Annotated in this window: 229 protein-coding genes, 3 tRNA genes and 2 pseudogenes (1 of these 234 cut by a window edge); 157 read left to right on the plus strand and 77 right to left on the minus strand. The window is 62.5% G+C overall.

What is annotated here, in order from left to right:
• Window positions 1-122: the end of a tyrosine-type recombinase/integrase gene (locus VHN57_RS01905; RefSeq protein WP_423282489.1), read on the plus strand. The gene continues 1156 nt to the left of window position 1, outside the view; 122 of the gene's 1278 nt are visible here — the last part of the coding sequence; its start codon lies off the left edge, out of view; it ends in the stop codon at window positions 120-122.
• Here the strand turns inward: VHN57_RS01905 and VHN57_RS01910 are convergent.
• From VHN57_RS01910 to VHN57_RS01935, 6 genes are all read right to left on the minus strand, one after another.
• Complete coding sequence (locus VHN57_RS01910; RefSeq protein ID WP_423282491.1) at window positions 82-339, minus strand: helix-turn-helix transcriptional regulator; 258 nt, start codon at window positions 337-339, stop codon at window positions 82-84. The genes VHN57_RS01905 and VHN57_RS01910 overlap by 41 nt on opposite strands.
• Before the next feature lie 124 nt (window positions 340-463).
• Window positions 464-829, minus strand: a complete 366-nt coding sequence (locus tag VHN57_RS01915) for a hypothetical protein (protein ID WP_423282493.1) — start codon at window positions 827-829, stop codon at window positions 464-466.
• Window positions 826-1026 carry a hypothetical protein gene (locus VHN57_RS01920; protein ID WP_423282495.1) on the minus strand — a complete coding sequence of 67 codons (201 nt, stop codon included), beginning with the start codon at window positions 1024-1026 and terminating at the stop codon, window positions 826-828. The genes VHN57_RS01915 and VHN57_RS01920 overlap by 4 nt, the downstream gene beginning before the upstream one ends.
• Window positions 1023-1292, minus strand: coding sequence for a hypothetical protein (locus VHN57_RS01925; RefSeq protein WP_423282497.1), 270 nt, complete (start codon window positions 1290-1292; stop codon window positions 1023-1025). Before VHN57_RS01925 ends, VHN57_RS01920 begins: the two co-directional genes overlap by 4 nt.
• 17 nt (window positions 1293-1309) lie before the next feature.
• Window positions 1310-1696, minus strand: a complete 387-nt coding sequence (locus VHN57_RS01930) for an NUMOD4 motif-containing HNH endonuclease (RefSeq protein WP_423282499.1) — start codon at window positions 1694-1696, stop codon at window positions 1310-1312.
• Window positions 1697-1860: 164 nt separating this feature from the next.
• Window positions 1861-3330, minus strand: coding sequence for a hypothetical protein (locus VHN57_RS01935; protein ID WP_423282501.1), 1470 nt, complete (start codon window positions 3328-3330; stop codon window positions 1861-1863).
• 160 nt (window positions 3331-3490) lie between these two features.
• On the opposite strand from VHN57_RS01935, the gene VHN57_RS01940 reads away from it, so the two are divergent.
• Window positions 3491-3700, plus strand: coding sequence for a hypothetical protein (locus tag VHN57_RS01940; protein ID WP_423282503.1), 210 nt, complete (start codon window positions 3491-3493; stop codon window positions 3698-3700).
• Between the two features lie 165 nt (window positions 3701-3865).
• On the opposite strand, the gene VHN57_RS01945 is transcribed toward VHN57_RS01940, so the two are convergent.
• The 4 genes from VHN57_RS01945 to VHN57_RS01960 all read right to left on the minus strand — a co-directional run bounded on the left by VHN57_RS01945 (window position 3866) and on the right by VHN57_RS01960 (window position 6032).
• The gene (locus VHN57_RS01945; protein WP_423282505.1) at window positions 3866-4087 is read right to left on the minus strand and encodes a hypothetical protein; all 222 of its coding nucleotides are present in this window, start codon (window positions 4085-4087) and stop codon (window positions 3866-3868) included.
• Window positions 4080-4442 carry a hypothetical protein gene (locus tag VHN57_RS01950; protein ID WP_423282507.1) on the minus strand — a complete coding sequence of 121 codons (363 nt, stop codon included), beginning with the start codon at window positions 4440-4442 and terminating at the stop codon, window positions 4080-4082. Before VHN57_RS01950 ends, VHN57_RS01945 begins: the two co-directional genes overlap by 8 nt.
• Window positions 4443-4541: 99 nt before the next feature.
• A complete protein-coding gene (locus VHN57_RS01955; RefSeq protein WP_423282509.1) occupies window positions 4542-5111 on the minus strand; it encodes a hypothetical protein in 570 nt (189 codons plus the stop codon).
• Window positions 5112-5564: 453 nt separating this feature from the next.
• Window positions 5565-6032 carry a hypothetical protein gene (locus VHN57_RS01960; RefSeq protein WP_137405487.1) on the minus strand — a complete coding sequence of 156 codons (468 nt, stop codon included), beginning with the start codon at window positions 6030-6032 and terminating at the stop codon, window positions 5565-5567.
• A 357-nt stretch (window positions 6033-6389) separates the two neighbouring features.
• Between VHN57_RS01960 and VHN57_RS01965 the strand changes: the two genes are divergently transcribed.
• From VHN57_RS01965 to VHN57_RS01985, 5 genes are all read left to right on the plus strand, one after another.
• Entirely contained in the window at window positions 6390-7220 is an 831-nt protein-coding gene (locus VHN57_RS01965; RefSeq protein WP_423282511.1) for a hypothetical protein, read from the plus strand.
• 538 nt (window positions 7221-7758) lie between these two features.
• Window positions 7759-8472 carry a Mom family adenine methylcarbamoylation protein gene (locus tag VHN57_RS01970; RefSeq protein WP_423282513.1) on the plus strand — a complete coding sequence of 238 codons (714 nt, stop codon included), beginning with the start codon at window positions 7759-7761 and terminating at the stop codon, window positions 8470-8472.
• A gap of 149 nt (window positions 8473-8621) precedes the next feature.
• Window positions 8622-8951, plus strand: a complete 330-nt coding sequence (locus VHN57_RS01975) for a type II toxin-antitoxin system RelE/ParE family toxin (protein WP_137405484.1) — start codon at window positions 8622-8624, stop codon at window positions 8949-8951.
• Window positions 8952-8953: 2 nt separating this feature from the next.
• The gene (locus tag VHN57_RS01980) at window positions 8954-9253 is read left to right on the plus strand and encodes a helix-turn-helix domain-containing protein (RefSeq protein WP_423282515.1); all 300 of its coding nucleotides are present in this window, start codon (window positions 8954-8956) and stop codon (window positions 9251-9253) included.
• A gap of 402 nt (window positions 9254-9655) precedes the next feature.
• Complete coding sequence (locus tag VHN57_RS01985) at window positions 9656-10027, plus strand: HNH endonuclease signature motif containing protein (protein WP_423282517.1); 372 nt, start codon at window positions 9656-9658, stop codon at window positions 10025-10027.
• On the opposite strand, the gene VHN57_RS01990 is transcribed toward VHN57_RS01985, so the two are convergent.
• Both VHN57_RS01990 and VHN57_RS01995 read right to left on the minus strand, forming a co-directional pair.
• Window positions 9996-10385, minus strand: a complete 390-nt coding sequence (locus VHN57_RS01990) for a hypothetical protein (protein WP_423282519.1) — start codon at window positions 10383-10385, stop codon at window positions 9996-9998. The genes VHN57_RS01985 and VHN57_RS01990 overlap by 32 nt on opposite strands.
• A 229-nt stretch (window positions 10386-10614) precedes the next feature.
• On the minus strand, window positions 10615-11229 hold the full coding sequence (locus VHN57_RS01995) for a trypsin-like peptidase domain-containing protein (RefSeq protein WP_423282521.1): 615 nt from the start codon (window positions 11227-11229) through the stop codon (window positions 10615-10617).
• A gap of 63 nt (window positions 11230-11292) precedes the next feature.
• Here VHN57_RS01995 and VHN57_RS02000 point away from each other — a divergent pair, with 63 nt between their 5' ends.
• Complete coding sequence (locus VHN57_RS02000) at window positions 11293-11691, plus strand: hypothetical protein (protein WP_423282523.1); 399 nt, start codon at window positions 11293-11295, stop codon at window positions 11689-11691.
• On the opposite strand, the gene VHN57_RS02005 is transcribed toward VHN57_RS02000, so the two are convergent.
• Window positions 11675-12049 (minus strand): hypothetical protein, encoded by a 375-nt coding sequence (locus tag VHN57_RS02005; RefSeq protein ID WP_423282525.1) that lies wholly within the window; start codon window positions 12047-12049, stop codon window positions 11675-11677. The two genes, VHN57_RS02000 and VHN57_RS02005, sit on opposite strands and share 17 nt — an antisense overlap.
• 18 nt (window positions 12050-12067) lie before the next feature.
• Between VHN57_RS02005 and VHN57_RS02010 the strand changes: the two genes are divergently transcribed.
• The 19 genes from VHN57_RS02010 to VHN57_RS02100 all read left to right on the plus strand — a co-directional run bounded on the left by VHN57_RS02010 (window position 12068) and on the right by VHN57_RS02100 (window position 31735).
• The gene (locus tag VHN57_RS02010; RefSeq protein ID WP_423282527.1) at window positions 12068-13747 is read left to right on the plus strand and encodes a terminase large subunit; all 1680 of its coding nucleotides are present in this window, start codon (window positions 12068-12070) and stop codon (window positions 13745-13747) included.
• Between the two features lie 11 nt (window positions 13748-13758).
• Window positions 13759-14994, plus strand: a complete 1236-nt coding sequence (locus VHN57_RS02015; RefSeq protein WP_423282529.1) for a phage portal protein — start codon at window positions 13759-13761, stop codon at window positions 14992-14994.
• 8 nt (window positions 14995-15002) lie between these two features.
• Window positions 15003-15728 carry an HK97 family phage prohead protease gene (locus tag VHN57_RS02020; protein WP_423282531.1) on the plus strand — a complete coding sequence of 242 codons (726 nt, stop codon included), beginning with the start codon at window positions 15003-15005 and terminating at the stop codon, window positions 15726-15728.
• A 7-nt stretch (window positions 15729-15735) separates the two neighbouring features.
• Window positions 15736-16872, plus strand: coding sequence for a phage major capsid protein (locus tag VHN57_RS02025; RefSeq protein WP_423282533.1), 1137 nt, complete (start codon window positions 15736-15738; stop codon window positions 16870-16872).
• Window positions 16873-16946: 74 nt separating this feature from the next.
• Window positions 16947-17456: a head-tail connector protein gene (locus VHN57_RS02030; protein ID WP_423282535.1), complete on the plus strand. Its 510-nt coding sequence runs from the start codon at window positions 16947-16949 to the stop codon at window positions 17454-17456.
• Window position 17457: 1 nt separating this feature from the next.
• Entirely contained in the window at window positions 17458-17781 is a 324-nt protein-coding gene (locus VHN57_RS02035) for a phage head closure protein (RefSeq protein ID WP_423282536.1), read from the plus strand.
• On the plus strand, window positions 17778-18227 hold the full coding sequence (locus tag VHN57_RS02040; RefSeq protein ID WP_423282538.1) for an HK97-gp10 family putative phage morphogenesis protein: 450 nt from the start codon (window positions 17778-17780) through the stop codon (window positions 18225-18227). Before VHN57_RS02035 ends, VHN57_RS02040 begins: the two co-directional genes overlap by 4 nt.
• Window positions 18227-18586 (plus strand): tail completion protein gp17, encoded by a 360-nt coding sequence (gene gp17, locus VHN57_RS02045; protein ID WP_423282540.1) that lies wholly within the window; start codon window positions 18227-18229, stop codon window positions 18584-18586. Before VHN57_RS02040 ends, gp17 (VHN57_RS02045) begins: the two co-directional genes overlap by 1 nt.
• An 82-nt stretch (window positions 18587-18668) precedes the next feature.
• On the plus strand, window positions 18669-19085 hold the full coding sequence (locus VHN57_RS02050; protein WP_423282542.1) for a phage tail tube protein: 417 nt from the start codon (window positions 18669-18671) through the stop codon (window positions 19083-19085).
• Complete coding sequence (locus VHN57_RS02055) at window positions 19085-19492, plus strand: hypothetical protein (RefSeq protein ID WP_423282544.1); 408 nt, start codon at window positions 19085-19087, stop codon at window positions 19490-19492. Before VHN57_RS02050 ends, VHN57_RS02055 begins: the two co-directional genes overlap by 1 nt.
• Before the next feature lie 38 nt (window positions 19493-19530).
• The gene (locus tag VHN57_RS02060) at window positions 19531-19821 is read left to right on the plus strand and encodes a phage tail assembly protein T (protein WP_423282546.1); all 291 of its coding nucleotides are present in this window, start codon (window positions 19531-19533) and stop codon (window positions 19819-19821) included.
• Between the two features lie 7 nt (window positions 19822-19828).
• Complete coding sequence (locus VHN57_RS02065; protein ID WP_423282548.1) at window positions 19829-22189, plus strand: phage tail tape measure protein; 2361 nt, start codon at window positions 19829-19831, stop codon at window positions 22187-22189.
• 40 nt (window positions 22190-22229) lie between these two features.
• Complete coding sequence (locus tag VHN57_RS02070) at window positions 22230-22835, plus strand: hypothetical protein (RefSeq protein WP_423282550.1); 606 nt, start codon at window positions 22230-22232, stop codon at window positions 22833-22835.
• Window positions 22832-23485, plus strand: a complete 654-nt coding sequence (locus VHN57_RS02075) for a hypothetical protein (protein WP_423282552.1) — start codon at window positions 22832-22834, stop codon at window positions 23483-23485. Before VHN57_RS02070 ends, VHN57_RS02075 begins: the two co-directional genes overlap by 4 nt.
• Before the next feature lie 27 nt (window positions 23486-23512).
• The gene (locus VHN57_RS02080) at window positions 23513-23965 is read left to right on the plus strand and encodes a DUF6950 family protein (protein ID WP_423282554.1); all 453 of its coding nucleotides are present in this window, start codon (window positions 23513-23515) and stop codon (window positions 23963-23965) included.
• On the plus strand, window positions 23958-30893 hold the full coding sequence (locus tag VHN57_RS02085; RefSeq protein ID WP_423282556.1) for a phage tail protein: 6936 nt from the start codon (window positions 23958-23960) through the stop codon (window positions 30891-30893). Before VHN57_RS02080 ends, VHN57_RS02085 begins: the two co-directional genes overlap by 8 nt.
• Before the next feature lie 11 nt (window positions 30894-30904).
• On the plus strand, window positions 30905-31201 hold the full coding sequence (locus VHN57_RS02090; RefSeq protein WP_423282558.1) for a hypothetical protein: 297 nt from the start codon (window positions 30905-30907) through the stop codon (window positions 31199-31201).
• Entirely contained in the window at window positions 31198-31371 is a 174-nt protein-coding gene (locus VHN57_RS02095; RefSeq protein WP_423282560.1) for a hypothetical protein, read from the plus strand. Before VHN57_RS02090 ends, VHN57_RS02095 begins: the two co-directional genes overlap by 4 nt.
• Entirely contained in the window at window positions 31364-31735 is a 372-nt protein-coding gene (locus VHN57_RS02100; RefSeq protein ID WP_423282562.1) for a hypothetical protein, read from the plus strand. The genes VHN57_RS02095 and VHN57_RS02100 overlap by 8 nt, the downstream gene beginning before the upstream one ends.
• 201 nt (window positions 31736-31936) lie before the next feature.
• On the opposite strand, the gene VHN57_RS02105 is transcribed toward VHN57_RS02100, so the two are convergent.
• Together VHN57_RS02105 and VHN57_RS02110 are read right to left on the minus strand one after the other, a co-directional pair.
• The gene (locus tag VHN57_RS02105; RefSeq protein WP_017502136.1) at window positions 31937-32329 is read right to left on the minus strand and encodes a hypothetical protein; all 393 of its coding nucleotides are present in this window, start codon (window positions 32327-32329) and stop codon (window positions 31937-31939) included.
• Between the two features lie 292 nt (window positions 32330-32621).
• Complete coding sequence (locus tag VHN57_RS02110; protein ID WP_423282564.1) at window positions 32622-33002, minus strand: excalibur calcium-binding domain-containing protein; 381 nt, start codon at window positions 33000-33002, stop codon at window positions 32622-32624.
• Window positions 33003-33099: 97 nt separating this feature from the next.
• Here VHN57_RS02110 and VHN57_RS02115 point away from each other — a divergent pair.
• Window positions 33100-33582: pseudogene (locus tag VHN57_RS02115) on the plus strand (TIGR02594 family protein); the annotation flags it as partial.
• Window positions 33572-33913: a PDDEXK family nuclease gene (locus tag VHN57_RS02120; protein ID WP_423282566.1), complete on the plus strand. Its 342-nt coding sequence runs from the start codon at window positions 33572-33574 to the stop codon at window positions 33911-33913. The pseudogene VHN57_RS02115 and the gene VHN57_RS02120, both read left to right, overlap by 11 nt.
• Before the next feature lie 504 nt (window positions 33914-34417).
• On the opposite strand, the gene VHN57_RS02125 is transcribed toward VHN57_RS02120, so the two are convergent.
• A complete protein-coding gene (locus VHN57_RS02125; protein ID WP_164522422.1) occupies window positions 34418-34570 on the minus strand; it encodes a hypothetical protein in 153 nt (50 codons plus the stop codon).
• A gap of 268 nt (window positions 34571-34838) precedes the next feature.
• Window positions 34839-34915: transfer RNA gene (locus VHN57_RS02130), tRNA-Arg, on the minus strand.
• 87 nt (window positions 34916-35002) lie between these two features.
• Here VHN57_RS02130 and VHN57_RS02135 point away from each other — a divergent pair.
• Both VHN57_RS02135 and VHN57_RS02140 read left to right on the plus strand, forming a co-directional pair.
• Window positions 35003-35722 carry a queuosine precursor transporter gene (locus VHN57_RS02135; protein WP_037510686.1) on the plus strand — a complete coding sequence of 240 codons (720 nt, stop codon included), beginning with the start codon at window positions 35003-35005 and terminating at the stop codon, window positions 35720-35722.
• Between the two features lie 288 nt (window positions 35723-36010).
• Window positions 36011-36955, plus strand: a complete 945-nt coding sequence (locus tag VHN57_RS02140) for a GGDEF domain-containing protein (RefSeq protein WP_278988071.1) — start codon at window positions 36011-36013, stop codon at window positions 36953-36955.
• Here VHN57_RS02140 and truA read toward each other — a convergent pair.
• On the minus strand, window positions 36928-37686 hold the full coding sequence (truA, locus tag VHN57_RS02145) for a tRNA pseudouridine(38-40) synthase TruA (protein WP_278988069.1): 759 nt from the start codon (window positions 37684-37686) through the stop codon (window positions 36928-36930). The two genes, VHN57_RS02140 and truA, sit on opposite strands and share 28 nt — an antisense overlap.
• A 4-nt stretch (window positions 37687-37690) precedes the next feature.
• Window positions 37691-38599, minus strand: a complete 909-nt coding sequence (fmt, locus tag VHN57_RS02150; RefSeq protein WP_278988067.1) for a methionyl-tRNA formyltransferase — start codon at window positions 38597-38599, stop codon at window positions 37691-37693.
• A gap of 180 nt (window positions 38600-38779) precedes the next feature.
• On the opposite strand from fmt, the gene recR reads away from it, so the two are divergent.
• Window positions 38780-39376 carry a recombination mediator RecR gene (gene recR / locus VHN57_RS02155; RefSeq protein ID WP_278988065.1) on the plus strand — a complete coding sequence of 199 codons (597 nt, stop codon included), beginning with the start codon at window positions 38780-38782 and terminating at the stop codon, window positions 39374-39376.
• 445 nt (window positions 39377-39821) lie between these two features.
• Here recR and VHN57_RS02160 read toward each other — a convergent pair whose 3' ends face one another.
• Complete coding sequence (locus VHN57_RS02160; protein WP_423282569.1) at window positions 39822-40826, minus strand: IS30 family transposase; 1005 nt, start codon at window positions 40824-40826, stop codon at window positions 39822-39824.
• 12 nt (window positions 40827-40838) lie between these two features.
• A pseudogene (locus VHN57_RS02165) lies at window positions 40839-41620 on the minus strand (IS5 family transposase).
• A gap of 148 nt (window positions 41621-41768) precedes the next feature.
• Between VHN57_RS02165 and VHN57_RS02170 the strand changes: the two are divergent.
• Both VHN57_RS02170 and VHN57_RS02175 read left to right on the plus strand, forming a co-directional pair.
• Window positions 41769-42929 carry an IS30 family transposase gene (locus tag VHN57_RS02170; protein ID WP_423282571.1) on the plus strand — a complete coding sequence of 387 codons (1161 nt, stop codon included), beginning with the start codon at window positions 41769-41771 and terminating at the stop codon, window positions 42927-42929.
• Between the two features lie 96 nt (window positions 42930-43025).
• The gene (locus VHN57_RS02175; protein WP_423282573.1) at window positions 43026-43217 is read left to right on the plus strand and encodes a hypothetical protein; all 192 of its coding nucleotides are present in this window, start codon (window positions 43026-43028) and stop codon (window positions 43215-43217) included.
• Window positions 43218-43755: 538 nt separating this feature from the next.
• On the opposite strand, the gene VHN57_RS02180 is transcribed toward VHN57_RS02175, so the two are convergent.
• Both VHN57_RS02180 and VHN57_RS02185 read right to left on the minus strand, forming a co-directional pair.
• Window positions 43756-44652 carry a bestrophin family protein gene (locus tag VHN57_RS02180; RefSeq protein ID WP_125985258.1) on the minus strand — a complete coding sequence of 299 codons (897 nt, stop codon included), beginning with the start codon at window positions 44650-44652 and terminating at the stop codon, window positions 43756-43758.
• Between the two features lie 23 nt (window positions 44653-44675).
• On the minus strand, window positions 44676-44930 hold the full coding sequence (locus tag VHN57_RS02185; RefSeq protein ID WP_004211015.1) for a hypothetical protein: 255 nt from the start codon (window positions 44928-44930) through the stop codon (window positions 44676-44678).
• A 231-nt stretch (window positions 44931-45161) separates the two neighbouring features.
• On the opposite strand from VHN57_RS02185, the gene VHN57_RS02190 reads away from it, so the two are divergent.
• From VHN57_RS02190 to VHN57_RS02200, 3 genes are all read left to right on the plus strand, one after another.
• A complete protein-coding gene (locus tag VHN57_RS02190; protein ID WP_010335886.1) occupies window positions 45162-46067 on the plus strand; it encodes a LysR family transcriptional regulator in 906 nt (301 codons plus the stop codon).
• Between the two features lie 329 nt (window positions 46068-46396).
• Window positions 46397-48625, plus strand: a complete 2229-nt coding sequence (locus tag VHN57_RS02195) for a TonB-dependent receptor (RefSeq protein ID WP_278987817.1) — start codon at window positions 46397-46399, stop codon at window positions 48623-48625.
• Window positions 48622-49437 carry a sialate O-acetylesterase gene (locus VHN57_RS02200; protein ID WP_278987815.1) on the plus strand — a complete coding sequence of 272 codons (816 nt, stop codon included), beginning with the start codon at window positions 48622-48624 and terminating at the stop codon, window positions 49435-49437. The genes VHN57_RS02195 and VHN57_RS02200 overlap by 4 nt, the downstream gene beginning before the upstream one ends.
• Before the next feature lie 15 nt (window positions 49438-49452).
• Here VHN57_RS02200 and VHN57_RS02205 read toward each other — a convergent pair whose 3' ends face one another.
• On the minus strand, window positions 49453-50610 hold the full coding sequence (locus VHN57_RS02205; protein ID WP_004211020.1) for a hypothetical protein: 1158 nt from the start codon (window positions 50608-50610) through the stop codon (window positions 49453-49455).
• Window positions 50611-50809: 199 nt separating this feature from the next.
• Here VHN57_RS02205 and VHN57_RS02210 point away from each other — a divergent pair, with 199 nt between their 5' ends.
• Window positions 50810-51877 carry a fatty acid desaturase family protein gene (locus tag VHN57_RS02210; protein ID WP_037517982.1) on the plus strand — a complete coding sequence of 356 codons (1068 nt, stop codon included), beginning with the start codon at window positions 50810-50812 and terminating at the stop codon, window positions 51875-51877.
• A 331-nt stretch (window positions 51878-52208) separates the two neighbouring features.
• Entirely contained in the window at window positions 52209-52427 is a 219-nt protein-coding gene (locus VHN57_RS02215; protein WP_423282577.1) for a hypothetical protein, read from the plus strand.
• Window positions 52428-52663: 236 nt separating this feature from the next.
• On the opposite strand, the gene lptG is transcribed toward VHN57_RS02215, so the two are convergent.
• Window positions 52664-53764 carry an LPS export ABC transporter permease LptG gene (gene lptG, locus VHN57_RS02220; RefSeq protein ID WP_004211023.1) on the minus strand — a complete coding sequence of 367 codons (1101 nt, stop codon included), beginning with the start codon at window positions 53762-53764 and terminating at the stop codon, window positions 52664-52666.
• Window positions 53765-53768: 4 nt separating this feature from the next.
• Window positions 53769-54980 carry an LPS export ABC transporter permease LptF gene (gene lptF / locus VHN57_RS02225; protein ID WP_004211025.1) on the minus strand — a complete coding sequence of 404 codons (1212 nt, stop codon included), beginning with the start codon at window positions 54978-54980 and terminating at the stop codon, window positions 53769-53771.
• Between the two features lie 137 nt (window positions 54981-55117).
• Here lptF and VHN57_RS02230 point away from each other — a divergent pair, with 137 nt between their 5' ends.
• A complete protein-coding gene (locus VHN57_RS02230; protein WP_010337967.1) occupies window positions 55118-55612 on the plus strand; it encodes a DUF2141 domain-containing protein in 495 nt (164 codons plus the stop codon).
• A gap of 7 nt (window positions 55613-55619) precedes the next feature.
• Window positions 55620-56585: an acylglycerol kinase family protein gene (locus VHN57_RS02235; RefSeq protein WP_004211028.1), complete on the plus strand. Its 966-nt coding sequence runs from the start codon at window positions 55620-55622 to the stop codon at window positions 56583-56585.
• Between the two features lie 247 nt (window positions 56586-56832).
• On the opposite strand, the gene VHN57_RS02240 is transcribed toward VHN57_RS02235, so the two are convergent.
• A complete protein-coding gene (locus tag VHN57_RS02240; protein WP_278986341.1) occupies window positions 56833-57726 on the minus strand; it encodes a diacylglycerol/lipid kinase family protein in 894 nt (297 codons plus the stop codon).
• 69 nt (window positions 57727-57795) lie between these two features.
• Here VHN57_RS02240 and VHN57_RS02245 point away from each other — a divergent pair, with 69 nt between their 5' ends.
• Window positions 57796-58674 (plus strand): metallophosphoesterase family protein, encoded by an 879-nt coding sequence (locus tag VHN57_RS02245; RefSeq protein WP_278986342.1) that lies wholly within the window; start codon window positions 57796-57798, stop codon window positions 58672-58674.
• A gap of 166 nt (window positions 58675-58840) precedes the next feature.
• The gene (locus tag VHN57_RS02250; protein ID WP_423285962.1) at window positions 58841-60622 is read left to right on the plus strand and encodes a diguanylate cyclase; all 1782 of its coding nucleotides are present in this window, start codon (window positions 58841-58843) and stop codon (window positions 60620-60622) included.
• A 185-nt stretch (window positions 60623-60807) separates the two neighbouring features.
• Here the strand turns inward: VHN57_RS02250 and VHN57_RS02255 are convergent, their stop codons facing one another.
• Entirely contained in the window at window positions 60808-61683 is an 876-nt protein-coding gene (locus tag VHN57_RS02255) for a LysR family transcriptional regulator (RefSeq protein ID WP_278986343.1), read from the minus strand.
• A gap of 97 nt (window positions 61684-61780) precedes the next feature.
• Between VHN57_RS02255 and VHN57_RS02260 the strand changes: the two genes are divergently transcribed.
• Window positions 61781-62710: an AEC family transporter gene (locus tag VHN57_RS02260; protein ID WP_423282582.1), complete on the plus strand. Its 930-nt coding sequence runs from the start codon at window positions 61781-61783 to the stop codon at window positions 62708-62710.
• 129 nt (window positions 62711-62839) lie between these two features.
• Window positions 62840-64417 (plus strand): EAL domain-containing protein, encoded by a 1578-nt coding sequence (locus VHN57_RS02265; protein ID WP_423282584.1) that lies wholly within the window; start codon window positions 62840-62842, stop codon window positions 64415-64417.
• A gap of 3 nt (window positions 64418-64420) precedes the next feature.
• Here VHN57_RS02265 and VHN57_RS02270 read toward each other — a convergent pair whose 3' ends face one another.
• Entirely contained in the window at window positions 64421-65281 is an 861-nt protein-coding gene (locus VHN57_RS02270; protein WP_136187902.1) for a class I SAM-dependent methyltransferase, read from the minus strand.
• A 41-nt stretch (window positions 65282-65322) separates the two neighbouring features.
• Here VHN57_RS02270 and VHN57_RS02275 point away from each other — a divergent pair, with 41 nt between their 5' ends.
• From VHN57_RS02275 to VHN57_RS02300, 6 genes are all read left to right on the plus strand, one after another.
• Window positions 65323-66069, plus strand: coding sequence for a ComF family protein (locus VHN57_RS02275; protein WP_278986347.1), 747 nt, complete (start codon window positions 65323-65325; stop codon window positions 66067-66069).
• 50 nt (window positions 66070-66119) lie between these two features.
• The gene (grxC, locus tag VHN57_RS02280; RefSeq protein ID WP_010335902.1) at window positions 66120-66377 is read left to right on the plus strand and encodes a glutaredoxin 3; all 258 of its coding nucleotides are present in this window, start codon (window positions 66120-66122) and stop codon (window positions 66375-66377) included.
• A gap of 5 nt (window positions 66378-66382) precedes the next feature.
• Window positions 66383-67213, plus strand: a complete 831-nt coding sequence (locus VHN57_RS02285) for a carbon-nitrogen hydrolase family protein (protein WP_278986348.1) — start codon at window positions 66383-66385, stop codon at window positions 67211-67213.
• Window positions 67210-67695, plus strand: a complete 486-nt coding sequence (locus VHN57_RS02290; RefSeq protein WP_048938293.1) for a DUF1178 family protein — start codon at window positions 67210-67212, stop codon at window positions 67693-67695. The genes VHN57_RS02285 and VHN57_RS02290 overlap by 4 nt, the downstream gene beginning before the upstream one ends.
• A gap of 36 nt (window positions 67696-67731) precedes the next feature.
• Window positions 67732-67808, plus strand: a tRNA-Arg gene (locus tag VHN57_RS02295).
• Between the two features lie 181 nt (window positions 67809-67989).
• Window positions 67990-69270 carry a tyrosine-type recombinase/integrase gene (locus VHN57_RS02300; protein ID WP_313041697.1) on the plus strand — a complete coding sequence of 427 codons (1281 nt, stop codon included), beginning with the start codon at window positions 67990-67992 and terminating at the stop codon, window positions 69268-69270.
• Window positions 69271-69723: 453 nt separating this feature from the next.
• On the opposite strand, the gene VHN57_RS02305 is transcribed toward VHN57_RS02300, so the two are convergent.
• The 7 genes from VHN57_RS02305 to VHN57_RS02335 all read right to left on the minus strand — a co-directional run bounded on the left by VHN57_RS02305 (window position 69724) and on the right by VHN57_RS02335 (window position 73416).
• Window positions 69724-69903 carry a hypothetical protein gene (locus VHN57_RS02305; protein ID WP_313041696.1) on the minus strand — a complete coding sequence of 60 codons (180 nt, stop codon included), beginning with the start codon at window positions 69901-69903 and terminating at the stop codon, window positions 69724-69726.
• A 188-nt stretch (window positions 69904-70091) separates the two neighbouring features.
• The gene (locus VHN57_RS02310; RefSeq protein WP_313041695.1) at window positions 70092-70628 is read right to left on the minus strand and encodes a hypothetical protein; all 537 of its coding nucleotides are present in this window, start codon (window positions 70626-70628) and stop codon (window positions 70092-70094) included.
• A gap of 76 nt (window positions 70629-70704) precedes the next feature.
• The gene (locus VHN57_RS02315; protein ID WP_423282588.1) at window positions 70705-71085 is read right to left on the minus strand and encodes a hypothetical protein; all 381 of its coding nucleotides are present in this window, start codon (window positions 71083-71085) and stop codon (window positions 70705-70707) included.
• Between the two features lie 101 nt (window positions 71086-71186).
• Window positions 71187-71552 carry a hypothetical protein gene (locus tag VHN57_RS02320; RefSeq protein ID WP_423282590.1) on the minus strand — a complete coding sequence of 122 codons (366 nt, stop codon included), beginning with the start codon at window positions 71550-71552 and terminating at the stop codon, window positions 71187-71189.
• Window positions 71553-71633: 81 nt separating this feature from the next.
• Window positions 71634-71864, minus strand: a complete 231-nt coding sequence (locus tag VHN57_RS02325; protein WP_423282592.1) for a hypothetical protein — start codon at window positions 71862-71864, stop codon at window positions 71634-71636.
• Window positions 71865-72175: 311 nt separating this feature from the next.
• Window positions 72176-73000 carry a hypothetical protein gene (locus tag VHN57_RS02330; RefSeq protein ID WP_423282594.1) on the minus strand — a complete coding sequence of 275 codons (825 nt, stop codon included), beginning with the start codon at window positions 72998-73000 and terminating at the stop codon, window positions 72176-72178.
• 251 nt (window positions 73001-73251) lie between these two features.
• A complete protein-coding gene (locus tag VHN57_RS02335; RefSeq protein WP_423282596.1) occupies window positions 73252-73416 on the minus strand; it encodes a hypothetical protein in 165 nt (54 codons plus the stop codon).
• A gap of 283 nt (window positions 73417-73699) precedes the next feature.
• Here VHN57_RS02335 and VHN57_RS02340 point away from each other — a divergent pair, with 283 nt between their 5' ends.
• Window positions 73700-74734, plus strand: coding sequence for a hypothetical protein (locus tag VHN57_RS02340; protein WP_423282598.1), 1035 nt, complete (start codon window positions 73700-73702; stop codon window positions 74732-74734).
• Window position 74735: 1 nt separating this feature from the next.
• On the plus strand, window positions 74736-76265 hold the full coding sequence (locus tag VHN57_RS02345; protein ID WP_423282599.1) for a DUF5906 domain-containing protein: 1530 nt from the start codon (window positions 74736-74738) through the stop codon (window positions 76263-76265).
• A gap of 233 nt (window positions 76266-76498) precedes the next feature.
• Here the strand turns inward: VHN57_RS02345 and VHN57_RS02350 are convergent, their stop codons facing one another.
• Window positions 76499-77143: a hypothetical protein gene (locus VHN57_RS02350; protein ID WP_423282601.1), complete on the minus strand. Its 645-nt coding sequence runs from the start codon at window positions 77141-77143 to the stop codon at window positions 76499-76501.
• Window positions 77144-77676: 533 nt separating this feature from the next.
• Here VHN57_RS02350 and VHN57_RS02355 point away from each other — a divergent pair.
• A complete protein-coding gene (locus VHN57_RS02355) occupies window positions 77677-78120 on the plus strand; it encodes a hypothetical protein (RefSeq protein ID WP_423282603.1) in 444 nt (147 codons plus the stop codon).
• Between the two features lie 723 nt (window positions 78121-78843).
• Here the strand turns inward: VHN57_RS02355 and VHN57_RS02360 are convergent.
• Window positions 78844-79089: a hypothetical protein gene (locus tag VHN57_RS02360; RefSeq protein WP_423282605.1), complete on the minus strand. Its 246-nt coding sequence runs from the start codon at window positions 79087-79089 to the stop codon at window positions 78844-78846.
• A gap of 216 nt (window positions 79090-79305) precedes the next feature.
• Between VHN57_RS02360 and VHN57_RS02365 the strand changes: the two genes are divergently transcribed.
• Window positions 79306-79641, plus strand: coding sequence for a lysozyme (locus VHN57_RS02365; RefSeq protein WP_313040316.1), 336 nt, complete (start codon window positions 79306-79308; stop codon window positions 79639-79641).
• A gap of 78 nt (window positions 79642-79719) precedes the next feature.
• On the opposite strand, the gene VHN57_RS02370 is transcribed toward VHN57_RS02365, so the two are convergent.
• Window positions 79720-80412, minus strand: a complete 693-nt coding sequence (locus VHN57_RS02370) for an Abi-alpha family protein (protein ID WP_313040300.1) — start codon at window positions 80410-80412, stop codon at window positions 79720-79722.
• 19 nt (window positions 80413-80431) lie between these two features.
• Window positions 80432-80812, minus strand: coding sequence for a DUF6232 family protein (locus tag VHN57_RS02375; protein ID WP_313040298.1), 381 nt, complete (start codon window positions 80810-80812; stop codon window positions 80432-80434).
• A gap of 252 nt (window positions 80813-81064) precedes the next feature.
• Here VHN57_RS02375 and VHN57_RS02380 point away from each other — a divergent pair, with 252 nt between their 5' ends.
• The 3 genes from VHN57_RS02380 (at window position 81065) to VHN57_RS02390 (ending at window position 82321) form a co-directional block, all read left to right on the plus strand.
• Window positions 81065-81190 (plus strand): hypothetical protein, encoded by a 126-nt coding sequence (locus VHN57_RS02380; RefSeq protein ID WP_313040296.1) that lies wholly within the window; start codon window positions 81065-81067, stop codon window positions 81188-81190.
• Between the two features lie 56 nt (window positions 81191-81246).
• A complete protein-coding gene (locus tag VHN57_RS02385; protein WP_313040294.1) occupies window positions 81247-81606 on the plus strand; it encodes an HNH endonuclease in 360 nt (119 codons plus the stop codon).
• A 61-nt stretch (window positions 81607-81667) separates the two neighbouring features.
• The gene (locus tag VHN57_RS02390) at window positions 81668-82321 is read left to right on the plus strand and encodes an HNH endonuclease (RefSeq protein WP_313040292.1); all 654 of its coding nucleotides are present in this window, start codon (window positions 81668-81670) and stop codon (window positions 82319-82321) included.
• A gap of 163 nt (window positions 82322-82484) precedes the next feature.
• Here VHN57_RS02390 and VHN57_RS02395 read toward each other — a convergent pair whose 3' ends face one another.
• Window positions 82485-83960, minus strand: coding sequence for a KAP family P-loop NTPase fold protein (locus VHN57_RS02395; protein ID WP_423282611.1), 1476 nt, complete (start codon window positions 83958-83960; stop codon window positions 82485-82487).
• Window positions 83961-83984: 24 nt separating this feature from the next.
• Here VHN57_RS02395 and VHN57_RS02400 point away from each other — a divergent pair, with 24 nt between their 5' ends.
• The gene (locus VHN57_RS02400; protein WP_423282613.1) at window positions 83985-84392 is read left to right on the plus strand and encodes a hypothetical protein; all 408 of its coding nucleotides are present in this window, start codon (window positions 83985-83987) and stop codon (window positions 84390-84392) included.
• A 14-nt stretch (window positions 84393-84406) separates the two neighbouring features.
• Here VHN57_RS02400 and VHN57_RS02405 read toward each other — a convergent pair whose 3' ends face one another.
• Window positions 84407-84637 (minus strand): hypothetical protein, encoded by a 231-nt coding sequence (locus tag VHN57_RS02405; protein ID WP_423282615.1) that lies wholly within the window; start codon window positions 84635-84637, stop codon window positions 84407-84409.
• A 130-nt stretch (window positions 84638-84767) separates the two neighbouring features.
• Between VHN57_RS02405 and istA the strand changes: the two genes are divergently transcribed.
• Entirely contained in the window at window positions 84768-86291 is a 1524-nt protein-coding gene (istA, locus tag VHN57_RS02410; protein ID WP_086485527.1) for an IS21 family transposase, read from the plus strand.
• Window positions 86281-87087, plus strand: coding sequence for an IS21-like element helper ATPase IstB (istB, locus tag VHN57_RS02415; protein WP_069338825.1), 807 nt, complete (start codon window positions 86281-86283; stop codon window positions 87085-87087). Before istA ends, istB begins: the two co-directional genes overlap by 11 nt.
• A 43-nt stretch (window positions 87088-87130) precedes the next feature.
• On the opposite strand, the gene VHN57_RS02420 is transcribed toward istB, so the two are convergent.
• The gene (locus VHN57_RS02420; protein WP_423282618.1) at window positions 87131-87436 is read right to left on the minus strand and encodes a YajG family lipoprotein; all 306 of its coding nucleotides are present in this window, start codon (window positions 87434-87436) and stop codon (window positions 87131-87133) included.
• 82 nt (window positions 87437-87518) lie between these two features.
• On the opposite strand from VHN57_RS02420, the gene VHN57_RS02425 reads away from it, so the two are divergent.
• Window positions 87519-87752, plus strand: a complete 234-nt coding sequence (locus VHN57_RS02425) for a hypothetical protein (RefSeq protein ID WP_423282620.1) — start codon at window positions 87519-87521, stop codon at window positions 87750-87752.
• A 111-nt stretch (window positions 87753-87863) separates the two neighbouring features.
• Here the strand turns inward: VHN57_RS02425 and VHN57_RS02430 are convergent.
• A protein-coding gene (locus VHN57_RS02430) for an IS3 family transposase (protein ID WP_148564904.1) occupies window positions 87864-88996 on the minus strand; the annotation gives its coding sequence in 2 pieces (ribosomal slippage) (window positions 87864-88735 and window positions 88735-88996; 1134 coding nt in all).
• 126 nt (window positions 88997-89122) lie between these two features.
• On the opposite strand from VHN57_RS02430, the gene VHN57_RS02435 reads away from it, so the two are divergent.
• From VHN57_RS02435 to VHN57_RS02540, 22 genes are all read left to right on the plus strand, one after another.
• Window positions 89123-90562 carry a terminase large subunit gene (locus tag VHN57_RS02435; protein ID WP_423282622.1) on the plus strand — a complete coding sequence of 480 codons (1440 nt, stop codon included), beginning with the start codon at window positions 89123-89125 and terminating at the stop codon, window positions 90560-90562.
• Window positions 90563-90569: 7 nt separating this feature from the next.
• Window positions 90570-91775 (plus strand): phage portal protein, encoded by a 1206-nt coding sequence (locus tag VHN57_RS02440; RefSeq protein WP_313040280.1) that lies wholly within the window; start codon window positions 90570-90572, stop codon window positions 91773-91775.
• A gap of 8 nt (window positions 91776-91783) precedes the next feature.
• The gene (locus tag VHN57_RS02445; protein WP_423282624.1) at window positions 91784-92503 is read left to right on the plus strand and encodes an HK97 family phage prohead protease; all 720 of its coding nucleotides are present in this window, start codon (window positions 91784-91786) and stop codon (window positions 92501-92503) included.
• On the plus strand, window positions 92496-93611 hold the full coding sequence (locus tag VHN57_RS02450; RefSeq protein ID WP_313040275.1) for a phage major capsid protein: 1116 nt from the start codon (window positions 92496-92498) through the stop codon (window positions 93609-93611). The genes VHN57_RS02445 and VHN57_RS02450 overlap by 8 nt, the downstream gene beginning before the upstream one ends.
• Before the next feature lie 79 nt (window positions 93612-93690).
• On the plus strand, window positions 93691-94155 hold the full coding sequence (locus VHN57_RS02455) for a head-tail connector protein (RefSeq protein ID WP_313040273.1): 465 nt from the start codon (window positions 93691-93693) through the stop codon (window positions 94153-94155).
• Window positions 94152-94475: a phage head closure protein gene (locus VHN57_RS02460; RefSeq protein WP_313040271.1), complete on the plus strand. Its 324-nt coding sequence runs from the start codon at window positions 94152-94154 to the stop codon at window positions 94473-94475. The genes VHN57_RS02455 and VHN57_RS02460 overlap by 4 nt, the downstream gene beginning before the upstream one ends.
• On the plus strand, window positions 94472-94921 hold the full coding sequence (locus tag VHN57_RS02465) for an HK97-gp10 family putative phage morphogenesis protein (RefSeq protein WP_423282629.1): 450 nt from the start codon (window positions 94472-94474) through the stop codon (window positions 94919-94921). The genes VHN57_RS02460 and VHN57_RS02465 overlap by 4 nt, the downstream gene beginning before the upstream one ends.
• Window positions 94921-95280 carry a tail completion protein gp17 gene (gp17, locus tag VHN57_RS02470; protein WP_313040268.1) on the plus strand — a complete coding sequence of 120 codons (360 nt, stop codon included), beginning with the start codon at window positions 94921-94923 and terminating at the stop codon, window positions 95278-95280. The genes VHN57_RS02465 and gp17 (VHN57_RS02470) overlap by 1 nt, the downstream gene beginning before the upstream one ends.
• Window positions 95281-95350: 70 nt before the next feature.
• Entirely contained in the window at window positions 95351-95770 is a 420-nt protein-coding gene (locus tag VHN57_RS02475) for a phage tail tube protein (protein WP_313040266.1), read from the plus strand.
• A complete protein-coding gene (locus VHN57_RS02480) occupies window positions 95770-96186 on the plus strand; it encodes a hypothetical protein (RefSeq protein WP_137405417.1) in 417 nt (138 codons plus the stop codon). The genes VHN57_RS02475 and VHN57_RS02480 overlap by 1 nt, the downstream gene beginning before the upstream one ends.
• Before the next feature lie 86 nt (window positions 96187-96272).
• Window positions 96273-96527, plus strand: coding sequence for a phage tail assembly protein T (locus VHN57_RS02485; protein ID WP_423285964.1), 255 nt, complete (start codon window positions 96273-96275; stop codon window positions 96525-96527).
• Between the two features lie 7 nt (window positions 96528-96534).
• Window positions 96535-98904 carry a phage tail tape measure family protein gene (locus tag VHN57_RS02490; protein WP_423282632.1) on the plus strand — a complete coding sequence of 790 codons (2370 nt, stop codon included), beginning with the start codon at window positions 96535-96537 and terminating at the stop codon, window positions 98902-98904.
• 328 nt (window positions 98905-99232) lie between these two features.
• Complete coding sequence (locus VHN57_RS02495; RefSeq protein ID WP_313040261.1) at window positions 99233-99760, plus strand: hypothetical protein; 528 nt, start codon at window positions 99233-99235, stop codon at window positions 99758-99760.
• Window positions 99757-100425, plus strand: a complete 669-nt coding sequence (locus tag VHN57_RS02500) for a hypothetical protein (protein WP_048938322.1) — start codon at window positions 99757-99759, stop codon at window positions 100423-100425. The genes VHN57_RS02495 and VHN57_RS02500 overlap by 4 nt, the downstream gene beginning before the upstream one ends.
• 13 nt (window positions 100426-100438) lie before the next feature.
• Complete coding sequence (locus tag VHN57_RS02505; protein WP_423282635.1) at window positions 100439-100900, plus strand: DUF6950 family protein; 462 nt, start codon at window positions 100439-100441, stop codon at window positions 100898-100900.
• On the plus strand, window positions 100897-105393 hold the full coding sequence (locus VHN57_RS02510; protein ID WP_423282638.1) for a hypothetical protein: 4497 nt from the start codon (window positions 100897-100899) through the stop codon (window positions 105391-105393). Before VHN57_RS02505 ends, VHN57_RS02510 begins: the two co-directional genes overlap by 4 nt.
• Window positions 105329-106552 carry an IS256 family transposase gene (locus VHN57_RS02515; protein WP_423282641.1) on the plus strand — a complete coding sequence of 408 codons (1224 nt, stop codon included), beginning with the start codon at window positions 105329-105331 and terminating at the stop codon, window positions 106550-106552. Before VHN57_RS02510 ends, VHN57_RS02515 begins: the two co-directional genes overlap by 65 nt.
• Before the next feature lie 142 nt (window positions 106553-106694).
• Window positions 106695-109640: a hypothetical protein gene (locus VHN57_RS02520; protein WP_423282644.1), complete on the plus strand. Its 2946-nt coding sequence runs from the start codon at window positions 106695-106697 to the stop codon at window positions 109638-109640.
• 39 nt (window positions 109641-109679) lie between these two features.
• Window positions 109680-109931, plus strand: a complete 252-nt coding sequence (locus VHN57_RS02525; RefSeq protein WP_107917569.1) for a hypothetical protein — start codon at window positions 109680-109682, stop codon at window positions 109929-109931.
• A gap of 56 nt (window positions 109932-109987) precedes the next feature.
• Entirely contained in the window at window positions 109988-110290 is a 303-nt protein-coding gene (locus tag VHN57_RS02530) for a hypothetical protein (RefSeq protein WP_137405423.1), read from the plus strand.
• Window positions 110291-110640: 350 nt separating this feature from the next.
• Window positions 110641-110856 carry a hypothetical protein gene (locus tag VHN57_RS02535; protein ID WP_048938327.1) on the plus strand — a complete coding sequence of 72 codons (216 nt, stop codon included), beginning with the start codon at window positions 110641-110643 and terminating at the stop codon, window positions 110854-110856.
• A gap of 248 nt (window positions 110857-111104) precedes the next feature.
• Window positions 111105-111779 (plus strand): heavy metal-binding domain-containing protein, encoded by a 675-nt coding sequence (locus VHN57_RS02540; RefSeq protein ID WP_169861597.1) that lies wholly within the window; start codon window positions 111105-111107, stop codon window positions 111777-111779.
• Here VHN57_RS02540 and VHN57_RS02545 read toward each other — a convergent pair.
• The gene (locus tag VHN57_RS02545) at window positions 111752-112156 is read right to left on the minus strand and encodes a hypothetical protein (RefSeq protein WP_313040247.1); all 405 of its coding nucleotides are present in this window, start codon (window positions 112154-112156) and stop codon (window positions 111752-111754) included. The genes VHN57_RS02540 and VHN57_RS02545 overlap by 28 nt on opposite strands.
• 197 nt (window positions 112157-112353) lie before the next feature.
• Between VHN57_RS02545 and VHN57_RS02550 the strand changes: the two genes are divergently transcribed.
• A tRNA-Arg gene (locus VHN57_RS02550) sits at window positions 112354-112430 on the plus strand.
• A gap of 14 nt (window positions 112431-112444) precedes the next feature.
• On the opposite strand, the gene VHN57_RS02555 is transcribed toward VHN57_RS02550, so the two are convergent.
• Window positions 112445-112804, minus strand: coding sequence for a YciI family protein (locus tag VHN57_RS02555; RefSeq protein ID WP_278984688.1), 360 nt, complete (start codon window positions 112802-112804; stop codon window positions 112445-112447).
• Window positions 112805-113051: 247 nt separating this feature from the next.
• Between VHN57_RS02555 and VHN57_RS02560 the strand changes: the two genes are divergently transcribed.
• Window positions 113052-114338, plus strand: coding sequence for an HD-GYP domain-containing protein (locus tag VHN57_RS02560; protein WP_278984686.1), 1287 nt, complete (start codon window positions 113052-113054; stop codon window positions 114336-114338).
• Window positions 114339-114356: 18 nt separating this feature from the next.
• On the opposite strand, the gene VHN57_RS02565 is transcribed toward VHN57_RS02560, so the two are convergent.
• Window positions 114357-114692, minus strand: a complete 336-nt coding sequence (locus VHN57_RS02565) for a GIY-YIG nuclease family protein (protein ID WP_278984684.1) — start codon at window positions 114690-114692, stop codon at window positions 114357-114359.
• A gap of 267 nt (window positions 114693-114959) precedes the next feature.
• Between VHN57_RS02565 and VHN57_RS02570 the strand changes: the two genes are divergently transcribed.
• Window positions 114960-116135 (plus strand): glycoside hydrolase family 5 protein, encoded by a 1176-nt coding sequence (locus tag VHN57_RS02570; protein ID WP_278984682.1) that lies wholly within the window; start codon window positions 114960-114962, stop codon window positions 116133-116135.
• Window positions 116136-116143: 8 nt separating this feature from the next.
• Here the strand turns inward: VHN57_RS02570 and VHN57_RS02575 are convergent, their stop codons facing one another.
• From VHN57_RS02575 to VHN57_RS02585, 3 genes are read right to left on the minus strand one after another with little or no spacing between them, the layout of a single operon-like run.
• Window positions 116144-117133 carry a DUF2891 domain-containing protein gene (locus tag VHN57_RS02575; RefSeq protein ID WP_278984681.1) on the minus strand — a complete coding sequence of 330 codons (990 nt, stop codon included), beginning with the start codon at window positions 117131-117133 and terminating at the stop codon, window positions 116144-116146.
• On the minus strand, window positions 117130-118068 hold the full coding sequence (locus tag VHN57_RS02580) for a DUF979 domain-containing protein (RefSeq protein ID WP_278984679.1): 939 nt from the start codon (window positions 118066-118068) through the stop codon (window positions 117130-117132). Before VHN57_RS02580 ends, VHN57_RS02575 begins: the two co-directional genes overlap by 4 nt.
• Window positions 118065-118751: a DUF969 domain-containing protein gene (locus VHN57_RS02585; RefSeq protein ID WP_214866187.1), complete on the minus strand. Its 687-nt coding sequence runs from the start codon at window positions 118749-118751 to the stop codon at window positions 118065-118067. Before VHN57_RS02585 ends, VHN57_RS02580 begins: the two co-directional genes overlap by 4 nt.
• A 262-nt stretch (window positions 118752-119013) precedes the next feature.
• On the opposite strand from VHN57_RS02585, the gene VHN57_RS02590 reads away from it, so the two are divergent.
• The 9 genes from VHN57_RS02590 to epsC all read left to right on the plus strand — a co-directional run bounded on the left by VHN57_RS02590 (window position 119014) and on the right by epsC (window position 127680).
• Window positions 119014-119538, plus strand: a complete 525-nt coding sequence (locus tag VHN57_RS02590) for a hypothetical protein (protein ID WP_278984677.1) — start codon at window positions 119014-119016, stop codon at window positions 119536-119538.
• Between the two features lie 126 nt (window positions 119539-119664).
• A complete protein-coding gene (locus VHN57_RS02595) occupies window positions 119665-120102 on the plus strand; it encodes a hypothetical protein (protein WP_278984675.1) in 438 nt (145 codons plus the stop codon).
• On the plus strand, window positions 120102-120812 hold the full coding sequence (locus tag VHN57_RS02600; RefSeq protein WP_004211073.1) for a winged helix-turn-helix domain-containing protein: 711 nt from the start codon (window positions 120102-120104) through the stop codon (window positions 120810-120812). Before VHN57_RS02595 ends, VHN57_RS02600 begins: the two co-directional genes overlap by 1 nt.
• 183 nt (window positions 120813-120995) lie before the next feature.
• Entirely contained in the window at window positions 120996-121694 is a 699-nt protein-coding gene (locus tag VHN57_RS02605) for a carbonic anhydrase (RefSeq protein WP_004211075.1), read from the plus strand.
• Window positions 121695-121697: 3 nt separating this feature from the next.
• Window positions 121698-123194 (plus strand): SulP family inorganic anion transporter, encoded by a 1497-nt coding sequence (locus VHN57_RS02610; protein WP_004211076.1) that lies wholly within the window; start codon window positions 121698-121700, stop codon window positions 123192-123194.
• Window positions 123195-123478: 284 nt separating this feature from the next.
• Window positions 123479-124327 (plus strand): TorF family putative porin, encoded by an 849-nt coding sequence (locus tag VHN57_RS02615; protein WP_010337000.1) that lies wholly within the window; start codon window positions 123479-123481, stop codon window positions 124325-124327.
• Window positions 124328-124521: 194 nt separating this feature from the next.
• On the plus strand, window positions 124522-125232 hold the full coding sequence (locus VHN57_RS02620; protein WP_004211079.1) for a response regulator: 711 nt from the start codon (window positions 124522-124524) through the stop codon (window positions 125230-125232).
• Window positions 125229-126563, plus strand: coding sequence for an ATP-binding protein (locus tag VHN57_RS02625; RefSeq protein ID WP_278984672.1), 1335 nt, complete (start codon window positions 125229-125231; stop codon window positions 126561-126563). Before VHN57_RS02620 ends, VHN57_RS02625 begins: the two co-directional genes overlap by 4 nt.
• A gap of 115 nt (window positions 126564-126678) precedes the next feature.
• Entirely contained in the window at window positions 126679-127680 is a 1002-nt protein-coding gene (gene epsC / locus VHN57_RS02630; protein ID WP_278392364.1) for a serine O-acetyltransferase EpsC, read from the plus strand.
• Between the two features lie 35 nt (window positions 127681-127715).
• Here epsC and VHN57_RS02635 read toward each other — a convergent pair whose 3' ends face one another.
• Window positions 127716-129395, minus strand: coding sequence for an alkaline phosphatase family protein (locus VHN57_RS02635; protein ID WP_423282657.1), 1680 nt, complete (start codon window positions 129393-129395; stop codon window positions 127716-127718).
• 76 nt (window positions 129396-129471) lie between these two features.
• On the opposite strand from VHN57_RS02635, the gene VHN57_RS02640 reads away from it, so the two are divergent.
• The 10 genes from VHN57_RS02640 (at window position 129472) to VHN57_RS02685 (ending at window position 139713) form a co-directional block, all read left to right on the plus strand.
• A complete protein-coding gene (locus VHN57_RS02640; RefSeq protein ID WP_278984668.1) occupies window positions 129472-131514 on the plus strand; it encodes a protein-disulfide reductase DsbD family protein in 2043 nt (680 codons plus the stop codon).
• Window positions 131514-132251, plus strand: a complete 738-nt coding sequence (locus tag VHN57_RS02645) for a TlyA family RNA methyltransferase (RefSeq protein ID WP_278984666.1) — start codon at window positions 131514-131516, stop codon at window positions 132249-132251. Before VHN57_RS02640 ends, VHN57_RS02645 begins: the two co-directional genes overlap by 1 nt.
• Before the next feature lie 88 nt (window positions 132252-132339).
• Complete coding sequence (locus VHN57_RS02650; protein ID WP_278984664.1) at window positions 132340-133404, plus strand: efflux RND transporter periplasmic adaptor subunit; 1065 nt, start codon at window positions 132340-132342, stop codon at window positions 133402-133404.
• Between the two features lie 4 nt (window positions 133405-133408).
• On the plus strand, window positions 133409-136513 hold the full coding sequence (locus tag VHN57_RS02655) for an efflux RND transporter permease subunit (protein WP_278984662.1): 3105 nt from the start codon (window positions 133409-133411) through the stop codon (window positions 136511-136513).
• A gap of 18 nt (window positions 136514-136531) precedes the next feature.
• Window positions 136532-137080 carry a TspO/MBR family protein gene (locus VHN57_RS02660; protein WP_004211089.1) on the plus strand — a complete coding sequence of 183 codons (549 nt, stop codon included), beginning with the start codon at window positions 136532-136534 and terminating at the stop codon, window positions 137078-137080.
• Window positions 137081-137120: 40 nt separating this feature from the next.
• On the plus strand, window positions 137121-137432 hold the full coding sequence (locus VHN57_RS02665) for an accessory factor UbiK family protein (protein WP_004211090.1): 312 nt from the start codon (window positions 137121-137123) through the stop codon (window positions 137430-137432).
• Window positions 137433-137474: 42 nt separating this feature from the next.
• Window positions 137475-137981, plus strand: a complete 507-nt coding sequence (locus tag VHN57_RS02670; RefSeq protein WP_004211091.1) for a type III secretion system chaperone family protein — start codon at window positions 137475-137477, stop codon at window positions 137979-137981.
• 23 nt (window positions 137982-138004) lie between these two features.
• Window positions 138005-138820, plus strand: a complete 816-nt coding sequence (locus tag VHN57_RS02675) for a pyrroline-5-carboxylate reductase family protein (protein WP_278984659.1) — start codon at window positions 138005-138007, stop codon at window positions 138818-138820.
• Window positions 138821-138882: 62 nt separating this feature from the next.
• Complete coding sequence (locus VHN57_RS02680; RefSeq protein ID WP_278984657.1) at window positions 138883-139386, plus strand: asparaginase domain-containing protein; 504 nt, start codon at window positions 138883-138885, stop codon at window positions 139384-139386.
• A gap of 81 nt (window positions 139387-139467) precedes the next feature.
• The gene (locus VHN57_RS02685; RefSeq protein WP_004211096.1) at window positions 139468-139713 is read left to right on the plus strand and encodes a hypothetical protein; all 246 of its coding nucleotides are present in this window, start codon (window positions 139468-139470) and stop codon (window positions 139711-139713) included.
• A gap of 38 nt (window positions 139714-139751) precedes the next feature.
• On the opposite strand, the gene VHN57_RS02690 is transcribed toward VHN57_RS02685, so the two are convergent.
• The 4 genes from VHN57_RS02690 to VHN57_RS02705 all read right to left on the minus strand — a co-directional run bounded on the left by VHN57_RS02690 (window position 139752) and on the right by VHN57_RS02705 (window position 143008).
• Window positions 139752-140909, minus strand: coding sequence for a pyridoxal phosphate-dependent aminotransferase (locus tag VHN57_RS02690; RefSeq protein WP_125997763.1), 1158 nt, complete (start codon window positions 140907-140909; stop codon window positions 139752-139754).
• A gap of 145 nt (window positions 140910-141054) precedes the next feature.
• Window positions 141055-141582: a CarD family transcriptional regulator gene (locus tag VHN57_RS02695; RefSeq protein ID WP_004211100.1), complete on the minus strand. Its 528-nt coding sequence runs from the start codon at window positions 141580-141582 to the stop codon at window positions 141055-141057.
• A 246-nt stretch (window positions 141583-141828) separates the two neighbouring features.
• Entirely contained in the window at window positions 141829-142167 is a 339-nt protein-coding gene (gene fdxA, locus VHN57_RS02700; RefSeq protein WP_004211101.1) for a ferredoxin FdxA, read from the minus strand.
• 160 nt (window positions 142168-142327) lie between these two features.
• Entirely contained in the window at window positions 142328-143008 is a 681-nt protein-coding gene (locus tag VHN57_RS02705; protein ID WP_026108966.1) for an OmpA family protein, read from the minus strand.
• A 147-nt stretch (window positions 143009-143155) separates the two neighbouring features.
• On the opposite strand from VHN57_RS02705, the gene VHN57_RS02710 reads away from it, so the two are divergent.
• Together VHN57_RS02710 and VHN57_RS02715 are read left to right on the plus strand one after the other, a co-directional pair.
• Window positions 143156-144472 carry a hemolysin family protein gene (locus VHN57_RS02710; RefSeq protein WP_278985796.1) on the plus strand — a complete coding sequence of 439 codons (1317 nt, stop codon included), beginning with the start codon at window positions 143156-143158 and terminating at the stop codon, window positions 144470-144472.
• A gap of 2 nt (window positions 144473-144474) precedes the next feature.
• The gene (locus VHN57_RS02715; protein ID WP_278985795.1) at window positions 144475-145281 is read left to right on the plus strand and encodes a kinase; all 807 of its coding nucleotides are present in this window, start codon (window positions 144475-144477) and stop codon (window positions 145279-145281) included.
• Between the two features lie 40 nt (window positions 145282-145321).
• Here VHN57_RS02715 and VHN57_RS02720 read toward each other — a convergent pair whose 3' ends face one another.
• Complete coding sequence (locus tag VHN57_RS02720; protein WP_037510216.1) at window positions 145322-145945, minus strand: c-type cytochrome; 624 nt, start codon at window positions 145943-145945, stop codon at window positions 145322-145324.
• A 172-nt stretch (window positions 145946-146117) separates the two neighbouring features.
• Here VHN57_RS02720 and VHN57_RS02725 point away from each other — a divergent pair, with 172 nt between their 5' ends.
• The 3 genes from VHN57_RS02725 to VHN57_RS02735 all read left to right on the plus strand — a co-directional run bounded on the left by VHN57_RS02725 (window position 146118) and on the right by VHN57_RS02735 (window position 149059).
• A complete protein-coding gene (locus tag VHN57_RS02725) occupies window positions 146118-147008 on the plus strand; it encodes a prephenate dehydratase (protein ID WP_423282671.1) in 891 nt (296 codons plus the stop codon).
• Between the two features lie 819 nt (window positions 147009-147827).
• Window positions 147828-148652, plus strand: a complete 825-nt coding sequence (locus VHN57_RS02730) for an IS5 family transposase (protein ID WP_125990377.1) — start codon at window positions 147828-147830, stop codon at window positions 148650-148652.
• A gap of 32 nt (window positions 148653-148684) precedes the next feature.
• The gene (locus VHN57_RS02735) at window positions 148685-149059 is read left to right on the plus strand and encodes a hypothetical protein (RefSeq protein ID WP_423282674.1); all 375 of its coding nucleotides are present in this window, start codon (window positions 148685-148687) and stop codon (window positions 149057-149059) included.
• A gap of 103 nt (window positions 149060-149162) precedes the next feature.
• On the opposite strand, the gene VHN57_RS02740 is transcribed toward VHN57_RS02735, so the two are convergent.
• Window positions 149163-150374 (minus strand): IS256 family transposase, encoded by a 1212-nt coding sequence (locus VHN57_RS02740; RefSeq protein ID WP_099231114.1) that lies wholly within the window; start codon window positions 150372-150374, stop codon window positions 149163-149165.
• A gap of 95 nt (window positions 150375-150469) precedes the next feature.
• On the opposite strand from VHN57_RS02740, the gene VHN57_RS02745 reads away from it, so the two are divergent.
• The 6 genes from VHN57_RS02745 to VHN57_RS02770 all read left to right on the plus strand — a co-directional run bounded on the left by VHN57_RS02745 (window position 150470) and on the right by VHN57_RS02770 (window position 155010).
• A complete protein-coding gene (locus VHN57_RS02745; RefSeq protein WP_423282677.1) occupies window positions 150470-151816 on the plus strand; it encodes a reverse transcriptase domain-containing protein in 1347 nt (448 codons plus the stop codon).
• A gap of 190 nt (window positions 151817-152006) precedes the next feature.
• Window positions 152007-152747 (plus strand): sterol desaturase family protein, encoded by a 741-nt coding sequence (locus VHN57_RS02750; protein ID WP_278985792.1) that lies wholly within the window; start codon window positions 152007-152009, stop codon window positions 152745-152747.
• A complete protein-coding gene (locus tag VHN57_RS02755) occupies window positions 152744-153181 on the plus strand; it encodes a DUF2141 domain-containing protein (RefSeq protein ID WP_099233936.1) in 438 nt (145 codons plus the stop codon). The genes VHN57_RS02750 and VHN57_RS02755 overlap by 4 nt, the downstream gene beginning before the upstream one ends.
• A 96-nt stretch (window positions 153182-153277) precedes the next feature.
• Window positions 153278-154189, plus strand: coding sequence for a tetratricopeptide repeat protein (locus VHN57_RS02760; protein ID WP_278985789.1), 912 nt, complete (start codon window positions 153278-153280; stop codon window positions 154187-154189).
• A gap of 15 nt (window positions 154190-154204) precedes the next feature.
• Window positions 154205-154816, plus strand: a complete 612-nt coding sequence (locus VHN57_RS02765; protein ID WP_037510200.1) for an LON peptidase substrate-binding domain-containing protein — start codon at window positions 154205-154207, stop codon at window positions 154814-154816.
• Between the two features lie 8 nt (window positions 154817-154824).
• A complete protein-coding gene (locus VHN57_RS02770; RefSeq protein ID WP_278985787.1) occupies window positions 154825-155010 on the plus strand; it encodes a Trm112 family protein in 186 nt (61 codons plus the stop codon).
• Window positions 155011-155031: 21 nt separating this feature from the next.
• On the opposite strand, the gene VHN57_RS02775 is transcribed toward VHN57_RS02770, so the two are convergent.
• The 4 genes from VHN57_RS02775 to VHN57_RS02790 are packed head-to-tail and all read right to left on the minus strand — an operon-like array spanning window position 155032 to window position 160629.
• Complete coding sequence (locus VHN57_RS02775; protein ID WP_278985799.1) at window positions 155032-156555, minus strand: Ppx/GppA family phosphatase; 1524 nt, start codon at window positions 156553-156555, stop codon at window positions 155032-155034.
• Between the two features lie 7 nt (window positions 156556-156562).
• Window positions 156563-158701, minus strand: a complete 2139-nt coding sequence (locus tag VHN57_RS02780) for an RNA degradosome polyphosphate kinase (protein ID WP_278985786.1) — start codon at window positions 158699-158701, stop codon at window positions 156563-156565.
• Window positions 158702-158704: 3 nt separating this feature from the next.
• Window positions 158705-159337 carry an HdaA/DnaA family protein gene (locus VHN57_RS02785; RefSeq protein WP_004211120.1) on the minus strand — a complete coding sequence of 211 codons (633 nt, stop codon included), beginning with the start codon at window positions 159335-159337 and terminating at the stop codon, window positions 158705-158707.
• The gene (locus VHN57_RS02790) at window positions 159334-160629 is read right to left on the minus strand and encodes a heavy-metal-associated domain-containing protein (protein WP_313230386.1); all 1296 of its coding nucleotides are present in this window, start codon (window positions 160627-160629) and stop codon (window positions 159334-159336) included. Before VHN57_RS02790 ends, VHN57_RS02785 begins: the two co-directional genes overlap by 4 nt.
• 219 nt (window positions 160630-160848) lie before the next feature.
• Here VHN57_RS02790 and purM point away from each other — a divergent pair, with 219 nt between their 5' ends.
• From purM to VHN57_RS02805, 3 genes are all read left to right on the plus strand, one after another.
• Window positions 160849-161943 (plus strand): phosphoribosylformylglycinamidine cyclo-ligase, encoded by a 1095-nt coding sequence (gene purM, locus VHN57_RS02795; protein ID WP_423282686.1) that lies wholly within the window; start codon window positions 160849-160851, stop codon window positions 161941-161943.
• 25 nt (window positions 161944-161968) lie between these two features.
• Window positions 161969-162919 carry a phosphoribosylglycinamide formyltransferase gene (purN, locus tag VHN57_RS02800; protein WP_278987165.1) on the plus strand — a complete coding sequence of 317 codons (951 nt, stop codon included), beginning with the start codon at window positions 161969-161971 and terminating at the stop codon, window positions 162917-162919.
• 201 nt (window positions 162920-163120) lie between these two features.
• A complete protein-coding gene (locus tag VHN57_RS02805) occupies window positions 163121-163912 on the plus strand; it encodes a MipA/OmpV family protein (RefSeq protein ID WP_125985212.1) in 792 nt (263 codons plus the stop codon).
• Window positions 163913-163933: 21 nt separating this feature from the next.
• Here the strand turns inward: VHN57_RS02805 and VHN57_RS02810 are convergent, their stop codons facing one another.
• Together VHN57_RS02810 and VHN57_RS02815 are read right to left on the minus strand one after the other, a co-directional pair.
• Complete coding sequence (locus VHN57_RS02810; RefSeq protein WP_004211129.1) at window positions 163934-164218, minus strand: RNA-binding S4 domain-containing protein; 285 nt, start codon at window positions 164216-164218, stop codon at window positions 163934-163936.
• A 19-nt stretch (window positions 164219-164237) separates the two neighbouring features.
• On the minus strand, window positions 164238-167174 hold the full coding sequence (locus VHN57_RS02815) for a helicase-related protein (protein ID WP_278987169.1): 2937 nt from the start codon (window positions 167172-167174) through the stop codon (window positions 164238-164240).
• Between the two features lie 285 nt (window positions 167175-167459).
• On the opposite strand from VHN57_RS02815, the gene VHN57_RS02820 reads away from it, so the two are divergent.
• The 3 genes from VHN57_RS02820 (at window position 167460) to VHN57_RS02830 (ending at window position 170238) form a co-directional block, all read left to right on the plus strand.
• Window positions 167460-168944, plus strand: coding sequence for a M23 family metallopeptidase (locus tag VHN57_RS02820; protein WP_278987175.1), 1485 nt, complete (start codon window positions 167460-167462; stop codon window positions 168942-168944).
• 40 nt (window positions 168945-168984) lie between these two features.
• Window positions 168985-169776, plus strand: coding sequence for a nucleotidyltransferase family protein (locus tag VHN57_RS02825; RefSeq protein ID WP_017503260.1), 792 nt, complete (start codon window positions 168985-168987; stop codon window positions 169774-169776).
• 105 nt (window positions 169777-169881) lie between these two features.
• Entirely contained in the window at window positions 169882-170238 is a 357-nt protein-coding gene (locus VHN57_RS02830) for a hypothetical protein (protein WP_278987170.1), read from the plus strand.
• A 95-nt stretch (window positions 170239-170333) separates the two neighbouring features.
• Here VHN57_RS02830 and VHN57_RS02835 read toward each other — a convergent pair whose 3' ends face one another.
• Window positions 170334-171680: a lipopolysaccharide biosynthesis protein gene (locus VHN57_RS02835; protein WP_423282693.1), complete on the minus strand. Its 1347-nt coding sequence runs from the start codon at window positions 171678-171680 to the stop codon at window positions 170334-170336.
• Window positions 171681-171806: 126 nt separating this feature from the next.
• Between VHN57_RS02835 and VHN57_RS02840 the strand changes: the two genes are divergently transcribed.
• Window positions 171807-172577 carry a phosphocholine cytidylyltransferase family protein gene (locus VHN57_RS02840; RefSeq protein ID WP_069337757.1) on the plus strand — a complete coding sequence of 257 codons (771 nt, stop codon included), beginning with the start codon at window positions 171807-171809 and terminating at the stop codon, window positions 172575-172577.
• A 104-nt stretch (window positions 172578-172681) separates the two neighbouring features.
• Here the strand turns inward: VHN57_RS02840 and VHN57_RS02845 are convergent, their stop codons facing one another.
• The gene (locus VHN57_RS02845) at window positions 172682-173059 is read right to left on the minus strand and encodes a hypothetical protein (RefSeq protein WP_374551910.1); all 378 of its coding nucleotides are present in this window, start codon (window positions 173057-173059) and stop codon (window positions 172682-172684) included.
• A 72-nt stretch (window positions 173060-173131) separates the two neighbouring features.
• Entirely contained in the window at window positions 173132-174310 is a 1179-nt protein-coding gene (locus tag VHN57_RS02850) for a BamA/TamA family outer membrane protein (protein ID WP_278985954.1), read from the minus strand.
• A 177-nt stretch (window positions 174311-174487) separates the two neighbouring features.
• On the opposite strand from VHN57_RS02850, the gene VHN57_RS02855 reads away from it, so the two are divergent.
• Window positions 174488-175504: an outer membrane beta-barrel protein gene (locus tag VHN57_RS02855; protein WP_278985953.1), complete on the plus strand. Its 1017-nt coding sequence runs from the start codon at window positions 174488-174490 to the stop codon at window positions 175502-175504.
• 9 nt (window positions 175505-175513) lie between these two features.
• Here the strand turns inward: VHN57_RS02855 and VHN57_RS02860 are convergent, their stop codons facing one another.
• From VHN57_RS02860 to VHN57_RS02870, 3 genes are read right to left on the minus strand one after another with little or no spacing between them, the layout of a single operon-like run.
• On the minus strand, window positions 175514-175945 hold the full coding sequence (locus VHN57_RS02860; protein WP_278985952.1) for an HIT family protein: 432 nt from the start codon (window positions 175943-175945) through the stop codon (window positions 175514-175516).
• On the minus strand, window positions 175942-177045 hold the full coding sequence (locus tag VHN57_RS02865) for a CDP-alcohol phosphatidyltransferase family protein (RefSeq protein ID WP_278985951.1): 1104 nt from the start codon (window positions 177043-177045) through the stop codon (window positions 175942-175944). The genes VHN57_RS02860 and VHN57_RS02865 overlap by 4 nt, the downstream gene beginning before the upstream one ends.
• Entirely contained in the window at window positions 177042-178121 is a 1080-nt protein-coding gene (locus VHN57_RS02870; RefSeq protein ID WP_278985949.1) for a glycosyl transferase, read from the minus strand. Before VHN57_RS02870 ends, VHN57_RS02865 begins: the two co-directional genes overlap by 4 nt.
• Before the next feature lie 277 nt (window positions 178122-178398).
• Here VHN57_RS02870 and VHN57_RS02875 point away from each other — a divergent pair, with 277 nt between their 5' ends.
• The 9 genes from VHN57_RS02875 (at window position 178399) to VHN57_RS02915 (ending at window position 189050) form a co-directional block, all read left to right on the plus strand.
• Complete coding sequence (locus VHN57_RS02875; protein WP_004211148.1) at window positions 178399-179187, plus strand: succinate dehydrogenase iron-sulfur subunit; 789 nt, start codon at window positions 178399-178401, stop codon at window positions 179185-179187.
• Between the two features lies 1 nt (window position 179188).
• Window positions 179189-179650 carry a PaaI family thioesterase gene (locus tag VHN57_RS02880; protein ID WP_048937829.1) on the plus strand — a complete coding sequence of 154 codons (462 nt, stop codon included), beginning with the start codon at window positions 179189-179191 and terminating at the stop codon, window positions 179648-179650.
• Window positions 179647-180759: a cell division protein ZapE gene (gene zapE / locus VHN57_RS02885; RefSeq protein WP_004211152.1), complete on the plus strand. Its 1113-nt coding sequence runs from the start codon at window positions 179647-179649 to the stop codon at window positions 180757-180759. The genes VHN57_RS02880 and zapE overlap by 4 nt, the downstream gene beginning before the upstream one ends.
• 316 nt (window positions 180760-181075) lie before the next feature.
• Window positions 181076-182038, plus strand: coding sequence for a malate dehydrogenase (mdh, locus tag VHN57_RS02890; protein WP_010337480.1), 963 nt, complete (start codon window positions 181076-181078; stop codon window positions 182036-182038).
• Window positions 182039-182137: 99 nt separating this feature from the next.
• Entirely contained in the window at window positions 182138-183022 is an 885-nt protein-coding gene (gene sucD, locus VHN57_RS02895) for a succinate--CoA ligase subunit alpha (protein WP_004211155.1), read from the plus strand.
• A gap of 98 nt (window positions 183023-183120) precedes the next feature.
• A complete protein-coding gene (locus tag VHN57_RS02900) occupies window positions 183121-185916 on the plus strand; it encodes a 2-oxoglutarate dehydrogenase E1 component (protein ID WP_004211156.1) in 2796 nt (931 codons plus the stop codon).
• Between the two features lie 8 nt (window positions 185917-185924).
• Window positions 185925-187172 carry a 2-oxoglutarate dehydrogenase complex dihydrolipoyllysine-residue succinyltransferase gene (gene odhB / locus VHN57_RS02905; RefSeq protein ID WP_004211157.1) on the plus strand — a complete coding sequence of 416 codons (1248 nt, stop codon included), beginning with the start codon at window positions 185925-185927 and terminating at the stop codon, window positions 187170-187172.
• A gap of 107 nt (window positions 187173-187279) precedes the next feature.
• Complete coding sequence (lpdA, locus tag VHN57_RS02910; RefSeq protein ID WP_125998727.1) at window positions 187280-188680, plus strand: dihydrolipoyl dehydrogenase; 1401 nt, start codon at window positions 187280-187282, stop codon at window positions 188678-188680.
• Between the two features lie 94 nt (window positions 188681-188774).
• On the plus strand, window positions 188775-189050 hold the full coding sequence (locus VHN57_RS02915; protein WP_004211159.1) for a hypothetical protein: 276 nt from the start codon (window positions 188775-188777) through the stop codon (window positions 189048-189050).
• On the opposite strand, the gene VHN57_RS02920 is transcribed toward VHN57_RS02915, so the two are convergent.
• The 3 genes from VHN57_RS02920 to VHN57_RS02930 all read right to left on the minus strand — a co-directional run bounded on the left by VHN57_RS02920 (window position 189026) and on the right by VHN57_RS02930 (window position 191746).
• Window positions 189026-190177 (minus strand): GGDEF domain-containing protein, encoded by a 1152-nt coding sequence (locus tag VHN57_RS02920; protein WP_313229923.1) that lies wholly within the window; start codon window positions 190175-190177, stop codon window positions 189026-189028. The two genes, VHN57_RS02915 and VHN57_RS02920, sit on opposite strands and share 25 nt — an antisense overlap.
• A 142-nt stretch (window positions 190178-190319) precedes the next feature.
• Window positions 190320-191081, minus strand: coding sequence for an enoyl-CoA hydratase/isomerase family protein (locus VHN57_RS02925; RefSeq protein ID WP_423282707.1), 762 nt, complete (start codon window positions 191079-191081; stop codon window positions 190320-190322).
• A complete protein-coding gene (locus tag VHN57_RS02930) occupies window positions 191078-191746 on the minus strand; it encodes an HAD family hydrolase (RefSeq protein WP_423282710.1) in 669 nt (222 codons plus the stop codon). Before VHN57_RS02930 ends, VHN57_RS02925 begins: the two co-directional genes overlap by 4 nt.
• Window positions 191747-191900: 154 nt before the next feature.
• Here VHN57_RS02930 and glmU point away from each other — a divergent pair, with 154 nt between their 5' ends.
• From glmU to VHN57_RS02950, 4 genes are all read left to right on the plus strand, one after another.
• Window positions 191901-193193 carry a bifunctional UDP-N-acetylglucosamine diphosphorylase/glucosamine-1-phosphate N-acetyltransferase GlmU gene (glmU, locus tag VHN57_RS02935; RefSeq protein WP_278392473.1) on the plus strand — a complete coding sequence of 431 codons (1293 nt, stop codon included), beginning with the start codon at window positions 191901-191903 and terminating at the stop codon, window positions 193191-193193.
• Complete coding sequence (locus VHN57_RS02940) at window positions 193190-194053, plus strand: metallophosphoesterase (protein ID WP_278988515.1); 864 nt, start codon at window positions 193190-193192, stop codon at window positions 194051-194053. The genes glmU and VHN57_RS02940 overlap by 4 nt, the downstream gene beginning before the upstream one ends.
• A gap of 116 nt (window positions 194054-194169) precedes the next feature.
• Entirely contained in the window at window positions 194170-195993 is a 1824-nt protein-coding gene (gene glmS / locus VHN57_RS02945; protein ID WP_423282714.1) for a glutamine--fructose-6-phosphate transaminase (isomerizing), read from the plus strand.
• Window positions 195994-196181: 188 nt separating this feature from the next.
• Complete coding sequence (locus tag VHN57_RS02950) at window positions 196182-197651, plus strand: PQQ-dependent sugar dehydrogenase (protein ID WP_278985440.1); 1470 nt, start codon at window positions 196182-196184, stop codon at window positions 197649-197651.
• Between the two features lie 31 nt (window positions 197652-197682).
• Here the strand turns inward: VHN57_RS02950 and VHN57_RS02955 are convergent, their stop codons facing one another.
• Complete coding sequence (locus tag VHN57_RS02955) at window positions 197683-199296, minus strand: bifunctional GNAT family N-acetyltransferase/carbon-nitrogen hydrolase family protein (RefSeq protein WP_017501588.1); 1614 nt, start codon at window positions 199294-199296, stop codon at window positions 197683-197685.
• A 119-nt stretch (window positions 199297-199415) separates the two neighbouring features.
• Window positions 199416-200636 (minus strand): NADP-dependent isocitrate dehydrogenase, encoded by a 1221-nt coding sequence (locus VHN57_RS02960; protein WP_004211167.1) that lies wholly within the window; start codon window positions 200634-200636, stop codon window positions 199416-199418.
• Window positions 200637-200839: 203 nt separating this feature from the next.
• On the opposite strand from VHN57_RS02960, the gene VHN57_RS02965 reads away from it, so the two are divergent.
• Together VHN57_RS02965 and VHN57_RS02970 are read left to right on the plus strand one after the other, a co-directional pair.
• Window positions 200840-201574 (plus strand): phosphatidylserine decarboxylase, encoded by a 735-nt coding sequence (locus tag VHN57_RS02965; protein ID WP_029547694.1) that lies wholly within the window; start codon window positions 200840-200842, stop codon window positions 201572-201574.
• A 50-nt stretch (window positions 201575-201624) separates the two neighbouring features.
• Complete coding sequence (locus VHN57_RS02970; protein WP_051035757.1) at window positions 201625-202338, plus strand: CDP-alcohol phosphatidyltransferase family protein; 714 nt, start codon at window positions 201625-201627, stop codon at window positions 202336-202338.
• Window positions 202339-202351: 13 nt separating this feature from the next.
• Here VHN57_RS02970 and VHN57_RS02975 read toward each other — a convergent pair whose 3' ends face one another.
• Complete coding sequence (locus VHN57_RS02975; protein ID WP_278985441.1) at window positions 202352-202588, minus strand: hypothetical protein; 237 nt, start codon at window positions 202586-202588, stop codon at window positions 202352-202354.
• 257 nt (window positions 202589-202845) lie between these two features.
• On the opposite strand from VHN57_RS02975, the gene rpsB reads away from it, so the two are divergent.
• The 12 genes from rpsB to rpmE all read left to right on the plus strand — a co-directional run bounded on the left by rpsB (window position 202846) and on the right by rpmE (window position 214217).
• Window positions 202846-203604 (plus strand): 30S ribosomal protein S2, encoded by a 759-nt coding sequence (gene rpsB, locus VHN57_RS02980; protein ID WP_010337471.1) that lies wholly within the window; start codon window positions 202846-202848, stop codon window positions 203602-203604.
• Between the two features lie 105 nt (window positions 203605-203709).
• A complete protein-coding gene (gene tsf, locus VHN57_RS02985; RefSeq protein ID WP_010337470.1) occupies window positions 203710-204636 on the plus strand; it encodes a translation elongation factor Ts in 927 nt (308 codons plus the stop codon).
• 226 nt (window positions 204637-204862) lie between these two features.
• Entirely contained in the window at window positions 204863-205588 is a 726-nt protein-coding gene (gene pyrH / locus VHN57_RS02990; protein ID WP_004211175.1) for a UMP kinase, read from the plus strand.
• A gap of 2 nt (window positions 205589-205590) precedes the next feature.
• Entirely contained in the window at window positions 205591-206148 is a 558-nt protein-coding gene (gene frr, locus VHN57_RS02995) for a ribosome recycling factor (RefSeq protein WP_004211176.1), read from the plus strand.
• A 43-nt stretch (window positions 206149-206191) separates the two neighbouring features.
• Complete coding sequence (locus VHN57_RS03000; RefSeq protein WP_278985442.1) at window positions 206192-206932, plus strand: isoprenyl transferase; 741 nt, start codon at window positions 206192-206194, stop codon at window positions 206930-206932.
• 5 nt (window positions 206933-206937) lie between these two features.
• Complete coding sequence (locus VHN57_RS03005) at window positions 206938-207714, plus strand: phosphatidate cytidylyltransferase (RefSeq protein WP_278985443.1); 777 nt, start codon at window positions 206938-206940, stop codon at window positions 207712-207714.
• On the plus strand, window positions 207714-208871 hold the full coding sequence (locus VHN57_RS03010; protein WP_278985444.1) for a 1-deoxy-D-xylulose-5-phosphate reductoisomerase: 1158 nt from the start codon (window positions 207714-207716) through the stop codon (window positions 208869-208871). The genes VHN57_RS03005 and VHN57_RS03010 overlap by 1 nt, the downstream gene beginning before the upstream one ends.
• Window positions 208868-210001 carry an RIP metalloprotease RseP gene (gene rseP / locus VHN57_RS03015; protein ID WP_423282725.1) on the plus strand — a complete coding sequence of 378 codons (1134 nt, stop codon included), beginning with the start codon at window positions 208868-208870 and terminating at the stop codon, window positions 209999-210001. Before VHN57_RS03010 ends, rseP begins: the two co-directional genes overlap by 4 nt.
• Before the next feature lie 88 nt (window positions 210002-210089).
• On the plus strand, window positions 210090-212726 hold the full coding sequence (bamA, locus tag VHN57_RS03020; RefSeq protein ID WP_017499847.1) for an outer membrane protein assembly factor BamA: 2637 nt from the start codon (window positions 210090-210092) through the stop codon (window positions 212724-212726).
• Entirely contained in the window at window positions 212726-213394 is a 669-nt protein-coding gene (locus tag VHN57_RS03025; RefSeq protein ID WP_185705688.1) for an OmpH/Skp family outer membrane protein, read from the plus strand. The genes bamA and VHN57_RS03025 overlap by 1 nt, the downstream gene beginning before the upstream one ends.
• Before the next feature lie 4 nt (window positions 213395-213398).
• Window positions 213399-213878, plus strand: a complete 480-nt coding sequence (gene fabZ, locus VHN57_RS03030; protein ID WP_004211185.1) for a 3-hydroxyacyl-ACP dehydratase FabZ — start codon at window positions 213399-213401, stop codon at window positions 213876-213878.
• A gap of 114 nt (window positions 213879-213992) precedes the next feature.
• Window positions 213993-214217 (plus strand): 50S ribosomal protein L31, encoded by a 225-nt coding sequence (gene rpmE, locus VHN57_RS03035; RefSeq protein WP_004211187.1) that lies wholly within the window; start codon window positions 213993-213995, stop codon window positions 214215-214217.
• A gap of 317 nt (window positions 214218-214534) precedes the next feature.
• On the opposite strand, the gene aroB is transcribed toward rpmE, so the two are convergent.
• A complete protein-coding gene (gene aroB, locus VHN57_RS03040; protein WP_097382480.1) occupies window positions 214535-215644 on the minus strand; it encodes a 3-dehydroquinate synthase in 1110 nt (369 codons plus the stop codon).
• The gene (locus VHN57_RS03045) at window positions 215635-216183 is read right to left on the minus strand and encodes a shikimate kinase (RefSeq protein ID WP_048937845.1); all 549 of its coding nucleotides are present in this window, start codon (window positions 216181-216183) and stop codon (window positions 215635-215637) included. Before VHN57_RS03045 ends, aroB begins: the two co-directional genes overlap by 10 nt.
• Window positions 216184-216277: 94 nt before the next feature.
• Here VHN57_RS03045 and VHN57_RS03050 point away from each other — a divergent pair, with 94 nt between their 5' ends.
• The 5 genes from VHN57_RS03050 to VHN57_RS03070 all read left to right on the plus strand — a co-directional run bounded on the left by VHN57_RS03050 (window position 216278) and on the right by VHN57_RS03070 (window position 221758).
• Complete coding sequence (locus VHN57_RS03050) at window positions 216278-216463, plus strand: hypothetical protein (RefSeq protein ID WP_278985446.1); 186 nt, start codon at window positions 216278-216280, stop codon at window positions 216461-216463.
• A gap of 5 nt (window positions 216464-216468) precedes the next feature.
• Window positions 216469-218298 (plus strand): hypothetical protein, encoded by a 1830-nt coding sequence (locus tag VHN57_RS03055; RefSeq protein ID WP_423282732.1) that lies wholly within the window; start codon window positions 216469-216471, stop codon window positions 218296-218298.
• Between the two features lie 14 nt (window positions 218299-218312).
• Window positions 218313-219242, plus strand: a complete 930-nt coding sequence (locus VHN57_RS03060; protein WP_278985448.1) for a tyrosine recombinase — start codon at window positions 218313-218315, stop codon at window positions 219240-219242.
• Between the two features lie 11 nt (window positions 219243-219253).
• On the plus strand, window positions 219254-220198 hold the full coding sequence (locus VHN57_RS03065) for an acetyl-CoA carboxylase carboxyltransferase subunit alpha (RefSeq protein ID WP_004211198.1): 945 nt from the start codon (window positions 219254-219256) through the stop codon (window positions 220196-220198).
• Window positions 220199-220279: 81 nt separating this feature from the next.
• The gene (locus VHN57_RS03070) at window positions 220280-221758 is read left to right on the plus strand and encodes a M48 family metalloprotease (RefSeq protein ID WP_423282736.1); all 1479 of its coding nucleotides are present in this window, start codon (window positions 220280-220282) and stop codon (window positions 221756-221758) included.
• The last annotated feature ends 18 nt before the right edge of the window (window positions 221759-221776 follow it).

Consider the following 221776-nt stretch of genomic DNA (forward strand, 5'->3'; position numbering starts at 1 on the left):
TGGCTGGCGTTTATAACCGCCACAAATACTACAAAGAAAAGAAGGCCGCCCTCCAGCATTGGGCGGACCATCTGGAAGCGATTAGAAAATCGGCCGAGGCGCGGGTTGCTCTCGCTGCTTGATCCAATCTCGGACGGCTTCGCGCTGCCAAGCGATCCGCCGGGGCGAGAGGTTGATGGGGCGGGGGAAATCTCCCGCCCGCCTCAATTCGAAAAATGTGGTGCGGCTGATACGCAGGTAGGCGGTAATATCTTTGACGGTAAGCAGATCGGAATTCATGTCGCGGTTGGACTTTAATGTTGAACGCCGAACATAAGCGGCCCTGACCGATCCGGCCATATTTTTGATTTATCGACGGATCGGAATTTTCCGGCTATCGTCATCGCGCCCCGTCATTCCGACCGTTCGACCAGGCCACGATCGGCAGCGTCCGCAAGGGCTATCAGGCGGGCCAGACGGTCGGTCACGCCGACTGTCCCCCAGCATAGCAATGCGCCATACCGATCAGCGATGAATAGGTCACGGCCGCGTAAAGGTGGCGGGGTGTCCATCCAAAGGCTTTGCGAACGGCGGCCATCTGTTCTTCTTCGGCCAATTGTTCGGCCGAGATTGTGTCTCGCCACATAAGGGCGAAAAAGACCGCATCGACTTCATCAGTGAACGTCAGCTTCCGGCCGTCGATGCGATGATCTGCGTGTGCGTTCTCTTCTATCCAAACACCCAAGCGGCCGACCAGGCGTTCGCCACGCTTCCCCTGGGACCATTCACGAAAGGTCAGGTCGCGGGTTTGCAAGAGGGATCGCGGCAGTGTGAAAGTCGTGGTCGTCATCCCTTCACCTCCAGTTTCGGGGTCAGCACGGCCTGGCCGATCGACGACAAGATCGCTTCGAGATCGTGGTGCATCGCCGCGTTGGTGGGACCGTCCGGGTCGAGCATGTCGAGCAGCCGGTCGATTTTTGCGTGAAGCGCTTTGATGTTGGCTTCGACGGATACGAGGCGCTGCGTAATGGTTCGGTCGATGGTCATGCCGCGCCCTCCGCGATCATGTCTCGGTGCGTCTGGACGAAGTGACCAAGGGCACGGCGATGCGGTGACGCTTGCAGAACCAGGCGGCCGTCGATGACCTGGACGGTCGAATAGATGGCGGCGTCGAGGTCAGCGCCGATGCGCTTCGAAGCGCGGGCGATGAAATCGTGGACATCGTCGATGTCATAGTCGGCGCAGAAATCCTCGGCGAATTCGCTGACAATCGACGGGAAGTCGAGCAGGCGGGAAAGGTCAAATGTGATCATTGTCTGTGGTCTCTCTTTTAATGGATGGTGGTCGTGGTGGTGGCGGCGCGACGCTTGTCGGCGGCATTTTCGCGAGGCGTGGCCCAGCGCAGATTTTTCAAGCGATTGTCGGCGCGGTCGGAGTTCGGCCAATGTGCGGCTTGTGCGTTTTCGAAGGGCGGAGGGCCGACGTGGGCCATCAGCACCAGGCGATGGACGTATTGCCGGTGCGGCTTTCCATCACGGTAAAGGATGACCTGGAGATAGCCGGTGCCGTTTGAGGCTGGCGACATCGTGGTTGCGCGCGGGCCTCGAACGGTTCCGAATTCGCTGACGCTATAGCCGGGGAAGCCAGGGATCGGCTTGAAGGTCTCGGTGGAAGTAGTCGGGGTGGCGACGTGGCCAAATGCAGTAACGGATAACATCAGAAACACCTAAAATTAAATTCTGATGTTATTTAGGTTCGAGAATGGATTGTTATATTTGGACTTAATTTCGAAAGGTGATATAAGAGGAATGTCTTTAAGACTGTTTCTTTTCAAACTACGACTTGCCCCGGATCGCGATGGTCCGGGGCAGTTTTGTTTCGTCAGGCGGCCTTTTTCGCCTTCGCTTCTGCCCGCTGCCGGGCTTTTTTCTCGCGCTGATGTTCTCGCTCTTCCTCGGGTGTGCGCTTCGGTTTCGACGGTCGTCCGGCTCGCTTCGCTTCGGCGGTGGCGAAGCCCAGATCGACCAGGACGAGGTTCGTGCGGAAATGGCCGACGTTGTCGAAGTAGGCCTGGAGGGCTTCGGCCTGGACACGGTCGTAAACAGCGATGGTCAGGGGGCGATCGTCGTTGGCGCGGCGGCCGATCCGGTTCGCGAACTGAACGAGGTCTTCCGTCTCGCGTGCCTTGACGACCTGGGCGGGCGAGACGCCCAACGTTTCGAGGATGGCGATTTCCGAAGGCGCGGGCTTGGCGGAATAGATCATCGTTGCCATCGTCAGCGCGCCGAATTTGTCCGTTCCGGCCTGGCGCGGGGAAAGGTGCTGGCCCGGCATGGCGCCCAGCTTTTCGGCTTGGCGCAGATTGGCGGTCCAGATGTGGCTAATGGGATCGACGTTGACGTGACGCCCCTGGTCGTCGGTCTGGCGCATCCACTTGCCGATCGCCCCCAGGCGGGTCTTTCCGTCCGTGCTGTCGAACAGGTAGCCGGTCGCGCCGTGGTTCTCGGCGAAATAACGGATCGTCAGGTCGCGATGGGCAAACGCAGCGGCCGACAGCGGCGGCAGGGGAACGAACCCGATGCGCGGGCAGCGATTGCGCCAGATAAGTGCGGTGACGCTTTCGTCAAACGCATTCGCGACGATCTCGACCCGGTCGAACGCTTCGAGTTCAGTGGGGAGCCACAGGCTATGCCAGGTCCAGGCGCGCTTGCGATTGTCCATTTCCGGCCAGCCCCGAAGATCGACATAAACCCGTGTCCGACCAGACACGACGCGACGGTGGAAAAGGTCCAGCGATCGCATGATGGTGTCGCTGGCCACGTCGGCGGCGGCGGGCGCGTCAGAATAGGCGCGCACTTGCGCGTATGGACGACCATCGTCCGCAGGGATCAGTTCGTATCGTGCCGCGAACCAGGCGCTGCCCAGGGCGTGGGTGACCAGTTCTTCGCGGAAAAACGCGTTCGGCGCTTCGTCGATGCAGCAGGTCCACCCCTCGAATTTCGACAGGTCTGACAGCCGCAGGGCTTCATGGGTTGTGACGACGACCATATGGCCGGTCGTGTAGGTGGTCGGCAGCGCCTCGATATCGACCCGGACGGACGCGGAACCGTCCGGGTGGTTCTGGTCACGGCTATAGACTTCGCGGATGACGGGGCTGGTGCCTGCCTGAACGGCCTGCTCGCGGAGCTTGCGGACGGCTTCGCCGATCATCTCGCGGCGATCGACGGCAAGGAGGTAGAGACCCGGTGTGGTAACGATACGGTCGCGCTGTGCGTGGGATTTGCCAGCGGCGCAGCGCTCGGCAGAGTAGAAAATTGTTGTCATGTTTCCTTTCAAAATATTAATATTCAAGTGTCCCTTCGCGCTAGTATTTGTCCCCAAAAATCCTTAGTATATTAAGAATAAAAAGGGACAAATTTCTTCGAATGAATGAACAATACGAAGTATATACCAGTTCGGCAGGTCCACATATATTTATCTAAACGCGTCGAAATCGAGGCCGTAGGTCTCGATGAAGGCGCCGGTGACGTGGTCGCTCGCGATCACGGCGCCCGATCATCTGGCGCTGGAACGCTACAGCGTCTTCGCGGATGAAAATGCGGATGATCCGGCATGTCGAAATCACCAAGTCATCTGGCTTCGCGAATTTCGAAATTGCGGATTGCCTGGCGGACGGATGATTGCCCGCTTGGGCGGGCCGGGATCATTCGCACGAACATGATACGGCGCGCCCAACGCTGCGCGTCGGTCACGGGTCGGGTCGATCCCCGTCTTCGACGGGAACAACCCGATATCCTGCCTTTCGGCCTCCTCGACGCCCCTGACCCTTATTTTGACCCGGCGAAGCCGGGCGATACTAGCGCCGGGGACACGTCCTAGCGGATCATCAAAGCCACCGAAATTTGAACAGGGCGGCGTCAGCGAAGTCGTCGAAGATAATCGTCGATCGGGTTCCGACGCGCGTTTCCCACCGGCCGGTCGCGTTCTCGCGGAGCCAATCGGCCACGTCGTCTTTGAGCCGCGCTTCGATCACTACGATGTCACCGGTCGGCGCGGTGCGGCACCCTCGACGCACACGGAGGTGGGCGGGAAGATCGTATTCAACCATTGGTCAGCACTCCCGCCAGCGCAGCAGGTCGAAGCGCCAGATAGGCGGCGGGGAATTGCACCAGGTCGAGCCAGTGCGCGGGCGGATCGTCCGACGCATTGGCGTCCAGCAGGAGCGCCCAGGCGACAAAGGCCAGACTGGCGCCGGTAAACATGCGCGTGGCGGCGTGCGGGCCGATCGAGACATGTGTGACGTTGAACGATGGATGGGCGATCGTCTCGACGGTGATCGCGTCCCGTTCCGAGATCGTGATGGTTGCGCCTTCGAGGTGATGGTGTCCGTCCACCCGGCCCCGGAAGATGGAGGCGGCGATGGCGTGAATTTCGACGAGAATGGTCTTTGTCGTGCTGTTCATCAGATATGGCTCCCCCGACGACCGGAGCGCCCCGCGCGCCCCGGAATGTGGTTTTCAACGATGTTGGAAAGGTTCGGTGCGACCCGAAGGGCGGCCTGGTTAGGCGGCTTTAGACGTGCGGCTTTCTACCGTTTTTGCGTTCAGCCGATCGAAACAAGAATCCATGCAGTGCGTGCGATAATTTCGGCCACTGTGCGCTCTGGTTGCCATCATCGTCGAGAGAGCGGTGTCATCGAGCCAAGTGGGTTTCACGATGAAGCAAGCGGAGCCGATCGTGCCGTTGAAACCCATCGTGATGCCCGCCGTTTCCGGGTCCATTTCCAGGACGCGGCGAACCACTTCGCGGGAAGGATTATGAACGAAGAATTTCAATTGCGGGCTGCGGGGATCACCGTGCGTGATCACGTGCTTATGCATGCGCTTCTTTGCTGCGGCCAAATCTTCGGGGTCATACACAAGCATGTTGGCACCGACCCGGTTCAATCGGGGGCCATACTGCTCGCCCCCGCGCTGCAAAGCTTCTTTGCCTGTGGCGTATGAACAATGGCGCCAGCTACCGTTCGTGTAATCCCAATCAACATCACCCCGGAGAGATTTGTTTCGCGGGAGCTTGGCGAGTGCATCGCGCAGCACTGCGGCTGCAATCTCGCCATATGCAAAAGTGGTCATATTACGATTCTCCCTTACGAGTCTTTTTCGCCGGTTGTGTGGGCTGTTTCGGGTTTGCCCGAGGCCAAATCCCTCGGGTTTTCAGGGTGTTCAGAATTTCACGCATCTTGTTCATTCGGCAATATTTCCTTTTCCCCGCCAGAACGTCTGGCGGGTTGCTGTAAGTCAGAATGTCGGGGGTGCCCGCTGCCTGCTGCGCAGGTTTTCAGGGGCGGGATGCGGCTTGTTAGCCGGAAGGGCGGATGATCATGGCGTGGCGCTTTCTGTATGTCGAAAGCGCGGAATTGCGCTGACGGAGACGCCTCTAGCGTCGCCGAATCGATCGCGCAACAGAAATCATTGATTTTGGAGAAAAATCTCCGGGATTGTTCCCGTATACCTCTTTCAATTCAAAAGTCAAAATCGAAAGTGGTATACGCACAAATTAATTCAGCAGGTCAGCGCCGGTGCCGATCAAGGCAAATCGCCTGGCCGTTCCTCCAGTCGCAGAATCCTACCCAGCTTGGTCCCGACCTCCAGCATTTCGTCCTGACCTAAGCGATGCTTATTCCGCAGTCGTTCTATATCGGCCGAGTCCGGCACGATCCCGGCGAGTCGTGATACGTGTTCGTATCCTTTGGCTGCGTCGTCTGCCGCTTTCTGAAGATAGTCCGACATGGCTCGCGCCGTCGGCTCCGGAGTGCAAACGTCATTGACCTGCTGCGCTGTCCACTTGGTCTTCCCGCGAGCAGTCTTGATCGGGCTTCCAGGATGGCGAACGTTATAATCGGTGAGCCACCGCGCGACGGCGCTATCACTATCCCGCGCACCAGCAGTGCGTATCTCTCGACGCGCCTGACGAATGTGGGTCATCATCGTCATCGCAAAATGCAGCTTCGCCTTCTGTTTCGCGTAACTCGATTCTTCTTGTGCGCTGCCCATCTGTGGCCCTGGTCGATCTGGTTCGACGGCCGTCTAACGATCACTTTCAATCGTGTCAGCCCTTGCACGATTGAATTCGCGTATTCAGGTCCATCGGTCGCCCCTATTACGGCCGGGTCAACGCGGTGGCCACCCATTGATAGATGATCGAACCCCGGTTCGCCCATTTCCTTCCCCTCGACGCCTGGGGGACACTATCGGACCCCGGTCCATATGTGTCGCGGCGCACATCATGATCCGCGCCAGTCCGCCTGGCAGATCGTCGATCGCTGGTGACGTAATCACCGACTGAACTTGACCCCGGTCAATGCCCAATAATGGCGCGCCATTTTTATAATTTTTGAAGGAAGCAAACGCATGAATTTTGCCGATTGGATGACTGTGCCCGAACGAAATGCGGTCGCCGCAGGATTCCGCCTTGCCCGCGAAAGTGTCGGGCTGGTCGTCGCTGGTGATTGGCCGGTCGCCTGGTTGAGCGGGCCGGGCGGCATCGGCAAGACGGTGATCACGAAGACCGCCATCAAAGTGTGGCAGGAGAAAGGCCTGGAGCCTGTCTTCGCCAATCCTGCCAATTCCCGCGAATTGCTTGCCGCTCTGAAGACCGCGAAGGGAAAACGTCCGGTCATTATGGAAGAAGCCGACACGATTTTCCGAAGCGACAAGTGCCTGAACATTCTCAAAATCGCGACCGATCGAAAAGGCACCGGCTTCTACGATAATGTTCGGGTGACCGCGCCGCTGATCATCGCGACGAACGCGCCGCTTCATGATTTGACAGTTTGGGACAAAAAACTGCGCCCCCATATCGAAGCGTTGTTCAACCGGGTGCCACCTGTGACCATCAGCTTCGACCGGCATGCCAATTGGCAGTATGCCTGCTACCTTGCGCTTTCAACCGACATGCTGCGTTGGACGCCGAGAGGTCGGACGATCAGCGCTGCGACGACTGCACGAGCGCTGTCCTGGTTCACCACCCATATCAATGAAATCGAATTGCTGTCCGCCCGCACCCTTTGCAACATCGCAGAGTGGATGACCATCCTGACTCCGAATGCGCTGGAATCCAAGCTGAACAGCATTTGTCGCCCTGCGGTCGGCAATCATCTCCCGATCCCGCTGATCGATTGGGATGCGGTCGTCGCGGAGATGATCGAAGTCCGTCGATCGAACAGGAAAATGGCGGCCTGAAACGAAAATGGCCCCGACCATTTCCATGATCGGGGCCGGTGCTCCTGGACCGTCGTCCAAGGGCGGGTCGCGCGGCGCGGGTAGCAGCATCGCGCGGAACTGTCACCGGCGCAGCCTGGCGAGAAGCCGTTTATATTCTTCGTCGGTTGTCGGGCCGATCGACGGGCTGTCCGGCGCGCCATCGTGGGCCTGTAACCATGCCCATTTTGCGCCGCACGACCGGCAGCGAAGCCTATTCGACGCGGCGATCAGATTGGTCTCCCACCTTCGCGCTACGAAGAGTGCCAGCAATGGCTTTGCCTCGACCGTTCGTTCGGCCTTGCACCGCTTGCAACCAATCCGCACCGCGAAACCCCCGGCGACCAGTTTGTGGAGATCGTCTGCCCGGTTGCGCTCGTATCGACGGTGGTCATCGCGATTCATCCCGCGATTATACGGGAGAACATTTGGGGAACGAAAGGCTCTCGCATAAATATCTGATGCGAACCATTACCCCGATTGATTGGCCGATCCTGCCGGACGGCCCGCGCCCCACGAAATGACCATCAGCGCTAAAGATATCCGCTTGATGCCGATCGCGTCCCGTGATGCGAACGCCATGGTCGCGAAGCTGCATTACAGCGGAAAATGGGTGCGAAATTCACAGCTTCACCTGGGGGCGTTTGTTGGCGCGGACTGCCTCGGTGTGATGTCGTTCGGTCCCAGTATGGACAAGTCGAAAGTGCTGCCATTGGTCGCCGGGACCGCCTGGTATGACATGCTCGAACTGAACCGGATGGCCTTTTCGGATGCCTTGCCGCGAAATTCGGAATCGCGATGTCTGGCGATGGCGCGCAAGCTGATCTTTCGCCAATATCCCAACATCGAATGGCTGCTGACGTTCGCCGATGGCACGCAGTGCGGCGACGGGACGATCTACAGGGCCAGCGGGTGGGAACTGTCGGGCATCCGACCGAACCGAACGATTTACGAGTTCCCAACAGTCGGCCGTCGATACGCAGCCATGACCTTGGAGGCCCATTGGTCCGGCGAGACCGTTCGACAGCTATGTCGCGATCTTGGCGTTCCGCACGAATATCGCACGCGCACGACCTGGTGCAAAATGGGGCTGGCCCGGCCGCTGCCAGGGTTCCAATTGCGTTACATGACCTTTCGTGACCGGTCTGTCCGCGACCGCCTGACAGTGCCAATCCTGCCGAACAGTGCCATCGACGACGCTGCTGCGCGGATGGTTCGCGGCGAGGCTAAATAACAGGCGTTCGAAGCAGGCGATGGATCGGTGCCCCCGATCACAGCGGATCGGCAGCGGATACCCGAACGCTCCAACCACGTCATCAGTTAGGCGTCATTGACGCCCATTTTCAGTTTGCCTCCTGGGCGTCATTGGCGTAGAGGGATGGCATGCAGACGGTAGTCGAAACTCCAACCTATATCAACGCTGCCAAAGCGGCAGGCATCACCGATGACGAGCGCACGGCTATCGTCGATCACATTGCCGCGAACCCGACAATCGGTGACATCATCGAAGGCGGCGGCGGGGTTCGCAAGGTTCGGGTGCCGCGCGAAGGAAAAGGGAAGAGCGGAGGTTACCGCGTGATCACCTATTACCAGAACGCTGACGAACCGGTCTTTTTGATCACCGTCCTGTCGAAGTCCAAGCAGGACAATTTGACGGACGACCAGAAGAAGAAAGCCAGGGCTGCGGCGAAAGAGATTAAGAAAGGAGAATGATCGTGGATGACGAAGATTTCGCCGGGATCATGTCCGGCCTGAACGATGTGAAGGACTATTACGCGGGCAAGCGCGAAGGTTTTGTGGTCCACGAACCGGTGGACGTGAAGGCAGTTCGCGCAGCGACCAAGCTGTCCCAGGCCAGGTTTGCAGAGGTGTATCATCTGCCCTTGCCGACCGTGAAAGGATGGGAGCAGAACCGTCGGGCGCCAGACCAGCCTGCCCGCGTCCTGTTGCAGATGATCGCTGCCGACCCGACCGGCGTCGCGAAGATGATCGAGCGGATCGCGCAACCGGCCTAAATTGGGACGTTCAGAAAATGAACGTTAGATTAATGCGCTTGCCAACTATCCCGGAACGGCGCATGTTTCGATCGCGACCCGAAGGCTGTAACAAGTCTTCAAATAAACTCGGCCCATCCGAACTGTCGGGTGGGCCGTTTCTTTTTCCGCGACGGTTAACGCTATCTTCGCATTTGTGGCGTAATTCATGTCGAACAAGAGATCGCCATTTTCCCGGCGTTCCGAATTCAGCAGCGGCAAATAATAGTGGCCCGATCGTCTCCCTGGTCGGGCCAATTTTTTTGACTCGAAAGCTCGCTTTGCGTAGCGTCGAAGTTGGGCGGTCCCGCAGACGCGGTCAATCTCCCCCGACTGCGTCGTTCAGCGGTTGGGGCCGTCCAACCACATTGCGTTAAATACGTGATGCCCGACAAGCCGCCGATATTCGGCCGAAAGAAGCCCGCCCAGCGCTTCGGTGGATCGCCCCATCTGCGTGATCATTCGAGCGCGTATCGGCGCCTGTGTGCCCGCATATTGGCCCAGGAGCCGCTGTGCCGATACTGCCGACACGACAGTCGCATCACGCCTGCGCGGGTGGTCGATCACATCGTCGCGCTGGCGCTGGGGGGAAACAATGACGGGGGCAACCTGGCCCCCGCATGTCGTGACTGCAATGATGCGAAAGGGAGGGTTGAAGCGCGGTTCGTTCGCCGTGGCCATGATATCGCGGATATCATGGCTGACCAGGAACTGACGGACTGGATCAAGCGCGGCAGGCGTCGTCCCGACGGTTGAACCAGTCGTCAGCACGCGGGAGCCAAAGCGCGATGACGCCAGCGATTTGCGTGACGGTCGATGCGATCGGAAATTCGCGGATCACGTCGTCGGCGTAAAAGAACTGCGCCGCCCAAACAAGAAAAGCAGCCCCGGCCAGGACCGCCAGCGACAGCCATCCCCGCGCGATCCGCGACCGTCCCAGCAACGCCAACGCGGGAACGAGGAAGAACGCGACCAGCACGATGATGAATGGTCCGGCCAGGTCGCCGAAAGCAGCCTGAACCGGGCCGACGTTGATGACGTTGTCGGCGATCGTATAGCCGATGGTGCCGATCAGTGTCGCGGCGCCGAATGCCGCTGAAAATGGTATGCGCATAATGGTTTGCCTCCGTGTGAAACCAGTCGAGGAGGCAGATATTTAGCGGGCTGTCGAGGCCCGAACGCTAAATAGAGACGTTGCTCCCGTGCTGTCGGATCGCGGTGACGACCAACGATCCGGCAGCACAATCGTCCCTTATAGTGGGGCGGGTAAAATCATAATATACCATATATTGGGACTACCGCAGTCCAGGTAAATTTTCACGCGTCCGAATTAAAATTCGGGGTCAAAGACGGAGAGCGCCAACAACGAAGGCTGCATCGTATGAATACCCCCGACTACCTGCGTCTGCCGAATCCACCAAACCAACCAGCTTTCGATCGTCGTTCAGAAGCGGCCCACCAGAAAAGCCGCCTTTTAGATCAGCGTCAAAGAAGACCCGGAAGGTGCCAAGGGTCGCCTTTCCGGTCACACTGCTAAGCGTCGGCCATGATGGCGCATCGGCCGCGTATCCCCATGCGGTAACATTGTCGCCGTCCGCCACGCTTCCAACGTCTGACTTCGTAAACACTCGGAATGTTTCGGCGCATTTGTTGAACCAATCCTCCGGCGCAGAAATCGCGATCATATCTGGCTTGACACCATCAATGGGAGCGATGTGATTGAACGTCGGTTCGCCGTCTTCGAACAGTGAAAGGGTGAAGCCCATTTCCTCGACTGCAAAGACAGTGATTTTGTTTGCCCACCGTGAATAGTCTTCATCGGCCTTTGCCCCAATGGCATTATGCGCGGCGGTCACGATCCACTTGCCATTGTCACCGGAAAACAAGAATCCGCTTCCGCCCTTCAGATCGTCAGGATGCAACGGGGTTCGGCAGATAAGCGGGATAGCATCGATCATATTGAATTCCCCTTTATGGCTAACGGATGCCTGTAAATGGGAAGCGCCGAATAAATACTCAATATGAAGCCCGGCAAGAAACTATCTGATCCAGCGCGCAAAAAGCTGGCTGGCACCCACAAACCCAGCATGGATAACAACGTCGTGTCGATCAGCCCGGACATCGTGCGCGACGTGCCGGTCATGCCAGCCTGGTTGTCTGATCAGGCAAAAGCGGTCTGGGCGGCAAACGTCGAAAGGGTCGTGGCAGTTGGCGCGACTAGCATCGACAGCGAAGCCTTCGGCCTTTTCTGCGACACCATGGCGGTCTTCATCAGCAGCCCGGAAACGGCGAACGCGGCCTTCCGATCGGAGTTGCGGAAACAAATGGAATTGTTTGGGATCGCGAGTGCCAAGTCGCGCCTTGCCCGGATCGCGTCGGCCGAACCTGCGAAGACTAGCCCGTTCAGCGTGCGGCGCTAGGTTCCGTGCAGGCACTTAACTTCTCGATTTGCTCCTTTGCGCCTGCCGTCATTCCCATGAAATTTCTAAGCCACAATTTCACGACGCGGCGCTCCCCTTCGTCAATGACATCGACCAGAATGTCGCGTTGCAAACCGTCGTTCGTGTAGGACATCCCGTTCTCAATCGGCATGGCTCGCATGTGCGCCGACAGCGATCCCGCCCAACGCGTTCCTAGACAGCCAAGCAGCTTGTCCAGGGGCACTGTGGTCTGGCCTTCCCAACGGGGAGGACGCTTCCGCCACTGTTCGACGGTCGCCGCTGATCCGATCGACGGAACGATCGTCACGATCGCGGCAAATGCAAGTCCGAGTTTCATCGCAATCCCCCTAAATACGTGGTGCCGATACCACGTTATCCCCGAAATTCATACGCCTGGAAGGCAACCGATTACGCGAAGAAGGTTGTCAGCGGCAAGATCGAAGCGTGCTGGCAGGTCCGCGCTGCGTGCCAACGGTTCCTCGACGACCACGACCGCGACGACATCGAGTTCAACACCGAATACGTTGATCACGCCTGCTCGTTCATCGAGAACTTGCCGCATGTGACCGGTGCCCTCGCAGGTCAGCCGATCAAGCTGGAACCGTTTCAGGTCTTCTTCATCGCCAACATTTTTGGCTGGATCGTGAAGGCGACCGGTCTGCGCCGCTTTCGCGAAGCCCTCGGATTGTTTCCGCGCGGAACCGGCAAGTCTCTGATCGGCGCCGCCATTGGCGTCTACATGAACTTCGCGCTTGGCGAACAGGGCGCGCAAGGTTTCTCCGGTGCCACGTCGATGGACCAGGCCGCAGCCGTTTTCGAACCCGCGCGGAAGATGGTCGAAATGACCCCGGACCTAGCCGACGCGCTCGGATTGGAAGTGTCGGCCCGCGCCATTTTCCAGTCGCATACCGGCAGCAGTTTCAAGCCAGTCATCGCAAAGACCAAAGACGGCGGAATCCCGTGGATCAGCATCTGTGACGAATTGCATCAAGCCATCGACGGCACCCAGCTTGCCGCATTTCGAACCGGCATGGGCAAGCGTCGCGGCTCCGATCCCCTCTTGCTGATTATCACGACGGCCGGGTTCAATCTTGCCGGGGTATGCCGACAGGAACAGCTATATTTCGAGGGCGTGCTGGCCGGGACGATCCGCGACGACAGCAAGTTTGCCATGATCTACACGATCGACGCCGACGATGATTGGCGCGATTTCCGGGTCTGGCGGAAGGCGAATCCGGGATACGGCGTCAGCGTCGATGAAGATCATCTTCGTCGGGAATACGAGAAGGCGCTTCAATCGCCTCGATCGCAGACGGAGATGCTGACCAAGTATCTTAACGTCTGGTGCAACAGCGCGTCTGGCTGGTTGAATTCGGTCGATTGGGCGAAGGCGGCCGATCCCGCGCTCGACATCCCGCCTGGGACACCCGCCTGGCTTGGCGTTGACCTTTCGACGAAGACTGACCTGACCGCGATCGTTGCGGTGTGCCTGCTCGCCGACGGCCGGAAAGCTGTCGTGCCATATCTCTTTTTGCCGACCGGCGCACTGGATCGCTCGCCGAACCGGGAGGCCTACACCGATTGGGGCGCATCTGGTGTCGTCCATCAAACCGAAGGCAGTGCATCCGATCACGCAGCGGTCGAGGCGAAAATCCGCGAATTGTGCCGGACCTATAATATCCAGCAAGTTGCATTCGACGCCTGGCAATCCGCGACGATCAGCCAATCGCTCGCGGCGGACGGGATCAGCGTGGTCGAATTTCCGCAGAAGGCGGCGACGATGCATCCTGCAATGGTCGATTTCGAGGCCGACCTGTTGAACGGCCAGATCGTCCACCCCGACAATGCCTGCCTGAACTGGATGGCGTCGAACATCAGCGTCACCCGGCGCGGCGCTATGATGTCGCCATGTCGTCCGACCGGCCAGGATCACCTCAAGATCGATGGCATGGTGGCTGCCCTGATGGCCCACGCGATTTCATCCGTCGAACCGCCACCGGCGCGCGCTGACATCGCCCTGGAATTTTGGGACTGACTAAATAGTCGATGGGAAAAATCATCGACTTTCTGTTCGGTCATCCGGTCGAACAGTCGTTCGCCACCAAGTCCGCCACCACGACCACCGTCCCGGTCCATTCGGCTGAGACGATCGAGCGACAGCTTCGCGACGAGCAGGAATTCGGCACGTCCGCGATTGCGATTTCGGCCGTCTATGCCTGCGCGCGCGTGATCGCCGAAGGCCTGGCGTTGCCGCCTTGCTATCTTCATCAGACGGACGTTCGCGGCAAGAAACTGGCGACGCGCCATCCGCTGTATGGTCTGCTCCACCTGGCCCCGAATGACCGGCAGACCTCTTACGAATTTCGCGAGCAGATCGGCCTCCACCTTGCGTTGACTGGCAACGCCTTCGTGTGGGTCAACCGCAGCCGCGCGACCAATGAAATTCTCGAAATGCTGCCGATGGACCCCGGCGTCGTCACCGTGCTGGTCGATCCGTCGGTGATCGGTGCGCCTGTCCGCTATTTCTTGTATGGCCAGGAAGTCCCCGCCGACCAAATCTGGCACCTGAAAGGTCCAGCCTGGCTATCCTATCAAGGGATGTCGGCGGTCAACACAGCCCGCCAGGCGATCGGCCTCGCGCGTCACGCCGAGAAATTCGCATCTGACCTGTTCGTAAATGGAGGCAAACTCTCCGGCCTAATCAGCGCCAAGACACAGATGACCGACGAGCAGGTTCGACAGCTTCGCGAAGCATGGGCGCGCGCCTATTCCGGCCCAGGCAAGCAGCATAAGACCGCGTTTCTTCCCGCCGACCTGGCTTATACGCCGATGTCCGCGACCGCGACCGACGCTCAAATGATTGAGGCGCGGCGTTACCAGATCGAAGAGATTTGCCGGTTCTTCCGGGTCAGCCCCACGAAGGTTTTCCAGAGCGGTGGGAGCCAGTCCTATGCCAGCGTCGAGCAGGCGCATATCGCGCACGATCAGGATACGGATGCGCACTGGCACACCCGATTTGTTCAGTCTGCGTCCGTTCATCTGCTGACAGCGGCAGAGCGCGCGGCCGGTTACACCATTAGCCTGGACAATCGCGATTTCCTCCGTGGCACTGCCGTCGAGCGAATGACCTATTATAACGCTGGTATCGCGGCCGGGATCATCACCCGCAACGAAGCGCGCGAGATGGAAGGTTTCGACCGTTCGGATGATCCGTCGGCCGACCGTTTGACACCTGCCGCGAACCTGTTCGGCCCCGACCAGGCCCAGCCAGCCGCAGCATAAATATCGTCATGGAAAAGAAGTCCCTGGCACTGCGTGAAGTGAAGTTCGCGCCACCGACCGATGACACGTCTGTCCGCGAATTCGGCGGATACGGCGCGGTCTTTTCGAACATCGACAGCTACGACGATATCATAGCGCCTGGCGCGTTCGCCGCGTCGATCGCCGAACATAAGGCGGCCGGGACGATGCCGGTCATGCTGTGGAATCACGACGCCATGGCGATGCCGATCGGCGTGTGGACAGGCCTTGAAGAGGACGATCATGGCCTGAAAATGTCGGGCCGGTTTCTCGATACCGTCGCCGGTCGCGATGCCTACACGATCGCAAAAGCGGGCGCCGTTACCGGCCTTTCGATCGGCTATTTCGTCACCGCGTCCGAAATCGAAAAACGCGACGGAAAGGCCGTCCGCGTCATCACCGAGGTAAAGCTGATCGAAGTCAGCCTGGTGACCTTTCCGGCCAATGACCTTGCCCGCGTCGATGATGTGAAATCCCAAAACCTGGAGAATGAAGAAATGAAAATGCAGCGCGAGTCGCTTGAGCGCCTGGCCGAAATATTCGGCGAGGCGAAAGACCTGATCGACGGTCTGGTAAACGAAGCCGACGAAGAAAAGTCCGAGGTCGATGATCGGGCCGATGACGAAGAAGATAGCCAACTGTCAGATGATGACGATGCCGAAGCTAAATACAATGCGGCAGTAGAGGCCGTGAAAACCCTTTCGTTCCACTTCTAGGAGATACATGACTACCACTGCCGTATTTGATGAATTCAAGCGCCTTGAGCATGAATTCAAAAGCGCGATCGACCGCCGCGACGACGCTGCCACCGAACGCCTGAACAACGCCATCGCCGATCTCGAAGGCAAGATGCGCGACATGGAAAAGGCCGCGAACCGTCCTTCCGTCGAAGGCCATAGCGCCGAAGACGCCGAATCGAAGTCTGCCTTCACCGCTTATATGCGCAAGGGCGACAAGCTGGAAGCAAAGGCGATGTCCACCCTGGTCCAGACCGAAGGTGGCTACACCGTGCCGAAGCAGCTTGCCCAGGCGATCCTGCTCGCGAAGCAGGACATCCCCGCGCTGCGCTCGGTCGCCAACGTGATCAGCGTCTCGACCCCCGATTTCCGCATTCCGTTCTCGCCGACTGGCGCTGCTGCTGCGTGGACCGGTGAAAAGGACGTTCGCAATGAAACCGCTGCGCCGACTATCGTCGAGATCGTGCCGAAGTTCGGCGAACTGACTGCAAAGCCGTTCGTGACCCAGACCCTGTTGGAAGACTCGGCCTATGACATCGAGTCGTTCATCATCTCGTCTGTCGCGACCGAATTCGCCCGTGCTGAAGGTGCTGCTTTCATCAACGGTGATGGCGTCAACAAGCCGTCGGGTCTGCTCAGCGTTACGACCGCCCTGACTGCCGATAGCGCACGCGCGTTTGGCACCGTCCAGCACGTCACCTCGGGTGCCGCTGCCGATATCACCAGCGCAGACAAGCTGATGGCGCTGACCATGTCGCTGAAGGCTGGCTATCGCTCGAACGGTAAGTGGCTGGCCAACCGCGACGCGCTGCTGCGCGCCCGTGTCCTGAAGGATTCGACCGGTCAGTTCATCTGGCGTGCCGGTCTGGAAGCTGGCCAGGGTTCGACCCTGCTGGGTTACGAAGTGGTCGAAGACGAGAACATGCCCGCCGTGGCGGCTGGCTCGCTGTCGATGGCCTTCGGTGACTTCAAGGCTGCTTATACGATCGCGGATCGTATCGGCGTTTCGATGATCCGCGACATCTACAGCCACGATCCCTATGTCGCGTTCAAGACGCGTATGCGCGTGGGTGGCGTGGTCGTCGATACCAACGCTTACAAGCTGCTCAAGACCGGCGCTTAACCGCGCCACCAGGGCCAAGCCAAAAGAGGGGCCGGGGAAACCCGGCCCTTTTTCGTGCCAAGATAAATACCGGCGTGAAGAGAATTTCCGCCCCCGCATTTCCCGCCGTTTCCGCTGACCAGTTGCGCGAATGGCTGCGCCTCGACCCCGATGTCGATGCTGACACCCTTGATCTGCTGCTCGGCTCTGCCGTGGATCACGTCCAGGCCCTGACCGGCCAGATCGTCGTGTCGGCCGATTACGAGACGGTCCTTCACGGGCCTGGTTGTCATGTAATTACCATTAGCAACGCCACAGCGGTTTCCCTCGCGGATCAGCAGGGCAATCCGATCACCAACATCGATATCGTCGAAGCGTCGGTTCACGGTGATCTTGTTTTCGTCCAAGTGGTCCCGGCTGACCTCGGGCCGGTGACCGTCCGCGTGACGGCTGGCTGGACGACCGGAGAGACGGTCCCCGCATCATTGCGCCACGCCATCGCCGTCTACGTTGGTGCGGCCTACGATAGCCGTAACGCCATCGACGACGCCACGCTTCGCACGGTCGCAGCCCTTTGCCAGCCCTTTCGCCGGATCGTCATCTGACATGAAGATCGACGCCGGGGCGCTGGATCGCCGCATCGAAATCATGGTTCAAACGAAGGTCCGCGACGCGGTCGGCCAGGAACGATCAACCTGGACCGTGGCGGCGACCGTCTATGGCCAGCGTCTGGAACTGCGCACGTCGGACATTGCGCGCGGCGCAGGACGCCAGGCCGTCCCTGCGGCCCGCTATCTGATCCGCTACCGGCCCGGACTGACGGTCGCCCACCGAATTCGGGTGGACGGCCAGACCTACGCCATCACCGCGATCGACGAACCGGATCGTCGCGCCACGCTGGTCCTGACCGTGGAGGGGGTGGCGCAATGACCGTCAACGTTACCACGACCGGGTTTCGCGAACTCGAATCTCGGATGAATTTGCTGTCGAACGACATCGCGACCAAGGTCGGTCAATCGGCCAACCGTGCCGGTGCGGTCGTTATCCAGAAGAAAATCCGGGAGGGCGTCCCGATTGGCCCGCACGCGGAAGGGTCGATCCGCAACCGCACTCGAAAAAGTGGCAAGGTAGTTCAGGAAAAGCACACCAAGATCATCAACAACGTCAAGGTGCGAAAGGTCCGCGCCGAAGCGGGCAAGGTCATCAATGCGATCGTCGTCGGAAAGGACGCCTATCACGCCAGCTTTGTCGAGTTTGGCAGCATCCACAATGCCCCCAATCCATTCTTTCGGACCGGCTTCGCCCTCGCGTCCGAGGATGCGGTCGAACAAGTCAAAAAGGTTCTGGCACGTCGTCTTGACCGGGCGGGTGTGTGATGATCGAGGCCCAGCTTGTCGCCCATCTCGCGGACCTGGCGCCGCACATGTATCCCGGCGCTGCGCCGCTCGGCTACACCACTCCGGCCGTCGTCTACAACCGGATTGCGACCGACCCGAACGATGACCTTTCCGGCTGGACCGGCGAGGGCTGGCTGACGTTCCAGATCGATGTTTACGATCCCGGCTACTTGGTCGCGAAGGAACTGGCCGCTGACATTCGCGACCGCATGATGGAATGGGATGACGATACGGTCCAATCGGTGACCTGGATCAGCGAGACCGACATGATCGACGAAACCACCGATACCAGCCTGTTTCGGACGATGATGCAATTCCGTCTTTACGCGACCCTCTGAACAATCCGACCGTCCACTTTGCCTAAATAATTGCGTCCGGCGCGCCTTTGCGTCGAAATTCATACGGAGACGCAAATACAAAATGGCATCTGGCGCAATTCATAGCCGCAAGACTAAAATTGAAATTACCGACGGTTCGACCAAGGTCCAGATCAAGGGGCTTACGAATTTTTCCGGTCTGGGTGGTGGCTCCGCTTCCGTCATCGACGTGACCGATCTTGATTCCGATGCAAAGGAAAAGATGATCGGACTTGCCGATGAAGGTCAGGTCAGTCTCTCGCTCAACTATCTGCCGACCGATCCCGGCCAGGTCGCACTCGAAGAAGCACGTCTGTCGGGCGAACTGTCCGAATTCGTCATCACCCTTCGTAGCGGCGCGACCTACAGCTTTTCGGCTGCTGTCCTGTCGTTCGAAAAGAGCGGTGGCGTGGACGCAGTCATCACCGGCTCGGTCACGCTGGAGGTCAGCGGCCTGGTCGTGAAGGGCACTGCCGCCTGATGGCGGTCCTTTCGAAGGGGGCGATCTTTGCGGCCGCCCCCGCCACCGTTGAAGTCGAGATTTCAGAATGGGGCGGCTCGGTTATGGTCAAGGCTTACAGTCTGATCGACCGTGTCGCACTGATGGATGCAGCGACCGAAAACGCACACGCTGTCGAACTTTATCAGCGTGATCAGGCACTGGACGAAGACGACCGAGAAGGCCTTGCCGAGGTGAAACTCTACGACGCGGCGATCTTGGAAATCATCCATAGCTGCGTCGATGAAATGGGCGCCCGCCTGTTCGACCTGGCCGATCACGACCGTATCCGCGCGCTGTCCTATGCTTCGTTGCAATCGATCATGATTGCGGTCCGGCAAATCAACACGGTGCCGGACCAGGCTGCGCTAAAAAAAAGTTCAGACTGAACCCTAATCGGCGGTTTCTCTTCCGCCTGGCTCTCCAAATGGGCCGAACGGTCGAGGAACTGTCGGCAACCCTGTCGGCGGACGAATTTGCCGAATGGCAGGCATATTGCGAGGTTGAACCATTCGGATCGCCGGTCGAGGACGATCGCTTCCGCAACCTTCTCGCCCTTCAATATTCCGGCTTGGGCGGCAAAGACGAAATTCACTGGCTGGACCGTGATCCCGAATGGTCGGCACATCTGCGCGACCTGGCGCGCCCGCCGCTCGACGACGCGATCGAAGCCTATTTCGAAGCCCGGATCGCCTCGCAGAAGGCGCCATCGACCTAAATAATCGATGGCAGACATCGGCTCACTTTACGTAAAAATGGCGCTGGAAAGCGCCCAGTTCATCAGTGGTATGAAGAAGGCGGCTGAACAATCGGCCGCCACGAACAAAGCAATCTCAGCGGCGATGGATGGCGCAAAGAAGGCGGTGGGCGGCCTTCTGGCTGTGATGTCGGTGGATGCTTTTCTATCAGCCGCGCGGGCTGCTTTTGACTACGCCGACAGCATTGTTGACCTCGCGGATCGAACCGGCGCGACTACCAAGTCCATCCAGGAACTCCGATACGCCGCGCAGATGACCGGCAGCGACTTCGCGTCGGCCGACGGCGCGCTGGAGAAATTCGCGAAAAATCTTGGCACCGCACAATCTGGCGGCAAGGCGATGGGCGAAGTCTTCAAATCGTTGGGCGTCACGTCCAGCGACTTCGACCAGGCGCTGCGCGAAACCATAGACGGTATCAGCAAACTGCCGACCGTCAGCCAGCGCAATGCGGCGGCCCTCCAGGTCTTTGGCAAAAGCGCCGGAACGCTGACCGCGCTGATGGGTGAAGGGGCGAAGGGCTTCGACGAATTCGCCGACAAGGCGGCCGATCTTGGCATCGTGCTGGGTGATGACCTGTTGCGCAACGCTGGTCAGATCAACGATCGCTTGGATACCTTGAAGATGACCCTCGACGCACGGTTCGCATCCGCGATCGTCCAGAACGCCGACGCCATCGGAAACCTCGCCGACCAGGTGGTCAAGATCGCGACCGCCATGGCGCAGTTCTGGAGCCAAAATCCGACAGCGGCCATGGCGATTATGGGCGCGCTGGCTGGTGGCATTGGTGGCGGGCTTGTGGGCGGCTTGCCCGGAATGGTCGGCGGCGCAGTCGCGGGCGGCATCGGTGGCGCCGTGCTGGGATACAATAGTCGCGGCGAACGCAAAACGTTGACCGACGAACGCGCGTCGCTAGTCGCCCAAAACACCGGAAAGAATCCGCTCCTTGCTGCGGTCGGCATCGACGCCGACGCGATCGGCAAGGGATCGCCACAATGGAAGAAGAACGAAGCCCGGATCAAAGCCATCGACGCCCGCCTGGCGCGAATGACGGCAGAGGAAGAGGCTGCGGCCAAACTGCTTGCTGGCGGAAACGGCGGCGGCGGTGGTGGCACTCTTCCACCTGTCGCCGGTGGCGGCAAGAAATCGACCGGCAAGACCGCCGCTGAAATCGCAGCCGAACAGTCTGCCCGCTTCACCGCTGACATGGCGTCGGGCGATATGGAACTGCTGTCGGCGAAACAGGCGCTGCTGTCCGATATCGTCGAACAGTCGGCGGCCCAGCGTGAAATTCTGGCGATCGAAACGGATCGCCGAAAGGCAGCGATCGACCAGGATGTGGCCGACAAAAAGCTGACGGTGGCACAGGGCGATGCGCTCAAGCTGCTCGAAGACAAGATCGCATATACGCGGGCGGACGAGATCAACCTGCGCGAAAACGAAGAACTGGCCCGCCAGGCCCTCGATGTTCAGCAGTCTTATCTCGATAATAGCCGCGACCTCCTCGGGTCGGAAATGGCACTCGCGCGATCGTCCGCCGATCGTCGCGCCATCAGCCTGCGCCTGGTCGATCTCCAGTATCAGCAGGAGCGGCTTTCGATCGACGCGATCCTTGCGTCGAAACAGTCCACCGCCGCAGAAAAGGCCATCGCGGAGGCTAGGCTTGGCGTGCTGGATCGTCTCCAGGCCAACGACACGGCAGCGGTCAACCGCGATACAATGGGGCCATTGGGTCAGTATCTCGAAGGCATCCCCCGCACGGTCGGGGAAATCCAGGATGCGCTCGGCAGCGCGGCGGCGGAAGGCTTGGGATCGTTCAACGACGGTCTGCGCGAAGCGATCCGGGGTGCGGGTAATCTGGGCGATGCGTTCGAAGCGGTCGGTGACCGGATCATCGCCAAACTGATCGACATCGCCCTCCAGCAAGCGATTTTGAAGCCGCTGGGATCGTTGTTTGGATCAGTGCTGGGGTCGATTGGCACCAGCCTCGCGGGTGGCAGTGGTGGCGATATCGTGCTGGGCGGCGCGGCACTCAAAATCGGCGCGCGCGCCAATGGTGGCCTGACCCGCGCTGGCACCTATGTGGTCGGCGAACGCGGCCCGGAAATTGTGAAGATCGGCAACACCGCATCGACGGTCCCGAACCATGCCTTGAAATCCATTCGCGGCGCGGGCCAAGCTGGTCCCGCCGTCACGATTGGCAACATCACCAGCAACGATCCTGCCATGGTGCGCGCCATGGTCTACGAAGGGATCGCCCAGGCGGCGCCGCTCTTGTCGAAACAGGCGAGTGATCGAACGCTGGGCCGGTTCCAGCGGCCGACGATGTGACGAACGGCATCCGCCTAAATAATGGATGCCGACCTATCCATTGTCCTTTCCCGCCGTCACCCCGAATTCAGAGCGCCTGGCGGTCAATCGTCGCCAGGCCGCTATCGCGTCCAATTTTTCCTTGGTCCAGCAGACGATCAACACCGCCAGCCAGTGGACGCTGACCTGGACCTGGCCGCCGATGCGCCAGAATGTCGCCGAACGCCTGCGCGCCTGGCTCAATAGCTTGCGCGGACAGGTCGGTCATTTTCGTTACTGCCCTCGACAAACCGTCACTTCGACGCTGACGGGTCGGAAGGTCGCCGAGACCGCCTATGCCTATCTGTCCGCCGTCGTGATGGGCGGATGGGTGGCGGGACAGGCCAGCCAGCTTCGGATCGGCCAGCTATTTTCCATCGGGTCGCAACTGTTCGAAATCACCGACGCACCAGCAAACGCCGATGCCAATGGCCGGTGCCTTGTTCAGTTCGAACCGGCGCTTCGCCAGACCTTTGCGGTCGATACCGATGTCGAATTTTTCCGGCCCAGCGGTCTGTTTCGGCTGAATTCGAGCGAAGGCCAGACCTATACGCTGACGCCTGGCGGGCAGCGCGGAAACTTGGCCGAATTCGGCACACTGACCGCTGTGGAGGCGGTGGGCGCATGAGACCCGGCACCACGCCCGAAATCACTGCTGCCCTTGCGGAAGCAGGCATTACGACGGCTCTGTTGGCACGCCTGGATTTCAAAAGCGGCACGGTTTGCGCCTGGACTGGCGGCCATTCGATCAAGGTGACCGGTTGGGCTGACAGCCTCTTGAACGATCAGACCTTTCACCCGCTCGAAAACGGCGTGATCGTCGATATCGGTGACAACAGCTTCTCGTATAGCGGCTCCGAAGCGTTGGAAATCGCGCTTGGCCTGCAGTCTTCGGTGCCACTCGCGCTTGAAGCGGCGGCGGTCGAGCCGACCGAATATCAGGGGCGAACGGCCACGATTTGGCGCGCGCTTTTGATCCAGCCTGGCCTGATCGCCGAACCGCATTGGGTCTTTCGTCGAATTCGATCGGGCACGATGGACACGGTCGAAGTCTCCGGTGACGGACTGTCGCGGACGTTCAAACTGTCGATCGAAGGCCATGCTGGCATGATCAGCGCGGCCACCCAGGGCACCTATCTCGACCAACCGAAATTCGATCCGAATGATCGGTCGCAGGACTATGTGTCTTCGATCGCGAACGGCGACGATCTGATGAAGGCGGCGCCGACGGGTTGGGCGGCGGTCCAGTCCACGATCAACAACTGGCAGCAGCGTTAGGCGTAGGGCGGTTAAGCTAAATATGGGATGCAGCTTGCGTCCCACAGATATGGCGATTGGGAAGATCGCCTCCGCACCTACCTCGACCGCGTAAACGACGAACCCTTCAAATGGGGTCGTCACGACTGCGCCCTGTTTGCCGCCGATTGTATCCGGGCGATGACCGGGTTCGATCCCGGTGAAGCGTTTCGCGGACGATACGACACCAAGACCGGCGCGGCCGAAGCGTTGCGCGAACACGGGGCGGGGACGCTCCTTCGGACGGTCGTGTCGTGGCTTGGTAAATCCAAGTCGATCCATCTCGCCCAACGCGGCGACATCGTCATGAACGCAAACCTGGCGTGCGGCATCTGCGTCGGCCCCTACAGCTATTTTGTCGGGGAAGGCCCTGGCCAGGTCGGACTGATCCCGGTCCCGACCGCTTCCCTGAAATACGCCTTCAGCGTGCCCTTCGAAGCGTCGGTGGCGATCGATGGGTAAAGTTGTCACGACCGTCCTGGTCGTCGCCGTTGCGGTGGCGATCGTCGTCTTTGCCCCGCAGATCGCTGCCGCCATTGGCGCATCGGGTATTTTTGGCGCGACTGTCACGGCGGCCACGCTCGCCACGATCACGTCATCGCTAGTCGGACTTGGCGTCAGCCTCGGCATGGCTGCGGCCGCGTCGGTGCTGCGCAAGGCTCCGTCGATGTCGCAGTCGCTGGTCGATCGTCTTCACACCAGCGTCGTTCCCAGCGCCCCGCGAAAGATCATCTTTGGCACCACGGCGGGCGGTTCGGACGTGCGCTTTGCAGAAACGTTCGACCGCGCCGGTTCGAAAAAGGACGGTTACGCGCAGATCATCGCGCTCGCGAGCCATCGGATCAATGCGGTCAAGGAATGGTATCTCGAAGAGACCCGGACTTGGGCGAACGGCGCGATCGTCGATAGCCACGATGGTGGCGTTCTGGCCGTCCAGACCTGTCTCGAAGGCAAGCCCGGAAACGGATTTTCCTGGGGATCGGGGAAATATTGGACCCCGCAATCGACCTTCATCGGCTGCGCCTATCTCGCCACCCGATACAAGCTGGATTCGAAGGTTTGGCCGAGCGGCATCCCATCTCGTTACACCACGATCGTCGAGGGCTGTCCGCTTTACGATCCCCGCCGCGATAGCACCAACGGTGGATCAGGTGCCCATCGTATTGTGGATCAATCGACTTGGACCTTCCGCGAAGGTTCGACCGAGATTGGCCGCAATCCCGCGCTGGCGCTGCTGACCTATCTGCTCGGTTACCGGATCAACAACAAGCTGGTTTGGGGCATGGGCATCCCGGCCCATCGCATCGATTTCGACAATTTCCGCGCCTACGCCAACCTTTGCGAAGAGCGCGTCCTGACCCAGTCTGGCGCGACGGTCCAGCGCTACACCGCCGATGGCACCTTTTCGACCGCTGACCCGCACGAAACCGTCATAAATGGCCTTTCGGCAGCCATGGGTTCGTGCAAGCTGGTCGATACGTCCGGCGTCTATCAGCTTGTCGGCGGTTACGACGACACGCTCGGCCCAAAGGTCGATTTTGACGAAAACGACCTGGTCGCCGCAGCCGGATCGGCATCCCCGTATCTGTGGAAACCGGCGCCGCCGACCCGCGAGTTGCACAACATCGTGCGCGGTCGCTTTGCCGATCCGTCCTCGCTCTATCAGCTTGTCGATTGGGGGGTGGTCGAAACCGATCCGCTACCGGACGCGATCCCGCGCACCCTGTCCCTCGATCTTGGCCTGGTCACCCGCGCAGAGACTTGCCAGCGTATCGCGAAGCAATGGCTGCTCCGCGAGGCCAAGACGCCTGGCGTTTTCAGCGCGACCTTTGGTCCGAAAGCCTTCCGCGTCCAGGTCGGCTCGCTGATCACCATGTCGCTTCCCGAACGCGGTTGGAACCGGAAACTGTTCAGGGTGATCGAGCAGGTCGAGACCCACGATCTTCTCTTCACGATGGCGCTTCGCGAAGAGTCCAGCGAAGTCTATGCCTGGGACCGAGAAGAGAAACCGCTGCCCGCGACGATCCGCCCGGACGGCTATAATCCGCGCGACGCGATCGCGCCGGAAAATCTCACGGTCAGCAGTTCCGTCGTCGAAGGGGCTGGCGGTCAGCAAGTCAGCGAAGTCGAGGTCACTTGGCTTCCCGCACCGTCCGCGCGCATCGTCGGTATCCAGATCGAGAGCCGACCGACCGGCGCCATCGCTTGGACCGAACAGGCGGCTATCCACGATCCCGTGTCCGGCGTGTTCCGCTTCGGCAGCAATGTTGGCGGCGTCGATCTCGCCGTGCGTGCCCGCTATCGTATGGATACCGGCGTTTACAGCGAGTGGGTTGGCGCGGATGTCGTGTCGGCTGCGATCGAGATCGTCGATGGCCAGGCGCGCGAAAACGCCACCACCGCAATCGACACCGCGCAGCAGGCGCAGGAAGCCGCTAATTCGGCCGTCAGCCAGACATCGATTCTGAACCAGCAGCTTGCCCAGCTTGATGCCGACGTGGCTGCCCAAAAGGAGACGACTGACCAGCTTGTCGAAACCTATGGTTCTACTGACAGCGCGCGTGACTATGCGACGGTTGCCGAGATGGCGGCAGGGAACAGCGTTGCCGCAAACGATCAGGCGCAGATCGCAGCGCAGGCCATCGATCAGGCGAAAGCCATTGTCCTATCTGCCCGCGATCAAACCCAACAATTTTCCCAAGATACGGCGGCAACAAAAGCCGCGACTGAAGTGCTCAAGACCGCGACCGAACAGGTGCGCGATCAGGCGCAGCAGGCCGCCCAGTCCGCCGATGGTTCGGCCCAGAGCGTTGCCAACAATGTTGCGATTGTCACTGCAAGGAGCGAGGAGGCAGGACGCTCGGCTGCTGCCGCCGACGCCAGCAAGATCGCCGCGAAGACCACTGTTGCGGCGATGCTGCCGCACGATTTCGCCCAAGGCTTCGAATATTGGGGTGCAGACTGGGCAACCGGATCGGCTGCGATGTCCTCGGATTGGACGCACCTTGATACCGAATATGGCCGGGTTGCGCGCGTCACGAATGCGGGTGGCGAAAAGGATATCGCAAATGCCGGATCGATCCCGATCGTCGCGGGTCGTAAAATGCGGATCACCGTCAAATGGCGCGTCGTAGATAGCTATGCTGGCGTCCCCGCAATGCAGATTTTCAGGATCGGCATGCCCGGCTTGGCAGGCGGCCAGTTCAACAACGCCGCGAAAAATTTCGGGATCACCGTCAATGCAGAGGGGTGGGGCAGCAACAACGGATTTGCTACCGCCATCTATGAATTCTCGTCTGATGAACTTGCGAACGGAAATCCACAATCTGCCCGCGCGCGTGTCCTGGTCCGGCTGAATTCGCCAGGTGTCTATGATTTCCAGTCGATCCGTTTCGAAGATGTGACTGGAGAGGTTATCGCGGCCGGTCACGCGCAGGCGAGTGCGGAAAGCGATCGTTCAGCCGCAGCGCACGAAGACGCCTCCAGCCAAAATGCGGCGGCCACTCAAGCCGACCGAATTCTCGCGCAGACCGCCAGTGGTGATGCGAAGACATATCGAGATCAGTCCGTCGCTGTCCAACAAACCGTTTCGGGCCAGGTCAGCACAGTCACTGAGCAGGCGGGAATTGCGGCCCGTGCCGCGAACATCGCTGCGTCCCGTGCCGGTGGCAACATCGTCGGCAAGGCCACATTCGACGCGACCGGCCGTGGCGATTGGGGCGGTTCTGGGACCGTTCAATACGATAGCTCGATTAATGCCTACGTCCTTCAGCAGACCGACCGTGATTTGACCGAGGGGGACATGATCCCCGGCGATTGGTCCAACCGGAACATCCGCGTCTCTGGCAACGCAGCCGCTTATGCTGATTTCCCAGCCGGTGCTGGCTTGAATTTCCAACGAGCGGACGGATCACTATCCTACGTTTATTGGCAGGCTAGACCCGCCCATACCGGCTACGGAGATTTCTCTTTCATTCTGACCCTGCCGCAGAATGTGGTGGCGATCCGTCCGTTCCTGAACAGCGATGGAAACTGGGGCGTGGCCGGACACGGCGTCAACTGGCGCAGTATCCGCATGGAAGATATCACCCAGGAAACACGCGCGAGCGGTTTTGCTGACGCTAGTGCTGCCCATGCGGCTACAGCTTCCGCCGAGAACGATGCAGCAGGGCAATCTGCCCAAGCCGCTGAAGTGTCGAACCTGGCCTCTAAAACGAATTCGGATAATGCTCAGCGCAGCGCCGAAGCTGGTGCCGCCCACGAGGCGGGTGCTGCATCGTATTCGAACAATGCGGAGCAACAGGCTGCGGCGGCAGAAAAATCAAAACTGACGGCGCGGGCGACTGCCCAAGCGATGATGCCCTCCGATTTCACCGACATTTCGATGTGGACCGGTGATTGGGGCGGCGGAACCGGATCATACGAGGGCGATTCCCGTTTTACCGCTTACGACGACAGTTCAGAAGGCCGTGTTCTGCGGGTCTGGAACAATCCGGCTTGGGCGCCCCACGTTGCATCGGTTGGTCGCGAGCCGCTTGTTCGGGACAAAACCTACAAAATCACGATCACCTGGAAGCTCGTGGGCCAACAGCCCAGCGAAAATCCAGTCAATGGCGCGCTATACGCGGTCGGTATCCACGCGAACGGGACCGCGAATGGCTATATTGAGACCGGTTGCACCATTGCGCCGGGTTGGGCCGGTTGGGGTTCGGGATGGGCAGTCCAAAGCCTGACCGTTACATCGAACTCTTTGATGGACCAGGGCTGTCAGTGGATTCGCCCGCTGTTCCGCCTCGATTCCCAAGGCGTCTATTTTTACAAAACCCTCGAAATCCGCGACGTTACCGGCGAGGTAAATGCGGAGGGATCGGCACAAGCTAGCGCTGAACATGCCGCGTCCGCAAGCGCTGCCAATAATGCAGCAGGCCAAAACGCAGCAGCCACGCAAGCTGATAGAATTGCGGCCGAGACTGCGCGTGGCGCTACCGAAGCCCTTCGCGATCAGACCGTCATCATTCGCGACGACACTGCTGGTTTCGCGCAGACGGCTACCGATCAGACAAACCTAGGCGCACAATATCGCGACCAATCGGGTCAATCCGCTAATGCATCGGCGGGCAGTGCCGCGTCCGCGCAGTCGGCAAACGATCAGGCCGGTCAGCACGCCGCTGCGGCGCGCGCGGAGCGGCTAATGGCCGAAACGGTCGTGCAATCGACGCTGCCTTCGACGTTTGGTGACCTCCGCAACTTCACTTGGGATTATACCAACGGGACCAACACCCTCGCGGATGACAGCCGCTATAACGCATATGACAACCCCACATTTGGGCGCATAGTCCAAGTCCAGAACGATCCGGCTTTCAGCCCGCATATGTCCACCAAGGGGCGTCTCGCGCTGGTCCGTGACAAGACGTATCGCATCACGGTGAAGTGGCTGCTGGTAGGTTACCAGAGTGGCGAGAGCGTCAATGCGTCGATGTTTGCGATTGGTATCAAGCCCGACAACAGCCAGTATAATGACGTTAATCTGGGGGTGACGATCTCGTCTGGACAGGCGGGTTGGGGAACCGGGCAATGGGCTACACACACACTCGACATCAATGCGAACACACTGATCGATCAAGGTTGTGCATGGGTGCGGCCGCTGTTCCGATTGGACAGCCGGGGCATCTATTTCGTCCAGCAGATCGAAATTCGCGACCTTACCAGCGAGAACACGACCCGGATTTATGCGGAGCAAACCGCCGCAAACAGGGCCGCCGTGACCGATCTCGCTGCCAGCGTGTCGTCCACGGCGCTATTGGTCGCGTCTTACTCGACAGCGGGTGGCAATCTGTTGTCGAATACCGATTTCCAGACCCGAGATAACTGGAACTATTATTCCGCGATATCGGGCGTCGATTTCGACCTGAACCTTGCGGGCGATGGGTGGCATCCGATCGAAGAGAACGTCCTGGCGATCCGTCAGAACAATGGCACGTCCAGCGGCTACAGCGAGTGGACGCAGACGATCAACATTCGCGGCGACACATGGTATGACGTGTCTGGTCGCGTCGCTGCCCATCGCACCCAGGCGATCGAAGTCTACATTCAGTGGATTGATGCGAACGGTCAAACGCCATGGGGCGCGCCTTCTACGGGGTCATTCGTTCCGAGTTCGGGTGGCAACACAGTCGGTAGCTTTACCCGATATGGCTTCAAAGCGAAGTCGCCATCAGGCGCCGTTCGTGCGAACTTCATCATGCGCAAGTTCGCCACGATCGCGGGGCAGGGGGATAGCTATGCGTGGTTCCTCCAGCCCCAGGTGCGCGAGACTTTTGAGAACGCGCCGTCGCCTGCCGCCTATTCGCCTGGTCGCCCTGGTAAGATGCTCGCGAACATGTCTTCGTCGATCGCGACGAACCAGAACGCAATCGCAACTGCTAACACCAGCCTGGCAAATCTGACGACCACGGTTGCCGCGAATGGCGCTTCGATATCGACCATCAATTCCGCGCTTTCTTCGACCGATGGCAAAGCCAATCAGGCGCTGGCCCGTGCTGCCGTCCAGCTTGATGTCAACGGCTACGTCAGCGGCTGGGAAACCAGCAATGACGGCCAGTCGTCCGATTTCACTGTGTCGGCCGACCGTTTTCGCATCTTGAAACCGGGTGGTGGCGCGCGGATGGAGTTCATCAACGGCCGTATGATCGCGACCGATGGCTCGTCGTGGATGTCGGTTTACGGTCAGCCCTTCGGTGCTGGTAACCGGTTCGTCGAGTGGACCGGCCCATATTTCGCTGATCTCAACCAGTGCAGCGAGGCGAACGCTAAGAAATATGTTCGTGTTAACGGCGACGTATTTTTCGGCGGCACGCTGCTCGCGGGGTCGATCCGCAATAGCCAGCAGACCAGCAGTCTTGCCAATAATGCCTCGGTTTCGACCGGCACGTTCGGTTCGAACGGTGGCATGATCGTCGCGAACGCGTCCTGGACATACAGCTACACCAGCGAGCAGACCTACGCGGCGACGACGCAGGGGCGAAACGCGTTCGACGCCGATTTGGACTCGTTCGGGCGGCAGTATCTACAGGCGAGCGGCGGCGATAGCTGGACAGGGTCGAAGTCGATCGGCCTAGACGGTAATGGTGTCGTGCTGAACCTTCGTCGAAACGGTGCGCTGGTCGCCAGCCAGGCCGGTGGGACCGGGCTTCTGTCGCTGGAAGGCGTTCGTCCGATGCCTGGTGATAGCGGCGGCCGGATAACCTGGACCTACAGCTATGCGGCGTCGCTGACCTATACCGATCCCGAACACAACACTGCGTCGCGCACATACAGTGCCGACATCACGCGAAATCTGGGATCGGGGGCGAACGTGACGCAGCGCGTCGGGGTCAGCACTGTCGAATGATAAATACCGACATGGATATCACAGCAGAAACGACCCTTCGCGAGGTCAACGCATTTTCGATCGCCACGCTTGAAGCGCTGATCGCCGACATCGACGCTCTCCGCGCCAGCGCCCAGGGTGCGACGTTGGAGCAGGACTATCCGACCGCCCAGGTGGTCGGCCAAGCCATGTCTAGCATGTCGGGCATCCGAATGCAGCTTGAGACGCGCCGGGTCGCTTTGGAAAACGTGCGCCGGGGTTGGGACGGTGAAGAGCCGCTGTCGGCGGCTGGCACCTTTACGCCGACGCTCCCGGTATCGCCCGCGTGATCGACCGTTTGAAAAGCGTGGCGGAAAAGGTCGGGGCCGCAGCGATTTGGCTGTGGCACCTGCCGCCAATTCGATCCGCCATCGTAACGAACATCATCCGCGTTGCGGGTGGCGGCGTCGTGGGTTCGATCATCGTCGCTATTGCGGATTGCCTTGCGAACGGTGGATGACACCAGCCTGATCCTTGGACGGCTGGAAGGGAAAGTGGATAGCATCCAGGCGACCCTTTCCGCCATCGTCCAGCGCCAGGACGCGCACGAAAGTCGGCTGTCATCGGTGGAGGGCGCTGTTCGCACGATCGAGGCCGACCGTGCGGCCATGATCCCCGGCTATCGCATCGTCGAGGCCGATCTAGCCGACCTCAAGACGTGGCGCACCACCGTCGAAGGGAAGGCGCGGGGGTGGATCGAAGCTGGCAGCTTCATGAAAATCGCCGTCGGTATTGCGATTGGCATCGCTGGATATTTCGGCTTTCAGATCGCTATGACGCCTATCCCGCAGCATGCACCTATGCGCGTGACTGCATCCCGATAAGCGCCTGGCATGGGTGGTGAGCGGACTGGCGGCTTTCGAGGCACGTCGCCCGACAAGCAGCCATTGCACGTGACGGAAAACCGTTTTTGCGAGGTTGCCGGACAGTTTTGCAATCCGGCAGTGTTTTTCGGTCATTAGAAACGGCCTATAGCAACGTTTCGTCAGCCCGCCAAAACCTGCCGGTCAAACATATGATTGCCGTCAGGTAGCCAAGGTCACCGCTTTCCTAGGCCAAATGAAGGGAATTGAGCCAAGTATGAAACCTAGAAATGTCGCTTGGAGCGGCACGGCGACACCGAACGCCGCAATTTTCAGGACCACCAGCGCGTAAGTATTTGCTACCACATCGGCAATCATGATCGCTCCCGCCAACAGCAGGCCAGACCGCTTAAATCGTGAAAGAAGCAGGGCGATAATGAGCAAATCCAGAAGGATTAGCGAGGTCCAGAATATTTCGAGGATCGTTGGCCCCCAACTATAAGGCCGCCAGCCATAGGCCAAGAAATCACGTGCATGATTGAACGCGCCAATCCCGAAGCAAGCCAGATACAGCCCCGAGACGAGCCGGAATCGAAGGTCTAGTCGCGTTTCCATGCGACAGCGATATCCTCAAAAAGTCATGACTGACAAACAGGTGTTTTCCGTTAGCGTCCGCTTTTGAGCGAGGCGGCAATCCGGCAAGATGCCGGGGATTGGTTGCTTACAGACCGTCCGCATCTGTCCATGCGCCAAAGTGGGTTGATCCCGGCCCACCATATTCGGGGGGAATATAAGGGGTGTTTGTGGCCGGGATCGTCCGCAGCCTAGCGGAGCGAGCGATAGGGTCAATCAGCATAAACACGAGCATGATCAAGCGTGCGCATCTGGTCGGTAGCGAACCATCGCCTTATCGCGGGTGATACGGCTCGCATGCGATGCCGTCACCGTCACCGTCCATATGATCCCCAAATCCTGGTTGGCCACGATAGATCGGGGCAGCACCTGCCGCGCGGGCTTCCCGACAGTTTCGATATGACCAGGTCGAGCCTCCGGATTGAACCGGGGGATTGGCTGGACGGGCGACACCACCGGATGATGATGAAGATGGCTGCTGCTGATCTAGTTCATCGGCTGACATCGGCCGATCGCGGGGGATGGTGTCGCGAGGGGTCCAATTTTCCTCGGGTGCATTTGCTTCGGCGAGGGGCTGGCTTTTGCGCGGGAGCATCGTCCCGCCCACCAAACCGACCGCAAGCGCGCCGACCAAAAATAAGGGGGATTGTCGCATGCGGCCGTTGTATCGCGCGCTGGTAAAGTAATCGCTACGCCTGCGTCATAATAAATAGGGGTCATGTCCCCAACCGTTCGAGCCGTCCTGGCTCACCTATGCCCGCACTCTGGTCGGCGTCCCCGAAATCGTCGGCCCGAAACACAGCCCCACGATCATGTCGTGGATCAAAGCGCTTGGTCCCAAAATCCTCGGCATTAGCGTTACCGACGACGAGACACCTTGGTGCGGCACCTTCGCCGCGCACGTCGTTTCACAAGCTGGTTTCCAGCCGCCGAAAATCGCCGTCCGGGCATCGTCTTGGGACGCTTTCGGTGAACCGGTCAGCAAACCGTATCTCGGCGCTATCGTCCGGTTCCAGCGTCCGGGTGGCGGTCACGTCGCGTTTCTGACTGGCGTTTCCGCTGACGGTCGGCTGTTCCGCGTTCTGGGTGGCAACCAGTCGAATTCGGTCAACGAGACCTGGATCGAACGCGGCCGATGCGTTTCGATGCGATGGCCGAAGGGGGCCGCCAAGCCGATTGCGCTGGCACCGGTGCTCAATTCAGCGGGCGCGAAGGTTTCGACGAATGAAGCCTGACGCCCCGCGCTACCGGTCGAAATTCGAAGCCCGTTGCGCCGCGCTCGTCCCGGCCGAATTCGCGCACGAAGCGATCAAGCTGCCATACGTCATCCATCACACCTATTTGCCCGATTTCGTCGATGTTGCGGGAAAGCGGATAATCGAGGCGAAGGGTCGTTTTCTCGCAGAGGACCGAAGGAAGGTTCTCGCCGTTCGCGACCAGCATCTCGATTGGACGATCGAGATGTGGTTTCAGAACCCTCGGCTGAAAATCTCGCCGAACAGTTCGACGACGTATGCGGCCTGGTGCGATCGACATGGGATCGCCTGGCGCCAGGGTCCGGCCTGACGCGAGTGTTAGAGCAGGCTGTAAAGGCCTGCGGCCGACGATCCGATCATCATGGCGGCCAGGAAGACTGCCTGGACTTTGAGGACTAGCGACGATCGATCGCGATCATATTGGTGATGATTCAAACGTTCGCCTTCAAAAAAATACCCCGCCAAAGTCGGCGGGGCATAGTCAAGCTAGAGAGGAGACCGACAAACGCTTTCTGCTCGCGTCTGTTCCGCGCCTATCGCATCAAGCCCAGCATGGCGGCTGCCGCATATGCGCAAAGCACTGCCAGCGCGAGGATTGTATCGGCGATCGATCGCGTTCGGTTAGTGGCATCGGTGTCGGGGCGGCGCAACGAGTGTATCTCCAACATGGGCGGGTCGGGACGAAACGACCGTTTCCGTCGATGGTTGCGCGGTCAGTCGATCAGTCGGACGATCCCGCTGATCGCGGCGACGAACATCATCACGGCCAGAACGAACGCCTCGATGGTCAGCGCGATGTCGGGGCCGCTGCGCATCAGGTGTTGATCGCGCGGCGCTTGATCTCGTCGATCACCGCCTGTTGCTGGCTGGTCAGATTGTCGATGTCCACGATCCGATTACGAACCGCGATCAATTGCGAATTCGTCATCGCCGACGCCTGCGCTGCTGCTTTGAGGTGATCGTCCACCCGAGGTTTCCTTACGACGAGACGATAGCATTGATAGGCGTAACGGTCGCCTGGAAAGGCTGGTGCGGGATCAAGGCGTTGGGGCGGCGGGTGATTCTTCCGCGTCGGGTGTGTCCGCATTTATGTCCGCGCGCGAATCGTTACCGGGGGCGTGTCCTTGCGCCATGCCCTGATCTGCCGACCGTGTTCTAGCCGTGTCCCGAAGGTGTAGCTGGACAGCCTGAGACGATCTTCCGCCTTTTTAATTCATTGTTTTTGCTGGATTATTTGGCGACCCCGGCAGGATTCGAACCTGCGACCATCCGCTTAGAAGGCGAATGCTCTATCCAACTGAGCTACGGGGCCGTGCGCGGGAGCGATAGCGGGGCTTGGGCCGCGGCGCAATCTCTCGCAGCCGTTGCAATCGTGTGTCGGCGGGATATTCATCGAAGGATGAGCGACGCGGGCATCCGGAAAATCGACGCGACCGTGCTGGGCGCACGGCCGCTGCGCTATTATGATTTCTTCATGGCGGCCTTCGTCGCCATATTGCTGCTGTCCAACCTGATCGGCGCGGCCAAGCTGTCGTCGCTGGGTGGCGTGACCTTTGGCGCGGGCATCCTCTTCTTTCCGCTCGGCTATGTGATCGGCGACGTGCTGACAGAGGTCTATGGCTATGCACGGGCGCGGCGCTGCGTCTGGGCGGGTTTTGCAGCGATGCTGTTCATGGCGCTGATGAGCTGGGTGGTGGTGGCCTTGCCGCCGGCCGAGGGCTGGCCCGACCAGAAAGCCTATGAGGCGGTGTTTGGCAGCACCTGGCGGATCGTCTTTGCCTCGCTTTGCGCTTTCTGGGCGGGCGAACTGGCCAACAGCTTCGTGCTGGCCAAGATGAAGATCATCACCCAGGGACGGCATCTGTGGATGCGCACCATCGGCTCGACGGTGGTGGGGCAGGGGGTGGACAGCCTGCTCTTCTACCCGCTCGCTTTCTATGGCGACTGGACCACGACGCAGGTGCTGACCGTGATGGTCACCAACTGGGCGATGAAGGTCGGCTGGGAAGCGGTGCTCACGCCCGTCACCTATGTGGTGGTGAATGGCCTCAAGCGACGCGAGGGGCTCGACGTCTATGATGCGGGCACCGACTTCACCCCGTTCCGTACCCGGCTCTGACGATCCGAAAGCCTGTTTGAAAAATCGCGAAAGGGCGATTTTTCGGTACGGTTCCAGCCCGCGCCCCCGCCCAACCACCCGATCCAGTGTCATCCTGTCGGGTGGTTGGGCGGGGGAGCGGGCCGGAACCGGCTTTCTCAAACCTACTCTGGAGCCAGTAAATTATGTAATCTAAAGAGAGTCTTTACCTTGTTGGGCGCAGGAGGAAGCGACAAAGTCAGGAAAGAATAGTCGCCCATCGTGCCCATTGCCTCCGCCCAGTCCATTGTCCCTGATCGCGATCCCGTGATGACTGCGGACGCGATCTGCCGGATCGACCGCCTGACCCATGTCGCGCGCGCGCTGAGCCAGGAGGCGCAGACGATCCAGGCCAATCTGGCCAATGCGGAGCGCCGGTTCCAGGCGACCTTCCAACACGCGCCGGTCGGCATTGCCCATGTCGCGCTCGACGGCAGCTTCCTGACCGTCAATCCCCGCTTTGAGGAGATTACCGGCTATCCTGCCGCGATGCTGATGCGGCTGGGTTTTCAGCAGATCACCCATCCCGATGATCTGGATGTGGATGTCGCGCTGCTCGGACGGCTGCACCGGGGCGAGTTGCAGCGCTATACGCTGGAGAAGCGCTATATCCGCGCCGACGCATCGCTGGTCTGGATCAACCTCACCGTGGCGCTGGTTCGCGACGAGCGGGACGCGCCCGAATTCTATGTCGCCGTGGTCGAGGATCTGTCGGAGATGCGGCAGGCCCATTTCGATGCGATCCATGATCCGCTGACCGGCCTGCTCAACCGCCGTGGCTTTGTGGTGCGGGCGCGGGCCTTGTTGCGGCAGGCAGCCGAGGTGCATCGCGCCGTCAGCCTGATCTATCTCGGCCTCGACGGGTTCAAGCAATTGAACGACAGTCGCGGGCATAGCGCCGGCGATCGCTGCCTGGTCGAGGTGGCGCGGCTGATCGAGGATATGGTCGCCACTCGCCATGTCGTGGCGCGAATGGGCGGCGACGAGTTCGTGCTGCTGGTCGACGAGGAAGGCGTGGATCTGGGGGAGGCGCTGCGCGTCGAATTGATGACGCTGGGCGGCGCGCATGGCGGGGTCAGCGGCAGCTTTGGCCTGGTGACCTTGATCCCCGACGATGACACCGAACTGGACAGCATCGTGGCGCGCGCGGACGAGGCGATGCTGGCGGCCAAGCGCGCCGGCAAGAATCAGCTGGTGACCACCGCGCTGCTATAATCGGCACGCACGAAATAGAGACCGTCCGGCGGCGCGTTGAGCGCCAGCCGGGCGCGGTCGCGTGCCTCCAGCGCATCGCGCAGGTCATCGGCGCTCCAGCGGCCCATGCCGACCATGGCGAGACAGCCGACCATTGAGCGAACCTGATGATGGAGGAAGGATCGCGCCTCCGCCCGGATGGCAATGCGATCGCCCTGTCGCTCCACATCCAGCATCGCCAGCGACTTCAGCGGACTGGCCGCCTGGCAATGGACCGAGCGGAAGGTGGTGAAGTCATGATGACCCACCAGTATCTGCGCGGCGTCATGCATGGCGTCGGCATCGAGCGGCTGGATCACCCGCCAGGCGAGCCCCGATTCCAGGGTCAGCGGCGCGCGGCGATTGGCGATGCGGTAGACATAAGCGCGGCCGGTGCAGCTGAAACGGGCATGCCAGCCCGGCGCGACTTCCTCGCAGGCGAGGATCGCGACCGGATGGGGCCGCAGCTTCGCATTGATCGCCTCCATCAGGCGAAAGGGCGTCAGCGGCTTTTCGACATCGGCATGGGCGCGCATGGCCAGGCCATGGACGCCGGCATCGGTGCGGCCGGCGGCGTGCAGGATCGCGCGCTCGCCGGTGACGGCATGGATCGCATCCTCGATCGCTTGCTGGACGCTGGGGCCATGGGCCTGACGCTGCCAGCCCATATAGGGACGGCCGTCAAATTCGACGGTGAAGGCGAAACGGGCCATCGGCTCAGGCGTCGACCCGGCTGCCGGTGGGCATGTCGAAGCCGCGCAGCAATTCACCCGCCGACATCGCCGCCTTGCCCGCGCGCTGGATCAGCGTCGGACGGATCGCGCCATGGCCGCAGCCGATCAGCAGGCTGTGATCGAGCAGTTCGCCCGCCGGCCCGGCATGATCCTCGACCGTGGCGGCGAGGATGCGGAAGCGTTCGGCGCCATATTCGAAGAAGGCGCCGGGGAAGGGGTTGAAGGCGCGGATTTGGCGCTCGATCTGATGCGCGTCGCGGCTGAAATCGATCCGTGCCTCCGCCTTGTCGATCTTGGCGGCATAGGTGACGCCCTCTTCAGGCTGGACCACCGGCGGATGGCCGGCAAGATCGTCCAGCACATCGACCATCAGCTCGGCACCCGCCTGCGCCAGTTCTTCGGTCAGTTCGCCGGCCGTCTTGTCCTCGACCGGGGTGACATGCTTGGCGCGCATCGGGCCGGTGTCGAGTCCGGCCTCCATGTCCATGATGGTGACGCCGGTGACATTGTCGCCGGACAGGATCGCGCGCTGCACCGGCGCGGCGCCGCGCCAGCGCGGCAGCAGCGAGCCATGGATGTTGAGGCAGCCATGGCGCGGCATCGCCAGGATCGCGCGCGGCAGGATCAGGCCATAGGCGGCAACCACCGCGACATCGGCGTCGAGCGCGGCAAATTCGGCCTGCACCGCCTCGTCCTTGAGCGAAACGGGCGTGCGCACTTCTATCCCCAGTTGCTCGGCACGGGCCTGCACCGGGGAGGGGCGCAGCGCCTTGCCACGGCCGGCCGGGCGGGGTGGCTGGCTATAGACGGCGACGATGTCATGCCCGGCCTTCACCAGTGCATCGAGCGCTGGAACGGCGAAATCGGGGGTGCCCATGTAAATGATACGCATAGTTTTTTCCGCTTCCCGCACCAGCCCGCTCCCCCACCCGGCCGCCCTTCAAGATACTGCCGTTGGGTGGCCGGGTGGGGGAGCGGGCTGGCACCGCATTTGAAATCTGCCTGGGGCCTATTTCCAAGATCGCTCTCAAACCTCTTGTCGGGACGACTTGCAAGCCCTTATCTCGGTTCCATGGCATCCCCAGAAATCGAGACGCTGACCCAGGCGCTGTCGCGACTGCCCGGCCTTGGCCCCCGTTCGGCGCGCCGCGCGGTGCTGCATCTGCTCAAGAAGCGCGAGGGCGCGCTGGAGCCGCTGCTGCGCGCGCTGGCGGCGGTCAATGAACGGCTGGTCACCTGCCGGACCTGCGGCAATGTCGACACGGTCGATCCCTGCGGCATCTGTGCCGATCCGCGCCGCGACGCGCGGGCGCTGTGCGTGGTGGAGGATGTTGCGGACCTGTGGGCGCTGGACAAGTCGCGCCTTTTCCCCGGTCGCTTCCATGTGCTGGGCGGGCGCCTCTCTGCACTGGAGGGGGTGCGGCCCGAGGATCTGAGCATCGACGCGCTGGTCGCGCGGGTCGAGGTCGGCGGCATCGACGAGGTGGTCCTGGCGATGAACGCCACGCTGGAGGGGCAGACCACCGCCCATTATCTGGCCGAGCGACTGGAGCGCTTCCCGATCCGCCTGACCCAATTGGCCCATGGCGTGCCGGTGGGCGGCGAACTCGACTATCTGGACGAGGGTACGTTGGCCCAGGCTCTGCGCGCGCGGCGACCGCTGGGCTGAGGGACGGCCCAAAGGCGGGGGCACGCGTCTCCCGAAGTTCACGCCGTTATCGGGGTTTCTGGGCGAAATGCGCCCGCATCGCCCCTGTGACGCGACAATCGCGCTTCTGTCCCGCACCAGGAACGCCCCTATGGTGCGATCACCACGCGTCGATGGCCCGTGCGCAGTGGGCCATGACTGGGGTGGAAAGGCAGGGGGATGATGATCCATCCGGGCGGTAGATCAGACAAGCGGCGTGTAGGACAGGTCGGATGATGGACGGGAAGGGCGGCGACAGCCTGCTCTGCAATCCGTCACCCCTTTCTCCGCGTTCTGCGCGGCTCCGCCTGATTCATTTTGCGCATGGAGCCGCGAAGAACGCGGAGTGGAAAGAAGGAGGGCGGATTTGGGGTGGTTAGGGGACTGGTCCTTATCCGGTCATGCCAGCGAAGGCTGGCATGTGGACTCACGTTTGAAGTGCAACATGTGACTGACATTGAGAGAATGCCTCGGCGGGCGTTTTGAAGTCGAGGCATTTCCTGGGCGTATGGTTATATTGGTGGGCGGCAGCGAGAATGCTTGCCTGATCGATGGCGTCGAGGTTGGTTTTGCGCGGCAGGAAGCTGCACAGTCGCCCGATGGCATTTTCGATGCCACCTTTTTGCCAGGGTGACCTGACGTCGCAAAAATAGGTCTGGATGCCGATCCGGTCAGCCAGTTGGTGATGCTGGGCGAACTCTGGGCCATTGTCGAAGGTGATGGTGCGACGCATGGCTTGGGGCATGGCCATGAGCATGCAGGCAAGATGCTGCGCTGTAGTCTGGGCCTTTCGATCACGGGGCCGCTGGATGATCGTGAACCGCGAACTGCGCTCATGGGCGACCAGGATGGACTGGCCATATTGGGCAAAGAGCATGAAGTCGGCTTCCCAATGCCCTGGCCTTTGCCGGTCCTGAACCTCTGCAGGGCGCTCGCTCAAAGGGCGCCGATGCTTGATGATATCGACCATGCTGCCACCGAAACGGCCAGGACGGCCGCGCTTGTGCTTGGCCCGCGGCAACAGGCAATGCCAGTAATCCTTCTGTGCAGAGCGGTGATAGATGAAGCGATAGATTGACTCTGGACTGATGAGGGTGCGACCATTTTCCAGCGTCAACCGGCCGGCGATCTGTTCGGGAGACCATCCCATCGCAAGGCCGTCTCTCACCCGGTCGCGCAGGTCTGGTTGGCGTTCCAGCTTGAAGCGGCAATCCCATCGTCGTCGACGCTCGGCGAGATGATGGGCGCGCACTGGCTCGTAGCCGCCAGGCCAGGCCTTCGTCCTGACGCTGTTGCGCCGCAGTTCGCGACTGATCGTGGACGCTGAACGCCCCAGACCCGTCGCTATACTTCTTCGAGATTTACCGGCTGCATGCAGCCGGTAAATCTCGATCCGCTCTTCAAGGCTGGGCTGGCCATAATCTTCTCCCATCGCGGCAACATCCTAGGCCGCGTTGACAGAATGCTTCAACCATAGTCTTGCTGCGGCGAGGTTGAGGAAGCTGAGGTAGGATAGCGCGGTTTTCTCGAAGCGGGTTGCGATGCGGCGTTGGTGTTTGAGGAAGCCGAACATGCGCTCGACGCGGTTGCGATCGCGATAGCGGCGATAGTCGGGGTGCTCTGGTGCCTTGCGGTTGGAACGCGGCGGGATGACGGGCAGGATGTTGTGCAGGAGCAGGTTCTCGCGGAAACGGTCGCCGTCGTAGCCCTTGTCGGCGAGCAAGGCCGCAGGCTTTGGCACCGGCATGGCCATGAGGCTATCGACACCGCCGTAATCGGAAGCCTCCCCGCCCGTCAGGTAGAAGCCGAGAGGGAGGCCTTGATTGTCGCAGCGGGCGTGGACCTTGCACGTAAAGCCACCGCGTGATCGACCAAAAGCCTGCGCACAAGCCCCCCTTTTCCGCCCACGGCCGAGACATGACCGCGAACCGTGGTGCTGTCGATCATGTGCTGCCAATCGTCGGTCAGGCCGAGATCGACCAGAGTTTGCAGCATGGCATCCCAGACGCCTTGCCCGGCCCAGCGCCGGAACCGGACGTAGACCGAGTTCCACTTTCCATAGCGCTCATGCATGTCGCGCCAGGGGCAGCCAACCCGCAGGACGTGCAACATTCCATTGAGATAGCGCCGGTTATCTCCGGCCGGGCGAGCATGCCTGCCACGCTCGGGTGGGAGCAGCGGCCCGATCAAATCCCATTCTGCGTCGCTCAGGTCGCCGCGATCCATGCTTGCCCTTCCAAAAGGAAGGCTTGAATCAGAACTTCACCGGCTTGGAAATCCCTTTTGTCAACGAAACCTAGGGTGACGGAGTTGGGTGGTGGGTTCAACGGGTTGCGGCAACACTTTAATCTTTTGAGGAAGATGGAGTGTCTCGATGAAGCAGCGTCGTCGGATCTATTACACGGCCAGCCAGCGAGCGGAGATATGGGATCGCTGGCAGCGCGGGGAATCGATGAGTTCGATCGGGCGAAGGTTTGATAGAGAGTCATCGTCGGTATTTTCGGTGATTTCGCCGACCGGCGGCATCCGGCCCGCCGATCGCAAGCGTGGCAGTCGTGCGCTGAGCCTTGCCGAGCGGGAGGAGATATCGCGGGGCCTGAGCGTCAGTGAACCCTTGCGTGCGATAGCACGGCGACTGGGCCGCTCGCCCTCGACGATCAGTTGCGAAGTCAGGCGTAATGGCGGTGTCGCACGGTATCGGGCGACGGCGTCCGATCAGGCGGCATGGGACCGTGCCTTGCGGCCCAAGCCCTGCAAGCTGGCTTGCTCGCCGTCACTGGCACAGGCAGTATCGGCCAAGCTGCGCCGCCAATGGTCACCGGAACAGATTGCGGGGTGGCTCAGGCGCAGCTTTCCCAAGGAGCCCCATAGGCAGGTGTCGCACGAGACCATCTACAGAAGCCTGTACATACAGGCACGCGAGGTTCTGAAGAAAGAACTGCTGGAGCATCTGCGCGCCCGACGGACCATCCGCCGGTCGCGGCACGCCAGCCTCAAGCGCAATGGCCTCGGACAGATCAAGGATGCCGTGTCGATCAGCGAGCGGCCCGCCTCGGTCGAGGATCGCGCCATTCCCGGCCACTGGGAAGGCGATCTGATCGGAGGCACGAAGAACAGCTACATCGCCACGCTGGTCGAACGGCATTCGCGCTATGTGATGCTGGTCAAGGTCGCCAACAAGGATACGAGAAGCGTCGTGTCGGCGCTGATCAGGCAGACGCAGCGCCTGCCGCGCGAACTCTACAAGTCGCTCACCTGGGATCGCGGCAAGGAACTGGCCGATCATCCGCGCCTCTCACTGGCTACCGATGTCGAAGTCTATTTCTGCGACCCGCAATCGCCTTGGCAGCGCGGCTCCAACGAAAACACCAACCGCCTGCTACGGCAATATTTCCCCAGAGGAACCGATCTGTCGCTATACAGCCAGGCCAAGCTGAGTGCCGTTGCACGGCAACTCAACGAACGGCCAAGGAAAACGCTCGAATATCAAACGCCCGCAGAGCGTTTCCAAGCATGTGTTGCCGCCACCCGTTGAACCCACCGTGGATTTCGGATGGTAAGATTTTGGCATTGGACCATCGTAAAATGACATCATTCAAGCTATGGACTGATAGAAATATCGGAGAGCTGAATGGAAAAGACGTCCGTTGGAATGGGGCTTGGTTGTCTATCTATTGTGCCTGCCACCTTCATTGGACTTGCTGCCTTAACTGACGGCTTGGGGCAAACCGGATGGCGCGGTTGTGCGGAAATAATTGGCTGGATAGCTGTTTGCATAGCAGTCAATTTCGGTTTGGTGCTGCTGTTTACACCGGCCGGATGATCAAAATGTTGGCGATATGCTGTCGGTATTTTAGCTGTTGGTGGTTTTGCGTTTGTGACCAATTGACTTGCTCTGGATGCGCGGATGGGTGCGAAAATCGCTTTCACATCCAGCCTTCAAGGCATCGGTAGTATCGCGGTTATTGGTGCAGCATTGGCAATCTCATATTTCGTTGTGACTACACGGCGCTAAGCGATGACAGCGGTCTGTCCGCAACCGTGAAGGAGCTTTGCTGTTTCGAACGGCAGTAAATGGTCGTTGGCCGCCCTACCCACATCCGTCATGCCGGGCTTGACCCGGCATCCCACTTTTCTATGAAATAGATAAAGAAGCGGGATCCTGGCTTAAGGCAGGGGGGACGATGATGGGTAGGGCTGCTCTTGGTCGAAATCCGTTGATCCCTATCGGCGTTATCCTGGCGAAAGGCTCGCCTGGACTCGTCGAAGGATCCGGGATCCGTTCTGTGCTACGAGGGCGCGCTGAATGGATCCCGCATCTAATGCGGGATGACGGCCGGTTTGGCGGGCGATCTTTGGCTTTACCAGAGCACGCCGTCGACCGGCTGGACCGGCGGAGGCCCTTCGCGGCCAAGCGTGTCGCACATGTCCGCCTCGATCGTGGTGGTGATGCTGTCGAGCGGCAGGTCGTGGACGTCATTGCCGAACGGATCGACCAGGTCGTCGCCGATCTGCAGCACGGCAAGATACATGAAGCCCGCGGCCGCCGATCCCACCGGGGTGGCGATGCCCAATGTCTCGACCAGGCCGATCGGCAGCAGGATGCAGAAGAGCCGGGTAAAGAATTTGGGGAAGCTGCGATATTGGGCGGGCAGCGGCGTGTTCTTGATCCGCTCCATGCCGCCCTGCGCGTTCGACATGTCGACCAGCAGCCGTTCGATCTGGGTCTGCTGGATGCTGTCGATCCAGCCATCCGCGCGCGCCTGTTCGACCCGGCGACCCGATCCGTCGAGCAGGCCGTTGGCGGGGTTACGGCGGCCCAGTTCCGGAATCTCCTCCGGAATCTCCGGGCCGGCGAGCAGGCGGCGCACATCGGGCGCCGGATCGATCCGGCGGAGCTGGCAGCGCAGCGCTTGGACATAGGCGATATGGCGTTCGACCAGGGTCTGACGCAGGTCCGCCGTTTCGGCCCGGTCGGGGATGAAGTTCATCACCGCGCGTGCCCAACTGCGCGAGACATTGACCATCGCACCCCACAGGATGCGGCCTTCCCACCAGCGCTGATAGGCGGAGTTGACGCGGAAGCCGAGTACCAGGGCGAGGGCGGTGCCGAAGATGGTGAGCGGCAGGGCCGGCGCCTTGAAGGGCGAGATGAAGTAGAAGATGGTGACCGCCAGATCCCAGAAGAACAGCGCGATCAGCGCGCGCCACGCGGTCTGGAAACTCTGGCGGATACGTGGGGCACGTCCGACGATCATAGGGGAAGCGGTTCTCTACAGGATCAGGCGATGTCCGTGCCGTCGGCTTCATCCAGTTTCAGCCAGGCATGGCGCAGCGCCATGCCGCCGATGATGCCAACCGCCTTGAGGATCGTCGCATAGATGGTGGGGGTGCTGTCGCTGATCGCCAGCCAGGCGCAGGCGAAGCAGAGCGCCATGGCGGCATAGATGGGCAGCGCCTCGATATCGTTCCAGGCAAGACGCTGATTGGTCTTGGGCGTGGGCGCGGCGCGCGTTGCGGCGAGCGTGCGGATCATGGCAGTCCTTTCCGAAATGGAGCCGACGGGCGGCCTTTGTTCGAAAAATGATGCGACGCACAAGCGACGGTCAACGTGGTCCACGCCATGCAAGCCAGCCTTGCGGTAGCGGTAACGTCAGCAAAATTCCGTCGCATTTCCGTGCCGTTTGGGAGACGTGGCAATGTTTTCACACGGAGCTGCAACCTTGCGCCTATTGCAATGCAGCGTAACGCGCATAGCTTTTTGCGCATGGCCGATCGCTATGCTGAAATCCTGTCCTTCGTGAAAATTGCCGAATCGGGCAGCCTGTCCGAAGCGGCAAAACGACTGGACCTGTCGCTTGCCGCGACCAGTCGCCGCCTGTCGCAACTGGAATCGCGGCTGGGGGTGATGCTGGTGCGCCGCAACAGCCGGCACATGACGCTGACGCAGGAAGGCCAGATCTTCTACGAGAAGGCGGGGCAGGCGCTGTCCGACATCGACCAGGCGGAAAATGTCGTGATGCGCAACGCCACCGAACCTGTCGGAGCATTGCGCGTGGTGACGACGCTGCATTCGGGCCGCAGCCGGCTGGCGCCGCTGTTCCAGCATTATGCGACGCTGCACCCGGAGGTGGCGGTGCATCTGGAGGCGGCGGGGCAGGCAGCCAATATCGTTGAGACCGGCCATGACATCGCCATCTGTTTCGATCCGCCGCCCGACAGCGGCCTGATCATGAAGCGGCTGGCCGACAATCCGCGCATGCTCTGCGCCTCGCCCGAATATCTCAGCCGACGCGGCGTGCCGCGCACGATCGAGGATCTGGCCAGCCATGACCGCATCGTCATTGGCGGCGGGCAGGATATGTGGCGCGCGATCGACATGGATATGGGGCGGGACAACCGGGCGAGCCGGGTGCTGAGCACCAATGATGGCGAACTGGCACGGCTATGGGCGCTCAACGGCGCCGGTATCGTCATCAAGTCGCTATGGGCGGTGTCGGACGATCTGGAAGAGGGGCGGTTGCAGACGGTGCTGCCCGCTGTCGCGCTACCGGAATCGCCGATCGTCGCCCTCTATCTGCCGGCGCAGGGGGACAGCGCCAAGGTGCGCAGTTGCCTCGACTTCCTGGCGCGCCATCTGAAGCCGGCCGAGGCGACCCCGGCCGCCGCCTGACCCCATTTTGAAAATGCGCGATCGGCGCGATCGACTGTCTGCGGACCGTCGATCGCGCCGATGCTGATTCACGGCGGCCCGCTTCCGCAGGAGCGCATCCATCCGCCTTGTCCATCGACCTGTCAGGCCAATTTGTCTGACAAGTACTGTGCGCACCAATATTGGTTTGACCAATATATTGCGCTGGCCTGATCTGTCGGTTACAGACTTTTGGAAATGTGGAGTCGAGTCCCGCAATGTGGGCTTTGATGTCGGTGCAGTCGGGCAAACCGGCGCATCGGCCGATGGCTCCTGGTGGCAGCTTTGGAACACAGGATCGGGAGAGGTTGATGAAGGGTCAGTCGAAAATGGCCGTCGTGATGGCGAGCCTGCTGGTTGGCGTCGCATCGGGGACGCTGGCGGGCGTGGCCCATGCGCAGGCGCAGGATATGGCGGCCGGCGACATCATCGTGACGGCGCAGAAGCGCGAGCAGAATGTGCAGGATGTGCCCTTGTCGGTGCAGGTGCTGGGCGAGGCCCAGTTGCAGGCCAATGCGGTGCAGGATTTCAACGATCTGAGCCGCGTGTCGCCGTCGCTGAGCATCCGGCCGGCGGAAAATCCGGCGAGCGCCAATGTCGCGATCCGCGGTGTCGGCACACTGGCCTTCAGCCCCGGCGTGGAGCCGAGCGTCGCGGTCATCCTGGACGATGTGGCGCTGGCCTTCCAGTCGCGCGCCTTCACCGATCTTTCCGATATCGAGCGGATCGAGGTGCTGCGCGGGCCGCAGACGACGCTGTATGGCAAGTCGGCCTCGGCGGGCCTCATCAATATCGTGTCCAAGGCGCCGACCAAGACGCTGACCGCGTCGGTGCGCGGGATGATCACCACCGATGACGAGCAGCAGATCGGTGCGGTTCTTTCCGGGCCGCTGACCGACACGCTGGGTTTCCGCACCAGCGTCAACTATGATGATTTCAAGGGCAATTCGCGCAACCTGGCCGATGGCAAGACGCTGAACGGGCGCCGCTATTTCTCCACCCGCAACAAGCTGCGCTGGAACCCAACGGCCGAGTTGCAGGCCGATCTGGCGATCGATTATGCCGATGGGCGGACGACAGCGACGCGGCCCTTCATCGAACTGGGCGACAATGCGATCCTGCGTGGCAATCCCGCCTTCACCCAGGATGTGTTCGCGCCGGGCATCACGGTCGACAAGGACAATACGGACGTGTCGATCGATTTCCCGACCGGCAACACCTATAATGACTTCGCCCAGTCGCTGCGGCTGAGCTATGATACGGGTGGCCCGACGATCATGTCGATCACCGCGCATGACCGCTACAAGTCGCATGACTGGTTCGACAGCGACGATTCCGCGATCACCAGCTTCCAGAATTTCCAATATGGCCATTTCGACAGCGAGCAGTTCAGCCAGGAACTGCGGCTGATTTCGCCCGGCAAGGACCGGTTCCGCTATACGCTGGGCGCCTATTACAGCAATGTCGACATTGGCCGCGACTTCTATCGCGGGCCGCTTTTTTCCAACGCCAATTGGGACGCGACCAATGGCAGCGACCTGATCGCGGGCTTTGGCCAGCTGGAATATGATCCGCTGCCCGGCACGACACTGATCGCCGGTGGCCGCTACAGCCGGGAAAAGATCGATTATGTGTTCACCGATCTGGCGGCCAGCCGGGTCTATGCGGGACGCAGCAGCGACAGTTTCGGCACCTACAAGCTGGGCATCAAGCAGGATGTCGCGCGCGACATGAACCTCTATCTCACCTATGCGACCGGGCATAAGGGGCAGGCCTATGACATCTCGTCGGGCTTCAACCAGGCGCGCGCCGATGCCGGCCCGGTGAACCCGGAAAAGTCCGATAGCCTGGAACTGGGCTTCCGGTCGCAGTTGCTGGATCGCAAGGTCACGCTGAACGTCACCGTCTTCAATTCCAACTTCCGCGATTTCCAGACCCAAGCGGTGGAAAATCTGGCCGACGGGACGCAGAATTTCCGCCTGACCAATGTCGGCAAGGTGCGCATCCGGGGGCTGGAAATGGAAACCAGTATCCGTCCGGTGGCCGGGCTGACGATCAATGGGTCGCTGACCTATCTGGACGCCAAGTTCAAGGAATTTGCCGGCGCGGCCTGTTATGTGAACCAGACCGCGGCGCAGGGATGCGTTGGCACGCCGCCGCGCCAGGATCTGAGCGGCAAGGCGATGCTGATCTCGCCCAAGTGGAAGCTGGCGGGCAATATCGATTATGCCCAGCCGCTGGGGCAGGGGCCGCTGGAACTGGTCGCGCAGGGCGCCGTCACCTGGCAGAGCAAGGTCGTGCCGCTGGACCAGAATCCGCGCACCATCCAGCCGGAATATGCGATGGTGAACATCGCGCTGGGCCTGCGCAGCGCCGACAAGTCCTGGCAGGTGATGGGCTTCATCAACAATCTGTTCGACCAGCATTATCGCTACCTGATCAACGATGTGTCGAACCGCTACGGGACGACGGCGATCCAGGGCTATGTGCCGCGTGATTTCCATCGTTATGGCGGCATCCGCCTGAGCTACAGCTATTGAGCTGGCGGGGTGCCGGACTGGGCCTGACCGCGCTGATCGGCGCGGCTGGCTCGGCGGGCGGCGCGGCGCCCTTGCCCGACATCTACGTGCTGGCCGGCCAGTCCAACATGTCGGGGCGGGGCGCCTTGGCGGACCTTACCGAGCCGGAACGGGCGCCGGTGCCGGGCGTGATGATGCTGGGCAATGACGGCATCATCCGGCCGGCGGTGGAACCGATCGACAGTGCGCAGGGACAGCAGGACATGGTGTCGGCAGACCGGCTGGCGGCGGTCGGACCGGGCCTGTTCTTTGCCCGCGCGCTGATCGCGCGGCAGCGGCGGCCGATCATCCTGATCCCCTGCGCCAAGGGCGGCAGCGCGATCGCGCGCTGGCGACCCGGCGGGGATCGGACGACGCTCTATGGCTCCTGTCTGGCGCGGGTACGATCGGTCCGCGGACGGCTGGCCGGCATCCTCTGGTATCAGGGCGAGAGCGACACGGAGAATGGGACGGCGGCAACGGGCTATGGCGCTGCGCTGGCCGATCTGGTCGGGCATTTCCGGCGGGATCTGGGACGCGCAGACCTGCCGTTCATCTTTGCGCAGATCGCCGATCGGCCGGCGGCGTCGGAGCATGTCGCGCGCTATCCGGGGTGGGCGATGGTGCAGGCGGCGCAGCGCGACATCGCCCTGCGCTGCGCCTATATGGTGCCGACCGGCGGCCTTGCGCGGCAGGCGGACGAACTGCATCTGGTGACCGATGCCCAGCGCCGGCTGGGCATGGCAATGGCGCGGGCGATGATGGCCTTGCAGGCGGATGGATGCGGGCGCTGAGGCGCGCCCGCCGCCTTACAGTGTCTTTTCGTAGACCTGATAGATCTTGTTGACCCTGGATTCGATGGCGTCGGCGATCGCGTTCATGCCCTGATTATCGTCCAGCACCCAGCCGATCTCGCCCCGCGTCGCGCTGTAATGGGCCAGGGCGTTGCGGCGGATATATTCGATCATCATGAAGGCGAGCTGGCTGGCCATGCGGGTGGATTGCAGCCGCTGGACCACGCCCATCAGCGGCACGCGCATCGTGCGCACCTGCGGCTTGCGCAGCCAGCGCAGCAGCTTGATCCAGCCGAACGGGAAGAGCGAACCGTTGAGCGGCTTCAATGCCTCGTTAAGGTCGGGCAGGGTCATCATGAAGGCGACCGGTTCGCCTTCCAGCTCCGCGATCATGATCAGATCCTCGAACACCAGCGGCTTCAATTTCTTGCCGGTGAAGGCGACTTCGGCGTCGGTGATCGGCACGAAGCCCCAATTCTTGCCCCAGGCGTCGTTGAGGATGCCCAGGATGATCGCGGCTTCCTGATCGAATTTCGACTTGTCGACCTTGCGGATGGTGATGCGCGCACTCTTTTCGCCGGAGGCGACGATGCGCTCGATCAGCGGCGGGAAATTCTTGGTGATGTCCAGTTCATAGGTCTTGAGCTGCTTGACCGGCTGATAGCCGGCGCCTTCGACCATCGGCTGATAGGCGGCGCTGTTATGGCCCATCATCACCGTCGGCGGATGGTCATGGCCTTGGATCAGCAGGCCGGGTTCTTCCCAGATCGACAGCGAGATCGGGCCGAGTACGCGGGTCATGCCCTTGGCCTTGAGCCAGCCTTCGGCCGCGGCGATCAGGGCAGCGCCGGTTTCGGCATCTTCCGCCTCGAACAGGCCGAAATTGCCGGTGCCCGGCCCCATGCCCTGTTCGACCGGCTGGGCCAGCGCCAGCTTGTCGAAATGCGCGGAAATGCGGCCGACCACCTTGTTTCCGCGCCGAGCGAGGAAATATTGAGCCTCGGCATGATCGAAGAAGGGATTCTTGCCCGGCGTCAGCAGGCCGTAGACTTCGGACTTGAGCGGCGGCACCCAATTGGGATCATTGGCGTAGAGCCGCCAGGGCAGGTCGACAAAGGCCTTGAGATCGGCCTTGGAGGAAACGGGGGTGATGAGGAGATCGGTTGATGCCACGGCGCAGGCCCTTGAAAAAATGTGTCGAGCAGTTCGGCGCTTGTTTGCGGAATGTCAATCTCGGGCCGGGGTCGGGGCGCTAAGAGTCGGTCTGGAAATGCGCGTCTTGCGCATCTGTACCGGCCCACACCCCCAACCGGGGTGAATATGTCACGTTGCTGCCACGATTGCAGCGCATTTGGAGTGTAGGGAAGGCAGCATGACTGTGCATGATCCCATATTGGCCGCCGCGTCGCGCACGCGGTCGGCTATACCCGACGATACGAAGATGCTGCGCGCTGCCGCGGATCTGACGCGCACCCTGTCGACCGCGAACCCGGCCATCTACTGGCCGGACATGCTGGCGTCGGCGCTGATCGGCTATGGCGCGCTGGCCGGTGCGATTCTGGCCCAGAATGTGGCGATCGCGATCGGCTGCGCCCTGTTGTCGATGATGGCGCTCTATCGCGCGGCCAGCTTCATCCATGAGCTGACCCATATCCGCAAGGGCGCGCTGCCCGGCTTCCGCTTCGGCTGGAACCTGCTGGTCGGCATTCCGCTGATGATCCCGTCCTTCCTGTATGAAGGCGTGCATACCCAGCATCATGCCCGCACCCGCTATGGCACGGCGGAAGACCCGGAATATCTGCCGCTGGCGCTGATGAAGCCCTGGTCGCTGCCCCTGTTCATCGTCGTCGCCGCGCTGGCGCCGGTCGGCCTGATCCTGCGCTTTGGCGTGCTGACGCCGCTCAGCCTCCTCATCCCGCCGCTGCGGCGCAAGGTGGTGGCGGAGTTTTCGGCGCTGTCGATCAATCCCGCCTATCGCCGCCGTGCGCCCGAGGGTGAGTTTGCCCGCATGTGGCATTGGCAGGAAGCGGGTGCCTGCCTGTTCGCGCTGGCGCTGGTCGGCAGTGTCTTCGCCTTCGGCTGGAAGCCCTTGCTGGTCTATATGGCGATCCATTCGGCGATGACCGTCATCAACCAGCTGCGCACCCTGGTCGCGCATCTGTGGGAGAATGAGGGCGAGGCGATGACCGTGACGGCGCAATATCTGGATTCGGTCAATGTGCCGCCGCCCGGCACGCTGCCCGAACTGTGGGCGCCGGTCGGCCTGCGCTATCATGCGTTGCATCACCTGCTGCCGAGCGTGCCCTATCATAATCTGGCGGCTGCCCATCGGCAGCTGATGGCGACGCTCGACATCGACTCGCCCTATCGCCAGGGCAATTACACCGGCATGTTCCCGCTGGTCGCCAAGATCGCCCGGAGCACGATGCACGCGCGCTGATCGCGGTGAATCGGGACAGGAAAGAAGGCCGGTGGAAACGCCGGCCTTTTTTTGTTGGCGGATGGGGGGGGCGGGGTGCGTGGCGACCGTGGGGCGACGCTTTTGCGGCGATCAGGTGGTCGTGATCCAACCGGCGAAGCGGTGATCGGACCTGGCTTCCAGATCAGGGAATGTCCGAGCAGGAAAGCTGCGCACCGGGGACGTCGCGAAAGCCCACCCCGCTGCGACTAATGCGCTTCGCGCATAAGTCTCGCTGCCCCTCCCGCCAGCGGGAGGGGAATGGCGGGAAACCACCCCTTGCAGACCTTGGGTCTGCTGATAATCAACCGGTATGAGCCCAAGAGCATACATCATCTTCTTCCCCGCATCGGTAGCAAGCGGGACGGTCGATGAAATGCTTCGGGTGGCTGCCGAATTGGGTGCTATCTCAGTGGGAACCAACGATCGCGAACATTTTGTTGTTATCGAGCGATCAGTCGATCTTGAGCGTTTCGACCGGCTCGCCTCCGATTGGCAGAAGAGCGAAATGGTTGTCGTTCGACCGCTCTAACTACAGTCTCCAAACCACCCAAATCCGTCCTTCCTTCTTTCTCTCCGCGAAGAGCGCGGAGAAAGGGGTATGAAGGACTGAAAAACTTAGCCACCCCAACTTCTTCGCCCCAGCGAAGGCTGGGGACTCAGGCGGCGGCAGAGGGCGGGCGTCTCGCTATTCGTTGACGTGGCGTGCGCCTGCCTGAGATGCCAGCCTTCGCTGGCATGACGGGATTTGCCAGCCCTTGACCACGCCTATTCCTCGGTTCTGAACAGCACCGTCTCGCCGAGCAGCAGGAAGAGGAGGAAGGGCGCCCAGGCGGCGAGGATCGGGGGGTAGGCGCCCAGATTGCCCATGGCGAGCGAGAAATTGTCGGCGACGAAATAGGCGAAGCCCAGTGCCATGCCCATCACCGCGCGTAGGAAGAGCTGGCCCGAGCGGGCGAGGCCGAAGGCGGCGACGGAGCCCAGGATCGGCATCAGCACGGCCGAGAGCGGCCCGGACAGCTTGTGCCACAGGCTGCCTTCCAGTTCGGCGGTCGGCCGCCCGGCATCGTGCAGGTCGCCGATCGCCGCCTGCAACTCGCTGAAGGTCAGGGCGTCGGGATCGACCTTGGCCAGGGTGAACTGGTCGGGACGGATGTCGCTGCCGAAGCGCACGGTGCCGACATTCTGGAGCGTGCCGCGGGCGACGTCGAACTGGCGCGCGCCTTCCAGCACCCAGCTTTTGCTGGCGGCGTCATAATGGCCCTTGGGCGCGGTGATGATGGTGGTGAGGCTGTTGTTGATGCGGTTGAAGATCTCGACCTTGCGCAACTGCACGTCCTGGCCATGGCCCGCGACGATCGCCGCGGTGACGAGATTATTGCCGTCACGCACCCAGGGATTGGTCTTGATGCCGCTGTCCGCAGGCACCGGGCCGAAGTCGACCGCCTGCCAGGCGCTGAGCATCGCGGTCGAGCGGGCGACGATCCGTTCGTTGAAGGCGTAGCTGAGGACCGAGACGCCGAGCGCGGCGGCGATCAGCGGGGCGAGGATCTGCTGGGCGGAGAGGCCCGCCGCCTTCATCGCGATGATCTCGCTATTCTGGTTGAGCGTCGCCAGCATGATGAGGGTGCCGAGCAGCACCGAGAAGGGCAGGAAGCGGGCGACGATCTGGGGGGCGCGCAGGCCGACATAATGCCAGAGCTGAGCATCGCCATTGCCCGGATAGGCGAGGATGTCGCCCGAATTGCCGAGCAGGTCGAGCATCTGGAGCACGACCACCAGCATCGCCAGCACGGCGAGCGTGCGGGTCAGGAACAGCCGCACCATGTACCAGCTGACCTGGCGCGAGGGGAAGAAATCGAACTGCATGGGGTCAGGCTGCTCCTTGCGCCGGCTCGCCGCGCCGCGTCACGAAGCGCAGCAGGCGGCCGATCTGCTTGCCGAGCTTGGCGAAGGCATATTCCAGCGCCGCGATCGGCTGTCCGCCGGGGCGGTGGGCGATGACATGATACATCCAGAAGATCAGTCCGGACGCCAGCAGGAACGGCCCCCATAGCGCGATGATCGGATCGATCTTGCCCAGCGAGCCGATGCTTTCGCCATATTGGTTGATCTTGTGATAGGTGACGATGAAGACGATCGAAAGGAACACGCCGAGCGCCGAGGTCGAGCGCTTGGGCGGGATCGCGAAGGCGAGCGCGGCCATCGGCAGCAGCATCATCATCACCACTTCGACCATGCGGAAGTGGAAGTTGGAGCGGACCTCGTTGCGCAGCTTGGTCGGCGTGGCGGGATCACGCCCCATCGAGAAGAGTTCGGGCAGGGTCTTTTCCCGGTCGACGTCGCGGCCGCGGAAATTCTCGATCTGCGGCAGGTCGATCGGCAGATCATGGCTGGAGAAGGAGAGGATGCGCGGCGTCTTGTACTTGGGCGCGTCGTTCACCAGCACGCCGTCGCGCAGGCGGAAGATGATGGTGTCGGGATCGTCGGTGGCGAGGAAGGCGCCCTGGGCCGCCGTGACCGCGACCGACTGGCCATCCTTGCCGACGGCGCGGACGAAGATGCCGCGCAGGTTGCGTCCTTCGTCCAGGCTGCGTTCGATCCGCAGGGTCATGCGCTTGCCCAGGCTGGTGAACTCGCCGACCTTGATCGACGCGCCCAGAGCGCCCGAGCGCAGTTCGAAGCGCAGCGCCTCATAGGCATGGCGGGACAAGGGCTGGACCCAGCCGACGATGCCGAGGTTGAGCAGGGCGAGGGCGAAGGCGAACATGTAGGGGACGCGCAGCAGCCGGCCATAGGAGAGGCCGACGGCGCGCATCACGTCGAGTTCGGACGAGGTGGCAAGCTTGCGGAAGGCGAGCAGGATGCCGAGCATCAGCCCGATCGGAATGCCGAGCGAGAGATATTCGGGCAGCATGTTGGCGAGCATGCGCCACACGACGCTGACGGGGCCGCCTTCGGCCGCGACAAAATCGAACAGGCTCAACATCTTGTCGAGCACCAGCAGCATCGCGGCGATCACCAGGGTGCCAAGCAATGGCAGCGCGATCAGGCGGGCGAGATATCGGTCGATGGCAGTCAGCATTTCTCTATGTCGTCGTCCCATCACCATGTTTTGGCCGCAAACCCCGCCCATATGCGAGTCAGCTAATAAAAGAGTCGCGGGGCGAACAGGGGCTCGCCGTCCGATCACATCGGGCGGCTATAGCTTCCAGGAGTCTGATGGTCATGTTGAAAGTTGCAATGGGTCTGATGCCGGTGGCGGTTCTGTTGGCCGCAACGCCTGCCTTGGCCCATGGTCAGGAAATCACGAACGATCTGTCCCGTTGCGCCGCGTCGGCCAAGGGGCCGGCGGTGCTGGTCGATGTGCGCGGCTTTGCCGAGGCGACCGGCCGCGTGCGCATGCAGTCCTATCACGCCACCAAGGCGAGCTGGCTGACCAAGGGCGAATGGCTGAACCGGATAGACACCGTGGTCCGCCCGTCCGAAGGCGGCATGCGATTCTGCATGCCGATCCCGGAGCCGGGCAAATATGGCATCGCCGTGCGGCACGACCGGGACGGCAATGGCAAGACGGACATTTCGCGGGATGGCGGCGGTTTTTCGAACAATCCGTCGATCAACATCTTCAATCTGGGCAAGCCGTCGGTCGACAAGGCCGCCTTCTATGCTGGGCCGGGCGTGACCCGGATCACCATCAACCTCAAATATATGTAAGGTCGTCATGGTTCGCGTCGCGCTCCTGTCCAATCCCAAGTCCACGGGCAACCGGCAGACCCTGCCGCGCGTGCGCAGCTATTGTGCCAACAACCCGGACATCTTCCATTATGAGGTCGAGCATGTCGACCAGATCGGCCGCGCGCTGCAGACGATTGCGCGGGTCGATCCGGCCGTCATCGTCATCAATGGCGGGGACGGGACGGTGCAGGCGGCGCTGACCGAACTGTATCAGGGCGAGCATTTCTGCGGTCGGGTGCCGCCGATCGCGGTGCTGCCCAATGGCAAGACCAACCTGATTGCGCTGGACCTGGGCATCCATGGCGACCCGATCAAGGCGCTGGAGCGGATCGTCGAGATCGCCAAGTCGGGGCTGGGCGACCATGTCGTGCAGCGCGAACTGATCGCGCTGACCGACGGGCAGACGACCCGTCCGGTGCTGGGCATGTTCCTGGGCGGTGCGGGCCTGGCCGACTATATCCTCTATTGCCGGGACAAGATCTATCCGCTGGGCCTGTCCAACGGATTCAGCCATTTCCTGACCGCGCTCGCCGTGCTGGCGTCGCTGGTTTTCGGCATTCGTGCCCGATTTCTGCCACAATCCAGCCACCCGGTCAGCATCTCGCTGATGCGCGAGGGGCAGCTGGCGGGGCGCTTTTCGGTCTTGATCGTGACCACGCTGGAGCGGCTGCTGCTGGGCGTCGATCCGGGTGACAGCCGTCGCGGCAACATGAAGCTGATGGCGGTCGACCAGAGCGTCTCGGCGCTGTTGCGCCTGGTGTGGGCCAGCGTCTTCCGCCGGATGGGCAAGCAGCAGATGCAGGGCATCCATCTGGAGCAGGGCGACACGATCCGCATCGAGGGTGCGCAGAGCAGCGTCATCCTGGACGGCGAAATCTTCCGCGCGTCGGAAGGTAAGCCGATCCTGCTGCGCTCGACCGAGCCGGTGCCCTTCCTGCGCCTGGCCGCCTGAGGTCGGCTGGGCGGCGGGGGCTGTTTCGGCGCCCGCTGAATGGTTGAGATGGGTGGGCACAAGACATTCCTCCCCGGCACAGGGAGGGGGACCGCTCGCGTAGCGAGTGGTGGAGGGGCACAGGCCGGATAGCGCAGCGCTAAGAGGCACCTGCCCCTCCGTCAGCGCTTCGCGCTGCCACCTCCCCGTTCCAGGGAGGAACGTCCGCTTCTGGTCGCTTCACGACAATCTGGACTGGCCCTCGCCCCTAGTCGCTTGGCACCGCCACTTCGACCGCGCCGGGGGCGATCTTTGCCGTGACGGGTGTTTTGGCCAGGACTTCGCCGTCGATCGATATCTTTTGCGGCGGGTGGCAGGCGAGCTTGAACTGGCGGCCGTGAAATTCCTCCGTATGGGCATTGCGGTCGCGCAGCTTCACAAATTTGGCATACCAGTCCCAGGCGAGGCGCGGCTTGGAGCGGCCGACGACCGCCTGGATCACGATTTCGCCGGTATCGACGGCGGCATGATCCGATAGCTCGACCCCGCCATGATAGGGGCCGTTGAGGATGCGCACTTCGGTCGACCACAGGCGCCGTTCCTTGACCCCGTCGTCGATGGTCAGGCGGAAGGCGCGGAAGCCGACCGAGCATTTGACCGCCCAGAGCAGATAGCCGATGCGGCCGAGATAGCGTTTGAGCTTGTGCGGCACGGTCTGGCCGATCATCGGCGACAGGCCCAGGGACGCGGCATTCACGAAATAGTCGCGATCGATCATGCCCAGATCCACGCGGCGGCGCTGGCCGGTGGCGATGGCGCGGACCGCGCCGTCAAGGTCAAGCGGCAGGCCCAATGTGCGGGCGAAGCTGTTGGCGGTGCCGAGCGGCAGCACGCCGAAGACACAATCCTTGCCGACCAATTCGTCGACCGTGCCCGACATGGAGCCATCACCGCCACCGACGATGACCATCGGCGCGCCGCTCTCCACCGCCTGGCGGACGGTGGCGGCCATCTGTTCGGGATCGTCGACCGCATGGGCGGCGATCAGCTCGACGCCGGCGGCTTCGAGCTTTTCCCTTGCCTGATTGAAATTGTCCTGGCCGCGTCGGCTATGGGCGTTGACGACGAGGATCGCCTGCCGGGGGAGCGTTTTCGTTTCCATGCCGCAATAACACCGTGCGGCGATTTCGGGTCCATCGGAAACGAATAGCGATGGATTCGTTGGGGAGGCATGGCCCGTATCGCCCATCTGTCCGACATTCATTTCGGCGCGCATGATCCGCGCATCGTCGACGCCGCCACCGCCTGGCTGGAGGAGCGCCGGCCCGATCTGGTCGTCATCAGCGGCGACCTGACCCAGCGGGCGCGGGTGGAGCAGTTCCGGGCGGCGGCAGCTTGGCTGGGTCGCCTGCGCGCGGCGGGGCTGAAGATCCTGGTGATCCCCGGCAATCATGACGTGCCGCTGTTCGACGTGGTGCGACGCTTCGCCCGGCCGCTGGCGCGCTACAAACGCTATATCAGCCGCGACCTCTGTCCCTTTTACGAGGATGACGAGGTCGCGATACTGGGCCTCAACACCGCCCGGTCGCTGACGATCAAGGACGGGCGGATCAACCATGACCAGATGGACCGGCTGCGCGAGAGTTTCGCGCAGGTCGCGCAGGCCAAGACCCGCATCCTGGTGACCCATCATCCGCTGTTCGCCATGCCGATCGGCCGGGGCGGAGAATTGAGCGAGGCGGTGGGGCGGCATGAGGATGCGGTGCAGGCGGCGTGCGAGGCGGGGGTGCATGTCGCGCTCGCCGGGCATTTCCACCGCACCTATGCGGAGGCCGCGCAGAAAATGGTGGCGCATAGCGGCGGGGCCCTGGTCATCCAGGCGGGGACGGCGACATCGACCCGGCTGCGCAATGCCGAGCCGCAAAGCTTCAACTGGCTGCATGTCCGGCGCAACAATGCGATCGAGCTGCAGGTGATCGTCTGGGACGGCAACGCGTTTCGCCGGGCCAGCCATGTCGACTATGTGCGGGAAGGCGAGGCATGGACGGGACGGGACGTGATCGATCCGCCGACGATTGGCAGTCTGGCTGTGCTACAAGGGACAGGCTAAGGCAGGAGTCTTCGATCGGTCGCAATTCTCCCTAAAAAACAATGATTCATGTTGCATCGGCGAAGCGATTGACCAAAGGCGATGGGCTTGCGGACCCAGGGAGTGTCAGTTGGTCGGATCATTGTCCCATCGGATTGTGGTGCTGTGCGGCATATTGTGCGTGGTTATGGTGCTGCTCGCCGGGCTGTTGCTCGACGGGTCGGCGCAGATGCGCGGCAGCCTGGGCTGGGTGACTCATTCCTCGCAGGTGCTCAAGACCGCGAACCGGACGCTGGGCCATCTGCAGGAAGCGGAGTCGGGACAGCGCGGTTATGTGCTGACCCGCAATCCCGAATTTGCCGAGACCGTCGCCGCCGAAATCGCCGCCGCCAAGCATGAAGCGGCCGCGCTGGTCAGGCTGACGGCCGACAATCCGCCGCAGAATGAACGGGCGCAGCAGGTGCGTGCGCTGGTGACGGAACGGGCCGCGAGCCTGGAGAAGTCGGCGGCCATGACCCGCGCGGGCGACTTTGCCGGGGCGCAGGCATCGACCGCGACCGGACGGGGCCGTTATCTGATGCTGATGGTCGAGGCGCGGGTCGGCGACCTGCTGGCCGAGGAGCGTTCGCTGTCGGTCGAGCGCATGGGCGCGGTGGAACGGCGGCTCAACTATATTCGCTGGCTGGTGCTGCTGGGCACGCCGCTGACGGTGGCGATCATCGTCATCATGGGCGTTGCGCTGATCCGCGGCATCCGCCGTCCGGTCGATGCGATGATGACGGTGATGGGCAAGCTGGGGGCGGGCGACCGCAGCGCGCGCATCGATGTCGAGATGCGGTCGAGCGAGTTCGAGCGGCTGGCCGGCGGCTATAATGAAATGGCGCGCGAGCTGGAGGCGGCGGTCGCCGACCAGGTGGACAGCGAGGGGCGGCTGAAGGTCGCCAACCAGGAACTGAGCGCCAATGCGCAGGTGCTGCGCGAACGGGGCGAGGTGATCGAACTGCTGGGCGGCATGGCCCACCGGATGCAGGCGGCCCGCACCGACGAGGAACTGGCGTCGATCATCCGGGTGTTCGTGCCACGCGTGCTGCCCGATATTCCCGGCGCCCTCTATGCCCATAATAATTCCCGCAACCTGCTGGTGCCGATCGCGGCCTGGGGCGGGCTGGAGGTCGAGCAGGCGGGCTTTGCGCCCGACCAGTGCTGGGCGCTGCGGCGCGGACAGAGCCATTATGTGACCGAAGAGGGATCGGACATCGTCTGTGCCCATGTCGGGGCCGAGGCAGACCATTATCATTGCGAGCCGTTGCTGGCGGGCGGCGAGGTGATCGGCGTGCTGTATCTGCGCGGCGTGGTGGGGGCCGAGAGCCGGTTCCGCCTGACCGTGCTGACCGAGAATATCGCGTCGGCCCTGGTCAACCATCGCCTGCAGCGCGGCCTGCGCGAACAGACGATCCGCGATCCGCTGACCAGCCTGTTCAACCGCCGCTACATGGAAGAGACGCTGGCGCTGGAGATTGCGCGGGCGACGCGCACCGGCAGCCCGCTGAGCCTGGTCATGTGCGACGTCGACCATTTCAAGCGCTTCAACGACGAGTTCGGCCATGAGGCGGGCGACGCGGTGTTGCAGGCGGTCGCGACGGAAATGCGCAGCCGCTTCCGCGACGGCGATGTCGTCTGCCGCTTTGGCGGCGAGGAGTTCACCATCATCGCGCCGGGCACGTCGGCCGTGGTGCTGGCCGATCGGGTGGAGATCGTCCGCCAGGCGATCAGCGAGTTGATGGTCAACCAGGGTGGCCGCACGCTGGGGTCGACGACCATGTCCTTCGGCGTCGCCACTTGGGAAGAGAGCATGGAGCGCGACGGCTCGACGCTGATCAAGGCGGCCGATGCCGCGCTCTATCGCGCCAAGCGCGAGGGGCGGAATCGGGTGGTGCTGGACGCGCGTGCGGAAGCGCTGTCGGCCTGACCGAGGTGGCCTGAAAGGGGTGGCGGAAAATAGGAAAGTCGCCGCTTAACTTCGCATATTTCCCGCACATTTCGACATTTTATGCCGATGGTTGGAAATTTCCTTGCGTCGTCCCGCCTGCCTGAGTTGAGAAAGAGCCGGGCGCGATCATGGCAGTTCGGCGCGCTGTAGGACAGCGGGCCGTTTCATGCGGGCTGGAGGCTGTCGGCGATCGCGCGCAGATGGGCGAGTGCCGGATTGCGGGCGTCGGGGCGGACCATCAGCAACTGCTCGACCATCGGCGCGTCGACCAGCGGCACGAAGCGCACGCTGGTCATGGCGAGCCGCCGCAGCGATTCCGGCACGATCGCGACGCCCAGCCCTTCGCCCACCAGGCTGACGATCGTCTGCTGCAACTGGGTTTCGAGCAATATGGCGGGTGGCGCGGCCAGCCAGCCCAGGATTGCGCGGCGCAGCGTGGGGGTCACATCCGCGGGCGAGAGGATGAAGCGTTCGCCGGCCAACTGGTCGGGGGTGAGGGCGCTGGCGCTGGCCAGATGATGGTCCGACGGGACGACGGCGGCGAGCGGCTCACGATAGAGCGGGCTGGCGGCGAGGCCGCGCCGGGCACCGGGATCGAAGCCGATGGCAGCGTCGAAGCGCCCCTCCATCACACCGTCGGCGAGCATCATCGGCAGCGTTTCGCGCAGGTGCAGCGTCACGTCTGGATGGGCGGTGGCGAAGCGGCGGGTGAGCAGGGGCACGCTGCTATAGGCGGCATGCATCATGAAGCCGATCGTCAGTTCGCCAAGATCGCCGGACTGCCAGGCGCGGGCATCGCGACAGGCGCGGTCGAGCGCGGCGATGATCTGCCGGGCATCCTCCAGGAAGCGGGCGCCGGCCGGGGTCAGCACGGCGCTGCGCGAATGGCGCTCGATCAGGCGGACGCCCAGTTCCTGTTCCAGTGCGGCCACCTGGCGGCTGAGCGGCGGCTGGGTGACGTGCAGCCGTTCGGCCGCGCGGCCAAAATGCAGCGTTTCGGCGACGGCGACGAAATAGCGGAGCTGGCGAATATCGATCATACGGAAACAGTATCAATCATTCCATGCAATGGCATTGGTATGCATCGATCCGGCGGCGTAGGCGAGCGCTGTTTCCGCTGCCCCGAAAGTCCGTCCGATGTTGTCCGTGCTGCTGATCGTCCTGCCCATCTTCGCGCTGATCGGGGCGGGATGGATCGCCCGCAGAAGTGGCGTGCTGGGGCCGCATGCGACCGGCGAGCTCAATCGCTTCGTGGTGTGGCTGGCGCTGCCGGCGCTGCTGTTCGACATCGTGGCCAAGGCGCGGTGGAGCGACATCTGGCAGCCCGGCTTCATCGCCGTCTTCGGCATCGGCGCAGAGCTGAGCTTTGCCGCGACGCTGGTGCTGCGGCGACGCGGGGGACGGCATCTGGCGGATGCGACGGTCGACGGACTGAACGCGGGCTATGCCAATACCGGTTTCATCGGTTTTCCGCTGGCGGCGACGATATTGGGGCCGGCATCGCTGGCGCCGACTTTGGTGGCGACGATCATTACCGTCTGCCTGCTGTTCGCGATCGCGCTGATCCTGATCGAGATCGGGATGCAGAGCGAGCGGCGGCCGGGGCACATGATGGCCAAGGTCGCACGGTCGCTGGCGACCAATTCGCTGCTGGTGGCGCCGCTGGCCGGTGGGCTGTTCCTGGCCTTTGCCATTCCGCTGCCGGCGCCGCTCGACAAGTTCCTGTCGCTGCTGGGCGGTGCGGCATCGCCCTGTGCGCTGGTCGCGCTGGGCCTGTTCATCGCCGAGAAGCGGGAGGGCGCGCCGCCGCCAGCGGGGGCGGTGGGGTTTCTGGTCTGCATGAAATTGCTGGCGCAGCCGCTGCTGACCGGGGCGCTGGCGCTGGTCTTCCGCCTGCCGCCGGCGCTGGCGGCGACGGCGGTGCTGATGGCGGCGCTACCGACCGGCACCGGTCCGTTCATGGTCGCCGAATTTTACGGGCGGGAGGCCGGTATCACCGCGCGGGTGGTGCTGGTCTCCACCATCGCCTCGCTGGTGACCATTACCCTCTATCTGAGCCTGCGCTGAGCATCAGGGTGACAGGGCGTTGCGCTTTCGCGCGCAAGGACAGGCCGTTAACAAAATAAATACTCGTCTTTGCTCTGCTGAGGGCGCAGGTTTTGCTGCTCCGATGGCGAATGAAGATGGGGGCCGGACTTGCGGCGACGGATCATTATCTTTCTGGCCCTGATATTGGCGATATTGGCGATCGTCATTCCACTGGCACTGACCGTCCATTTTTCGCGCGAGCGGGCGATTGCCGCCGAGCGCGCGCATATGCAGGAATATGCCAACTGGACGCTGCTGCGCGCCGAACAGGTGCTGACCGACGCCAAGGATGTGCTGGCGCAGGTCGGCAAGGGCGATTGTTCCGTCGGTCATATCGAGCGGATGCGCCAGTTGGCGATCGACAGCGGGGCGGTGGAGGAAGTGGGCCATTATGATGGCGATCGGCTGGCCTGCACCGGTTGGGGCAAGGTGCCGGCGGATGTCGTCATCGGGCGTGGGACGCCTTCGGCGACGCTGGCAGGCGGTTATGCGCTTCATCTGCATGTGAAGCCGCGCATCAGCCATGCCCGCGAGGTGATGGTGCTGGGCTATCGCGACCATAATGTGCTGATCCTGCCGCAGCGGCTGGTCGATGTCTTGTCCGACAGCCACATGATCCTGGGCATCGCTACGCGGCAGGGGACGCTGATCGCCATTACCGGGCGGGCCAATGACGGGCTGGTCGGACAATTGAGCCGGCAGGCGATGACCGGGATGGACGATACGGACATCTATGCGTCGGTGCAGCGCGGCGACCTGACCGCCTTTGCCATTGCCGACCGCAGCGCCATCGACGCGAAGCTGGGCAGCGAGATGCGCCTGCTGTTGCCGATCGGGCTGGTGGCGTCCGCGATCCTGATGCTGCTGATCCTGTGGGTGTCGCGCCAGCGCCTGTCGCCGGAAAAGGAACTGAAGCTGGCCATCCGCAAGCGCGAGTTCCAGGTTCATTATCAGCCGCTGATCGAGCTTGCGACCGGCTATTGCGTGGGCGCCGAGGCGCTGGTGCGGTGGCGGCGGCCCGATGGCCGGTGGATAGCGCCCGATCTGTTCATCCCGCTGGCCGAACAGAGCGGGCTGATCCTGGACATTACCGACCATGTGATCGAGCAGGTGGTGGCGGACCTGCACGCCATGCTGCTGGCCGAGCAGCAGGTGCATGTGGCGATCAACATTTCCGCGCGCGACCTGGAAAGCGGCCGCTTCCTGGACGTGCTGGAACGCGAGATAGCCAAGGCCGGCATCGCGCCGGGCCAGATCTGGCTGGAGGTGACCGAGCGCAGCCTGATCAACCCGGACACCGCCCGCGCGACCATTGCCCGCGCGCGCGATGCCGGGCATCTGATGGCGATCGACGATTTTGGCACCGGCTATTCCAGCCTGTCGCTGCTGGAAACATTGCCGCTCGACGCGCTCAAGATCGACAAATGCTTCATCGATGCGAGCGGCCGGGATGCGGCGGCCAGCGTGGTCATGCCCCATATCATCGGGATGGGGCGGGCGCTGAAGCTGAACCTGATCGCCGAAGGGGTGGAGACGCGCGAACAGGATGCCTATGTCCGCAAGGCCGGCGTCCAGTTCGCGCAGGGCTGGTATTATGCCAAGGCGCTGCCGGCGGACGAGTTCATGGCTTTCTATCGCGACTATAACCGGGGCAAGCGATCCCGCTTCCTGAGCGTCGCGGCCTGAGGATCAGTCCTTGCCCTTGAGCGCGGCGGCCAGCGAGACGGTGGCGCTGCCGCGGCGGGCCGGGGCGGCCTGGCTGGCGTCGGGTTTCCAGCCGGACAGATAGATGAGCGCCATCTGTTCGGCGGTGCGGCCGTCGGGATCGGCGGCGTTGGCGAAATGGGCGGCGGCGCGCATCAGCACGTCGCGCGACAGGGCCGGCGGGCGGGTGGCGAGCGCATTGCCCGCGCCCATGCCGCGCAGATCATGCATCAGCCGGACGATGTCGCCATAGCGGATATTGAGCGTCTCGCCATCGGCCACCGGCATGGCGAAACCGGCGCGGCTGAGCAGATCGCCGGCCGAACGGACATCGACCTGGGGATGGACATGCTGGCCGGGGCGGTCGCCTTCGGCCGCGAGCAGGGCGGACTTGAGGCGGGCCAGGCTGCCGGCGCCGGCAAAGGCGGCGAGCATCAGCCCGTCGGGCCGCAGCACGCGGCGCATCAGGATCAGCGCGCCGGGCAGATCATTGACGCTGTCGAGCGTGCCGCAGGCGATGACCAGGTCGAAACTATTGTCGGCAAAGGGCAGCGCATCCTCGTCCGCCTGCACGCCGCCGGCCCGCTGCGCCGCGAGGAAGCCGGGGTCGGCGCAGGCGACGCGCTTGCCCATGGCTTCGAGCGCGGCCTTCGCGCTGCCGTCCGGGCAGCCGACCAGCAACACTTCGGGCAGGTCGCGCTGCACATCGGCCAGCCGTTCGAGCAGTTCGTCCAGCATCGCGCGGTGGAGGAAGTCGTGATCGGCAAAGGCGCCGAGCATCCGGTCGCGGTGGCGGGCGCGCAGAGCGCGGTCGAAAATGTCGGGGCGGGTTTCGGGGGCAGTCATGGCGGGCCTTGTGCATCGGGGACGAAGCGGGGACAAGGCAGATGATGTCGCTGGTCCCGCTTCTCAAGACCGTGATGCGTCCGGTCATGGATTATGCCCTTCCGCCGCGCTGCCCCGGCTGCGGTGCGATCGTCGGCGCGGATCATGGTTTCTGCCTGGATTGCTGGAGCGGGATGCGGTTTCTGGGGCCGCCCTGCTGCGCGCGCTGCGGCCTGCCGTTCGCGCATGAGATGGGCGAGGGCGCGGCCTGTGGCGCATGTCTGGCCAATCCGCCGCCCTTCGACAGCGCGCGGGCGGTGCTGGCCTATGGCGATGTCGCGCGGACCGTGGCGCTGCGCCTCAAATATGGGCGGCGGATCGGCCTGGCCCGGCTGGTGGCGGGGCAGATGCTGCGCCATGTGCGGCCGGAGATGGAGGAGGCGCTGATCGTGCCGGTGCCGCTGCATCGCTGGCGACTATGGGGGCGGGGCTTCAACCAGTCGGCGCTGATCGCCGATCATCTGGGGCGGCTGACGGGGCTGGCGGTGGACAAGCATGGCTTGCGCCGGGTGAAGCGGACGCAGCCGCTGCGGGGCATGAACCCAAAGCAGCGGGCCAAGGCGGTGCGCGGCGCCTTTGCATTGGGGCCGGACCATGGGTTGGCGGGACGGACGGTTTTGCTGGTCGACGATGTGCATACCAGCGGGGCGACGGCGGCGGCCTGCGCGAAGTTGCTGAAGGCCGGCGGCGCGCGCGAGGTGCATCTGCTGTGCTGGGCGCGGGCGTTACCTAGAACCGGCGACGATTGACAAAGCGCGCATTCCCCCCAATTTCGGGGCAAAGGAGTTTTACCGAGATAATGGCAAAGGTCGAAATCTATACCAAGGACTGGTGCGGCTATTGCGCGCGGGCCAAGGCACTGCTGGAGGGCAAGGGTGTTGCCTTCGAGGAATATGACATCTCGCTGGGCGGTCCCAAGCGCGAGGAAATGCTGGAGCGGGCGCCCGGACGCACCACCGTGCCGCAGATCTTCATTGACGGTCAGCATATCGGCGGCAGCGACGATCTCGCCGCGCTGAACCGCGAGGGCAAGCTCGACCCGCTGCTGGGGCTGTAAGCCCGATGCGCGCCGCCATCTTTCAGATGACGACCGGGATCGACCCGGCCGCCAATGCCGCCGCGATTGAGGAGGCGGCGAAGCGCGCCAAGGGGGAGGGGGCGGACATGCTCTTCACCCCGGAAATGGCGGGCTATCTGGACCGCGATCGCAAGCGTGCGGCGGCGACGCTGCGCGGCGAGGCGGACGATATCGTGCTGGCCGCGGTGCGCGAGGCGGCAGCGCGCGAGGGGCTGTGGATCCATATCGGATCGCTGCCGCTGAAAGATGCGCGCAGCGACGGGCGCTGGGCCAATCGCAGCTTCATGATCGACGATCGCGGCGAGATACGGGCGCGCTACGACAAGATCCATCTGTTCGACGTCGACCTGGCATCGGGCGAGAGCTGGCGCGAATCCTCGGTCTATGGGCCGGGGGAGAGCGTGGTGGCGGTCGATACGCCCTGGGCGCGGATGGGCTTTTCCATCTGCTACGACATGCGCTTTCCCGATCTCTACCGGGCGCTGACCAATGCGGGCGCGACCGTGCTGCTGGCGCCGGCGGCCTTCACCGTGCCCACGGGCCAGGCGCACTGGCATGTGCTGCTGCGCGCCCGCGCGATCGAGGCGGGCTGCTTCCTGATCGCTGCCGCGCAGGCGGGCGAGCATCAGGACGGGCGCACCACCTATGGCCATAGCCTGGTGGTCGATCCGTGGGGCGATGTGCTGCTGGACATGGGCGAGGGGGCGGGGCTGGCCCTTGCCGATCTTGACCTGACCCGCGTAGAGGCGGTGCGCGGGCGGGTGCCCGCTATCGCCAATCGGCGCGTGATACCGCAGGATGTTGAGATCAGGTGATCGTTTTCGACCTTAAGTGCGAGGGCCAGGGCCATGTCTTCGAGGCCTGGTTCGGTTCCAGCGCAGACTATGCGGACCAGAAGGAACGCGGCCTGCTGGCCTGTCCGCTGTGCGGCGACACGCGGGTCGGCAAGGCGCTGATGGCGCCGGCGGTGGCGGCCAAGGGCAACCAGCGGCGCGAGATCGTCCAGCAGCAGCCGGCGGCCGAAGCGGAGACGGCACCGGTGGCGGCCGGGCCGGACGAGGCGAAGATGCGCGCGCTGGTCGAGGCGCTGGCGGACGCGCAGAAGAAGGTGCTGGAAGGCTCGACCTGGGTCGGACGCGGCTTTGCCGAGCAGGCGCGGGCCATGCATTATGGCGAGCAGGACAAGGGCAGCATTCATGGCGAGGTCGCCCCGGCCGAGGCCAAGGCGCTGGCCGAGGAAGGCATCAATGTCGCGCAACTGCCCTTTCCGGTGATTCCGCCCGAAGCGAAGAATTGACCGCGCGCGCCGCGCATAATAGAGCCGGCGCCGCGTGCACCCGTAGCTCAGCAGGATAGAGCATCAGATTCCTAATCTGAGGGCCATGGGTTCGAATCCCGTCGGGTGCACCATTTTTCTCCAATAAAATCAAAGATTTGAAGCTCTGACCTTGTTGCTTCACAGGGGCGGAAACGCCTCGCATCATACGTTTTATCATACGGTCGAGGTAATTGAGGGTAAGCTTGGGTAACGTCCGCGCCCCTCAGCCACACCAGCGTATGATGATGCGTATGATTCGACAGAGGTCGGATTATGGAACTGAAGTGGAATCATCAGGCGCTGGTCGCACTGAAATTTGAGAGTGCGAGATACATAGACCCCAAGGGTAACCGGCTCTCGCTGGTCGTCTCCAAGAGCAGCAAGATTTGGCGCTGGCAGGCGCGGGTGAATGGTGTGCCTCGGACGCTTACGCTGGGGAAGTTTCCAGCCGTGGGGCTGGCGGGCGCTCGCGCCAAAGCTGGTCAAATTCAGGCTGATCACGACGCAGGCATCGATGTCCATGTCAAATATGGCGCTGGCTTGGCGGCCCCGGATGCAATGCCAGTAGCTGAAGCAAAACGGGCGGGCATGACGTGTCAGGAGGCATGGGATCGCTACATCAGCGGCCTGAAGGCAGGAACCAACCTTCACGGCAAAGCACGCAACAAACCCCGCACAATCATCGAGAAAGAAGGGATGTGGACGCGGCTATGGGCTGAGGAAATCGGCGGCACTCTTATGGATGAAGTGACCGAAGAGGCGCTTTACGATGTCATTCAGGGCCTTCGCGACGATGGCTATATGGGGGCGGCAAATTCCACGACGCGATACATCAAGGCATTTTTTCGGTGGGGCAAGCTGGAGAAGCGCGCCACGGGGCTCAGGACCAATCCAGCGGAAGACCTGCCCGTTTCGCAGTTGCAGGCACGGGACCGGTATCTAACGGAAAACGAAATCCGCTACCTGCTTACTGCGTTGCAAGCGGAAGATCAGATTTGGATGGATGCCTACCGGCTCGCGCTGATGACGGGGCAGCGGAAGAATGAGATATTTGGCGCGTTGAGGTCGGAGGTGGATATCGGCGCGCGTCACATCACGATCAGCGCAGATCGCATGAAACACAATCGAGCGCACGTCGTCCCGCTCACACAGCAGGCGTGGGAGATTGTCGAGCGGCGGTTGAAGGCAACGACATCGCGCTACCTGTTCGCGGCCGGTGACGGTGACAATCATCTGACTGGCTTTTCCAAGCGGCAGGCCGCGATCAAGGCGGCCGTGGTAAAATTGGCGGCGGCCGATGGTATTGAAGTGGCACACTGGTCATTTCACGATTTGCGACGCAGCGTCTCAACTCATATGAACGGCTTGCGCGATGAAGGTGGCAATCGTCTCATCGCCAAGGATCACATTGAACGGGTGCTAAGCCACATCATTCGTGGAGTGGAAGGCACCTACGACCGTAACGATTATTATGCAGAGAAAAGGCGGGCGTTAATGCTGTGGGCCAATCGTCTCGACACGATCGCAAAAACGCCGAAGCAAGCAACAAAATGAGTCGTTGAACGTTGTCTATATTGTCCATGCTGCGCGTTCAGCGACCGCAGTGCGGCGACCCTAAATTCGATCTTCTCCTCCGAAGATTACTTCCCGGCATTGCCGGGCCGATTTTTTGTCGTGAGGATATCAACGGGTCAAAGCCTTAACGAAAAATTCTCACTTCAGCGTCATCATACTGGTCACAACAGATCGCTTTTTTCGACGATCCGAATTTGGCAGCGGCGACTTCAATGGCCCGGCGACCATAGCGCCGGGCCATTTTTCTGTTGCTAACGAAGTGCAAAGACGTAGGATTGCGATGCTCTGAAAATCACGATGCTTCTCCCTTAGGCCCGGCCCGACCGGGCCTTTTTGTGTCGACGCTCGGTGAAGGTCGTTGTAAAGGTTGGATGGGCGATCCGGTTATTCGCTGGGAGACCGAACCCTTTCAGCATGATCGGATCGTCCACTTCAAAGCCCGAAGCTCTCTCGGACATGGGCTTCATATTCGTCCCATTCGCGCTGAGTCCACCAGAAGCCGCTGACTTCAAAGCGTGGTTCTTCGACAGGGCGCACCCGACGATCGACGGGAAACGCGATCACATTGTCGTTGTCATGCTGGCGGTCATGGTCGGGCTGATGCTTGTTCATGATGGTCCTCCCCCGGTCGTTGGCGTATCCCTGTGCCCGGCCGGTAGGGCGCAAGGATGGGTTGCCTTACCCGCATGGGTAAGGGTTCAGCGCAGCCCCGCGCTGCGCCGATAAAGTGATTGATGATTTCGGAAAATTGGTGACCGCGATGGGCGGTCAGGTGGGGAGGTCAACGCCTCCCCAGATCGTCAGGCTGCGATGGCGCGCAGAAAGGCGATTTCTTCGTCCGCAAGGCTATGCGCACCGTTGACCGCTAGCCAATTGGTGAAGGCATCGACATCCCCTTCAAACGAAATGTCTTTGTTACGGACGTCCAGTTCGAAATCGTGGCTTTTCACTTTCAAGCCATTTTTCAGATCGAACATTGCCACGTTGCCCGCTGCCATCGGTCGCCCCATAAGGAGGAAATCGCGGATGCGAACCATCTTGGCGATCATCTGGAGGGGCGATGCGCGCACGATCGTCCCGGTCTTGTCGATCACGTCCCCATCGTCGTCGATCACAAGATTACCGTCATCATCCCAATCGCCCCACCGGCTGTCAGCGCCCCAATGGATTGCGCCGCGCTCGCCATCGGGCCACCTGCTCATACGGCCGGTGTCACCATCAGCGTCGCGCACAATCCATGTCGCGCAACCCGGCACGAATTCCATTGCTTGATCGCTTTCGGCGGCTTCCCTGACGGCTTCCAAATTTTCGGCCGTCACGACGATAAAGTCTTCCATACTCATTGCCCTTACGCGCATATTTGCTGCCACCGGGGGGCGTGCGCCGCGCCTCCGGTCATTTGGCTGTCTCAGATTAGTTGGGTTGATATTCGGCCTTTGCCTCTTCGAAGGCTGCTCGCATACCATCGACGCCACCGTGTTCCGTTAGCCACGACATGAACTTGACGAAATCGCCGGTAAATTCGCCGACCATGTTGTCGCGATCATCATATGTAAGCTGGATATTGTGATCGCCATCCTCAAACAGATTGCTGAATCGAATCGCAAAATCAGGGTGGGTGATAGTGACATAAAGCAAGGGATCACCTTCGACGTCATCCCACTTGGTCGTTATGGTCGCAGCGGCGACCGTCCATTCCAAATCCACTTCCGCGTCGTCGATCGTGGTGTTGACGATGTTCATCAGTGCGTATTCGAAATCATCATATTCGGTCCAAATTTCATACGCGTCCATATTATTAAAGTCCTTTATTCATAGCTCTCCCGTCTTCGGGACCACCATGGCCCCGGACGGCATAGGCACCAGCAGATGAGGTGCCCTAAAATTTCAGGTGTTTAGAGCGGGAGCCTTGGCTTCAACGCTTCAGCGGCGTCGATGATTTCGGGCCACATGCCGATCGCCTTCAGATAGCGATGACCCGGTTCTTCCAACACCAGTGCGTCCACGTCCTCGCCATCCGCGTCACGATAAAGGTCAAGGCCGACGAACTCTTCATTTTGATAATCGCGTGCGTCCAGTACATCGTTCCAGTCGAGGTCGAAGACGTCGGTCAGTTCGTTCATCTCGACGGAACCGAACCCGCACAGGCTCGCGATAGCCAAAGCCCGCATCACCGAAAGCTGGCCCGTTGTGACCGTGACGCGAGGGGCGAAGAAGCGGAAGGGGTCGTCGTTGGTGGTGGTGGCAGCGTTCGTAACCATGTGAAACTCTCTCTCGATATAGCTTTCCCGTCTTCGGAAGCGCATCGCGCCCCCGGATAGGTTTCAAATTGTCAGATTAGATCAGTCCAGAATGGACGGAATTTTCAGACCAGTCACTGGCAGTGACGTCCACGTCTGGGTTACAAGACGGGGGCCGTCCGCCAGATTGTCGATGATAGCCTTGTCCCATTTGAGCGGGGCTTTGCGCACGCCTTCAACAGGGGGTGGAATCAGGCCTTCACGACGACGACGATCGAAGGTCGCTGCGCTGATTTTGAGCCGGGCGGCTGCCTGATTTTTGGAATAATACATGCGCTTGAACCGTGATCGTTGCTGACCCGATGGTTATGCACCATTGATCAACATTATGCAAGGCGCAAAAGTATCAATTTTACCTCTATATACGGTAAAATCAGCCGCTTCAAGCATTTTTTATCACCAATTATGAAGCCTGATTATGGTAAGATGTTGATTTTATTCAGATGGAAAATTCGGGATAAATTTTATCGCATGATGTTTTGCCGACCAAGTGGCGAAATCCGAATCGTGGGTAGATGCGCAAACAATGGGACCATCGTTATGTCGAACGATGGTCCCGGCAATTTGACCGCTGAACAGATTTTTTAGGCTGCCACCACATAGTTGCGTGCGCGGTCGCCGCCGCCATGAATGTGGGAGGCTCGGACCGGGATGATCTTGCCAGACCGCAAGCGGCGGTAATGGGCGCGCCGATCATGCGGGCAGCGCGTGCTGCCAGTAGGTTCTGCGGATGCGATCCTGTGGCCCAGATCGTGCTTGTTATAGCGGATGCGGATCATGTCGCGAATGGGGCTTTCATCGGCCTTGGCCCTTCGCGAGTTGATACTGCGCAACTCTCTGTCGTTGCACTGGATTTCCTCGGTCGTGTTGGATCGGCGGAGAAGCAACGTCGCAAGGATCATTTTCGACCAGTTCGCTTGTGCATCTTGATAAATTCCCAGCTTTTCTGCGGGAAGGAAGTCTTCGGCGAAGCTGGTCAACGCCCGGTCCAACGTGGCGGCGTGCATGTCATAGTTGAGCTTGGCGGCATGGTGGTGCCAACGCGGCTGGCCAGCATAGTTGAAGTAAACGTCAATCAGGAGGTTGTCATCGCTCTGACGCAGGTCAAACACATTGACCAGCCCGCCATCGCGCCACCGGTAAACATACAGGCAGTGCGGGAACGGCAAACGGAATTGGCCGCTCTCGCGAAGGTCGAGCCAGTCGGCCCACAGTTCATCCCGCCGCTGGCGAGGCAAAATGTTGGGGCTTTTCAAATCGTCGAGATGACCGAAATCAAAGGCGGGCAAATCCCAGTTATTGCCAACATCAATGGCGCGGATGCGCCTTGCGTCAATACGATCGAAAACCTGACCGTTACGCGCAGCTTCCGCAAAGCTTGCGACCACATGCTTGATCACCGCCATCATATATCTCCTTAGCCAAGGAGACATCCGGTGGTGGCCAATCAGGTGTCAGAGACGGCCACCTCTGGTTGTCTCGCCTAATGCTCGGCGATCGAGGGAGAGGTGGTGTTTCATTCCGCCTCTGTAATCGATGTCGCAAAGCTTTGAAAGAGAGAATGAAAATGGAGCCATCGTCATGTCGCAACGATGGCCCCACCCAATTTGATCACAGATATTTAGCGATGAAGTGATGGAAAGCGGCCCGACGCGAAATATCAGCGATAACCGCCGTCAGGCGTCCGGTCATATGTGTTCGTGAAAATGTAGCGGCAAAGCGCAAGATATCGCGGCGTATGTGGGCGGGTCTGCCTCAACTCGGCCTCAACTTCTTCCATGGTCATGCTCCAGACAGAGCGCTCGGTGATGGTTGTATCAGTCATAAATTACCTCATCTGTTGACCACCTATTTATTGGTTTTGGCGCAGCAGCCCAGAATAAGGCTGAAAACATGAAATAATATATTGAACGGCGAAATCGCGGTTAGGTATAAATAATATCGGACGCTGTAGCGGCGACTGGTTAGCTAGTTTGAGCGATTAGGATAAATAATATTGACAGCGGATGGGCAATCTATCTAAGGTCATCATATTACCTCTGAAGACAAAAAGCCGAAAGCCAGCGCGACCGCTACCGCGCTGGCTTTTTTGTTATGGAGGAAATTGAGTGATAACTATTTTGACGTCGCGGCATCGCGATTTGTGCAAGACCGTCACGCGTGACGATAAGGGCTGGATCATCAAAGGATATGAAGGCGCTGCTACCTTTGATGTCGATACGGTCGATGACATGCGCACGAGCGACGACCTTTATGATGTGCTGCGCTGGCTTAACGATCAGCCTCGATCGTGCGTCATCCGTGGCGGCCTGATCGACCAAGCCAACAGGCGCGATGTTCGCCGCCGTTACCTTCCCGCCACTGGTAAGCCAGACCCGGCTTTCAAATCGGTCGACCGAAACTGGGTCTGCATCGATTTCGACAAAGTGATGGCGCTGCGCGGGCTGGATACTGCGGCCGAACGCATTGACTGGCTGGTATCGTTGCTGCCTGATTGTTTTCAGCGGACCAGCTACGTCTACCAGTGGTCGTCGAGTGCTGGGCTGCGCGGTTGGGATGAACTGTCAGCGCATATCTGGTTCATGCTAGATCAGTCATACGCTGACAGCGACATCAAGCGGCGCGCGGATAGCCAAAACTGGATGTGTGACCTATCGCTGTTTCAGCCTGTCCAGCCCCACTACACGGCTGCGCCGCTCTTCCACGGCTGCGCCGATCCCTTGGAGCGTGAGCGCGTTGGGCTGGTCCGCAAGGCGTCTGACACGGTCACGCTCGACCCGTATCGGCCGCCCGTCGAACACAAGCGGAAAGTGCCTGTGATGGACTTTACCGTCTCGGCCGATCGTTCTGTTGTGGCTTCGTTCGAAGATGCCATGGCAGAGGTCGGCAATCCACACGTTCATGCGCCCCTTCTGCGCGCCAGCATGCACTATTATCGGTCCACGCAGCAGCCTGACCGCGAATATCTCATCGATCGCTTCAGAGAGGCTACGGCCCTGTCAGGCCGCGATTACGTCGATGATAACTATCTAGCGGCGATCGTGGATAGCGCTGCCGCGAAGGCGTCTTATGCGCCAGCAGAATATACCCTTTCGGCCTATCTTGAGGCCAAGCGGACCCTGAAGAAAGTGAGGAAAAATTGAAGTGACTGACATTGTCCAACTGAACGAAAAGCGCGAACCGGAGGACGCGCTGAAGGCTCTGAATAACCTGATCGATCAGGCGAACCAGTCGATGGCATCGGCCATCGCGGCGAACGATACGAAGCTGATGAATTCCAGTACGACCGCGCTTAAGCAGTTGGTCGCCCAGCGTAGGGCGCTGGTGCCAGCCCAGATGAGCGCCGAGGATGCAGCAGAGGCCATTAAGGCGGACATCCGCGTGTGGTTGGCCGATCGTGATTACCATTATGTGCTGGGACAGGATCGCTACTGGTTGCGTGACGGTACTTCATGGATGCCGGTCACGGAAAAGGCGTTGCAGCACGAACGACTGGGGCTGCGTGACGCGATGGAATTCGCGCTCTTCATGGATGTGATGCGTGAAGATCGGCGCTGGTTCGATCGCTGCACCTACACATTTAAGCCGGTCCCGGCGAACGTCCTGAACATGATGCGCGTCGATTTTTGCCCGCGACAGTCTGGGGAATATCACTGGATATTCGATACGTTGTTGGCGTCGATCGGCGGCGGCAAAGCCGACAACATCGAACATATCGAACGCCTTATGGTCGCGAAATACCTCCACCCTGAGAACGTCCAGCTTCCTGCGCTCATTTTTCAGGATGAAGGTGGCACAGGTAAATCAGTGTTCGTCGCGACGGTGTGTGCGACATTGTTCGGTCAATCGGCCGTGGCGGACAATCTGTCGATGGATACCGTTTGCGGCAAGTTCAACGCACAGTTGGAAGGTAAGGCGCTGTGGTTCATCAATGAAGCTGCGCGTGGTCGGTATTCGCTAGATGACCTCAAGCGGATTGTTGGTAGCGACCGGATGACGGTCGAGCATAAGGGCTTGAATAGTTTCGAAATCGACATGACGGCTTTGATCTTCATCAGCGGCAACGACGTCGATGGATCGGTCATGCTATCGGGCGGCGGTGTCGACCGTCGATGGTCTATCGTAATCGGTGGCGAGCCGATCTCCAATCATCTGGCCCGGAAAATGGACTGCGATACCGCCACAGCGCTGGACTGGCTGTTCGGCGAGGGCAAGGCCATCCTGTCCGATCGGGATCAGGTAGGGCGCTGGATCAACGCCATGATTGAAAAGCACGGCGATGTGCGCCGTCTGGAAGCCCTTCACGGTGGCGACTACGCCAAGCTGCGTCGTGACCAAAAGTCGATCGAAGACCGTCTGTTCGAAGCCGTGTTCGCAGACGATCATTTCTCGCATATCAAGTGCAGCACGTTGTTCGACCTCTACACCCGGTTCTGCAAAGAGGCGGCGCGGAAGCCCAAGGCCCGATCCAACCTTTACGCGATGCTGGAGGCGTGGGCGCGCCGGGAAAACGTCGATGTCAGCCGTGGCGAACATAACATCTCGATCAACGGTCAGCGGTCCAAGGTGGCATTCTTCCGATCCAAGGGGGCGATGGTCGAGGGAACCAACGATGGTCGATACTGGATTACTGACGATTTTGGCCGGTCGAAACCAGCGATTGATCTTGGATGATAAGGGGAGGGGGCTTCGGCCCCCTTTTCACTTACTCACCTACTCACCACCTACTCACCCGAATTGAATCTAACATATTGTTATTATTGTATTTATTTCCTATGTGAGTAAGTGAGTAAGTCATTTTAAAATCTCTATAGAGAACGGAAAAGGCATTCGCCTTTTCCTATACTGGGAAAATTCGGCACCTACTCACTACTCACCCACTCAGACGCTTACGTAGAGTGGCGAGCTTAGATGCGCTGGTGCTCATCTACACGCATCATGGGAGCGGCCAATTTCGCGAAGTCTTCGACCATCGCCCGTGCCGCAGCAGCGCTGCGCTTGCTCCGCCTGATCTGGTCCTCGCGTTCTGTTGCATCGAAACGGTCCCAATTATCAATATCGATCTTGAGAGTCCGGTAAGCCATGACGTGACGTCGGATATTTACCGCGACGCCGTAAATATCGTCATTAAAAAGAAATTGAACGGTCTCGACTGCTATACTGAAATCTCTGAAGGTAATGCCTGTAGAATTTTCATCGCTAAATCCTGTGTTCGAAGAAAAAATTACGATATCGCTGAAACATTTCATTCGTCTATCGTAGAGTTCTGCCCTCATCGATATGCGCTCAATCTCAACTTGGTGACCGAGTATTTCAGTTTGTCTATCCGATATTTTGGTCTGTATTCGACCCACCCATACTGCGCCAGCTACTGCTCCAGCGCCAGTCGCTAGCGTGGCGAAATCGCCCCATTCAAATGCCCAGCAGTCGATCCAACCCAACTGATGATCGAGAAGATACAAGCAGATGGCGATGATGGCCGCTGCTGCCATTCCATTTCCCACCCATCTGACCATTGGGTTGGCCACCGTCTCGTCTTCAATGCTTGTCAAATCTCTTCCCCCCCCGCAGTGCGGCACTTTCGCTGCCAGATTTACAGCCCCTGATAAAGCCTCTTTGACCGCTCTGGCTTGCCAACGAAATCTGTTCGTTTAGTGCCGCTGCGATGCCTAGTTCGTTTAGTCAAAAGCCAAAATTCAGACCCGGCATCATCGAGAGCCAGATGCGGCGGACGGCAGACGCGCACGATCGGTCTCGGCCGCTACTGGAAGTCATTTCCACCATGCACGGCGCGCCGATCCGCGACATTGTGCGAGCACTCAACTCGGCTGGTCATCGTGCGGCGCGTGGCGGTCCTGTGACGCATAACACTGTTGCACGAGCACTAGCGCGGATGGGAGAGGAGGCACCGCAGCCGCCACGGGAACGCGCTCGGAAGGGCGCTAAGGCGGTCAAAACGATACGCGCACGAGCCGAACGGTATGAGGTGTTTCGCACTCCAGCCTACGCCTATCTGCCCCTTTTGGATTATCGGCCGGAATGGTTCTCCGGTCGAGGCTGCGACCCGTCGGCTGGTGATGGCAGGATGCTGCGGGAAATCATTTCGCGGGGAAATATGGGGCTGCATTGGGCTAATGACATCCGCGAGGAGGAAGCCGCAAAGCTGGCTGACATTGGGCAGGTTACCGTGGCGGATTATCTCACGATGGACGATCCGCCGCGAAGTGACTTCTTATTGACCAATCCGCCTTTCACATTGGCGAAGGAGTTCGTCGAGCGGGCGAAAACGCATGTCAGCGGCCCTATCTGCATACTTCAATCCATCGGCTGGCAGACCACCCAGCGCCGCGCGAAATGGCTTCGAACGGCTGGGCTGGCGCATGTTCTCAACCTGCCGAAAAGGCCGCAATGGGAAGTCGATGACGCGGGTGGCAAACCGGTGAAATCGAATGTCTGGGACTATGCGTGGTTCGTCTTCTTGCCGGGATATGAGGGTAGACCGCAGATGGATTGGCTCTCCGATAATTAGATCGATGACGTGTATCGACTTTGACGAAATGATTTCCGACGCTGCTGCGCGTCTCGCAACGATCGATATCGACGACGATATGCGTGTTGCGATGCGTCTGCATAATCTGCGCGTGATGATCAACGCCGATCGGCGCGGTCGTATACGCCGTGATCGACGGCCGTAATTCGATCCGAAATTTTAGCGGGATTCAACCGGTGCGTTTTCCGGTTCGTATTCGAGTTCATAAACAGGTTCGTGTTTGTGTTCGTGTTAAGGACGCTAAAAGTTCGTCCGAAATTCATCCGAGTTTTTCACGATATAATTCGTGATTAAATCCGGTTCGCGTAAGTCTATTGACCGAACCGTCAATATGCGTGTGCGCATTGCGGTCGCCAAATGGTACGTAATAAGAGTGTTGGAAGAGTGTGGAGTGACACTGTCGCGTTGACGTTCTACGCAGTCCGTGCGAATATTCCGAACATTCGGAGAAAATCCAGCGAATATCTCAAATTTTTCTTGCGCCGAATCCATGTGATGGTCATTAACGAAATAGGCCACCAAGGATATCACTCCCTGATGGCCTATTCGTCGAACCGGGTTGCCGCCCGGTTCAAATCAGAGGTCGAAATGTCCTCACCCGTAAGAAAAGGAACAGAACGTGGAACCTCCATAGCCTCAAGGGGCCGCCCCGGCAGTCAATGACTGTCGGGGCTTCCTCGTTAGTGGGTAATGACGATCGCGTCAATATTCCGGCATCAACCTGACCAGATGTTGATGCTGGGGTAGATAAAATATTTCAGGGTCGACGCCGAAATCTGAATATCCAGCAGATGGGCCATGCACCTTGATTCTACCTTCGTTGTTCAACTGAACTAATTCTTCATGAAGTGCGTCAGGATTTACTCCCTCGACGTGCAGGCTTCCATTCACCGCAGCGACTGGACCATTTTGCAGGCGCTGGAGGATTTTGGTTCGGGCTTCACTCATAGGATTGCACCCCTGATTGACGTTTATCGCCGTCAGGCCCCGGCAACGACCGTCATAGCCGATGTTCCCATGTTGTTCCACCCTTCGCTCGCGTGGATCGCGTTGCCTAATTAAGGGAATGAACCTCTAGTCACCTCGGCCGCTGGCCGCGCTATCATCACCGCCTATGAAGGCGAACGTCTCACCGCCTACCTTTGCCCAGCCAAGGTCTGAACGATCGGAGTCGGCCACACTGGTTCTGATGTCCGCAAGGGCCAGACCATTACACGTGAGCAATCGCAAGCACTGTTGTCCGCCGATCTTGCGCGCTTCGAGGGGGCTGTGAACAGGCTGGGCGGGAAGATGACGCAGGGTCAGTTTGATGCGCTTGTGTCCTTCGCGTTCAATCTCGGTATCGGCGCACTGGCAAAGTCTACGCTGCTCAAAAAGCATCAGGCTGGTGACTATGCGGGGGCAGCCAAGGAATTTGCCCGGTGGAATAAGGCGGGCGGGAAGGTTCTTGCTGGATTAGTGAAGAGGCGAGCGGCGGAAGCAGCGCTGTATCAAGCTTAATGTCTATCGGCGCGGCATCGACGAATGGTCGCCGTGATGACGGTTGGCCTGTAGGTTCAGGCGCTTCATGCCTGTGCGTCAACGTGTGGCTATATAGAGCGAAGCGCCTAGCGCGGTGAGTTTAAATTCTATGATAGCCTCATATTTCATGTCGGGAATGCCGCCACGAGAATCCACCCTATACGTCGAACGAAATCGATCAGGGGCTATGCTGATCTCTTTGTCGATCAGCCCTATGTTGAACAAATGTTCTATGCATCGCGTGCGACGTTCATGGGAAGCGGAGTCAAAAATATGCCCTGCATATTTCTCTGTCCACCGCTTCCACAGTAGCTTCTCCCGAAGCTCCTTCTGCTCGGTAGATTCATCCCAAGTAGGTTGGAATTCGCATAGGGCTTTGAACGCTTTTGCATCATATGGCGTCAATTGACCCAATATACCGATAAGACGTCGATCAAGCGCATCTTCATCACCATTTGACGCCTTCGTAAGCAGCTTCGCGAACAAGGTTTGAATTTCGTCCTCGTCTTGCTTGGTGGCTTCCTCAAACCAAGCAAGGGCGTATCTCTCCGGAATTTTCGCCGTGTTCAATTTCAAGCCTAGCGCCTGAACCTGTTCATTGACCTTCACCTGAATTTTGGCGGCGTTGGTGAGCCGCCAAGCTGCAAAGCGGTCGCCGAGAACGAATTGCCATGCGTCGCCGAGGGTGTTGCCGATGGGTGTTAGGGCGTCCTGAATGGGTTTGATGATATCGCCAATGCCAAGTGACACCTATTGCTCTTCCTTCCCGTCAGGCCGCAATCATCGCGGATTCAATCTTCCGGCGAAGATCGTCAATCATCTCGCCATCTCGCGATGTGATGGCTTGGGCCTCCGAGGAGGAGGTCATCAGGAAAAGTTGATATTCAACGATTTTGGACTTGAGCCAAAATCGGTAAGCGATGAAGCCGAAGATCGCCGCAATTACCAGCGTGGTGATGGCCCCTGAGATGCTTGGGCCAACCAGCGATCCGAGGCCAGCGATGCCGAAGATAAATGCTAGGAGTCCGAAGATCACGGTCCCTATCGGGCCATGCGGCTTTCTCTCGCGCACTTCTACGGTATTGATTTTATTGATCGCGTAGCTCTTCGCGCCGAACCGCGCGAAATCTTTGTCGACAGTGACGTTCATAATTCCCCCAAATTGCATCTGTGGTTCTGCCCCTGACACAGGATTTGCAAATGCAGGGTTAACAGTAAAGTGCTTTGAAAATGACGCACTGCCATGCGCTGCGGGTTGAACAATCCAAATATCGACAGTAATAGCGCCCCTTGCCCTGAGCGATCGGAGTGTTCAGCGGCCCGCCTGTCGGTCGGGGCACACCATTTCTAGCATAATCGCGGCTTGCGCGGCCGTCTGACTGACGATGAAGTAAATAGTCACATGGATGACTATGACTTTGCAATTCTTGCGCTTGAGCGCATTCTCGACGCCATCGACAAGCTGGTCGATGCGGCCGAAACCATTATCGATGCGATGCCGGAGGATGGCCGGGGTGAAGAAGGATGATCCGCATCATCGTCATGCTGGCTAACGCGTTGCTTCTTCTAAACCTCTAACCGACGATGCCTGACCTTCCCCGCATCCTTGGTCAACGCCCCCGCAAGCGATCCATTGGCGGCAGCGCAACCCTGCGTGACCATAGCCGTGGCTATCGTCGCCGTTGTGCATCGATCCTCGATGCCGAACCACTGTGCCGCTATTGCCGATCGGAAGGCCGGATCACAGCGGCTACGGTCATCGACCATATCATTGCGTTGGCGTTGGGCGGCAGCAATGATGCGGCCAACCTTGCGCCCGCCTGTGTCGATTGCAACGCGAGCAAGGGTAGGGTGGAACAGCGGTTCGTCAGCCGTGGCTATGATGTGGTGGATGTGATGCAGGAGCCTGAACTGGCTGTGTGGATCAAACGATCTTTAGCATGAAGAAGCTGTTGGAATGCCGTTGATCATGAGGCAGTTACGAGCATCAATATGAGAGGTGTTCATGCTCGTTACTCATGCTCAGGTTCAGAAAGCTGTAGAAATTGCTCGTGGCCTCACCGATGACGAACTACGGTTAAAGGCAAAGAGCGGCCGTTCGCGGTCGTATTTCATCATGGACCGAAATCGGCCCCTTCCCATGAAGGCGATCGTGCGGCTTGCCTATATCGAAGCCAAGAAGAAATGGGACGGTCCACAGTCCCGCGCTGTGGCTGATGAACTGCGCAGCACCTTCACTATCCGTCATTCGGTTGTCGAGGTTGAGCAGGAACGGTTGGATCGTCAGCGCGAAAGCGTGGAGCGTTGGAAGCGGGATGGAAAGTTCAGGACCGCGCTGCTTGATCTATTCGATTCAACCTGTGTGATCAGCGGGTGCAAGGTGCTTGACGCTATCGATGCGTCCCATATCTGCTCGGTGGCTGATAAGGGCGAAGATCATGTGACCAATGGCTGGATTATCCGCGCAGACCTTCATCGGCTGTTCGATGAGGCTTTGTTGTCGATCGATCCGAGTGACGGTCGTGTCCATATCTCGCCCGACTGCATGGACAGCTATGAGGATTATCACGGCAAAACCATCGCGCTTCCCAAGGGTGCTGCATCGCTGTCGGACTTTGCAACGCACTGGTCGGAATTTCAAAAGCGGAACGCCGTCTGATCGACTTTGGATAAATAATATTGAGCGCGAAGGCCGGGTCGATCAGGTGGTCGCCCCGGCTCTGTCCGCCCCATATATAGGGGCGGGTGAAATCATATTGTCCCAAAATATGGGATAACCGCCGATCAGGTTTTTTCTCACGTTTCCGAATTAAAATTCGCCATCATATAGAATGGCCAGCTGCAACAATCATATCCTTATAGAAGATGGAAACGCTTTTGTAATCGTGAGGTAGTTCTTTTGCATTTTTCTGAAAAATCTCGTCATATTCTAGGGCGAAGAAATTTCGCCAATCGTTTGCATCTCTGCCGTAGAGAAAAGAGCTTAGACTTTTGTTCATAATCTGACTGAAGGTGTTTATGTAACTTTTGGCACTGTGATTTTTTGGCGCAAGCTCGCCTGTTTGCCTGTCGTGAATGTAAGTGGTTATTTTCCAGTTTGATAGTTCTGCTGAAGTTGATTCATTGATTCCCTTGTCTACCGCCGCCGCATCAGACGGCTTTCCAGAAAAAATTGCCCAAACTATCGCGAGAAAGCGGACCGGTTCAAATTTTATAGGGTAAGGCCAAGACGTATAAGCAGTGATAATAATTTCAGCACACTGAACTAAATCTCGTTGGCTGAGGCGAAAGTGATCTGCCCAGCTAGTTAAGACAAGTATAGGCGGAAAATTTGCTGGCGTTGTCCAAAAAATATCGTCTATATTTATACCCCTATGGCTAAATATATGCTCAATAAACTTCCGTCGGTCCGAAGGCCTGAATATAAAAGTCCTATCGAAGAATTTTCTGAGATATTTTTTTCCATCAAATTCCAATCCATAAATGGCTTTAATAGAGTGGCATAGTTGATCGTTGTCTGTGGATACAACGAAAACGATGCCATCTATTTGAAATAGATGTTTAATTTCTTCCAATAGCTTTATCGCATATGTGGGGCGACAACGGTCGAGTTCGTCTACAAATACGAAAAGTGGAAGAGGTAAAGATTTCTCTTCATGAATTTTCTTTAGTGTCTCGGCAAATTTTCCGCGAAATTCCTCGATAGATTTTGTGGCTTTTTCATGGGCTGCAAGGCGCTGGTTGATGAGTGTGTCGGCCGCTTTCTCCGTCACTTTTTCAACAATATCTTCTCCAACCTCCGAAATTGAGGAAACTTCTGGTGAAATATTGGTGTTGTCTGCTTGCAGCGCATTCGAAATTTTATCGATGGAAATGCCTGTTGCTAGCTTCAATAGGTGAACAGCTAACTGTTTTGATGCCTCTGCCGCGACAATTCCCAATTGCCCCTTAGCTTTTTCAAAAGCCCGTGAAGCCGGAGAATCTTTCTCGATCTGCGGTGAAATTGCCGCATTCATTGCCGCCATAACGGTTGTCAGTGGGTCAGATGAGAGGTCGTCTTGCCAAGCGTTGACGTAAGCGACAAGATGCCCTTGTGCTGACAAATCTTGAGCAATGGCTTGTATGAAAAAGGTCTTTCCTTCCCCCCACGCTGCGTCAAGGTTTAATATATAGGATGCCACATCACCAGTCTTTGCGCGAGCTTCGTAGCGCTCGCGCAGTAGTCGTATTAAGTGTTTTCCATCTTCTTCACGGTCCAGCTTGTCTTTGTCCCATGGGTTCGTCGGGTTCGTGCTCATGCAGCTATCCATCATAAATACCTGATGCAACGTGGCAAAAAACTGACTGACCCTCAACGCAAGAAATTGGCTGGCACTTTCAAACAGTGCGTCGATGGCAGGACTACGACCATCGCGGCGGTTGAGCGCGACATCCCAATCCAGCCCGACTGGATGAGCGAAGCGGGCAGGGCGGTATGGGCGGCTGATCTAGAGAAGGTCGTGGCGACGGGGGCGACTAGCATCGATGCGGGCGCGTTCGCCCTATACTGCGAAACGATGGCGGTGTTCATCCAATCAGTGCGGGAAGGGGCACCCATGAACGCGGCCTATCGATCAGAACTGCGCAAGCAGATGGAATTGTTGTCTATCGCTGGAGCTAAGTCCCGCTTGGCGAAGATCGCGCAGGATGGTGCGGTAAAGGCCAGCCCCTTCAGCGTTCGGCCACGCTAAAGGGGCGGTGCCGCTCAAATCTGAGGCAATTGTGCGGTTTCAATCTGCCGCAGGAATTCCTCGATGTTCGCCTGAACGGAACGGCTGCCCGACTTGCGCGAACGATTTACGCCTACATAGTCCGACGCGCCACCATGGGTCTGGATTTTCGTCGAGTAGACCGTCTGCCCGGTGTTACGGTCAACCAATTCGTAGGTTGCCGTGGTCGCAGCTTTGTATCCCAAGCTCTGGATATCCAGTTCCAAGATTTTGACGATCAGGGATGTTGATTTCCACTGAGAAGTGACCCGGGTAGGGCGTAAATTTCCACTAAGAATTGACCCATGTTGAACTCGTCCCTGGCTTTGGCAAGCGAGGGTATATGGAGTGTTGGACATGGCGTTATTGAGCGTTATCCGGCGCTGGCATTTTCGCGATCATCTACCGATCCGGGAGATAGCGCGGCGCACCGGACTATCACGCAACACGATCCGCAAATATTTGCGGTCCGAGACGATCGATCCGCGATTCAAGGTGCCTGATCGACCAAGCAAACTGGATCCATTTGCTGAGCATCTGGCGGCCTGGCTGCGGCGCGAGATGGGCCGATCGCGCAAGCAGAAGCGCACGATCAAGCAGTTTCACGCCGATCTGGTGAGCCTGGGTTATGAAGGATCCTACAACCGGGTTGCCGCTTTTGCTCGGGACTGGCGCGAAGATTATCGGCGCCAGCAACAGATTGGCGGGCGTGGGACATTCGTGCCCCTGTCGTTCGCGCCGGGGGAAGCTTTCCAGTTTGATTGGAGTGAGGACTGGGCAATCATTGCCGGGGTTCGGACCAAGCTGCAGGTCGCGCACTTCAAGCTCAGTTACAGCCGGGCATTCATCGTGCGCGCCTACCTTCTGCAAACCCATGAGATGCTGTTCGACGCCCATAATCACGCCTTCCGCGTGCTGGGCGGCGTGCCGCGCCGGGGTATCTATGACAATATGCGCACGGCCGTCGACAAGGTCGGGCGTGGCAAGGAACGCACCGTCAACGCACGCTTTCTGACGATGGTCAGCCACTATCTGTTCGAAGCCGAGTTCTGTAACCCGGCTGCGGGATGGGAAAAGGGGCAGGTCGAGAAGAATGTCCAGGATGCGCGGCACCGTCTGTGGCAACCCACGCCGCAGGCCGAGAGCCTTGATGCGCTGAACCTGTGGCTGGAGGAGCGCTGCAAGGCGTTATGGGAGGACATCTCTCACGGGATCGAACCCGGGTCGGTTGCCAATGCCTGGGCCGATGAATCTGAGTGTCTGATGGTTGCGGGCAGGCCCTTCGATGGTTTTGTGGAATATCGCAAACGGGTATCGCCGACCTGCCTCATCCACTTTGAGCGCAATCGCTACAGCGTACCGGCCTCTTTCGCCAATCGCACTGTCAGCCTGCGCGTCTATCCTGATCGCTTCCAGGTCGTCGCCGAGGGGCAGCCAATCTGCGCACATCAGCGCATCATCAACCGCTCTCACGACGGTCCAGGTCATACGGTTTATGACTGGCGCCATTATCTGGCGGTCGTGCAGCGCAAACCCGGCGCCCTGCGCAACGGAGCGCCCTTCCTTGAGCTACCCGATGCGTTCCAGCGTCTGCAGCGACATCTGTTGCGCAATCCCGGCGGCGACAGGGAAATGGTCGAAATACTGGCGCTGGTTCTTCATCATGATGAGCAACTGGTGCTGACGGCGGTCACCATGGCGCTGGAGGCTGGCGTTCCGACCAAGACCCATATCCTCAATCTGCTCTATAGGCTGGTCGACGGAAAACCGATCTCCACGCCGCCGGTGACGGCGCCCCAGGCGCTCAAACTGGTCAGCGAGCCGATGGCCAATGTCGAACGCTATGATGATCTGCGCAAGGAGAAGCGTCATGCGTCATGACCCTGCCAGCGGCGCCATCGTCGTCATGCTCCGCAGCCTCAAGATGCATGGCATGGCGCAGGCCGTCACCGATCTCATGGAACAGGGATCTCCAGCCTTCGAAGCCGCCATCCCGATCCTCTCCCAGTTGCTCAAAGCCGAGACAGCAGAACGGGAGGTTCGGTCTGTGGCCTATCAGCTCAAGATCGCGCGCTTCCCTGTCTATCGCGATCTGGCCGGCTTCGACTTTACCAGTAGCGAGGTCAATGAAGCTCTAGTGCGTCAGTTGCATCGCTGCGACTTCATCGACATCGCCGACAATATCGTGCTGGTCGGCGGTCCTGGCACCGGCAAGAGCCATGTGGCAACGGCGCTGGGCATCCAGGCCATCGAACATCATCGAAAGCGCGTCCGCTTCTTCTCGACGGTCGAACTGGTCAATGCGCTCGAGCAGGAAAAAGCACAGGGCAAGGCCGGTCAGATCGCCAATCGCCTCCTGCACTCCGATCTCGTTATCCTGGATGAGCTTGGATATCTGCCGTTCAGTGCTTCAGGTGGCGCGCTGCTCTTCCATCTGCTGAGCAAACTCTACGAGCGCACCAGCGTCATCATCACCACAAACCTGAGCTTCAGCGAATGGGCCACCGTGTTCGGCGACGCCAAAATGACCACGGCGCTTCTCGATCGGCTTACCCATCACTGCCACATCCTGGAGACCGGCAACGATAGCTTCCGCTTCAAAAACAGCTCTGCCAAGCAGGCCAGAACCCAAAGGAGAAAACCACGGGTTGACCCACCCATGACACCCGAAACATAATCCGCAGACGGGTCACTTCTCGATGGAAAACCCGGGTCACTTCTCAGTGGAAATCAACAATCAGGGAAAGCTTGCGCGGGGAATCGTCCCGGAACAGCGCCATGCGAACGAGCGCATCGTCCAGTGTGCTTTTCCAAAGGCTGGCAACGTCGGCTTCCGCGCCTGCGGTGTTCATCTTCCCGGTTTGCTCATCTTTGGATGCCACAGTCACATTAGTCGAAATCAGTGCAGCGTCGAGCCTATGCGTGCTGCGGGCCACGTTCGACGGCGTGAAGTTGAGCGGCGCGGCCGAGCAGCCGGTCAGAAAAACTGCACTTGCAACGCTAAAAAGCTTCAAACTGGACTTCATAATCCCCCCAATTGGTAAAGTAACCACGGGTCGGATTGCATAACCATGTTACGATCGCAACTGCCTTCGCCCTAAATAATGGGTGAAAGCTAAACGTTATCCAAAAGGCTCATATGCGTCGCGCGCGATCGATTACGCCAAACGCGTCGTCAGCGGCAAGATACCCGCCTGCTGGCAGATGCGCGCAGCATGTCAGCGCACCCTTGACGACCTCAACCGAACCGACCTGATTTTCAGCGTCGAGCATATCGACCATGCCTGCGCGTTCATGGAAGCGCTGGTCAGAAGTGGCTCGGTTTGTCTGAACAGCCTTTGACGTTTGATAAGTGGATCGTCTGCGGTTTGGTTGTTCAAGCTGCTGCCTGCGGGGCGTCATGGAGGTCGGGCGTAGCCCGGCCGGAGTGACGCCCCGCAAGTCGCGGCCAATTCACGCTGCCACGGCCTGTGGCAGATTGTCAAAGTAGGTTTGATCGGGCGTACGTCCGCCGAGGCTCGAGTGAGGTCTCCGGGCGTTGTAGAAGCCCAGGTATCGGCCGATCGAACTGCGCGCTTCGCTGACGCATGCGTAGGCGTGCAGGTAGACTTCCTCGTACTTCACTGAGCGCCACAGCCGCTCGACCACGACATTGTCGCGCCAGGCGCCGCGGCCGTCCATGCTGATGGCAATCTTTTCTCGCATCAGCACACTGGTGAAGGCCTGGCTCGTGAATTGGCTGCCTTGGTCCGTATTGAAAATCTCCGGTTTGCCATAGCGCGCCAGGGCTTCCTCGAGCGCTTCCACGCAAAAGTCGGCCTCCAGCGTGATCGAGATCCGGTGGCTGAGAACCTTGCGGCTGAACCAGTCGACGATGGCGACGAGATAGACGAACCCCTTGGCCATGGGGATGTAGCTGATGTCTGTCGCCCAAACCTGATTGGGCCTCACGATCGGAAGCTTGCGCAGGAGATAGGGGTAGATCTTGTGTCCTGGTGCCGGCTTGGAAGTGCTGGGACGGCGATAGACCGCCTCGATCGCCATCTTCTTCATCAGGCTCGCGACATGGCAGCGGCCGATCGTGATGCCCTCCTGACGAAGAAAGTCGCGCATCATCCGGCTTCCTGCGAACGGGAACTCCAGATGCAACGCGTCGATGCGACGCATGATTGCGAGGTCTTCGGATGAAACCGGCCGCGGCAGATAATAGACACTGCCCCGGCTGATCCCCAGTTCCTTCGCCTGCCGCTTCACCGGCAAGGTGTGCGTTCGATCGATCATCGCTTTGCGCTCGGCAACAGACCTGCCTTGCCGAGCGCGCCTTCCAAAAAATCATTGGCCAGCGTCAGTTCGCCGATCTTGGCGTGAAGCGTCTTCACGTCGACGGCCGGTTCGTCCGACGCCTTCTCCGAGCCGAACACGCCCGCCGCCCCTTCGAGCAACTGCGTGCGCCACGTCGTGATCTGGTTGGGATGCAGATCATAGTCGTGCGCCAGCTCTGCCAGCGTCTTCTCGCCCTTGATCGCGGCAAGCGCCACCTTCGCCTTAAATGCCGGGCTGTGGTTGCGCCGGGGTCGTCTGCTCATTCTCTGCTCCTGTCTCGCAGCCTTCCTGGCTGCTCCGAGGCAGAAAATCCAATTATCTCAGTGTGCAGATTCTCCAGGCCACCTCTGGTCCATATCAAGGGTCAGTGGGCTGGACAGCCATTCCTATTGGCCGACTATCAGGTCTGGATCGTCGCGAACCTGTTCGGCTTCCTCAACGCTGATGACAGGCTGCGCCGGTTCCGTGAAGCGTTTTGCCTATTGCCAAGGAAGATGGGCAAGTCGGCGTTCGCGTCCGCCATCGGCCTCTACATGTGCTTTGCGGATGGTGAGGCAGGCGCGGAAGTCTATTGTGGTGCGACCAATCTGGCGCAGGCCAATGAGGTGTTTCGACCGGCGCGGCTGATGGCCCAGCAGTCACCCGGCTTCATTGACTCCTTTGGTGTCGAAGTGATGGCCAAATCCATCTTTGTCGAAGCTACCGGCCAGTCATTTACACCAGTGATCGGCAAGACCAAGGATGGTTCCAGCCCTCACTGCGCCATCACGGACGAACTTCATCAGGCCAAAGATGACACGCAGGTGCAGGCATTTAGGACCGGCATGGGTGCGCGGCAGCAGCCGTTGTTGCTCATGATTACCACGGCCGGTTTCAATATCGCTGGCGTTTGCCGCACTGAACAGTTGACGGCTGAAGGCGTCCTGCGTGGCGACGTTGTCGATGATACCGTGTTCGTCGCCATCTACACCATCGATGCCGGTGATGACTGGCGCAACTTCGATAGCTGGATCAAAGCTAACCCCGGCCTGAATATATCGGTCGGGGAGAAATACCTTCGCACTCAGTTAGCCAAGGCAATCCAGTCACCGGCCAATGCCGCCGCGATGCGGACCAAGCATCTGAACGAATGGATCGCATCGGCCGCTGGCTGGCTCAATCAGAACGATTGGGCCAATGCCGCTAACCCATCGCTCGACTATCAAGACTTCGAAGGCCGCCCTGCGTGGATCGGCGTCGATATGTCCACCAAGCAGGATTTGACCGCCATCAGCGTGGTGGTCCAAACCGATGATGGAAAGCGGGCGATCTTCCCGTTCAGCTTTCTGCCACAGGGCGCTATCGACGGTGGTCGCAACGCCACTGCCTATGCAAGTTGGATGTCATCGCAGGAACTGATCGTCACCGATGGCAATGCCAGTGACTTTGCGGAAATCGAAGCCCAGCTTTCGAAATTGGTCGAATATTTCGATACTCAGATGATCGTGTTCGATCCTTGGCAGGGCGAAAACAGCCGTCAGAAATTTGCCGCGCAGGGTTATGAAACTTCAATCTGGCAGGCGAACAACCGTGGCGAATGGACCATCGCCATGGATGATTTCGAAGCAGATTTGAAAAACGGGAAACTGGTTCATCCCGATAATGCGGTGCTGAATTGGTGCGCCGCGAACATCTGCGCAAACCATAGAGGTGTAACGCGCGTTCCAGTCAAACCCGCCCCGAACAGCGAACAGAAAATCGACGCTATGGTCGCGGCGCTTATGGCGTTTGCTGCATCCAATATCATCCCAGCGCCAGTAACAGCGCCGACCATCGAATGGTTCGACTAAATATGGGATGGGATTTTGGACAAAAACTTGGGACTGGCTGACCGACGTCGAAACGAAATCGTCACTGCCAACTGCGCGTTCTGCGGAGGACATTCGCAAAGACATCATTGCTGATCAGCGCATCGACCTGAACGCCGCAGTTAGCGCTGTTTACGGATGTGCGAGGGTCATCGCTGAGGGGCTGGCACTCCCTCCCTGCTATGTGACGCGGGATGGCGAGCATGCAGCCGCTCATCCGCTCTATTATCTGCTCAACGCCTCCCCCAACGATCTTCAGACCGCGTATGAATTCCGGGAAATGCAGGGCTATCATATGGCTCTCGATGGCAATGCCTATAGCTGGCTCAATCGCGCACCGAACGGAAATATCCTCGAAATCTTGCCGCTCGATCCGCACTATGTGCAGGTCGTTCCGACCTCGTCCCGGCTGGGCACACAGGTCAAATACTTCGTCTTTGGGATGGAGATGCCTGCCGACGAGATTTGGCATCAGAAAGGCCCGGCGACCAAAGACTACACCGGCCTTTCAATGCTCGATCAGGCCCGGTCTGCAATCAAACTGGCGCGCCATCAGGAAGAATATGGGGCGAAATTATTCGAAAATGGCGCGCGCCCAGCGGGCCTTCTCACCACGAACGGCACCCTGACACCGGAACAGCGCGCCGACCTCAAGCGGTCATGGGAGCAGCAATATAGCGGCACCGGCAATGCGCATAAAACAGCGCTGCTTACGGGTGATTTCCAGTATCATCCCCTCGGGTCCACCGCCAATGAGGCCCAGTTCATCGAAGCGCGAAAGTTCCAGATTGAGGAAATCTGTCGGTTCTTTCGCGTCAGCCCTACCAAACTGTTCCACAACGCTGGCAGCCAGTCCTACGCCAGCGTCGAGCAGGCCCATATCGCCCACGATGCTGACACTGACGCGCATTGGCACACCCGGTTCGTCCAGTCAGCCAACAAGACGCTGCTGACACAGAAGGAGCGCGCGAAAGGTTATCAGATTGTCCTTGATAATCGGGACTTTTTGCGTGGCACGGCGGTCGAGCGGATGCAGTATTACCAGATCGGGCGGGCCATTGGTGTCCTGTCCGCCAACGAAATCCGCGAGATGGAAGGTTTCGAGCGCAGCGCCGATCCGGCGGCCGATCAGCTTGCGCCAGCGGCCAATCTCTTTGGAGGCAACGACGGCGGCGCAGATCGGCCGCCTGCATAAATACCATCATGGAAATCAAAACGCTTTCGGGCCGGATCGAAATCAAAGCCGTCGATGATGGCGAGATGACCTTCACTGGTCTCGCTGCCCATTACAACAATGTCGACGGTTACCGCGATATCGTGCTGCCGGGTGCTTTTGCCGCCACGATGACCGAGCATGACGCCGCCGCAACGAAGCCCGCGATGCTCTGGAACCATGACGCAAAAGCGCTGCCGATTGGTGTCTGGATCGACTGGGAGGACAGCGAAGAAGGTCTCAAGATGACCGGGCGCTTCCTTGATACGCAGGCGGGGCGTGATGCCTATCAGGCGGTCAAGTCCGGCGCGGTCAATGGTCTGTCGATCGGATACACGACCGTCGATTTCGAGATTGTCCGCGAAGATGGTCGCACCATCCGCCACCTCAAGGCGGTCGACCTTTGGGAGGTCAGTGTCGTGACGTTTCCCGCAAATCCACTAAACCGAATTTCCGAAGTTAAGGAGAATATTTTGCCCGAAAATGACAATGATATTGGCGCGGCTTTTGATGCGCTGATGAAACAGGTCGAGACGCTCAAGTTGCGTCTCGTTTCAACTGCCGATGCGGATGAGGAATCGAAAGTCGACGATGCCGAAGAGGATATCGAGGAGCCGTCCGAGGAAACCGAGAAGGAAGCTAAATATCTTGCGGCAATTGAGGCCGTGAAAACCTTGCGTCTGAAATTGCAACAGGAGAACCATGGATAATCTTACGAATGAACTGAACAAGCTGGACTATGAATTCAAGTCCGCTTTGACGCGCAATGATGAAGTTGCGCAGACCCGCCTGAATGATGCGATGTGCGATCTTGAGGCCAAGATGCGCGACATGTTCAAGACCGGCAATCGCCCGGAAATCGACGCTGAAGCCGTCGAGGGTAAGAGTGCTTTCAACTCGTTCCTGCGATCGGGCGAAACCAAGTCAATGTCGGTGGCTGATAACGCCAATGGTGGCTACGCTGTGCCGAAAGTCGTCGACAATGTCATTTCCAACCGTCTGGTGGAAGTGAGCGATATGCGTTCGCTCGCAACCGTCATTAGCGTCAGTTCGGACAAATATTCGAAGCTGCACAATGTCGGTGGCACTGGCTCCGGCTGGGTTGGCGAAACCGATGCGCGCCCCGAAACCGCAACTCCGAAGTTCGTGGAATTGACCCCGTCGTTCGGCGAACTTTATGCCAATGCCTTCATCACGCAGTACTACCTCCATGACGCGATGTTTGACGCCGAAGCGTTCATCACTTCCGAAGCTGCAACAGAATTTGCTCGCGCGGAAGGCTCGGCCTTCCTTATCGGTGATGGCGTGAAGAAGCCCAAGGGTCTTCTGACCGCACCGACAGCAGCTACCAAAGATTCTGCTCGCGCTTTCGGCACCGTCCAGCATATCGCGTCTGGCGCTGCTGCGGCCCTGACCAACCCGGACAAGCTGATCGAAATGACGCAGTCGCTTAAGGCGGGCTACCGTCCTGATTCTAGCTGGGGCTTCAACCGCTCGACCATTGGCGTGATCCGCTCGTTCAAGGATGCCAACGGCCGCTATATGCTGGAGCCGAGCTATCAGGCCGGTCAGCCGTCTACCCTGCTGGGATATGCGGTCAACGAACTGGAAGACACGCCTGATATCGCCGCTGGAGCAATTGCTGGTTTCTTCGGCGATCTGAAGAAGGCCTATCTCATCGCGGATGTTACCGGGACCACGGTTCTGCGTGACCCCTACACCAACAAGCCTTCGGTCTGCTTCTACTTCACCAAGCGCGTTGGCGGCACCTTCATGGACACCGAAGCCGTGAAGTTCCTCAAGATCGCCGCCTCGTAAGAGGCGGACATTCTCCAAGGATGGGGCAGGGGTCGGACGCGTTCCGGCCCCTGCTTTTTTGTGCGCAGATAAATATTGGATGACCACTGTTGTCCGCACCTCTCCCCCTTCATTTCCGGCTATATCGTCGACCCAGCTTCGCGAATGGCTGCGGCTGGATGCCGATGTCGATCAGGCAACCCTAGACCTGCTGCTTGGCGCGGCCGTCGACCATATCGCTGGGCTGACAGGCCTGTATGTCGTGTCGGCGGAATATGAAGTCAGCTTCACCGCTACCGGCTGCTATTCCGTTCCGATCAGCAATATCGCGCAGACAGACGCTGGTGCGGTCGTCGGCGGCAACCTTGACATCAATGTCGAGGTGGTTCCGCTGGTAGTGTCGATCAGCGCTGGCTGGACTAATGAAGAGGCCATCCCGACCGCCCTGCGTCACGCAATCGCCGTCTACGTTGGTGCTGCCTACGATAGTCGCAACGAAATCAGTGACGCGGCTTTCCAGACGATCAAGCGCCTATGCGCCCCTTTTATCCGGGTGGCCCTGTGAAGATCGACGCGGGCGCGCTGGATCGACGCATCGACATCATGACCCAGACCGTCACGCGGGATGCCGCTGGTCAGCAACGTTCGACATGGACCGTGACCGCCTCAACCTATGGTCAACGGCTGGAACTGCGCACTACGGATGTTGCCCGTAGCGCTGGCAAAGAGACGGTCCCGGCGGGGCGCTATCTCATTCGTTTTCGCACCGGCCTGTCGACCGCCAATCGTGTCCAGATCGATGAGCAGACCTACGCCATCACCGCCATTGATGAGCCTGATCGCCGCACCACGATGGTCCTGACCGTCGAGGGGGTGGGCGCATGACCGTCAGCGTAACCACCACAGGCTTTGCGGCGCTGGAAGCGCGGATGCAGTCGCTGTCCAACGATATCGCCACCAAGATCGGTCAGTCGGCCAATCGTGCGGGCGCGGGCGTGATCCAGAAGAAAATTAAGGAGGGTGCGCCGATCGGTCCTGATGCGGAAGGATCGACACGCAACCGGAAGCGCAAAAACGGCACGGTCGTGCAGGAGGCGCACACCAAGATCGTCAACAACATCAAGGTTCGCAAGGTCAAGGCGGAGGCAGGCAAGGTCGTCAACGCGGTCGTGGTCAGCCGCGATGCATATCACGCCAGCATGGTCGAATTTGGCTCGATCCATAATGCGCCCAATCCATTTTTCCGCACTGGCTTTGCGCTTGCGAGCGAGGATGCGGTGGATCGCGTGCGGGCCATTCTGGATCGTCGCCTGACGAAGGCGGGCGTGTAATGTTGGAAACCGCTCTCGTCACTCGACTGGCTGATCTTGCGCCGCAGCTATATCCGGGCCGCGCCCCAACCAATTATGACACGCCCGCCGTCATCTATAATCGCCTGTCTACCCAGATGGAGGACGACCTCGACGGTGTTGGCGATATGGGCTGGGTCGTCATGCAGATCGATGTTTATGACCCGTCATATTTGGCGGCGAAAGAATTGGCGCATGATATTCGCGATCATCTGGCGATTTGGGATGATGAACAGGTCCACTCTGTCACGTTCATCAATGAAACCGATATGATCGACGAAACAACGGAAGCGACTTTGTATCGCGTCATGATGACGTTCCTGTTCTTCGCCGCCATCTGACCGGCGCTGGTGCCTGCCTGAATAAATACTCCGTAACGCGCAGATTTGCGCACATTATGGAGTTTATTAGATGGCTAATGGCGCAATGCTCGCGCGCAAGACGCGGCTTGAAGTAAAGGATGGAGAGAACTGGATTCAGGTGAAAGGTTTTAAGGACTTTTCGGGCCTTGGGGGCGGTTCGGCCGCTGTGGTCGATGTCTCCGACCTCGACAGCGATGCGAAGGAAAAGCTGATCGGCCTGCCGGATGAGGGGCAGATTTCGCTTACCCTCAACTATATCGAGAGCGATCCGGGGCAGCAGTTTCTGGAAGAGGCGCGTCTGTCCGGTGACCTGATCGATGCTCGCCTTGTGATGCGCAATAACAAGGCCTTTGCCTATAGCGCTGCTGTTCTGACCTTCGAAAAGAGCGGTGGTGTCGATGCTGTCATGGGTGCGACGGTTGGTATGGAAATCAGCGGCCTCGTCGAGAAGATCACGGTTACCCCCTGATGGCCAAGCTGAACAAGGAAGCGATTTTTGCGGCGGCAAAGCCAAAGGTTCGCGAGGTTGAAGTGGAAGAGTGGGGTGTGCGTCTTAATGTAAGGGCGCACACCCTACGGTCGCGGATGGCACTGCTCGACGCGGATACGATCAATGCCGATGCAGTCGAGGAGTATGAGCGCGATCAGGCGCTGCCCGACGATGAGCGAACCGGCGTCGAGAAGGTCGAGCGCTTCGACGCTGCGATCATCAACTTCATCCACTCTATCGTGGACGACAATGGCGATCAGCTTTTCGACCTCAGCGATCATGACCGCTTTCGTGACCTGTCCTACGCCACACTGGTTGCGATCCACATGGCGATCCAGCAGGTCAACGAGGTCAAACCGGTCAGCTTCACCGATCTAAAAAAAAATTCCGACTAAATCCTGAGCGGCGGTTTCTTTTCCGCCTTGCTCTGGCGCTGGGGCGGACGGTCGAGGAACTGTCCGCCTCACTATCCGATGACGAACTGACCGAATGGATGGCTTTCTATGATGTGGAGCCATTCGGTTGCGCGGTTGAGGACGATCGTGCGCGCCATATCGTGTCCATCCTATTCAACGCCTATGATGGCAAAAACGAACCGGATTGGTTTGATCGCGATCCCGACTGGACCGCTGAGTTGCGCCGCCGTGCCGCGCCTACGGCTGATGAACTGGAAGACAAGATTGATGCCTTCTTCTCGGCGAAGCTGACCGGTCAGGATAGCCGGGACGCTGCCTAAATAGTCGATGGCAGACCTCGGCACACTCACCGTCAATATGGCGCTGGAAGCGGCGCAATTCATCAATGGTATGCGGCAGGCGGCCGCGCAATCTCAGGCCACGAACAGGGCGATAGCGTCAGCGATGGATGGCGCAAAGAAGGCGGTCGGCGGCCTGATCGCGGTCATGTCGGTCGACGCCTTCGTCTCCGCTTCCAAAGCCGCCTTCGATTATGCCGATGATATCGTTGACCTTGCCGACCGCACCGGCGCGACAACCAAATCCATTCAGGAACTCCGATACGCCGCCCAGATGACGGGAAGTGACTTCGCGTCTGCGGATGGTGCGCTGGAGAAATTCGCAAAGAACCTCGGCACCGCACAGAGCGGCGGCAAGGCGATGGGGGAGACGTTCCGCGACCTTGGCGTCACCTCCAGCAATTTCGACACCGCGCTGCGCGAAACCATAGACGGCATCAGCAAGCTGCCGACCGTTTCGCAGCGGAATGCAGCGGCGTTGCAGGTCTTTGGCAAAAGCGCCGGAACGCTGACCGCGCTGATGGGCGAAGGCGCGAAGGGCTTCGACGAATTCGCCGACGCGGCCGACGATCTTGGCATCGTGCTCGGTGATGACCTGTTGCGAAATGCCGGTCAGATCAACGATAGGCTCGACACGCTAAAGATGACGTTGGACGCCCGTTTCGCATCCGCAATTATCCAGAACGCCGACGCCATTGGCAATCTGGCCGATCAGGTCATCAAGATCGCGGGCGCAATGGCGCAATTCTGGGGGCAGAATCCAACAGCGGCCATGGCGATCATGGGCGCTCTTGGCGGCGGCATTGCTGGTGGTCTGGCGGGTGGTCTCCCCGGTGCGGGGGCGGGCGCTATTGCAGGCGGCATTGGTGGGGCGCTGATCGGCTATAACAGCAGAGGCGAACGGCAGCGCCTTAGAAGCGAACGCGCCGGTCTGATCGACCAGAATAATGGCAAGAACCCGCTGCTGGCGGCGGTTGGCATTGATGCCGACGCGATCGGGAAGGGATCGCCCCAATCGAAAAAGAATGAAGCGCGGATCAAGGTTATCGATGCGCGGCTTGCTGCGTTGGACAAGGAAGAGGCGGCGGCGGCCAAACTGCTGGCCGGTGGGGGCGATAGCGCGGGCACGCTTCCGCCCATCGCTGGTGGCAAGAAGTCCAGTGGTAAATCGGCCGCCGATCTCGCCAAGGAAGCGCGGCAGGCCCTTTTTGCTTACGACAGCGATATCGATGCAGCCAATGTCAGCCTATTGACGGCCAAGCAGGCGCTAACCAGTGATATCGTTGAGCAGTCTGCGTTGGAGCGCGAGATGCTGGCTATCGAAAGCAACCGTCGCAAGGCGGCAATCGATCAGGATGCGCTCGATGGCAAATACACGCTGGCGCAGGCAGATGCGCTAAAGGCGCTCGAAGATAAGGTGGTTTACGCCAAGTTCGACCTCGTCAATCTGCGCGAAAACGAGGAGGTGGCGCGCCAGCAGTTGGCGATTAGCCAGTCCAGCCTGTCCAATGATATGGACCTGTTGTCATCGCAATCGGGTCTGGCCCGGTCACAGGCCGATCGCCGTGCAATCAGTCTACGCCTGCTCGATCTCCAGTATCAGCAAGAGCGGTTGGCGCTCGACGCGATCCTTGCCAGCAAGACCAGCACCGATGCGGAAAAGCAGATTGCGCAGGCGCGTCTTGGCGTTCTGGATCGCCTCAAGGCCAACGATGCAGCGGGTATCAGGCGTGACACGATGGGGCCGCTGGGCGTCTATCTCGACGGCATTCCGCGCACGGGCGATGAAATCCGCGAGAGCATGGAAAGTGCGGCCGTTGATGGGCTGGGTTCGCTCAACGATGGACTACGAGAGGCGATGAAGGGCGCAGGGTCGCTGGCCGACGCCTTCGATGCGATGGGTGACCGGATCATCGACAAGATCATGGATATCGCGCTTCAGCAGGCAATTTTGGCACCAATCGGCAGCCTGTTCGGATCGCTGCTTGGCTCGATCACCGGATCGATCGCAGGTGGTACCGGTGGTGGCGATATCGTGATGGGTGGCGGCTTTACATCGTTCATGAGCGGCGCGCGCGCCAATGGCGGCCTAACCCGCGCAGGTGCCTATTTGGTTGGCGAGCGTGGGCCGGAAATTGTCAATGTGGGCAATACAGCTAACACGATCCCAAATCATGCTCTTGCAAGCGTGCGTGGTGGCGGGCGATCCGGGCCGACGATCAATTTTGGATCGATCACCAGCAACGATCCAGCGGGGGTGCGGCTGATGGCCAGTCAGGCTATTATGGATGCGATGCCGCTCATAACGCAGCAGGCGACATCAGCAACACTTACGAAATTGCGACGTCCGGGCATGTAATAAGTATTTGAAAATTATGTGATATGCTTAATCGATGTGCTTGAGGCGCTTGAATGCAAGCGCAAGTATAATGAGAACGATCGCATATATTATGAAGTCCAGAGCAGTCTCATGCATCTGACCTATCAACCTCCGTTCTAATGTCAGACGTGGGCGATCCTGACCGGCCAACCGATTGCAAACGCCGGTCAGGATCGGCGCTGCCGATAGCATGAACGCGATGTAGGTCAAGGTTTCAGCTAAATATCGGATGCCAACCTATCCGATTGCGCTGCCGCCAAAGGCACCGGCTACCGAACGACTTACGCCATTGTTTCGACAGGCGGCGATGGCGTCGCCCTATACGCTCAAGCAGCAAACTGTTAATACCGCCAGCCAATGGCAGCTTGAATTCACTTGGCCACGAATGACTGCGGCTGACGCCGAAAAGTGCGCCGCATGGTTGGACAGTCTTAGCGGTCAAGTTGGAACGTTCCGATATTCACCACGGCAAGCATATGCCAGTGCGCTCACTGGACGAACGCTTGCGCAGTCTGCTTTTGCAGATACGTCAGCGGTCAGGCTGGCGGGATGGCCCGCAAATTCCGCTTCCGGGCTGCGGGTTGGGCAGCTTTTCCAGCTTGGCACTCAACTGCTGCGGATTATCACTGCACCCAGTCAAGCTGACGCGAACGGTCGATGCATCGTAGAATTTTCGACGCCATTGCGAGCAAACTTCAATGCCGGTGCCGCCGTTGATTTTACCTCGCCGGAAGGACTTTTCCGCCTCTCGGCAAGCGAGGGCAACGGATACACGCTTACCCCAGATCGTCTTCCAGATTTCGGAACCATCGTCGCCAAGGAGGCGGTGGAATGAGACCCGGCTCCAATCAACAGTTTCTCGATGCGCTGGAAGCAGCCGGTATCCGCACTGCGCTTCTCGCGCGCTTCGATTTCTCGACAGGCCCGGCTTTCCTCTGGACTGGATCGCATCCGATTTTGGTCAAAGGTTCGGGCGACAGTCTGCTCGATAACAATATGTTCGAACCGCTGGCCAACGGCGTCGTCGTTCAAATTGGCGATAACAGCTTTTCCTACACTGGGTCGGAAGCTCTCACGATTAGCTTGGCAATCCCATCTGCGCCATCGGACGAGATCGCTATCGCATCCGCCTACCCGGATGAATGGCGCGCGCGCCCGGCAACATTCTGGCGCGCGATTATGCTTCAGCCAAGCGATCCATTGGCCGAACCTGCTTGGATATTCCGCCGAGTCCGATCGGGGGCAATGGATAAGCTGGAGATTCAAGCCGATGGCACCATGCGCACATTGACGCTAACTATCGAAGGTCATGCCAGCCTGATCAGCACAGCGACCAATTCGACATATCTCGATCAGCCGCGTTTTGATCCGAATGATACCAGTCAGAAGCACGCGGTCGCTATCGCGAACGGTGATGTAACCGTCTATAAACCAACTGGCTGGGCTGCCTTGTTTCCGGCGATGCAGCAGTCGCAGGCGGTCATAGACCAGATACGCTGATGCTAAATATGGGATGGAAGTTTCCACCATCTCTCGCGCGGCCGATTGGGAAGATCGGCTGCGCACCCTCATCGATCGCCTTCGTGATGAACCATTCAAGTGGGGGCAGAATGACTGCGCGCTGTTCGCCTCCAGCGCCATCAAAGCCATGTGCGGCGTTGATCCGGCGGGCGCTCTGCGCGGCGCATATTCCGATGAAAAGGGGGCAATGGAGGCCCTGCGTCAGCACGGTGCGGGAACGCTTCTCAAAACCGTGCGCGCGTGGCTGGGTGATCCAAAACCCGTCGCGCAGGCGCAGCGCGGCGACATCGTCATGCTCGATCGGACCACGGTCGGCGTTTGCGTGGGGCGTTTTAGCTGGTTTGTCGGGGAAATATTTGGCCATCAGGGCCTGACCGCGCTTCCCACCGCAGATTGCAAATACGCCTTTTCTGTCCCGTTTGAGGCTGTGGCCACCGCCGAGGTGGCCGCATGAGCAAGGTCGTAAAAATTGCCACGATGGTCGTGGTCGCGGCTGCCCTCATTGTTTTCGCAGCGCCGATTGCGGGCGCGCTCGGAATTGCGGCAATTACGGCAGGCACGGTTGCTGCCGCAGGTGTCGGTTTGGCGATCAGCGCGGCGATGGCGATTGCCACCACGTTGTTCGTAAAGCCGCCTTCACTTTCCCAATCGATGGCGGAACGGCTCAATAGCAGCATCAATCCAACTGCGCCGCGTAAGATTATTTTTGGTCGCACGGCAGCGGGCAACGATATCCGCTTCTTTGAAGAGCATGACCTGCCTTCGACGAAGAAGGATGGTTACAGCCAGATTGTCGCGCTGGCATCCCACCGCATCCATGCCCTGCGGTCATGGTATGTCGAGGAGCAACTGACGTGGGCCGGTTCAATCACCGGCAAATATCGCGCCGGTGTCCGGTCATTCCGTGCTGTTCTGGAAGGCACCAGCACCAACGGTTCTGCCATTGGTTCTGGGCAATATTGGACCTCGACCGCAACTTTCACGGGCTGTGCCTATGCGGCGATCACGTTCAAACTCGATGGCGATGTATGGGAATCTGGCCTTCCTTCGAAGACCACGTTCGTCGTCGACGGTTGCCCGCTTTATGATCCGCGCCGTGATAGCAGCAATGGCGGCACGGGTGCGCACCGCATCGCCAATCAGGCGACATGGTCCTTCTATGATGGCTCTGTCGAGATAGGGCGCAACCCGGCGCTTGCTCTCGCGACGTATCTGATCGGATATCGGATCAACGGCAAGTTGGTGTGGGGGATGGGCGTCCCATCTGACCGCATCGACTGGGATAACTTTCGCGATTACGCTAATCTTTGCGAAGAACGTGTTGCTCTTCAGGATGGCACGACCGTCCAGCGCTACACCGCTGACGGATCATTCTCGACCGCCGATAGCCACGAAACGATCATTCTTGCGCTGACCGCTGCGATGGGGTCGTGCAAGCTGACTGACGTTGGTGGTCGATACACGATCATTGGCGGTTTTGATGACACGCTCGGTCCGACTGTCGATTTCACCGCTGATCACCTCGTCGCAGCGCCCGGTTCTCCCGCACCATATTCATGGATACCGGTCCCGCCTGCGCGCGAGACTTACAATATTGCGCGTGGCCGGTTCTCCGATCCCAATAACCAGTATCAGCTATCAGACTGGGGCGCGATCGAAACCGATGCGCTGAACGATGGCGTCCCGCGCACCATGACCATTGACCTCGGTCTGGTATCACGGGCCGAAACTTGCCAGCGCATCGCCAAGCAGTTCCTCCTTCGTGAGGCAAAGACGCCCGGCGTCTTCAGCGCGACATTTGGGCCGTTGGCTTTCGCCGCAACCGTGGGGTCGTTGGTCACCTTGTCGCTGCCGCAGGAAGGTTGGAACCGGAAGCTATTCCGCGTTCTCGAGCAGACCGAAAATCATGACCTGCTTTTTCAGATGGTGCTGCGGGAAGAGAGCAGCGAGATTTACGCGTGGGATCGGGAGGAAAAGCCGCTTCCTGCTTCGATCCGGCCGCCGGGTTACGATCCATCTGCCACCATTTCGCCGGAAGGTATGGCGGTCACCAGCCAGACTATAAAGGGCGCGGATGGCTATCCGGTCAGCGAGATCACCGTCACTTGGACGGCGGAGAATTCGGGGCGCGTTCGTGGCGTCCAGATTGAATCCAAGCCGTCTACAACCTCGTCTTGGACCGAGCAGGCGGCGCGGCATGCCGCGAGCGCTGGCACCTTCACTTTTACGTCAAATGTCCCTGCTGCGGTCATCAACGTTCGGCTGCGATATCGCATGGACAGTGGCGTTTACAGCGCTTGGGTCGTCAATGATGTCGATGCATCGTCGGCGTTCATCGAGTGGGACAGCAATGTCATCGTTGGTGAAAACAAGCCCGATGATCGTGCGACTGAAGGCGCGCCGGAGGGCACTTATGTCGGTAGTCAGCCCGCCGAAAACGTGGTCGACGCCATCACGGGAAGCGATGGCCAGATCATTCGAACTCGCGACATATCCGCAGCAGTCGTTGCGGCCGAAGGACTGATCGACGAGCTTGTCGACACATATGGTTCGACCGCATCGGCGGCGGCCAGCGCTGATGCAGCGGCCCAGCATGAGGCCAACGCTGCCAGTGCGGCTTCAAACGCGGCAACAGCAAAGCAGCAGGCGGAAACGGCAAATAGCGCTGCGGCAGCGGCCAAGGCAGCGGCGGAAACGGCACGCAATCAAGCCCAGACGGCAGCGGCAAATGCGGGAACCGCATTGAGCGATAGCAATGCAGCAAAGACCGCCGCGCAGACAGCAAAGGCCGACGCAGAGGCTGCATTTGCAAATTCAACCAGTGCCAAAAATGCGGCGGTGGCGGCGCAAGGCGCGGCGGAAAGCGCTCGAAACAATGCGCAGACCTTTGCTTCCAACGCGAGTAATTCGGCTACGGCTGCCGCAGGGAGCGCGACGACGGCAGCGACGAAGGCGACCGAAGCGGGCAACTCGGCGTCAGCCGCATCCGGTTCGGCCGTCACCGCACAGGCTGGCGCTGAAAATGCAGCCTATCTCGATGTCGCCCACGCATGGGACTTTGCGAACAACGCGGTCAATGGCTTCACAGCTATTGGTGGCTCGCTGACCGGTCAGTCAAATGGGCTGCTATATGCGCAGACTGGTGGCGACCCCCAGTTGATCCGCACCGGCCTTTCTATCGCGGGATCACGCTACACGCGCGTCATAGTGGATTTGACGCGCACAGTGGCCTCCACAAGCAATGCCGCTGATCTAATGATGTTCTGGGCCACCGCAGGCCATAGTTACGCGGCTGGATATAGGTGTTCGCCGTTGGCGGTCGCCAACCCGCCGCTCAATCAGCGCACGCAACTGACGTTCGATCTGACTTCCGCAATCGGTTCGGCTGACTGGCTCGGCAGCACCATTTCGGCGCTTCGCTTCGATCTTGATTCCGCGTCTGGCGGCTCGTTCCTAATCCATTCGATCCGGGTCGTGGGGCCTGATGGTCTTGCTCCGTCAAAATCGGCCACGGCGGCAGCCACAAGCGCGTCGGGGGCGGCAACGTCGGCAGGCGCAGCGGGCACATCGGCCACGGCGGCGCAGACCAGCGCGACCAATGCTTCAACAAAGGCTGGGGAGGCAAGCACTTCTGCGACCAACGCCGCGACCAGTGAGAGTAATGCCAAGGGATCGGAAAATGCTGCCAAAACGTCACAGACGGCGGCGGCAGGATCGGCAACGAGCGCGGGTAATTCCGCTTCGGCGGCAGCGACGTCCGCTTCGACGGCATCGACCAAGGCCACTGAGGCAAATCAGTCCGCATCGACGGCGACTACGCAGGCCACGAGCGCAGCTACCAAGGCAGGCGAGGCCAGCGCTAGCGCCAGTCAGGCGGCCACGAGCGAGAGTAACGCCAACGCATCCAAAAATGCTGCCGCGACATCAGCGAACAATGCGGCAAACAGCGCGAACGCGGCCGGTGGAAGTGCTACCGCTGCTGCGGGAAGCGCCAATAACGCTCAGACCAGCGCTTCCTCTGCTGGCAATAGCGCTAGCGCGGCGGCGGCACAGGCTATCGTTGCGGCCAGCCATGCAACCGGCAATTTGGTCCGGAAAGGAATTTTCAGCGATGGTTCGACCGGAACTTGGTCCGGTAATGTAACCACTATCACGACGACGATTACGCCGCCGGATGGCGCGTCGCGCGTCCTGCGCACGACGAACCGTAACTCAGCAGAAGGTGACCTGATCGCATGGCCCTTCACCACGGCGCGGAAGCTGCGGATCACCGGGTATGTCCTTGCCTATGGCTCGTATCTAGGCAGGATCGGCATAAACGCCGTCAACGCGGCAGGGACCAACTTCTGGTATTTCGTCACCGGATCAAGCGCGGGATCGTCCAGTTGGACTACCGTCGATGGAATCGTTACAGTCCCGGCTGATATCGTTGGTCTTCGTGCATTCATCGTGAGTGACGGCCCAGATAACGCGACCGGCCACGACGTTCGGGCAACCAGCATTGCCATATCGGACATCACGGACGCTGATGCCGCTGCGGCAAGCGCATCGGCTGCGGCGACTTCGGCAAGTGCTGCGGGCACCTCGGCAAGCGCAGCAGGTAACAGCGCCAATAGCGCCACACAGTCGGCCAACACCGCGTCGACCAAGGCGAGTGAAGCCGCTGGTAGCGCATCGTCTGCGGCGACTAGCGCGTCTAATGCCGCGTCCTCATCAACCAATGCTGGGAATAGCGCTACGGCCGCCAATTCGAGCAATGTCGCGGCGACGCTAAGCGCGGCTGCTCAGATGCCGTCGGATTTTCAACAGGACGGCAGATACTGGCGGGACTATCAGGAATTTCGTGTGCGGCGAGGCATAATGGGCAACAAGGAGACCCAATATGTCACGACGGAAAGAACCCTCGATACCGAACGACATTCTCGATCAGTTGCTGGCCGGCACTGACGCGGCGGCGGCGCTCAGCCAGGGCGGCTTGCTCGATTCCCTGAAGAAGGCTTTTGCCGAACGGGCCCTCAACGCGGAGATGGATCATCATCTCGGGCACAATGACCAGGTCGGCAACAACCGCAATGGCTATGGTCGCAAGACGGTGACGACCGACAGCGGGCGGATCGAGATCGAGGTGCCGCGCGATCGAGCCGGCAGTTTCGATCCGCAGCTGATCGCCAAATACCAGCGGCGCTTCCCCGGCTTCGACGACAAGATCATCTCGATGTATGCGCGCGGCATGAGCACCCGGGAGATCACGGGTCATCTGCGCGAACTATATGGCATTGATGCTTCGCCCGATCTGATCAGCACGATCACCGACGCTGTGCTGGAGGAAGTCGCGGCCTGGCAGCAACGCCCGCTGGACCCGGCCTATCCGCTGGTCTTCTTCGATGCGATCCGGGTCAAGATCCGCGATGAGGGCATGGTCCGCAATAAAGCTATCCACATCGCCCTGGGCGTCATGGCCGACGGCACCAAGGTAATCTTGGGGCTATGGCTGGAACAGAATGAAGGCGCCAAATTCTGGCTGCGCGTCATGAATGAACTGCGCAACCGCGGCGTCGAGGACATCATGCTGGCCGTCGTCGATGGCCTCAAGGGCTTTCCCGACGCCATCAATGCGGTCTTCCCCGAAGCGATGGTCCAGACATGCATCGTACACTTGCTGCGAAACTCGATGGATTTCGTCGCGTGGAAGGATCGCAAGGCGCTCGGAATGGCTCTGAAAGCCATCTACCGTGCCGTTGATGCAGTGGCCGCCGAGGAAGCGCTGACAGCCTTCGAAGCAAGCTTCTGGGGGCAGCGCTATCCCGCCATCGGCCAGAGTTGGCGCCGAGCATGGCCCGAGGTCATCCCATTTTTCGCCTTTCCTGATGAGGTCAGGCGGATCGTCTACACCACAAATTCGATAGAAGCCTTGAACTCCAAGCTTCGCCGCGCTGTTCGTGCCCGGGGCCATTTCCCCAGTGATGAGGCCGCCACCAAGCTGCTCTATCTGATCTTGAACCGATCGGAAAAAGAGTGGAAAATGCCACCGCGCGAATGGAACATGGCGAAGGCGCAATTTGCCGTGCTCTTCGGCGAACGTTTCATCAGGGCCATGACGGCCTGATGGTCAACCGCCTCGCCGCACACGAAATTCCTGATAGTCCCGATACTGGCAGCAGGGCTTTGGAGGTTTGCCTTCTGCGCTAGCCTCAATCACTGCGAATTCGACCTTCTCGTTCGTTAGCAACACCGACGTCGGTCGATCGATGCGCGTCACCGCAAGTGGACAGATCGACGTCGGAAACATCGGTATGTTGCCGTTGCAAGCGGATCGCGTTTATCGGATCACCGCCAAAGTCCGTCAGCAGTCGGGTTCTGCTTTTGCCCAGCTTCAGTTGTATCGGATCGGTGTCACGACCACCGGCGGCACGACTGCAAATGGCACAGTCCAGTCGACTTATACCTTCACCGCACTGAACCAGTGGGTTGAACTATCCGGCACGGTTCCGGCCTCCACGACCAACGCGATGATCGCGGCTGGCGCGTCCAGCATTCGTTGCTTGCTACGCCTCTTGGCTGCGTCTTCCACGGTCACTGTCGATTATGCATACATCCGCATCGAGGATATCACCGAAAGCACTAGCGCGGCAGGATCGGCGAATGCCGCAGCCAATAGCGCATCGCAGGCATCCGCGAGCCAGTCTTCGGCGGGATCGTCAGCTTCATCGGCCCAGTCCAGTGCAACAACGGCTGCTACGAAGGCAGGCGAAGCATCCACTTCGGCCTCGCAAGCCTCAACCAGCGCGTCAAATGCCGCTGGCAGTGCCAACACTGCCAGCCAACAAGCAGGTCTGGCAGCACAATCGGCAGCCAATAGCGGCAGCAGCGCAAGTGCTGCGGCCGGTTCAGCTTCCACCGCCAGCACGAAGGCGAGCGAAGCCAGTCAATCAGCCAATGCGGCTCAGAGCGCCTCGGTAACCGCGTCCAGCGTGGCGCAGGCGATAATGCCGAACACTTTTGGCGATCTCAAAAACTGGACTTGGGACTATTCGAACGGAACCTCCGACTGGAGTGGTGACAGCCGCGTTCGGGCTTTCGACCATTCGACCCACGGCAGGGTGATGGAAATCACCAACAATCCAACATTCGTCCCACATATCGCGTCGAAAGGCCGTGTCGCGTTGGTGCGCGATCACAAATACCGAATGAGCGTGAAATGGTGTCTCGTCGGCCAGCAGAATGGCGATGTGGCAGTCAATGCCAGCCTTTTCGCGATTGGTTTGAAGCCGGACAACAACCAGTGGAACAACATTAACTTCTATGCCTCTATCGCACCCGGTAATGTCGGGTGGGGCTGGTCAAATTTCGCCACCCACGTTCTTGATATTGATGCGAACACCCTGATCGATCAGGGCTGCACTTGGGTTCGACCGCTGCTACGACTGGAATCGCAGGGAGTCTATTACGTCCAGTCGATCGACTTCCGCGATGTCACATCTGAGGTCGCGGCGGCAGCGTCGGCGGCGGCGGCGTCAACTAGCTACAGCAACGCGCTCTATGAAGCCACACTGGCCGCGCAACGGGCGTCGTCGGCAAGCGGCTCGGCCAATACCGCCGCTACGCAAGCCAGCAATGCCTCGAATTCTGCGAACGCTGCGGCGGCAAGTGCCTCTAGCGCCTCGACCAGTTCGTCTGCGGCTGGATCGTCCGCAGCATCGGCCAGCTACAGCGCGATCACCGCATCGACCAAAGCCGGTGAAGCATCGTCTAGTGCATCAGCGGCGGCAGGGTCAGCTTCGACAGCGAGCAGTCAGGCGTCAGCGGCATCCACTAGCGCATCATTGGCGGCTACCTATTCCACAGCCGGTGGAAACCTGCTGGTCAATACCGAAATCGTGCCGGACACTAGCGGTTGGGCCAATAATTCGGTCGGAATGGTCGCCACACATGGGCGCTCGCAGCCCAGCGCAGAATGGGTGCTGACCGGTGAACATACGCTCTCGATCGTCCAGCCCAACAATGGCAGCAGCGGTTACGCAGAGTGGACGCAGGTAATCAACGTCAAGCCGAACCAATGGTATGACGTTAGTGGTTTGGCAGCAGCACACCGCGGCACCGTGCAGGTTTATTTTCAATGGGTGGACGGCAACGGTTCCGCTGGTGCCGCGCCGTCGACAGGCCAATTTACGCCGGGCACGGGCGGCAACAAGATTCAGGATTGGACCAACTACGGCTACAAAGCGCAGGCTCCGGCAAATGCAGTTCGCGCCAACCTGATCCTGCGGAAATTCCCGACCCTGTCTGGACAGACCGATAGCTGGGCTTGGTTCTGTCGTCCGCAAGTTCGCGAAACCTACGCTGATGCGCCTACACCCGCACGTTATGCGCCGGGGCGGGCAGGGGCGGTCTTGTCCAACATGTCGGCCAGCATTTCCACCACGCAGAACACGGTCGCGACCGCCAACGCGGCTATCGCCTCCCACGAAACGCGCCTTCAGGCTGCTGAGTCCAACGTCAGTCAAACGATGGGTGCAGTATCTGATCTCCAAGGGCGGACGACCGCCTATTGGCAGGTGCAGGCGGTCGCGGGTGATGGTCGCGCGCAAATGCGCTTGGTTGCCGATGCTAATGGGGGCGGGGGCGTTGACATCGTGGGCGACCTTCGCGTGACTGGAAACGCGCTAATCACTGGCACTGTGAACCCTGAAGCGTTGGCGTTGAGTCGCTTTGTGAAGCGTCTTGGGCCGGTCAGCATTTCGCCGAGCAACTCAACTGGCACGCTCTATTCGTCGCCGTTGGGCGAAACGATGGGTAACGGCAGCTATGTGCTCGAAGGGACGGTGGGCTTCACATATTCCAGTGGCCGGTCGACCACGACATATAATGGCAAGCCGCTCTACACCGACTATGCGAACGACGGCGGCATAAATGTCCTGTTGAAGAAGAACGGCAATATCATCGCAAGCACCGGGTGGTCGGGTAATCTGCTAACCAATTACGGCTCGCTTGCGTATGGATCGGCGATGACTACCGTCTTCGACGCACCCGCAAGCGACACCTATACAGGGAATGTCACTGTCGAAGTCGTGGCGTTCAAGGGAAGCACCGATACCGGTATCGTCAATCAGGGCGACTATTACACGCGCACGATCAGCGGCAGCTATACCAATTTCAGCTTCAGCAATCTGCGGCTGAAATGGACCTTCATCTGAATTGGGCGGGCGCGGAAGCGTGCCCGCCTAAATACATGCATGACAAATTATTCGAACCCAAATCTTACGCAGAGAGAAATCGTCGAAACCAGCCTGCTCGCAATTGAAGCCATGCAGGCCAAGGTGGCCGAAACCGCTGATGCGGCCAACGCTCACACCGCTGATGCACTGGACTATGTGACCGCGCAGATCATCGCCCAGCATGTTTCGATCCTGACCGGCAGCAACATCCAGCTTGAGCAAGAAAGGGCGCGGCTGTTCGGTATCATCGCTGCTTGGGACGCTGACTGACTTGCGCCTCCGATGCAGGTCCGTTTGAATGGCGGGCGAACATCGGAGGATCAGCCATGGATGATTTTCGCCAGCAGGTAGTTGATGCAGCGGTTCGCGAACTGCGCCACCAATTGGGCGATGGCTCGGTCGACCAGCATGGCACGCGTGTGCAGGTGGACGGCAGCTTCAAGATGGCAAGGGTGGCCGAATATATACTGCGCACCGCGCTCGATAGTCGTGATGAGCGGATCATTGAGGAAGTGGCAAAGGGCATTGCGCGTGACGGGAGGGACTGGGAAGAATCCCGGGATCAGGCGATCGATGCCATTACTTCGATGTATGGAATCATGACTGCCTTGATCGACCCGTCGACTTGATAACTAATCCGTTGCATCGGTTCGAAGCAAGTCGGCCTGCCGCTTAAAATAAGCTGCGCGACTCCTGTGTGCATCAATCAGCATCATGTCATCACCGCGTTTCTGGGCTTCATCGGCAGCCGTTTCTTCGTCCACTGCGAGGCGGAGCATACGTGCATATTCCGATTTCCTAGAAGGCATTGCGACCCACCCTTTTCTCATTGGATAGGTGATCCCGGCGTCACCAAAATTCGGGGGGGAATAAGGAGTGCGCGCCGGGATCACCATCAGCGTAGCCGGATTGGTCCGCCGGTCAACCTAACTCAGTTCGTCTTGCCCTACCTTTCGGGCGGATCGGCATAAATACCAGCATGACTACCAAGCCAATCAATTGGGCCAAGGCTGCCCTTCATGCTCTCACCGAGATTGCCGTGCGCGTCTGGCCGCTCGTCAATCGCCGGAACCTTTCCGTCATGTTGGGTATTGCTTCGCTCTTCGGGCTGGTCGCGCCGGACCGTGCAACGGAAATCAGAAATGTCATCCTTGCACCCATGGGTATTGAGCAAAGCGCAGGCGACCTGCTGTGATGTTTAGCCACGGGAAGACGGTTGTCGATCACGTTGCGGGCGCTGGACCGATATTGATGTCGTTCGCGTCTTGGGCTGGTGCGATCACGCCAATTTTGACCGCAATCAGCGCCGTGATGGCGATCACGTGGTTCGGCCTCCGATTCTATCATTATGCGCGGCATGGTCGCGATATTCCGAAATAAACATTTTCGATGTGACAATAACCGCTTAAGCATGTTTGCACATTAGAAGGTATGGGGGCAGTGATGAATGACGTTTGCCTGAATTGTAACGCGACGATTACGCCGGGTTCCACTTTCAAGCTTCCAAATCCCCGCAAGTCACCTGAAACGGTCGCCTATGTAAATTTTATTCACGAAGCCAATTATCCCGATCTCTGCGAAAAGTGCGGTCCCGGCCTGATCCAAGACGCTTACATCATTATCGACCGCAAAATTTCTGAGCAGCTTGAGATGATCCAAGCGCGGATCGTCGATTATCCCATGTTCACGATGTCATGGCTTCCGGCATCGATTGACGTCCGTTTCAAGGGGATGATCACCGCAAATGTGACCGTCGGAACGGGATTTTTCAGCGAATTCAGTCAGGGATTCTCTGATTTCACTGGGGCGGTGAACGTCAAGTCGGGCATGAGCCACAAGGTCAACAAGGGAGAGGCCGCAGCCCGCTCCATCCTTGTTGAAAAGGCAATGGCTTTGGGGGCAAATTGCATCATCGGCGTCGATATCGATTACGGAACGACGGCGAACAACGCTGCGACCATAAACATGCAGGGCACCGCTGCGCTGGTCTCAAACCTTGAAGCCCTTGTGCATATCGACGAACTCGCGAAAGCGCACGAACTTCAGCAAGCTTACGATCGCGTGGCGGAATTGAGGCGTTGGAGCGCTGGTCAAATATTGGCCACTTTTGCTGCCTGATCATCGGCTAGGCGGAACGTCTCGGTAATATGGTCAGTCTCCGTTCTTCCTAGCCAATAATCCCGCTCGCCCTCGATGCGAGCCAGTTCGGCCCGATCGTTCGTCAGGCTTGCCTGATCCTCAAGGCCGCGCAGTGCGAACCAAAGAACTTTGTTGAACGATGACGTAAAGGTGGGCTGGTCCAGATGCTCTGCCTGCCCATCGGTCGTTTGCCACCATGCGGCGGGGAAGGGGCTGCGCGGAAGCGTCAGACCCAGTTCGGCCAGATCGGCAGGGGAAAGGTCGCTGCGATCGTTGAGGTCGTGGTCGGAGGCGTCGACGGTGGACCAGTCGCAGCCTGTGCCAGCAAGCATGTGAAGGGGATCGTGGATGTTCATGATCTACTTATCTGGATCGGTTAAAACCTATCCAATCAGCCTGAGAATCTGATGCTCACCGGGGGCGTATGATACGCTCCACATAATACGCGTAGCATACGCGTGGCATACGCTGTTGCGTGATTGGGCTTAACAACATAAGACAACATGTAACAAGGAATGGCGGAAATCCGCGGTTTTTTGGAGACAGCGTTACAGCATGCGACGTCTGGTAACAGACTAGCTCAGATTCCTAATCTGAGGGCCATGGGTTCGAATCCCGTCGGGTGCACCATTTTCCTCCTCCGATCAGGTATCGTCGCGCCATTCGTGGAACGGCCTGATCTCGATCTCGCTGGGGCCGGGCATGGGATTGGGGCAGCGTTTCGCCCAGGCGACCGCTTCGTCCATATCGGCCACCTCCCACAGCCAGAAGCCGGCGACCAGTTCGCCGACCTGGGGAAAGGGGCCGTCGATGACGCGGCGATCGGCGCCGTCGAAGGCGATACGCTTGCCATGAGAGGAGGGGAGCAGGCCGTCGGCCATGCGCAATATGCCGGCTGCTTCCAGTTCGTCGTTGAAGCGGCCCATCGCCGCCATCATCTCCGGGTCGGGCGGGCCGCCTGCCTCGCTGTCCTGCGTTGCCTTCACCAGCACCATCACGCGCATCGATCGCCTCCCTGTCCGGACCGCAGGAGGATAAGCGAAAATGGCCGATTGCGGTAGGCGCAGTGACATCATCGGCCGGCTCACGGCGAAGCTTCAGGCGTGTGGCAAGAGAATTGCCGGCTTTCAAGCAGTTGCCGCACCTGCATGCGACGAAGCGAAGCTGCACTTTCGCGGCTGGAAGGGGGATCTTAACCTTTTGGAAAGGCACGACCTGCGAAATGAAAGCGGGGACTACGGGGCCGTATAAATGCTGAAAAAAATCCGCACCCAGGACGTGAAACTGGGGATGTTCTTGCACAAGCTGGACGGGTCGTGGTTTTCCCACCCCTTCTGGAAGCGCAAGATGCTGCTCGACGATCCCGAGCAATTGGCGGACCTGCATGCCAGCAAGGTCGAGTGGGTGACGATCGACGTGTCGCGCGGTGCGGACGTGGCTCCCGCCCAGCCGGCGCCATCCCGCGTGGTGCAGATGGCCGAGCCGCGCGAACGGCTGTTCGGCCGTGCCGGGCCGACGATCGTGCGCCGCGCCGCGCCCCAGCCGGTCGACCGTCCCTTCGATCCGCTGTCCAAGGACAAGCTGCCGATCCGCGCCGAGATGGTCCATGCCCAGCGGCTGGCGCGCAAATCGGGTCGCACCATGCGCAAGCTCTATGAGGATGTGCGGCTGGGCAAGGCGGTGAAGGCGGCCAAGCTGGAAACCATGGTCGACGAGATTTCGAGTTCGGTGCAGCGCAACCCGCACGCCTTCATGGCGATCACGCGGATGAAGAATAGCGGCGAATATCTGTATCAGCATGCGCTGTCGGTCTGCGCGCTGATGATCGGGCTTGCCCAGCAGATGCACCTATCGCCCGACGATATCCGCAAGGCTGGCCTGGCCGGCCTGCTGATGGACATGGGCATGGCCCATGTGCCGCAGGAAGTGTGGGACAAGGATGCGCCGCTGACGCCGGAGGAGTGGGACGTGGTCAAGAGCCACACCACGCTGGCGCATGAATTCCTGACCCTGGGCGGCGAAATGCCGGCGGAAGTGCTGGACGTGTGCCTCAACCATCATGAGCGGCTGGACGGCAGCGGCTATCCCAATGGCCTGGCCGGCGAGCAGATCGGCATGTTCGCGCGCATGGCCGCGATCTGTGACAGCTATGACGCCATGACGTCCAATCGCTTGCACCGCAGTGGCGAAGACCCGTCGCGTGCATTGCTGAAGATCGACGAGGATGGCGGCGCGCTGTTCGACGCGGAAATCTTCCAGGCGTTCCAGCGCGCGGTCGGCATCTATCCGATCGGATCGCTGGTGCGGCTGCGATCGCACCGGCTGGCGATCGTGGTCGAGCAGAATCCGGACGATCTGACCCTGCCCAAGGTCCGTCCCTTCTATTCGCTCTCCGACCGGGCGTTCGAGAAGAGCGAGGATATCGATCTTGGCAATTGCTTCGGCGCGGACCAGATCATCACCCGTGAGACGCCCGAAGGATGGGACATGAGCGAATGGCCGGCGATGAGCGCCAAGCTGCTGGCAGTCGCAAGCTGAAACAGGGCAGGCGGCCGGTCAGATCCGCGTCGCCTGCAACTCTTCCGTCCATTGGAGCAGGCGCTCCTTCAACCGGCGGTCGCGGCCGGCGCCCAGATCATCCGCATTCAGTCGTTCGAGAATCTCGAAGTCGAAGCCGTCTTCGCCATGGGCATTCCAGGCGTCCTGCAGGCCGGGGTGCCGATCATGGCCCAGTCGCAGGGTGAACCAGAGCCGGTTGCGGATCGTGGCGAGATTGAGCGCGCTGCCGACCCAGCGCTGGCTAGAGGGCAGGCAGGATAGGGCATAGATGCCGCTTTCGACTTTCTGCTCCCTGTAGGCGGCGATCGCGGCCCGCTTTTCCTCTTCGGTCATGAGGCGCCTTTAATATTACCCGGATATATTGGCAAATGATATTTATCCGGGTCAAATATGCCGGCTTGATTTTGCGGTCATGGGAACGATGGTCCACCCCCGTTTTCCATGGCAGATCGGGAGTTTTGCCTAAGGGAAAACCCATATGGCGCATTATTGGAACAGCCTGTCGGAGGCTTAACCAAATCCCGCAACCGGGTGAAGACATTGTCTAACTAGGCTAGTTAAGGGCCCGCCTCCTTTTGGGTCTGACAGGGTAGGCAATTCATGAAGAAGATGGGGGGCGGCGTTGCCGCCGCTGTGGTTACGCTTGCCGCGACGGGTGTTCTTGCGGCCGTTACACTATCGGGGGGCGAGGCGGATGCGCCGGACGCACGGGTGATCACCATCCCGTCATCGTCCAGTTCTGCGTCAGCCGCCAGCACGGGCGCCAGCACGACGGTGCCGACGACGACAGCGGCGCAGGCCTATGCTGCGGCGGCAGCGGCCGCCGTGCCGGCGGCTACGGCGACCAGCACGTCCAAGATTCTACCGGGCATCAATATTTCCGGCGGCGAATTTGGCGGCGCCGGCGGCAAGCTGGGCACCAACTATATCTATCCCAGCACGGCGGAAATGCGCAGCTATGCGGCGCAGGGCTTCAAGCTTCTGCGCGTGCCGTTCCGCTGGGAACGGTTGCAGCCCAATCTCTACGGCCCCTTGTCGGAGGTCGATCGCAAGGCACTGAAGTCGGTGGTGACCCAGGCCAATGCGCTGGGCCTCACGGTGATCCTGGACATGCATAATTATGGTGCGCGCCAGGTGAACGGCTCTGCGGCGCTGGTCGGCAGCGGCACGCTGGCGACGACGGCGCTGACCAATGCCTGGGTCAAGATCATGGAGGATTATCGGTCCAACCCCAAGGTCTGGATCGGCCTGATGAACGAGCCAAACCGGCAGACGGCGGCGCAATGGTGGGCCATTGCCGGGCAGGTGACCAAGGATATCCGCGCCCAGAAGATCAGCAACAAGCTGCTGATCCCCGGCACGGCCTGGACCGGGGCGCATAATTGGGTGAGTTCGGGCAATGCCGCGCAGGCGGTGAAGTTCGTCGATCCCGGCAAGAATTACGCCTTTGAAGTGCATCAATATCTGGATGCCTGGTCGACCGGCACCACCGACAAGTGCGAGGTCAAAGCAGGCCAGCGCGTGAATGCGGCGCTGACCTGGGCCGAGAAATACAAGGTGAAGCTGTTCTTCGGCGAGATTGGCGCGTCGGGCCAGCCGCAATGCGCGAAGGAATATCCCGACATGCTGCGCCGTCTGAAGACGTCATCGGCGGTGCTGGGCTGGACCGCCTGGGGCGGCGGCGCCTGGTGGGCCTATGACTATATGTTCCGCCTCCAGTCGCGCACGACTACGCCGACGGCACATATGAAGCTGCTGCTCGCCAACATGCCCTGAGGCGGGGGTTACTCCAGCGCCAGCAGGGCAAAGCTGGCCAGCCAATGTTCCCCCATATAGTCACCGGCTATATGGGGGAGCGCGGCGTCGAGATGGGCGAGTGCCGCCCGCTCGGCGATCGGCGCGATCGGCGCGTCGGCGCCCAGTGCGGCGGCGATGCCGCGCCAGCACCAGGCGCGGCTGAGGTTCAGGCCGTCGAGATGGGCGATCTTGCCGTCGCTGCGGTCCGATACGGTGGCCGGCGTAAACAGGGTGGCCGGCTGGCCGGCCAGAAGATCGGGCAGGAAGGCGCCGAACCAGGCGGCAAATTCATCGTGCGCGAGCAGCCGGCTCATCAGTAGCGCTTCGGTGAGGGCTGAGGAGAGAAATTCGTCGCCGCCCGGTTCCCAGGCCTGGCAGGCGCGGTCCTGGCCGAACCAGGCAAGGGCGCGCTCGCGGATCAGGGCCTGGAGCGCGGGATCGCGGTCCTTGGCCCAGTCATGAGCGTGGATCAGCGCGAAGCTGCTGTTGAAATGGGTGCCGACGCGCAGCGGATAGGTCATTTTCGGCAGGAAGGCGTGGAAGCGCGCGGCGAAGTCGAGCGCCAGCGGTTCGATCGCGGCGGCCCAGGGGCCGTCCTGCCGGGCGAGTTCGGCATGGAGCGCGAGCAGCCAGGCCCAGCCATAGGGCCGCTCGAACCCGCCGGCGGTCGGGCGGGTGAGGAAGGCGCGCTCGCCCGCGACCTTGTCCGGCACAAGCATCATGTCGGCGCGGGCGCGGATGGCATCGGCCTGGGCCATGTCCGGATAGAGGCGGCGCAGGCGCATCACCTGCCACCAGCCATGGACGCAACTGTGCCAGTCATAGCTGCCATGGAAGATCGGATGATGGTCGGCCGGGATGCGCGCATCCTCCGGCCCCTGATAGGTCAGGTCCATCTTGTAGGGATATTGCCGCCCCAGATGGGACAGGGTCAGCGTGGCGAAACGGTCGGCAATATCTTGGGAAAGTCGGGTCATCGGAAGGCCAGCCAATAGATCAGGAGGATGTTGACGCAGAGCAGGGGGAGGGCGGTGCCGACCTGGCGGCGGATCACGCCATATTCATCCTTGAGCTGCAGCAGCGCGGCGGGGAGGAGGTTGAAATTGGCGGCCATCGGCGTCAGCAATGTGCCGCAAAAGCCCGCGAGCATGCCGATCGCGCAGATGATCGCCGGATCGCCATGATATTGGTGGATCAGCAGCGGGATGCCGATCGCGGCAGTCATCACCGGGAAGGCGGCAAAGGCATTGCCCATGACGATGGTGAAGAGCGCCATGCCCAGGCCATAAGCGATCACCGCGCCGAGCAGGCTGCCATCGGGAATGGCGAGGCGGACGATGCCGCCGACGACATCGCCAACGCCGGCCAGCGCGAACACCGCGCCGAGGCTGGCCAGCATCTGCGGCAATATGCCCACCCAGCCGACCGAGTCCATCAATTGCCGCCCCTGTTGCAGGGCGACGATCGGCCGGGCGCGCAGCCAGGTGCAGCCGATGGCGAGTGCGATCAGGACGCCCAGCGCCAGCGAGATGAGGGTGGTCTGCTTGGGATCGATCCAGGCGGGGAACGCCTTGAACAGGAAGGTGCCGGCCAGCGCGGTGACGGGGATGACCAGGGCGATGGCGAACAGGCCATTGCCATGGCGGTCGGCCCGCGCCTGTCGCTCCGCCAGCGGCACGCCGCCGCTGCCGCGACCCAGCCCCTTGAAGCCGGCAATGGCGACGAGGCCGAGGACCAGGACGCCATTGCCGATGTCGCCGAGCCGGTCGCCTGCCCACATGCTGAGCGCCAGCAGTGCCCAGAAGGCGGCGGTGGTGAAGCGGCGCGGATTGCTGCGGTCGGCGGCGCCGAGCAGGGCATAGCCGGCGAACACCGCGCCCATCAGCGCATAGACCCAGTGGAGCGTGATCATGCGGCGTGCTCCGGTTCCTTGGCACCCTGCGCGTTCAGCCGGCGATCGAGCCGCCACAGGCGAAAGCCGTGGATCAGCAGCGCGGCGATCGCGGTCGGAATCGCCCAGACCGAGAGCTGGAGCGGTTCGAGCAAGATACCATATTGCTCCAGCAGCCCCTTGATCAGCAGGATCGAGCCGATGGCGAGGAAGATATCCTCGCCAAAGAAGACGCCGACATTGTCGGTCGCGGCGGCCCAGGCCTTGATCTCGTCGCGCTGCTCCTCATCGAGCGCACCGGCCTGTTTCTCGGCCGCGGCTTCGGCGATCGGGGCGACCAGCGGGCGCACGGTCTGGGCATGGCCGGCGACCGAGATCAGGCCCATGGCGGCCGAAATCTGGCGGGCGACCAGATAGAAGAGAAGGAAACGGCCGGTGGTGGCGCCGCGCATCCGGTCGATGAGGCCGCGTGCCCGTTCCTGAAGCCCATGCGCTTCGAGCAGGCCGATCACCGGCAGCACCACCCAGACGACCGAGACATAGCGCGAGTCGTTGAACGCCTTGCCGAAGGCGGCGAGGATGGTGAGCGGATCAAGCCCGGCGGCAAGGCCGGTGGCGATGGCCGAGGCCAGGATCACCAGCAGCGGATTGAAGCGCAACACGAAGCCCGCGACGATCAGGGCGATGCCCAGTAACACCCACATTAGTCGTTCGCGTCCCGCAGTCGTCCGTCCGTCATCGCCATGGGGTAGCGGCAATGCAGGCCGCTGGCCATAGGCGGTTGAAATCCGGTGCGATGGTCGCATCGGTCGCACCGGACCGTCGGTTCGCATCTTTTCCGAAAATCCTGATGGCCAATGACATCGGCCTGACATAGTTGGAGGAGACAGGGGCGTATCAGACGTGGACGGCCAGACCCAAAAATGGGGCGGACGTGGAATTATTCGGAGAGAGCCTTTGACCATCATGGCGATCGATTTCGAGGCGTCGTGCCTGCCCCGGCACGGACGGTCCTTCCCGATCGAAGTGGGCATAGCGGGCGGCGGCATTGCCCGCAGCTGGATCATTCGACCGCATGCGGCCTGGACCGGCTGGGACTGGACCGCCGAAGCCGAGGCGCTGCACGGCCTGTCGCGCGCCCGGATCGAGGCGGAGGGCGAGCCGGCGGACCTGGTGCTGGCGCAGCTGGCGGCCGCAGTGGCCGGCTGCCGCGTGGTCGCCGACAGTGTGATCGACCAATATTGGCTGCAGACGCTGGCCGATACGCAGGCCGTGGTGGCGCCGTTCGCGATCGATCATGTCTCATTGTTGCTGGATGAATGGGGCGCGGACGAGCCGCGGATCACGGCCGCCATGGCCCATGCCGATGCGCTGCATAGCGCGCGGCACCGCGCCGTGGCCGATGCGCTGTGGCTTTCCGGGCTGATCGAGGCCCTGTCGGGGGTGGCGCGACCGCTTCAGGCCAGTCCGGTGATCGCAAGGGTCGCTTGACGGCATGCTGCGACACAGCAATAATTTGTAACGTTCGGCATATTGGGGAGACATTCTCCCTGCCTAAACCCGTCGGAAGGATCCCGCTTATTGCTGGATATTGTCTGTTTCGAAGGGAAGCCACCCATGTTGCCGATCCTTGCCAGTGTCGCGGCGCTCGCCGCTTCGTCCACCCCGATCCACAGCGCCGAACTGACCCACGGCGCTCAGGCCTATACGGCCAGCTATCACACCGCATCGTCGGTGCGCTTCACCCAGGTCGAGCCGCGCTTCGGCAATCGCAACGCCATCCCGGTCTGCCGCTGGCAGGCTGATGTGCGCGTCGACCGCGCCGTCGCGGCCCAGGGCCAGTCGGTGCCGGCCTTCGGCAAGGCGGTCCATCGCTTCGCCCCGCTGTCGGGCAGCTATGCCGGCACCTGCGCCGCTGCCCGCAGCCAGGTGGACGCAGAGGTCACCCGCTATGCCAGCGCCCGCAATGCCGAGGCCGTGTCGGTCGCGCAGCAGGACCGTGCCGTGCTGGTGAATGAACTGGACAGCGTACGCGCGCTGACCGTGAAGGGCTGATGAGTCCACCGCTGATACTGGTCGCCGAGACGCAGCAGGATTTGCGGCACAAGGTGCGCGAATTCCTGGAGCAGAGCGGGTTTCGCGCTCTGCCTGCGGCCTCGTCGAGCGATATATTCAGTGCCATGGACCGGATGCCGGTCGGCGCGGTCGTGCTGGATGCAGGACTGCGCGGGCCGGACGGCATGGACCTGTGCCGCGACGTGCGTGAGCGTAGCGATGTGCCGATCATCCTGGTCGGCGCCGACAGCAGCGAGGTGGACCGGGTGGTCGGCCTGGAACTGGGCGCCGACGATTACATGGCCAAACCCTATTCGACCCGCGAACTGGCGGCGCGGCTGCGCGCCGTGCTGCGGCGCGGGCGGAGCGAACGGGCGCTGGGCCTGCGGCGCCAGACCCAGGCGCGCTTCGACGACTGGGTGGTCGATTTCGCCCGGCGCGAAGTGACCGACCCGGCCGGCGCGCTGGTCGAACTGACGGCGGCGGAATTTTCGCTGCTCGCCGTGTTGCTGGATCATGCCCAGGCGGTGATTGCCCGTGCGCGGCTGATGGAACTGGCGGGCGTGCGCGATGCGCCCTCGTCCGACCGCAGTGTCGACGTGCTGATCAGCCGGTTGCGGCGCAAGCTGTCCCATGAGGGGCGGCCCGCCGCGATCGTGACTGTTCGTGGCGTCGGATACATGTTCAGCGCGGTCGTCGACCGGCGCTGACCCCCTCGAAAAGGCGCGCTGATGGCGGTTTTCCGCCATTTGGCGCGCCTGTCGGGCGCTTTGCATCCCAGACATGATTTTTAACAATTCCGCTGCGCCGCAGCAAAATCTGCTGCGTATTTTGCAAGCTAGGCCGGTCCGCCCCCTGACCGGCAACGCAATAGCAATAAGAGGATGAAAGCCATGAACGAGCTTATCGGTCGTGTATTCAGTTTCGAGACCAAGGTCTTCCCGAACGAAAGCACGCTCTACAATCAGTTGGCCAGCCATGGTCAGAGCCCCAAGGCGCTGATGATCTCCTGCGCCGACTCGCGCATCGTTCCCGAGCACATCATGCAGGCCCAGCCGGGCGACCTGTTCGTCTGCCGCAACGCCGGCAACATCGTGCCGCCGCATGACAGCCAGCTGGGCGGCGTGACCGCCACGGTCGAATATGCCGTGATGGTGCTGGGCGTGCGCGACATCATCGTGTGCGGTCACAGCGACTGCGGCGCGATGAAGGCGCTGGCCACCGACGCCGACCTGACCGGCATGCCCAATGTCGCCGCCTGGCTGCGCCACAGTCATGCCGCGCAGAAGCTGTGCCGCGAATCCTATCCTGCCGACCTGGATGCCGCCGAAAAGCTGCGCAACATGGCGCTGGAAAATGTCGTCGTACAGCTGTCGCACCTGCGCACCCATCCGTCGGTCGCGTCGGGCATCGCCCGCGGCGAGATCGCCCTGCATGGCTGGTATGTCGACATCCATGCCGGCCAGGTCCTGGGCCTGGACGGTGAAACCGGCCGTTTCTCGGTGCTGCGCGAAGGGCAGAAGCTGCCCGTGGCGCTGCCGCATGGGCGTCGCCTGGCCGGCGAATCGCTCATCGCACAAGCTGCGGAGTAAATCATGTTGAAGGCCTTTTCCGGCGGCACGTTCAGCCGCGACTTCACGGCGTCGATCGTCGTGTTCCTGGTGGCCATGCCGCTGTGCATGGGCATCGCCATTGCCTCCGGCGTGCCGCCGGAAAAAGGCCTGATCACCGGCATCATCGGCGGCCTGGTCGTCGGCCTGCTGGCGGGGTCGCCGCTGCAGGTCAGCGGTCCGGCGGCCGGTCTTGCGGTCATCGTCTTTGAAATCGTGCGGGAACAGGGGCTGTCGGCCCTTGGCCCCATCCTGATCCTGGCAGGCGCGATCCAGATCGTGGCCGGCCTGCTGAAGGTTGGCGGCTGGTTCCGCGCCATTTCGCCGGCCGTCGTGCATGGCATGCTGGCGGGCATCGGCGTGCTGATCGTCGTCGGCCAGTTCCATGTGCTGTTCGATGACAAGCCGCTGTCGAGCGGCCTGCACAATCTGATCGCGATGCCGGGCCAGATTCTGGGCCTGACCAATCAGGATGCCGCCACCGCCTTCGCTGTCGGCCTGGTCACCATCGGCGCGATGCTGGGTTGGGAGAAGTTCCGCCCTGCATCGATGAAGCTGGTGCCGGGTGCGCTGGTTGGCGTTGTCGCCGCGACGCTGGTGGCCTTCGCGCTCGGCCTGCCGGTCGCCCGTGTTGTCGTGCCGGAATCGATCCTGTCCGCCATCAGCCTGCCCGAACAGGGCCTGCTGGCGCAGCTGATGAGCCCGACCATCATCACCACCGCCATTGCCATCGCCTTCATCGCCAGTGCCGAGACTTTGCTGTCGGCGGCGGCGGTCGACCGCATGCATGATGGCGTGCGCACCAATTACAACCGCGAACTGAGCGCGCAGGGCGTGGGCAACCTGCTCTGCGGCGTGGCTGGCGCGCTGCCGATGACCGGCGTCATCGTCCGCTCGTCCGCCAACGTCCAGGCCGGCGCCAAGACCCGCCTGTCGGCGATCCTGCATGGTGCCTGGATCCTGGGCTTCGTCGCCCTGCTGCCCTGGCTGCTGCGCGAAGTGCCGATGGCGGCGCTGGCCGGCATTCTGGTCGTGACCGGTTTCCGCCTCGTCAGCCTGTCGCACGTCAAGCATCTGTTCCACCTTTATGGTCCGCTGCCGGCGATCGTGTGGGCCGCGACGCTGATCTGCGTCGTCGCGACCGACCTGCTGACCGGCGTGCTGGTGGGTATCGGCCTGTCGCTGATCGAACTGATCCCCCATGCCAGTCGCCTGCGCCTGGGCGTCGAGGAAGCCAGCCGCGGCGATGCGCATGAAGTGGCGCTGCACGGCACGGCGAGCTTCCTGAGCCTGCCCAAGCTGTCGGCCAAGCTGGAATCGGTGCCGGCGGGACAGCTGGTCATCCTCAATGTCGAGCGCCTGACCCATATCGACCATACCTGCGCCGAAATGGTGCGCGAATGGGCCGATCGTCGCACCGGCGCGGGCGCCAAGGTGGAGCTGTTCGGCGCGACCGGACGGATGCGCCAGCTCGTCGCATGACACGAGCCTGCATGACAGAAAAGCCGCTGCATCCCCGGATGTGGCGGCTTTTTCATGTTCAGATGCAATCTGGACATCAAATAGAAACAATATGAATGGTCTTTGGAAAAGAACCGTGATCGCTATATCACAGCGCCTCTCTTCCCTTGTGCAGATGCGAAGATAGAGGTTTGCGCCGGCGGCTGGCAAGAATAGGCCAATAGACATCCGCCGGTACGGAAGACGATTTAAAACAGATCTTCGGGCCGCGGATGCAGGACGGAACATTCTTTCGTAAAAGGGGAATGTTCATGAAGTATCAAATCGCTTGTGCCGCTCTGGCTCTGATGTCGAGTGCGCCGGCCTTCGCCCAGGAAGAACCCGCAGGCCCGGTCACCGTGACCGGCAGCGTCGGCCTGGTTTCCGATTATCGCTTCCGTGGTGTTTCGCAGTCCGATCGCGGCATGGCGATCCAGGGCGGCCTGACCGCAACCCATGAAAGCGGCGTCTATGTCGGCACCTGGGGTTCCAACCTGTCGGGCTGGGGCACCTTTGGCGGCGCCAACATGGAACTGGACCTGTTCGCAGGCTATGCCATTCCTCTGGGTGACAGCGGCGCGACGCTGGACCTCGGCCTGACCTGGTACATGTACCCGTCGGGCGCCGACAAGACCGACTTCGCCGAACCCTATGTGAAGCTGTCGAGTCAGGTCGGCCCGGTCAAGGGTCTGCTCGGTGTGGCTTATGCCCCCAAGCAGGAAGCGCTGGGCAAGTGGTGCAGCGACGCCGATTGCACCATCTATAAGCCGGGTGACAAGGAAGATAATTTCTACATCTGGGGCGATGTCAGCGGTGCGATCCCTAACACCCCGGTCAGCCTGAAGGCGCATCTGGGCTGGTCGAACGGCAATAGCGGCCTGGGCCCGAACGGCACGTCGGTCGCGCCGACCGGCAAATATCTCGACTGGCTGGTCGGTGCCGACCTGGCCGTGCCGGGCACGCCGCTCACGCTGAGCATCGCCTATGTCGACACCGACATTGCCCGCGTCGAGGAAAATTATCTGCGTCCCAACTTCCAGGTCGCGGACGGCGACAATTTCGGCAAGTCGATCGCACGCAGCACGGTCGTCTTCTCGATCTCGGCCGCTTTCTGATCTTTACGGATCGGGCCCGTTCGCGCGGGCCCGATCTGCTGTATTTCCGGGCCTTATCTTGTGCCGAGCTGTCGCCGGCGTGACAAATTGTTGCTGTGGTCCCCGTCAACTGTTTCGGCAGCAAGCTGCGGTTGACCCTCCACCGGTCGCTGCTTATCTCCCAACATCATGAACAGCCTGATGTTGCTCCGCGCATGACCGCCCCCTCGATCATCCTTGTCGAAGACGATCCGCCGCTCCGCACGCTGACGGCGCGCGCGTTGCAGGAACATGGCTATCAGGTCCGTCCGGCCTCGTCCGGTCCGGAAATGTGGGTGGCCTTCGATGCCGGCCCGGTCGACCTGGTCGTGCTGGACGTCATGCTGCCCGGCACCAACGGCATCGACCTGTGCCGCCAGATCCGTCGCAAGAGCGACGTGCCCATCATCTTCATCAGCGCCAAGGGCAGCGAGACCGACCGTATCGTCGGGCTGGAACTGGGCGCCGACGATTATCTGCCAAAGCCCTTTGGCACGCGCGAGCTGATCGCCCGTATCCGCGCCATCCTGCGCCGCGTCGGCGTTGAGCGGGGGCCGGACGAGCAGCGCGAGAATGAAGCGCGCTTCGACGGCTGGATCGTCAACTTCCCCCGCCGTGAACTGCGGTCGCCGACCGGCGCGATCGTCGACCTGACCGGTGCCGAGTTCGACCTGCTGGGCAGCTTCCTCAGCCATCCGCAGCGGGTGATCGCGCGCGAGCGGCTGATCGAATTGTCGCGCACCCGCATGGGTGACAGCAGCGACCGCAGCATCGACGTGCTGGTCAGCCGCCTGCGCCGCAAGCTGTCGACCGAGGACCGGCCCGCGCCGATCACCACGGTGCGCGGCGTCGGCTACATGTTCAACGCGGAAGTCGCGCGCGCTTGAGACGACAGCGGTTCAGCCGGTCGCTCGGGCTGGTCGGCCGCATCTTTGGCATATTGCTGCTGACCGTCCTGCTGGAATTCGTGGTCGGCACGCTCATCTATGAGCGCGCCAGCCATTTGTCGCTGCAGGATGACGAGGCGCGCCGCCTGGCCGAGCATCTGGTGATCGCGCGCAAGCTGGTGGCCAAGGCGCCGGTCAGCCAGCGCGGCGGGGTCAGCGCGCAGCTGACCACCGACCGCTATGATATCCACTGGACGCTGGCCGCGCCGCCGCCGCCGCCGCTGTCGCCCGAACTGGCGCGGATGCGGCAGCAGATCGTCGACTGGGAACCCAGCCTGCATGAATCGCGGCTGTGGCTGCGGCTGAATTCGCCCGGACGCTCCTCGCAGATCAATGGCGGGCTGCAGCTGACGGATGGCAGCTGGCTCTATTTCGGCATGCACCATAGCGGCGGCAAATGGGCCTTCACCTTCGGCCGCTTCGGTCTGGCGCTGATCCCGGTGCTGGCGCTGCTGATTGCGGGCGGCGTGCTGATCCGGCGGACCCTGGCGCCGCTGCGCGACCTCACTCATGCGACCAAGCGGATCGGCCTGGCCCAGCAGGTGGCGGTGGCGGAAGCGGGCACCAATGATGTGCGCAACCTGATCCGCGCCTTCAACGCGATGCAGACCCGCATCCATCGCCTGATCAACGAGCGGACCGAGACGCTGGCGGCGGTCGGCCACGATATGCGCACGCCGCTCGCGCGGCTGCAATTGCGGCTGGAAGCGGTGGACGACCCCGAAATCCGCGAGGCGATGGGCGAGGATCTGGCCGAGATGGGCGAGATGATCGAGTCCGTGCTGGCCTTTCTGGGCGGCGAGAAGAATCCGGAGCCGGCGGTGCGGATCGACGTGGCGGTCACGATCGCGACGGTGGTCGACGCCTTCCAGGATCATGGCGACGATGTGATCTATGACGGGCCGGACCATCTGGAAATGGAGGTCCGCCCGCTGTCGCTGCGCCGCGCTGTGCGCAACCTGATCGAGAATGCGCTCCATTATGGGGTGCGTGCGCGGGTCAGCGTGGCGCGGCACGATAATGAGGTGCTGATCCGCGTCGATGATGATGGCCCCGGCATTCCGCGCGACCGGCTGGAGGAGGTGCTGAAACCCTTCCATCGGCTGGATACCGCGCGTCAGCGCAACACGCGCGGCATGGGGCTGGGCCTGGCCATCGTCGCCAAGACGGTGGAGCAGGAGGGCGGTCGCCTGACGCTGGCCAACCGACCCGAGGGCGGGCTGCGCGTCGAAATCTGCCTCTATCTGAACAGGCCGGAAGCCAAGGTCTGATCGGCCTCCTGGCGCGTTCGGCAAAGAGAATCTCGCTACCCCCAAGCAAAACTCGTTTATCCTGGCGCGCAGACGCGGGTTATTCCGGTTGCCCATCGGACAAGAGGCGCAGGGAATGGCGGACGGCGATATGCAGGGTGAAGGCGTGGGCTATTGGGATCTGGACCGGCTGGTCACGGACCTGGCCGCCGCGCGCAGTCGCTGGCGGCAGGAACAGCAGCATCATGCCGAATATGGCGCCGAAGGATTCCCGTCTCGCGCCAATCTGGTGAAGATCACCGGTGCGCTGTGCGGCGCGCTGTTCCCGCTGCGGCTGGGACCGAGCTTCGTGCGACTGCATAATGAGGACGCCTATGTCGCCGAGACGCTGCAGACCGTGCTCAGCCGCCTCTATGGCCAGATCCGGCTCGAACTCATCTATGCGATGAAGGATGACCCGATCGTCGCGGTCGACGCGGCGGCGGCGCGGATCATCGGCGAATTCGCGCACAGCCTGCCGGCGCTGCGCACCCTGCTCGACAGCGATGTCGAGGCGGCCTTCCTGGGCGATCCGGCCGCGCGCAGCGTGGACGAGGTGCTGATCTGCTACCCCTCGATGCTGGCGATCATCCATCATCGGCTGGCGCACCGCCTCTATGAACTGGGCGCGCCGCTGGTGGCGCGGATCATTTCCGAGATCGCCCATTCCCATACCGGCATCGACATCCATCCCGGCGCGCGCATCGGCCACGGCTTCTTCATCGACCATGGCACCGGCGTCGTCATCGGCGAGACGGCGATCGTCGGCGATCGGGTGCGGCTCTATCAGGGCGTGACGCTGGGCGCGCGCAGCTTCCCCTCGGACGAGAAGGGCGCGCTCGAAAAGGCGCAGCCGCGCCATCCGATCATCGAGGATGATGTCGTCATCTATGCCGGCGCGACGGTGCTGGGCCGGATCATCATCGGCAGCCGGTCGGTCATCGGCGGGAATGTCTGGCTGACCGAAAGCGTGCCGGCCGACAGCAATGTGCGCCAGGCCAAGGCCCGGCATGAAGTGACCAGCCGGGTGGAAGTGTCCGCCCCGCACCGCGTCCATGCGCTGCTGGAAAGCACGGACGGGATCGGCGAGAATATCTGATCCTCCCCCTTTGACGGGGGAGGATCGGCAAGGGCTTATTGCCCGGTGCAGCTGTCGTCCTTGCCGGCGACCAGGTCGAGGCAGCGGCCGTCAATCTGGTCCTTGGGCACGGGCAGCTTGATCAGCGCGGCGAGGCTGGGGAGGATGTCCACCGTCTCGACGCCCAGCGGCTGCTCGAAATGCTGCATGCCCTTGCGCCAGAACAGGATCGGCACGCGGCGATCGGTATCCCAGGGCGAACCATGGGTGGCGACCGAGCCCATCACCGCCTGTTCGGGGATCGACATCACGCGCGGCTTGAGCAGCAGCAGCAGGTCGCCCGAGCGGCTGGGGTAGAAGCTGGCGCGCGCTTCCTGGATCAGGCTCCAGCTTTCGGGCGGACCCGAGGGCGAGGGGGTGGCGGCGATTTCCGCCTTGGTGAAGACGGTCTGCACCTGCGGATGGGCGCGCAGATATTTGAGCGCTTCGGTCTCGACCCTAGCACGCTGCGCGGCGGTCAGGCCCTTGTCATAATAGATGTCACCCGACGGGCCATCGCTCCAGATCACCTTCTTGCCGGGCAGGCCGGCCTTCTCGGCGATGGTGGCGTTGAGCGCCTTGGGCGTCAGGGCCATGTCGACGCGCTGTTCCATCGGCATCGCGTTCATGCGGTGACGCTCGGGAAGGTCATGGCCGCCATGGTCGGCGGTCAGCACCACGACATAGTCGATGCCGTCCTTGTCGAGCTTGTCGAAGAAGGCGCCTAGTTCGGTGTCGAGCCGGTCGACCTGGATGCAGCTTTCGGTGCCTTCGGTGCCGAAGGTGTGGCCGACATAGTCGGTCGCCGACAGGCCGATCGAGATGATGTCGGTCTGCGCCTGCTTGCCCAACTGCATGCTCTCGATCGCAGCGGCGGCGAAGGCGAGGGTCATCGCATCCTGCTCGGGCGAGATGCGGAAGCCCTTATAGTCGCCCGCGTCACGCGCGAAGCGGCCGGTGCCCACGGTGCGGTTGCCGGCCTGGACCGGGAAATCCTTCGACACGCACTGGGCGGGCAGTTCAAAGCCGGGGTTGGGCTGGGCGAGGCGCTGGGCGAAGGCCTGGTTGACCTTGGTGACGAGCGGGGTGGGGGCGACGCCCTTGTAGCTGACATAGCCCTGCGGCCCGCCGAGCCACCAGACCTGATCGGCGGTCGCGCCGCCCATCATGATCGCGGCGCGATCCTTGCCGGCGACCGACACGACGCGGGTGGCGGGGTTGGCTGCCTTCATCCGGCCGCCGAGCGTCGGCACCTTGAGGTGCAGGGGCGAGGCTTCGTACTTGTCGCTGCTGCTGCCCGGCTGGCTTTCATCCTCGGCGCAATAGAGGCTCTTGTCCTCACGCTTGGCGTCGAGGTCGAACCAGTTATTGGCGATGATGCCGGTGCGCGACGGGCGGCTGCCGGTCAGGATGGTCGAGTGGCCGGGGCAGGTCTCGGTCGCGGCGTGGCTCTGATAGCCGCGCGGGAAGACCGCGCCTTCGCTGGTCAGGCGCTTGAGGCCGCCGGTATAATATTGGCGATATTCGCTGAACAGGTCGGCCGAAAACTGGTCGACCGAGATGGCGACGATCAGCTTGGGCGGAGTCGCGGCAATGCTGCGGGCGGGCGGTGCAGGAGCGGCTGCAGGCGCGGGGCCCTGCGCCACGACGGGCATGGCAGTGGCGAGCAACAGTGCAGCGGCGACGTGTTTCAACATTATGGGTACCTTCTCATGCCTTGACGGCGGATAGGGAGCGACCTAGCCCCCTTGCATCCACCCGACCAGAGGCCCGATGCGGATTTTTCAAGTCATATTCGTGACGCTCGCCATGCTGGCGGGACTGTCGATCGCATCGCCTGCGGTGGAGGCCCAGGCGGCCTTTGGCGGCGGCCCGGCGCATATCGCCGCGCAACTGATGGCCGAAAGCACAGCGCCCGCGCCCGGCAAGGGCACGACCATCGCCTTCGCCATGAAGCCGGAAAAGGGCTGGCACGGTTATTGGGAAAATCCGGGCGATGCGGGCCTGGGCATGACCGTGACCTGGACCCTGCCCAAGGGCGTGACGATCGGCGCGCTGCGCTATCCGGTGCCCGAGACGCTGCTGATTTCGGGCCTGATGAACCATGTCTATGAAGGCCCCTATGCGGTGCTCGCCAATCTGGGCGTGGCGCCGGACGTGGCGGCGGGCACCCGCCTGCCGATCCGGGTGAAGGCGGAATGGCTGGCCTGCACCGACAAGATCTGCGTGCCCGAAAGTGGCGAACTGGCGCTGGAACTGGTTGCGGGCGATGGCAAGGTGGTGCCGGCGATGCAGGCGCGCTTCGATGGCTGGCGCAGCCATCTGCCCCGGCCGCTGGGCAGCGAGGCAACCTATCAGATCGTCGATGGCAAGCTGCGCCTGTCGGTGCCGTTCCCCGCCGATGCGCAGGCGCGCGACGTCCATCTCTTCCCGTTGAGCGACGGGCTGGCCCGCTTCGCCGCCGCGCAGAAGGTCAGCCGCGAGGGCGACCGGCTGCTGGTCGAGACGGATGCGGGCGAGGGCTTCAAGGGCGGCGCTGCGCAGGCGGTGCTGCGGACCGGCGACCATGTCGGCTTCCTGCTGACGGCCAAGTCCGGTGAGGTGGCCGAGATCGCGGCCAAGGGGCTGGCGGGCACGATATTGCTGGCGCTGGGCGGAGCGATATTGGGCGGGCTGCTGCTCAACGTCATGCCCTGCGTCTTCCCGATCCTCGGATTGAAGGCCCTGAGCCTGGCCAAGGCAGGTGGCGACGAGCGGGCGGCGCGTCGCGAGGCGCTGGCTTACACCCTTGGCGTGATCATCGCCTGTCTGGCTTTGGGCGGCCTGCTGTTGGGGCTGCGCGCGGCGGGCAGCGCGGTCGGCTGGGCCTTCCAGTTGCAGGATCCGCGCATCATTCTGGCGCTGCTGTTGCTCGTCAGCGCGATCGCCTTCAACCTTGCCGGCCTGTTCGACCTGCCGGCCTTTGGCGGGGGCGGCCAACTGGCAGGGAAGGGCGGCATGGTCGGCGCCTTCTGGACCGGCGCGCTGGTTGCTTTCGTCGCGACGCCCTGCACCGGGCCGTTCATGGGCGCGGCGATGGGCACGGCGCTGGTGCTGCCCCTGGGCGCGGCGCTGGCGATCTTTGCGGGGCTGGGGCTGGGGCTGGCGCTGCCTTTCCTGTTGCTCGCTTATCTGCCCGCGCTGCGCAATCGCCTGCCGCGGCCCGGCGCATGGATGGGCCGGTTGCAGCGCATCCTGTCGATCCCGATGTTCCTGACGGCGCTGGGCCTTGCCTGGCTGCTGGGGCAGCAGCGCGGGGTCGGTGGCATGACCATCGGTTTGGGCGCGGCGCTGGCGCTGGTGCTGCTGCTCTGGTGGCTGGGCATGCGCCAGCGGGCCGGGCGCGGCGGCTGGTTGCAGGTCGGTGTCGGCGCGGCGATCCTGCTGGTGGGGGCAGCGATGCTGTTGCCAGCCCGAGCGCCGGCGGTTGCGGCAGCGGGCGAGGGCGCGGTCGTCGCCTTCGATGCGGAAAAGCTCGACGGGCTGCGCGCCGCGAACAAGCCGGTCTTTCTCTATTTCACCGCCGACTGGTGCCTGACCTGCAAGGCCAATGAGGCCGCCGCGATCGAGCGGGCGGAGGTGCGTGCGGCGTTCGAGAAGGCGGGCGTCACCGTCATGATGGGCGACTGGACCAATGCCGATCCGGCGATTACCCGCTTCCTCGAAGCGCAGGGCCGTTCGGGCGTGCCGCTCTACCTCTGGTATGCACCGGGCAAGGAGGCCCAGACATTGCCGCAGCTATTGACCCCGTCGACCCTCACCGGCCTGGTGCGCTGATGGCGAAGATCCGTGCCGACCAGTTGCTCGTCGACAATGGCCTTGCCGAAAGCCGGGCGCGGGCGCAGGCGCTGATCCTCGCCGGCCTGGTCTATCTGGGCGACAAGAAGGTCGAGAAGGCGGGGCAGCAAGTGGCGGCTGATGCCGAACTGGACGTGCGCGGGCGCGACCATCCCTGGGTCTCGCGCGGCGGCATCAAGCTTGCCCATGCGATCGATGAATATGGCATCGACGTCACCGGTTTCGTCGCGATCGACGTCGGCAGCTCGACCGGCGGCTTTACCGACGTGCTGCTGACCAAGGGCGCGGCAAAGGTCTATGCCGTCGACAGCGGCACAAACCAGCTTGCGTGGAAGCTGCGCTCGGACGATCGCGTCATCGTTCATGAACAGACCAGCGCCCGCATCCTGACCGACGCCCATATTCCGGAACCTGTTGACATCATCGTGTGCGACGCCAGCTTCATCAGCCTGGCCAAGGTGCTGGAAAAGCCGATCACCTTCGCCCGGCCCGGCGCGCAGCTGATCGCCCTCATCAAGCCGCAGTTCGAGGCAGGGCGCGAGGAAGTGGGCAAGGGCGGCGTGGTGCGCGACCCCGCCATCCACCAGCGCGTCTGCGACGAGGTCGCTGCCTGGGTCCGTGAGAAGGGCTGGGAAGTGCTTGGAATCACGACCAGTCCGATCACCGGGCCACAGGGAAATGTCGAATTTCTGATTCACGCGCGGCTTGGCGGATAATCGCGCCAGCTTCGTTACCCGCCCTGCGATACATTTTGACACATTCCATGCGGTTGTGTCCGTCACAAAGGCCCGTTAGCCCCTCGTCATGCGCTCGACCCTGCCTGTCATTCTCGTTGCCCTTTGTCTTGCCGGTTGCGGCGGAGAGAAGGAAAAGAAAGCTCGCCCGCCGGCTCTGGTGGAGGCGGTGGCGATTGCGCCCACCCGCTTCACCGACAATGTCGAGGCGGTCGGCACCGCGCTCGCCAATGAGCAGGTGATATTGTCCGCGCCGGTGACCGAGCGGATCGATGTGCTGAACTTCACCGATGGCGGCTTCGTGTCCAAGGGGCAGGTGATCGCCCGCATGGCCGTGGGCCAGGAAAAGGCCGAACTGGCCGCCGCCGAGGCGACTGCGCTGCAGGCCGACCAGCAGTTGAAGCGTATCCAGGCGCTAAAGTCGCGCGGCTTTGCCACCGGCGCCACGGTCGAGCAGCAGATTGCGCTCGCCAGCAGCGCCCGTGCCAATGCCGACCTCGCCCGCGCCGGCATCGGCGACCGCACCATCCGCGCGCCGTTCAGCGGCTGGGTATCGTTGCGCACGGTCTCGCCCGGCGCGGTCATCACCGCCGGCACCGCGATCGCCACGGTCAGCGACATTTCGCGGATCAAGCTGGACTTCACCGTGCCCGAAACGCGGCTGTCGATGATCCGCGAGGGCATGCCGATCAAGGCGGTGTCCGCCGCCTGGCCCGACCGGCCGTTCAATGGCACGATCGCAACGATCGACCCGGTGATCGATCCCGCCACCCGCGCCGTGCGCGTCCGAGCGATCATGCCCAATCCCGACAAGGCGCTGAAGCCTGGCATGCTGCTGACGGTCAGCGTCTTCTCGCGCGAGCGCCAGTCGCTCGGTGTGCCCGAACTGGCCGTGATCGGCGATGGAGACGAACGCTTCGTCTTCGTGCTGGACGGTCGCACCGCCAAGCGGACCAAGGTCGAAACCGGCATCCGCCAGCACGGCCTGGTCGAGATTTTGGGCGGCGTGAAGGCCGGGCAGCAGATCGTGACCGAAGGCGTGGTGAAGCTGACCGATGGCGCACCGGTGCGCCTGGCCGGCGACAAGAAGGGTGATGGCGACAAGGGCGGCAAGGCCGCCAAGGCCGCCGGCTAAGCCGATGCAGCTCTCCGATCTCTCGGTCCGCCGGCCGGTCTTTTCGGCGGTGGTCGCGGTGCTGATGTGCATCGTCGGCCTGGTCGGCTATTTCAGCCTGTCGGTCCGCGAATATCCTGATACCGATCCGCCGATCGTCTCGGTCGAAACCACCTATACCGGCGCGGCCGCGTCGGTGGTGGAAACCCGCATCACCCAGCAGATCGAGGATGCGGTCGCGGGCGTGCAGGGCATCCAGACCATCACCTCGACCTCGCAGGACGGCACGTCCAACATCAATATCGAGTTCGATCCCTCGCGCGACATCGACAGCGCCGCCAATGACGTGCGCGACCGTGTCGGGTCGGTGACGCAGGATCTGCCCGAGGATGCGCTGGCGCCCGAGATCCGCAAGGTCGATTCCGACGCACGATCGATCCTGTTCCTGGCCTTCTCGCGCCCCGGCTGGTCGCCGATCCAGATCAGCGACTATCTCGACCGCAACATTGCCGACCGCTTCGCCGCGATTGATGGCGTCGCCCGCGTCACCATCGGCGGCGAGGCGCGGCCGTCGACCCGTATCTGGTTCAACGCGGAAAAGCTGGCTGCATTCGGCCTGACTCCGGCCGATGTCGAGGCGGCGCTGCGCACCCAGAATGTCGAACTGCCCGCCGGCCGTTTTGAATCGAAGGACCAGAACCAGACGCTGCGCGTCGAGCGGCCCTTCGCCACGCCGGACCAGTTCGCGCAGCTGGTCGTGGGCCGGGGCGAGGATGGCTATCAGGTGAAGCTGGGCGATGTCGCCCGGATCGAGGAAGGGGCCGAAAACCCCTATAGCAGCTTCCGTTCCAACCAGGGCACGGCGATCGGCATCGGCATCATCCGCCAGTCGGGCGCCAACACGCTGGAAGTGGCGCAGAAGGCCAAGGCGCTGATCAAGGAGCTGGAGCCGACCCTGCCCAAGGGCATGAAGGTGGCGATCGGTACGGACGAATCCCTGTTCATCGAGCGCGCGATCGACAATGTCTATGACACGCTGATCGAGGCGGCGCTGCTCGTCATCCTCGTCATCTTCCTGTTCCTGGGATCGGTGCGCGCGACGATCGTGCCAGCGGTGACGGTGCCGATCTGCCTGCTTGCCACCTGCGCGGTGATGTGGCTGCTCGGCCTGTCGATCAACCTGCTGACCCTGCTCGCCTTCGTCCTCGCCATCGGCCTGGTGGTCGACGACGCGATCGTGGTGCTGGAAAATGTCTATCACCGCGTCGAACAGGGCGAAGATCCGCTGGTCGCCGCCTATCTCGGCACGCGGCAGGTGGGCTTTGCCATTATCTCGACCACGCTGGTCGTCTGCGCCGTGTTCGTGCCGGTCATGTTCCTCGCCGGCCAGACTGGCCTCTTGTTCCGTGAACTGGCCATCGCGATGATCGCGGCGATCGGCTTCTCGGGCTTCATCTCCTTGAGCCTTGCGCCGATGCTCTGCTCCAAGCTGCTGAAGAATGCCGAGCGCGGCCGGCTGGCGCGCTGGGTCGATGATCGCTTCCAGCGGATCGAGCATGGCTATGGTCGCTGGCTCGACTGGACCTTGAAGAAGCCGCTGATGCCGCTGCTGGGCGTCGCGATCTTCCTGGGGGTCGCCTTCTTCCTCTTCACCCGCCTGCCGGCCGAACTGGCCCCGGCCGAGGATACCGGCGTGGTCGAGGCCAATGTCAACGCGCCCGAAGGCACCGGCTTCGACCGGATGATGGCCTATATGCAGAAGATCGAGAATGATCTCGCCTTCCTGCGCAAGGATGGCACGCTGCAGAATCTGGTGATCCGCACCCCCGGCGGCTTCGGCACCACCGACGATTATAACAACGGCAATGTCATCGCCTTCCTGCGGCCGTGGGAAGACCGCACCATCACGACCGCCGAAGTCGCGACCATCATCAACAAGGTGATCGCCGACCAGCCGGGCGTGCGCGGCAATGCCGCGCCGCGATCGGGCCTGGGCCGTGGTCGCGGTCTGCCGGTCAATATCGTGCTGGCCGGTTCCACCTATGAGGGGCTGGTGGCGGCGCGCGACCGCATCATGCTGGCGGCGGCAAGCTATCCGGGGCTCATCAACCTCGACAGCGATTATAAGGAGACCAAGCCGCAGATGCGGATCGAGACCGATCTGCAGCGCGCCGGCGATCTGGGTGTATCGGTGAACGATGTCAGCCAGGCGCTGCAAAGCCTGCTCGGTTCGCGCCGTGTCACCACCTATGTCGACCGCGGCGAGGAATATCGCGTGCTGGTGCAGGCGGAGCGCGACGGCCGCCAGACGCTTGCTGATCTGGAACGTATCCAGGTGCGCAGCCGCAGCGGCGTGCTGGTGCCCTTGTCGGCGGTCGTGACCGTGCGCGAAGTGGCCGGGCCGCGTCAGCTCAACCGCTATAACAAGCTGCGCGCCATCACCCTGACCGCCGCGCTGGCGCCGGGGACGTCGCTGGGGCAGGGGCTGGCCTTCCTGGAGGATCAGGCGCGCCAGTCGCCCGAGGTGCTGGCGATCGGCTATCGTGGCGAAAGCCAGTCGCTGCGTGAGACCGGCGGGTCGATCTGGATCGTCTTCGGCCTCACCATCCTGATCGTCTATCTGCTGCTCGCGGCCCAGTTCGAAAGCTTCATCCACCCCGGCGTCATCATCGCGACGGTGCCGCTGGCGGTGGCGGGGGGCGCGCTGGGCCTGGCGATCACCGGCGGGTCGATCAACCTCTATAGCCAGATCGGCATCGTCATGCTGGTGGGCCTCGCCGCCAAGAACGGTATCCTGATCGTCGAGTTCGCCAACCAGTTGCGCGACGAGGGGATGGAGATTGCCGAGGCGATCCGCGAGGCGGCCAAGCGGCGTCTGCGGCCGATCCTGATGACCTCGATCGCGACCGTCATCGGCGCCGTGCCGCTGGTGCTGCGCGGCGGGGCGGGTGCGGCGGCGCGCCATTCGATCGGCGTGGTGATCGTGTTCGGCGTCAGCCTGGCGACGCTCATCACCCTGTTCCTCATTCCCATTTTCTATTCGCGCGTTGCCAAGCGCACGGTTTCTCCGCAAACCGTTGGTCGCAAACTGGATTCGGCGCTCAAGGATTCGCCCGAACCCGCCGAATAGCTTGGAGCTGCGTTGCCGATGAACGAGATCGCGTCCCAGGGTCAGTTGCGTCTTGCCTATCTGCGCTGGGCGTTGGTGACGGTGCCCGCGATCGTCTTTCTCGGCTTCCTGTCGGGCAGGCTCGCCAATAGCGGTTTTGGCAATCGCTGGTTCGCCTCGCTCAACCTGCCCGCGCTGATGCCGCCGGGTTGGGCCTTCGCCGTCGCCTGGACGATCCTTTATATACTGATGGCGCTGGCCTTCGCGATCGTGCTGCATGCGCGCGGGGCCAGGGGGCGGGGCGCGGCGGTCGCGCTGTTCCTGGTGCAGCTGGCGCTCAACCTTGCCTGGTCGCCGCTCTTCTTTCGTGCGCATCAGGTGGGGGCGGCGCTGGGGCTGATCCTTGTGCTGGCGCTCTTGGTGGCGCTCACCACCACCTTGTTCTGGCGGATCCGTCCCTTTGCCGGTGCGTTGATGTTGCCCTATCTGGTCTGGCTGGTCTTTGCCTCCTACCTCAACTATGAGGTCGGCCGCCTGAACCCGGATGCGCACAGGCTTGTCGCGCCGGCACTCCAGACCCAGATATGATTTCGGCGCATCCACGCGCCTGATACGAGGATAGACGATCATGCAGAGCGAGAACCGCTTTTTCGACGACCTGGCCAAGCTGGTGAACGGCGCTGCCGGCACGGTCGCGGGCATGACCCGCGAGTTCGAATCCAATGCGCGCGAACGCGCCAAGGAATGGATCGGCGGCGTCGACTTCGTCAGCCGCGAGGAATTTGACGCGGTCAAGGCGATGGCCGCCGCCGCGCGCGAGGAAGTCGAACTGCTCAAGGCCCGCCTCGACGCGCTGGAAGGCAAGGCGCCCGAACCGGTCACCAAGACCGTGCGCGCCGCCAAGACGAAAGCTGTGGATAAGGATGCGGGCGCCGAGTAAGCGCCCTGTCCTTTCGCCGCTTGCGGTGATAAAGGCGCGCCGATGATGGATAGCGACGAATTTGAGAATGGCGGCCATGAGGCCGCGCCGATCGACATGCTGGCGGCCTTTTACGAGGCGCATGGCTGGAGCTATGAGCAGGTCGGCGAGGATGAGATCGTCGCGAGTACCCAGGGGTCGTGGGCGCAATATGAGCTGCGCGGCATCTGGCGTGACGAGGATCAGGTGCTGCAGCTTCTCGCGCTGCCCGACATCCGCGTCAATGACGACAAGCGCGCCGTCATCTACGAGACGCTGGGCCTGATCAACGAGCAGCTCTGGCTCGGCCATTTCGAGCTATGGTCGTCGAGCGGCATCATCCTGTTCCGCCATGGCGCCTTGCTGGGGCAGGGTGGCACGCTGACGCTGGACCAGGCGCAGGTGCTGATCGAGACCGCGATTGACGAGTGCGAGCGTTTCTATCCGGTGTTCCAGTTCGTCCTGTGGGGCGGCAAGAGCCCGAGCGAGGCGATCAGCGCGAGCCTGATCGAAACCCGCGGCGAAGCCTGACATTTCTGCCTGAAAGCCTGACCATGACCATTGCCTGCTGGCCCGAACATCTTTTCCTTGTCGGCTGCGGCAATATGGCGGGGCAGATGCTGACCCGCTGGCTGGCGTGCGGGCTGGATCCCGCCCGCGTCACCGTGCTGCGGCCGAGCGGCAAGCCGGTGGCGCAGGGCGTGACCGTCGTCACCGCCTATCCCGACGCGCTGCCGGCCGGCACCACCGTGCTGCTGGGCATGAAGCCCTATCAGATTGCCGATGTCGCCGCTGGTCTTGCGCCGCTGCTGACGGCGGAGACGCGGCTGGTGTCGATCCTGGCGGGAACACCGATTGCCGACCTGCGCCGGCATTTCCCGGCGCCGCGCGATGTCGTCTGCGCCATGCCCAACCTGCCGGTCGGGCTGGGTGAGGGCGTGGTGGCGCTCTACACTGATGCGACCACGGATGCAGCGGCCAAGGCCGACATTGCCGCGCTGATCGCGCCGCTGGGTCTGGCCGAATGGATGGGTGACGAAGCCCTGTTCAATCAGGTGACGGCCCTGTCGGGCTGCGGCCCGGCCTTCCTGTTCCGCTTCATCGATGCGCTGTCGCGCGCCGGCGAGGCGCTGGGCATTCCCGCCGATCAGGCCGCGCGCATGGCGCTGGCCACGGTGCAGGGATCGGCGAACATGGCGGCGCGCGCCAGCGTCAGCCCGGCCACCCTGGCGGACCAGGTCGCCAGCCCCGGCGGCATGACGCGCCAGGGACTCAATGTGCTGGACGCCGACAATCGCCTGCTCGACCTTCTGACCGACACGCTGGTCGCCGCGCGCGACCGGGGTGCGGCGATGGCGCGGGGCGAATAGGGACGGTTCCGGTCCGCGCCATTATCCGTTAAGGGGGCGCGATCGATATACGGAGTCCGTTCATGCTGTCCCCTGAAACCCCCATCCTGCTGCTCACCACCGGTGGCACGATCGACAAGGTCTATTTCGACGCCCTGTCCGACTATCAGGTCGGCGAGACGGTGATGGCCAAGCTGTTGCAGGTGGCTCGGGTCAAGCGCCCGTTCCGCATCGAGGAAATCACCCGCAAGGACAGCCTGGAACTGGACGACACGGATCGTGCGCTGATCGCCGCCCGCGTTGCCGCCGCGCGCGAGAAGCATATCGTCATCACCCATGGCACCGACACCATGACCGAGACGGCCAAGCTGTTGCAGGGCATTCCCGGCAAGACCGTCGTGCTGGTCGGTGCGCTGGCCCCGGCGCGCTTTGGCGAGAGTGATGCGAGCTTCAACCTTGGCATGGCCTTTGCCACCGCGCAGGTCGCCGAGCCGGGCGTCTACATCACCATGAGCGGATCGGTGTTCCGCGCCGACAAGGTGGTCAAGGACCGCGCCAAGGGCGCCTTCGTCCCGACCGGCGAGTAAGGCGGGCCAACGGGGCGGCTGAAACCTTTGCCCGCTCTCCGGCATTGTTGCCCCCACGGGGTGACAAAGAGGAGAGACTTTATGGCAGATTATCAGGAACGCCCGGCGCCCACGACGACCATCATCGAAAAGCGCAGCGGCGGCGGTGGCACGACCATCGCGATCCTGTTGCTGGTCGTGGTGGTGGCGGTCGCCGCCTTCTTCCTGATCAGCAGCCAGACCCGCAAGGATGATGCCGTGTCGAGCGCGGCGAGCCAGGTCGGTCAGGCCGCGAGCGATGTCGGCGACGCCGCCAAGGATGCCGCCGACAGCGTGAAGGGCAATTGATCGAAAGGGCCGGCTTCCAGAGCGAAGCCGGTCCTTTTTCAGACCATGATTTTGTCGAGTGCGGCGCAGAAGGCCTGCATGTCGGCCATCGAGCCGACGGTGACGCGCGACATGGTGGGCCAGGGCGCCCAGTTGCGGCCGATGCCGACACCCGCCGCCAGGAACTGGGCCTGCACGCCGGCCGCCGGCTTGCCCCAGTCGACCATGAACATGTTGGCATCCGACGGGATGAACTTGACCCCGCGCTTGGTGAGGTGGGCGAAGGTGAAGTCGCGCGCGGCGATCATCTCGGCCCGACGCTGCTCGATCAGCGCCTTCTGCGTCAGCGCCACCGTGCCGCACACGACCGAGGGCAGAGGCAGGTTGGTCGACATGCGCTTGCCGTCATAGCGCATCATCCTGGCGTGCAGGTCCGGCCGCGCGATGGTGGCGCCCAGCCGCATGCCGGCCATGCCGAACAGCTTGGAGAAGGTGCGCAGCACGATCACGTCCTTGCCCTGCGCAACCAGCGGCGCGGCCGACTGGCCGTGCGAGAAATGGAGATAGGCCTCGTCCACCAGGACGATCGATCCGGCTGGCTTGTTGGCGACCAGCCATTCGATGTCGGCCACCGGCGTCAGCGTGCCGGTGGGGTTGTTGGGCGAGCAGATATAATAGAGGCCGGCGTCCGGATTGGCGGCCAGCATCGCCTTCACGTCGTGGCGATAGTCGGGCGTCAACGGCACCTTCGTCACCTTGGCGCCGGCCCATTCCGCCGTGCCCCAGGGCTGTTCATAGCTGACATCGGCGGTCACCAGCCCCTTTTGCGGCGAGCAGAAGGCGACGACGATGCGCGAGAGCGGGTCGCTGGACCCCGGCCAGGGCAGGACATAATCGACCGGCACGCCTTCGATGGTCGCGAGCGCCTTCTTGAAGTCGGTGACTTCGGTGCCGGGGTGATAGAAATTGGCGTGGGACACGATCTTCGCCGCGGCGGCCTGGGCGACGGGGAAGGGGCCGGTCCAGCATTCGTTGGAGCCGATCCGCACCTTGGGGAAATTGCCTTCTTCAGGGCCGTCATTGCGCTGCGCCCAGACCGGGGTGCCGGCGGTGGCGACCGCCACGCCCGCGCCCAGCACGCCCAATATGCGGGCGGCGTCGCGGCGCGAATAGCCGCGCTGGATCAGATCCTGCTGCGCGTCATTCTGGTCGTTCATGGCTATTCCCCTATGCGTCCTGAAGAACGGTTCGGGGGAGTCAACGGACGAGGGCGGGATTCCCGCAATGGCCCCGCCGTAACGAAGAAGGGCGCCCCCTGGGAGGGCGCCCTTCATCATGTTTCAGCCTGTTCGGGCGAAGGGATCAGCCTTCGACCTTGGCATATTTCGGCGCGGCCTCATTGAGGATGCGCAGGATCTTCTGCAGCGCAGTGGGCTCGTCGGTCTCTTCCATCGCGGCGAGTTCGCGGGCGAGGCGGCTGGAAGCGGCCTCGAAGATCTGGCGCTCGGAATAGCTCTGCTCGGGCTGGTCATCGGCACGGAACAGGTCGCGGGTCACTTCGGCGATCGACACCAGGTCGCCCGAATTGATCTTCGCTTCATATTCCTGGGCGCGGCGCGACCACATGGTGCGCTTGACCTTGGGCTTGCCCTTCAGGGTTTCCATCGACTCCTCCAGCGTCTTGTTGGAGGACAGCTTGCGCATGCCGACGCCTTCGGCCTTGTTGGTGGGAACGCGCAGCGTCATGCGCTCCTTTTCGAAACGGAGCACATACAGCTCCAGTTCCATGCCCGCGATCTGCTCCTTTTGGAGTTCGATCACACGGCCCACGCCGTGCTTGGGGTAAACGACATAATCACCAACGTCAAAGGACAGCGCCTTGGCAGCCATTTGAAACCTTTCTATTCAACCGGGGAACGGGCCGTCGCGGGGCAGGTGCAGCAGGGGCACGAGTCGGGGAAAGTCCGCGGCGTCACCGTCAAGACATGATGCGAATACTCCAGGACGAACGCGACCATGTTCGTCCGCTGGGCGCTATTTAGCAGATTCGTAACAAAATTGCCACCCCCGGACACAAAGTCTGGGGGTGCGGCACAAAATGGGACGCTGCGCCTTGATGGCGCAGGATAATATCGATCAGCTGCCCTCGCCGGGTTCGGGCGAGAAGAACTGCTCCAGCTTGTTCTCTACGCCGCTCATCGCGTCGGCGTCAGCCGGGGCCTCGCCCTTGACCGTGATGTTGGGCCATTCGGCCGAATATTTGGTGTTGAGTTCCAGCCATTTTTCGAGGCCGTTCTCGGTGTCGGGCAGGATCGCCTCGGCCGGGCATTCCGGTTCGCACACGCCGCAGTCGATGCACTCGTTGGGATTGATGACCAGCATGTTCTCGCCCTCGTAGAAACAGTCCACGGGGCAGACCTCGACGCAATCCATATATTTGCAGCGGATGCAGTTGTCGGTCACGACATAGGTCATTGTCAGGGCACTCTTTGGGTTGCGACAGCGGCGGCCCTGCTATGCCCGGCGCGCGCGAAGGTCAATGAGGATAATGTTGACGGGCGCGTAGGGGCGGTTTTGTACTGTCGGCAGCGCAGATGGTCGGTCGGGCCGCCCGTTCGAGCGGCCCGAGCCATCGTCAGTTGCGCACGTCGGATTCGGTGACGGGCGAGATCTTGATCTCGACGCGGCGGTTGGCGGCCTTGCCTTCCTCGGTCGCGTTCGACGCGATCGGCTGGGTTTCGCCAAAGCCGCGCGTGGCAATGCGCGCCGACTGGACGCCATGGCTGGTCAGATAGCCGGCGACCGACTGGGCGCGGCGTTCCGACAGCGTCTGGTTATAGGCGTCCGACCCGTCGCTGTCGGTGTGGCCATAAACGTCGATATAGGTCTTGGGATATTGCGACAGGATCGAGGACACCTCGTCCAGCGTGGGGCGGAACTGCGGCTGGACGCTGGCGTCGTTGAAGGCGAAGGTGATGCCCGAGGGCATGCGCAGCAGCAGGTCGTCGCCCTGGCGGATCACGTCGACGCCGCTGCCGGCGGTCTGCTGGCGCAGCTTGCGTTCCTGTTCGTCCATATAGGAGCCGATGCCGGCGCCCGCGATCGCGCCGATGCCGGCGCCCAGGATCTTTTCGGTACGATCGTGCCGGCCGCCGACCAGATCGCCCAGCAGATAGCCGCCCAGTGCGCCGCCAATGCCGCCGATCGCCGCCTTCGACATGCGCTTCTGCCCGGTTTCCGGGTCGGTGGTGCAGGCGGTGGTGGTCAGCATCGCGGCCAGGCCGGCCGCCATCATGATCCGGTGCGAAATCCTCATTCTTCTATTCCCTTGTCTTTGGCATCCGCGTGGATGGATGCCTCCCTAATAACCCAGGCGGTGGATTGTTCCACAAGTGAACTGAACGGACGATGATGGGATGGTTGTGAAAACGAAAGAATAAAGGTTATAGGGGAGGGGACCACCATGGCCACGATCCCCCCTCCCGCTCCGACGCCCTTCCCCTGGGTAGACCTCATCATCATCCTGGCGCTGGTCGCGCTGAACGGCGTCTTCGCGATGTCGGAGCTGGCCATCGTGTCCGCGCGCAAGCCACGGCTGCAGGCGATGGAGAAGGCGGGCAAGCGCGGCGCCAAGTCGGCTTTGCAACTGGCGGCGGACCCCGGCAAGTTCCTGTCGACCGTCCAGATCGGCATCACCCTGATCGGCATCATTTCGGGCGCCTATTCGGGCGCCAGCCTGGGCGGGCCGACCGGCGAGCGGCTGGCGGCGCTGGGCCTGTCGCCCAATATGGCGGAGAATCTCGGCTTTGCGCTGGTCATCGGCCTCACTACCTATGCTTCGCTGATCATCGGCGAGCTGGTGCCCAAGCAGTTCGCGCTGCGCCAGCCCGAGCCGATCGCCGTGCTGGTGGCGACGCCGATGCTGTATCTGGCCAAGCTGACCGCGCCGGTGGTGTGGGTGCTCGACAAGTCGAGCGGCCTCATTTTCAAGCTGCTGGGGCTGGACCGCGAATCCGAACATCATGTCACGGTCGAGGAACTGCACCTGATCGTCGCCGAGGCGAGCCGGTCGGGCATCATCGAGGAAAGCGAGCGGGCGATCATCTCCGGCGTGGTGCGGCTGGCCGACCGGCCGGTGCGCGAGGTGATGACCCAGCGCATGGATGTCGACTGGATCGACATCAACGCCGACGAGGAAACAGTACGCCTGCGCCTGCTGGAAACGCCGCATACCCGCCTGCCGGTGGGGCGCGGATCGGTGGAGGACATTATCGGCATCGTCCAGGCGCGCGACATCATGACCGCTTTGTTCCGGGGCGAGGCGCTGAACATCGAGGCGCTGCTACGCAAGGCGGAGGTCGTGCCCGATCAGGTCGATGCGATGGATGCGCTGGAAGTGCTGCGCAAGTCCGACGTGCCGATGGTGATGGTGCATGACGAATATGGGCATTTCGAGGGGATCGTGACCCCGGCCGACCTGCTGTCCGCGATCGCCGGCCATTTCGCGTCGGACCGCGACGTCTATGACGAGCCGGATCTGGTCGAGCGCGAGGATGGCAGCCTGCTGGTGTCGGGCCAGATGCCGATCGACCAACTGGCCGAGAAGATCGACATCAACCTGTCCGAGGACCGCGATTATGCGACGGTCGCGGGCCATGTGCTGTGGCTGCTCAAGCGCCTGCCCGAAGTCGGCGACTATGCCGAGGATCAGGGCTGGCGCTTCGAGATTGTCGACATGGACGGACGCAAGATCGACAAGCTGCTGGTCGCGCAGCTCTGACCATGGCGGCGTCGGCGCTCGATGCGGTCGATCGCCTGGCGCTGCGCCTGCTGGAAGAGAAGGACGGCCTGGCCGTGCTGGGCCTGTGCGGGGCGCAGGGCAGTGGTAAGAGCACATTGGCGCAGGCGCTGCAGGCGCGCATGGGCGCGCGGGGCGTGGCGAGCGCGATCCTGTCGATCGATGATCTCTATCTGACGAAGGGTGAGCGGGAAGTGCTCGCCGGGACCGTGCATCCGCTGCTGCGGACGCGGGGCGTGCCGGGGACGCATGATGTCGCGCTGGGCTTGCGGGTGCTGGACGCGCTGGCGGCGGGGCGGGCGGCGTGCTTGCCGCGGTTCGACAAGGCGGTGGATGATCGCTTGCCTGAAAACGCGTGGCCGGCGGCGGAGGCGGGGCTGCGGCTGCTGATCCTGGAGGGCTGGTGCGTGGGCGCGCGGGCGCAGGAGGCAGGCGCACTGGATGCTCCGGTCAATGCGCTGGAGCGGGACGAGGATGGCGACGGGCGCTGGCGGCGCTTCGTCAATGCGGCGCTGGCGGGCGAGTATCAGACGCTGTTCGGGCGGATCGATGCGCTGGCGCTGCTGGCGGCGCCGGGGTTCGACGTGGTGCAGGGCTGGCGGACGCAGCAGGAGGCGGCATTGCGCGCGGCCGGCGGCGGCAGTGCGGTGATGAACGATGCGCAGGTCGCCCGCTTCATCCAGCATTATGAGCGGCTGACCCGGCATATATTGGATGAGATGCCGGGGCGGGCCGATCTGGTCGTGGCGCTGGATGCAAAGCGCGGCGTGACGGCGGTGCGCAGCCGATAGCCGAAAAGGGCGCCGCCACCGGCAGCGCCCTTCCTGAAATTTACTGCGCCGCGTTCTCGGCCGGGGCCTCGGTCGCGTTGGCGGCATTGTCGCCGCCTTCGGCCGGGGCCGCATTGTCGGCAGCGGCGGGCGCGGCATCGGCGGCGGGCAGGGGGAGGTTGGACCCCTGCGTGTTCAGCCAGGCGATCAGGTTGGCGCGATCGGCCGGGTTGGAGAGGCCGGCAAAGGTCATCTTGGTGCCGGGGGCAAATTCACGCGGGCTTTTCAGCCAATGGTCGAGATTGTCGAAGCTCCATTCGCCGCCCTTGCTCTTGAGCGCTTCGGAGAAGGCGAAGCCGCCCTTGCCCTGGCCGATGCCTTCGCCGACGGTGGCATAGAGATTGGGGCCGATGCCGTTGGCGCCGCCCTGGTTGACGGTGTGGCAGGCGGCGCATTTCGCGAACACCTTTTCACCGGCCGCGACATCCGCGCTGGCGAGCAGGGTATTGAGGCCGGGGCCGCTGTCGCCGCCACCTTCGCCTTCCACCTCGACGCCCTCGATCGCATAGCCCATCTTTTCGGGCCGTTCATCGTGGAAATATTTGGAACTGACGATCGCGCCACCCAGCGCGATGATGCCTGCAAACAACGCCCACCCTGCAACGGTGTTGAATCGATCGCCCATCCGCAGATTTCCCTCGCATCTTTGTTATGGAGGCTGTCGTGCGCTCCCCCACTTAAGCACTTGCCATAATGGGGGATAGGCCGGGGTGCAACCCGCCGTGGCGCTTTTCGCGCCCCGCCGCCCCGCCGATGCTTGCGCGCGATCCCCCAACTGCCTAAGCGCGCAGGCACGCATGGAAAATTATCCCGCCCCCGCTCGCGCGCTGGTCGCCGACATGTCGCAAAAGGCCGCTGCCGATCCGGCGCGCGCCGTCGCCTATCAGGGCGCGCCCGGTGCCAATTCGCACCTGGCCGCGCTTGGCTACGCCCCCGATTGCGTGCCGCTGCCCTGCTTTGCGTTCGAGGATGCGATCGACGCCGTGCGCAACGGGCTTGCCGCCCGAGCGATCATTCCGATCGAGAACAGCCTGCACGGCCGCGTCGCCGACATGCATTTCCTGCTGCCCGAATCCGGGCTGCACATTGTCGACGAATATTTCCTGCGCATCCGCCACTGCCTGATGGCGCCCGACACGGTGCCGGTGAAGAGCGCGATCAGCCATCCGCAGGCGCTGGGCCAGTGCCGCCATTATCTGCGCGAGCGCGGCATCCAGTCGGTCGCCTATGCCGACACCGCCGGCGCCGCCGCGCTGGTGGCGGAGACGCGGGCGCCGGGCGAGGGGGCGATCGCCCCCTATCTGGCCGCCGAAATCTATGGCCTGCGCCTGATCGCCGAGAATATCGAGGATAGCGACGACAATATGACCCGCTTCCTGGTGCTGGCGCGCGAGCCCAAGGCACCGGCGGCGGGCGTCGGCCCGGTCATGACCACCTTCCTGTTCGAGGTGAAGAATATCCCGGCCGCGCTCTACAAGGCGATGGGCGGCTTTGCGACCAATGGCGTCAACATGACCAAGCTGGAAAGCTACCAGCGCGGCGCCAGCTTTGCCGCGACCGAATTCTACTGCGATATCGAAGGGATGCCGGGCGACCCGGCGGTCGACCGCGCGCTCGCCGAGTTGGAATTCCACACCAAATGGGTGCGCGTGCTGGGCAGCTACCGCCAGGCCCGCCCCCGCACCTGACCGCCGCGCCCGATAAAGGGCGGCTTCAGGGGCACGCCTGGGTCGCTCCAGGGTCATGGCGCGAAGTTCACAGTGTCGTGGCGCGATGATATCGGCGTTTTGCGGCCTTTTCGCGCCTGAAACGCGCCGCAGACGCGCCTGTTGGATCACATCCGGGTCATGGCGAAGCGCCATCAGGGTCACGGTGGCGCGCCTGTTGGGTTGCGGGGGTGGTGGCGCATGGGTGCGCGCGCAGGGGTGGGGTGGCGGCTGCTCCATCGCGGAGGATAGATCAGGAATTGCGCGAGTAGGAAAGTGGGGCTGTATTGGCCGTTAAGGGAGTGGCTGCGGTAGCAGGAGCGCATTGACTTCTGTTCGTTGCTTGGCATCTAAGTAGATGCGGTAAACGTGGTACTTGTGAAGGCTATCGAGCTACTGTATCGCGCACAATGGTACGGGCAGGACGCCACACGGCGTCAGCTCTCACGAGCTGTTCTTATATGTCGGGTTTTCCAGCCTTGGCTTTCTTCGTTTGAGGAAAAAGATGCTTCCAATCTATCGTGCCCGTACCACTTTTAGTCTTGGTGCCTGATGGCTGCCGATCCGATTTCGCGTATTTGGTTAACTTACAAAACGCGGATAATATCTGAGCGGCGTTATCAACGATACGCGATCGTAAGCCATCTAGCTCTTAGCTGGTATGCATTTCTCTCAATCGTTTTTAGCATCTATCAAGATCGTTTCGCCCAAAGCTTAGGAGTGGTTGGCGCTTCTCAGAGGCTGTTTGGGAAATCGGCGGCAGGGGTTGTCATAGGCGTATCTGCGTGATTCAGGCTCTGGATGTGGACGCAGCAGAGCCGGGGGCGGATGGCCCAGATTGCGAAGAAGACGAAGCGTTATCCCAGTGACCTGACCGATGAGGAATGGGATCGCCTTGCGCCGTTGATGCCCAAGCCGGGTCGTCGAGGCCGTCCCCGCGAGGTGGATTTCCGCGAAGTGATCAACGCGGTCCGCTATCTGGTGCGATCGGGGTGTGGTTGGCGGATGCTGCCGATCCATTTTGGCGCCTGGCAGACGGTCTATGGCTGGTTTCGGGAGCTGGCACGCAGGTTCCTGTTCCAGACGATCCACGACATCGAATTGATGTTGGACCGAGAACGTGAGGGGCGAGAAGCCAGCCCCAGTGCGGCGGTCATCGACAGCCAGTCGGTCAAGGCGCCTTCCGCAGAAAAGCGCGGTTTTGACGCAGGCAAGAAGATCGTCGGTCGCAAGCGGCATATCGCAGTCGACACCGATGGACGCTTGCTGATGGTCAACCTCACTACCGCCGATATCTCCGATAGTGCAGGCGCTCAGGCGATCCTCGATGGCATCCGCAAGCGCTGGCCGTGGGTGAAGCATCTCTTTGCCGATGGCGCCTATGATCGCCTCAAGCTCATGGACAAGGCCAGCTACCTCGACTTTGTCGTGGAGGTCATCCGTCGAAGCGATCGCCAGCAGGGCTTCAAGGTGCTTCCGCGCCGCTGGGTCGTCGAACGCACCTTCGGATGGATGACCCGATGGCGCCGTCTGGTCCGCGACTACGAAAAGCGCATCGACGTCTCACAGGCGATGATCCTCGTCGCCATGGGTGGAAACCTACTACGCCGAAACGCTCATCCCTGATTTTCCAAACGGACTCTCAAGCTGCCTTGGTTATGTCGGTTCTTACCTTTGGTTTGTCGCTGATTATTTATGGCTTGAGATTTGATGATCTCGCTAGAATCCATCGAGAATGCTACATATCGATGCAGAGAGTTTACCAATCACAAGAATCTGACGATGTTAAGTTAGAAAGATACAGCAGTCTTCTTGAGCATTATCCAAATCACTCGGATAGTGACTACGATGATTTATTGTTCGATGCTTGGCGGTTTGGAAGAACGCTAAGTGGGACGGACGGTCAGCCAATCCTGTTTGGTTGGCGGAAGGTGGTTGCGTCATATTTTCGTCATTTTGTTCGAAACTTGGCTACATTTTCTCTGTTTTTTATTCCTTTGGGTTTTTCCTTTTTTGGCCTTTGGGGTTCGTAGTTGGCTACCGTGCAGGAGCTTCATTTTAGCGAGGCATCGCTTAAAGCGCTGGTCACGTCCGTCAATGTGGTGTAATTTCGGTGCTGGCCATCGGGCTGCATTTTCAGGCGGCCTTGGGTGTAATCTGTAGCGGCTGAACCTCCTCGGTTATGGGTGTGGCAAGGGCGGCCATGCCCTCGATCTGCATGTAGCGGTGCTGGAGCTGGTATTCATCGTTCTGCTCGAGCAGGACGGCACCGACGAGGCGGATGATGCTGTCCTCGTTCGGGAAGATGCCGACAACATCGGCGCGGCGCTTCACTTCCTTGTTCAGGCGTTCCAGCGGGTTGGTGCTGTGAAGCTTGACCCGGTGCTGCTCGGGGAAGGTCATGTAGGCGAGCACGTCGTGCTCGGCATCGTCCATGCAGGCGCCGAGCTTGGGCCATCTGGCGCGCAATTGATCGGCGACCTGACGCCAGACCTGAGTTGCGGCCGCATGATCGGGCTGGAGGAAGACTTGGCGGATCGCAGCAGCAACAACCGTGTTTTGGCCCTTGGGCACGTAGGCGAGCGCGTTCCTCATGAAGTGGACGCGGCAGCGCTGCCAGGTGGCGCTGAGCACGCGGGTGATCGCTGCCTTGAGGCCCTCGTGGGCATCGGAGATGACCAGCTTCACGCCGGTCAGGCCGCGGCGGGAGAGGTCCTTGAGGAAGCTCGACCAGAAGGGCTCGGCTTCGGAAGGGCCGATGTGCAGGCCGACGATCTCGCGCTTGCCCTCAGTGTTGACGGCGACGGCGATTATCGCGGCGACACTGACGATCCGTCCCCCCTCGCGCACCTTGAGGTAGGTGGCATCTAGCCAGAGGTAGGGCCAGTCACCGGCGAGCGGGCGCTTGAGGAAGGCATGGACGCGCTCGTCGATGTCTTTGCACAGCTTTGACACGGAGGACTTGGATATCCCGGTCATGCCCATCGCCTGCACCAGCTCATCGACGCGCCGGGTGCTGACCCCGGCAATCCACGCCTCCTGGATTACTGCGACCAGCGCCTTCTCAACAGTCTTGCGCGGCTCCAGGAAGCCGGGGAAGTAGGCGCCGGTCCGCAGCTTGGGGATCTTGAGGTTGAGCGTGCCGAGCCGGGTATCGAGACTGCGGTCGCGGTAGCCATTGCGCCAGGTCGTGCGTTCGCCCGATCGTTCATGGCGGCCAGCGCCGACCAGGCCGTCGACATCGGCCTCCATAATGATCTGCAATACGCTCTCGGCGATCGTACGCAGGAAATCTCCATCTCCGGTCTTCGCCATCAGTTCGGCAAGCGGTAGTCTGTCGTCGGTCATCGGGATCAACTCCTCGGTGGGCGTGTGAAGTGTGGTAACTCCACCTTACCGATGAGCCCGGTGGCCACCGAGTTCGAAATCGCATGGGGTTGGGCATGCCCAACCCCATGCGATCACCTCAATCTACACCGGAAATTACACCACGAGCGCGGACGCTAACTAAAGCGCTTTTTAGCTCGCGCATCATTAAGTCTCGCGCTGTCGGTTTAGATGGTACGCGGCTGGAGGCGTTCACAAGCCGATTAGACGAAGAGTGCGCGCTCATTGAGCGGAAGGTGCTTTGTGGCACTTATACCTTCACCCGCTATCGCGAGAAACTGATCCTGAAGGGGGCGACGCGATTACCCCGGCGCATTTCCATACCTACTGTCAGAGACCGGCTAGCTTTGAGAGCGATTTGCAATCTGCTCGCTGAAGCGGTTCCGGGCGCTCGTTCGGCGCCGCCGCATAGCTACATCAAGGCCATTGCCAGCCTGATCAAAGGAACAAACGAGCCTCTATCTTTTCTCCGGGTGGATGTTCGTGATTTCTTTCCTTCGATTCAGCACAATATTTTACTTTCTAAGCTGAAAGATCTTGGCGTTGAATCATTGATCCTGACCCAGATTCAGAAGGCAATAGAAAATCAGACAGGCTCGGCTCCCGACTACGTTGTGTCCGGTGTCGGTGTGCCGCAAGGGCTCAGTATCTCAAATCTGCTCGCATCTGTGTATATGCAAGAATTTGATGCTGAGGCCGCGAAGCGTTCAGTTTACCACAGGTACGTAGACGACATATTGGTTGTTGCGCCCTCCCATGAGATAACTGCCCGCTTTAAGGAGATACATGCTGGCCTGCTCGCGCTGAGGCTTGATCCCCATCCGATGGGGCGTTCCGGAAAAACTGAAATAAAGCGAATTTCTGAAGGCATAGATTATTTGGGATATCATCTTACGCCCCGAAAAATTTCCGTGCGAACGTCATCTTATCATCGAATGTTCAAAAATCTTAGTAAGGTATTTACTCATTACAAATACAAGAAAAACTTACAGCAATTTTTATTCAAATTAAACTTAAGAATAACAGGTTGTGTTGTTGATGGTAAAAGAAAAGGGTGGCTACTTTTCTTTTCGCAAACGGATGATTTGTCCCAACTTCGTTATCTTGACGAGTTTGTTGCGACTCAGTGTCGACGGGTTGGCATCAACCCTAAAGCCGCCGATATCGCGCGCTTCGTTAAAGCTTACCACGAGATCAGGTTCAAGGGGGTCGTTAACGGATACATTCCAAACTTCGACAATTTTACTCTTGAACAGAAGTATGTGCTTATAAATAATCTTACTGGAGTTCCGTTCGAAGAACTGGACAGCCGATCAGTGGAGGTAACGCAGGCAGATTTTCGTAATTTGGTTGCGAAAGAGGTAGCTGATCTGGAACAAGACGTTCTCACTGCGATATCATGATCGCGGGTGTTTTGGGTTTCGCCTAGTTGCTAAGCTGAAATTCAGTCACGTGTGATAATGCCCATGGTCCAATTGCCTTGTATTGACGAATAGCGGCTTTCTAGAACGAAGTTCAGCGCTTTACGTGGCTGGGCCACCCCCTCCCACCCCTCCGCTTCCGCTGCCCCGTAATCACCGCTATAGCCCCGCCATGGTCGCTGCGATCCTCTTGTCCGCGCTGGCGATGACGCTGATCGTCGGGGTGCGCTATCTGATTGCCAGTGGCGGTTTTGCGCTGGCGACAAGGCTGCGGCAGCCCGGCCTCTATCGCGGGCGGGGGCGGCAGATATCGCGGGAGATTGGCTGGTCGCTGGCGTCCGCGGCGATCTATGGCATGCCCGCTGGTGTCGTCGCCTGGGGCTGGCAGGCGCGGGGATGGACGCGCATCTATGAGGATATCGGCCGCTATCCGCTCTGGTATCTGCCGCTGTCGGTGCTGCTCTATCTCGCCGCGCATGATACCTGGTTCTATTGGACGCACCGGTGGATGCATGCGCCCCGGCTGTTCCGCATCGCCCATGCCGTCCATCATGCCAGCCGGCCACCGACCGCCTGGGCGGCGATGAGCTTTCATCCGTGGGAGGCGCTGACCGGGGCGGTGGTGATCCCGGCTTTGGTCTTCCTGATCCCGATCCATGTCGGCGCGCTGGGCGTGGTGCTGTCGATCATGACGATCATGGGCGTGTCCAACCATATGGGGTGGGAGATGTTTCCGCGCTGGATGGTGCGCGGGCCGATCGGCCGCTGGCTGATCACCGCCAGCCATCATCAGCGGCATCATGAGCAATATCGGTGCAATTATGGCCTCTATTTTCGTGTCTGGGACCGGCTGTGCGGCACCGACCGGGGGCTGGGGGATTTTGGCGGTGATTTCAGGAAGGAGCGGGTGTGATCGGTCGAGTGCTATTTGCGGTGGTGGCGATGGCCGGACTGGCAGGGGCGGCGCCGGTGGACCTGGCCCAGCCGATCAGCATGACGGCCGAGGGGCTGCGATCGGCCAAGGGGCGCATCCTGATCTGCGTGGCGCGATCGGCCGATTATTTCCCCGATTGCAGCAAGGATCCGGACAAGCGCCACCTGATCGTGGCGACGACGGGCAATGCCATCCCGCTCGGCAATCTGGCGCCGGGCGACTATGCGATCGCGATCATCCATGACGAAAATGGCAATGGCAAGCTGGACACCTTTGCCGGCATTCCGCGCGAAGGGGTGGGCTTTTCGCGCAATCCGGTGCTGCGCTTTGGCGCGCCCAGCTTCCGGTCGGCCGAGTTCGTGGTGAGCGGCGCGCCGGTGCGGCAGGCGATCCGGCTTAAATATTTCCTGTAGGGCGGCGCGCGCGTCCCGACTTGTCGGCAAGGGGTGACGCCCCACATAAGGCGCTGTATGACGGCGGCGACTAACCGCATTGCAGGAGAATGAAGCGTGGCGACCCTGGGACTGAGCGAGGCCGACAAGGCGGCCGTGGAGGCGTTTCGCCAGGATGTGGTGGAGCCTTCGCGCACGAGCCTGGTGATCGTCGACTTCTGGGCCGAATGGTGCGGCCCGTGCAAGCAGCTGGCGCCGGTGATCGAGAAGGTGTGCGCCGACTATGCCAGCAAGGGCGTCAAGCTGGTGAAAGTGAATGTCGATGAAAATGGCTTCATCGCCAGCCAGTTCCGCGTCCAGTCGATCCCGACCGTCTATGCGGTGTTCCAGGGCCAGCCGGTCGCGGACCTGAGCCAGGCGCGGACCGAGGGGCAGTTGAAGCAATATCTCGACCAGCTGCTGAGCCAGTTGCCGATCGAATCGGACGAGAAGGCGCAGGCGGAAGAGATTGCGCCGCTGATCGCGATGGGCGAGGAGATGCTGGCCGGCGGCGAGGCGGAGCGCGCCTTGTCGGTGTTCCAGCAGATTGCCGACATTGCGCCGGACAATGCCGAAGTGCTGAGCGGCCTGCTGCGCGCGCTGGTGGCGCTGGGGCAGCTGGACGAGGCCGATGCGCTGCTCGCCGAACTGCCCGCCGAGATGCAGAAGGACCAGGCGATCGAGCGCGCCAAGGCGGCGCTGGCCCTGGCGCGCAATGCCAAGCCGGTGGCCGACCTGTCGGGGGTCGAGGCGCGGCTGGCGGCCGATGGTGACGATCATGCGGCGCGCTTCGAGCTGGCGACCGGGCTGATGGGCAATGGCGACCGCGACGGCGCGGCCGAACAGCTGCTGGAGATCGTGCGCCGCGACCGGGCCTGGAATGACGGCGCCGCGCGCACCCAGCTGCTGACCCTGTTCGAGGCGGTCGGGCTGGAAGATCCGTGGGTGGCGGCACAGCGGCGCAAGCTGTCGCAGATCCTGTTTTCCTAAAGGATCGGTGAGCCGGTGAACCGCGCGCGCATCTCGATCTTTCCGCTGTCCGGCGCGCTGCTGCTGCCGGGCATGGAGTTGCCGCTGCATATCTTCGAGCCGCGCTATCGCGCGCTGGTGCAGGATGCGTCCGCGCGCGACCGGCGCATCGGCATGATCCAGCCGCGCAGCGAGGGGCAGAAGCCGCCGCTGTTCGACGTCGGCTGCCTGGGGCGGATCAGCCATATCGAGGCGCTGGACGATGGCCGGTTCAACATCATCCTGACTGGCCTTGCTCGGTTCCGGCTGGTGCGCGAGCTGGAGGTGTCGACGCTGTTCCGCCAGATCGAGGCGGAGGTGGAGCAGGCGCCGGAGGATGAGGTGCTGCATCTGGTCGAGCGGGCGGCGCTGGAGCAGGAATCGCGCCGCTTTGCCGATGCGCTGGGCTATGCGGTCGACTGGACGGCGGTGTCACGGCTGGACGACATGGCGCTGGTCAACGGCATCGCCCAGATCGCGCCGTTCGATCCGGCGGCCAAGCAGACCCTGCTGGAGGCCGATACGCTGAGCGAGCGGGCTGACCGGATCATCCAGCTGATGCAGATCGTCGGCCGCGCCGAGCGCGACGGCGGCGCGACGATGCAATGAGCGAGATTATGAGCGAAGAGACAGCCCCGATCGATCCCTGGCTGCTGGCCAAGCTGGTCTGCCCGGTGACGCGCACGCCGCTGCGCTGGGACGCGGCGCGCCAGGCGCTGGTGTCGGACGCGGCGGGCCTGGCCTATCCGGTGCGCGATGGCGTGCCGGTGCTGGTGGTGCGGGAAGCGACCGGCCTTTCCTGACCGGACACGGCTGGTGTCGGCCTACCCCTGTCCGCCGAGCAGCTGATATTTGAGGCCCATGGCCTGGGCGAGGTTGCGCAGGCGGCGTTCGACCGCTTCGCCGTAGAGATCGGCATCCTCGTCGCGCAGGTGGAGGTCGATGCGGTCGCCATGCCGTTCCAGATGGGAAATGGCGAGCGGGCCTTCGACGCCGCCCGACAGGCGCTGAGCCAGGCGGATGGCGAGGCCCCAGAGCGCGGCGCGGCGCAGCGCATCCGCGCTGGCCATACGGTCGAGGTTGGGCAGCGTGCCGACATCGCCGCCGAAATGGGTGTGCAGCGCCTGGCCCAGCATTGCGCGCTCGGCGGCGGTGATGCCGACCCAATTGCTGTGCAGGGCGATTTCGACGCCGCGTTCGGCGCGGAAATCGGGATTGGCGCGCCAGCTTACATCGGCCAGCAGACAGGCGGCGCGGCGGATGCGGCGGGCATCCTTGCCATCGTCGGGGAAGAGCGGCGCGATCCAGCGGTCGATACGGTCGCCATGGCCGCGGAAACGGGCCTGTGCCTCGCCCTCCGCCTCTGCCGCGACCAGCAGCGGGTCATGAGCGCGGATATCGTCGGGCAGATTTTCGTAGAGCAGCCCTTCGCGCAGGCCATAGGCCGACACGATCATCCGGCTGGACTTGAGCTGGCGCACGACCACCGACAGCAGCGCAGCGGCATCCGGCAGGGTCGGCACGCGCGATCCGGTCATCGCCGGGATCTGCTTCAACCGGCCCTTGTCGACATGGGAGATGATGCGGGTGAGCTGTTCGGCACGGGCCGCGCTCATCTCATATTGATGCACCACCGGCAGCGGGAAATGGGTGAGCTGCATGTCGAAGCGGGCGAGCGAGCGCCAGGAGCCGCCGACAAGATAGAAGGGCAGGTCCGGTTCCGCCTGCCAGCCGGCCTTTTCCAGCATCTTGGCAACGCAGCGATCAAGCGCGCGCGGCCCCTTGGCCCGGATCTGCGGCAGGCGCAGCACGCCCAGCGGCAGCGAGATGGTCTGTTCGACCGCGCCCTTGCGCACGCGCGCCAGTTCCAGGCTGCCGCCGCCCAGGTCGCCGACAATGCCGTCGGCATCGGGAATGCCCGACAAGACGCCCATGGCAGCGCCGATCGCCTCCTGCGCGCCCGACAGCAGTTCGACGGTCAGGCCCATCGCCTTGGCGCGGCTGATGAACTCGGCGCCATTGGTGGCGTCGCGCACGGCGGCCGTCGCCACGCAGCGTATGTCGGTGACGCGCATGTCCCGGCACAGATGGGCGAAGCGGCCGATGGCGCGCAGGCCGCGCTCCATCGCTTCCGGTTCGATCGCACCGGTCTTGGCCAGCGAGGCGCCTAGGCCCGCCATCACCTTTTCATTGAACAGGATGAAGGGGATGCGGCGTGGCCCGTCATAGACGACCAGGCGGACGCTGTTGGAGCCGATGTCGATGATCGCCGAGCGCGCGGTGGCGGGTTCGGGCGAGGTCGCCATGGTCTCGGCCATGGCGCGCACGCGGCTGAGCATCGAGTTCATGGCGCGATCAGGCCCGGCCACGCAGGCGCAGGGTCGGCACCGCGCCATGCTCCTGCGCTGCGCCACGCCCGGACAGCGACGGGTTGGTCATGAAATAACGGTGCAGGTTGAACGGCCGGTCGCCCGGCTCCAGCCGGGTATAATGGCCGTCGCGGTCCAGCACCCAGCTCTGTTCGGTGTCGATCAGATTGGCGACCATCACCTGGTCGAGAATCTGGTCATGGACGGTCGGATTTTCGACCGGCGCGAGGAATTCGACGCGGCGGTCGAAGTTGCGCGGCATCCAGTCGGCCGAGCTGATATAGACCTTCGCGCCATTATTGGGCAGCGCCTTGCCATTGCCGAAGACGGTGATGCGGCTATGTTCCAGGAAGCGGCCGACGACCGACTTCACCCGGATATTTTCCGACATGCCCGGAACGCCCGGCCGCAGGCAACAGATGCCGCGCACGATCAGGTCGATCTGCACCCCGGCATTGCTGGCGACATAGAGTTTCTCGATGATCGCCGGGTCGACCAGGCTGTTCATCTTGGCCCAGATGGTGCCGGGCCGGCCGGCGCGGACATGGTCGATCTCCGCATCGATGCAGGCGCACAGCGTGTCGCGCAGGTCGCGCGGGCTCATGACCAGCTTTTCCAGCCGCTGCGGCTCGACATAACCGGTGATGTAGTTGAACAAAGCGGCGGCATCGCGGCTATAGGCCGGATCGGCCGTGAAGAAGCTGAGATCGGTATAGATGCGCGCGGTGATGGGGTGGTAGTTGCCGGTGCCGAAATGGCAGTAGCTGCGGAACTGGTCGCCCTCGCGCCGCACCACCATCGACACCTTGGCATGGGTCTTCCAGTCGATGAAGCCATAGACGACCTGCACGCCCGCGCGTTCCAGCGCGTCGGCCCACATCAGATTCTGTTCCTCGTCGAAGCGCGCCTTCAGCTCGACCACGGCGGTCACCGACTTGCCGGCCTCGGCCGCGTCGATCAGGGCGCGGATGATCGCCGACTGCTTGCCCGCGCGATAGAGGGTCTGCTTGATCGCAACCACGTCCGGGTCGGACGCGGCCTGTTTCAGGAAGGAGATGACGACGTCGAACGCCTCATAGGGGTGATGGACGACGATGTCCTTGGCACGGATCGCGGCGAAACAGTCGCCGCCATATTCGCGGATGCGCTCGGGGAAGCGCGGCGCATAGGGCTCGAACTTGAGGTCCGGCCGGTCGGCGTCGACGATGCCGGACAGGTCGCCGATGCCGATGAAGCCCTCGACCTCGACAACGATCGCCTCATGGCCCTGGAGCATGTCCTGGAGCATTTCCTCGACCGGTTCGGGGATGCGTTCCTCTATCTCCATGCGGATCACGCGGCCGCGGCGGCGGCGCTTGATGGCGCTGCGGAAATAGCGGACCAGATCCTCCGCCTCTTCCTCGATCTCGATGTCGCTGTCGCGGATGATGCGGAACACGCCGCTGTTGCGGACGCGATAGCCGGGGAAGAGATCGGCCGAGAAGCGGCGGATCACTGCCTCCAGCGCCATGTAGCGCATCGGTTCGCCCGGAATGCGCACGAAGCGGGCGAGCGAGGAGGGGATCATCACCAGTTCGCGGATCGGTTGCTTGTCCGACAGACGCTCCAGATCGAAGACGATCGACAGCCCCTGATTGGGGATGAAGGGGAAGGGATGTGCCGGGTCCAGCGCCTGGGGCGTCAGGATCGGGAAGATCTGGGTCAGGAAATGCTCGCGCAGCCATTGGGCGCAGCCGACATCCATTTCTGCGGACGGACCGATCACCTCGATCCCGACCTGCACCAGCTCGCCATGCAGCGCGCCCCAGACCTTCTGCTGGGCGCGCATCAGGCTGGCCGTAGTTTCGGTGATCGCGCCGAGCTGCTGCGCCGGCGTCAGGCCATCGGCCGACCGCAGATCGACATCCTGCAATTGCTGCCCTTTGAGCCCGGCAACGCGAACGGAGAAGAATTCGTCGAGATTGGCGCCCGAAATCGACAGGAAGCGGAGCCGTTCGAGTAGTGGGTGGGCCCGGTTCATCGCCTCTTCCAGCACCCGCTGGTTGAAGGCCAGCCAGGAAAGCTCGCGGTTGAAATAGCGCTCGCCCGCGGGCGAAAGGCTGGCGATGGGATCGGCTTCGGCCACGGATTACTCGCGCTGGTCGTTGGTGGGATCGGGCGGGACTATAGGCAAGATTCCTGCAGATTGCAGGGCCTCTTTCGCCAGTGCGACCGAAATCTTACGTCCAGATGACAGCGATGCCTCATCCAGCAGCGCCGTCACCGCCGCAATCGCGCCATAGCTGCGCTCGATCCGCCGGAGCAGCCAGGGGGCAAGGTCCGGCGCGAAGCTGGCGCCCGACGCGCCCAGCCGCCGCTCGATCAGCGCCAGCGCCAGCGCCTCGTCCGGTTCCTCGATCGCGACATGGGGCGATCCGGCCAGCCGCGATCGCAGGTCGGGCAGCGCCACCGTCCAGCGCAGTGGCGAGGTGCGGCCGATCATCAGCAGCGGGCGATGCTCGGTCTGCGCCTCGTTCCAGGCATGGAACAGCATATGCTCGTCCTGCCCCTCGGCATCGTCGATCACGCTGCCGCCGCTCATCGCGACGAACTGGCGGCCCAGCGCCGAACGGCCCGACAAGGGCGGGCCGGTCAGCACGGTCACGGACACAGGCCAGTCGCGCCAGCGTTCCAGATGGGCAACGGCCAGTTGATTGGCCTCGCTCACCAGAAACTCCTCGCCCTGGCCCTGCCATTCGAAGGGCAGGCTGATCTGGCTCATGGCTGTCCTGCGGGCGCCTGCCGGCGCGAGATGCGCATGGTGTTGCCCGATACCGCCACGCTGTAGCCGCGGGCCTGCAATCCGGTGCGCAGCGCGTCGGCGCTCCCTTCGAAACTGACCTGCATCACCGACGTGCCACCCAGCGCCAGGCTGCTGGTCGCGGCCGAGCGGACGCCCGGAATGCTGCGCAAGGCCGATTCGCCGGCGGTGACCGATCCGACGTCGGGCGTGTCGAACTGGATCGCGAAGCTGGCGACGCTGGCGCCGGCCGTCGGCAGCGGCATGTCGACCGCCTCGATCGGCGCCTCGGTCGCATTCTCGATCGCCAGCGCGCTGGGGTCGACGGGTTCCTCGATGATCAGCGACGGATCGGGCCGCAGGCGGCCGTCGTTGAGCGCGCGGATATAAAGCTCGTCGATCCGGCGCGCGCCTTCGTCCAGCATCTGCGGGATGCCGCTGTCGTTCGAGGCACGCAGCGCGAAGCTGCCGATCAGGCTGTTGTCGGGGCCGTAGCGGGCGGTGAAATTGGCCGTCACCGGGCCGCCGGGCCATTGCCGGTCGAGCCGCACCATCGGGATCACCACGTCGGCCGCGCCATATTGATCGAGCAGCACGCGCCACCACAGGCGGCCGCGCCGCCCGGTCTGGCCGGCGTTGAGCAATACCGGGTCGGCGACCGAGCCCGCGACGCGGACATAGTCGATCGCGCTGTCCCCCGTGCGATATCGCGCCCAGGCCTTCTGCCATTCATTGACCCGTTCATAGGATACGGCCGAGCCGCCATCCCACATGACCGGGATCACCAGCAGCGGCGGCGAGCGCATCACATTGCCGGAAACGCCCAGCAACTGGCCGGTGCGCGCACGGTCGAACAAGATGCCGAGCGTCGCGACATAGCGACCGGGGCCGGCCTGTTCATATTCGACCTCGATGCCCGAGATCATGGCTTCCAGCTGCGAATCGGACAGGCTGGGCACGCCCGTTCCGCCATGGGTGCGGGTCCACAGCATCTTCCAGGCCTGGCGCTGGGCCAGCCGCCAGCCGGCATAGCGGGCCGCATCGGCGCTGCCGGCCTGGACGTCGACCTTCACGCCGCGCACCTCATAATCGCCGCCGCTGGCGATCGGCGGGACGCCGCGTTCGCCCTCCATCTGGGCGAACAGCGCCGCGCCGACCAGGCCGATTCCCACCGCGCCGACGATCTGCGCCGGGCGGGAAAGGGCGTGGAGAGCAAGCGCTGGCGGAAACGACAGGCGCCGCAGGGTCTTGGGAAGAGTCTTGGCAAGGATCACGGGCGTCCTTTTGGCGAGATTTGCCCCGCATGCCAAGCGCGAACCTGCACGGCCTTCCCCGTTCGGGCTGAGCGAAGTCGAAGCCTTCACCTGAGCGAAGCGAAGGCGCCTCGCTCCGCTCGGCGATGCCCTTCGACTTCGCTCAGGGCGAACGGGATATGGAGACAATGGCCGCGCAAAACTCGACATCGGACCGTTTCGAACGTAGAGCGCAGCCTCATGAGCGACAACGAATCCTACAGCTACGCCAAGGCTGGCGTCGACATCGCCGCGGGCAATGCCCTTGTCCGTGCCATCGCCCCCCTGGCCAAGGCCACCCGACGCCCCGGCGCGGACGCCGAACTGGGCGGTTTCGGCGGCTTTTTCGACCTGAAGGCGGCGGGCTATGACGACCCGTTGCTGGTCGCGGCCAATGATGGCGTCGGCACCAAGCTGAAGCTGGCGATCGACCATGACCGCCATGACGGCGTGGGCATCGACCTCGTTGCCATGTGCGCCAATGACCTGATCGTGCAGGGCGCCGAGCCGCTCTTCTTCCTCGACTATTATGCCACCGGCAAGCTGGAGTCGGGCGTCGCCGAACGCGTCATCGCCGGCATCGCCGAGGGCTGCCGCCAGGCCGGCTGCGCCCTGATCGGTGGCGAAACCGCCGAAATGCCCGGCATGTATGCCGATGGCGACTATGACCTCGCCGGCTTCTGCGTCGGCGCGGTGGAGCGCTCCAAGGCGTTGACCGGCAACAAGGTGAAGGCCGGCGACGTCCTCATCGGCCTCGCCTCCTCGGGCGTCCACTCCAACGGCTTCTCGCTGGTCCGCCGCCTCGCCGCCGACAAGGGCTGGAAGCTCGACCGTCCGGCAATCTTCGACAATGAAGTGCTGCTGATCGACGCGCTGATGGCGCCAACGAAGATCTACGTGAAGAGCCTGCTGCCGCTGGTCCGCGCCGGCATGATCAATGCGCTTGCCCATATCACCGGCGGCGGCCTGCTGGAAAATATCCCGCGCGTCCTGCCCGAAGGCACCCACGCCACGGTGGATGCCGACGCCTGGGAACAGCCGCGCCTGATGGCCTTCCTCCAGGCCCAGGGCAATATCGAGCCGGAAGAGATGGCGCGCACCTTCAACTGCGGCATCGGCATGATCCTGGCGGTGGACGAGGCGCATGTCGCCGGCGTCACCCAGGCGCTGGAGGATGCCGGCGAAACCGTGTTCCTTGTCGGCACCGTCGGCGAAGGCGACAAGGGCTGCACCGTCAAGGGCAGCGCCGAAACCTGGAGCGCAAAGGCCGACTGGTCGGCCACGCATCTGGGCTGACAAGCACCACGACCGGAGTGGGATAATGACCAAGGCAAAGATCGGCGTCCTGATTTCCGGCCGTGGTTCGAACATGGCGGCCCTGCTCTATGCGGCCAAGGCGCAGGACTGCCCGTTCGAGATCGTGCTGGTCGCCGCCAATGATCCGGAAGCCCCCGGCCTGGCGCTTGCCGCGGCCGAGGGCATCGCCACCTTCGGCCAGAGCCACAAGGGGCTAAAGCGCGCGGAGTTCGACGCGGTCATCGACGCGCAGCTGCGTGCCGCGGGCGTCCAATATGTCGCGCTGGCCGGCTATATGCGGCTTCTGTCGCCCGAATTCGTGTCCGGCTGGGAAGACCGGATGCTCAATATCCATCCCAGCCTGCTGCCCAAGTACAAGGGCCTCGACACCCATCAGCGCGCGATCGATGCGGGCGACAGCCATGCCGGCTGTTCGGTCCATATCGTCACCGCCGAACTGGACGACGGCCCGGTGCTGGGCCAGACCCCGGTCGCAATCCTGCCCGGCGACACGGCCGACAGTCTGGCCGGGCGCATCCTGATCGCCGAGCATCAGCTCTATTCGCGCACCCTCGCTGATTTCGTCACCCGCGAGCGTCAGCCCGACTGGCTGCTGAACAAGGTGCGCGAGGCCGCGCTGGCGCTGCCGCAGGCGGACGAGATCGTGTCGCATGGCATGCCCTGCTTCGGCATCGTCAAGGGCAAGAAATTCGCCTATTTCACGCGCGACCATCATGGCGACGGCATCATCGCCGTGCTGGTGAAGACCACCGCGCCGGAGGAGCAGGCGACCCTGATCGAAGCCGACCCGGATCGCTATTATCGCCCCGCCTATTTCGGCAATGACTGGGTCGGCATCCGCCTCGACCTGGGCGATACCGACTGGGACCATATCGGCGAGCGGCTCCACGCCAGCTGGCGCCAGATTGCGCCGAAGAAGCTGCTGGGCCTGATGGATATCGCCGACCAGTTCTGACCATCTGCTCGATGGGCCGAACAAATATGCAGGATGAGTTGTGACCTTCCTGCGTCGGGCCGATGCCGGACATTGTCCGGAAACATTGTGCTGTATTTACAGTATATTGACGGGAAATTACTGTGTCGGGCCATGGATGCCCGTGCGCCGGCATGGGGGCTGGTCGATCTTCGGACGGCCGTTTCGACAGGGATTTGCATAATGAAATCGACGATAGCCCGATGGAGCATGACGCTCCTCGCCATGGGCGCAGCCGCGCAGGTGGCAGTCAAGGCGCAGGATCTCAGCAGTTCGCGCCAGTCGGTGGGGCAGCCGAGCAAGGACCGGATCGTCATCGGTCTGGGTGCGGCGGTGACGCCGGTCTATCAGGGCGCCGACGATTATCGCGTGCTGCCGCTGCCCGCGATCGACATTGTCGAGGGGCGCTTCTTCGCCAATTTCCGCAATGGCGTGGGGCTCAATCTGGTCGATGACCGGGCGCTGACCATCGGTGCGGGTGTCACGCCGATGCCCGGCTATCGGCGGCGCGACGTGCCCACGGGCGTCGATCGGTTGTCCTGGGGCGTGGGTGGCCGCGTGTTCGCCAATCTGACCGGCGGCGGCGTGGTGGCGACGCTGGGTGCGACGCAGGGCATTACCGGCAGCACCGGCGGCTTCATTGCTGACGCCAGCCTCTCCTATCCTGTCATCCTCAATCCGAAGGTCATCATCACCCCCTCGATCGCCACCAGCTTTGCCGACGGCAAGCATATGGATGGCTATTTCGGGGTGAATGCGCGGGAGGCGGCAGCGTCCGGACTGGCGCAATATCGCGGCAAGGCAGGGTTCAAGGATGTCTCGGCGCTGCTCAACATCGTCTATCGGCTCGACAGCCGCTGGAGCGTGACCGGATCGGTCGGGGCGACCAGCCTGCTGGGCCGGGTGAAGGACAGCCCGCTGGTCGAGCATGCGACGCGGCCGAACGGCTTTCTGGCGCTCGCCTACCGGTTCTGAACCAGGCGATCGGCGGCAAGTTCAGCTGCCGACCGTCAATTCCTCATAGCAGGCCTGCGCCTCGGGCGCGGGGCCGCGTCGGCTGGGCAACTGGATCACGCGGACGACGCGGACGCCGGCGGCGTGGGGAAAGGTGATGAGGTCGCCGGCGCGCACCGGCGCATGGGACCGGTCGATGCGCCGGCCGTTGAGGCGAATATGGCCGTCCTCGGCCAGCTTCTGCGCGGTCGATCGGCTTTTCGACAGGCGCGCGAACCACAGATATTTGTCGATGCGCAGGGACGGGCCGACGCCCGTCCCTGGCATTGTCATGGCCCCCTTGGGGTCAGCCATTGCGCCCCAGCAGTTCGGCCAGGCCGGCAAAGGCATGGTTGCTGGTCGCGGCCTTGTGGCTGGCGGGGGTAGCGCGCGGCGCGCGATTATCGTCGCGGTCGCCACCCTTGCGCGGGCCGCGATCGCCGCCCTTGCCGCCACGGTTGTCGCCACGACCTTCACCGCGAGTGTCGCCCTTGCCGGCAAATTTGCCTTCGGGGCGCTGCTGCTGGTCGCGGCGGGGGCCGCGCGGGCCACGATCGCCCTGCGGGCGGCCCTTCTGCCGGCCCTTGAACACCCAGTTGGCGCCGGTGGCGGCGACGGGCGCTTCGGCCGGGGTTTCGGTTGCCGCTTCGGCCGGCGCTTCGACGGGAGCCTCGGCGACGGCTTCCGCCGTTGCTTCAGGCGCAGCGTCGGTCGCTTCGGCCACGTCCGTGCCTTCCACGGCGGGTGCGGCTTCGGCCGGTGTCTCGGCGACGGGCGCCGGGGTCGGCACCGGATCGATCGGGCGGAAGCCGGCGGCGCGCATCAGCTGCAGGAAGGCTTCTTCGCTCAGGCCCAGCGACACGATCTGCGGGCTGAGCGCGCTGAACGGCTCGTTCTTCGCGATCGTTTCATGCGCGGTGCGGGCCATGCGCTCGGCCATGTCGATGCGCAGCATCTGCGGACCGAAGCTGCGGAAGCCGGCGATGCGGGCGCCCATTTCCTGCGGCTTGTCGCCGGTCGGGATCAGGGTCAGGCCCGGCTGGGGCAGCGGCAGGCAGGGCTTGCCGATGCGCGCCGCCTGCAGCGCCGCGCGCCAGCGCGCCGCGCCCGGCTTCAACAGGCCGGGGTGATAGAGGTCGAGCACGCCGATATCGATGCCGGCGCGGCGCAGCAGATGGCGCTGATCCTTGTCGAGATGGCCGAGCGCCGAATCAAGGTCGAGTCGCGGCGCGACGCCGCCGGCATCGGCCAGCTGGGCGAAGACCGCGCGGACGACGGCGGGCACGGCCGGATCGGCAGCGCTTTCGCTCATCTTGACCAGCGGCAGCAGATGCTTCTGCTTCTGCGCCTCGAACCAGGTCGCCAGACGGGTGGTCACCTGCTTCTGGACATCCGGGCCCAGCGCGGCGAGCGCGCGATCGAGCCGGATTTCGGGCGCGAGCAGGCCTGCGCCCGCCATCAGCGTTGCGACCGGGGTGCCCTGCCAGGTGATGCCCGGCGTCTGTCCCGCATCGTCCATGAGCGCGAAATCCGTATCCGCAGCGCTCATCAATTCGTCAGCCTTCACTCGTAATACCTTTCCAAGGCGCCTTTCCGCCGCCGCCAGCAACAGCTTTCTGTCCTGGAGTCGCGTAGCGGGATCGACTGAGAAACGAAATCCGTCAAGTCGCCCGATCGTCTCGCCATCGACGCAGACCGTCCCATCCGGGTCGACCGTGACCGGCAGATTGCTCGCATTCTGTCCGATGTCCCTTAGCAGAACAGAGGTGCGTCGGTCCACGAAACGCTGCGTCAGGGCCGCATGCAGCGCATCTGACAGCTTTTCTTCCAGCATGCGCGTGCGTTCCGCCATCTCTACCGGATTGGCCAGCCAGTCGGGACGATGGGCGATATAGGACCAGGTGCGCGCGGCGGCGATCCGGCCCGACAAGGTGTCGATATCGCCCTGGACCGAATCGAGGCGGGCGATCTGCTGGGCGAACCAGTCGCGCGGGATATGGCCGCCAAAGCCTGATCCATTGCCGGCGATGAAGCGCCAGATACGCGCCACGGTGCGGGCATGATGTTCCGCGCCCAGCTTCTGGAAATCGGGCAGGCCACAGGCGGCCCAGAGCCGTTCGACATCGCGCTTGGAGCGGACACGGGCCTGGACCTCGGGATCTTCGGCCATGCGGCGCAGCACGGCCAGGTCGACCGCCTGCGGCGCCGCGCGCAGTTCCGGGCGGTCGGGCCGCGCCTCCAGATCGATGATGAGATGGTCGATGCTGTCGGTGCGCGGCACGCCGTCGCGCCAGAAAAGCTGGTCGACGGAAGGGAAGCGATGCGCCTCGATCGCCTCGATCTCTTCCGGCGTGAAGGCGGCGTCGCCATCCTCCGACCCCAGGCTGCCGAAGGTGCCGTCCTTGTGATGGCGTCCGGCGCGGCCGGCGATCTGGGCCATTTCGGCGACCGTCAGCCGGCGCGAACGGCGACCGTCGAACTTGCGCAGCGAGGCGAAGGCGACATGGGCGACGTCGAGATTGAGGCCCATGCCGATCGCGTCGGTGGCGACCAGATAATCGACGTCGCCGTTCAGGAACATCTGCACCTGGGCGTTGCGGGTGCGGGGCGACAGGGCGCCCATCACCACCGCCGCACCGCCGCGGAAGCGGCGCAGCATTTCCGCCACGGCATAGACTTCCTCGGCCGAGAAGGCGACGATCGCCGAGCGGCGCGGCAGGCGCGACAGCTTCTTGGCGCCGGCATAGGAGAGGGTGGAGAAGCGCGGCCGGCCGATGATCTCGACTTCGGGGACGAGGCTTTTCACCGTCTTCGCGATGCTGGCGGAGCCCAGGATCATCGTTTCTTCCCGGCCGCGCGCGCGCAGGATGCGGTCGGTGAAGATATGGCCGCGCTCGGGATCGGCGCCCAGTTGCGCCTCGTCCAGCGCGACAAAGGCGAAATCGCTGAGGCCGCCGGTCATTGCGGCGGCTTCGCGCCCGCCACTAATGGGCATGGATTCGGCCGTGCAGAGGAAATAGCGCGCACCCGGCGGCACGATCTTTTCCTCGCCGGTGATCAGCGCAACCTGCTGCGCGCCCTTGATCGCGACGACGCGGTCATAGACTTCGCGCGCCAGCAGGCGCAGCGGAAAGCCCATCATGCCGCTCGAATGGCCGCACATGCGCTCGACGGCGAGATGGGTCTTGCCGGTGTTGGTGGGGCCCAGCACAGCGGTGACGGGCGAACGGGCGAACTGGGCCATGATGGGGCCTATGTCGTGCAGGATGGCGGGCAGGGCAAGGACTTTGCGCGATCGGGCCGATGTTCCGTTGGTTAACGGGACTCTGCCCGGCGATGGGCACGTTTCGTCGCAGCGGCGCGGGTCATGGCGGCGTCTTAAATTGACTTTAACCCTGCGCGTTCACAAGGGTGCGGTCCGACGCATGGCGCGGGGACCATTGCGTTGGCGATGCGATAAAAAGCACCCCGGGGGTTGCGGCTTTTGTTCCAGGATAATCAGTCGGGTTTTCAGCAGGGTGGCGCGTCCATGTCGCTATGGCTGGCGGACAGCCTGCAGCGACCGGCGGCGCCACGCGACTGGCGCACGCGCCTGCGCGACTGGGCAGACGACGTCAACCTCGTCCCGGACCTGGGCCAGAATGTCGGCAGCCTTACCTGGTTCCGCGGCCTTGCCACCTGTTTTGGCCTGTGCGCCACCGCCCTCTATCTCTCGCCCGGTTTCCAGCCGGTGCCCGGCGCGCCCGAACCCCTGCTGGCGCCAGCGCAATATGACGAGGTGCGCAGCCAGATGATCACGCCGCTGGCGATGGGCGCGGACAGCGGTCGGCGGATGGGCGCGACCGATGCGGTGCAGCCGCTCAAGGAAACGCCCGAACGGCCGCAGATCGAACTCAATGCCCAGATCGGCAGCAGCGACACGCTGGCTCGCGCCTTGTCGCGTGCCGGGGTCAGCAGCGGCGATGTCGCGACCGTGACCAGCATGGTCGGCGGGGATATCGGCGCGGGGGTGAAGCCGGGCACCCGGCTCGACATCATCCTGGGCCGGCGTGCCAGCCGCACCTCGCCCCGGCCGCTCGACAAGCTCAATTTCCGCGCGCGGCTCGACCTGGCGGTCGAACTCAACCGGGTCGGCGGCGTGCTGCAGGTGACGCGCGTGCCCATTCGCGTCGACAATACCCCGCTGCGCATCCAGGGCGTGGTCGGCGACAGCATCTATCGTTCGGCCCGCGCCGCCGGCGCACCGCCCAAGGCGGTGCAGGCCTTCCTGCGGGTGATTGCCAAGCAGGTCGATCTGGGATCGATCGGCGCAGGCGACCGCTATGACATCATCACCGAATATCATCGCGCCGAAACCGGCGATGTCGAGGTGGGCGAGCTGCTCTATGCCGGTTTCCGCCGGGCGCGGGGCAAGGCGGTCGACATGCTGAAATGGACCAGCGAGGGCCGCACCGAATGGTTCGAGGCATCGGGCGTGGGCGAAAAGCGCGGCGTGCTGGGCGCGCCGGTCGACGGCGCCCGCATGACATCGGGCTTCGGCATGCGCCGCCATCCGATCCTGGGTTATACCCGCATGCATGCCGGCATCGATTTCGGCGCGCGCTATGGATCGCCCATCTATGCCGTGACCGACGGCGTAGTCGCCTTTGCCGGCCGCCATGGCGGTCATGGCAATTATGTCCGTGTTTCCCATGGCGGGGGTCTGGCCACCGGCTATGCCCATATGAGCCGGATCGCGGCGGTGTCGGGCCAGCGGGTGCGGCGCGGCCAGGTGATCGGCTATGTCGGTTCCAGCGGCCTGTCGACCGGTCCGCATCTTCATTATGAGCTGTATCGCAATGGGCAGGTGGTCAATCCGCTGTCGGTGAAGTTCACCACCACGGCGCAGCTGACCGGCAGCAATCTGGCCGCGTTCCGCGCGCGTCTGGCCCAGCTCAAGGGGCTGAAGGTCGGCACGCATGAGGTGGCGGCGGCCGCGCCGACCGCGGGCGCACCGGCCGCTGCGGGGAAATAAGCGGCTTTGCGGCGGTGGCTCGCTCGGCTAACGAGCGGGCATGACATCCTCCCATCCCGCCACCATCACCGCGATCCTGCTGGCAGGGGCGCGGCCGATCGCCGATCCGCTCGCCACCGCTGCCGGCGTGCCGGTCAAGCCGCTGGTGCCGGTCGCAGGCGAGCCGATGATCAACCGCCCGGCGCGCGCCTTGCTCGCCCATCCGGCGATCGGCCAGCTGGTGGTGCTGACGCAGAATCCCGAATATTTCGCCGATGATCCGGCCACCGCCTGGCTAGCCAGCGATCCGCGCGTGCGGTTCGAGCGCGGCGGCAAGGGCATCGCCTCCTCGCTGCTGGAACTGATGGAGAAGGCGGACCTGCCTTTCCCGCTGCTGATGACGACGGCGGACCATGTGCTGCTCGACGCGGCGATGCTGGACCAGTTCGTGGCGGAGGCGACGGGCGCCGACATCGCCGTCGCCATGGTCGAGAAGGCGACCCTGCTGGCCCATTATCCGCAGTCGCGCCGCACCTGGCTCAAGTTCCGCGACGGCTGGTGGTCGGGCGCGAACATCTTCTGGTTCGGCAGCGCCAAAGCGCGCCCGGTGATCGCGCTGTGGCAGGATGTCGAGCAGGACCGGAAGAAGGGGTGGAAGATCCTGTCCGCCTTTGGCCCGCTTGCGCTGGTCGGCGCGCTGCTGCGCATCCTGACCCTGCGCGGCGGCATCGCGCGGGTGGGGCGGCGTTTCGGCCTGACCGCGCGGCTGGTGGCGATGGATCAGGCGGAAGCCTGCATCGACGCCGACAAGCCCGACGACATCGTGCTGATCGAATCCATCCTCGCGCGCTAAGGGGCGGGGCGTTTCCCTATCGGGTTATTCCCGATGCCGCGCGCTGTGGCTGCATGCTAGAAACAATCGGACCCGGCAGATGGGCCCGATGAAGGGAGCACCCGCATGCGCAAGATTCTGCCCCTGGCGGCATTGTTGCCCGCCACCCTCGTCCTGATGGCACAGACAGCGCCCGAAGCAGCGCCGCCGGCGCCGACGCCGGTCACCCCGGTCAGCGGCGATTCCCGCGACGTATCGGTCGCGGCCTGCCTGAACGAAGCCAAGGCCCAGGGCGCGAAGAAGGGCGTGATCGACGTCACCCTGCGCGAGGTCGAGGATACCGACAAGAAAAGCGACAGCCGCGGCGCCGTGCGCGCGCTGGTCAATGTCGTGATCGACAAGGACGGCAAGCAGAAGACGGTCAAGAAGACGTTCAAGTGCAGCACCCAGAATGGGGTGGTAACCGCCTTCAAATATTATTGAATTTCTCTAGCCCGGTCTCATCAGGCTGAACCGGGCGCGGCACCAGCGCGTCGTTCCTCTCCCCCCTCGATCCAGGGATGGCGCGCTGGTGTCGCTCAGTTCGCGTCGGGCTTCGGCGGCAGCGTATCACGCAGCGCTAGCGCATGGCGGGTGGCAAGTCCCATCATCAGGAAGCCGGCGATCGAGGCGACGATATTGGCGATCGCCGCGCCGATCGTGCCGTTCATCGGCAGCAGCACCGCCTGCATCCCCAACAGCAGCAGGGTGGAGGCAAAGGTGATGCGCAGCGACAGGCCGGCACGGTCGGTCGCCATCAGCAGCGGGCGATAGCTGACGCCGACCAGGTCGATACAGGCCGATACGCCCAGCAGCATGAGCAGCGGATAGGCGGGCAGGAATTCCTTGCCCGCGATCAGGCCCAGCAGCGGATGGCCGATGGTCAGGATCAGCGCGATGATGATGGCGCCGGCGATCAGCGCCAGCCGGTTGGTGCGGCGGAACAGGGACCGCAGCGCATCCACGCCATGGCTGGACTGGGTGCGCGACAATTCTACGAAGATGCTGCGCGAGAGCAGGCTGGAAATCTTGGTCAGCGACTGGGCGAGCTGGTTGGCGAGACGATAGAGGCCCGCGCCCACCGGCCCGACGAACAGGCCGACGACCAGAACCGCGACCTGCTGTCCCATGGCGGACAGGCTGGTCTGCAGGTTGGTGGCGGCCAGGAAGCCGACGATGCCGGGATTTTCCTGGCGTGCATCGAGCGCCCGGCCGGCGGTCCAGCTGCCGAGCCGACCCTTGCCTTCGCGCAGGGCGAGATACCAATAGGCCGCCGCGCACAGCAGTTCGGCGGCGCCCCAAGCGATCAGGAAGCCGGTGATGCCGGGCATCAGGGCCAGGGCCAGGCCCGCGCCGATCATCCGTCCGACCGGGATCATGGTTTCGGCGACGGCGGCCGAATCGAACCGGTCGAACAGGCGCAATATGCCGGTGGGGGAGGAGCGGATGGTGATCATCATCACCATGCAGAACAGCCAGGCCTGAAGCCCCATGCCCGGCCCCAGTTGCAGCTGGTTGCCGAAGGCGAGGATGATGATCGCGGCGATCAGGCCGCCAGCTACGGCCGAGGCGAGATCGATCAGGATGCAGAAGCGCAGCACCCGGTTGAGCGCATTGCCGTTGCCGTCCGCCAGATGCGGCTGGCCATAGCGCACGACGATCTGCCAGCTGTCGAACGACACCAACGTCTTGATGACGTTGGCGGCGCTCAGCACCAGCGCGAAGCGGCCGAAATCGGCGACGCCCAGCGTGCGCGTGACGATGGCGAGATAGGCAAGGCTCAGCACCGCGCCCACGCCCTTGCCGCCCAGCAACCAGCCGGTATTGGCCAGGATACGGGCAAAGCCATCCTGTGCGCTGCTACCCTTTGCGCGCTTCAACTTCACCGGAACAGGAGCCTTTCGCGTGACACGCCGTTTGTTGCTGGCGGGCGTCTATCTAGGGAAGGGCGGCGCATTGCGCAAATGCGTCCTTCTCTTCCCTGCGCTGCGAAATCGCTCTAAAGCGCGGGCATGACCATCAAGAAAGCCATCATCCTCTCCGCCGGCCAGGGTTCGCGCCTGCTGCCGCTGACCCGTGACGTGCCCAAGTGCATGATCGACTTCAACGGTCGCACCCTGATCAGCTGGCAGATCGCCGCGCTGGTCGCCAATGGCGTGACCGACATCGTCGTCGTCACCGGCTTCCGCACCGAGCGGGTCGAGGATCATGCGCTGCAGCTTTATCGCGAGACCGGCGCGCGCATCCGCACGCTGTTCAATCCCTTCTTCCAGGTCGCCGACAATCTTGGCAGCTGCTGGATCGCGCGCGAGGAGATGGACCAGGACTTCATCATCCTGAACGGCGACACGATCGTGTCGGACGAGATCGTGGCAAAGCTGGTCACGGGCGCGAAGGACGCGATCACCGTCACCGTCGATGTGAAGCCGGACGGCGACTATGACGATGACGACATGAAGGTGAACCGGGACGAGACCGGTCGCCTGCACCATATCGGCAAGCGGCTGCTGCCGCCCGACACCAATGCCGAATCGATCGGCATGCTGGCGTTCGTGGGCGAAGGGCCGGCGATCTTCCGCAACCAGGTCGACCAGATGATGCGCACGCCCGAAGGCGTCGCCCGCTGGTATCTGCGCGCGATCGACATCATCGCCAAGGGCAACCGGGTCGGCACCGTGTCGATCGAGGGGCTGGAATGGCAAGAAGTCGATTTCCCGCAGGATGTCGATGCGGCCAATGCGCTGACCGAGAAATGGGTGGAAGAAGGGCGCTACGGCGCGTGAGCGCCGGGTTGCGTAGCCAATTCGGCGGCTGCCAAATGGCCGGAATGGGTGGTTATCGGACATTCCGCTTTTATGGCCGATCAGGCGAATAGCGGACCTTATTTTCAGCGACGCGATTTATTGTGGAGCCATTCGGCTCCTCGTAAAAAGACCCAAACTTGGAGGAAGATCGCTGGACTTATTGTGAGAGCAGGCACCCAACTTAATCCGGGTCTGAGGGCAATAAGCGCGATCAGGTCAAATGCCGCGATTACAAGTACCCATGGCCAGAACCAACGCTTTTGCCGAAGCGGCCATGACATTCGGATTGATATATACAATCCCGCGAAAAGCATCGCAGCGATGATGGCAGGACCATCAGCTATGAATCCTAATTCGGCGAAGCCTTCTGAAACAGCAATACCAAATGCTGCCGCCACGAACACGTCAATGGTAGTGAGATCGCGAAAGCGAAGGCTGGAAGGACGATTAGATGTCTGCACTTGGACATGCTTACAGGCCGTCGCTATGGCCGCAAGTGGTCGTTTGCCGACCGTCTGATCTGTCTACCCGACCTAAAAGGCTTCCCCGATCCCGAAATAGAAGGCGGCGCCGTCCTTGCCCCAGGCAATGTCGGCCCGCAGATTCACATTGGCCTCCTTCGAGGCGAGATAGCGCAGGCCGAAACCGCCGGCGGGGAGCATCTTGGTATGTTTCCAGATATCCTTGCCGCTGCGCGCAATGCCGCCGATGCCGCCGAAGGCGACCATGCCGATCTTGCCGAACAGATGCTGGCGCACCTCGCCCTGCAGCGCCCAACTGGCGCGGTCGCGATAGCGGCCGGTTTCATAGCCGCGCAGGTCGCCATTCTGGCCATAGAGGCACAGGTCATAATAGGGCGCGCCGTCCGACGCCTCGCACAGCGTCTTGCGCACCACCAGCACGGTCTCGCGCCCCAGCGGGAAATAGCCATTGCCTGCAATCTGCAGCTTGTGATGGGTGAAGTCGCTGCCCAGCCAGTCGGCGCCATAGGTCAGTGAACCGGTGGTGTAGACGCCCTTGCGCGGATCGACCGGATTGTTGCGGCTGTCGAAGGTGAAGGAGGGGCCGAGCATCGCAATCTGGCTGTGCCGCTCGATCGCGGGCGGCGTCAGGTTCGGATGATTGGGCAGCGGCAGCGAAACGCGGGCGTTCATGTCGAGATAATAGAGGCGCGCGCCGAAGGAGAGGTGGCGCAGGAAGCCCTTGCTGAAGATCTGATATTGGGTGTCGACCATGGCGGCGAAGGCCTTGTCGCGCAGCTTGATCGACAGGTTGGACGCGCCGGCATTGGCGCCGATGCCGTAGAAGCGCAGATTGGCGACGCCATAGCCGGCCCAGCCCTGGAAGCGCAGCCAGTCGTCGGCCAATGTCATGTTGTGCGATGCACCCAGGCCCCAACTATCGGTGCTGGTATAACCGCCGCCAAAGCCGCTGACCCAGGGGCGGGACGATCCGTTGGGATTATAATAGAGCACGGCCGCACCGGCGAGGCCGGTGCCCATCGCCGGATTGGACAGCGGGATCGGCGCGATCACCAGGTCCGGCTTGGTGCTGGGCGGGGGCAGGGCGGCATCGGGCGCGGGCTCCGGTTCGCCGGCCTGCACGCTCTGCGCCTGATCCATGATCTCGCGCGATGGCGTATTCTGGGCGGCGGCGGGAAGGGCCATGCCCAGGCACATCATCAGGCTTGGGCCGGCCAGCGCGTGTCGCACGCCATGTCTCCCTGTCATATCGGACCAGCCTAGAGGAAGGCGGGGGCGGCACCATCGGGGGAAATGTGCAGGCAAAAGGGGGAAAATACCCAGAAGCCAGGCGAGCGCCTTTTCCGCATATTGTCTGCCCGGCCCGAAGGAGCGGGGCGCGGGGCCGGGGGACAGGGGATGATGGCGATGCGAGGATTGACGCTGCTATCGGTCATGACGCTGGGCGTGGCGAGCCATGCCCGCGCAGAAGAAGCGCCGCCCGTCCCGATCATTACCCAGGTTGCGACCAGCGCCGATCCCGTCAGCGGGACGACCGACACGCCGATGCCCGTTGCGCCCGCAGAAGGGGCGGTGGAGCCCCCGCCCGAGCGCAGGACATATCCGCTGCTGCCGATCGGCGGACGCGCGGCGATAGAACGTGGCTATCATATCCAGCGCGCGCTGGGCGCCAGCGGCATGCTGATCCACAATGTTCAGCATATGAACAGCCGGAACCTGGCAGTCGCCATTGCCAAGGGCGAGGATCCGCCAGAGGGCGCGTCGCTGCTACAGGTGCCCTTCGTCACGACGACGGAGATGGAAAGCCGGACCAGCAACAGCGAGTTCAAGGCGGATGTCTGGCTGTTTCCCTTCCTCAACCTGTTCGCCGGCATCGGCAAGGTGAAGGGGCATGTCGATGTCGGCGTCGACATCGATCTCGATGCCTTCGTGCCTTTCCCCTTCTGTCGCCCGGCCAAGCCCTGCGGTCATAGCCAGCTGCCCTTCAAGGCGGATGTCGACAACACCTCCTTCACCTTCGGCAGCATCCTGGGTTATGGCAGCAACAGCTGGTTTGCCGCCCTGTCCCTCGCCAAGACGATCAGCGTGGCGAAGAAGGACCGGTCCGACATGCAGATGACCAACATCGCGGCACGGGCCGGCCCGCGCGTCTCGCTGGGCGGCGACACGATCCTGACACCCTATGTCGGCGCCAATTATTTCGACATGGATGTCACCGTGTCGGGGCTGGTGCGCAGTGGCCCTTTGTTCGAGGACGGCGATGGTGTCGGCCTGCGCTACAAGGTCGACCTGTCGAGCCGCCGCCCCTGGGCCGGCATCGCCGGCGCCAATCTGGAACTGTCCAGTCATTGGGCGATGCAGGCCGAATATAATCTGGGGCAGGAATCCAACCGCTTCGTGCTGAGCCTGACCTTTCGGCCCTGATCCGTTCGGTCAGAGGGAGAAATGGCCCTTGAGCCAATCGCGCAGCGCCGTGTCAGCTTCGCTGTCAATCTTGACCGCGCTGCCAAGGTCGGGCTGGCCCGGCCAGCCGGCATCGGCGATGGTCAGGCCGGCGGCGCTGCGTTCCCCGTCATAGCGGGGGATGACGTGGAAATGGACATGCGGGTCGACCATCATCAGCATCAGATAATTGATCTTGGCATAGCCCACCGCGCGGGTCAGCGCAGCCTCGATCGCAGCGGTGACGGTCTTGAGTTCGGCATGGGCGGCGCCCGGCAGGTCGCCGAACGCGGTCGCGTCGCTCTTGGCCGCCAGCACCAGCGATCCCAGCGTCGGCTGGGCCGGGCGCAGCAGCACGACCCAATGGTCGAATTCGGCCACCAGCGTGGCGGGCCAGCCGAATTTCGCGATGGTGGCGTTCATGCCGCGGCTTCCGCTTCGTCCATCCAGCTGACGATCGGCCGGCCGGAGCGGTGGACGATATAGGCCTGGGCCAGGCGCACGGCATGGACGACCAGCGAGATGATGGTCCACCAGGCAAGCGCGATCAGGCCGATGTCGGGCCGGCCGAACAGCAGCGCCACGAACAGGATCACCATGTTCGGGTTGCGGCGGGCGGTGATCAGGCGGAACTGGCTGTCGAATGGACGCCAGACATGGATATCCATCTTGAAGTCCTTGAGGAACATCCCTTCGATCAGGCGCTGGAGGATATAGCCAGCGATCACGGCGGTCATGATGAAGGTGAAGGTGCCGGCCGACAGGCCCAGCCCCCAATAGGTGAGGCCCGTGCCCCAGAAATACCACCAGAAGGGCGGGTGGACCAGGTCGACGCCATGGTCGATCACATTGCCCCATTTGGACGAGGTGATGGTGCAGCGCGCGAGCTTGCCGTCCACCGTGTCCAGCACCATGAAGATGAAGCCGCACAGGAAGCCGGTCCAGAACAGCCCCTTGGCGAACAGGAAGGTGGCGACCAGGCACAGCGTCACGCCGATCACCGACACCATGTTCGGCGTCATCTTCAGCTGCGCGGCGATGCGCGTCAGGATCAGCGCCAGTTCGGGCCAGAGATATTTGGTCAGCAGGTCGGTTACGCCCTTATAGGCGCCGAAATAGCTTTGCCGCTCGATCGCCTTGCGGGTCTGGGGCACCAGTTCGCGCACCATCGGCTGTTCCAGCTTGCGCAGCTGACGATTGTAGAGCTTGCGCCCGTCCGACAGGTCGATGAGGTTGCTGGCCTGCATCGGATCGCTGCCGGCAGGCACCTGGCCGACGATCGGCTGGCCGGCCCAGGCGAACATGGTGCCGGGCGTTTCCAGCACCAGCCGCAGCAGCAGCGGGTCGAAGGCATAGGCGAGGTTGAAGACCAGTTCATGGCCCGGCGCCAGCGTGCTGCCATTCTTGGCTGCGCTTTCCGCCATGCGGCGATTGCGTTCGGCGTTGGACATGCCCCAGATCGGGGTCGCGTTCTCGCCGAGCAGGCGAACCGGGCCGAGGGTGGTGCTGATCGTCTGCATCATGCCTGTGCCTTCTGCGCAAAATCGAGGATGAGGGCGGTCTGCCGCTGCGAGGCGGGGACCGGAGAAAGATCGATACTATCCTGCATTGCCGCTTCCTGAGCAGCAACCAGGCCCGGTTGCAAGTCCGCTGCCCGATCGAGCGCGCCCTGAAGCGCATCGGCGCGGTCGATCACCTGGCCCAGACGCCAATGGGCGAAGGCCTGATCCTCGCGCCAGTCATGATGGTCGAGGTTGAGGAAGATGCAGGGGCGGGGGGTGAGCAGAAACTCGTAAACCTGGCTCGACACGTCGCCCAGATAGGCGTCGACGCTGGTCGTGTAGCTCATGTCGATCGAGTGGCGGCTGCCCATGTCGACACGGATATGCGGGCTGTCGCTGTGGATCGGCGGGACGCGGCGGGCGAGCTTCACATGCGGCGCGATGATGATGTTCCAGCCCCGCAGCGCTTCGAGCGCGGCCATGACCTGCGGCCCGTGCCTGACCCAGGAGGACAGCTCCGGGTCGAAATGCGGATTGTAGAGCAGTACCGGCTTGTCATCGTCGAACAAGGCGCGGCGCGGCGCGCGCAGTTCGAACTTGGCATAGCCGCCGACCAGGCAATTGGTTTCGGTGCAAAGGCCATATTCGATCATCCGCCGCCGGTCCTTCTCGCCCGCGACGATGGTCAGGTCGAAATCGGCGTGGCGCTGCTTGTAACCGCCCGCCCGGTCGCCCGCGCCATGCTTGATCAGGATCAGGCGGGTGGCAAAGCCGGGCACTCGTTTCAGCCAGGCGCTGGTAATCTCCGTCGTCACCAGCGTCGGGAAGCGGGCGATGGCGCGATAGTTGAGCAGCAGCGTCGCCAGCCGCGAGGGCAGGCGGAACAGGGAATCGGGCTTGGTCGAGGGGCGGCGCAGCTTGATGAGGTCGAGCCGCCCTTCAGGATCATAGCTGGCGACCAGATCGAGAATCAGGCGCGAGGGCGAGAGTATATGGACGCGCACATCCGCGCGCTTGCCCAGTTCAAGGGCGGCCGGCAGCCAGTGAAACACCTGCTGCGCTTCGGCGATGGCAAGAAAGGCGATGTCGATCGGCAATGAAGGCGGTCCCCACAGATATTCGCCGCCGCAGGGGCATGACCTGCGTTTGCTTTACTTCGCCCCGCGTCGCAATGCGAGGGGGGGCGAAACGAGGTCGCTCTAGCGTGGCTGGCGCGGGACGCAAGCCGAAGCCCCTCTTCGGCAATGATTATTTGCAATCGATTTGCAACAAGGCCCGCCGGGGCAGAATCATGGTCTCAGTGCTGGACCTTTGCAGATTTTTCGTTATGCGGACCCCCATCAGACAGACATCGACGAAGAGGCTCGACGAGCGATGGCCGAATTTGCTTTGCCCAAGAACAGCAAGATCAGCGGCAAGGGCGTGACCCACAAGGCGCCCGAGGGCGCGACCAATGTCCGCAGCTTCAAGGTCTATCGCTACGATCCGGACTCGGGCGAGAATCCGCGCTACGACACGTTCGAGATCGATCTCGACAATTGCGGCCCGATGGTTCTCGACGCGCTGCTGAAGATCAAGAACGAGTATGACTCGACCCTGACCTTCCGCCGTTCGTGCCGCGAAGGCATTTGCGGTTCCTGTTCGATGAACATGAACGGCAAGAACGGCCTGGCCTGCACCACTGCGATCGACGAGTGCGCCGGCAAGCAGGTGCAGATCACCCCGCTGCCGCACATGGACGTCATCAAGGATCTGGTGCCGGACTTCACCCACTTCTACGCCCAGTACAACAGCATCAAGCCCTGGCTGCAAACCGTCAGCCCCGCGCCGAGCGGCAAGGAGCGGCTGCAGTCGCCCGCCGATCGCGAGAAGCTGGATGGCCTTTATGAGTGCATCCTGTGCGCCTGCTGCTCGACCAGCTGCCCCAGCTACTGGTGGAACAGCGACAAGTTCCTGGGCCCGGCTATCCTGCTACAGGCCTATCGCTGGCTGGCCGACAGCCGCGACGAGTTTACCGGCGAGCGCCTCGACGAGTTGGAAGATCCTTTCCGCCTCTATCGCTGCCACACCATAATGAACTGCGCGAACGTCTGCCCCAAGGGCCTGAGCCCGGCCAAGGCGATCGCGGAGACCAAGAAGATGATGGTCGAACGGCAGCTGTAAGTTGACCAGCGACGGTGTTGCAGGCGGGCGTCCGCTGAACGAAGGGAAATGGTCGGGCTGGACCGCCTGGCACGATCCGCATCCCGACACCTTCCTGCAGGCCATCGGCCGCGGTTATATGCGCGGGCTGGGCGAGAAGAAGGCGCATGTCGCGCTGGAAACCCGCACCAGCCACCGCAACCGGCTCGATACGCTGCATGGCGGCTTCCTCGCTGCCTTTGCCGACCATGCCTATTTCGGCGGCCTGTGGGCGATGGGTTATCGCGATCAGGTGAACGGCGTGACCATCGACCTGTCGATGCAATATCTGGGCGCGGGCAAGGTCGGTCCCGACCTGCTGGCCGAGGTGGAATTGCTGCGCGAGACCGGGCGCCTCATGTTCCTGCGCATGCTGATCACCCAGGAGGGCGAGCCGGTCGCGGCGTCCACCGCCACGCTGCGCAAGGCGCCCAAGGCGCAGTGACCAGCGTTATCGCCCGTTATGATGCGCTGGTCGCGGCTGGCGAATTGCGGCCCGACCCGGACCAGCGTGCCGCCGCCGTGCGACTCGACCAGCTTCAGCATGATCTGGAAGCGACGCCGGCGCGTGGCTCGACGCTGTGGAAGCTGCTGCGCAAGCAGCCCGAGCCGCCGCGGGGCCTCTACATGTGGGGCGGGGTCGGGCGCGGCAAGTCGATGCTGATGGACCTGTTCTTCGACACGGTCCATGTGCAGCGCAAGAAGCGCGCCCATTTCCATGAATTCATGCTCGACGTGCATGCCCGCCTGGCCGAGGCGCGCAAGTCCGAGTCGGGCGATCCGATCCCGCCGGTGGTCGAGTCGCTGGCCGAAGAGGCGCGGCTGCTCTGCTTCGACGAGATGGTCGTCAACAATATGGCTGATGCGGCGATCATGTCGCGCCTGTTCACGGGGCTGCTGGAAAAGCGGGTGACGATCGTCACCACCTCCAACCGCGAGCCGGACGAACTCTACAAGAATGGCCTCAACCGCCAGCTCTTCCTGCCCTTCATCGACCTCATCAAGGCCAAGCTGGACGTGATGACGCTGAACGGTCCGGTCGATTATCGCCGCGACCGCCTGGGCGACTCGAAGCTGTGGCATGTGCCCAATGGGCCGGAGGCGACCAGGGCGCTGTCGGAGGCCTTTTTCCGCCTGACCGACTTTTCGGTCGAGGACCGGGCCAAGGTGCCCTCGGAGGAGATCGTCGTTCAGGGCGGGCGCACCATGCATGTGCCCAAGAGCCTGAAGGGCGTTGCCGTCTTCTCGTTCAAGCGGCTGTGCGTCGAGGCGCGCGGCGCGCCCGACTATCTGGCGATCGCGCGCAAATATCATACGGTCATCATCGTCGGCATTCCGGTGCTGGGGCCGGAGAAGCGCAACGAGGCAGCGCGCTTCGTCACGCTGATCGACTCGCTCTACGAATATAAGGTCAAATTGCTCGCCTCGGCCGATGCCGAGCCGATGCGACTCTATCCCGAAGGGGATGGGGCGTTCGAATTCGAGCGGACCGTGTCGCGGCTGATGGAAATGCAGTCCGACGATTATCTCGCGCTGGGCCACGGCCCCAAATAAGCGCGGCGCACCCCGTCGTGCGCGCATTTCGCCCTATCGCCGCTTGCGTCGACGTTCATCAGGGCGCAACTTTCTTACGGAAAAACAGACCGGATGCTTCCACTTGGGAAGCATCCGGCAGGCTACCGCTGCAGGGAAGGCTCTAGGTCCAGGGTAGGAGACCAGGAGCGACAGGGTGTGAAAAAGCCTCTAATGCAACTGCGAATGAATTGCAAAGATAATTTGCGGCAGGGGGCTTTGTTTGGTTGAAACCCCCACAATATGGGCGTAGGCGCACTGACAATTCCAGAGTTCACATCTTGGAGGATGATTGCATATGGCCCGTAAGAAGATCGCGCTCATTGGCGCTGGCAATATCGGCGGCACGCTCGCGCATCTCGCGGCTCTCAAGGGACTCGGTGACATCGTCCTGTTCGACGTCGTCGAAGGCGTTCCCCAGGGCAAGGCTCTTGACCTGTCGCAGTGCGCCTCGGTCGAAGGCTTCGATGCGAAGATCACCGGTTCCAACGACTATGCCGATATCGCGGGCGCGGACGTCATCATCGTCACCGCCGGTGTCGCCCGCAAGCCGGGCATGAGCCGCGACGACCTGCTGGGCATCAACCTCAAGGTCATGAAGGCCGTGGGCGAGGGCATCGCCGCCAACGCGCCCGACGCCTTCGTCATCTGCATCACCAACCCGCTCGACGCGATGGTCTGGGCGCTGCGCGAATTTTCGGGCCTGCCCGCGAACAAGGTCGTCGGCATGGCCGGCGTTCTGGACAGCTCGCGCTTCAACCACTTCCTGGCGGAAGAATTCAACGTGTCGGCCAAGGACGTCACCAGCTTCGTGCTCGGCGGCCATGGCGACACCATGGTTCCGGTGATCGAATATTCGACCGTCGCCGGCATCCCGGTTCCCGACCTGATCAAGCAGGGCCGTTCGACCCAGGAGCGCATCGACGCCATCGTCAAGCGCACCCGTTCGGGCGGCGGCGAGATCGTCGCGCTGCTCAAGACCGGTTCGGCCTTCTATGCGCCCGCCACCAGCGCGATCGCCATGGCCGAAGCCTATCTGGGCGACAAGAAGCGCCTGCTGCCCTGCGCCGCGAACCTGACCGGCCAGTATGGCGTCGACAATCTCTATGTCGGTGTGCCGGTCATCATCGGCAAGGATGGTGTCGAGCAGGTCATCGAGATCGAGCTGAACGACGAAGCCAAGGCGAACCTTCAGGTGTCGGTCGACGCCGTCAAGGAACTGCTGGAAGCCTGCAAGGGTATCGATCCCTCGCTCGCCTGAGCCAACCAGCTTGCACCGTCCCGTTCCAGGTAAGTGCGCAGCCTGGGACGGGTCGCTTTAGACCCAAGTGCCACGTCCACAGAGAATAAAGGGACACATATGTCCATTCTGGTGAACAAGAACACCAAGGTCATCACCCAGGGTATGACCGGTGCCACCGGCACCTTCCACACCGAAACCGCTCTTGCCTATGGCACGCAGATGGTTGGCGGCGTGACCCCCGGCAAGGGCGGCACGACCCACATCGGTCTGCCGATGTTCGACACCGTTGCCGAAGCCAAGTCGAAGACCGGCGCCGACGCCTCGGTCATCTATGTTCCGCCGCCGTTCGCGGCCGACTCGATCCTGGAAGCGATCGATGCCGAAATCCCGCTGATCGTCGCGATCACCGAAGGCATCCCGGTTCTGGACATGGTCAAGGTGAAGCGCGCCCTGTCGGGTTCGAAGTCGCGCCTGATCGGCCCGAACTGCCCCGGCCTGCTGACGCCCGGCGAATGCAAGATCGGCATCATGCCCGGCAACATCTTCTCGAAGGGTTCGGTCGGCGTCGTGTCGCGTTCGGGCACGCTGACCTATGAAGCCGTGTTCCAGACCACCAATGCGGGCCTGGGCCAGACCACGGCCGTCGGCATCGGCGGTGACCCGGTCAACGGCACCAACTTCATCGACGTGCTGGAACTGTTCCTGGCCGACGACGCCACCGAATCGATCATCATGATCGGTGAAATCGGCGGCGACGCGGAAGAACAGGCTGCCCAGTTCCTGATCGACGAAGCCAAGAAGGGCCGCAAGAAGCCGATGGCCGGCTTCATCGCGGGTCGCACGGCGCCTCCGGGCCGTCGCATGGGCCACGCCGGCGCGATTGTGTCGGGCGGCAAGGGCGACGCGGAAAGCAAGATCGCGGCGATGGAAGCGGCCGGCATCAAGGTCGCTGCCAGCCCGAGCCTGCTGGGCGAGACCCTGCTGGAAGTGCTGAAGGGCTGATCCGCCTTTAAAATATGATATGGAAACGCGGCCGGGCTGCACCCCGGCCGCACTTTCCCGCTCCGCGACTGCACGCGGCATGCATGGGACACAAGACGATGGGTTACGAGAACCAGGATTTCGAGATCGAACAGGGGCCGAGCTGGGCACGCCCCAACTGGCCGTTGGCGGACACCGACGACCTGACCGGGGCGATGGACCCGACGCAGATGCAGGTGGCCGTGAAGGCTGCTGCAAAGGCGCAGGGTGCCGCTGTTTCCGAGGCCGATATCGCATCGGCTGCCGAGGACGCAATCCGCGCGCAGATGCTGATCCGCACATATCGCGTGCGCGGTCATCTGGCCGCCAATCTCGATCCGCTGGGCCTGGCCAAGCGTGACCTGCCGGCGGACCTGACCCCGGAATATCATGGCCTGACCGACGCGTCGAAGAAGGTCTTCCTGGGCGGCACGCTGGGCCTGCAATATGCGACCGTCGCGGAGATCGTGACGATCCTGCGCCAGAATTACTGCGGCAATGTCGGCCTTGAATATATGCATATCGCGGACGTCGAAGAGCGCCGCTTCCTGCAGGAACGCCTGGAAGGCAAGGACAAGGAAATCCACTTCACGCCCGAGGGCAAGAAGGCGATCCTCGCCAAGGTCATCCAGGGCGAGCAGTATGAGAAGTTCCTGGGCCGCAAATATGTCGGCACCAAGCGCTTCGGTCTCGACGGCGGCGAGTCCATGATCCCCGCGCTCGAAGCGGTCATCAAATATGGTGGCGCATCGGGCGTGCGCGAGATCGTGTTCGGCATGGCCCATCGCGGCCGCCTGAACGTCCTTGCCAACGTCATGGCCAAGGGCTTCCGCGTCATTTTCCACGAATTCTCGGGCGGCACCGCCAATCCCGAAGACGTGGGTGGTTCGGGCGACGTGAAATATCATCTCGGCACCTCGACCGACCGTGAGTTCGACGGCGTCAAGGTCCATATGTCGCTGGTTCCCAACCCGTCGCACCTCGAAACCGTCGATCCGGTGGTGCTGGGCAAGGTCCGCGCGCAGCAGACCTTCCGCGACGACCTCACCAAGCATGAGCAGGTTCTGCCCGTGCTGATCCACGGCGACGCGGCCTTTGCCGGCCAGGGCATCGTCTGGGAATGCCTCGGCTTCTCGGGCGTCAGCGGCTACAACACCGGCGGCTGCGTTCACTTCATCATCAACAACCAGATCGGCTTCACCACCAGCCCGCAATTCTCGCGCGGCTCGCCCTATCCGTCGGACGTGGCGAAGGGTGTCCAGGCACCGATCCTGCACGTCAATGGCGACGATCCCGAAGCCGTGACCTTTGCGACCAAGCTCGCCATGGAATATCGCCAGAAATTCCATCGCGACGTCGTCGTCGACATGTGGTGCTATCGCCGCTTCGGTCATAACGAAGGCGACGAGCCGGGCTTCACCCAGCCGCTGATGTACAAGGAAATCCGTCAGCATCCGCCGGTCAGCGACATTTATGCCGCGCGCCTGAAGGCGGAAGGCGTGGTGGACGATGCGTTCGTCTCCGGTTCGACCGACGAGTTCGTCGCCCATCTGGAAGACGAGTTCGAAGCCGCCAAGAGCTACAAGGCCAACAAGGCCGACTGGTTCGCTGGTCGCTGGTCGGGCCTGCACAAGCCGGCCGATGCCGAAACCGCGCGCCAGAGCGTGGAATCGGCGATCAACCAGAAGCTGTTCGACAGCCTGGGCCGCACGCTGACCACGGTTCCCGAAGGCCATAATGTCCACAAGACGCTGAAGCGCGTGCTGGATGCCAAGGCCGAGATGTTCAAGTCGGGTGCCAATTTCGACTGGGCGACCGGTGAGGCCCTGGCCTTCGGTTCGCTGCTGTCGGAAGGCTATGGCGTTCGCCTGTCGGGTCAGGACTCGGGTCGCGGCACTTTCAGCCAGCGTCACGCGGTCTGGACCGACCAGGACACCGAGGCCAAGTATATCCCGCTTTCGACCGTGCCGCATGGCCGTTTCGAAGTGCTGGACTCGCCTTTGTCCGAATATGGTGTGCTGGGCTTCGAATATGGTTTCGCCCTGGCGGACCCGAAGAGCTTGGTGATCTGGGAAGCGCAGTTCGGCGATTTCGCCAACGGTGCGCAGATCATCTTCGACCAGTATATCGCGTCGTCGGAAACCAAGTGGCTGCGCTCCAACGGCCTCGTCTGCCTGCTGCCGCACGGCTATGAAGGCCAGGGCCCGGAGCATAGCTCGGCGCGTCTGGAACGCTATTTGCAGCTCTGCGCCGAAGGCAATATCCAGGTCGCGAACATCACGACCCCGGCCAATTACTTCCACGCGCTGCGTCGCCAGATGCTGCGGCCCTTCCGCAAGCCGCTCATCATCATGGCGCCCAAGTCGCTGCTGCGTCACAAGGCCGCCGTCAGCAAGGCCGAGGACTTCCTGGGCGAAACGCACTTCAAGCGCATCCTGTCGGACCCCAATGGTTCGGCCGACAAGGATACCAAGCGCCTGGTGCTCTGCTCGGGCAAGGTCTTCTACGACCTGATGGAAGCCCGCGACGCCGCCGGCGATGCCAACACCCAGATCGTCCGTATCGAACAGATTTATCCGTTCGCCACTGACGCACTGGCCACGCGCATCGAGCGCATGACCAATCTGGAAGACGTCGTCTGGTGTCAGGAAGAACCGCGCAACAACGGCGCCTGGTCCTTCGTCGAACCCTATATCGAGGAAGCGCTGGCCAAGGCCGGCAAGGCGCCCAAGCGCGCCCGCTATGCCGGCCGCAAGGCTTCGGCATCGCCTGCCACGGGCCTGGCCTCGCGCCATGTGTCCGAACAGGGCGCCCTCGTCGCCGATGCGCTGGGTCACAGCGTTCGTGAAGAAATCCGTCGCCAGAAGAAAGGCTGAGAAAGCACATGGCAACCGAAGTCAAAGTCCCCACGCTGGGCGAATCCGTTACCGAAGCAACCGTCGGTCAGTGGCTCAAGAAGCCGGGTGAAGCGGTCAAGGCCGACGAGCCGATCGTCAGCCTGGAAACCGACAAGGTCGCGGTCGACGTGCCCTCGCCGGTCGCCGGTGTCATGGGTGATCTGGTCGCCAAGGAAGGCGACACGGTCGAGGTCGGCGCGCTGCTGGCTTATGTGAACGAAGGCGGTGCCGCTGCTGCCGCACCGGCTGCTGCCGCTGCTCCCGCCGCCAAGGCGGAAGCCGCTGCACCCGCGCCGGCCGCTTCGGCCCCGGCTGCATCGGACGACGAAGAGGGCGGCAGCCTGACGCTGTCGCCGGCGGTCCGCCGCCTGGTGCTGGAGCATGGTCTTGACCCGAGCAAGATCAAGGGCACCGGCAAGGACGGCCGTCTGACCAAGGACGACGTCATGGCCGCCGTCGCCGCCGGCACTGCCAAGGCGGCTGCCGCGACCCCGGCTTCGGCGCCTGCCGCCGACGCCCCGGCCGCTGGCCCCAGCCGCAAGCAGGAACGCGTCAAGATGACTCGCCTGCGCCAGACCGTCGCCAAGCGTCTGAAGGAAGCGCAGAACAACGCTGCCCTCCTGACCACGTACAACGACGTCGACATGACCAACGTCATCGAGGCGCGCGCCAAGTACAAGGATCTGTTCGAGAAGAAGCATGGCGTCCGTCTGGGCTTCATGGGCTTCTTCACCAAGGCCGTCTGCATGGCGCTGAAGGACATTCCGGGCGTCAACGCGCAGATCGAAGGCGACGAGATCGTCTATAACGACTTCGCCGACATCTCGGTCGCCGTCTCGGCCCCGACCGGCCTGGTCGTTCCGGTCATCCGCAATGCGGAAAGCCTGAGCGTCGCTGCCATTGAAAAGACCATCGGCGGCTTCGGCAAGAAGGCCAAGGAAGGCAAGCTGACGATGGAAGATATGAAGGGCGGCACCTTCACCATCTCCAACGGCGGCGTGTTCGGTTCGCTGCTGTCCAGCCCGATCATCAACCCGCCCCAGTCGGCGGTTCTGGGCCTGCACCGCATCGAGGACCGCCCGGTCGTCCGTAACGGTCAGATCGTGATCCGCCCGATGATGTATCTGGCGCTCAGCTATGACCATCGTCTGATCGACGGTCGTGAAGCGGTGACCTTCCTTGTCGCGGTCAAGAACGCGATCGAGGATCCGACCCGTCTGCTGATCGACCTGTAATAATCACCATTTATTGTTGCCCCGGCTTCGGCCGGGGCGCCTCTTGCCCTTGATTTGGGGCAGAGCGATGCCAGTTAGGCTGGCATGACTGGAGAAGGGAAAACCCCATGTCCGATTTCGATTATGACGTCCTGGTTATCGGTGCTGGCCCAGGTGGCTATGTCGCCGCGATCCGCGCTGCGCAGCTGGGCCTGAAGACCGCCTGCGCCGAAAGCCGCGAGACGCTGGGCGGCACCTGCCTCAACGTCGGCTGCATCCCGTCGAAGGCGCTGCTGCACGCCTCGGAACTCTATGACGAGGCCGCCAACGGCGCGCTCGCCAAGCTGGGCGTCAAGATCGACAAGATGAGCCTGGACCTGCCCACCATGCAGGGCCAGCGCGTCGATGCCATCAAGGGCCTGACCGGCGGCATCGAATATCTGTTCAAGAAGAACAAGGTGACCTGGCTCAAGGGCCTGGCCAGCTTCACCGGCGCCAACACCGTCGAAGTGAATGGCGAGAAGGTGACGGCGAAGAACATCGTCATCGCCACCGGCTCGTCGGTCGCCCCGCTGCCCGGCGTGGCCGTGGACAATGAAGGCGGCAAGATCGTCGATTCGACCGGCGCGCTGGAACTGGACAAGGTTCCGGGTCATCTGGTCGTCGTCGGTGGCGGCGTCATCGGTCTGGAACTGGGTTCGGTGTGGAAGCGCCTGGGCGCCAAGGTGACCGTGGTCGAATATCTCGACCAGATCCTGCCCGGCATGGACGGCGAAGTCCGCAAGGAAGCCAACAAAATCTTCAAGAAGCAGGGCTTCGAATATAAGCTCGGCACCAAGGTGACCGGCGCCGAAGTCGGCAAGTCGGGCGTGACCCTGACCGTCGAACCCGCCGCCGGTGGCGAAGCCGAGAAGATCGAAGCGGACGTCGTTCTGGTGTCGATCGGTCGCCGTCCCAACACCGAAGGCCTGGGCCTCGACAAGATCGGCCTGGAGCTGAACGCGCGCGGTCAGATCGAGACCGATCATGAGTTCGGCACCAAGGTTCCGGGCGTCTGGGCGATCGGTGACGTCATCCCCGGCCCGATGCTGGCGCACAAGGCCGAGGACGAGGGCATTGCCGTCGCCGAGAATATCGCGGGCCTGACCGGCATCGTGAACCATGACGTGATCCCCTCGGTGGTTTACACCAAGCCGGAAATCGCGGGCGTGGGCCTGACCGAGGAAGCCGCCAAGGAACGTGGCGCCGTCAAGGTCGGCAAGTTCCCGATGATGGCGAACAGCCGTGCCAAGACCAATCACGAGCCCGACGGCTTCGTGAAGATCATCGCCGACGCCGAAACCGATAAGGTGCTGGGCGTGTGGATCATCGCCACCGTCGCCGGCACGATGATCGCCCAGGCGGCGCAGGCCATGGAATTCGGCGCATCGAGCGAAGACATCGCTTACACCTGCCACGCGCACCCGACGCACAGCGAAGCGATCAAGGAAGCGGCGATGGCCGTGACCGGCAAGCCGATCCACATGTGATCGACTGCGCTATCGCAGGATAAGGGAAGGGGCCTCCGCCAAGCGGGGGCCTTTTTCTTTTGGGGAAGGACGCGCGCTGTTCTATCGGACGCGCATGAACCAATTTCCCTCTAGCCAGTCGGTGCCGTCGGCCAATCCTGAGCGGTTGTTCTTTGCGCTATGGATCATCTTTTCGGTGCTGACCGCGCTGGCCGACATCATCGCGATCGTTCGCCATCCCGAAATGACGTTGCAGATATTGCCGCAGACGGCGTTGGGGCTGGCGGTGTGCCTGCCTTTCGGCGCGGTCGCCATCCTGCTGCGACGCCGGCGGCTCAAGCGCCAGGCCGCGCGCGACGCTTTTCTTCAGGCGATGGCGCGGCTCGACTGAGCATCGCCGGCGGGCGCCAGCGCGGGCCGAATGGCGACGCGGTTGCGGCCCTTTTCCTTCGCTTCATAGAGCGCGCTGTCGGCCCGTGCGATCGCGTCATGGATCGAGCGGTCGGCGCGGTGCAGGCTGGTGAGGCCGAAGCTGGCGGTGAGCGGGCCGGGCAGGCCAAGCCGGCTTGCCGCCTGTTCGGCAAAGCGCAGCCGGATCGCGTCGGCAATGCCGGTCGCCATGGCAGGGTCTGCGCCGGGCAGGAAGAGGATGAACTCCTCGCCGCCGAAGCGGGCGATGACGGCATCGGCCGGGGCCAGTGCGCGCAGCGCATCGGCCAGCGCGACGATCACCCGGTCGCCCAGCCCATGGCCATGGGCGTCGTTGACCCGCTTGAAATGGTCGATGTCACAGGCGATCAGGCTGCCGCTGGCATCATGGCGCGCCACCGCTTCCTCGAACCCGCGGCGATTGAGCAGGCCGGACAGCGGATCGACATGGGCATCATGGCGATAGCGGGTGAGCACGTCCTGCATGGCCGCCGCGAGTGCGGAGAGGGCCAGGAACAGGCCGAACATGCAGGCCAGCGCCTGCATCAGGAAGGCATATTGGCTGTCGCGGAACGCTACGCCGCCGGGCAGGGTGAAGGACACGCTGCTGCCGCGCAGCAGGTTGTCGAGGGCCACCAGGGTGACGGCAGCATAGAGGGCGCGATCGGGCCAGCCGCGCAACTGGCCGCGTCCGGCGATCAGCGGGATGGAAATCAGCAGGAAGCAGCCGAAGTCGGACGACACCAGTTCCAGCGGGACGATGTCCCGCATCACCGCAAAGCTGCAGATCAGGATCGATATCGCCCAGATGGCGATGCGCAGCCCCAGCACCCAATTGGGGCGCCAGCGCGTCAGCAGCGCCTGGCTGAACAGCAGGAAGCCGGTGGCAAAGGCGATGTCGGCGACGATGCCCCACAGGTCCGTCGGCAGGAAGTCGAACGCGACCGGCACGGCAAAGCCCATGGCGACGTTGAAGAAGGCGCCGCTCCACCAGCCGGCTTCCCGCGCGCCCCAGCCCCAGACGATGAGGAAGGCGACGCCGAAGCTGGCCATCATGATGGGCAGGAAGAAGGCGAAATTCTCACCCACGAAGCGCGACCGATCCTTTGTGCAGCATGACGGCATGACGTCGCGTCATGCAGGAGCGCCATCCTGCATTTTCCGGTAAATGTCGATGGTTAAGAGAGCGTAACGGTTGCGGCGGGCCGAGCGGGAAACTGCATAACCTGGATCAGAAACGCGGTTTCCGCTTCTCGCGGAACGCTGCGACGCCTTCGGCAAAGTCGGGATAGGTGAAGGCGTCGCGGAACATTTCCAGCGTCACCATGTCGTCATCCGCCTGTCCGTCGAGGATGCGGCGAACCATCGCCTTGGACGCGCGCACGCTATGCTGGGCATTGGCGGCAATCTCGCGCGCCAGTGCGTCGGCGGCGGCCAGCGGATCGGCCGCGATCTCGTCGACCAGGCCGATGGCAAGGGCCGCCTCCGCATCGTGCAGCGCGCCGGTGAACAGGATGCGCTTGGCCCGCGCCGGCCCGACCAGATCGACCAGCAGGCGGGTGTCGAACAGCGAATAGACGATGCCGAGCTTGGCCGGGGTGATGCCCAGCCGTGCGGTCGGCGCCGCGATGCGCAGGTCGCAGGCGATCGCCAGCCCGCATCCGCCGCCGACACAATCGCCGTCGATTGCCGCGATCACCGGCTTTTCGGCATGGGCCAGCGCATATTGGGTCGATCGGATCGCCGCCTGGTTGGCGGCGCGCCAGTCGCCATCGCCCGAGCAGGCGGCAAATTCGTTGATGTCGGCGCCGGCGCAGAACAGGCCGGGCGTGGCCGAGGCCAGGATCAGCACGCGGATATCCGCATCGGCCATGGCATCGGCGACCAGATGGGGTAGAGCTTCCCACATTGCCTGGGTCATGGCATTGCGGCGATCGGCCCGGTCGATCAGCAGCCGGGCGACCGCGCCATCCCGCTCCAGGCGCAAGCTCATGCCGGCCAGGCTTCCAGCATCGGCACCAGTTCGTCGAAATGGTGGATCACGCCGTCGGCCTCCAGATTTTCGACCGGGCCGTCGAGGAAGCCGAAGCTGACCGCGATGCTGGGAATGCCGGCATTGCGGGCGCCGGCAATGTCGTTGATCGTGTCGCCCAGGAAGATGGTGCGGCCGCCGCCGGCCCGCTCGATCATTGCATGGATCGGCGCCGGATCGGGCTTGGCAATGCCGACCGTGTCACCGGCCACGACCGAGGCGAAACGGTCGAACAGGCCCAGTTGGTGCAGCAAGGGAATCGTGAAGCGTTCCGCCTTGTTGGTGCAGATGGCGAGCTTCACGCCGCGCGCCGTCAGAGCATCCAGCATCGCCATCATGCCGGGATAGGGCAGGGAGTGGAGCGCCAGATTCTGCGCATAATAATCGAGCAGGATCGGCAGCGTCTGGTCGAGGATCGCGTCGTCATAGCCGCCCGACGCGTCGAGCGCGCGCTGCAGCATCACCTTGGCGCCCTTGCCCACGAAGGGCCGGATGGAATCGACCGGGAAGGGGGCTCGGCCGATCGTGCCGATCGCGTAATTGACCGCCGCAGCGAGATCGCCGCTGGTGTCGAGCAGGGTGCCGTCGAGGTCGAAGCCGACAATGTCGAAGGATAAGCGTGCCATGGCATCGCCATGCCGCGTCGGCGGTGGCAATGGCAAGGCAAACATGGCAGAGAGCCGTGATATTCCAGACCACTTGAACGAAAAGGACGCGCTCGCCGTGACCGCACCTCGCCCCCTAGCAGTCGTCATCCTTGCCGCCGGGCAGGGCACAAGGATGAAGTCCGGCACGCACAAGGTGCTGCACCCGATCGCCGGGCGGCCGATGCTGCTGCACCTGCTTGCCAGCGTCGCGGACCTGCTGCCCGAGCGGCAGGTGGTCGTGGTCGGCGCCGGCCGCGAGCAGGTGGAAAAGGCGGTCGAGGGCAGCGGCGTCGCCATCGCCGTGCAGGAACAGCAGCTTGGCACCGGTCATGCCGTGGCGCAGGCGCATGATGCGCTGGCGGGCTTCGCGGGCGACGTGCTGATCCTCTATGGCGACGTGCCGCTGGTCAGCGGCGCGACGATGAAGGCGATGCTCGATCGGCTGAGCCGGGGTGACGAACCGCGCGCGGTGGTGCTGGGCTTCCGTCCGGATGATGCCGCCGCCTATGGCCGGATCATCGCTGATGGCCAGGGCATTATCGAGAAGATGGTCGAGTTTAAGGATGCGAGCGAGGCCGAGCGCGCCGTCACCCTGTGCAATAGCGGCCTGATGGCGGTGCGGGCGAGCGACCTGTTCGTGCTGCTCGACCAGATCGGCAACAACAATGCGGCCGGCGAATATTATCTGCCCGACATCATCATGCTGCCCGGCGCGAACAGCGCCGTGATCGAGACGGAAGCGTGGGAAGTGGCCGGCGTGAACAGCCGCGCCGAACTGGCCGGCGTCGAAGCCGTGTGGCAGGATCGTCGCCGGGCCGAGGCGATGCGTGAGGGCGTGACCCTGGTCGCGCCGCAGACCGTCTTCTTCTCGTACGACACGGTGCTGGGCCGCGACGTGACGGTCGAACCCAATGTCGTCTTCGGTCCGGGTGTCACCATCGCCGACAATGTCGTCATCCATGCCTTCTCGCATCTGGAAGGCGCGACCGTGGCCAGCGGCGCCGACATCGGCCCCTATGCCCGGCTGCGTCCGGGCGCCGATATCGGCCCCAAGGCGAAGGTCGGCAATTTCGTCGAGATCAAGAAGGCGCGCCTAGACGAAGGGGCGAAGGTCAATCACCTCTCCTATATCGGCGACGCCAGCGTCGGCGCAGCGGCCAATATCGGTGCGGGCACCATCACCTGTAACTATGACGGCTTCTTCAAATACAAGACGCAGATCGGCGCGGGGGCCTTCATCGGCTCGAACAGCGCGCTGGTCGCGCCGGCGACGATCGGCGATGGCGCCATCGTCGCGGCGGGCAGCGTCGTGACCAAGCCGGTCCCGGCGGACGCGCTGTGCCTCGTCCGCCCGCAGCAGGAAAGCAAGCCGGGCTGGGCGGCGGCGTTCCGCACCCGCATGCGCGAGCGGAAGGCGAAGGCTTGAGCTTCATCCGGCGCCGGCCGTTTCTGTCCGTTCTGCTGCTCCTGTTGCTGATCGCGGTGGCAGGGCCGCTCTGGCTGTTGATGAATGCGCGCGCGATGCCGGTCGTGCGGCGCGCCGATGTCGTGCTGCCTTTCCCGGCAGGTACGTCGAAGCAGCCGTTCACGGTCGCGCTGCTGACGGACACCCATCTGTCCGGGCCGGACAACAGCCCGGCGCGGATGGCGCGGATCGTGGCCCGGATCAACGGCCTCAGGCCGGACCTGATCCTGCTGGGCGGCGACTATATCGGCGACAATAAATGGGGCGCGACCTATGATGCGCGCCACGCGATCGCGCCCTTTGCCGGGCTGCGCGCGCCGATGGGCGTGGTCGCGGTGCTGGGCAATCATGACAGCCGCAGCAGGAAGAACCGGGTGGCGCTCAGCGCCGATGACTGGCAGCGCGCCTTTGCCGATCTGGGCATCACCCTGGTACAGGATGGCGCGGTGCGGCGCGGGCCGCTGGCGATCGGCGGGCTCAAGGATATCTATACCCGCAAGCCCGACATACCCGATACGTTGAAAGCGATGCAGGACATTGGCGGCGCGCCGGTCATCCTGTCGCATGGACCCGATGTCTTCCCGTTGCTGCCCGATGCACCATCGCTGACCCTGGTCGGCCATACCCATTGCGGTCAGGTGGCACTGCCCTTTGCCGGGATCGTCTACGTGCCCTCCCGCTATGGCACCCGCTATGCCTGTGGCCGCTATCAGGATGGGCGGAAGGCGATGATCGTGTCCGGGGGCGTGGGGACCAGTGGCCTGCCTTTCCGCATGCTGGCGCCGCCCGACATCTGGCTGGTCACCATCCGGCCACGATGACATTCTTTTCATGGCTCGGCCATGGCACTGTCGCCTGACCGGCATTAATGGCATGGCGACAAAGCTGTCCTATATGGACGCTATCTGACTAATCTGGTTCGGCGGGGCTTTCCACCATGTGCGGTATCATCGGAATTATTGGTAAGGATCAGGTCGCGGAGCGGCTGGTCGATGGCCTCAAGCGGCTGGAATATCGCGGCTATGACAGCGCCGGTGTCGCTACCGTGCATGATGGCCGGATCGATCGCCGCCGGGCCGAGGGCAAGCTCAACAATCTGGTCAAGGAACTTGGCCAGTCGCCGCTGGCCGGCACCACCGGCATCGCCCATACCCGCTGGGCCACCCATGGCGCGCCGACCACCAGCAATGCGCACCCGCATGCGACCGGCGAAGTGGCGCTGGTCCACAATGGCATCATCGAGAATTTCAAGCCACTGCGCGACGAACTGATTGCCCGCGGCCGCACCTTCGACAGCCAGACCGACACCGAAGTGGTCGCCCATCTGGTCAGCGAACTGGTGGAGCAGAGCGTGGCACCGAAGGAGGCCGTGGCCCAGGTGCTGCCGCGTCTGCACGGTGCCTTCGCGCTCGCCATCCTGTTCAAGAGCCATCCCGACATGCTGATCGGCGCGCGCCTCGGCTCGCCGCTGGTCGTGGGCTATGGCGATGGCGAGACCTTCCTCGGCTCCGACGCGCTGGCGCTGGCGCCGCTGACCCAGCGCATCGCCTATCTGGACGAGGGTGACTGGGTCGTCATCACCAAGGACGGCGCCGAGATTTTCGACAAGGACAACAACCCGGTCGAGCGTCCGGTCACCATTTCCGGCGTGTCCGGCGCGATGATCGACAAGGGCAATCATCGCCACTTCATGCAGAAGGAAATCTATGAGCAGCCTGTCGTCGTGGCCCAGACGCTCAAGGCCTATCTGCAGCGTATGGACGACCGCGTGTCGCTGCCGATCCCCGATTTCGACCTGTCGACCATCCGCCGCGTCACCATCGTCGCCTGCGGCACCAGCTTCTATGCCGGCATGGTCGCGCGCTACTGGTTCGAACAATTCGCCCGCGTGCCGGTCGATTTGGATTTCGCTTCCGAATTCCGCTACCGCGAGCCGGTGATGGAGGAGGGCGGCCTCGCCCTGTTCATCAGCCAGTCGGGCGAGACCGCCGACACGCTCGCGGCGCTGCGCTATGCCCGCGCCCAAGGGCAGAAGATCGCTGTCGTCGTCAATGTGCCGACCAGCAGCATGGCGCGCGAGGCCGACCTGCTGCTGCCGACCTATGCCGGCCCGGAAATCGGCGTCGCCTCGACCAAGGCCTTCACCTGCCAGCTTGCCGTGCTCGCCGCCTTCGCCGCCAACCTAGCGCGGGCCAAGGGCAAGCTCAGCGCCAAGGACGAGAAGGAAATTGTCCGTCACCTCGCCGAAGCGCCCGCCGCGATCAACGGTGCGCTCGCCTATGACGAGGCGATCGAGGCGATGGCCCATCATATCGTGCCGGCCCGCGATGTCCTGTATCTCGGCCGCGGCACCGACTATCCGCTGGCGCTGGAAGGCGCTCTGAAACTCAAGGAAATCAGCTATATCCATGCCGAAGGCTATGCCGCCGGCGAGATGAAGCATGGCCCGATCGCACTGATCGACGAACTGGTGCCGGTGATCTGCATCGCGCCCAGCGGCCCCTTGTTCGAAAAGACCGTCAGCAACATGCAGGAAGTGCAGGCGCGCGGCGGCAAGGTGGTGCTGATTTCCGACTATGACGGGGTGCAGGCGGCGGGCGAAGGCTGCCTCGCCACCATCACCATGCCCAAGGTCCACCCGCTGATCGCGCCGATGGTCTATGCCGTGCCGGTGCAGCTGCTCGCCTATCATGTCGCCGTGCTCAAGGGCACGGACGTCGATCAGCCGCGCAATCTGGCGAAGAGCGTCACGGTGGAGTGAAATTTCGACCAAAGTCGCTCTGGAAGGGGGCCAATTGAGCCCTTTGCTTGAAAAGGCAGGGGGCAAATGGATCGGCGGAAAAAGTTCAGTCCTGCCTGTGATGGCCTTGTAATAAATATTCTCATGTGATTGAAAAACATGGGAGCGATGTCCGGAGGGGGTGTCGACCGGGGTATCTTGGGGGGAAGATGACGTTTCGATTACATGCGCGCGCGCTATTGCGCGTCACGCCGGCTGCTGCCGTTCTTCTGTCTTCCTTGGCTATACTGTCGAGCTGCGGCGGCGAAGATGAGGGCGATGCGGCGACGAGCGTCAACCAGCCTCCCGTCTTTACCTCCGCGAACCATGTCAGTGTGATGGAAAATGCCGATACGTCTTTCTACAAGGCGGCTGCAACGGATCCGGACGGTAATATCCTGTCCTATTCGATCGGTGGGGGCGCTGACGGAGGCGTGTTCCGGATCACAGCGGCGGGTGACCTATCCTTCGTTACGCCGCCTAGTTTCGAAATGCCTGCCGATGCCGACCGCGACAATGTCTATCAGGTGACGATCAACGTCAGCGATGGCAGGGGGAGTGTTGCGCTGCCCGTGACCGTCACCGTGACGGATTCGAAGGAGGGCATTGCCGTCCATCGCGTGGCCACAGGCTTCTCCAATCCCGTAGCCATCGCGCCGGTTAGCGCGACGGCTGTCCTGGTCGCTGAAAAGGCGGGGACAATCTATCTGCTCAATCCGCAGGACGGTAGCAGGACGGTTCTGGCCCGGCTCGACTATGTCGGTGCCACCGGTGTTTTGGCGCTGGCTGCCACTCCGACCTACGCTTCCGACGGCATATTTTCCGTCATGTACGTCACGCGCGAGGGGCGTCTTGTGATTACGCGCTTCCTGTACACTGCTGCGGGGGTGACTGTTCCCGACAATTTTGGTGCCCTGCTGACCGTCCCAGCGCCGCATTATGCGGGTGGCGGATGGCTTGGCTATGATGCGGCAGGGGTGCTTTGGGCTGCCACGGGTGACGCAGGCGGATCGGGGGATCCCGATGGCAGCGCACAGAGCAGCGGATCGCAGCTAGGCAAGTTGATCCGGTTCGAGCGTAATCGAGATCCCTATGCCGGTGCGGTCGTCGAGCTTTTCCTGACTTCCACCGTCGGGCAGGGGCTTCATCGTCCCAATGGTGGCAGTTCGTTCAATGGCGGAATCATCCTGGCCGATCGCGGGCAGGATATGGTGGAGGAACTGAATGTCCTGACACCGGGTGCTGGCATGCAGAATTTCGGCTGGCCGTACAAGGAAGGGAGCCAGGCCGTAGGAGGTACGCCCCCAGCAGCCTTGGTAGATCCGGTGCTGGCATATCCCCACACGGGCGGGTCATTGACGGGGCAAGCTATCGTGGGTGGTGCCATGGGACCGGGCGCGGTAGCATCGCTTCGCGATCAATATGTTTTTGGCGATGGCAGCGGCGCGATATTCACTGTGGCCGCAGCGCTGCTCTCGTCGGGCGGGCCGGTCGCTGCGGATAGGGTCGAGCGGCGCAACACGGATTTTGCGCCTGATCGGGGTCGGATCGATCAGCCCATAGCAATCACGGCTGGCCCCGACGGAACCCTTTATATTCTAGACTTCGATGGCGAGCTTTTCCGGGTCGACGCCGGCTGAACCGATGGGGGGGCGGGTGAGTTGCACGCCATCACCCGCCACCCGGCGAATTATGGCCACCGGCCGGCACCGGGCCGCCGCTTGGCGCGTGGCTGTGGTCGGGATTGCTGTCCCAATCGATATGATAGAGGTCGAAGCGGCGGTCGCGCAGGTTGCGGACCGTGCCTTCGGCGCGCGCCCAGCTGAGGTCGGCCAGATTCACGTCCGCCATGGTCAGCGTCTCGACATTCTCGCTTGCCTCGGCCGCGATGCCGTCGCGGGCGAAGGGCAGGTCGCACGGCGTCAGGATCGCGCTCTGGGCATATTGGATGTCCATATTGTCGACGTTCGGCAGATTGCCGACATTGCCCGACATCACGACATAGCATTGATTCTCGATCGCGCGGGCCTGCGCGCAATAGCGCACGCGCATATAACCCAGGCGCGAGTCGGTGCAGAAGGGGACGAAGATGATGCGCGCGCCCTGATCGACCAGGCGCCGGGCCAGTTCGGGAAATTCGCTGTCATAGCAGATCAGCACGCCGATCGGGCCGCAGTCGGTCTGGATCACGTCGAGCGCGTCGCCGCCCTTGATGTTCCACCAGAAGGCCTCGTTGGGGGTCGGGTGGATCTTCTCCTGGGTGTGGACCGATCCGTCGCGCAGCGCGACATAGGCGATATTCTGGATGTCGCCATCATCGGCGCGGGTCGGGTGCGATCCGCCGATGATGTTGATATTATATTCCAGCGCCATCCGCGTCAGTTCCTTGGTCAGGCGCGGGGTATAGCCGGTCAGCTTGTCGATCGCTTCGATCGGCGACAGTTTCTTGGTTTCGAAGGAGAGCAGGGGCAAAGTGAACAGCTCGGGGAAGACGATGAAGTCCGATCGGTAATCGGCCGCCACATCGACGAAATATTCGATGTTGCGGACGAACTCGTCGAAATCCTTCACCGCGCGCGCCTGAAGCTGACAGGTGGCGAGGCGGACGCTTTCGACGCCGCGCGGCACCCGCATTTCCGGCGCTTCGTCCGGGTCGACATAGGGGTTGCGCCAGACCAGATGCGCGGCATGGCCGTCCGACTGCTTGTCTTCGGGCAGGTAATTTTCGAGCACGCCCAGCGGCTCGAACTGGTTCTTCAACTGGAAGCTGATGACCTGGTCGCGCAGCTTGCCGCTGACCACCTTTTCCAGATAGTCGGCTGCGCTGCCGGCGCGGCGCTTGGCGCGGGCATAGCCGGGCATGCGGCCCGCAATGACGATGCCGTGCAGGTCGAGTTCCTCGGCCAGTTCCTTGCGCTCGTCATAGAGGCGCTGGCCGATGCGCAGGCCGCGCAGCTTGGGATCGACCGCCATTTCATAGCCATAAAGCCATTCGCCCGCGGCGCTGTGGCGGGTGCCGAAACCGTTGGCGGTGATCTCCTCCCAGTCATGATGGGAAAAGGCCATCGCCTTGCTGACGCGCATGGTGGCGCAATAGCCCACGACCTTGCTGTCATAGAGAGCGACGAAGCAGCCATTGGGGAAATTGTTGATCTGGCCGCGGATCGTGGCCAGCGAATAATTGGGCATGCCGGGATAGGCGCGGGCGATCAGCCGCTGGATGCCGCGCACATCGCCGGGCACCGCCGCCCGGACTTCCAGGCGCTTCTTGGCTGTCGTGGTCATTCTTTGCTCCCGTCGCATCAATCCGAAAAGGAAAAGGCGGCGCCGGGATGCGGCGCCGCCTCGTTCCGTTTCCGTATTGAAAGCTTCAGGAAGCGATCAGTTCCGGTAAAAAGCCTTTATTAGGCCCACTTGGCCATTTCGGCTTCCAGATTGACGCGGATCGCCTCGAAGAACTGCTCCGTGGTCATCCAGGCCTGATCCGGGCCGATCAGCAGGGCCAGATCCTTGGTCATCGCGCCGCCTTCGACGGTCTTGATGCAGACCTGCTCCAGCGTCTCGGCGAACTTCACGACGTCCGGCGTGTCGTCGAATTTGCCGCGGAACGACAGGCCCTGGGTCCAGGCGAAGATCGAGGCGATCGGGTTGGTCGAGGTCGCCTTGCCCTGCTGGTGCTGGCGATAGTGGCGGGTGACGGTGCCGTGCGCGGCTTCGGCTTCCACAGTCTTGCCGTCGGGCGACAGCAGGACCGAGGTCATCAGGCCGAGCGAGCCGAAGCCCTGGGCCACGGTGTCCGACTGGACGTCGCCGTCATAATTCTTGCAAGCCCAGACGAACTTGCCGCTCCACTTCAGCGCCGAAGCGACCATGTCGTCGATCAGGCGATGTTCGTAGACGATGCCGGCCGCCTTGAACTTGTCGGCGAATTCGGCGTCGAACACTTCCTGGAACAGATCCTTGAAGCGGCCGTCATAGGCCTTGAGGATGGTGTTCTTGGTCGACAGATAGACGGGCCAGCCACGGTTCAGGCCATAGTTGAAGCTGGCCTTGGCGAAATCGCGGATCGATTCGTCGAGATTGTACATGCCCATGGCAACGCCGGCGCTGGGGAATTCGAACACTTCATATTCGAGTTCCTCGCCATTGGTGCCGACCCACTTCATGGTCAGCGTGCCGGCGCCGGGCACCTTGAAATCGGTGGCCTTATACTGGTCGCCAAAGGCGTGACGGCCGACGACGATCGGGTCGGTCCAGCCTGGAACCAGGCGGGGGACATTCTTGATGACGATCGGTTCGCGGAACACGACGCCGCCCAGGATGTTGCGGATCGTGCCGTTGGGCGACTTCCACATCTTCTTGAGGCCGAATTCCTCGACGCGCGCTTCGTCGGGGGTGATGGTGGCGCACTTCACGCCGACGCCATATTCCTTGATCGCGTTGGCCGCGTCGATCGTGATCTGGTCGCTGGTCTCGTCGCGCTTCTCGACCGACAGGTCATAATATTTCAGGTCGACGTCGAGATAGGGGAGAATGAGGCGCTCACGGATCCATTCCCAGATGATGCGGGTCATTTCGTCGCCGTCGATTTCCACGACGGGGTTTTTCACCTTGATCTTCGCCATAGCGCCTATTCGCCTTCTTCTCTTGGGTGGAATTATGGGGACGCCCTACGGCCTGCGCCGCCAATGTTCAACCGTCCAGCGCCGGATTTCCGGCCGATCATGCGATGCATGCGCAAGACTGTTGTGCGATGCGCGTTCATGCCGGGAGCCAAGGACGGGGATCGTCGTTGTCAGGATCAATGTCTCCCCCTAAAGACATGCCCATGGAAAATGACGAGATCACGATTGCCGCAGGCGGCAATGTCAAATGGCGCTTCCCCTCGGTCCATCCCGAAGGGGTGAAGTTCGGTGCGATCGCGGCTGCGATCACCGGCCTGTTCTTCGTGATGGGCTGGGAAATCATCGGCTGGCTGATGCTGATGGTCACCATCTGGGTGCTGGCATTCTTCCGCGATCCGATCCGCGCCGTGCCGCAGGATGAAGGCGCGATCATCGCCCCGGCGGATGGCCTGGTGACCCTGATCCAGCGCGTGCCGCCGCCGCGCGAGATGGCCGGGCCCGATGGCCTGGGCGATCAGCCGCTGATCCGCGTGTCGATCTTCATGAGCGTGTTCGACGTCCATATCAACCGCACCCCGATCGGCGGCACGGTAAAGGCCGTCACCTATATTTCGGGCAAGTTCCTCAACGCCGATCTCGACAAGGCGAGCGAGGATAATGAGCGCCAGCATATCCTGGTCGAGCGTCATGACGGCCTGCGCGTCGGCTTCACCCAGATTGCCGGCCTTGTCGCGCGCCGCATCGTGCCCTTCGTCAAGCCGGGCGACATGGTCGCAGCCGGCCAGCGCATCGGCCTCATCCGTTTTGGCAGCCGTGTCGATGTCTATCTGCCCGCCGGCACCGCGCCGCGCGTGATCCTGGGCCAGCGGACCGTCGCGGGCGAGACGATCCTGGGCCAGATCGGCGATCGCCGCGTGATTGCGGGCATCCAGCAGTGAGGCGGCGTCGCGCCGTTCCGCGCGGGCTGCGGCGCGGCATCACGCTGCGCATGCTGGCACCCAATGCGGTGACGGCGATGGCGCTGTGCTTCGGCCTCACCGGCGTGCGCTACGGCATTTCGGGCGAGTGGGAGCGGGCGGTATTGTCCATCCTGTTCGCCGGCGTGCTCGACGGACTGGACGGCCGGATCGCCCGGATGCTGCGGGGAGAGAGCCGCTTTGGCGCCGAACTGGATTCGCTGTCCGATTCGATTGCCTTCGGTGTTGCCCCGGCGCTGATCCTCTATCTCTGGTCGCTGCACGCCATGCCGAAATTCGGCTGGATCTTCGCGCTTGCCCATGCCCTGTCCTGCGCGCTGCGTCTGGCGCGGTTCAACGCCAATATCGATGTCGAGGAGCAGCCGCACAAATCGGCCGGCTTCCTGACCGGCGTGCCGGCCCCGGCCGGCGCTGGCCTCACCTTCGTGCCGCTCTATCTGTGGATGGTGACGGGCGAAGAGATTTTCCGCGCTTGGTATGTGGTCGCGCCCTGGACCGCGTTCGTGGCCTTCCTGATGATCTCCAGCATCGCCACCTATAGCTGGTCGGCGCTGCGGCTGCGCAAGCGCATCCGGCTGGAACTCATCGCCTTTGTCGGCCTGCTGGCGGCGGCGCTGGCGACCCAGCCCTGGTTCACTCTGCTGCTGATCTGCGGCGTCTATGTGCTGCTGATCCCGTTCGGCATCCTGTCCTACGCCAAGGTGCGCAAGCAGCCTGTCGGCTGAGCCGGAGCCCTGTTCAGGCAGCGAGGGCGCTGCCGGGCAGGGCGGGGGCGGACAGGGGGGTGGCGCGGGCCGGTTGGCGCACGCGGTTCCGCGTGATGCGGATGTGATAGACCGGCGCGGTCTGGGGAATCGGTTCGAACAGCAGGGCTGCCGCCATCTTCTGATGATAGAGCGCAAACATCCAGGCAATGGTGCCGACCGCCAGCAGGAAGGCGGCGGAGAAAATGGTCGCTGCAACAATGGTGAACATGGCCGCTGACTTTCTATCTTGCCATTTGCACGCTTAGGCTCACTATGTCGGTGCAAACGGGCGTTTAGACTGTTTGTTCCATCTGTTCACTTTATGTTCTCATATTGAGGGCGAGTCAACCCCTTGCGCAACGGGGTTTTGGGCGTTAAAGGCGCGCCCATTCCACATGGGAATCGACATATCCGGTGCCGGACGGGTCTTTGAGACCATCCAAGGTTCCTGATTCCCAGAGGTAGCAACCGGAAGGAGAAATGATTATGGCGACCCCCGTCGTCACCATGCAGCAATTGATCGAGGCTGGCGCCCACTTCGGCCACCAGACCCACCGCTGGAACCCGCGGATGAAGCCGTACATCTTCGGCGACCGCAACGGCATCCACATCCTTGACCTGTCGCAGACCGTGCCGCTCTTCGCGCGCGCCCTCGACTTCGTGTCGGCCACCGTCGCCGGCGGCGGCAAGGTTCTGTTCGTCGGCACCAAGCGCCAGGCCCAGGATCCGATCGCCGAAGCCGCCCGCAAGTCGGGTCAGCACTTCGTCAACCATCGCTGGCTGGGCGGCATGCTCACCAACTGGAAGACCATCTCGGGCTCGATCAAGCGCCTGAAGACCCTCGAAGAGAAGCTGTCGGGCGATACCCACGGCTTCACCAAGAAGGAAGTCCTCCAGATGACCCGCGAACGCGAGAAGCTGGAACTGTCGCTGGGCGGCATCCGCGACATGAACGGCATCCCCGATGTCATGTTCGTGATCGACGCCAACAAGGAAGAGCTGGCGATCAAGGAAGCCAACACCCTGGGTATCCCGGTTGTCGCTATCCTCGACTCGAACGTCTCGCCCGACGGCATCGCCTTCCCGGTTCCGGCGAACGATGACGCCAGCCGCGCCATCCGCCTCTACTGCGACGCCGTTGCCGCCGCCGCCACCAAGGGCAACCGTGGTGCGCAGCAGGCTTCGGGCATCGACCTGGGCGCTCTGGACGAGCCCGAGGCCGAAGAGGTCGTCGCGCAGGCCTGATCCGCGGTCTTCGAACTGCAAGAATGACAGGCTAGGGCGCGGTCCATTACGGAACGCGCCCTAGTGCTTATCTGATTAAACCCCTTTTGATTTAGGAGCCTCAACATGGCCGAGATTACCGCTGCCGCCGTCAAGGAACTGCGCGACCGTTCGGGCGCGGGCATGATGGATTGCAAGAAGGCCCTCACCGAAGCCAATGGCGACATCGAAGCGGCGACCGACTGGCTGCGCGCCAAGGGTCTGGCTGCTGCCCAGAAGAAGTCGAGCCGCACCGCTGCTGAAGGCCTGGTCGGCGTTGCCGTCGCCGGCACCAAGGGCGTTGCCGTCGAAGTGAACAGCGAAACCGACTTCGTTGCCAAGAACGACCAGTTCCAGGACTTCGTTCGCACCGTGTCGACCGTTGCGCTGGAATCGGGCGCGGCTGACGCCGAAGCCCTGTCGGCCCAGCCGCACCCCGCCGGCGGCACCATCGCCGAAAAGCTGGTCGCCAACATTGCCACCATCGGCGAAAACCAGAATCTGCGTCGCGTCGCTCATGTCGAAGTGACCGAAGGCGTCGTCGTGCCCTACGTGCACAACGCTGCTGCGCCGGGCCTCGGCAAGATCGGCGTGCTCGTCGCGCTCGAAGGCGATGCCCCCGCCGACGTTCTGGAGCCGCTGGGCAAGCAGCTGGCCATGCACATCGCCGCTGCCTTCCCGCTGGCCCTGTCGGCTGACGACATCGATCCGGCCCTGCTGGAGCGTGAGCGCGCGATCGCCGCTGAAAAGGCTGCCGAATCGGGCAAGCCCGCCGAAATCGTCGCCAAGATGGTCGACGGCGCGGTCGCCAAGTTCGCCAAGGAGCAGGCCCTGCTCTCGCAGCTGTTCGTGATGGACAACAAGACCCCGATCGCCGACGTCGTCGCCAAGGCGGCCAAGGATGCCGGCAAGTCGATCTCGCTCAAGTCCTATGTCCGCTTCCAGCTGGGCGAAGGCATCGAGAAGGAAGTCAGCGACTTCGCCGCCGAAGTGGCTGCTGCCGCCGGCGCCTGATCGCCGATCGAGCGACAAGCAAAGGGAAGGGGCGTCCTGCGGGGCGCCCTTTTTCTATGAGAGCATGGTGCGTTCGGCGGTCGGCGCCGGTCGGGCCGGGCGCCATCGGTGCCGCTTTCTCCATGAAGAGGCTGGAGCGCACGACAAACGCCCCTTGGCATCGCGCTTTACCGCCTCTAATGTCCCGGCCGCTTCCCCTGCCAACCATCAAGGATTCTTGCCCCACATGACCCGGCCAGCCTTCAAACGCATCCTGCTGAAATTGTCGGGCGAGGTGCTGATGGGGTCCGGCCAGTTCGGCATCGATCCCGAGACCGTCGATCGCGTCGCTGGCGAAATCGCCGCGGCGAAGGATGCGGGCTTCGAACTGTGCGTGGTCGTGGGTGGCGGCAACATCTTCCGCGGCCTGGCCGGCGCGGCCAAGGGCTTCGACCGCACCAGCGCCGACTATATGGGCATGCTGGCGACCGTGATGAACGCGCTGGCGGTGCAGAATGCGCTGGAAAAGATCGGCTGCGACACCCGCGTCCAGTCGGCCATTCCGATGGCGTCGGTGTGCGAACCCTATATCCGGCGCAAGGCCGTGCGCCACATGGAGAAGGGCCGGATCGTGATCTTCGCGGCGGGCACCGGCAATCCCTTCTTCACCACCGATACCACGGCGGCCCTGCGCGCAGCGGAAATGAACTGCGACGCGCTGTTCAAGGGCACCAGTGTCGATGGCATCTATGACGCCGATCCCAAGAAGGTGGCGGACGCCACCCGCTATGAGGCGATCAGCTTCGATCAGGTGCTGACCGACAATCTCAAGGTCATGGATGCCAGCGCGATCGCGCTGTGCCGTGAAAATCATATTCCCATCGTCGTCTTCAACATCCGCGAGGAAGGCAACCTGGCCAAGGTGCTGGCGGGTGAAGGCACCGCGACGATCGTGCAAAATCAGGAGCGCTAATAATGGCCCAGTATAACAAGTCCGACCTCGAACGCCGCATGGCCGGCGCAATCGAAGCGCTGAAGGGCGATCTCACCGGTCTGCGCACCGGCCGCGCCAATGTGCAGCTGCTCGATCCCGTCATGGTCACCGTCTATGGCGCCAACATGCCGCTGAACCAGGTCGCCACCGTGTCGGCGCCCGAGCCGCGCATGCTGTCGGTCCAGGTGTGGGACAAGGCCAATGTCGGCCCCTGCGACAAGGCGATCCGCTCGGCGGGCCTGGGCCTCAACCCGATCGTCGACGGCCAGACGCTGCGCCTGCCGATCCCGGACCTCACCGAGGAACGCCGCAAGGAACTGGCCAAGCTCGCCAGCAAATATGCCGAAGGCGCGCGCGTCGCCGTCCGCAACGTCCGTCGCGATGGCATGGACAGCCTGAAGACCGACGAGAAGAAGGGCGAGATCAGCGAAGACGAGCGCAAGCGCCTGGAAACCGAAGTCCAGAAGCTGACCGACGCCACCATCGTGGATATCGACGCGGCCGCTTCGGCCAAGGAAAAGGAAATCCTCGGCCAGTAAGCCGGGGCTTTTCTTTCGCGGCCAAAGCACGCATTCCTATCTGATGGCCACACAAGCCAAGCCCGATCTTACCAGCGCCGCGCCTGCCCATGGTGCGCGTCATGTCGCCATCATCATGGACGGCAACGGCCGCTGGGCGAAGAAGCGGCTGTTGCCGCGCATCGCCGGCCATCGCGCCGGGGTGGAGGCGGTGCGCCGCGTCGCCCGCGCGGCGCAGGATATGGGCCTTGAATGCCTGACGCTCTACGCTTTCTCCTCGGAGAACTGGAAGCGTCCGGCGACCGAGGTGTCCGACCTGATGGGCCTGCTGCGCCATTTCATCCAGTCGGATATCGACGAGTTCCATGCCAATGGCGTGCGGCTGCGGGTGATCGGTAACTACAAGGCGCTGGAGCCTGGCCTGGTCGACCTGATCGAAGGCGCGATGGCGCGCACCGCCGCCAACACTGGCCCGGTGATCGCGATCGCGCTCAACTATGGCGCGCAGGACGAGATGGTGCGCGCGACGCAGCGTCTGGCGGAGCGGGTGGCGAGCGGTGAATTGTCGGCCGAGAATATCGGCATCGAGGCGATCGACGCCGAACTCTACACTGCCGACCTGCCGCCACTCGACCTGCTGATCCGCACCTCGGGTGAACAGCGGCTCAGCAATTTCATGCTGTGGCAGGCGGCTTATGCCGAACTCTATTTTACCGATATGCTCTGGCCCGATTTCGATGGCCGGGCATTGGCGCAGGCGCTCGACGCCTTCCGCATGAGGGACCGCCGTTTCGGCGGACTGTGAGTAACATGTCGAGTGAATTGCGGACCCGCACGATCGTTGGCCTTGGCCTGATCGCCATGGCTGTGGGCGCGCTGGTCTTTGGCGGCTTCGTCTTCTGGATGCTGCTGTCGATCGCCGGTGTGCTGATGATGGGCGAATGGGGCATGCTGACCGGCGCCTCGTCCGATCAGCGCAAGATGGCGATGTATGCCGTTTCGGTGCCCCTGGCGATCCTCTGTCCGGTGGCGGCGGGCGTGTCATGGCTCGGTTTCGGCCTGATGATGGCCTCTTTCTTCTTCGTGCTGATCACCAGCCGCGCGATCAAGCTGGCGCTCGGCATTCTCTACATCTGCCTGCCGGTGATGGCGCTGCTGTTCCTGCGTGGGCAGGCGCCCGACAGCCATGGCCTGCTGCTCGCCTTCTGGGCGCTCGGCCTGGTCTGGGCGACCGATATCGGCGCCTATTTTGCTGGCCGCTCGATCGGCGGGCCCAAGCTGGCGCCGCGGGTCAGCCCGTCCAAGACCTGGTCGGGGCTGGGTGGCGGCGTGCTGGCGGCCCTGCTCACCGGCTTCCTTCTCTATCGTTTTGCCGACCTGCCGATCCAGCTGGCGGCGGCGAGCGGCCTGCTCGCGGTCGCGGCGCAGCTTGGCGATCTGCTCGAAAGCGCGATGAAGCGTCGCGCCGGCGTCAAGGACAGCAGCAATCTTCTGCCCGGCCATGGCGGGGTGATGGACCGGCTCGACGGCGTGGTGGCGGCCGCGCCGTTTGCCGCCTTGCTCTATCTGGTCCTGGCAGGCGCCTGATGCGCAGCGTTTCCGTCTTTGGCGCCACCGGATCGGTCGGCATGTCGACGCTGGACCTGATCCAGCGCGAACCCGATGCCTATGCGGTCATTGCCCTGACCGCCAACCGCGATGTCGCTGGCCTCGCCGCCGCCGCGCGCGCGGTCGGTGCGAAGATCGCCGTGGTCGCGGACGAAGCCCAATATGGTGCGCTCAAGGACGCGCTCGCCGGATCGGGTGTCGAGGCGGCGGCGGGGGAGGGCGCGCTGGTCGATGCCGCAGCGGCGGGTGCCGACTGGACCATGGCCGCGATCGTCGGCTGCGCGGGCCTCAAGCCCACCATCGCCGCGCTGCAGGCCGGCGGCACGGTGGCGCTGGCCAACAAGGAATCGCTGGTGTCGGCCGGCGCACTGATGATGCAGGCGGCGACCGCATCGGGCGCGACGCTGCTGCCCGTGGACAGCGAGCATAATGCGATCTTCCAGTGCCTGGCCGGCAGCAGCATGGACGATGTCGCCCGCATCATCCTGACCGCGAGCGGCGGACCGTTCCGGACCCTGGGTTATGAGGATATGCGCGCCATCACCCCGGCGCAGGCCGTGGCCCATCCCAACTGGTCGATGGGCGCGAAGATCAGCGTCGATAGCGCGACGATGATGAACAAGGGGCTGGAACTGATCGAGGCGGCCCATCTCTTCCCGGTCGGGCTCGACCGGATCGAGATATTGGTCCACCCGCAATCGGTCATCCATTCGATGGTCGAATATCGCGACCGGTCCACTTTGGCACAGCTCGGCTCGCCCGACATGCGCATCCCGATCGCTCATGCGCTGGCCTGGCCGGCGCGGATCGCCACGCCCTGCCAGCCGCTCGACCTGGCCCGGATCGGCCGTCTGGACTTTGAAGCGCCCGACGACCGGCGTTTCCCGGCGCTGCGCCTAGCGCGCTCGGCGGCGCAGGCGGGTGACGCATCGGCCGCCATCCTCAACGCCGCCAACGAGGTCGCCGTGGCGGCCTTTCTGGCCGGCCGCATCGGCTTCCTTGATATCGCCATGATTGTGGAGGATGTTCTCAACCGCTATAGCGCGCCGATGCCTGCCTGCATGGACGATGTCCTGCACGCCGACGCAACGGCACGGGTTATGGCGGGTGATGTGATGGAAAGATTGACGGTTTGATCCACAATCCCGGTTTCCTGTTGACCATCTTGGCTTTCGTGGCGGTCATCGGGCCGCTCGTCTTCGTGCATGAACTGGGTCATTATCTGGTCGGACGCTGGTGCGGGGTGAAGGCGGAGGCCTTTTCGATCGGCTTCGGCCCGGAAATCGCCGCCTGGGTGGACAGGCGCGGCACCCGCTGGCGGCTCGCGGCGCTGCCGCTGGGTGGCTATGTCCGCTTCAAGGGCGACATGAACGCGGCCAGCCAGACCGATCCCAAATGGCTGGAAATGTCGGCGCAGGATCGCGCCGAAAGCTTCCCGGCCAAGCCGTTGTGGCAGCGCGCGGCGATCGTCGCGGCAGGCCCCGCGATCAATTTCCTCTTCGCCATCCTGATCCTTGCTGCCTTCGCTTTCCTGCATGGCGAAAGCCGGACCCCGGCGGTCGCCGGCATGGTCCAGCCCGGCAGCGCCGCTGCCATGGCGGGCATTCAGCCGGGCGATCGCATCGTCTCGCTCAATGGCCGGGCGATGAACACCTTCGACGATATCCGCCTTTATGCCCAGATCCGGCCCGGCGAACCGGTGACGATCCTGCTCGACCGCAAGGGGCAGGTGATCGAGAAGCAGGGCCATGTCGGCGCGGTCAGCGAAGATGACGGCTTTGGCAACAAGTTCCGCATCGGACGTCTGGGCATCGCGCCGGGCGAACCGGTGATCGAACCGGTCAGCCTGCTGCGCGCACCCGTGGTGGCGATCGAGCGCACTGGCCAGATCATCCGCACCATGGTGGAGACGCTGGGCCAGGTGATCGGCGGCGACCGTTCGGTCAAGGAACTGGGCGGGCCGCTCAAGATCGCGCAGGTATCGGGGCAGGCGGCGACGCTGGGGCTGGAGAGCTTCATCTTCTTCATCGCCCTCATCTCGATTAATTTGGGGTTCATCAACCTCTTGCCAATTCCCATGCTGGATGGCGGTCATCTGCTTTTCTATGGGGTGGAGGCAGTGCAGCGGCGGCCGGTGAGCCCGCAGGTGCAGGATTGGGCCTATCGGTCGGGTCTGGCGCTGCTGATGACGGTCATGTTGCTGGTGACCTTCAACGATTTGTCGTCTTTCGGATTGTGGGAGCGGCTGTCCGGCTTGATCGGCTGAGCCGCATCGGGCAGGGAAGGCGCGGTTCGGCGCCGTCTATTTCTGGCGAAACAGTTTTTTACTTTTTTGAGGTGAGCGGGTGACAGCGATGAACAGCAGCAAGGGCCAGCGTCCGATCATCGCGGCCCTGTTGGCCACGACGATGATTGCGGGCCTGTCGGCCGTGCCGGCGATGGCCCAGAATGCGGCCCCGGCAGCACCGGCGGCTGCGCCGATCGCGGCGTCCACGGCCAATACGCCCGAAGGCACGATCCGCAGCATCACCGTGACCGGCACCCAGCGTCTGGAGCAGGACACGGTCATGTCCTACACCAAGCTGCGCGTGGGCCAGGCCTTCAGCCAGGAATCGCTCGATCAGGCGCTGCGCGACCTGTATGAGACCGAACTCTTCGCCGACGTCCAGATCCGCAACGATGGCGGCGCGCTGACCGTCGAGGTGAAGGAAAACCCCGTCATCAACCGTATCGTCCTTGAAGGTAATAAGCGCCTGAAGGACGACAAGATCCGTCCCGAAATAAAACTGGCGCCGCGCCAGATCTATACCCGCTCCAAGGTCCGCGCCGACGTCGCCCGCATCGTCGAGCTGTATCGCCGCCAGGGCCGCTTTGCCGCGACGATCGAGCCCAAGATGGTCCAGCTGGACCAGAACCGCGTCGACATCGTGTTCGAAATCTCGGAAGGGCCCAAGTCCAAGGTCCGCCAGATCAACATCATCGGCAACGAGAAGTTCAAGGACGGCGAACTGCGCGGCCAGATGGTGACCAAGCAGTCGCGCTGGTTCCGCATCTTCTCGTCGGGCACCAGCTATGACCCGGATCGCCTGGCCTATGACCAGCAGAAGCTGCGCCAATTCTACCTGACCGAAGGCTATGCCGATTTCCGCGTGATCTCGGCCGTCGCGGAACTGACGCCTGACAAGCAGGACTTCATCATCACTTATGTGGTCGAGGAAGGGGATCGCTACAAGTTCGGCGACGTGAAGGTCGAATCCGACATTCGCGACCTGTCGGGCGATGCGCTGACCCGCCGCCTGCCGATGAAGAAGGGCGACTGGTACAACGCCAAGCAGGTCGAGGACACGGTCGACACGCTGAGCGAAACCGCCGGCCTGTTCGGCTATGCCTTCGCCCAGGTCGAACCCGACTTCAACCGGTCGAAGGACGACCTGACGATGGGGATCAATTTCCGCATCGCCAACGCCCCGCGCGTCTATGTCGAGCGCGTCGACATCAACGGCAACACGCTGACCCAGGACAAGGTCGTCCGCCGCGAGTTCCGCCTGGCCGAAGGCGACGCCTTCAACAGCTTCCTGGTCAAGCGCTCGAAGGACCGCATCAACTCGCTCGGCTTCTTCCAGGAAAAGCTGGACATCGAGCAGAAGCCCGGCTCGGCGCCCGACCGCATCGTGCTGGAAACCAACGTCCAGGAAAAGTCGACCGGCGAACTCTCGCTTTCGGCCGGCTATTCCTCGCTCGAACGCTTCATCATCTCGGCGTCGATCACCCAGCGCAACTTCCGCGGCAAGGGCCAGGAACTGCGCACCTCGGTCAATTATTCGGCTTATTCCAAGTCGGTCGAAGTGGGCTTCACCGAGCCCTATTTCATGGACAAGAATATCGCGCTGGGCGGCGACATCTATCGCCGCGACCTCAACAGCTTCCGTTATCTCAGCAATAACGATCGCGACACCACCTATGAACAGACCACGACCGGCTTCCAGCTGCGTGCCGGCGTGCCGATCACCGAATATGTGTCGCTGGCGCTGCGCTACACGCTGAACTTCGACGACGTGACGCTGGACAAGGACACCTATTATACCGACGGCGTCTGCGACCCGCTGCTGGCCGGCCGCTATCTCTGCGATGCCATCGGCAAGCGCACCACCTCGTCGATCGGCTACTCGCTGATCTATGATACCCGCGACAACCGCATCCGTCCGACCCGCGGCCAGACCGTTACGCTCAGCCAGGACTTTGCCGGCCTGGGCGGCGACGTCCGCTACATCCGTACCCGCGCCAACGCCGCCAAATATTGGGGCCTGGGCGGCGGCTTCATCTTCTCGCTGACGGGCGAAGGCGGCTATATCCACAGCCTTCAGGGCACGCGCTATGACGCCACCGGCGCCGAAGTCGACCCGATCCGCCTGACCGACCGCTTCTTCCTGGGCGAACCGCAGATGCGCGGCTTCGACATTCGCGGCGTTGGTCCGCGCGTGAAGCGCTATTATCTGGTTTCGCAGACCAATGATGACGGTTCCACCAGCTATGTCCGCCAGACCGGCAACAATAATGTGTCGGATGACGCGCTGGGTGGCCGCGTCTATTATATGGCCCGCGCCGAAATGGAGATTCCGCTGGGTTCGGGTGCCCGTGAAATGGGCCTGCGTCCGTCGATCTTCGCGGATGTCGGCGCCGTTGCCGGCCTTAAGAATCCCGGCACCATCAACTTTGCGGGCTATTGCTCCGACTCCACCGGTTCGCTGAGCACCGTTCGTGCGACCGGCACGGCGGCCAGCCCGGTCTGCCCTGTTGGCTATGACACCAAGAGCGGCATGTTCGAGGAAGATTATCTGGGCGACACGCTGAAACCGCGTCTGTCCGTGGGCTTCGGTGTCAACTGGAACTCGCCCTTCGGGCCGTTCCGCATCGACATCGCCAAGGCCCTGCTCAAGGAACCAGGGGACGACAACAAACTCATCACCTTCAACGTAGGGACTCAATTCTGATGAAGACGTTTATCAAGGCTCTGGCGCTCGGTATCGCGCCTGTCACCGCCATCGCTCTGACCGCCGCGCCGGTCGCTGCCCAGTCGAAGCAGGGCATCGCTGTCGTCGATCTGCAGCGCGCGGTTGCCACCAGCGCGGCCTATTCGACCGCCCGCACCCAGATCCAGACCACCTACAAGGCGCAGATCGACAGCTTCACCGCGCGCAAGACCGCGATCGACACCGATCTCAAGACCAAGGGCGACGCCCTGCAGGCTGCCCTGAAGGCGGCCGGCGGCAAGCCGACCCCGGCGATCGAAACCCAGTATCAGCAGTTCCAGCAGTCGCAGCAGACCGCGCAGGCCGAACTGCAGCGCCTGGGTCAGCCGATCGCGCTCGCCAACGCCTACGTCGAGGAACAGATCACCGCGAAGCTGTCGGACGCGCTGAAGGCCGCCATGACCAAGGCGAAGGTCGACCTGGTCCTGTCGCCCGACGCGACCGTGTCCTATCAGCCGACCGTCGACATCACGGCCGCGGTCGTGACCGAACTCAACACGCTGGTGCCCAGCGTCGGCATCACCCCGCCCGCCGGCTGGCAGCCGGGCGGTCGTCAGGGCCAGGCTGCGGCCCCGGCCGCTGCCGCTCCGGCCCCCGCCAACCCGGCGCAGGCGCCCAAGTCGCGCTGATAAGATGACCGGAGAGGTTGATAACAAGGAAGCCCGTGGCCCGATGGATATCCGTCGGGTCATGGCTGCCCTGCCGCATCGCTACCCGATGCTGCTGGTAGATCGCGTGGCGTCGCTGGTGCCGAGCCAGTCGATCCACGCGATCAAGGCGGTGTCGATGAACGAGCCCTTCTTCCAGGGGCATTTCCCCGGCCGGCCGATCATGCCGGGCGTGCTGATCGTCGAGGCCATGGCCCAGGCGGCCGGTGTGCTGGTGGTCGATTCGCTGGGGCTCGCGGATTCGGGCAAGCTCGTCTATTTCATGAGCATCGACGGCGCGAAGTTCCGGACGCCTGTGGAGCCGGGCTGCCTGCTCGACCTGCATGTCGAAGTGACGCAGATGCGCGGCGCGGTCTGCAAGTTCGCCGGCCGTGCGCTGATCGACGGCAAGCTGGCGGCGGAAGCCAATTTCGTCGCGATGATCGCCGATCCGCCCAAGGACTGAGCGAAGGCACATCCTTTCCCTTGCTTTGGCGCGCCGAAAACGCTAACGGCGCGCCTTCGCATTTTATCGCATCCATAGCCGGTCGGAACCGGCACACACACGGAGCAAGACGCCATGAAGGCCGATACCCACCCCGATTACCACTTCATCACCGTCCAGATGACCGACGGCACCACCTTCCAGACCCGCTCGACCTGGGGCAAGGAAGGCGACACGATGGCGCTCGACATCGACCCCAAGTCGCACCCGGCCTGGACCGGTGGCAACCGCCAACTGGACACCGGTGGCCAGGTTGCGCGCTTCAACAAGCGCTTTGGCGGCCTGACGCTGAAGAAGTAATCGGCCCTTCACAGGCACGATATCGAAAGGGCGCCCCACCGGGCGCCCTTTTTTGTGCCTGAACGCGATGCGCACGGCACAAAAAAAGGGCCTCCAGCTAAAAGCTGGAGGCCGAGGTTCAGGGGAGGATCAGCGGCGACAGAGGGGGATCTGCAAGGGGATGCCGCTGACAAGGAATGATCTAGCCCGCAAATGCTGCGGGCGAATGTCCCGATTATTACCGAGACCGATCGGTGCTGAAATGTCGGGACAAGGCTACATTTCTCCCCTCCCTGGGAGGGAGGGGCGGTAATTGCCTGCTGTATAAGAGGCCCTCGTCAGGCGCCAGCGCGGTCCGCGTCGAGAAACGCCGCCACATCGTCCAGCACGACATCCTTCGACAGGAAGGTCTGGCCGATGCCGCGCGCCAGCAGGAAGGGCAGGGTGCCCGCCGCCATCTTCTTGTCGTGCAGCATATGCGCCACCAGCGCCGCGCCGTCGGCCTTTACATGGGCGCTGGCCAGGTCATGGGGCAGGCCGATCGCCTTCAGATGCGCGGTCACCCGTTCCGCATCCTGCGCACTGCACAGGCCAAGGCGCGCCGAATAGCGGAAGGCAAGCGCCATGCCGGCGGCCACGCCCTCGCCATGGAGCAGCGTGTCGGAAAAGCCGGTATCGGCCTCCAGCGCATGGCCGAAGGTGTGGCCAAGGTTCAGCAGTGCCCGGCGGCCGGTCGTCTCGCGCTCGTCATCGGCGACGATCGCCGCCTTTGCGCGCACGCTGCGCTCGATCGCATAGGTGCGGGCTTCCGCGTCGCCGTCCAGCAGCCGGTCGGCATTGGCCTCGCACCAGGCGAAGAAGTCGGGATCGTCGATCAGGCCATATTTGACCACCTCGGCATAGCCGGCGCGGGTTTCGCGCAGCGGCAGGCTGTCGAGCACCGACGGGTCGATCAGCACCAGGCTGGGCTGGTAAAAGCTGCCGATCAGATTCTTGCCGGCGCGCGCGTTGATCGCGGTCTTGCCGCCGACCGAGCTGTCGACCTGCGCCAGCAGGGTGGTGGGCAGCTGCACGAAATGGCAGCCGCGCTTCAGGATGGACGACGCAAAGCCGACCAGGTCGCCGATCACGCCGCCGCCCAGCGCGATCACATGGTCGCCACGCTCGATCTCCAGCGCCAGCAGCGCGTCGAGCAGCTCCTCCAGATGGCGCCAGCTCTTGGTCTGTTCGCCCGCCGGCAGGATGATCGGTTCGATGACGATATTGGCCCGGCGCAGGCTGGCGTCGAGCCGGGGCAGCTGTGCCGCCGCGACATGGGTGTCGGTGACGACGACCAGCCGCCCGCCACGGGCATAGCGTGCCAGATGATCGGCCGCACGGTCGAGCGCGCCCTGTTCGATGACGATGTCATAGCTGCGTGCGCCCAGCGCGACGGGGACTAGTGCCATGCGGATAGCTGCTCCAGGATGCGGTCGACGGCGACCTCGTGCGGCGCGGCGATGCTCTTCACATGGATCGGCGCCAGCGCGTAGATGGGGTTGCGGACTGCCGCCAGCTCGGTCAGCACGATGCGTGGGTCGCGATCCTTCAGCAGCGGGCGCCCCTCGCGGCGGGAAACACGATCGACCAGCACCTCGATATCGGCATCCAGCCAGATGGTGGTGGCATGGTCCAGGATCAGCGCGCGGGTCTCGTCCTGCATGAAGGCGCCGCCGCCGGTCGCGATCACCTTGGGCACGCCGTCCATCAGCCGGGCGATCACCCGGCGCTCGCCATCGCGGAAATGGGCCTCGCCATAGCGGGCGAAGATCTCGCTCACGCTCATGCCGGCGGCCCGCTCAATCTCTTCATCTGCATCGACGAAGCTCAGGCCCAGGCGCGCGGCAAGGCGCCGGCCAACGGTGGATTTGCCCACGCCCATCATGCCGATCAGCACGATCGGGCCGCGCTTGGCGTTGCTCTCCGGGAATTTGCTGTTTCGCTGCATGGCGAGGGGGGCTATACAGCCAGCCGTCGCTGAGGCAAACGCAACTTTCCCCTGTCGTCCGGCAAACATCGCCGGGCCAGCCGCAGAAGAGACCATGAAGAATAATCGTTCCCTGAGCAGTTTCGAAGGCGGTTCGCGCCGTCGCAGCCGTCTGCCGATCCTTCCGATCGCGGCGGTGTTGGTTCTTGTCCTGCTGATCGGCGTGCTCTGGTCGCGCGGTGGCGAGCAGCCGCAACAGCCCGTCGAGAAGGTCATCCCGGCCGAGAAACTGGGTCAGTAAGCCGCATGAGCCGCCTGCGGGGGAATGCGAAATGGGCGCTGGGCAGCTTTGCGCTCGCCTTGGCGCTGCCGGTCGTCGCGCAGCAGGCGCCCGAATCGCTGCTGCCGCCCGGCTTTGGTGATCCGGCCCCGGCGCCGACCCCCACGCCGGCGCAGCCGGCTCGTCCGGCATCGCCCGCACCGGTCGTCCCGACCGTGCCGGTCACGCCGTCGCCGTCTGGCGAAATCGTCCAGCCGCTGGACCTGTCGGTCGCCAATGCGGTGGACAATGCCGCCGAGGCGATGAGCGCGGACGAACTGGCCGCTGAAAAGGCCAAATATGACCTGCCGCAGGGCGCCCGCCGCTCGCTCGACCGCATCGGCCCGCTGACGCCGGCCACGCGCGGCATGGAACCCGACGCCTTCGGCGCGGAATATGGCCCCTATCTCGCCACGCTGATGAAGCAGACCCATGCGCCGATCCTGTCGCGCTGGGCCTCCATCCTGCTGCGGCGCGCGCTGCTGAGCGCCACAAACACGCCGCGCGGCATCAATGGCGCCGACTGGGCGGCCGAGCGCGCCTGGCTGCTGCTGCGCATGGGCGAGGCGGATAGCGCCCGGCTGCTGGTGCAGAGCGTCGACCCCGACAAATATACGCCGCGTCTCTACGCGATCGCGATGCAGACCTATCTGGCGACCGCCGATCCTGCGGGCCTGTGTCCGCTGTCGGCGGGCGCGCTGCGCACCAGCAAGGAACCGGGCTGGGACATGACGCGGGCGATCTGCCCCGCGCTGTCGGGCGATCAGGGGTCGGCCAGCGCCGCACTCAACCAGGCCCAGCGCAAGGGCGTGGTGCGCGGCATCGATTATCGCCTGGCCGAAAAGATGGTCGGCGCGGGCTTCAACGCGCGCCGTTCGGTCAAGATCGAATGGGACGGCGTCGATGGCCTCACCGCCTGGCGCTATGGTTTGGCGACGGCGCTCAACGTGCCGATCCCCGACGACATGTTCGGCAGCGTCGGCCCGCACGTCCGTGCCTGGGAAGCCCGCGCGCCGGCCCTGACCGCCGTGCGCCGCCTGCCGGGCAGCGAAGTCGCGGCGCGACTGGGCGTCTTCTCCAGCGAGGCGCTGGTCAATTTCTATGCCGAGCTGGGTAGCGAAGGCGATCTCGCGTCCGATCTGGCCGATCGCGTCGATGCGCTGCGCAATGCCTATTCCGGCCCGACTGCGGGTGCCCGCATCCAGGCGATGCAGACGCTGTGGCGCGACAATGGCGCGCCCGACTATGTCGGCCTGATCGCCACCGCCCGCGCCGCCGCCGCACTGCCGGTGTCGCAGGCCGATGCGCGCGATGCCGCCAATCTGGTCGCGGCGATGCTGACCGCCGGCTATGATCGCAATGCGGCCCGCTGGGCGCAGGCGATCGGCCAGATCGATGGCGATGGCGCGCAGGATTTCTGGGCCTTGCTCGCGGTCGGCGCCCCCAGCACGGTCGTCGACAGCGGCAGCAGCCGCATCTCCAGCTATGTCGGCGATGCCGGCCCTGAAAAGGGACGGATGCTGATCGCCGCGCTGGCGGGCCTGTCGCGCCTGTCGGCCAATGATGCGGCCGCGCTGGCGCAGGATAATGGCTTCACCCTGGCCGCCAACAGCCGCTGGGCGCGTGCGATCGACGCCGCGTCGCAGCGGGGCGAGAAGGCGACCGTGGCACTGCTCGCTGCCGTCGGCATGCAGGGGCGCGACTGGCATCGCCTGCCGCCCGGCCATCTCTATCATGTGGTGGCGGCGCTGCATTGCGTCGGGCTGGACCCGGAGGCGCGGATGATCGCGGCCGAGGCCCTGACCCGCCTGTCCTGACCCGGTCCGGGGCGATGGATGATGATGCCGTCCTGATCGACCGCTTCCTCGAAATGATGGCGGCGGAACGGGGCGCGTCGCGCAACACGCTGCTTGCCTATCGCACGGACCTTCAGGGCGCGGGCGAGATTGTCGGCGGGCTTGCCGCCGCCAGTCAGGACATGCTCGGCCGTCTTGCTGGCGAATGGGCGCCGCTCGCCGCCTCCACCGTGGCGCGCAAGGCGTCGGCGCTGCGCGCCTTCTACGCTTTTCTGGAGGAAGAGGGGCTGCGCGCCGACAATCCCGGCGCAGCATTGCCCCGGCCGGTCACACGCCGGCCGCTGCCCAAGATCTTGTCGTCGCAGGAGGTCGATTCGCTGTTCGCCCTGATCGCGCAGCGGGTGGAGACGGCGCATCCCGCGCCGCTCGACCTGCGGCTCTCGGCGCTGATCGAACTTCTCTATGGCTCGGGCCTGCGCGCGACCGAACTGGTTTCGCTGCCGCGCAAGGCGCTGGCGGTCGATCGCCCCTTCCTCATCATCAGGGGCAAGGGCGCGCGCGAGCGGCTGGTGCCGATCTCCGACCGCGCCCGCGCCGCCGTCGCGACCTGGCTCGCCCATGTGCCGGCCGACAGCCCCTGGCTCTTCCCTTCGGGCAAGAGCCATGTCAGCCGCATTCGCCTCTATCAGCTGGTGAAGCAACTGGCCGCGGCGGCCGGCATCGCGCCCGAGCGGGTCAGCCCCCATGTGCTGCGCCACGCCTTTGCCACCCATTTGCTGGAGGGCGGGGCGGACCTGCGCGCGCTGCAATCGATGCTGGGCCATGCCGATATCGGCACGACGCAAATCTACACCCATGTCGACAGCCGCCGGCTGGTCGAACTGGTCAACAGCCGGCACCCGCTGGCCGGCATGCAAGCCAGGATCGCGCATCCCCGCGTTGACGGCGACGCGTCCGCGCCTTAACGCCATCCGCCATGGTAAGCTTTCTCGAATTTGAAAAGCCGGTCGCAGAGCTGGAAGCCCGCATCATCGAACTGCGCCAGACGGCCTCCGTCGGCGACATCGACATCAGTGGCGAGATCAACACGCTGGAACAGCGTGCCGACAAGATGCTGTCGGACATCTATGCCAAGCTGACGCCCTGGCAGAAGACGCAGGTGGCCCGCCACCCCGAACGCCCGCACTTCAAGGATTATGTCGCGGGCATGTTCGACAATTTCATGCCGCTGGCCGGCGACCGCGCCTTTGCCGACGATCAGGCGATCATCGGCGGTTTCGCGACGCTGGGCGAGCGCAAGGTCATGGTCATCGGCCATGAAAAGGGCGACGACACCGCCAGCCGCGTCCGCCACAATTTCGGCATGGCCAAGCCCGAAGGCTATCGCAAGGCGATCCGCCTGATGGAACTGGCTGATCGTTTCGGCCTGCCGGTCGTCACTTTGGTCGACACCTCGGGCGCCTTTCCGGGCGTTCAGGCCGAAGAACGCGGCCAGGCCGAAGCCATTGCCCGTTCGACCGAGGCCTGTCTGGCGCTTGGCGTCCCCATGGTCGCGGCCGTGGTGGGCGAGGGCGGCTCGGGCGGCGCAGTGGCGCTGGCCGCGGCCAATCGCGTGCTGATGTTCGAACATGCCGTCTATTCGGTGATCTCGCCCGAAGGCTGCGCCTCGATCCTGTGGCGCACCGCCGACAAGGCCAGCGATGCGGCGACCGCGATGCAGGTCACGGCGCAGCATTTGAAGGGCCTGGGCGTGATCGACCGTATCGTCGTAGAGCCCGTGGGCGGCGCCCATCGCGAGCCGGTGCAGGCGATCGCCAATCTGGGTGCAGCCATTGGCGAGGAACTGGACGCGCTGTCCGGCCTCGAACCGCAGGCGCTGCGCACCGATCGCGCCGACAAGTTCCTGGCCATCGGTATCTGACGTCAATTTCCCGGAACAGCATCCTGTCCTCGCTCGTTACGGCACGGTAACAGGGGGCAGGGTGTCAAGGATGGGAATGGAATGAATCGGACATGGTTCTCGGCCGGCCTGGGCGTCGGCCTGATCGTCGCGGGCGTGGCGCCGGCGGTGCTGGGGCAGCAGCGGGCGATTCGCACCGCCTCCTCGATCAGCGCGCAGGACAAGGCATCGGGCGCCAAGCAGCATCCCGAACTGCTCAAGGAATTTGGCGGCGCCTATGTCGGGCCGCAGGCGCGCTATGTGGAAACGGTCGGACGCCGCATCGCGGTCCAGTCCGGCCTCTCCAATGCGCAGGGCGATTTCACCGTCACCCTGCTCAACTCCCCGGTCAATAACGCCTTCGCCATCCCCGGCGGCTATGTCTATGTCACGCGTCAGTTGATGGCGCTGATGAATGACGAGGCGCAGCTGGCCGGCGTGCTGGGCCATGAAGTCGGCCATGTCGCCGCCCAGCATGGCCAGCGGCGCCAGCAGGCGGCGCAGCGCAACGCGATCGGCGGCGCGCTGCTGCAGGTGCTGACCGGCGCCCTGCTGGGCGATTCGGCGCTGGGCGGCGTGCTGCAGCAGGGGATCGGCACCGGCAGCCAGCTTCTGACCCTCAAATTCTCGCGCAGCCAGGAATATGAGGCGGACGATCTGGGCATCCGCTACCTCGCCTCGGCCGGCTATGATCCCCGTGCGCTGTCGGACATGCTGGCCTCGCTCGCGGCGCAGACCAGCCTGGACCAGCGGGTTTCGGGTGACGCGCGCTCCATGCCCGAATGGGCCAGCACCCATCCCGATCCGGGTGAGCGCGTCGATCGGGCGGCGCAGATGGCCTCGCGCACCGGCGCGACGAGCACGCTACGCAACCGCGATGCCTTCCTGACCGCGCTCAATGGCGTCCTCTATGGCGATGATCCTAAACAGGGGGTGATCGACGGCAGCCGCTTCCGCCACCCGGACCTGCGCCTGTCCTTCACCGCGCCCTCGGGCTTCGGCATGGAAAATGGCGCGGACGCGGTCAGCATCACCGGTTCGGGCGGTCAGGCACAGTTCGGCGGCATGGCCTATAATGGCAATTTGTCGACCTATATCGATTCGGTGCTCAAGCGACTCGCCGGCAGTGCTGGCGCGCCGCCGGCGGGTGAGGTGCAGCGCACGACGATCAACGGCCTGCCGGCCGCCTGGCGCACGGTGCGCGCGAACACCAAGTCGGGTCAGATCGACGCCACGGTCTTCGCTTATGATTTCGGCGGCGGAAAGGCCTATCATTTCCTGCTGCTGACCCCGGCGGGCAAGGGCATTGGCCCGTTCGACTCGATGGTCCGTTCGGTCCAGCGCCTGTCGGCGCAGGATGCGGCGGCGATCAAGCCGCGCCGGGTCAATCTGGTCACCGTCAAGGCGGGCGACACCGTCCAGTCGCTTGGCCGCCGCATGGCCTATAGCGATTATCCGCTGGAGCGCTTCCTGGTGCTGAACGCCCTCAACGAACGCTCCGTGCTGAAACCGGGCGATCGGGTGAAGATCGTCACCTGGTAAGATTCGGCAGACTCCAGG

The sequence above is a fragment of the Sphingobium salicis subsp. salicis genome (assembly GCF_049472635.1).
Classification (GTDB): Bacteria; Pseudomonadota; Alphaproteobacteria; order Sphingomonadales; family Sphingomonadaceae; genus Sphingobium; species Sphingobium yanoikuyae_A.

What these genes read in the sequence shown, in the direction of transcription:
- VHN57_RS01910 (WP_423282491.1), bottom strand. Translation starts at nt 339, where the DNA reads ATGGCCGGATCGGTCAGGGCCGCTTATGTTCGGCGTTCAACATTAAAG.
- VHN57_RS01915 (WP_423282493.1), bottom strand. Translation starts at nt 829, where the DNA reads ATGACGACCACGACTTTCACACTGCCGCGATCCCTCTTGCAAACCCGC.
- VHN57_RS01920 (WP_423282495.1), bottom strand. Translation starts at nt 1,026, where the DNA reads ATGACCATCGACCGAACCATTACGCAGCGCCTCGTATCCGTCGAAGCC.
- VHN57_RS01925 (WP_423282497.1), bottom strand. Translation starts at nt 1,292, where the DNA reads ATGATCACATTTGACCTTTCCCGCCTGCTCGACTTCCCGTCGATTGTC.
- VHN57_RS01930 (WP_423282499.1), bottom strand. Translation starts at nt 1,696, where the DNA reads ATGTTATCCGTTACTGCATTTGGCCACGTCGCCACCCCGACTACTTCC.
- VHN57_RS01940 (WP_423282503.1), top strand. Translation starts at nt 3,491, where the DNA reads ATGAAGGCGCCGGTGACGTGGTCGCTCGCGATCACGGCGCCCGATCAT.
- VHN57_RS01945 (WP_423282505.1), bottom strand. Translation starts at nt 4,087, where the DNA reads ATGGTTGAATACGATCTTCCCGCCCACCTCCGTGTGCGTCGAGGGTGC.
- VHN57_RS01950 (WP_423282507.1), bottom strand. Translation starts at nt 4,442, where the DNA reads ATGAACAGCACGACAAAGACCATTCTCGTCGAAATTCACGCCATCGCC.
- VHN57_RS01955 (WP_423282509.1), bottom strand. Translation starts at nt 5,111, where the DNA reads ATGACCACTTTTGCATATGGCGAGATTGCAGCCGCAGTGCTGCGCGAT.
- VHN57_RS01960 (WP_137405487.1), bottom strand. Translation starts at nt 6,032, where the DNA reads ATGGGCAGCGCACAAGAAGAATCGAGTTACGCGAAACAGAAGGCGAAG.
- VHN57_RS01965 (WP_423282511.1), top strand. Translation starts at nt 6,390, where the DNA reads ATGAATTTTGCCGATTGGATGACTGTGCCCGAACGAAATGCGGTCGCC.
- VHN57_RS01970 (WP_423282513.1), top strand. Translation starts at nt 7,759, where the DNA reads ATGACCATCAGCGCTAAAGATATCCGCTTGATGCCGATCGCGTCCCGT.
- VHN57_RS01975 (WP_137405484.1), top strand. Translation starts at nt 8,622, where the DNA reads ATGCAGACGGTAGTCGAAACTCCAACCTATATCAACGCTGCCAAAGCG.
- VHN57_RS01985 (WP_423282517.1), top strand. Translation starts at nt 9,656, where the DNA reads ATGCCCGACAAGCCGCCGATATTCGGCCGAAAGAAGCCCGCCCAGCGC.
- VHN57_RS01990 (WP_423282519.1), bottom strand. Translation starts at nt 10,385, where the DNA reads ATGCGCATACCATTTTCAGCGGCATTCGGCGCCGCGACACTGATCGGC.
- VHN57_RS01995 (WP_423282521.1), bottom strand. Translation starts at nt 11,229, where the DNA reads ATGATCGATGCTATCCCGCTTATCTGCCGAACCCCGTTGCATCCTGAC.
- VHN57_RS02000 (WP_423282523.1), top strand. Translation starts at nt 11,293, where the DNA reads ATGAAGCCCGGCAAGAAACTATCTGATCCAGCGCGCAAAAAGCTGGCT.
- VHN57_RS02005 (WP_423282525.1), bottom strand. Translation starts at nt 12,049, where the DNA reads ATGAAACTCGGACTTGCATTTGCCGCGATCGTGACGATCGTTCCGTCG.
- VHN57_RS02015 (WP_423282529.1), top strand. Translation starts at nt 13,759, where the DNA reads ATGGGAAAAATCATCGACTTTCTGTTCGGTCATCCGGTCGAACAGTCG.
- VHN57_RS02020 (WP_423282531.1), top strand. Translation starts at nt 15,003, where the DNA reads ATGGAAAAGAAGTCCCTGGCACTGCGTGAAGTGAAGTTCGCGCCACCG.
- VHN57_RS02025 (WP_423282533.1), top strand. Translation starts at nt 15,736, where the DNA reads ATGACTACCACTGCCGTATTTGATGAATTCAAGCGCCTTGAGCATGAA.
- VHN57_RS02035 (WP_423282536.1), top strand. Translation starts at nt 17,458, where the DNA reads ATGAAGATCGACGCCGGGGCGCTGGATCGCCGCATCGAAATCATGGTT.
- VHN57_RS02040 (WP_423282538.1), top strand. Translation starts at nt 17,778, where the DNA reads ATGACCGTCAACGTTACCACGACCGGGTTTCGCGAACTCGAATCTCGG.
- gp17 (WP_423282540.1), top strand. Translation starts at nt 18,227, where the DNA reads ATGATCGAGGCCCAGCTTGTCGCCCATCTCGCGGACCTGGCGCCGCAC.
- VHN57_RS02050 (WP_423282542.1), top strand. Translation starts at nt 18,669, where the DNA reads ATGGCATCTGGCGCAATTCATAGCCGCAAGACTAAAATTGAAATTACC.
- VHN57_RS02055 (WP_423282544.1), top strand. Translation starts at nt 19,085, where the DNA reads ATGGCGGTCCTTTCGAAGGGGGCGATCTTTGCGGCCGCCCCCGCCACC.
- VHN57_RS02060 (WP_423282546.1), top strand. Translation starts at nt 19,531, where the DNA reads ATGGGCCGAACGGTCGAGGAACTGTCGGCAACCCTGTCGGCGGACGAA.
- VHN57_RS02065 (WP_423282548.1), top strand. Translation starts at nt 19,829, where the DNA reads ATGGCAGACATCGGCTCACTTTACGTAAAAATGGCGCTGGAAAGCGCC.
- VHN57_RS02075 (WP_423282552.1), top strand. Translation starts at nt 22,832, where the DNA reads ATGAGACCCGGCACCACGCCCGAAATCACTGCTGCCCTTGCGGAAGCA.
- VHN57_RS02080 (WP_423282554.1), top strand. Translation starts at nt 23,513, where the DNA reads ATGCAGCTTGCGTCCCACAGATATGGCGATTGGGAAGATCGCCTCCGC.
- VHN57_RS02085 (WP_423282556.1), top strand. Translation starts at nt 23,958, where the DNA reads ATGGGTAAAGTTGTCACGACCGTCCTGGTCGTCGCCGTTGCGGTGGCG.
- VHN57_RS02090 (WP_423282558.1), top strand. Translation starts at nt 30,905, where the DNA reads ATGGATATCACAGCAGAAACGACCCTTCGCGAGGTCAACGCATTTTCG.
- VHN57_RS02105 (WP_017502136.1), bottom strand. Translation starts at nt 32,329, where the DNA reads ATGGAAACGCGACTAGACCTTCGATTCCGGCTCGTCTCGGGGCTGTAT.
- VHN57_RS02110 (WP_423282564.1), bottom strand. Translation starts at nt 33,002, where the DNA reads ATGCGACAATCCCCCTTATTTTTGGTCGGCGCGCTTGCGGTCGGTTTG.
- VHN57_RS02120 (WP_423282566.1), top strand. Translation starts at nt 33,572, where the DNA reads ATGAAGCCTGACGCCCCGCGCTACCGGTCGAAATTCGAAGCCCGTTGC.
- VHN57_RS02135 (WP_037510686.1), top strand. Translation starts at nt 35,003, where the DNA reads ATGAGCGACGCGGGCATCCGGAAAATCGACGCGACCGTGCTGGGCGCA.
- VHN57_RS02140 (WP_278988071.1), top strand. Translation starts at nt 36,011, where the DNA reads ATGACTGCGGACGCGATCTGCCGGATCGACCGCCTGACCCATGTCGCG.
- truA (WP_278988069.1), bottom strand. Translation starts at nt 37,686, where the DNA reads ATGGCCCGTTTCGCCTTCACCGTCGAATTTGACGGCCGTCCCTATATG.
- fmt (WP_278988067.1), bottom strand. Translation starts at nt 38,599, where the DNA reads ATGCGTATCATTTACATGGGCACCCCCGATTTCGCCGTTCCAGCGCTC.
- recR (WP_278988065.1), top strand. Translation starts at nt 38,780, where the DNA reads ATGGCATCCCCAGAAATCGAGACGCTGACCCAGGCGCTGTCGCGACTG.
- VHN57_RS02160 (WP_423282569.1), bottom strand. Translation starts at nt 40,826, where the DNA reads ATGGGAGAAGATTATGGCCAGCCCAGCCTTGAAGAGCGGATCGAGATT.
- VHN57_RS02170 (WP_423282571.1), top strand. Translation starts at nt 41,769, where the DNA reads ATGAAGCAGCGTCGTCGGATCTATTACACGGCCAGCCAGCGAGCGGAG.
- VHN57_RS02175 (WP_423282573.1), top strand. Translation starts at nt 43,026, where the DNA reads ATGGAAAAGACGTCCGTTGGAATGGGGCTTGGTTGTCTATCTATTGTG.
- VHN57_RS02180 (WP_125985258.1), bottom strand. Translation starts at nt 44,652, where the DNA reads ATGATCGTCGGACGTGCCCCACGTATCCGCCAGAGTTTCCAGACCGCG.
- VHN57_RS02185 (WP_004211015.1), bottom strand. Translation starts at nt 44,930, where the DNA reads ATGATCCGCACGCTCGCCGCAACGCGCGCCGCGCCCACGCCCAAGACC.
- VHN57_RS02190 (WP_010335886.1), top strand. Translation starts at nt 45,162, where the DNA reads ATGGCCGATCGCTATGCTGAAATCCTGTCCTTCGTGAAAATTGCCGAA.
- VHN57_RS02195 (WP_278987817.1), top strand. Translation starts at nt 46,397, where the DNA reads ATGAAGGGTCAGTCGAAAATGGCCGTCGTGATGGCGAGCCTGCTGGTT.
- VHN57_RS02210 (WP_037517982.1), top strand. Translation starts at nt 50,810, where the DNA reads ATGACTGTGCATGATCCCATATTGGCCGCCGCGTCGCGCACGCGGTCG.
- VHN57_RS02215 (WP_423282577.1), top strand. Translation starts at nt 52,209, where the DNA reads ATGAGCCCAAGAGCATACATCATCTTCTTCCCCGCATCGGTAGCAAGC.
- lptG (WP_004211023.1), bottom strand. Translation starts at nt 53,764, where the DNA reads ATGCAGTTCGATTTCTTCCCCTCGCGCCAGGTCAGCTGGTACATGGTG.
- lptF (WP_004211025.1), bottom strand. Translation starts at nt 54,980, where the DNA reads ATGCTGACTGCCATCGACCGATATCTCGCCCGCCTGATCGCGCTGCCA.
- VHN57_RS02230 (WP_010337967.1), top strand. Translation starts at nt 55,118, where the DNA reads ATGGTCATGTTGAAAGTTGCAATGGGTCTGATGCCGGTGGCGGTTCTG.
- VHN57_RS02235 (WP_004211028.1), top strand. Translation starts at nt 55,620, where the DNA reads ATGGTTCGCGTCGCGCTCCTGTCCAATCCCAAGTCCACGGGCAACCGG.
- VHN57_RS02240 (WP_278986341.1), bottom strand. Translation starts at nt 57,726, where the DNA reads ATGGAAACGAAAACGCTCCCCCGGCAGGCGATCCTCGTCGTCAACGCC.
- VHN57_RS02245 (WP_278986342.1), top strand. Translation starts at nt 57,796, where the DNA reads ATGGCCCGTATCGCCCATCTGTCCGACATTCATTTCGGCGCGCATGAT.
- VHN57_RS02250 (WP_423285962.1), top strand. Translation starts at nt 58,841, where the DNA reads ATGGTGCTGCTCGCCGGGCTGTTGCTCGACGGGTCGGCGCAGATGCGC.
- VHN57_RS02255 (WP_278986343.1), bottom strand. Translation starts at nt 61,683, where the DNA reads ATGATCGATATTCGCCAGCTCCGCTATTTCGTCGCCGTCGCCGAAACG.
- VHN57_RS02260 (WP_423282582.1), top strand. Translation starts at nt 61,781, where the DNA reads ATGTTGTCCGTGCTGCTGATCGTCCTGCCCATCTTCGCGCTGATCGGG.
- VHN57_RS02270 (WP_136187902.1), bottom strand. Translation starts at nt 65,281, where the DNA reads ATGACTGCCCCCGAAACCCGCCCCGACATTTTCGACCGCGCTCTGCGC.
- VHN57_RS02275 (WP_278986347.1), top strand. Translation starts at nt 65,323, where the DNA reads ATGATGTCGCTGGTCCCGCTTCTCAAGACCGTGATGCGTCCGGTCATG.
- grxC (WP_010335902.1), top strand. Translation starts at nt 66,120, where the DNA reads ATGGCAAAGGTCGAAATCTATACCAAGGACTGGTGCGGCTATTGCGCG.
- VHN57_RS02285 (WP_278986348.1), top strand. Translation starts at nt 66,383, where the DNA reads ATGCGCGCCGCCATCTTTCAGATGACGACCGGGATCGACCCGGCCGCC.
- VHN57_RS02300 (WP_313041697.1), top strand. Translation starts at nt 67,990, where the DNA reads ATGGAACTGAAGTGGAATCATCAGGCGCTGGTCGCACTGAAATTTGAG.
- VHN57_RS02305 (WP_313041696.1), bottom strand. Translation starts at nt 69,903, where the DNA reads ATGAACAAGCATCAGCCCGACCATGACCGCCAGCATGACAACGACAAT.
- VHN57_RS02310 (WP_313041695.1), bottom strand. Translation starts at nt 70,628, where the DNA reads ATGGAAGACTTTATCGTCGTGACGGCCGAAAATTTGGAAGCCGTCAGG.
- VHN57_RS02315 (WP_423282588.1), bottom strand. Translation starts at nt 71,085, where the DNA reads ATGGACGCGTATGAAATTTGGACCGAATATGATGATTTCGAATACGCA.
- VHN57_RS02320 (WP_423282590.1), bottom strand. Translation starts at nt 71,552, where the DNA reads ATGGTTACGAACGCTGCCACCACCACCAACGACGACCCCTTCCGCTTC.
- VHN57_RS02325 (WP_423282592.1), bottom strand. Translation starts at nt 71,864, where the DNA reads ATGTATTATTCCAAAAATCAGGCAGCCGCCCGGCTCAAAATCAGCGCA.
- VHN57_RS02330 (WP_423282594.1), bottom strand. Translation starts at nt 73,000, where the DNA reads ATGATGGCGGTGATCAAGCATGTGGTCGCAAGCTTTGCGGAAGCTGCG.
- VHN57_RS02335 (WP_423282596.1), bottom strand. Translation starts at nt 73,416, where the DNA reads ATGACTGATACAACCATCACCGAGCGCTCTGTCTGGAGCATGACCATG.
- VHN57_RS02355 (WP_423282603.1), top strand. Translation starts at nt 77,677, where the DNA reads ATGCTGCGGGAAATCATTTCGCGGGGAAATATGGGGCTGCATTGGGCT.
- VHN57_RS02360 (WP_423282605.1), bottom strand. Translation starts at nt 79,089, where the DNA reads ATGAGTGAAGCCCGAACCAAAATCCTCCAGCGCCTGCAAAATGGTCCA.
- VHN57_RS02375 (WP_313040298.1), bottom strand. Translation starts at nt 80,812, where the DNA reads ATGAACGTCACTGTCGACAAAGATTTCGCGCGGTTCGGCGCGAAGAGC.
- VHN57_RS02380 (WP_313040296.1), top strand. Translation starts at nt 81,065, where the DNA reads ATGGATGACTATGACTTTGCAATTCTTGCGCTTGAGCGCATTCTCGAC.
- VHN57_RS02385 (WP_313040294.1), top strand. Translation starts at nt 81,247, where the DNA reads ATGCCTGACCTTCCCCGCATCCTTGGTCAACGCCCCCGCAAGCGATCC.
- VHN57_RS02390 (WP_313040292.1), top strand. Translation starts at nt 81,668, where the DNA reads ATGCTCGTTACTCATGCTCAGGTTCAGAAAGCTGTAGAAATTGCTCGT.
- VHN57_RS02395 (WP_423282611.1), bottom strand. Translation starts at nt 83,960, where the DNA reads ATGAGCACGAACCCGACGAACCCATGGGACAAAGACAAGCTGGACCGT.
- VHN57_RS02400 (WP_423282613.1), top strand. Translation starts at nt 83,985, where the DNA reads ATGCAACGTGGCAAAAAACTGACTGACCCTCAACGCAAGAAATTGGCT.
- istA (WP_086485527.1), top strand. Translation starts at nt 84,768, where the DNA reads ATGGCGTTATTGAGCGTTATCCGGCGCTGGCATTTTCGCGATCATCTA.
- istB (WP_069338825.1), top strand. Translation starts at nt 86,281, where the DNA reads ATGCGTCATGACCCTGCCAGCGGCGCCATCGTCGTCATGCTCCGCAGC.
- VHN57_RS02420 (WP_423282618.1), bottom strand. Translation starts at nt 87,436, where the DNA reads ATGAAGTCCAGTTTGAAGCTTTTTAGCGTTGCAAGTGCAGTTTTTCTG.
- VHN57_RS02440 (WP_313040280.1), top strand. Translation starts at nt 90,570, where the DNA reads ATGGGATTTTGGACAAAAACTTGGGACTGGCTGACCGACGTCGAAACG.
- VHN57_RS02445 (WP_423282624.1), top strand. Translation starts at nt 91,784, where the DNA reads ATGGAAATCAAAACGCTTTCGGGCCGGATCGAAATCAAAGCCGTCGAT.
- VHN57_RS02450 (WP_313040275.1), top strand. Translation starts at nt 92,496, where the DNA reads ATGGATAATCTTACGAATGAACTGAACAAGCTGGACTATGAATTCAAG.
- VHN57_RS02455 (WP_313040273.1), top strand. Translation starts at nt 93,691, where the DNA reads ATGACCACTGTTGTCCGCACCTCTCCCCCTTCATTTCCGGCTATATCG.
- VHN57_RS02465 (WP_423282629.1), top strand. Translation starts at nt 94,472, where the DNA reads ATGACCGTCAGCGTAACCACCACAGGCTTTGCGGCGCTGGAAGCGCGG.
- gp17 (WP_313040268.1), top strand. Translation starts at nt 94,921, where the DNA reads ATGTTGGAAACCGCTCTCGTCACTCGACTGGCTGATCTTGCGCCGCAG.
- VHN57_RS02475 (WP_313040266.1), top strand. Translation starts at nt 95,351, where the DNA reads ATGGCTAATGGCGCAATGCTCGCGCGCAAGACGCGGCTTGAAGTAAAG.
- VHN57_RS02480 (WP_137405417.1), top strand. Translation starts at nt 95,770, where the DNA reads ATGGCCAAGCTGAACAAGGAAGCGATTTTTGCGGCGGCAAAGCCAAAG.
- VHN57_RS02490 (WP_423282632.1), top strand. Translation starts at nt 96,535, where the DNA reads ATGGCAGACCTCGGCACACTCACCGTCAATATGGCGCTGGAAGCGGCG.
- VHN57_RS02495 (WP_313040261.1), top strand. Translation starts at nt 99,233, where the DNA reads ATGGCGTCGCCCTATACGCTCAAGCAGCAAACTGTTAATACCGCCAGC.
- VHN57_RS02500 (WP_048938322.1), top strand. Translation starts at nt 99,757, where the DNA reads ATGAGACCCGGCTCCAATCAACAGTTTCTCGATGCGCTGGAAGCAGCC.
- VHN57_RS02505 (WP_423282635.1), top strand. Translation starts at nt 100,439, where the DNA reads ATGGAAGTTTCCACCATCTCTCGCGCGGCCGATTGGGAAGATCGGCTG.
- VHN57_RS02510 (WP_423282638.1), top strand. Translation starts at nt 100,897, where the DNA reads ATGAGCAAGGTCGTAAAAATTGCCACGATGGTCGTGGTCGCGGCTGCC.
- VHN57_RS02515 (WP_423282641.1), top strand. Translation starts at nt 105,329, where the DNA reads ATGTCACGACGGAAAGAACCCTCGATACCGAACGACATTCTCGATCAG.
- VHN57_RS02520 (WP_423282644.1), top strand. Translation starts at nt 106,695, where the DNA reads ATGCGCGTCACCGCAAGTGGACAGATCGACGTCGGAAACATCGGTATG.
- VHN57_RS02525 (WP_107917569.1), top strand. Translation starts at nt 109,680, where the DNA reads ATGACAAATTATTCGAACCCAAATCTTACGCAGAGAGAAATCGTCGAA.
- VHN57_RS02530 (WP_137405423.1), top strand. Translation starts at nt 109,988, where the DNA reads ATGGATGATTTTCGCCAGCAGGTAGTTGATGCAGCGGTTCGCGAACTG.
- VHN57_RS02535 (WP_048938327.1), top strand. Translation starts at nt 110,641, where the DNA reads ATGACTACCAAGCCAATCAATTGGGCCAAGGCTGCCCTTCATGCTCTC.
- VHN57_RS02540 (WP_169861597.1), top strand. Translation starts at nt 111,105, where the DNA reads ATGAATGACGTTTGCCTGAATTGTAACGCGACGATTACGCCGGGTTCC.
- VHN57_RS02545 (WP_313040247.1), bottom strand. Translation starts at nt 112,156, where the DNA reads ATGAACATCCACGATCCCCTTCACATGCTTGCTGGCACAGGCTGCGAC.
- VHN57_RS02555 (WP_278984688.1), bottom strand. Translation starts at nt 112,804, where the DNA reads ATGCGCGTGATGGTGCTGGTGAAGGCAACGCAGGACAGCGAGGCAGGC.
- VHN57_RS02560 (WP_278984686.1), top strand. Translation starts at nt 113,052, where the DNA reads ATGCTGAAAAAAATCCGCACCCAGGACGTGAAACTGGGGATGTTCTTG.
- VHN57_RS02565 (WP_278984684.1), bottom strand. Translation starts at nt 114,692, where the DNA reads ATGACCGAAGAGGAAAAGCGGGCCGCGATCGCCGCCTACAGGGAGCAG.
- VHN57_RS02570 (WP_278984682.1), top strand. Translation starts at nt 114,960, where the DNA reads ATGAAGAAGATGGGGGGCGGCGTTGCCGCCGCTGTGGTTACGCTTGCC.
- VHN57_RS02575 (WP_278984681.1), bottom strand. Translation starts at nt 117,133, where the DNA reads ATGACCCGACTTTCCCAAGATATTGCCGACCGTTTCGCCACGCTGACC.
- VHN57_RS02580 (WP_278984679.1), bottom strand. Translation starts at nt 118,068, where the DNA reads ATGATCACGCTCCACTGGGTCTATGCGCTGATGGGCGCGGTGTTCGCC.
- VHN57_RS02585 (WP_214866187.1), bottom strand. Translation starts at nt 118,751, where the DNA reads ATGTGGGTGTTACTGGGCATCGCCCTGATCGTCGCGGGCTTCGTGTTG.
- VHN57_RS02590 (WP_278984677.1), top strand. Translation starts at nt 119,014, where the DNA reads ATGGCGATCGATTTCGAGGCGTCGTGCCTGCCCCGGCACGGACGGTCC.
- VHN57_RS02595 (WP_278984675.1), top strand. Translation starts at nt 119,665, where the DNA reads ATGTTGCCGATCCTTGCCAGTGTCGCGGCGCTCGCCGCTTCGTCCACC.
- VHN57_RS02600 (WP_004211073.1), top strand. Translation starts at nt 120,102, where the DNA reads ATGAGTCCACCGCTGATACTGGTCGCCGAGACGCAGCAGGATTTGCGG.
- VHN57_RS02605 (WP_004211075.1), top strand. Translation starts at nt 120,996, where the DNA reads ATGAACGAGCTTATCGGTCGTGTATTCAGTTTCGAGACCAAGGTCTTC.
- VHN57_RS02610 (WP_004211076.1), top strand. Translation starts at nt 121,698, where the DNA reads ATGTTGAAGGCCTTTTCCGGCGGCACGTTCAGCCGCGACTTCACGGCG.
- VHN57_RS02615 (WP_010337000.1), top strand. Translation starts at nt 123,479, where the DNA reads ATGTTCATGAAGTATCAAATCGCTTGTGCCGCTCTGGCTCTGATGTCG.
- VHN57_RS02620 (WP_004211079.1), top strand. Translation starts at nt 124,522, where the DNA reads ATGACCGCCCCCTCGATCATCCTTGTCGAAGACGATCCGCCGCTCCGC.
- epsC (WP_278392364.1), top strand. Translation starts at nt 126,679, where the DNA reads ATGGCGGACGGCGATATGCAGGGTGAAGGCGTGGGCTATTGGGATCTG.
- VHN57_RS02635 (WP_423282657.1), bottom strand. Translation starts at nt 129,395, where the DNA reads ATGTTGAAACACGTCGCCGCTGCACTGTTGCTCGCCACTGCCATGCCC.
- VHN57_RS02640 (WP_278984668.1), top strand. Translation starts at nt 129,472, where the DNA reads ATGCGGATTTTTCAAGTCATATTCGTGACGCTCGCCATGCTGGCGGGA.
- VHN57_RS02645 (WP_278984666.1), top strand. Translation starts at nt 131,514, where the DNA reads ATGGCGAAGATCCGTGCCGACCAGTTGCTCGTCGACAATGGCCTTGCC.
- VHN57_RS02650 (WP_278984664.1), top strand. Translation starts at nt 132,340, where the DNA reads ATGCGCTCGACCCTGCCTGTCATTCTCGTTGCCCTTTGTCTTGCCGGT.
- VHN57_RS02655 (WP_278984662.1), top strand. Translation starts at nt 133,409, where the DNA reads ATGCAGCTCTCCGATCTCTCGGTCCGCCGGCCGGTCTTTTCGGCGGTG.
- VHN57_RS02660 (WP_004211089.1), top strand. Translation starts at nt 136,532, where the DNA reads ATGAACGAGATCGCGTCCCAGGGTCAGTTGCGTCTTGCCTATCTGCGC.
- VHN57_RS02665 (WP_004211090.1), top strand. Translation starts at nt 137,121, where the DNA reads ATGCAGAGCGAGAACCGCTTTTTCGACGACCTGGCCAAGCTGGTGAAC.
- VHN57_RS02670 (WP_004211091.1), top strand. Translation starts at nt 137,475, where the DNA reads ATGATGGATAGCGACGAATTTGAGAATGGCGGCCATGAGGCCGCGCCG.
- VHN57_RS02675 (WP_278984659.1), top strand. Translation starts at nt 138,005, where the DNA reads ATGACCATTGCCTGCTGGCCCGAACATCTTTTCCTTGTCGGCTGCGGC.
- VHN57_RS02680 (WP_278984657.1), top strand. Translation starts at nt 138,883, where the DNA reads ATGCTGTCCCCTGAAACCCCCATCCTGCTGCTCACCACCGGTGGCACG.
- VHN57_RS02685 (WP_004211096.1), top strand. Translation starts at nt 139,468, where the DNA reads ATGGCAGATTATCAGGAACGCCCGGCGCCCACGACGACCATCATCGAA.
- VHN57_RS02690 (WP_125997763.1), bottom strand. Translation starts at nt 140,909, where the DNA reads ATGAACGACCAGAATGACGCGCAGCAGGATCTGATCCAGCGCGGCTAT.
- VHN57_RS02695 (WP_004211100.1), bottom strand. Translation starts at nt 141,582, where the DNA reads ATGGCTGCCAAGGCGCTGTCCTTTGACGTTGGTGATTATGTCGTTTAC.
- fdxA (WP_004211101.1), bottom strand. Translation starts at nt 142,167, where the DNA reads ATGACCTATGTCGTGACCGACAACTGCATCCGCTGCAAATATATGGAT.
- VHN57_RS02705 (WP_026108966.1), bottom strand. Translation starts at nt 143,008, where the DNA reads ATGAGGATTTCGCACCGGATCATGATGGCGGCCGGCCTGGCCGCGATG.
- VHN57_RS02710 (WP_278985796.1), top strand. Translation starts at nt 143,156, where the DNA reads ATGGCCACGATCCCCCCTCCCGCTCCGACGCCCTTCCCCTGGGTAGAC.
- VHN57_RS02715 (WP_278985795.1), top strand. Translation starts at nt 144,475, where the DNA reads ATGGCGGCGTCGGCGCTCGATGCGGTCGATCGCCTGGCGCTGCGCCTG.
- VHN57_RS02720 (WP_037510216.1), bottom strand. Translation starts at nt 145,945, where the DNA reads ATGGGCGATCGATTCAACACCGTTGCAGGGTGGGCGTTGTTTGCAGGC.
- VHN57_RS02725 (WP_423282671.1), top strand. Translation starts at nt 146,118, where the DNA reads ATGGAAAATTATCCCGCCCCCGCTCGCGCGCTGGTCGCCGACATGTCG.
- VHN57_RS02730 (WP_125990377.1), top strand. Translation starts at nt 147,828, where the DNA reads ATGTGGACGCAGCAGAGCCGGGGGCGGATGGCCCAGATTGCGAAGAAG.
- VHN57_RS02735 (WP_423282674.1), top strand. Translation starts at nt 148,685, where the DNA reads ATGTCGGTTCTTACCTTTGGTTTGTCGCTGATTATTTATGGCTTGAGA.
- VHN57_RS02740 (WP_099231114.1), bottom strand. Translation starts at nt 150,374, where the DNA reads ATGACCGACGACAGACTACCGCTTGCCGAACTGATGGCGAAGACCGGA.
- VHN57_RS02745 (WP_423282677.1), top strand. Translation starts at nt 150,470, where the DNA reads ATGCCCAACCCCATGCGATCACCTCAATCTACACCGGAAATTACACCA.
- VHN57_RS02750 (WP_278985792.1), top strand. Translation starts at nt 152,007, where the DNA reads ATGGTCGCTGCGATCCTCTTGTCCGCGCTGGCGATGACGCTGATCGTC.
- VHN57_RS02770 (WP_278985787.1), top strand. Translation starts at nt 154,825, where the DNA reads ATGAGCGAAGAGACAGCCCCGATCGATCCCTGGCTGCTGGCCAAGCTG.
- VHN57_RS02775 (WP_278985799.1), bottom strand. Translation starts at nt 156,555, where the DNA reads ATGAACTCGATGCTCAGCCGCGTGCGCGCCATGGCCGAGACCATGGCG.
- VHN57_RS02785 (WP_004211120.1), bottom strand. Translation starts at nt 159,337, where the DNA reads ATGAGCCAGATCAGCCTGCCCTTCGAATGGCAGGGCCAGGGCGAGGAG.
- purM (WP_423282686.1), top strand. Translation starts at nt 160,849, where the DNA reads ATGAGCGACAACGAATCCTACAGCTACGCCAAGGCTGGCGTCGACATC.
- purN (WP_278987165.1), top strand. Translation starts at nt 161,969, where the DNA reads ATGACCAAGGCAAAGATCGGCGTCCTGATTTCCGGCCGTGGTTCGAAC.
- VHN57_RS02805 (WP_125985212.1), top strand. Translation starts at nt 163,121, where the DNA reads ATGAAATCGACGATAGCCCGATGGAGCATGACGCTCCTCGCCATGGGC.
- VHN57_RS02810 (WP_004211129.1), bottom strand. Translation starts at nt 164,218, where the DNA reads ATGCCAGGGACGGGCGTCGGCCCGTCCCTGCGCATCGACAAATATCTG.
- VHN57_RS02815 (WP_278987169.1), bottom strand. Translation starts at nt 167,174, where the DNA reads ATGGCCCAGTTCGCCCGTTCGCCCGTCACCGCTGTGCTGGGCCCCACC.
- VHN57_RS02820 (WP_278987175.1), top strand. Translation starts at nt 167,460, where the DNA reads ATGTCGCTATGGCTGGCGGACAGCCTGCAGCGACCGGCGGCGCCACGC.
- VHN57_RS02825 (WP_017503260.1), top strand. Translation starts at nt 168,985, where the DNA reads ATGACATCCTCCCATCCCGCCACCATCACCGCGATCCTGCTGGCAGGG.
- VHN57_RS02830 (WP_278987170.1), top strand. Translation starts at nt 169,882, where the DNA reads ATGCGCAAGATTCTGCCCCTGGCGGCATTGTTGCCCGCCACCCTCGTC.
- VHN57_RS02840 (WP_069337757.1), top strand. Translation starts at nt 171,807, where the DNA reads ATGACCATCAAGAAAGCCATCATCCTCTCCGCCGGCCAGGGTTCGCGC.
- VHN57_RS02855 (WP_278985953.1), top strand. Translation starts at nt 174,488, where the DNA reads ATGCGAGGATTGACGCTGCTATCGGTCATGACGCTGGGCGTGGCGAGC.
- VHN57_RS02860 (WP_278985952.1), bottom strand. Translation starts at nt 175,945, where the DNA reads ATGAACGCCACCATCGCGAAATTCGGCTGGCCCGCCACGCTGGTGGCC.
- VHN57_RS02865 (WP_278985951.1), bottom strand. Translation starts at nt 177,045, where the DNA reads ATGATGCAGACGATCAGCACCACCCTCGGCCCGGTTCGCCTGCTCGGC.
- VHN57_RS02875 (WP_004211148.1), top strand. Translation starts at nt 178,399, where the DNA reads ATGGCCGAATTTGCTTTGCCCAAGAACAGCAAGATCAGCGGCAAGGGC.
- mdh (WP_010337480.1), top strand. Translation starts at nt 181,076, where the DNA reads ATGGCCCGTAAGAAGATCGCGCTCATTGGCGCTGGCAATATCGGCGGC.
- sucD (WP_004211155.1), top strand. Translation starts at nt 182,138, where the DNA reads ATGTCCATTCTGGTGAACAAGAACACCAAGGTCATCACCCAGGGTATG.
- VHN57_RS02900 (WP_004211156.1), top strand. Translation starts at nt 183,121, where the DNA reads ATGGGTTACGAGAACCAGGATTTCGAGATCGAACAGGGGCCGAGCTGG.
- odhB (WP_004211157.1), top strand. Translation starts at nt 185,925, where the DNA reads ATGGCAACCGAAGTCAAAGTCCCCACGCTGGGCGAATCCGTTACCGAA.
- lpdA (WP_125998727.1), top strand. Translation starts at nt 187,280, where the DNA reads ATGTCCGATTTCGATTATGACGTCCTGGTTATCGGTGCTGGCCCAGGT.
- VHN57_RS02915 (WP_004211159.1), top strand. Translation starts at nt 188,775, where the DNA reads ATGAACCAATTTCCCTCTAGCCAGTCGGTGCCGTCGGCCAATCCTGAG.
- VHN57_RS02925 (WP_423282707.1), bottom strand. Translation starts at nt 191,081, where the DNA reads ATGAGCTTGCGCCTGGAGCGGGATGGCGCGGTCGCCCGGCTGCTGATC.
- VHN57_RS02930 (WP_423282710.1), bottom strand. Translation starts at nt 191,746, where the DNA reads ATGGCACGCTTATCCTTCGACATTGTCGGCTTCGACCTCGACGGCACC.
- glmU (WP_278392473.1), top strand. Translation starts at nt 191,901, where the DNA reads ATGAAGTCCGGCACGCACAAGGTGCTGCACCCGATCGCCGGGCGGCCG.
- glmS (WP_423282714.1), top strand. Translation starts at nt 194,170, where the DNA reads ATGTGCGGTATCATCGGAATTATTGGTAAGGATCAGGTCGCGGAGCGG.
- VHN57_RS02950 (WP_278985440.1), top strand. Translation starts at nt 196,182, where the DNA reads ATGACGTTTCGATTACATGCGCGCGCGCTATTGCGCGTCACGCCGGCT.
- VHN57_RS02955 (WP_017501588.1), bottom strand. Translation starts at nt 199,296, where the DNA reads ATGACCACGACAGCCAAGAAGCGCCTGGAAGTCCGGGCGGCGGTGCCC.
- VHN57_RS02960 (WP_004211167.1), bottom strand. Translation starts at nt 200,636, where the DNA reads ATGGCGAAGATCAAGGTGAAAAACCCCGTCGTGGAAATCGACGGCGAC.
- VHN57_RS02965 (WP_029547694.1), top strand. Translation starts at nt 200,840, where the DNA reads ATGGAAAATGACGAGATCACGATTGCCGCAGGCGGCAATGTCAAATGG.
- VHN57_RS02970 (WP_051035757.1), top strand. Translation starts at nt 201,625, where the DNA reads ATGCTGGCACCCAATGCGGTGACGGCGATGGCGCTGTGCTTCGGCCTC.
- VHN57_RS02975 (WP_278985441.1), bottom strand. Translation starts at nt 202,588, where the DNA reads ATGTTCACCATTGTTGCAGCGACCATTTTCTCCGCCGCCTTCCTGCTG.
- rpsB (WP_010337471.1), top strand. Translation starts at nt 202,846, where the DNA reads ATGGCGACCCCCGTCGTCACCATGCAGCAATTGATCGAGGCTGGCGCC.
- tsf (WP_010337470.1), top strand. Translation starts at nt 203,710, where the DNA reads ATGGCCGAGATTACCGCTGCCGCCGTCAAGGAACTGCGCGACCGTTCG.
- pyrH (WP_004211175.1), top strand. Translation starts at nt 204,863, where the DNA reads ATGACCCGGCCAGCCTTCAAACGCATCCTGCTGAAATTGTCGGGCGAG.
- frr (WP_004211176.1), top strand. Translation starts at nt 205,591, where the DNA reads ATGGCCCAGTATAACAAGTCCGACCTCGAACGCCGCATGGCCGGCGCA.
- VHN57_RS03000 (WP_278985442.1), top strand. Translation starts at nt 206,192, where the DNA reads ATGGCCACACAAGCCAAGCCCGATCTTACCAGCGCCGCGCCTGCCCAT.
- VHN57_RS03005 (WP_278985443.1), top strand. Translation starts at nt 206,938, where the DNA reads ATGTCGAGTGAATTGCGGACCCGCACGATCGTTGGCCTTGGCCTGATC.
- VHN57_RS03010 (WP_278985444.1), top strand. Translation starts at nt 207,714, where the DNA reads ATGCGCAGCGTTTCCGTCTTTGGCGCCACCGGATCGGTCGGCATGTCG.
- bamA (WP_017499847.1), top strand. Translation starts at nt 210,090, where the DNA reads ATGAACAGCAGCAAGGGCCAGCGTCCGATCATCGCGGCCCTGTTGGCC.
- VHN57_RS03025 (WP_185705688.1), top strand. Translation starts at nt 212,726, where the DNA reads ATGAAGACGTTTATCAAGGCTCTGGCGCTCGGTATCGCGCCTGTCACC.
- fabZ (WP_004211185.1), top strand. Translation starts at nt 213,399, where the DNA reads ATGACCGGAGAGGTTGATAACAAGGAAGCCCGTGGCCCGATGGATATC.
- rpmE (WP_004211187.1), top strand. Translation starts at nt 213,993, where the DNA reads ATGAAGGCCGATACCCACCCCGATTACCACTTCATCACCGTCCAGATG.
- aroB (WP_097382480.1), bottom strand. Translation starts at nt 215,644, where the DNA reads ATGGCACTAGTCCCCGTCGCGCTGGGCGCACGCAGCTATGACATCGTC.
- VHN57_RS03045 (WP_048937845.1), bottom strand. Translation starts at nt 216,183, where the DNA reads ATGCAGCGAAACAGCAAATTCCCGGAGAGCAACGCCAAGCGCGGCCCG.
- VHN57_RS03050 (WP_278985446.1), top strand. Translation starts at nt 216,278, where the DNA reads ATGAAGAATAATCGTTCCCTGAGCAGTTTCGAAGGCGGTTCGCGCCGT.
- VHN57_RS03055 (WP_423282732.1), top strand. Translation starts at nt 216,469, where the DNA reads ATGAGCCGCCTGCGGGGGAATGCGAAATGGGCGCTGGGCAGCTTTGCG.
- VHN57_RS03060 (WP_278985448.1), top strand. Translation starts at nt 218,313, where the DNA reads ATGGATGATGATGCCGTCCTGATCGACCGCTTCCTCGAAATGATGGCG.
- VHN57_RS03065 (WP_004211198.1), top strand. Translation starts at nt 219,254, where the DNA reads ATGGTAAGCTTTCTCGAATTTGAAAAGCCGGTCGCAGAGCTGGAAGCC.
- VHN57_RS03070 (WP_423282736.1), top strand. Translation starts at nt 220,280, where the DNA reads ATGAATCGGACATGGTTCTCGGCCGGCCTGGGCGTCGGCCTGATCGTC.